The organism is Mesobacillus maritimus, assembly GCF_023715205.1.
Classification (GTDB): Bacteria; Bacillota; Bacilli; order Bacillales; family Cytobacillaceae; genus Mesobacillus_B; species Mesobacillus_B maritimus_C.
Genome location: NZ_JAMBNR010000001.1, coordinates 288358 through 490876 on the forward strand (window position 1 = coordinate 288358; position 202519 = coordinate 490876).

Genomic DNA, 202519 nt, shown 5'->3' on the forward strand with positions numbered 1-202519 from the left:
TAGTTAATAGAATTCGATCCATCTTTGTGTGTTCATGAAATGTCCGACGCCCAGGACCATTTTTGCGCCTCCCTAGACTTAGCGCTAATTTCGCGTGATCATAACTTAGCTTAAATCCTTGTAGGTTTTGATAATAATCTCCAACTCCCCATGATAACACAACATCTGGAAGCAAGTTGCGAAGACGACGCTCAATAAGATCTAAAAAAGCAGTAGGATGATTCCCTCTATCTCCAGGTATGGTCTCAAGAAACAATACGATTATTTCTTCTTGATAGGTCAGCATCACTTCCCGTTTTAACGATTGTGCTGAATAGTAAATTTCCTCCTCAATATAGCGGATCATATTCTCAAACCAGCTTTCATACGAATCGGTCAATCTCTTCGATTTTTCGAACAGGTTCTGTAAATTTTCAGGAAGGCCAACAATACATAAATAGGGTAATTTTATGTTATATCCCAATAATCTCGCACGCGAATGCGCTTGCTCCGATGAATGAATATTACCGTGTGCAAGTTCTTGAACAAAGTCACTACGTAATCTTATTTTTGTTGTTTCAATCGCATTCTTTCGTGATAACCATAAAGCAATCGTTGTAGTAGCATGTTCTAAAACAGTTCCAACAAAAGAGGAAACATAAGTTTCGATTTCCATTTCTGGAGGTAATAACACATATAAAAATCCTTGTACGTCACTGGCCACTTGTATAATTGGGAGCTGCAATACATTGTAACCATCGAAGCGAACTGACTGAACTTTATGAAACAACGGATCATGTGGTAATAAAGCTGAATCATCTACCACCGGAATAAGCCCCTTCATTACGTATTGGTTCCAATTTTTTGTTATTTGATGACTTTGTTGGTGTAGCTCTTGAATCATCCCCGTATGGTCCGTTAATATCAATGGAAATCCGATTTGTTTTTCAATATAGTTTAAAATACTATTTAAATCCTTTTCTTGGAGAATTAATTTTAAAAGATGCTGTTGAACTTTCTCTGATTTTTCACGATTCCACTGTTGACGATTATTCAAGTCCCTCATAACCTCGGCAATAATATTGGCAAATCGAATTTCCCAAGGTAATTCAATAATAATGAATTGCTCCTTTTCGGCAAGTTTTATTACTTCTTTTGGAATATCATATACATGGCGTCCCAAAGCAATCATAAGGGCAGAAGCTCCTGATTTTATGATATCCTTCACAAAACTCTTGAAAGTTTGAACCTCTTTTCCACAACCAATACCAGTACTTAAAACAAGTTCATTTTTGCGAACAAAATTTTCTACAGGCATTTCAATTACAGAAATCCATTGTACATAACGTTCCTCCATTTGACATTGGCCAGAGCGAACAACGGCACCTTGCATAACTTCCATATTCCATATTTCAGCAATGGTCAATTTCATAAACAAAACCCCCTTGACCTAAGTAATTTTGTGTTTAACGTTTCGCTACAGAGTTAACAAAATGGTCTTGGGGTCTTTTCAAGTATTTATTTTTAATAGTTGTTGAATAACGGATAAATCGACATTATTCCCTCTGATGATGGCGACTACACTTCCCTTACGGTAAGGGATTCTATTATTAAGGACTGGTGCGATACTGGTCGCTGCCGCTCCTTCTATGAGCATTCGATGTTCTTTTAACATATAGACCATACTATCTGCAATCTCATTTTCAGAAATAGTGAAAATGTTATCAATATTAGACTTTACCAACCTAAATGTATATTGATTATTAAGACCGATACCACCTAGTAAACTGTCGGCTAACGTTTGTCCTTCTGGTAATTTCACTGGATGACCTTGCTTTAAGCTTTCATACATAACAGCTGAGTGGTTTATAGTTGTTCCGATTACATTAACATCTGTATCAATTGATTTTAATGTTAATCCAATCCCCGATAATAGCCCGCCTCCTGATAATGGAATAAGGACATCTATTAGATCCGGTATTTCCTCTATTAGACCAAGTCCGATTGTTCCATGACCTGCAATGATATGTGGGCCATCAAATGGCGGGATTGCTGTCAGTCCTAATTGTTTTTCAAGTTGGAGACACCGTTCACTCGCTTCGTCTTGACTCTCACCATGCATCTCTATTTGAGCTCCAAGTTTTCTTAAAAATTCAAGTTTAACCTTTGGAACATTGTTAGATACACAAACAACAACATTAATCCCTAACTTTTTAGCAACATAAGTAACGGCCAGCCCATGGTTGCCGGTTGAAAAGGTAGAAATCCCTTTCTTTTTCTGACTATTACTTAAACTTAATATCTTATTTGCTGCTCCTCTTACTTTAAATGCTCCTATGTCATGAACGTTCTCTAATTTTAAATAGACATTACGTCCAATATTTTCAGATAATCCTATAGAGTGTACTAAAGGTGTTTTGTTTACCATTGAGGAAATTCGTTGTCTCGCTTCATAAACATCTCGGATTGTTACATTTTCCCTAATGTTTGAAGCATCCATGAGTAAGTTCCTCCTTAAAAAGGCTTCAGATAATTCATATATACTGTCAAACAGCATATAGTATGAATTTTATGTTTGGTATCAAAAAACTAACGAGGGGCTAGAATCTTCCTAAAAAACGATGGTTTCTACAAAATCATCTTGATATACTAATAGTTATTGTGTTTAGAAGTGAGGGAAAGAAATGCCTACAGAAAAACTTAGCTCAAGAGCCATTGTTATCGGTGGAGGTGTCGCTGGAAAACTTTCAGCTAGAGTTCTCGCCGATTATTTCGAGGAAGTAATGATAATAGAAAAGGACCATAAACAAGACCAACCCCAAAATCGGTCTGGCGTTCCCCAGGGTTTACATGGTCATGCTTTATTAAAAAGCGGTGAGGAAATATTAGAAGAATTTTTCCCAGGTATCATCGATGAACTTCAAGATTCTGGGGCAGTATCGGCCAATTTTTCACGTGACCTTGCTTGGTTCCATCATGGTAGTTGGAAAATAAGATCGCATTCACAACTAATGACCATTCAGCAAAGTCGACCTTTTTTGGAGTATCACATTCAGAAACGACTTCAGCATATTTCTACTGTTCATTCTATTTATGGTGCAAAACCCCTTCGACTTGTTCTTGACGCAAAAAAGACAAGTATCGCGGGAATTGAGTATCAGACGGAAGAAGGCAAAGTGGAGGAAATTGACGCCAATCTAGTAATTGATGCCTCAGGTGCAGCAACATTTACTACTCAATGGCTTAAAAAAAACGGCATCGCTACACCACCAATTGATGAGATACAAGTAAACCTCTGTTATGCAAGCAGGGCTTACGAACACTTATCTCCCGAAGACAGGGATTGGAAAGGTCTGCTTGTTTATCCGAATCCTCCACATCAGATAAGAGGCGGAGGTATGTACCAAATTGAAGCAAACAAGTGGATGGTCACCTTATTTGGATATGGACTCGATAGTCCTCCCAAGACGGATAAAGAGTTTTTAGAACATGCGGCAATCCTAGACCATCCTTCGTTTTTTGGAGCAATTATTGATGGCAAACCTGCTTCCGAAGTAAACATTTATCGTTTCCCAAAAATGAGGAGATTCCGTTATGAAAAGATGGAAAATCTCCCCAATGGACTAATTGTTATTGGGGATGCGCTTTGTCGAATTGATCCAGTATTTGCCCAAGGGATGAGCCTGTCAGCTTTAGAGGCTAAGCAGCTAGAGAAAGTATTGAAACAAGCAACAAAACATCAAAGTCTAGAGGCTATTAGCAAAAAAGCACATCAGGAATTCCAACGTGTTTTAAGCATTCCCTGGTTAATCGCTTCGATTGAGGATTTTAGGTTTCCTCATACTACTGGAAATAGATTTTTCGGATTATCATTTTTACAAGGCTATATAAAAAGAGTCATGTTAGCATGCTCAGATAATCAAATCGTTTACGAAAAGTTCATGAACGTTTTGCATCTTAAGGCACATCCTGCAACTCTTTTTGCACCGAAGATGATAAAATCCATTCTATTTAAGACCGTGACACCTCGTCACAACCTTGATAAAGAAAAAGTGATTCGGTCATAATAACTTCGAGGTGATTTTATGAATGTAAACCGACTAAAGGAAATTGTCGCTTCGAAGGATGAAATTTTGCTCCACTATCACGGCATACCGATCTGGATTGATAGCATTGACGAAAGTTCAGGTTTGGCAAAAGGTTCTGAGCGTGGAGCCCATGATACAAGCAGGCTTATCCCTTTTGATGAAATTGAAGAATAAAAAAGGCTAGATTCACTCTCAATTATACTGAGGTGAACTAGCCTTTTCTCACTTATTAAACAAGAAGACTCCAATTAGCATCAATAGCAATGCAAATAGTTTGGTAGGTTCAAAAGCAAATCTTTCCCCACCAAAAAGTCCAAAGTGATCAATGATAGAGCCAATTAGAAGTTGGCCAACAATGACGGTCATCAAAGTTGCTACCACACCAATCTTTGGCGTTACTAGGACCATAACAAACACATAGAAAGCACCTAATAAACCACCAATTAAGTTCATTTTTGGGACTTCTGAAATTGCCAGTATGTTCCCTTTCCCAAAGAATAGAACGGTAAAAAATAAGGCAGCCGTCCCTATAAAAAATGAAATAAACGAGGCTTCCATTGTTCCGACCTTTTTCCCTAAACCACCATTGACAACCGCTTGGATCCCAATTGCGATCCCACCAACTAAAGCCAACAATGAATAAACTATATTCACAGAATCCATCCCCTAACTAGCCACAACCATTTTCTGGATGGTGCCTGGCACCTACCTATTTTTTGGTTACATCTTTATTTGTACGATTTTTCACTTCATCCATTTTCTGATAGAAGGTTTCTTCTGCATCTAAATCAAAGTAGTTATAGAACTTCATAAGGTAAGCCATACAATCTGCCAATTCTTTTCCGATTTCCTCCTTGACCTTAGCTTTTGCTTGGCTAAAGGCCTCACCTTCCTCAACGCCATCTTGAATAGAGCGATAAGTAAGATTAAACATTCTTCGCATCTCTTCTGCTACCTCAGCAATTTCAGTTGAGAGCAACATATAATTGTTCAAAAGCGATGCCCTACTTTTTTCAAAGCTTTCTTCATTAATTATCCAACCCATTTCCTGTTGGAATTGTTTTGAGAAAGACTGTATCTCTTTCATGTTCATCCCCATCCATTTCCTTAATTTACTATACTATGTTTAGAACAAATTTCTCAGCATTAGTCTGCATTGTGTCTTATAATGAACGGATTAATCAAAAAAGGGAGTTCATAACCCGTTTGAAAATATCATTTAAGTTAAATATTACCACAAACAAACGAACTATTCAGTATAGAAAACCCGCCAACGCAGCTTTAAACTCACTTCATATTAAAAGTCTCTTTTCTTAAACTTTGTTGCTTTTGAAGAAAAGTGAGACTGAATGAACAGTAATACACAAATAAAAATCTTCACTCAGAGAAAAGAGCTTGCAAACATCATTTCAGTTTATGAAATGATATTTATTCCGTTTAAAACCAGCTTTAGGTTTTTTTTACATCAATCTTTATGAAAAAAGCCAAAAAAGAATAAATGTTCATCCTTTAGCTCAATCTAACTTTGAAAAAATTAATGTTAGGAGCGAAATTATGAATAATGCACAACAGGCACAAATGCCGACTCCCCCTCAAGTAATCACAACAAAAGATATGCTCTATCTTAAAGATGCGCTGTCTTGGGAACTATTGGCTTTGAAAAAGTTTCATCATCTCGCTGAGCAAGTGCAAGATCCTGAAATGAAGCAAGCCCTTGAAAATGCTGGGCAAATGCATCAAAACCATTACCAACGGTTACTATCGCACCTCCAAGTGAATAATAACGCCGCCATGGCAAATTTACCAAATCAAAATCAACAGCATTAAACAAAAGAGGTGAAAAAATAATATGCAAAATCAACAACAGCAAAATAATAATATGATTAAAAACCCTCAAGGTCTCAACCTACCACAGGTTAAAGGCCCCGAAATGAATGACCGTGATTTTATTAATGACGGCTTAAGTACCTGCAAATATTTAACGGATAGCTTAAATATTGCAGTACGTGAAGCAAGTCATGAACAGCTGTATCAAGATATGCTTCAAATGCTTCAGGAGACGCATGAAAGTTGTCGGACTCTCTTTAATTTGATGTTTAAGAATGGTGTTTACAAACTCGAAGCGGAAGAACAACAAAAAATTGACCAAGCTTATCAACAATTTAGTAACTACTCTACTCAGTTTCCATATCAATAAACCTAAGAAAAAGGCTAAGTTGTATTACTTAGCCTTTTTCAATACATTGAACTGTTTAAAGCTCATTCAGTTTACATAAATTTTAATACCGACTATTTTAACTATGTTAATTGGAAATGTTTCCAATTAAAACTAGGCTTGCAAATCTAACAAAAGTTCTTATAATACAGTTGATAAATAAAAATGATCGATTGAATATAAACGTTTATTAATTAATAAAGGTGGTACGCAAAATGGGGCATCAACAAACTTTTTTTCAAAAGGTAAAATCACTAATTCAACCAAAATCTGATCAGATTATAAACTGTGATATGAGTCATTTTGACAAGATTCATTATCCTGTCCCTACTGAAGTTGTTACAAATGGAATCATTAATAGAACTAACTTAACCAAGTTAAAACTAGATGAAAACTGGTTATTTCATCAGTTGAATCAAAATGGCGTTAGTTCTGTTTCGGAAGTGACTTATGCAGAAGTCCAACAAGACGGTTCCTTATATATTTACCAACCAAAAAATAGCGCACATTAGGACTCGGAATTAACCCTATTTTGATCTCGTACTCAAATAAACCCTTTTATTAGTTTTTTCTCCTACCACTCTGTTCTAAAGGAAAAGAAGCTCGCCTAAGCAAGCCTCTTTTCTTTTTTTTTGCTCTTTTCTCAAACTTTGTTGCTTTTAGATATATAGAGATAAGATTAGCTGCTGTGTTTTCACTGGACAGCAACTTTAAATCAGGAGAAAAGAGCCAGTCAGCTTAGTAAGAACACACAAAATGGGTGTGGCCAAAATGTAACGATAGAAGGTCTATCGTGCCCGGATGGGTCGAGGGATCGCCACAACGGTGACAAAGAAGGTTACAATAATCAAGATGGCAAGCAAGGATAACGCCATTCCAAATGGGAACCCTTCTAACACTGATTTTTGTTATATTTCTAAAGATTGAGACGCTTGCCACAAAGGCGTTTTAATATGCAAAAGAGGAAATTCTCTTCGTTCTTTCTTTACTTTTGGAAGATTAAACGGGCGCAGCAGCAAGACGAGCGGCAACTCCTTGGTATGTTGTAGTTATAAATAAGCGAGTTATCGCGTTGGATAAGAGGGCTTTTCGTTTGTATTCCTACCAACGAAATCCTGTTATCAATTGGTTTTGCACCATTTTTTTTCACATGCGAAAGCAAAGCCCCTGCGAAATTAATCAAAAATGGGAGCTAAAATTTAAATATGAAAAATGCTTCAAGTGTTTTTTACGTATCATTAGCTATTATGACTGGCCTTGTTTTAACACCAAACAGAGATTCCTCAGGAGCTAAAGAAGAAATCGATAGTAAGCCTGAAATCTCAGTGAAAATTGCGGAACTTCCAAAGGTTGAGAATCAAATGAAGCCAATCAGTGACGGAATAAGCAGGCTTGTTCTTCGTTAAAATCGGCTTTAGGATTTACCAACATTATTTACGAGTATAGGCTTTTATTTAATAACGTAAGTAGCCAACGCCTTTTGAACATCATAAATATTTTTGTCTTTTTTAAACTGCTTACTTATTGGTTGTGCCATACTTGAAATCCAAATTTTCAATTCAGCATCAAGTTCAAAAGACCCTGCTGTTTCAACACTGAAATGTGTAATGCTTTTATAAGGGACCGAGTGATATTCAATTTTCTTCCCTGTTACTCCTTGTTTATCGATGAGGATTAGTCTTCTGTCGGTAAACACAATTAAATCTCGAATTAGTTTATATGCTCTCTCAACTCGCTCATTCTCGGTTATAATCGAAGATAGCTCTCGCTCAACCTCTTTAACATCCACTTCAGAAACATTTCCCATTAAACCATCTAATAAGCCCATTTTTTCCCTCCTTAAAATTGTTTTCACTATTTTAAATTCCTTATGAAAACGTTATTTCCTTTTTTAATACTTAGTATTTATAATGATCAAGATATGTTACATTAATAAGGTATATTTACTAATTCAAAGGAGCTATCAAAATGACAAACGAAAATTCTAATAATCAATTGCCACCAAAAACCTGTACGATCGATCGACTTATTACAATGCCTACAGATATCCAAAAAGTACTTACAGGTAAGAAAACCGCAACGCGACGAAACGGACGTTATGCTGATGTGGGAGAAATCATGGAACTTGAAGGGAAGAATTTCATCATTACAAATGTCTATTCACAATCTCTGGGCGAATTAACAGATGACGATGCACGTCGAGAAGGCTTTAATACTGTGGAAGAATACAAGGAAAGTATTTTATCTTATCATCCTGGCATGCCTTGGTTACCAAATATGCGTGTGTGGGTTCATGAATTCAGTCCTGCTAATGAGTAAATAATATGCCTTACCGTTTGCTCATATACATCCATGTATTAAGTGCAATTGGTTCAATTGGACCTTTCTTTATCTTATTCCCAATTGTCAAGAAACTTCCACAGGCAACTGGTGAAGCACTTATAGCTTACATACATACTTTTCGCTCAGTTGTTCTGTTTACAAAGCATTCGGGTCATGTACTTGTTGGTTCAGGGGTACTTTTAGTTCTGTTAGGTCCATGGAATTGGAACACCTCTTGGATTTTAATGACTCTTGTAATTATGTTTTTGTCTATTTTCTTTTTAGCTAGGGCGTTTTCACCCACATTAAAAAGGTTTGAAGAAGCCGCCGTCAATAAACATGACCTGGCAAAAAAACTAAATCGAACGCTATGGAATTACCTAATTTTGTTATTGGTTATGCTATGGTTTATGGTAGTAAAACCTACGCTTTGGTAACAAGGAAATAAAGATACCATCCCAACAAATATGGGATGGTATTCTTTATTATTGGCTCTTTTATTAACTTTGTTACTTGCAATGCGAAATAGCTTAACCATACAAAAAAGCTTCATTTATGAGAAGAGCGCTGTCAAGTTAATTCAAATTACGAAATAGCTAATAATATGGAGTACCGTCGTTATGATTTTAACAGCAATCTTAAACAGCCTTATTATAAGTCAGAGATTTTCGGACATGAAATTTAGTTTTTGAAAATGGAGTTTCTACTATTCCGTGTTTTTTAAAAAATCTATCTATTGGATTAGCCCATGTTCTTATACTCTAATAGTTTTAATAGGAATACGCTAAAAAGGATATCCTGTAAGTGTACTTTCCTAATATCTATTCGAGGTGATTAAATGGATTTAAATCGTGTTAAACAAATCCTGTCTTCTAGTGCTGAAATTCCAGTCCACTATCACGGTGTTCCTGTGTGGATTGAGAAAGTAGATGAGTCGTCACAAATGGCTACTGTTACGGGTAAAGATACACGTGACGAGCCTATGCCTGTGCCAATCACTGATTTAATTGAGGAATAACGTAAACCCATTGTACAAAAGGAAGTCGACGAGCTAATTTCTCGGTGCCTTCCTCTCTCTTTTCATTATCTTTCTTTAAAGGAAACTTAGCTATGATTCCATTCCAAAGATCGTTTATTAAAATGAGAAAAGAGCTTACAAACTAAGTAGTAACACAGAGAAAAGCTTAATTTGCTTTAAAAAACGCTATAGGATTTTAACAACAAACTTTACGAAAACAGCCTTTTTTAATGAAATAATGAAGTCATGCTGCAAAATTAATGCCTCTCTTCTTTTAAGTCCTTAACCTGGTTAGCCCCGCTCATCAAATAAACGGTATATTTCTTTTTTTAATAAATGAAGCAAATCAAATTCAGATTGAAAGCTGATGCTCTCGACTACGTTTCGATAATACCATTCCTGTTCAGATTTTCCGCGTTTAAACCGTGACCAGACTTCCTCTCCTTCGATAGATAAATCATGGAGGATGGATCGAACATTATGTAACTTATCTGCACAGGCAACAATTCTGATGTCTTCAGGAGCAGTTTTTAAAAACTGAATTGTATGATCTTTTCGAGTCTCCCAACTTAGTGTTTTATCAGGCTCGGAACAACCTTCTACTATTGTTGCGACTCTCCCTCCAAACCATTGATTGATTTCTTTTATTGTGACCGATGTATCTTCAACAGTATCATGGAGTATCCCAGCTGCAACTATCTCATCGTCGTATCCTGCTTTCAGCAGAATCATTCCAACAGCAATAGGATGTGTTATGTAAGGTGTTTTTGTGTTTTTCCGATATTGTCCATCATGAGCGACGGAAGCTACTTGGATTGCTGTCTCAATTAATTCCATATGCTCAACCTTTCCTCTAAATTTCTTTATTATATTATCTTCAACAGAACTATAGAGTCATAAAACTCATCTAGAGCAGTTATCATACCTGTTACCCATTTAGGGAATGCTAAGGAAACAATCTGAAGAAAGGAAGTTTTTGATTATGAAAAGAATGTTGTCACTAGCTATTATGTTCATCCTTTTCAGTTTCCTGTCCGCATGTAGTGCAGATGAAAAGAAAATTGTCATCATGGAAGACTTAAATAATCCATCTCGTGAAGAAATAAGAGCGAAAACTCAACATCAACCAAATTCTGATAAAAAAATATCAAAAGAAATCGGGATAGGTGCTACCCGAGAGCAGTTTGAACAAGCTTATGGGGAAAACTACGGTGACCAGGAAATTGCTAGATATCAAAATGAATTTATGATTGTTACTTATGAGAGTCATCGAGCGGTAAATGTCCAATATCAATTCGCATATAAACCAGGAGATAATCCTACGATGGATGAATTAGAGGCCTTTATAACCGACCGAATCCCTTCTGATGCGGTTGAGTTAAAACGAGTGAATAAAGATACCACTCAAGAGGTGATACACTACCATAGCAACGCATTAAAAAAGCACATCGCAAAACACAGCTTTCGCGAAGGTGAACCAGGTAATTTTGTTGTTATTTTAAATAAAAATGATCAGGGTGATTTAAGTGTAACAATAGCTGTTGGTGGTCACAATTAATTCAGAAAACCCTGGAGTAGTACGACTATCCAGGGTTTTCCCATCTCAATTAACCGTATAGTACGGGAGACAAATATCTACTTGAGTCCCTTTATTTAACTCACTATGAATTTCAATGCTTCCTTTATGTTCTTTGACAATGTTAAAAATAATCATTAACCCTAACCCTGTACCCTTTTCCTTCGTACTATAAAATGGTTCTCCGATTTGTTTTAATCGTTCAGGTGCTATCCCACATCCTTGATCTGTAATAAGGATTTGAATATGTCCTTCACGCTTCCTAACATGAATCGTAATTCGTCCCCCATCTGGCATTGATTCCATTGCATTTTTTATCACATTTAAAAATACTTGTTTCACTTGATTGGGATCGCAGTAGATATCTGGCAAAAATTCATCTATCTGTGAAACGATCTCTATATTACTCATATTTGCTTGCGTTTCAACGAGAGGAAGAAAGGCTTTTAATAGGGAACGAATGGAAGTTCGGGAGTATTTTTTAGCTTGAGGTTTAGCCAAAATGAGAAATTCATTCGTAATCAAATCAATTCTGTCAATTTCACGGAGCATGATATCATAGTAATTTTTATCTCCGTTTTTTTCTTTAAGGAATTGCATAAAGCCTTTTATAGAAGTAAGTGGATTGCGAATCTCGTGTGCAATACCAGCGGCCAGTTGGCCAATAGCACTAAGACGATCGGATTTACGTAAATATTCTTCCGCTCGTTTTAATTCAGAAATATCTTTAGCAATTCCATATACCCCAACAATTCGGTTGTTTACGATGATAGGTAGATTCGTAATATGATAAATTCCACGGCGCCCGTTACGATGGATAAGTCCCGTTTCATAGGACTGAGTTTCTCCTTGAACTGACTTTTGAAACGCTTTCAGAGTATTACATAGTGATTGATTATCCACAAAATCCGAATAATTTTTTCCTACTATCTGTTCAGGGAAATACCCTAATCTTTCCACAGAGGGGTTAATATTCGTTATAACACCATTCAAATCCAGACTATAAACTAAGTCAGGATTAAGTGTGAAAAGGGATTGATATCGTTGTTTGTTCTCTTCTAGTTCTTGTTCAATCTCTTTCTGTTCAGTTATATCCCTAATAATAGCTGAAACCCCAGTAACAATACCTTTCTTATCTTTTAACGGAGCATGTGTAATACTGACAGGAATTATGCTCCCATCGTTTCTTTTACGAACCGTCTCATACCCCTTTACTTCAGATTCAGAATAAACTAAACCAACAAGCTGTTTAAATTCTTCTTCATATCCATCTGGAACATTTTGAACCTTATTCCCAATAAGTTCGTCTCCTGAATTTCCAAACATATCTACATATGCTTGATTGACAAAAGTTAACGTTCCATCCTTATCCATCGTTGCGATTGCATCCACAGTATGATGGACAAATGACTCTAGTAGTTCTTGCGTTTTTCTTAGATCATCATGCGTTTTCTTTAATTCTGTTATATCACTACATGATCCAATAACCTCAATCACTTCACCGGCTTCATACACCGGTTGTAAGGTGGCTACATAAGCAATTCCGTTTAAATTTACCTCGTAACTACACTGTTCCCCATCCCACGCCTTCTGATAATAGTTGAGCTTTCGAGTTGCTACCTGTTCAGGTAGAAAATGAAAAAGGGATTTGCCGATGATTTCTTTTAATGGTACACCCAATTTCTTCACTAACTGACCTGCACCGAATGTATGGATAAACTGCTCATTTTCTTTTCGATACTTAAAGATCATCCCCTGGTGATTTTTGAGAATATGATTGATTTCTTGATGTCTAGAGCGAAGTTCAAGTTCCAATTTTTTCTCATAGGTAACATCTCTTGCAATCCCATAAACTCCAACTATATTTTCCTTAACCAAGATAGGGAGAAATGTAAAATGCAAATCAAGGTCTTGACCTTTTTTATGTGTGATTCTCGCCTCACAATCTTGGACAATCCCTGTTTTAGCTTTATTAAAATGAGTGGCCACATTTTTTTTATGTTTTTGGTCAATACAGCAATCATACTTTTTCCCAATTAGCTCTTCCTGAGGATAGCCAAAGATCGTTTCGCTTTTATTATTAAACCCTAAAAAGTCTCCCTCCAAAGAGAGGATATAAATAGATTCTGGGTAGTGGTCAAACAATGATTTAAATCGCTGTTCACTTTCTTTTAGTTGTTTTTCCAAATGAATTCGTCTATCTCGCTCAATTGCAAAACCAGCCAATTTAGCTGTACCCTTCAATATTTCAAGATCAAATGGAGTCGGTCTACAAACTTCTTTGTGATAAATGGCAAAACTACCAATTGGTTTTCCCTCAACTGTGATAGGGACTGACCAACAGGATCGAATTCCGACTTCAAGAGCTTCCTTCAAGTTATCAGTCCAAAATGGGTCTTGCTCGATATCTGGTGTAAATACTGGTTCATTTAAATAAACAGCTCTTCCACACGACCCAGCCTTGGGCCCAACCTTTATCGGACTAAAGGCTTCAAAGAAATCGTTTGGCATATTTGGTGCAGATTCGACAATTAGCTCTTTGTCATTGTTTAATAGCAAAATTGAACAATAAACCTGTCGTTGTAGCTGTTCTTCTAATGAGCTTGATAAGGCTCTCAATATTTCAGCTATTGAATCTCCTCTAGTAATTGTATCAATTAAGTAGGATTGTAATTCAAGTATCATATTCATTTCATCTAATGAAAACCTGCGTGAAGGTGTTCTTCCCGCCTTTTCATAAAAGATAACCATAAAATCTCCCCTAAAAATCCCTATCTTTGTAAATTATTTGATAATAAAATTATAACATTCTAAAAAGTGATTCATAGAAAATTACTTAAACTTTGTTCAAAAAAATTATTATTATTAATGTGAAAATGCCCCAGACTGTTATTTAACTAACAAAATCTGAGGCATTTGAGTACTTAAGCCAAGTTACAATGCTTAGTGCAACCTTCTAATAATAACTTTTGCTTCCCATTCTCCAAATTAATAACGGTTAAGCTTGTTCCATGGATATAAGGTGGTGCCCAAACCTCATCAATTGGTGCATTCCGACAAAGTAAATACAAAGTTTTTAATACGACACCATGGGTTACTATTAGGATATTACCTGAGGAATGATTTCTTTCAAGCTCTAAAAAAAAGTCTTTTACTCTTTCTTTAACATCTACAAAGCTTTCACCTGATGCGTTTGTAAACAGCGCAGGAGCGTTCCAATAGGCATGAAATTGTTCTGGATATTGCGTTTTAATTTCTTCCTCGGTTTTTCCTTGCCAAGGACCTAAGTTAATTTCATACAAACGCTCATCTGTTTCGATTGGAATCGAACGACCTTTATTTACGAGTTTAGCGGTTTGCAATGTTCGTTGACTTGGGGAAGAAATAACCCTTTGAAACTTTGTTTCTCTTAAGCGCTCGCCTAACTGCTTTGCGTCTCTTATACCTTTTTCAGTCAGTTCTGAATCTAGGCGGCCCTGCGTTCGTTTTTCGGCATTCCATTTCGTTTCACCATGACGAACCACATATACTTTAACCATTTGCTTCTCCCTTCACACCAATAGGATGAAAAAAATGACCACTCATCCCACGAATGATTTCTTGTTCTCCTTGTGGATACACGACGATAAAGCAAGTAGATGGACCTGAGCTTTTCCGAAGGTCTAGGTTTGTCTTTAGCTCTGTTTCTTTAAAAGAAGAATGAAAAAAAAGCTGATTTAGCTCAAAAAGCACTCCTTTAGATCCAACTGGAATTGTGATTCCCGCTTCTAACTTGCAGATTTGATGAAACAAATGTAATGGAGCCACCTCGTCTGCTTGCTTAAATACCTCTTCGCCAACCAATGGAGAGCCAATCACAGCTATTTCTAAATCTGATGAGTAAGTCTCAAATCTACTTAACGACCTGATTTTTTTCTTTTTCCCAATGACAGTTACTCCTATTGCAGACTGAAATAGAGTGAAATTACTTTCGGTGCTTCCAGTAATTTTTAAATCTTCAAGTCTGAGTTCCTTTTTGCCTTTTTCAATTCCACTAACAAGTTCTTTCCATGCCTTTTCTCCTGCAAAATTCTGCAATGTAACCGCAAATGGTTGTGCGCCAGCTGATATACATTCCATCACGGCAACTCGGAAGGAATAATAACCAACCACTTCATAAGGAGCTTTAACTGCGTCTTCCTCTTTCATTCCAATGGCACCGCTATTGTCACAAGCTAGGACAATCTCCTCGTCTTGATTGAACGGAAGAATTAATACATCTCTCATATGCTTTCCTTTCGATTTACAAAGCCAGAACTTAGAATCCCTGCTAATCTAGGAGCTAGCCCCCAAGCAATTCCCATATTTAAGGTTGACCCAATTAATAACGAAGGGATCATTGCGAAATAAAAAGCGTTTCCTAATATGAACAAAAAAGGTAGAGGCGCGAAAAAGCTGTTGCCTACAACAAACAGAATAGCAGCGAACCATACTTTTTCTTTTTGATAAAAAAACGAAAAAATAACAACAAGTAAAGCCATCTCAACGGCAATCATTCCATGCAGTAAACCTAGTGGCATGCCTGCTAATAAAGCGGATAGCAGATGGCCAAGCACAGCGACAATTGCCCCAGCTGTCCCACCTAGTATCCCCGCTGCAATCAAGGCTGGAAACACATCAAAAGCAACACTTCCGATGATGGCTGGAACTTTTATTGCTGCACCGATAACGCTTAGCGCAATTAATAATGCAAGTAAAGTTATCTTTTTACTCACCTTTTGTCTCCTCTTTCCTCTTCCCACCACGAAAAACATTTGCGCTTCTGATGTATTCTACATCCTTTTGATTTAATCGGAAATTTATCACTCTCGCAAGTGCAAAGAAATAATCAGACAATCGATTTAGAAATTGCAATGCTGTCTCTGGAATATTTTCGTCTACTTTCAATAAAGAGACAACTAGCCTTTCAGCTCTTCTAGTTACTGTTCGTGCGATATGAATTGAAGCAGCTGGCGGAGTGCCTCCAGGTAAAATAAATCGCTCAAGCTCAGGAGCCTCCTCTATCATGTCGTCAATTCGTTTTTCGAGATAACTGACAGCATCTTTCGTTAGCTTTAGCGGAGGGTTATTAGAAACGTTTGCTAAATCGCCACCGCAATCAAAAAGTTCATGTTGGATTTTTTCTAGGTCCGTCAAGATATCTTGAAAGATGCTTCCATCAAGTTGTGTGACAGCCTGCCCAACAAAACAATTTACCTCATCTATTGTACCGTAAGCCTCAACTCGAATATCATCCTTATCTACTCTGCCTCCAATTAAACTTGTTTTTCCTTTATCACCTGTTCGCGTATATAATTTCATTTCTCCTCACCCTCCATTATTAAATATAGAATCACTATATAAATGAAAAATTATTTATTTGATTTGACGAGCAATCCCGTACCACACAATCTCAACTCGCTCTGCGACAGATACAATATCTTGATAGGCCCATCCGGTCACATCTCGCCATTTGCGATCTAAGGCTTGAAGTGGAACAATCCCCTTTGAAAAATCGGTTCCAATTATGACTACGTTTCGTTGTGGATCGTTTTGTTCCCATTCATTCCAGCTATCAATAAAACTCCGCCACATATCTCGAATGTCAGAAACATCATACTTTTGAACCCACACTTTAAACACCGATTCAATTCCATCAAAAACCATGAAAGGCTGTTGGTAGATTGCTTCTTTTTCCGTCCATAGGTTAGGAAGCTCTCCACCATAAACGGAAATCCACTGATGTGGTGTTTCATTTAATTTATAATATTCTTTTACCCATTGAGATTTGCCATTAAAGGCACCTCCTGTAACAAAATGCATCTCTCTCCCCTCTTCCATCCATCTTTCTGCCATATCAATTCAAAACCATTGCCGTGAGGTACTTTCCAATCCCAAAACGCTTTTTCTTCCGGTGCAAATTGTGATAACAAATATTTGATTACACCGCCATGTGTAATAATTGTAGCTCGATTTTGTTGGTGAACGTGGAGGGATCCTCTTACCTTTTGCCAGCCACAATCTACACGTTTAGCAAATTCTTTATAAGATTCCCCTTCCGGCGGTGTTACCGAACAAAAATCTTGCAACCATTGTTCATATTGTGGGTCCCCAGATAAATCTTCAAACGTTTTCCCTTGCCACACACCAAAATGAAGTTCGCGAAACTCAGTAACTTTTTCAGGGTAACCACTAGGAAATAAACTCTTTGCTGTCGTTAAACACCTTCCTAAATCACTTGAAAAGACGAGACGGTCTGTTAAGTGAAACCTAGTTAATTTTTCTTCCTCTTCAGGCAAAAGTGGAGAATCGTTCCACCCTAAATACGCTTGTCGTTTATTTTCTTCTGTTAACCCATGACGAAATAATGTAATAACCATAACATCATCCATAACAACCATTCTGTCCCTTCTACACCGGCTCCAAGGACATCCCCTGTGATACCCCCAAACCATCTGTTTGTTTTGTTTAAAATGAATAATAGCATCAACAGTGAAGCAACCAATAATATGACGGCACCTATAATCAAACTAGGTACAATCCAGACCAATCCTCCGATAATGAGGATAGAAAACAGGGGATAAATCCAAAGTGTCCTACTTGTAGCTGCCTGTTTAAACAGAACCCCAAGGCCCTCGTTCTTTGCTGATTGTCCTTTTAAAAGCAACACTCCCATAATCATTTTACCAAAAAATGGGATAAGTAGAATTAATAGGTAGGTTGATAAATCATTCTTAAGCGTAATTTCATATATAAAGAAAAACTTTGTACTTAAGAGGACAATAACAGATAGAACCGAAAACGCCCCAGACCTAGGGTCAGCCATAATTTCTAACCGTTTTTCCTGATCACGATAGGAAAAATAAGCATCGCTTGCATCCATCCAGCCGTCAAGATGAATGCCTCCTGTTACAACAATTCCTGCTACCCAGACAACAAGTGCCGCTGTTAAGGATGAAAAAGGTGTCCATTCAACGAGGAAATACAACAGACTAGAGTAGATTCCTCCTTGTATTAAGCCTAATATAGGGAATGTTTTAATCGCTTTTTCTAAATGGAGATTATCCATTGGTAGTGTTAGCGGAATAGGAACACTTGTGAAAAATTGGAAATTTATCAATAACCCTTTCAACCATTTCATTTTCAGCATTCTCCAATAATCGTTTATTTCTTTTGTCTATATATTCCCGCATGAGTAAATTGCCTGACGAATTCAGTGATCCCCTTTCATTAATATCGGAATTCCTACTTCAACAAGATAAGCCCTATTCGCCATCCTCACCAGTTTTTGATGTAGTTTCCCTAGCATTTTTTTATAAATCATTGTTAGCTCATTATCCGAGTAAGGTTCATAAAAAACTTCATTACTAACGATAATCAGAGTTTGACAGGAACTCACGATCATTTCAATTCCCTCTATAATGTCTTCCATTAATTGTGCTTGAAAACTAGGATTTCTCCATTTCTCCCCCTCCCGAAAAAATTCATTGTTTAATAACGTTGTTAAACAATCCAATAAGACCACATCAGTTATATCAAATACATCCTCTAGCCTCTTTAACCCAATAGGCTGTTCCCACGTCTTCCAATTGACTTTACTTTCGTTTCGGTTTCGTTGATGGTGAGCAATTCTAGCTTTCATTTCCTCATCTGATGCTTGTCCAGCTGCAATATAATGTAAGATACAATCTGACTGACTAGAGTTGTGGGCGTCATATTGCCTTGCGATTTTAATAGCAAGTTCTTCGGCAAAGCTACTTTTTCCACTGCGGACACCTCCACTTACAAATATAAGTGACAGTCGCTCTTCCACTGTTGAATCGCCTCCATTAGTTGATTATTTTCAGACGGTGATTTAACAGCAAAACGTAACCATTTTCCCTCCAGCCCTGGAAAATTCATCGTATGTCTCGGGATGATCCCTCTTTTAATGAGAAATTGAAACATAGGAAATTGATTATCCAAAGTGGGATCTTTTACTAAATAGAAATTTGTTTCTGATGGTGAAACTTTGAATTGTAGATGATGAAAAAACGCAAACAAACGCTTTTTTTCAGACATAATCAGATGCAATGTTTCTTTTCGGTAATTCTCACTATCAAGACACCATTCCCCTACTTTCAATGCTATGGCATTAACACTCCACTCAGGCTGAAATCTAGCTAAGCATTTGATTATCTTTGAATCACCTAGTACATACCCTAGTCTTAAACCAGGTATGGCAAACATCTTCGTCATTGAACGTATAATCAATAAGTTTGGAAACTCTAATATGTATTTTGTAATAGATTCATAGTAATAAACAAAATCATAAAATGCCTCATCTATTATCAGTAAACAGTTCTGTTTCTTACATGCCAAAAGTAATTCTTTAACAACAGCATCCGGATAATACAACCCAGTTGGATTATTAGGATTACAGAAGAAAACGGCATCTGTATTTTTAAGTTTTTTTTCAAGCACTTCGATGTTCAAGTCCCAGCTACCTGCTATTACTTGGTGGTAATCAATGTTACAATTATTCGCTTTACATGCCTGTTCATATTCTGAAAATGCAGGTTGTACAATTAACACTCGCTTATCGGCTAAGAATCTACCAACGAGGGAGATGATTTCTGCACCACCATTCCCAAGTAGGATCTCCTGCGTATCCAAACCGGTTTCATTTGAAAGTTTTTGCTTCAGGTTCAAACCTGCGGGGTCCGGGTAAACGCTAATTTCCTCAAATAAACTTTGCCAATTCTTTTTTATAACTGGTAGCGGTCCAAGAGGATTAATATTTGCACTAAAGTCAATTGTTTTATCTGGGAACGGCTCCTCTAAAGCATTAAAAAGATATTTTGGATTAGCTCCATGTTTTGGCCAGTTCAATGAATAGCCCTCCCAACCATAACATTAGTAAAAAAACTGGAATTGTTTTCGTCAAAATTCTATTCGTCTTTATGATATGTTCTTTTCCTAATGGAAGTATAGGTTCGCCCATTCTTGCACGGTTTGACACGATACCTTTATAATAATTTGTCCCACCAAGCTGGACTCCAAGAATAGCTGCAACAGCTGCTTCTCCCCAACCGCTGTTTGGACTTGGATGCTTTCTTGCATCTCGCAAGACGATTTTCCATGCTTCCGAAAATGTCAGCAACACTGGACGATTTGTTAGCACCATACAGAAGCTGGTAAGGCGACTAGGAATCCAATTTACGACATCGTCTAATCTGGCTGATGCCCATCCAAACTCATGATATCTTTCATTTTTATAACCAACCATAGAATCGCAAGTATTAATTGCCCTATACAACAACGCGAATGGCGCTCCACCTATCAAAGCCCAAAATAAAGGAGCGGTAATGCCATCACTTGTATTTTCAGCAACGGTTTCAACGGTGGCCCTGGTAATTTCAGCTTCATCAAGATGGTTTGTGTCACGACCAACGATATACGAAAGCTTAATGCGGGCTTCTTGGAGATTGTATCTATCTAATGGTCTATAAACAGATAATGCTGCTTCCTTTAAGCTCTTTTGTGCAATAGTCGTTGCAATCATAAAACTTTCAATTGCTATACCTAATAAGATATGTGTTTGATATGACCACCAGACAAGAATAAAGGAAATCCCGCCAACCACCAATAAGATAGAAACTAACATCATATATCCCTTTAGTTTCTTGTTTGAGCCAACGTTCCATTTTTTTTCTGTTCTGGCTATTAGTGCTCCGATCCATTTTACTGGGTGGGGCCAGGTAGGTGGGTCCCCAATGATGGAATCAATCACGATCGCAATTGAAAGCGCAATAAGATGGAAGAAAATCATGATATCAACCTTTTTCTACTTTTCATAATTGCTTCAATCGTACATTCGTAAACACCGTTGCCAATTAATTTTCCAAGTGGGGTAATTGTACCTGCAAACTCATGCTCATGGCCTTCTTGTGTGGCTGCAATTAAAATGCTATCCGTTGAAGTTCCTGTTGCGATTGTTCCCGTTCTTTTATCTTTTATTTCAAGTTCCTGCATAGCCTTTACCTTTGCTTCTGTAGCGGTCATAATACATTGTATAAAAGCTTCCTCGGTTAAGTGACCGTTAACAAATACCCACGTATTAATCGTTCCTGGACTTAATTCAAATGAATGGTGGGCGCTTTGTGAAACATCAATTGCATTTCCAATACCTGCGGTTACAACAATAAAGATGGAAAAACCCTCTTCTTTAAATTTTCGATAACAAAAATCCTCCATCATAACCGCAGTCATCATCCCTACAGTTTCACTAGGTTCAAAACCATTCTTCCTTAAAAAATCCTCCATTTCTTGCCGATGATCATCGCAGTTATAGTTTTTATCCACATGACGATTTACAAATGCTTGATGCCACCCTGTCCCTGCCCCTACTACCCCTGATGACATTGTCCGAAGAGGGCTAGGTGTTTTTATTGCAATAAACTCGTTAGTTACAGCTAAAAGTGATTCATCAATTGTACAATTGCTATTCTGCTCATTCACATCTGGTAATAATACCAATTGTGGAGCAGGTACTCTTGGATGTGGATGTTTCTGAATATTCGTTTTATACACTGTTTGTATCCGTTTTTCACGAAGAACCTCATTTGGAGTGTCATTTGAGTGGATACTTCCATTTTCCATAAGTAGAAGTCGATCACAATATAAACCAGCAAGGTTTAAGTCATGAAAAATGGATATAACAGTTAGGCCACGTTCATTGGTCCAGCGCTTCAATGAGTCTAATAACTCTTTTTGAAATGAGAGATCTAAGTGATTCGTCGGTTCATCCAAGAGCAAGATTTCAGGTTCTTGAGCAAGAGCTTGTGCTAGAAAGACACGTTGTCTTTCTCCACCTGAGAGTTGTTGAATATCCTGATCCTGAAAAAGTGCAACTCCTGTCTGCTCCATTACTTGTTGAACAATTTGCTCATCCTGTTTCGACCATGTTTGGAACCACCCTTGTTGATGCGCATATCTACCAAGCGAAACGGTTTCTTTAACAGTATAAGAAAAAGCTTGACTAGAGTGCTGGGGCAGCACTGCAATGATTTTTGCAAGTTCCTTCGCGGAGTATTGTTTTAATGGTTTATCGTTCAAAAGAATGTTTCCACTTGAAAAAGGAAGAACCCCGCTTAACATATTTAATAATGTTGTTTTACCACTTCCATTAGGCCCCAATATCCCAAATAATTCTCCTTTTCTGACTTCAAAAGAGATATCCTTAAGAATGGGCTCACTTGAATACCCACCTGCTACCCTTTCAACACTAAGCATGATTTACCCCCTTCCTTTATTACGTCTTTTCATTAGGATGATTGCAAAGGTAGGTGCTCCAATTATCGCAGTAATAACACCAATTGGGAGTTCAGTAGGTGAAATGATCGTTCGGGCTACTAAATCGGCCAAAATGAGAAAACCACTTCCAGTTAGAATCGACAAAGGTAATAAGTGACGATGATCTGGTCCCCAGATCAAACGCGTAAGGTGTGGAATCACTAGCCCAACAAAACCAATAGTTCCCGATACAGCAACCGCAGCTCCAGTTAAAATGGAACCAGCAATTAAAATCATCATCTTTCTTTTATGAACGTCAACGCCAATATGCTGTGCTCGTTCTTCACCAAATGACATTGCGTTTAATTCTCTACCGTTCAATAGCAAGATGATTGTTCCTACTAAAAAGAACGGTAGTATTATGTAGATATAATCCCAACCACGCATTGACACACTTCCCAGAAGCCAACCAATTATCTGTCTTAATTCATCACCGGTCAAGGCAATCATTAGGGAAATAAACGCTCCTAAAAAAGAACTAAATATAATCCCTGTTAATATAATGGTTTCAACTTTCATCCCGCGATCAATTCTTCGTGCAAATATGAGTACAATGATAATCGTTAAAAATGCAAAAAGGATACTTAATACAGGTAAAGTAAACATCCCTACAAAAGGTATTGATACTCCAAAAAACAAGGTAACGACGGCACCAACCGAAGCTCCTGAAGAAACACCAAGTGTATAGGGATCTGCTAATGGATTTCTTAATAACCCTTGAAAAGCGGCACCAGCGATAGCGAGTGACGCCCCCACCAAACCTGCTAATAGAACACGCGGTAATCTGATGTTCATAACAATATTACTATGCATCGGGTTAATCTGTTCATTAGGTGGGAAGCGGAAAACTTCAGCACCAATGATATTGAGTATATCAAAGACCGGAACAGAAACTGTCCCGATCGATATCCCCATTAATATTGCAATAAAAAGAAAAGCAGTTGCCAGTATATAAGATGTAAATTTATTTACTAAATAGTTCTGGGTAAACAGCTTTTGCAAGTTCCTCGACTCCTTGAGCAATCCTTGGGCCAGTGCGAGTCACCATATCGGAATCTACATCAACCACTTGTTTGTTTTTTACTGCAGTCATATCTTGCCATCCATCACGATTCATCACATTAGCAACCGCATCACCTGTATAGTATCCATGAGTAGTGATAATAACATCCGGATTTCTTTCAATGACCGCTTCTGGATCTAACTTTGCCCAACCTTCTTCAGTTACAATATTTTTCGCGTTAATCACTTGTAGCATTTCATCCATAAAAGTATTCGCACCTGTTGCAACAATATCTGGAGCTGGTGACACCTCAACAAAAACTGTTTTACGATCTCCTTCACTAATTTCACTAGCTTTTGCTTCGATATCATTAATTAAAGATTTCATTTCAGAAACAATCGATTCCGCTTGTGTTAATTCCCCTGTTGCAGAGCCAATCATCAATATGGAATCATATACTTCGTCAATATTCTTCGCATCATTCACGATAAGGACAACAATTCCAGAATCTCTCAATTGTTGAAGTCCAGCCCCAGCACTTTGGGCAGTAGATTCATGAGCTAAAACAAGATCAGGTTGTAAAGAAATGATTTTTTCAATGTTTATTTCCAACCCACCAATCTTTTCTTTTTCTAGTACTTCTTCTGGAAAATTATCGTAATCAGAAACTCCAACAACTTTGTCACCCATTTCCAGGCTATATACAATTTCTGTATTACTTGGGATTAAAGAAACGATTTTCTCCGGTTTTGTCTCTATTGTTACTTCATTATCAAGAGCGTCCGTTATCGTTACTGGGTATGTAACTTCCGTTTTCTTTTCATTTTGATTTTCCGAACTTGATGGACCTTCATTTGTTTGATTTTCACTACTTCCCCCACAAGCTGCAAGAATTCCTAATAATAGAAAATAAACAAATAATAAAGGATAAAGCTTTTTCATTGTGTCATTCCTCCAATGGTTATTCAGGATGTTTCACATCACCCTAGTTTTTTAACAAAGCCCTTCTGTTGTTAAAATCTTAAAAACAATTTTGACTTCGGCAATAGCTATTATATAGCTTGAAAATAATTTGCAAGCTCTTTGCTTTTATTGATTGCTATTTTACAGCTAAGGTCGACAATTCAATTTGTTTTATTAGCAACAAATATTAAGAAGAAGCCTAACAAAAAAAACATCTCCACAACAAAAGTAGAGATGTTTGTTTAGATAACTAATAAATTATGTAGCAATCCTGCCAAACACCTCCTATCCTCGTAGGTTGTGGTGCAAAGAAACAGGCAGGTCTCCTGGCTCATGAATATTTGCTTGATTGCGCCTTCCCATACATAAAATATACAGTGGCATAAATGCAATTGGCTATCCATTAACAGTGGCGGGACCGCGTTGGATTTTCACCAACTTCCCTATTAAGTCTTCAAAAGTTAGAGAAACATACCTTTGAAAAGACACCTATTTCTATTTATTAAATTTTCCGCTAAAAAGAATTATACACCTATAAAGTAGGATTGAATAGAGTATTTTCAATTAATACAAATAAATGTCGTATCTTTAGACTCCATCAATAATCCTACTTTTCAATTGAAACTAATATAAATTAACCAAAGGATGACCAATTTTGCAATCTTTGACGGACTTCTTGCTGATTATGGCTGGCTATAGTAGGTCGCAAAAAAGAAAGTAACACATTCTCTTTTATATGCTATTTTCACATGCAATTTGTATATAATCTAATTTCGATCTATTAATTGTTTTAACAACAATAATATAGCCTTCTACAATTAGAAGGCCCTAGGCTGTAGACAAACTCGAAAATATTGAGCTTGCCTACAATTTCTTTATATTTTTTTGTGAATTTGGGGACTGTAATTTCCGTTCAATGACCGTCCGCTTTCTACAGGGTGGAAACTAAGTCTTTCCTTCGCAAATTGCTTCTCCCCGGTCTCACCTGCCCCAATAATCCCGCAGAAGTCTTAGCGTCTCTCGATTCAACAGTTTTCAAAAATTCAATGTACTTGTTTTATCCTTCAGCCATTTTCTGTATATAAGCTAGGTCAAAGCGATTAGTAGGTATTTCTAAAATAAAATTAGTAATTCTTTTTATGTTCTTTTGTTTCCCAACTTTCGATTCCCTTTAACCCAGGTATACTGTCTGCAAAAAAAACTGGATCCTTTTGTTGTTTCCGTTGACTTTGGTAATCCTTAAGAGCTGAAAAAGCGATTTTGCCTAGTAAGCTAATGGCAATAATATTAATCAAAGCCATGATTCCCATAAACAAATCAGCTAGATTCCAGACGACAGCTAAGTCAACTATTGCGCCGAAAATGACCATTGCAATGACTGCTATACGGTAAACAAATAACGCCGACTTACTATCTTTAATGAATTCAATATTAGTCTCCCCATAATAATAATTTCCAATGATTGATGAGAAGGCAAATAAGAAAATCGCAATACTGATAAAGGCAGAGGCCCATCCACCTACATGTGTTGCTAGAGCAGACTGTGTAAGTTCAATTCCAGTCAAGCCGCTACTGAGGTAATCACCTGATAGCAAGATGATGAAAGCGGTAGCCGAACAGATTAGAATTGTATCAACAAATACTCCTAGGGTTTGAATTAACCCTTGTTTGACTGGGTGAGATACTGCTGCAGTTGCAGCAGCATTCGGAGCACTCCCCATCCCAGCTTCATTCGAGAATAAACCTCGCTTAATACCCATCATGATAGCAGCACCAATTCCTCCACCAACTGCTTCTTCAATTCCAAACGCTTCTTTAACAATTAGTGAGAACAGTGTAGGAATTTCATTTAAATTCGTTACCACAACAAATAATGCCAAAATTAAATATAGAACAGCCATGACCGGAACAATCGTTTGGGAAACGCGAGCAACTCGCTTAACCCCCCCAAATATGATCAATGCTGTAAAAATAGCGAGAATAATACCAATTACAGTTCGGTCCATACCAAAAGACTCTTTAAACGCAATGGCAATTGTATTAGATTGTACAGAGTTAAAAACGAGTCCGAAAGAAAAAGTAATGATCACTGCAAAAAGAATTCCCATCCAACGCTTGTTTAATCCTTTTTCCATATAATAAGCGGGTCCGCCCCTAAAGCCATCTTTATCTTTTACCTTGTAAATTTGCGCAAGTGTACTTTCAACAAAGCTTGAACCTGCACCAATAAATGCAATTAACCACATCCAAAATACAGCACCTGGTCCACCAGCTGCAATAGCAGTTGCTACACCAGCAATGTTCCCTGTTCCAACTCGTGATGCTGCTGATATTGTAAATGCTTGAAAAGATGAAAGCCCTTGTTTGCCATCAGTCGACATCAAGGCCTTATCACCTAAAATTCTAAACATTTCGCCAAATAATCGTACTTGAACAAAATTACTCTTAAATGAAAAATATAGACCAGCAAGAATTAAAACTGCGATCAGGACGTAGCCCCAAATTAAATCATTTAAGATCGTTATATTTTCGTTAAATACTTCTAACATCCTTTTAACTCCTTTATGTATCCCTTGGTGATGATGCGTTTGTAAATAGAACTATTTTTTGCTAATCCACATCTATTTATTTTAATATCCACTTCAAATAGAGATTTTACACATAAAAAGTACCCGATTCACAAACGAATCTAGGTACTTTTTTACTTTAAACTTCTTTCTCTACTTCGAGATCATTTTCAACTTTCCATAATTCTTGTAACTTCCCACTCTCATTTTCATCGAAAAGGAAGGAACCATTCGAATAACGATCGTTAAATCGTAAAGATTCAGGTTTAACTGAGAAGATTTGCTGTTTTTCAGTTAATAGGAATACTTCATCCTTATTCTGAGCTACTTCAAACCCAATAATTCGATGTGGGTTGGTTTTTAACTCACGTAAGACAACAACTCCACGTTTCGCACGACTGGTTGGTTCAAAATCAGTTAACTTCATTTTTTTAATTGCTCCACGTTGTGTGGCAATAATGATCACTTGATCACGATCGGCCTCAATCACTTTTCCACCAATAACGTAATCACCATCTTTTAGGTTGATTCCTTTCACGCCAGAAGCTCGAATTCCAATTGGGCTGACTTCCTCCTCAGTGAATAATAAAGCATATCCAAGATGAGTGACTATGAACATTTGATTCTTCCCCGTTGTTAGCTGAACATCAATTGTTTCGTCATCGCCTTTTAAATTCATAGCCATTAACGTTTTAGAATAACGTTGAGCTTTATATTGTTTTAACTCTGTTTTCTTAACCATACCATTCTTGGTTACAAATTGTAGATATAAATCTTGTTCGAAGTCTTGTATTGGAATCGCTTTGATGATATGTTCATCTCGCTCAAGGGGAACAATGTTCGCAATATGTTGTCCTAGGTCTTTCCAACGAATATCAGGAAGCTCATGAACTGGGAGATATAAGTAATTTCCTTTATTCGTAAACAACAGTACCACTTCTTTTGTGTTCATTTCCATTTGAGCTAAAAGTCTATCTGTTTCTTTCATAGCGAAATCTTTGCCGTTTGAGGCCGCATAAGAACGCAGACTAGTTCGTTTAATATAACCGTCCTTTGTGACAGTTACAATAACATCCTCACTTGCAATTAAGACTTCTAGATTGATTTTTATTTCTTCTATTTCTTCCTCGATTTTAGTTCGACGGCCGTCAGCAAAGCGCTTCTTAATTTCTTTTAGTTCTTTTTTGATCACAGACATTAACTTTCTGTCACTCTCTAAAATGGAAACGAGTTCAGTGATTTTTTTGTTCAGCTCTTCTTGCTCTGCTTGAAGGGCCGTCACATCCGTGTTTGTTAGTCGATACAATTGTAAAGAAACAATGGCTTCTGCCTGCGCTTCGCTAAACGCAAATTTTTCTATTAAATTATTTTTTGCATTTCGCTTATCTTTCGACGCACGAATGGTCGCGATAACCTCATCAAGGATCGATAAGGCTTTTATTAACCCATCGACTATGTGTTGACGATCGCGTGCTTTTTTTAGTTCAAATTGTGATCGTCTCGTGACAACTTCACGTTGGTGAGCAATATAGGCATCCAATAATTCAGCAAGACCCATTTGTTTTGGACGCTTATTATGAATGGCAACCATATTAAAGTTATAAGTAATTTGTAGGTCCGTGTTTTTAAACAGAAAATTTAAGACTCCTTGTGCATCTGCATCTTTCTTTAGTTCGATGACAATTCGAAGACCAGTTCGGTCTGTTTCATCTCGTACTTCTGAAATTCCTTCAACTTTACGATCAAGGCGCAATTCGTCCATTCGTTTGACCAAATTCGCTTTATTCACTTCATAAGGAATTTCGGTGACGGCAATTTGTTGCCGTCCCCCGCGTAAAGGCTCAATTTCTGTTTTTCCACGCACAATTACTTTGCCTTTTCCAGTTCGATAAGCTTTAGCAATTCCTTCTACACCTTGAATGATGCCTCCAGTAGGGAAGTCTGGACCCTTAATAACGGTCATTAACTCTTCAATGGAACACTCGGGATGGTCCATTCTCATAAAAACCCCATCAATAATTTCATCAAGAGAATGCGGTGGTATATCGGTTGCATAACCAGCCGAAATTCCTGTTGACCCATTAACAAGGAGATTTGGGAACATTGAAGGTAACACCGTTGGCTCTTTCGAGGTATCATCAAAGTTTGGGATAAATTCGACAGTTTCTTTTTCAATATCACGCAATAATTCAGTTGAAATGGCTGATAAGCGTGCTTCAGTATACCGCATCGCCGCTGGTGGGTCGCCATCAATGCTACCGTTGTTTCCATGCATTTCAATTAGGACGTTTCTTACCTTCCAATCTTGACTCATCCGCACCATTGCTTCGTAAACAGATGAATCACCATGTGGATGGTAGTTACCAATTACATTTCCAACTGTTTTTGCTGATTTTCTAAATCCCTTTTCATGCGTATTTCCCTCCACATGCATCGCATATAAAATTCTCCGCTGTACAGGCTTCAACCCATCACGAGCATCTGGAAGAGCCCGCTCTTGAATAATATATTTACTATAACGACCGAAGCGGTCACCAATGACTTCCTCGAGAGGTAGGTCGCGAAATTTCTCTACAGAACTCATTCTTCAGTAACCTCCTCTGCAACAGTGATGTTTTCATTTTCGAGTATCGTATCGCCCTCATCTAAAGTAAAAGCTACGTTGGATTCAATCCATTTTCGTCTTGGTTCAACTTTATCACCCATTAACGTTGTTATCCTACGCTCAGCACGGGCAGCATCATCGATTTTGACTCGGATAAGAGTACGGGTTTCAGGATTCATTGTGGTTTCCCATAGCTGGTCGGCATTCATCTCACCAAGACCTTTATATCGCTGGATTATATAGCCTTTACCAACTTTATTAAGCGCGTCTTGTAGGTCATCATCACTCCAGGCATATTCAATTATTTCTTTTTTGCCACTTCCCTTACTCACCTTATAAAGTGGAGGTAGGGCAATGAATACTTTACCAGCTTCGACTAGCGGTCGCATGTACCGGTAGAAGAAAGTTAATAACAATACTTGAATATGCGCTCCATCTGTATCAGCATCCGTCATGATAATGATTTTATCATAATTGACGTCCTCGATATTAAAATCTGCGCCTACTCCTGCACCAATTGTATATATAATCGTGTTAATTTCTTCGTTCTTAAAAATATCCTGTAATTTAGCTTTCTCAGTATTGATAACTTTTCCTCGGAGCGGTAGTACAGCCTGAAACTTTCGGTCACGACCCTGTTTAGCAGAACCACCAGCAGAGTCACCCTCAACAAGATAAAGTTCGTTTTTCGCAGGATTTTTACTTTGCGCTGGTGTTAATTTACCTGATAAAACAGCTTCTGACTTTTTGCGTTTCTTCCCACTGCGAGCATCTTCTCTTGCTTTACGAGCTGCTTCACGCGCTTGGAATGCTTTAATTGATTTTTTAATCAACAGTGAACTCGTTTCTGGATTTTCTTCTAGGAAGTAAGACAAATGTTCTGATATAACTGAATCCACGGCCGAACGCGCTTCACTTGTCCCAAGCTTCCCTTTAGTTTGTCCTTCAAATTGAAGCAATTCTTCAGGAATCCGGACAGAAACAATCGCAGATAAACCCTCACGAATATCTGTACCTTCTAAATTCTTCTCTTTTTCTTTAAGAAGTCCCACTTTACGGGCGTATTCATTGAACGCACGTGTTAAAGCTGTCTTTGCACCAACTTCGTGAGTACCACCATCTTTTGTTCGAACATTATTAACAAAGCTTAAAATATTTTCTGAATACCCATCATTAAATTGGAAGGCAAAGTCTACTTCAATCCCTGCATTTTCTCCTTCAAAACTAACGACAGAGTGAAGTGAATCTTTTTCTTCATTCAAATATTGAACAAATGCTTGAATCCCGGTTTCATAATGAAAAATGTCACGGAGATCGTTGCGTTCGTCAATAATTTCTATTTTTAACCCTTTTAGCAGGAACGCGGATTCCCTTAGGCGTTCACATAATGTGTCATAGTTATAGGTGGTTTGAGAAAAAATAGTTGTATCAGGCTTAAAATGGATGGTCGTACCAGATTGATTTGTTTTACCAATTTTCTCAAGAGTTGTGACCGGCTTACCGCCATTTTCAAACCTTTGCTCATATACAAAGCCATCACGCTTGATTGTTACGACCAACTTTTCAGAGAGTGCATTGACAACGGATGCACCAACTCCGTGAAGTCCACCACTTGTTTTATAACCACCTTGTCCGAACTTCCCTCCAGCATGAAGGACAGTTAAGATAACTTCAGGCGTAGGCTTACCAAGCTTATGCATTCCAGTAGGCATACCTCTACCTTTATCTTGAACAGTTATGGAGTTATCTTTGTGTATTTTTACAATAATATGATCGCCGTATCCTGCAAGAACTTCGTCAACAGAGTTGTCGACAATCTCATAAACAAGATGATGCAAACCTCTGGTATCCGTGCTCCCAATATACATCCCAGGGCGTTTGCGAACAGCTTCAAGGCCTTCTAGAACCTGTATGGCATCATCGTTGTAATCAAATGCTTGTTGGTTTTTAGCCACTAAAATACCCCTTTCGTAACTTACAAAACAACATTGGCGTTTTTTTATCTAGTGCCAATGAAGACAATCTCTTTATTGAAATAATCTTTCTCTAAAAAGTAGAAAAAGAACTCACAAACGTTCGTTCTTGGTATATCTTATCATACTTTCTAAAGTCTCATATGCTTTATTTTAGCGTTTTCTCATGATTTGGCAAATTGATTTCATTTTTCCAGTGTATTTCAATCTTAAAATATTGTCCATTTTGCAAACAAAAATGGACAATATTTATAATGGCTTCAATCCAGATTTATAGGTTAATACCAATGATTCCCCGACATTTTTTTTGTTAATAAGCCACACCCTAATATTAATAACGAATAAGAAAAACCCATTAGGAGGTGGTTTCGTGAATCGATCTCGAATGATTTTATTTACGATTCTTGGCGTGGTAATTCTTCTGATTGCATCCAATAGTCTTTTTCGATTACAAGGAAACCATTCGATACAACAACAAACTAAGCAGCAACCAACCCTGCTAAATGAACAAGAAGAAACCCAACCTGATAACCAACGATTGATGGAAATCAACAATGTCGGTCGTGGGAGTCAGATCAAACAAAAATTGGATAATCGTAAAGAAGTTACACACTTTCACCATAATGAAACGGATACTAGTCACTACCTCGACCATGAAGTGGCTGTTAACTTTAAAAGCTTACCAACTAGAGATCAGTTAAAACAAATGAGCGACGATATTGATGGACGAGTGGTTAAACAAGACGGACTTTTATTCTTGTTTCGTTCACGAAGTCAGGAAGCATCCACAGTACTCGAGTATTTTCGTGCAAAAGACAACGTCGATTTTGCAGAACCACATTATTTGTTAATGTCTAACGAATTAAATGAAGCTAGTTCGTTTAGTCAACCAAATGATCAATTTTATCAAGAAGAATATCAATGGAATTTACCAGCCATTGGGACTGAAAAAGGGTGGAGTATTTCTCGTGGAAATGAGGATATAACAATTGCAGTAATCGATACAGGAGTGGACTTAGACCATCCTGATTTAAAAAACCGATTAGTAAACGGTTATAATGTGCTCGGGGATAATCATCAACCAGATGATGATAACGGACATGGCACCCATGTTGCAGGAATTATTGCATCTGAAACGAATAATCGTGAAGGTATTGCCGGAATGACTTGGTACAATAAAATCATGCCTGTAAAAGCAATGAGTGCGGAAGGTTATGGAACAACCTTCGATATCGCAAAAGGGATTATATGGGCTGTTGAAAATGGAGCAAATGTTATTAATTTAAGTCTTGGTAACTACAAAGAATCCAATGTCTTACAACGAGCCATTCGATATGCCTACAATCACGATGTCGTCTTAATTGCAGCCGCTGGAAATGACAGTTCCCAGCAACCCTCATACCCTGCCGCCTATCCAGAAGTACTTAGTGTTTCAGCAGTAAATTATGATGGTAAACTTGCCGATTTTTCTAACTACGGAAGTTATATTAATATTTCTGCACCCGGAGTGTATATTCCAAGTACGTATTACAAAAATCAGTATGCCTCTCTTTCCGGTACATCAATGGCAGCACCACATGTAACAGGCTTAGCTGGCTTAATCAAATCGGCAAACCCCGAGCTTTCAAATAAGGAAATCATGGAAATTATTCAAAGTTCTGCCCGTGATCTAGGAAAAAAAGGCAAAGACATCCAATTCGGCAACGGCTTAATAGATGTCAATTCAGCTTTAAAAGCTGCAGCCGATAAGACAGTACAAGAAACCGAGCGGAAAGGCTTTTTTCGCTAGGATGAAAAAGGTCATCGTAATGCGAGCATTTAAAGCATTCAGCGAAAGCAAAGCTCCTTAGAAAAATTTAGTTCTTTGGTGTAGTGGACCACTTACTTCAATAAAAAAAGGAAGGCAAAATCATGCCTTCCTATTATTTTGAAACAACATACTTCGCTTCCGATACCCCTTCTAAAAACATTGGAGTGCTCTTTGTAAATAAGTGTAGTTCATGCATGGCTCTTGTACAGGCAGTATAAAATAATTTACGTTCTCCTTCGTTTCTGTATGCGGACGCATCGTAAATAGCAACAGCATCAAACTCAATTCCTTTAGCCAAATAAGCAGGAATTACACTTACCCCTTTTTCATAGGAGATTGTTCCTTTTTCAATGAGCCTTGCGTCTGTTTGTTGTCCAATTTCATCATAAACCCTACGGCTTTCTTGTTCAGTTCGGCAAATGATTGCAATTGTTTTATGTCCGTTTGCTCTCCACTTTTCAAGCGACTCCAGAATGGCTTTCTGCAGAGCCGCATCATCCTTTCTCATGATGACCATCGGCTTCTCACCATTACGATTAAAAGGCTCAATCATTTTTCCATCTGGTAATAAATCACTTGTGAATTCCACTATAGGTTTTGTCGAACGGTATGTTCTTGATAAAGTAATGACTTCTTTTTCGTTAATCCCAAGTGCATCTTCCGCTAAAACAGTCTCAGAACCAGTCGGTCCAGCATAAACAGCTTGATTTAAATCTCCAAGGAGAGTGATCTTGCTATAAGGAAATAACTGGCGAATATAAGCAAACTGAAACGGCGTATAATCCTGAGCTTCATCGATAAAAACATGACGGATACTTGTATTTGACTTCCGCCCCTCAATTAAGTCCTGTAAATACAAATATGGAGTTGCATCATCATAATATATGACATTGTCTCTAAGTGCATTAAGCGTAAAGCCGCTAATTTTACTCCAGTTTGAAGGTAAGTCCGTCGAAGCTAGTTCGGATTGAAATAACTGTTCATAAAGAGCTTTCAAATCGACAAATTGTAATTTTTTTACCATCTTAAAAGCTGGTTTCATTCGTTTCGATACAAGCATACGTGATAGGACTTTTTGCTCTCTTTCAAAGTCATCGAACGTATCTTCGTTAAATTGCTTTTTCTCTTGAAGTTGTTTATAGGCATCAAGAAATTCTTCTTTGTCTAAAAATTGGATTTCTTCTTCTACCCACTCTTCTTTCCGTTCTTGTCTCGCCTTCCTTTTTAATTCTCTCAACAGCCACTCTTTCACCATTTGAATACGGTTGGGGATCGAAACAGTTGGATCCAATGAATAAAAATATTCATAAAGCTGACTTTTTGAAAATAGCACTTTTTTACGAAATAGAATATCCTTAAAAATCATTCCTTCTATCTTTAACCCCGTTACGTAAGAATCAATGATTTTCTTAAAATGTAAGCTTGATTTCAAGCGAATGCTTTCTAGTCGTGTTTTATAGGAATCCTCATCTTGGTAAGAAAGTAAATATTCCATTTGGCTAAAGATGTCCTCTAGTTTGAAATTTTTGCTTAAACGCGATAGCAAAAATTCTTGAAAAGTTGCCTGTTGCATGTTTTCTTCCCCTAGTTCAGGTAAAACGGTAGCGACATAGCTGTTAAACATGGGGTTGGGAGAAAACAACATAATGTTTTCTGATTTTATGATGTTCCGATAGCGATAAAGCAGATAAGCAATCCGTTGCATCGCTGCTGAAGTTTTTCCACTCCCAGCTACTCCTTTAACAATTAAGAGGCTACTATCATCGTTACGGATAATTTGATTTTGTTCGCGTTGAATTGTTGCCACAATGCTTTTCATTTGGTTATCGGCATTATTCCCAAGCACTTCTCTGAGCATTTCATCCCCGATGGTCACGCCTGTATCAAACATCGCTTTAATTTTTGCTTCTTTTATGACAAATTGACGCTTTAACTCCATGATACCTGTTACTTTTTCAAGGCTAGTTTCGTATTCAGCTGGCCCTGGGGCATAATCGTAATAGAGACTTGAAATCGGAGCCCGCCAGTCATAAATAAGAAATTCCTCATCTCCTTTATCCATGAAAGATGCGATCCCAATATAGATTGAATCTGTCTTTTCTTCGTGGTCTTCTTTAAAATCAATTCTCCCGAAATACGGAGAATGCTTTAACCTTGACAAAGTTTGCAATTGCTTATCAATTTGGGTTTGGCTTCGTTCCCGTTCCGAAAGTAATTCTACTTGCTGCTTGATACTCGTATAGGTTTCTCCTATATCATCTGGTTCATCAAAATTTACTGTTACATCATCCCAAAACGTTTTGCGGATATGGAGCGCCTCGGATTCAATTTTCCCGCCTCGTTTCTCTAATTTTACCGATTTCTCTTTAATTTGAGAAACAATCCACTCGACACGATTTTGTTCGTCTTTCATTTCCTGTTGTTCACGCTCACTCATCCTATCACTCCTTGAAAACGATCAATGACTGTATTATGTATCGTATGCCCTTAAGCGTAATTTCATTAAAAACATTCGATTTGAAAACGCGGAACCCCCATGGTTCCGCGCTATATATTATTTTGTCATGGCATGTTCAACTTTAATGCAGCGATCCATGATTACCGTATAACCTTTCTCTTTTAAATAATCGTAAGCCTCATGATTAGCAACTCCTAATTGTGCCCAAAAAATATTAGAATCAATTTCAGCAAATTCTCTTGCAATTTCTGGTAGGAATTCAGAACGTCTAAAGACATTAACGATATCAACATGTCCATCAATTTCATTTAAAGACGAAACAGCTTTAACACCTAATATCTCATCGGCATTAGGATTCACTGGAATAATTTCGTAGCCATTATCTTGCATTGCTTTTGATACCATATAAGAGGTTCGTTCGGGATTGTTACTTAACCCTACAACAGCGATTCTTTTGGCTTTCTTTAAGATTACACCAATTTCTTCTCGACTTGGATTTTCAATAGCCATTCTGTTCCACCACTCCCTATATTTTGATAGCTTCACTTCCATTTTAACCTATGTTTGTCTAATAATGTACCTTGACAAAAGCTTTTAACAAAATGAAATTAGAAATTTGTTGAAAGGAAAAATACAGAATTAGCCTAGAACGTGGTACAATAATAATATTCTTTTTAAAGGGGAAATTTGGATGGTAGTAAATGCTCTTATTCTTATTCTCGCTTATCTACTTGGATCGATTCCGTCCGGGCTGATTGTGGGCAAGCTTTTCTATAAAATGGATATCCGTGAACATGGCAGCGGCAACCTTGGGGGAACCAATACATTTCGTACACTAGGGAAGAGAGCAGGAATTGTCGTAACATTATCTGATATCTTAAAAGGGACACTTGCAGCAAGTCTACCACTTATTTTCGATTCAAGTTTGCATATGTTGTTTGTAGGAATTTTTGCAGTTGTTGGTCATATGTATCCGATTTTTGCTGGCTTTAGAGGTGGAAAAGCAGTAGCAACTTCCGGGGGGATTCTTCTTGCATATGCTCCAGCATTGTTTTTGTTCATGTTGATTTTCTTCATCATTAGCTTGCTAACAACAAAGTATGTTTCGTTATCCTCCATTTTAACAGGTATCGCAACATTTCTTTATTCTTTGTTTACAAAGGACATCCCGCTAATCGTTGTCGTCTTTTTCCTTATGGTTTTTGTCATCTATCGACATCGAGCAAATATTAAGAGAATCCAACTTAAGACTGAGCCAAAAGTAAATCTGCTGACGAAAAAATAAACAGAAAAAGGAGAGGGCTTAATAAGCTCTCTCCTTTCTTATTCATTGCTATACTTTTAAAAGTTGGAACCGTGATGAACCTAGAGGATCTTGAACATAGTCTAACTTGGTATGATCAAAATAAACATACTCCTCTTCATGAATCAGGATTTCAAGTTCATCAAAACTAAATGTACGATCAGCAGTTAGCGGTTGCTCTTCCAGAGACAACTTTAATTTAGGTCCCCCTCAACCAATTCCCATTGAAAGACGTACAAATAATTTCTCATTCTCTTGTTGTTCCTTCAAAACAGCTACTTTAAGAATTTTATAGGCATTTTCCGTAAGAGTAAACATTTTTTCCTCCTTCCCTGATTGAATCCAAGTGGATAACACGTTAAAATATGGACAATATGTGAATGTATTCGATAAATTACTACAAATCTCTTCATCCATTTTATATTATCCATGAAGATTCGAAAATAATTCTGCTCGAAAAGGGCTAAGGGAGAAGCTTAGTATGAAAAAGAAACAAAAATGGTATTTTTTTCTTATCACCATCGGGCTCCTATTATGTGCTACTTGTATAGGATTTTTTTTACGTGAACAAACCCTAGCAAATGCTGAAGATCATTTAGTTCTTTCCAATGCCAACCATGTACATAGAGAAATGGTATCAGATGGAAAAACCTACAAACAAACCGTTACACTTGGAGCAATCGGTGACATTCTGATCCATGATCGGGTTTATATGGACGCCCAAGTTAAAGATGGGTATGATTTTACACCAATGCTAGCGAACGTTAAGGAAATTCTCGTCCGTCCAGACCTATTACTGGCTAATCAAGAAACCATTCTCGGTGGGATTGAAATCGGTTTATCTGGTTACCCAACGTTTAATAGTCCACGTGAAGTGGGTGATGCTTTAATTGATGCAGGAGTTGACATCGTTTCAACTGCGAATAATCATACGCTTGATAAAGGAGAAAAAGGGGTTCAAAGTTCTATGAATTATTTAAATCAAGTAGGTCTCCCCTATGTAGGATCCTTTAAAAATGTAGAGGATAAGAATCGGTTACGCATTTTAAACCATAATGGCGTTAATATCGCCTACCTATCCTATACTTACGGTACAAATGGAATTCCAATTCCAGAAGGGAAGGAATTCCTCGTAAACTTGATTGATAAAGAAGCTATGAAGGAAGAGATTCATCGTGCAAAAGCAAAATCCGATGTTGTGGTCATGAGTATTCATTGGGGAAATGAATATCAAAGATTCCCAGATGATATTCAAGAAGAACTCGCTCGATTTATCGTGAATGAAGGTGTTGATGTCGTATTCGGTCACCATCCACATGTGTTACAACCAATGGAATGGATACAAGCGGATGACGGACGAAAATCGCTTGTCATTTACTCGTTGGGAAATTTTTTATCAGGGCAAATGTGGGATTATAAAGATATCGGTGGAATGGCAACAATTGAGATTCATAAAACAGTATCGCCAAATGGTTCAGCAATTGAATTAATAAATCCAACATTTATACCAACTTATGTCTCAAGCAGCGGGCAACGAAATTATCGTGTTGTTCCATTAGAAGAAGCCGACAAATTTGGACTTGAGGATGCTAACTCAATTTATGATGAAATTATGTCACATATGATGGCATCTTTGAAGGAACCCTAGTAAACTCCCGTCATTTTATGGGAGTTTTTCTCTTATTTTTCGCCATAATAAAGGAAGACAAAGCATATTTTTCGACAGTCCTTTTTCATAACACTTATAATAGTGATATTGTTGCATGGAATTGCATGGAAGGAGTTTGGGAATGAATATTACAATCAGCGATGAAGCTATAACTTGGTTTCAGCAAGAATTGGATTTGAAAAAAGATGGATTTGTGCGTTTTTTTGCAAAGTACGGTGGTGCAAGTCCGGTTCAGCAAGGATTTTCTCTGGGAATGTCTAAGGAGGAACCAGAAGGTGACATCGGCGCTAAGACATTAATCAACGGAATTACCTATTATGTTTTAGATAAAGATCTCTGGTATTTCGATGGCCATAATTTGTCAGTCGGTTATAATGCCAATGTGGATGAGCCTGAATACAAATATACGAAATAAGCAGACGCATTTTGCGTCTGCTTTTTTTGATTACCATATTAAATGGTCTAACCCTTCTTTCCGTAAAATTTCATCTCGTAACTCGCCGAATAAATCATAATGAGGCATTGTAGGTTTGCGGTTATCAATCCATTCAGCTTTCAAGCCATATTTCTTGCCCCAGTTAATCAATTTTTGTGTATCGCTACAGCCGACTTTTGTGACTGTTTTGGAGTTAGGAAAACGATCATCGAGCCAGTAATGTGTGATAAACGCGATTTCTCCTTGAGCAACTTTTTCTTTCCATGCTATTAATTCTGCTCTATTTATACCAAACGCCACAATATTAAGACCCTTTCGTGGTTTCAGGCTGTGCTTTCGCCTTCAAATAAGCTTCATGCCAATCGGGATAGGAGCGCTTAATCGAAATTGGACGGAAGGAATCCTTTTTAACACAAACGTGACGTGATTCTCCTGTTAATGAAAGTTCACCATCTCCATTGTAAACCTCATAGCTGTATGTAACCCTTAGACCATCATAGTCTGAAACCCAAGTTTTTATTGTCGCTTTTTCACCATATCGAACAGGTGTTTTGTATGAAGCTTGGATATCGATTACCGGTGAGATAATCCCTTCTTTTTCCAATGCTGCGTAATTAAATCCAAGATCTTCAATGAGCTGTGTTCGACCCAGCTCCATCCAAATTAAATAGTTTGAGTGATAAACAACACCCATTTGATCTGTTTCTGCGTAGCGAACTTCAATTTCTTTTGTTGAAATATGCATTACGATTCCCCTTTTGTTAATTTAGTAAAGGCTTGTTTAAAATCTGTTCTATCCAGGTTAAAGGCATCTTCTGTTAGTTCTAAGGAGCCTTGGTCATCTACTAATCTAAATGCTTGGGCTTGAATAGCCTCGTTAATTAAATTGGCAGCAAGTCGTCCATTTCCACCGATTCGTTCCTTTTCAAGGTTATCAGTAATAAAAGCTTTAGCCTCATTCGTAAGCTTATACTGATAATTTGCTGCGTAGTTTTCCATAATCGCTAGCAATTCTTTCTCAGTGTAATCAGGAAAATGGAAGAACTTTTTAAAACGAGAACGTAGACCAGGGTTAATTTCTAACAAATCATTCATTTCTTGTGGATACCCTGCAAGAATGACAACCAGGTTTTCGTTATGACGTGTCATTTCATCTACGAGGGTATCAATTACTTCTTTCCCAAAGTCCCCATTTCCCTGGCTAAGCAATGAATAGGCCTCATCGATAAACAACACACCACCTAACGCTTCACGAATTTTCTTTTTCGTTTTAATGGCGGTCTGACCAACATAACCTGCTACAAAATCTGCGCGGCTTCCTATGATTAAATGGCCACGTTTTAAGATCCCACACTCCTTAAGAAGCTCGGCATATATTTTCGCTACAGTTGTTTTTCCTGTTCCCGGGTTCCCTGTGAAAACCGAATGAAGTTGGATTGGAACTGTTTGGAAACCTTGATCTCTTCTCAATTTTTGCATTTTCACAAATGAAATCAAGGATTGAACTTCTTCTTTCACATTATTAAGTCCAATCAAGCCATTTAATTGTTCCATCGCATTTTCTTGAGGCTTTTCTTCCTCAAGCGTAAAATCTTCTTTTTCTAGTAACGAGTAGTTAAAGAGATCCAATTCCAGCTCTGTTTGGGAGCCTTTTGTAAAAATGGCATCCTGGACAATATTACGCACAGTCCGAGCATTTCCAAATGTATCGTCCACGCGTTCACGTTCGATACGATTTAAGAGCTCAATTTTGGCCCCTTCTGTTAAAACATAGTCATTATCTTCTGCCGCTTTCTCCCCTATTTTTAATAATTCTTCATCATTATAATCCGGAAGGTGAATCAAATTTGAATTAGGGAACCGACTTCTAAGACCTGGGTTTGCATCAATGAATTGGCGCATCTCTTCAGGATAGCCGGCTAAAATGACCGCAAATTTATCACCATATTCTTTGCCAGTCATTAGTGAAACCAATGTATCAATGGCTGTCTGTCCATAATCATTTCCAGTTTGGCCTTCACGTTTTAAGCTATACGCTTCATCGATGAACAGTACGCCGCCCAATGCTTTTTCAACCATTTTCCGGACATTTTCCTCCGTTTGACCTACATAAGCACCAACCAACTGTGATCGATCCGCTTCAACGACTTCTGCTCTTGGAAGCACTCCAAGCTGATTATAGATTTTCGCTAATAGTCGAGCAATGGTCGTTTTACCCGTACCTGGGTTACCAGTCAAAATCATATTCAGACTCATGGCATCTTTAATTTGGAAACCTAATTCTTTTCGGTTTTTTTGATACTTAAGAAAATGATAAAAGCGATTGACGCGTTCTTTTACAGAATCAAGCCCAATAAGGTTGTTTAATTCTTTAAGAGGATCCTCTTCTGTTTCCTCCTGTTTTTCGTAGGAGGAAAAAGCTTTTTCCCATGATTCCTTTACATCTAATAGTCGTTTTAATCGAAGCTTCATTTCTTCATAATGAACTGAGGTATGAAATACACCTGTAATCGATTGCTCGTATTCTTCTGTTGCTTTCAGCAGCGCAGATGTTTCTTTTACTGCTTCTTCTAATAAATGGGATAATAATTCAAATCTCTGGTGATCTTCTCCAGAGCTTTTTAATTGCTCAAGTTGCTCAAGTGTTTGTTCAGTTTCATCAAGAAAGTCTCGGCAAACCAAAATAAACTGTTCTGCTGTTTTTCTTTTGGCTGCTCGATTATCGGTCTCCCGTAATGGGGGAAAGTTAAGGCTATTAAAGGTTCCTTCGAAGCCTTTCCACTTTGAGGAAGCAATATACTGTTTGGCTTTTAGGTTACCTGGGTTGATGGTTAATACTTTCTCCATCCAATTCAAGGCAACTATGTCATTTCCTCTTTGCTTTGATCTCGACAATGCTGCTATTGCAAGCAGTTCAGCTTTTTCTTCGGATTGACTGCCTTCTGATAAGTTTTTTATGTAGGTTAGAAGTTCACCCTCATTTTGAATATACCCACGTTCAGCAAACTCTTGTTCCCATTTCAGAAATTGCCTACTTTGTTCATTTTGTGTTCTTCTTTGTTGACTCATATCCATCACTTCTTTTTAATTAGGTTTAAGTCGTATATTATCATATTTTCACTGTAAATAGGTAAAGACCTGCCCAAAAATAGGCAGGTCTATGGTCGCTTTCTTCCTTAATGATTATTTCGGGCGTTAGCCTCATCTCTAATTTCAGAACGAAACCCGTCGATGGAATGACGGCGGCGCTCATTTTTCGCTTCGATATTTGCACGATCTTCAGCGGAGGAAAATTCCATTGCTTTTTCTGCTTCTTCCATGTTCTCGATGGTATGATGAATCATCGATTGTAATTTTTCAACGTTATCGCTACGATCATCTGGATTCGGTTTGTTATAAGCCATTCGTAACTACCCCCTTTTTGCGACCGATTTTAGTTTGTGTTCACATCGTCTAAATTATAAAGGAAAAGAGTGTTAATATTTCTTGTGTGTGGTTATATGAAACCCCATAGGAATAATACCAATTCATACTCATGAAGAATAGGTAAAAAAAAACCCGTCTGAAATTGACGGGTTTTTTACAATTATTCACCTTTTGTCTGAATAACTTGTGCATGCTCACCTGATGTATCTTGCATTTTCTTTCCTTTATTTCCACCAGCTGCTCTTGGCTGGGTTCCTAGATGGCTTGGCACAAAATATTTACTTTTACGTTTTGGATTTCCCATGACTATCCCCTCCTCTACCATTCAGTGTTTCCTGTGAAGAGAAGATTCATTAATGGAAAAAGAATGCTATTATTCTGCTTTGCTTAAACGCTTTTGCTCAAGCTTTGCTTCAAGTCTTTCCATAGCTTCACGGTCGTTTAGGATTTGGCGTTTATTTTCTAGAACAAGTTCTTCAAAAGAACGTTTTCTTGGTTTTCTCAATGTATTCACCTTCCTTTGTCACCATTGTAACAGTTATTATGCCCAGAAACGATTTCAATTATTACAACTTTTTGAAAATTTAATCCTTTTTTTATTCCCATCTATTTTTATGTCTAAACCTAATACAAAGTGCTTTGACCTAAATTCCTTTTAGCATAAAAAAACTTTCAGGAAATTTTCCTAAAAGTCTCAAGTTGCAATAAACGCTTCCATTTGTTCTAAGGTCATTGCACCAATCTGTTTTTTTATTATCGTACCATTCTCATCAAGTAAAAAAGTGGTTGGTACGGACAAAATCGAATAGCTTTCATTAACTTTTCCCGTTTGATCTAGCAGAATGGGAAAGGTTAGATTATGTTCTTTGACGAATTTGGAAACATCATTTTCTGGATCGATATTGATTGCGAGTATCTCGATATGACCATTTAAACGTTCGTACAAATCTTGCAAGGCTGGCATTTCTGCTTTACAAGGAGGACACCAAGTTGCCCAAAAGTTGAGAATTACTTTTTTACCCTGGTAATCAGCCAAATTCACTTTTTTTCCTTCAGGCGTCGTTAAAGTAAAATTAGGTGCTTTTATTGAAACATCCGTGATTGCTGTACTTTCGCTCTGAACCGAATCGGTATTTTGTTGACCCTTCCCGATTGCCTGGACAACTGCAACACTGAAAACTAAGAAAAATAGGGTAACTAACACCCCTTTTTTTATCATTATTTATACACCTCTTTAGTCATTACTGATATAGATAGCTTTCCCCAAAAAAGAGGAAAAATTAGGTGTGTATGAATGAACAAGGGCAGAATTATCCTGGATACGAATTAAAAGTTTAATTTCAATATGCCATATATTTACTATAATTTTATTTAATTTCCTAAAACTTTCTTAACAATTTCCATAAAATTTTTGGCAGGCGTTGAAATGAAATGATGTTCTAACCAAATAATGCCAAGAGATGAAAACAAATCGGCATCACGGATGATTGTTGGAAATAAGTGGAGACCTCCATAAACTTTAAGTACCGACTCAGGAACGATTGTGGCTCCCATTCCAGCTCGTACCATTTCCATAAGAACATGCATATCCGAACACTCAGCAATTATTTTAGGTTGAAGTTGCTGTTTTGAGAAAGCATTCAAAATGGTATTATAGCTCCCTAATCCTTCTGTACTTGGGATGATTAAAGGAAATTCTGTAATCTCTTTAAGTGATATGCTCTCAATGGATTTTGTATATACGAAAACAAAAGGGTCATTAAGTAAATGATGATATGCTAGACCTTGGTGTTCAAGGGGAAGACGAACAAAAGCCATTTCTATCGACCTTGATTTCACCATATCAGTTAAATAAAAGGAATCATTTTGTACGACTTTTAGGGAAACATGTGGGTATTTTTGGTGATACTTTTGTAACATATCGGAAAAGAAGGGAACTGAAAGAGTATTAAGCCCAACCGATAGTGTACCTTTTCTGCCTTCCTCTGTTTCTTGAAGTTCATTTTTCACTTCTTCTAAATTATTTACTAGCTGAAGTGCATGGCGATAAAGGACTTCCCCTTTATCCGTTAAGGCCATACTTTTGCCATTTCTCTCGACTAGTTTTACCCCTAACTCTTCCTCAAGCTGTTTTAATTGCATGCTAAGCGGTGGCTGTGACATATGAAGTCGGTTCGCGGCGGCAGTGATATTCTTTTCCTCGGCTATCGCAATAAAATATCGTAATTGTCTAAAATCCATATTTGGTGTCCTTCCTTTTGTTATATGCAAAATGTATGATTTGTATTTGAATTATATATTTTTCATATACCACTGTCTATGATACGATTACTATCGTTTGAATCCCGTAGATAGAGAGAAAGGTGATTAAATTGGAACGTTTATTTAAATTATCACAATATGGTACGACATTCGGGAAGGAATTGTCAGCCGGATTTATATCCTATATCACAGTCGTATATATCATTATTGTGAACAGTACAATTTTAGCTGTAGCTGGTATTCCATTAGAAGCAGGGATTATTGCAACCATCTTGACTAGCTTCTTTGGGTGTTTAGTGATTGGACTTTGGAGTAATACACCTATGTTACTCATACCTGGGATGGGTTTGAATGCGATGTTCACCTATACGATTGTACAATCGGGAGGGTTTACATGGCAGGAAGCACTTGCGGTTGTTTTTGTAGCGGGGATTATTTTTGTCATAATTGCGTTTACCCCATTGGCAAAAATAATCACTTCCTCAATTCCTGATTCCTTAAAAGAAGCTATTTCAGTGGGAATTGGGATTCTGTTAATTCTCATTGGTTTTGATAATGCTGGAATTATAACAAACTCAGAACATACATTATTGGCAATTGGAGATCTTAGTAGTCCTTCTGTTATTGTTACATTTATCGGCTTAATCATTACGATCTTCCTTTTCATTAAAAATGTACCTGGTAACTTATTATTAAGCATTTTCATTACGTCCGCACTTGCTCTTCTATTTGGCGGAGCTAAAGTGGAGAAATTAACTTTCTCAACTCCGTCATTTACAGAGTACTTTTCAGTATTTGGTCAAATGTCTTGGGGGCAAGTTGGAAATTTTATCTTCTGGTTAACATCAATCTCTCTGGCAATGGTGCTTGTATTTGAAAACATTGGATTGATACACGGTCATACTAAAATGTTGAAACGACCGGAAAGCAGCAAAAAGTCACTTCAAGCAACAGCTGTTTCCGTCTTATCATCAGGTGTATTTGGTACAAGTCCAACAGTTGCTTCGGTCGAAAGTGCTGCAGGAATTACTGCGGGGGGACGAACAGGATTAACAAGTGTTATTACCGGTTTCTTGTTCCTCGCTTCCATCTTGTTTATACCAGTAATAAAAATGGTTCCTTCAAGTGCAGTTTCTCCAGTACTAATATTAATTGGAATCTTAATGCTACAAAATATTGTGCATATCTCAATGGATGATTTAACAGAGAGCTTCCCGGCTCTATTGATTATCGTGTTAATACCTTTAACCTATAGCATCGCTGATGGAATGGCGATTGGGTTTATCATCTATCCATTAATGAAGTTATTGATGGGACAGGGAAAAGAAATTCATCCCGCTCTTTATATGATAGCCTTGTTATTTATCAGTAACTTTATTATTCAGTATGCCTTCTAAAAGAAATGTATTTTGGATTTTATTCTAGGCATTTTATACCGTTCACTTTTACAAAACTTCCTTTGTTTCATATTCCTTAAAAAGAGAGCAAAAGAGCCATGTTCCTGGCTCTTTTGCTCATTTTTCTATGATAATCTCTATTTAGGCTTTTCAATGACAATTGTGACTGCTTTAGAGCTTGTCCCTCTCTCGGCGCCTACATATGTTTTATATAGTTCTTGTTGTGCTACTAGCACTTGAGGAATCGTTGATACCCCATTCATCATTAATCTTCGCGCTAATTCATTCATCGGTTCTGTTTTATTATACGAATCGTGTGCGTAGTATAGGCTTTCATCTGTTTTAGGATAATGAGATTCTAATTCTTGGGAGGGTGAAATGATGTGATATTGAATCCCATCTTGCTCAGTTACTCCTCCAATGACCGCCTCCAAACTAACACATTGTGGATTAGCTTGTTGCCACCGTTGATGAAGATATAAGGCCATTTCACGTAGGTTAACTCGGTTATTAGCTAGCGTTTGCACAAGCTGAAGGCTTTCTTGATAGAATTCTTCTTCCCCAGTAAAAATGAAAAAGATATCCGGAGTTAATTCATAATAATACGTTCGTTCCGAGCGGGCTTGATGTTCATAACCTCCGTATTCCTGACGATCAATTACGATGGAAAGAAAATTTTCTCTTGCAACAATTGAAAAAAGACTCATCTATCTTCTCCCCCTTCAACAATACCTAATTTAACAATAAAAAGTTATCAAAAGGATTTCAATAGAATACTAAATAAAGTTATGAGAAATTAATGACAATTTTAAAAATACTTATATTGTCTAATGTAAAAAACCCGTTTATACAAATGCATAAACGGGCTTTTTTGAAAGATATTATCCTTTTAATTTTTCACGAAGAACCATTTGTAGGATACCACCATGACGGTAGTAGTCGATTTCAACCTCAGAATCGAAGCGAACGACTGCTTCAAATGTTTTTTGGTTTCCATTTTCGTCAGTCGCAGTAACTTTAACAAGGTCACGTGGACGTACGTTTTCATCGACCTCAACGTTGAAGCTTTCTTTACCTGTTAATCCTAGTGTTTCAGCATTTTCACCATCTTTGAATTGAAGTGGTAGAACACCCATCAATACTAAGTTTGAACGGTGGATACGCTCGAAGCTCTCTGCAATTACAGTCTTAATTCCAAGTAGATTTGTTCCTTTTGCTGCCCAGTCACGGGAAGATCCCATGCCGTAGTCTTTACCAGCAATAACCATTAGGCCAGTTCCATTTTCTTTATATCTCATACAAGCATCATAAATAGAAGTAACATCGCCTGTTGGCCAGTAAGTTGTATAACCGCCTTCGGTACCAGGAGCGATTTGGTTCTTAATACGAATGTTTGCGAATGTACCGCGCATCATAACTTCGTGGTTTCCACGACGAGAACCGTATGAGTTGAAGTCACGTACTTCAACACCTTTTGAACGTAGGTATTGACCAGCAGGTGTATCTTTACCGATTGCACCAGCAGGAGAAATATGGTCAGTTGTGACAGAATCACCAAACTTACCAACTACACGTAAACCAGTTAATGGCTCAACTGTTCCTGGTTCAGCGCTTAAACCTTCAAAGAATGGAGGGTTCGCGATATATGTTGAATCATCATCAAAGCTATATAGAGCATCGTTATTTGTTTGGATTTCGTTCCAACGCTCGTTGTCGCTGAATACATTTTCATATTCGCTGCGGAATAATTCCGGTGTAACAACTTTGTTTACAACTTCGTTTACTTCTGCAGTGGATGGCCAAATATCCTTGAAGAATACATCGTTGCCATCTTTGTCTTTTCCGATAGAATCGTTTTGAAGGTCGATATTAACCGTTCCAGCTAATGCGTAAGCTACTACAAGCGGTGGAGATGCTAGATAGTTTGCTTTTACCAGTGGATGAATACGTCCTTCAAAGTTACGGTTACCAGAAAGAACAGAAGTAACAAGTAAATCAGAGTCTGCAACAGTCTTTTCGATTTCTGGTAGAAGTGGACCAGAGTTACCGATACATGTTGTACATCCATAACCTACTAGGTTAAAGCCGATAGATTCTAAGTATGGTAGTAATCCAGAATCACGAAGATATCCTGTAACAACCTTAGAACCAGGTGCTAGAGATGTTTTAACAAACTTCGGAACTTCCATTCCTAGTTCAACTGCTTTTTTCGCTACTAGACCCGCACCAACTAGTACGTATGGGTTAGAAGTGTTTGTACAGGAAGTAATCGAAGCAATCGCAATTGCACCCGTTTTCATTGTCGCTTGTTCACCGTTTTCAAACTCAACGACAGCAGACTTCTCGATTTCAGAAGCTTCTAAGCCGAATCCTTGGTTTCCAGCTGGAGCAGTAATAGCATCATTGAAGCTCTTTTTCATTTGAGAAAGTGGAATTAAATCTTGTGGACGCTTAGGGCCAGAAAGATTTGCTTCAATCTCAGAAAGATCGATTTCAATAACATCTGTATAAACAGGCTCAAGTGTTGGATCAAAGAATAAACCGTTTTCTTTACAATATTTTTCAACCAATTCAACTTGCTCATCAGTACGTCCAGTTAAACGCATGTAATCAAGAGATTCAGAGTCAACTGGGAAGAACCCACAAGTTGCACCGTATTCAGGAGCCATATTGGCAACTGTTGCACGGTCTGCTAATGGAAGTGTAACAACTCCAGGACCGAAGAACTCTACGAATTTACCAACTACACCATGGCTACGAAGAACTTGAGTAACTTTTAATGCAAGGTCAGTTGCAGTTGAACCGTTTGGCATGTCGCCAACTAATTTAACACCTACTACCTCTGGTACTGGGAAGTATGAAGGCTGTCCTAGCATTCCAGCTTCTGCTTCGATCCCACCGACGCCCCATCCAAGAACACCGATACCGTTAATCATTGTTGTATGAGAGTCTGTTCCAACAAGTGAGTCTGGGAAGGCTTCGAATTCGCCATCTTCAGTTTGAACTGAATGGACAACGCTTGCAAGATACTCTAAGTTAACTTGGTGTACGATACCTGTTGCTGGTGGAACAGCACGATAATTGTCGAATGCTTTTTGTGCCCAACTTAGGAATTGATAACGCTCTGCATTACGTTCAAATTCTAGGTCCATGTTTGCTTGTAATGCATCAGGAGTTCCGTATTTATCAACCTGTACAGAGTGGTCAATTACTAAATCAACCGGTTTTTCAGGATTAATTTTATCTGGGTCTCCACCAAGGTCAGCCATTGCTTTTCTTAATGAAGCAAGGTCAACAACCGCTGGTACTCCAGTAAAGTCCTGTAGAATAACACGAGAAGGTTTGAAAGGTACATCTACCTCTTTAACTTCACTAGTTCCCCATTTTACTAGATTTTCAACATGTTCTTTTGTAATAACTCGGCCATCATGTTGACGAAGAACAGATTCAAGAAGTACCTTAATCGAATAAGGAAGCTTCGATACGTTTCCTAGTCCTGCTTCTTCAAGTGCTGCAAGACGATAGTAATGGTAGCGTTTCCCGCCTGATTCAAATGTACTGCGGGCTTTAAATACATCAAGGTCAGTTAATTGTTTAGTCATCTGACTACCCCCTTTGGTCGTAACAATCATACACTAAATAAATGTAATTGTCGAAAAGTTAGAACTTTATTCGACATCCTAACTTTTCTCACAATTCTAATCTTAATATAACTCTATGTATAAGTAAATATCAATATTGTTATTGTTTTTGATAAGAAAAACTTATAGTATTTTAGGTTTCTACAGTGAAAATACGATAATCAAGCATGTTTGAATTATGAAAAAAACCTTTAAAATCAAGGATTCACAATAGGTTATTATTCCAAAAAAGTATCGATTCTGGAAACAAGGGCAAAATAATCCTGAAAATTTTCAGAAAGAAGGTGACCATTTTGGCAAAACGCAAGGCGAACCACATCATCCCTGGTATGAATGCAGCTAGTGCCCAAGGGAAAGGTACTGGATACAATGAGGAGTATTCGAATGAACCACTAACAGAACTGCAAAAGCAAAACAACAAAAAGCGTAAAAAAAATCAGTAATCCAAACTATTTGAATCTAAACGTGTAAAGCTAATTGCGAAATAAAGCGGAAGGTGCTCTCCTCCCTTCCGCTTTTTGTTCAGTTTATTGTAAATTTACTTCTTCGACAATTTTTTCTAAATCGTTCATAAAACGTTCCAATTGTGGACGTTGTGTTTCTGATGCCACTTCAAGAGCATTTTCGATTTGTTGATAAGCTTCGTTCACTTCATTCTTTAAGTGTTTCAGCTGATGACCATAGTTTGCACTATCAGTCACAATATCTTGATAAAAATCTTGTACTTCCTCAAACCCTTGTTGGGCTGCTTGAAAGGCTTGCTGTTTATTTTTATGATAAGGCATAGAATTTCTACCTCCTGTTTTCTTTTGTAGTGATATAGAAATTTCGAAGTAAATTGCGCCTCGAGTATTCGTAAATTGTGCAGGAGTGAAAGAAAATATTCAGTATAAATTCAAATCCATCACAACAACCTACTAGTAGGAGGGATGTATGATGAATAAAAACGATAGCAAAGATATGCGAAAAAATGCGCCTAAAGGACATAACCCGGGTCAGCCAGAACCATTGAGTGGCTCAAAAAAAGTAAAAAATCGAAATCACTCAAGACAAAAGAATGGACATAACCACGATATGTAAAATTACAAGAAAAATGAGGCCTTTGCCGTACAGGCAGAGACCTCATTTTCTCGTTTTAGCTGTATGTGATTCCTCATAACCAAAACATTTCCTTCTTGGTTCATGAGGCAGACTTTTGAATTAATTACCTTTAGATGTGTGTTAATAATGCTTTAATAATTAGAGTTTCTTCCTCATCAGTAACTGTCCTTAAATCAATTTGGATTTCTTCTTTATGTCTTCTGACAATAACTGCAGGTTTTGAGTCTATTCTTAATTTTCTAGCCAGTTGTTCTGTTGAAAGAGTGGGATGAACTAAAGCCACTAAATAAGTGGGTAGCTCAACTTCTGGCATCGTCCCTCCTCCAACTTGACTTGTCCCTTCAATAATTCTTAAGGAATAACCACTTTTCTCATTGTTTAATTGCTGGATGAAATTCTCAGCCCGAGCTTTAATTGTTTTGGGCTGCATTAACAAATGTCGCACTGTAGGAATTTGTTGGATCCCTTGTTCACCTTTCAGGTAATCTGCTAATGTCGCTTCTAATGCTGCTAAAGTCATCTTATCTACACGTAGTACTCTTGCAAGTTGATGTTTCTTTAATTGATCGATGAGATGTTTCTTTCCAACAATTAGGCCTGCCTGTGGTCCGCCAAGTAATTTATCTCCGCTAAATGAAACAATATCGGCACCTTGTTTAATGATTTCACTAACGACCGGCTCCTCACCGATTCCATGTTGTTGAAAGTCATACAAAACCCCACTTCCAAGATCTTCATAAAAAAGAATTTCTTCGTGTTTACTAGCCAAATCTGCTAGTTCGGTTGTTTCAACAGTTTTAGTGAAGCCCATGATCTTAAAATTGCTAGTATGGACTTTCAAAATCATACTTGTCTCTTCATTGATGGCCTGTTCATAGTCACGCAAATGGGTTTTATTTGTGGTGCCAACCTCAATCAGTTTGGCTCCACTTTCTTCCATGATACTCGAGATTCGGAATGAACCTCCTATCTCTACCAATTGTCCTCTTGAAACAACAACCTCTTTCTCTTTAGCCAATGCACGCAAAATGAGAAAAACAGCCGCTGCATTATTGTTAACGACCATTGCCGCCTCAGCGCCAGTAATTTCTTTTAGCAACGATTCGGCATGACTATGTCTTGATCCCCGTTCTCCTTCTTCTAGTTTATATTCAAGATTGGAATAATTTTGAGCTGTTTCAATAACATGTTCGGTAGCTCGATCGCTCAATCTAGCTCTTCCTAAATTGGTATGTAAAATAGTTCCTGTTGCATTTATAACCCGCTTAAGTGTATAGCTTTGTTGTTGTTCGATTCTTTTTTTAAGCAACTCAAATACACTGGAAATAAATTGGTTAGATCCAGGCTCTGGTCCCGTCCATGTTCTTTCAAGTATTTCTTGCCGAATCTCGGAAATCACTTGCTTAAGGTATTCAGTTAGAATTTGTATATCGACGGTATAGTATTTAGCAATGCTGTGGAACTGCGCATCTCTTTGAAGTTCATGAACCGGTGGCATTTGCCGAAGAAGTTGCTTCACATTGTTTCCCTCCAGTTTTAACAATAGCCCCTACATTATAGCATTATTTCCCTACATGTCCGACAAATAAAAGGATTCCTTGTCCTGCTTCTTTACTTCCGTGCATATATTGTTCACAAAAGAATGTTTAGCAGGAGGATCACATGTTTAATTTAATTGAAAAAGCAGTATTAGGCATGGCGACATTGCGTCTCTTATCAGGGAGTATTGAAATTTTTGCAGCAATTTTAATGTTGAAGCTGAACGATGTCGGAAAAGCGTTAGTTGTGAATAGTTCGCTTGCATTAGTTGGTCCTATCGTTCTTATTCTCACAACAACCATCGGTCTATTAGGATTGGCCGATAAAATTTCATTTGGGAAAATGTTTTGGGTTTTATTAGGAGTGGGCTGTATTTTATATGGTGTTCGAAGCAACTAAGTTCCTTCAAATACTTCCAGTTGATTTTCTTCGTATGATTCCATTGTGTTCTTGAAAAACTACCGTAAAAGAGAACATCAGGAGGGATTAGCTATGGGGGTACTAAATGGTGAACCGAAAGAAGAGCCATTGCATGTAGGTGAAATTTATCATTTATGGACTCATTTATTGGAATCAAAAGCGCTTCTTGTTACGCTACAAGTTTTTATCAATCATACTGGAGATGAGGATTTAAAAAAATTTCTTCAAGAATTCACCGAAGACTGTATACAGCAAGAGGAAGAACAGGTGGAGCAACTTTTAAAAGAGAATGGGTTACGACTTCCACCTGCACCTCCAGACCGACCGATGGTAAACCTAGAAGACATTCCTGCAGGGGCTCGATTAAATGATCCTGAAGTAGCCGCTCTCGTAGGGAAAGAGCTAACGGTTGGAAAACTTCTAACAAGCTATGTTGCCAGCATTGCCATCCGGCAAGATATTGCAGAAATGTATAATGAGTTCCAAACCCAACGTGTTGAATTTCAAGGAAAACTACTAAAAATGAACAAAGAAAAAGGATGGCTTGTTCCGCCACCACTTAATACAAGATAATCAAACTTATAGGCGCCTGGAAATTAGATTCTAGGCACCTTTTTCTTTTTCTAATTGTGCGATAATCGCGTCTGATTTCGGGAACACTCCCGTTTCATCCTTTGAGTAAATTTTCTCGCCATTTACAGTTACTTCAAAGACACCCCCCGAGGATGGAATTAACTCCATTTTTTCAATTCGGCCTCGAAAGTGGGTAAATAAATCTTCTGCGAAACTCGCAGCTTTTGGTGCATAGTTTCACATCATACAGAATTCAATTTTCATTTGGAATTTCTCCATCTTTGTACCCCCATAACAAACTTAATTTTAACGTCATTGTATAAAAAACAATTATATATGGCAAATGATACAAGTTAAACATGTGCTTTTTAAAACTAGCTTCGGTATACTATAGATTGGAGGTGTTATGTTTTGAGTGAACAAGAAAAAATACGTCTTACAACTTTGTCCTCTAAAGCTGGCTGAGGCTGCAAAATCAGTCCTGAGGACTTGATGCAAGTTTTGCGTCTATTACCTAAACAAGAATCCGTTCCTGAATTATTAGTAGGAAATGAAACAGCTGATGATGCAGGAGTATACAAGCTGACGGAATCAATTGCTTTAATTCAAACTGTCGACTATTTCACTCCTGTAGTGGATGATCCATATATGTTTGGCCAGATTGCAGCGGCTAATTCTCTAAGTGATGTATATGCAATGGGAGGAGAACCGAAAACGGTTTTGAATATTGTCGGGTATCCTGTAAAAAAACTTGGACCTGATCTTTTAGCTGAAATCATGAGAGGTGCTGCTGACAAGGTAAAAGAAGCAGGAGCAGTAACAATCGGTGGTCATTCAGTAGATGACCAAGAACCTAAATTTGGATTATCGGTAACAGGGATTGCTCACCCTGATAAGATTTGGAAAAATGTCGGTGCCAAACCTGGAGATGTTTTGGTATTATCAAAACCACTTGGAGTCGGTATTATAACGACAGGAATTAAACGCAATAAGGTCACATCGGAACAAGAAAAAGCGGTGACGGAAACGATGGCGCTATTAAATAAATCAGCTGCTGAATCACTAAAAACATTCCATCCACACGCAGTTACTGATGTTACAGGGTTCGGACTACTAGGGCATGGTAGTGAAATGGCACGTGGCAGTGATGTGACGCTCGAATTCACCTTATCCAACGTTCCTGTATTAGCTGGGACCTATGAGCTGGCTGCGGAGGGAGTTGTTCCTGGTGGATCGAAGGCAAATCATAAGTGGCTTAGCAATGACGTCGACTATCAAGATATTTCCGATAGTGAGCAACTTGTCCTTTGTGACGCGATTACATCCGGCGGTTTATTAGTAGCTCTGCCAGAGTCAGAAGCAAATGAGTATGTAGCCAAGTTACATGAAGTAGGGTTAAATCAAGCTACAATTGTTGGGAGAGTAACTGAAAAAAGCGATAAATGGATTCACGTTGTTCGCTAACAATAAACCCCACTAATTTACATTTCAAACAAAAGAAAAGCAGGGTTCCCACGGGAAGCCTGCTTTTTCTTTATACTCGATGTTTATGAAATAACCCCATTACTTCGACAGTCTCGGTAATATTCACAAATGCGTTCGGATCAATTTTTGCGACTAAGGATTTAACTTCTCCTAGTTCATACCGGGAAATCACCGTCATAAGTATATTTCGCTTTTGATTTGTGTACCCACCCATCCCATCGAAAATTGTTACACCACGATATACATTTTCTAAAAGATGCTCTCTCATTTCTTCACCTTTTTGGGTAACGATCATTAAGGTTAACTTTTCATGATGGGTATAGATTGCATCAACGACCTTACCAGTAACAAAAATGGATATCATTGTATACAGTGCGGAATCCCAGTTAAATAAAAAGCCACTGACCAAAATAATAACCGCATTCATCATCGTTAACATCGTTCCGATTGGAAAATCTCTTTTTCTCGCTATTAACATCCCAATGACATCAAAGCCACCGGATGAACCCGAACAACGAAAGATAAGTCCAATCCCAATCCCCGTTAACGCTCCACCGAAAACGGAAGACAGTATGATATCATTCGCGATGCTCATAATCGGAATGATATAAAGTCCCAAGGATATGACAATAACAGAAAGGATGGTATGGATAATGAATTTTTTTCCTAATTTGAAATATCCGATGACCAATAACGGAAAATTCAACAGGAAGTTTGCAATCCCCGTGTTAATGGGAGTCAACATTCCGAAAATCATAGAAATCCCACTTATACCACTGCTTAGAATTTCATGTGGAATTAAGAAAAAGTTAAACGCGATTGCCACAATCACGGAACCAAAAATGACGCCTAGGATTTGCATCGATGTTGTCCCCCTATCTCTCTATCTAATAAGAGAATACAAAAGGGCATCGGTTGCTGTAAATTTAATAGTTTTTTTCTATTATTTGGATTTGTTAGTCATTTTTTAGATGGTTTAGTAAATGTTGATAGGAGGAGTACAGTACATTACATTATATTTTTTATCATTTCCTTAGTCATCCGATCGAGAGTGAATGTTGGTTTAAATCCCCACTCTTCCTTTGCGCAAGATGCATCTAATTGATTCGGCCAACTATCGGCAATCTGCTGCCTAACTGAGTCAATTTTATAGTCCAGGCGGAATTCAGGAATTTCTCTTCGAATCGATTGAGCTAACTTTTCTGGGTCTAAGCTCATTGCCGTCACATTATAAGCATTGCGGTTTTTTAACTGTGTACCATCGGCCTCCATCAGTTGAATGATGGCTGCTAGCGCATCAGGCATATACATCATATCAAGATACGTCCCTTTTTTTATATAAGAGGTATATCGACGATGTTTCACGGCCTCATGATACATTTCGACGGCATAATCAGTCGTTCCACCGCCTGGTTGAGTTTTATAAGAAATTAAACCCGGAAAACGTAAACCACGGCAATCCACTCCATAGCGCCTAAAATAATAGTCAGCAAGCAACTCTCCTGTTAGTTTGTTAATCCCGTACATGGTTGTAGGACGTTGAATTGTATTTTGAGGAGTTGCATTTTTAGGTGTAGTTGGACCGAATGCCCCAATGGAGCTAGGTGCGAAAAACTTTGTTTTGAATTCTTTTGCTGTTTCGAGGACATTTAAAAGGCCACTCATGTTCAGATTCCATGCAAAAAGAGGGTTTAATTCTGCTTTTGCTGATAGCAGAGCTGCCAAGTGAATGATTGTATCAACTCGGTGGGTAGACACAAGTTGAGACATTCTTTTTTGGTCCATTACATCTAAAATTTCAAAAGGACCTTCCGTTGCAACCTCATGGTCCGGTTTTCTGATGTCGGTGGCAATCACTTTGTCCTTCCCGTAGGTTTCTCTCAAGGAAAGCGTAAGCTCCGAACCTATTTGCCCTAGAGCACCGGTAATTAATATTCGCTTCATGAAATAGTATACCTCCAGTTATAACAGGCTATAGTATACTATTCAAATTGTTACCCGGGGGGTTATTGTTTAAGGAATAATCCGCAACTCTTTCCCTACCTTTTCATACACGCTTAATGCTTCATCCAGCATTTCTTTTGTGTGTGCTGCGGTCGGCATATTTCGAACTCGACCGGTGCCACGTGGTACGGTTGGGAAAACAATTGATTTTGCATAAACCCCCTCTTCAAACAATCTTCGACTAAAAGTTTGTGTTTTGAACTCATCGCCAATGATACATGGGGTAATTGGTGTTTCACTATTGCCGATTTGAAATCCTAGTTTTGTTAGACCCGTTTTTAAATAATCGGCATTTTCCCACAAACGTTGATTCAATTGCGTATCTTTACTTAACAGTTCGATTGCGGCTATACATGCGGCGACATCTGCTGGCGTGGAAGCAGTCGAAAATAAAAACGGCCGACTTTGAAGTTTGAGCCACTGAATTAATTCTTTTTTCCCAGCTACATATCCGCCAACAACGCCAATAGCTTTGGATAGTGTTCCGATTTGAAAATCAATTCTGTCTGATAAACCGAAATGTTTCACCGTTCCGGCACCCTCACCAAGAACACCCGAACCATGGGCATCATCCACATAAGTTATCAAATCAAATTCCTTTGCAATACTCACAATCTCAGGCAATTTGGCGAGGTCTCCATCCATCGAGAAAACTCCGTCCGTAATGACCATAATTTTTTTGAACGTCACTGAATCTCTTGCTTGCTTTGCCTTGTTACGGAGGTCATCCATATCTGAATGCCGATACCGAATAATCTTTGCTCTTGATAAACGACAACCATCGATAATCGAAGCATGATTTAGTTCATCAGATAAAATTGCATCCTCTTGATTCATGACAGCTGAAATAGCCCCCATATTGCAATTGAACCCTGATTGGTAAACAATAGCAGCTTCTGTACTTTTAAACTGAGCGAGTTTTTCTTCTAACTCTAAGTGCAGATCAAGAGTTCCATTGATGCTTCTTACAGCCCCAGCTCCTACTCCATAAGCAAGGATTGCCTCCTGGGCGGCATTTTTTAAGCGTTGATCTGTTGCTAAACCTAAATAGTTATTTGAAGAAAGGTTGATTAGTATTCTTTGATTAAGTGTAATGATTGGCCCATTCGCACCTTGAAGCGATTCGATTTCATTATAAAGTCCTTTTTCTTTTAAACTTGAGAGATTTTCTGATAAAAAAGTCATTAATTGACGACTAGACATAAGGAACCTCCTTTGGTTCTTGTTCAAAATGGTGGGTTCTCATATAAGTCTATTCCGCGATTGAATCTAGAACGACAAAAAAAAGAAGGAAACAGATTGTTTCCTTCTTTTCTCCGTAAATCATTGTGGAATCACTCTTTATTTTCGAAGCTTCCACTTAAATCGTTTCGGCAACTTTCTTCTTCGCATTGGGAATCTTGGTTCTTTTTCTTTAAAGAATCGGACAACAACATATAGTATGTATGTTGCTAGCGCTACATAAAAAAAGATTGGGACCTGTTCAAATCTGGCCTTCGCATATAAATAAACCATATAGAATAAGAACAAAGTAATCAATCCACTATACTTAGGCAACCCAACTTTTTTAAAGCTAGGGATTCGAACACGACTAACCATTAAAATCGCCAATAAGTAGTAAATGATAAAAAAGATCCATACAGGAATTATCTTTGCAAACAAAACCAAGAAAGTAACAATTCCTCCAGCAAGTGTAATCGGAATGCCTTTAAAATATCTAAGCGATTCTGACTGATCAGAAATATTAAATCTTGCTAATCTGTAGGCACCAAACAACGGGAATAAACCTGCTATGACAATCCCGAGCATTTCAAAATCACTAAAATAAGTATACGCCACTAAAAGTGCTGGTACAACGCCGAAAGATACAATGTCCGCCAGTGAATCAAGTTCCTTTCCCATCTCGTTGGAAACACCAAGGATTCTTGCTACTCTTCCATCGACAGCATCTAACATGATCGCGATAAAGATTAAAATTGGGGCGTTTCGCATATCACCATTAATAATGTAACTGATTGCTAAAAACCCACAAAATAAGTTTCCAAATGTTAGAATATTGGGTATGTGTTTTTTCATGTCGCACGCCTTTCTCATGTAAAACTCAACTAGTAATGATCTTAACTCGTTATCACTGAATAAATAAGACCCCTATTCCAAAAGAACCAATCTTATTAATTTGTTCCAATTACTCCATTATATTCTAATGTCACGTATTAAATCATATCAAAAATAAAAGAAAAAAAATAGCGCTGTTTTAACCAGCACTACTTGATATCTTTTTACCTATTTAGTAGGAGCCATCAGATAATTTTCAAGTTCCTTTTTTAAGATTTCAGCGCCATCGGAACTCAAAACAATCTTTCCTCCCGCTAAGATTAGATTGTTTGAACTAATTTTCCCAGTAATCATACATGTACGATCTGGTTGATATTTTTGGAGGATAATAGTATCTTCATCAACAAAGATTTCTAGTGGGTCATTTTCATGAATATCCATTTTTTTGCGCAACTCCATTGGAATGACAATTCGGCCTAATTGGTCTGTTTTTCGAACAATCCCTGTCGCTTTCATTAATATCCCTCCTTTTCTATACTTCAATTATAACAGATACAGGAATTATTTTACATTAACTACAAAGAATTCGGTAAATTTTTTCGTTAAAAAGAACAAGAAACAATCTTCCAGTGAAAAGAACTTTTCGAATTCGCTAGAATTTAGTATCATCGAATAATGAGTGTAAAGGATACTAAAAAAGCGAGGCTAAATAAATGAGTTTATTAACTGTAGAGAAATTAAGTCATACATTTGGGGACCGTACTCTTTTTAAAGATGTTTCCTTCCGCCTCCTTGCTGAAGACCATGCAGGTCTAGTTGGAGCTAACGGAGTTGGAAAATCTACCCTAATGAATATCATCACGAACCAATTAATTCATGATTCTGGGAAAGTGGAATGGACACCAGGAACACATTATGGCTATCTTGACCAACACACTGTATTGACACCTGGAAAAACAATACGTGAAGTATTAAATGATGCTTTTCTCCCTCTATTTAAAAAGGAAGAGGAACTTAATGAAGTAACAGCAAAAATGGCCGATGCTACGCCGGAAGAATTGGAAGCTTTACTTGAACAGATGGCAGCCATACAAGATGAATTGGATGCTGGTGGATTTTATAACTTAGATTTAAAGGTTGAGGACGCTGCACGTGGATTAGGAATTGATGCAATTGGTCTTGACCGTGATGTTGCTGCTTTAAGTGGTGGACAAAGAACAAAAGTTCTTTTAGCAAAATTATTGTTAGAACAACCAAAAGTTTTATTATTAGACGAACCGACTAACTATTTGGATGTTGAACATATTCGCTGGTTATCAAATTATTTAAAGGAATATCCGCATGCTTTCTTATTAATTTCCCATGATACCGAGTTTATGAATTCTGTTTCAAACGTCATTTTCCATTTAGAGTTCTCAAAGCTATCACGATATACAGCAACTTATGAAAAATTCCTAGAATTAGCGGAAATCAACAAAAATCAACACATTAACGCATATGAAAAACAAAAGGAATTTATAAAAAAACAAGAAGAGTTTATTGCCAAAAACAAAGCTCGTTACTCAACAACTGGACGAGCCAAGAGCCGTCAAAAGCAATTAGATCGAATGGAACGTATTGATCGTCCGGAAACAGCACTGAAACCAACTTTTGAATTTAAGGAATCACGCAGTTCAAGCAGATATGTTTTTGAAGGAAAAGATGTTGAAATTGGGTATACACACCCTCTTCTGCCAAAGCTTACAATGACAATTGAACGTGGAGAAAAAATTGCCCTCGTTGGAATGAACGGCGTCGGAAAGTCAACGCTTCTGAAAACAATACTTGGAAAAATTCCTCCTTTAAGCGGAAAAATTGAACGTGGAGATTTCCTCTATCCTTCTTATTTTGAACAAGAAGTAAAAGCCCAGAATATCACGCCGATTGAAGATGTTTGGGCAGCTTTCCCTGGATTAGATCAACATCAAGTTCGAGCAGCACTTGCTCGCTGTGGGTTGAAGAATGAACATATCTCTCGCCCGCTCAATCAACTAAGTGGTGGAGAACAAGCAAAAGTTCGTCTTTGTAAACTAATGATGGAAGAAAGCAACTGGTTGCTATTCGATGAGCCAACCAATCACTTAGATGTTACAGCCAAAGCTGAATTGAAAAAAGCGATGAAAGAATATAAAGGAACCATTATACTTGTCAGCCACGAACCTGACTTCTATGAAGATTGGGTGACGAAAGTCTGGAATGTGGAAGAATGGTCTCAAAAAGCTTAATAGAAAACCTACCAAAAGTCCTATTAAATAGGGCTTTTTTGGTCAGAAAATAAAATTCAGACTGGGTTATGAGTGACCTTCACTAAAGACTCTGTGAAAGCTCACGACTTATTACGTACTCAAAATTGTTCCCTAACGGGTCTTTAGGTAACATGTTTCATCCCACTTCTTGCCTAATCCCAAACAGGAGAAAAGGAGATGATGAAGACTTTTTACAATCTCTCCCTATTAACACCTATCTAATTATAGAAAAAATCGATATTAAACAATTCAAGCTATCGATATTTTGAATTGTTAGTATCCTAATACACAATGGTATAGTAAAATAGGACTTTCAACATAAAGGAGATTGCAAATGAAAAAACAGCTTATGATATTGATAGGATTGGTGACGGTTCTTTTATTGGCGGCATGTGGGAACAGTAATGAAAACGCCGAAACAGAATCTAACTCTGAAACAAAAGAAGTAAAATTGATTAAAATTGGGATGATTCCAGACCAAAATACGGCTGATTTAAATCGCAGTATGGATGATTTTGCTGCTGACCTTGCGAAAAAAACAGGATTTGAAGTAGAATTTGTTCCATCAGTTGATTATGGCGCTTTAGTAACTGCTTTTGACCGAGGAGAAATCCAATTGGCATGGTTTGGGGGATTAACGGGGGTTCAAGCTAGAAATCTTGTTCCTGAAGCCGAAGCTATTGCTCAACGCCCAATTGATGAACAATTTAAATCAGTGTTTATCGCAAAGTCTGATTCAGGCGTTGAATCCCTGGAAGATTTAAAAGGCAAGACTTTTACATTTGGTAGCGAAAGCTCAACTTCAGGTCATTTAATGCCACGGTATTTCATGACAGAAGCTGGGATTGATCCAAAAACAGACCTTGAAGGAAATCCAAATTATTCTGGCTCTCATGACAAAACGTATAAATTGGTTGAATCCGGTGCATTTGAAGCAGGTGCTTTAAATATTTCGGTATGGGAAGCTGCTGTAGAGGAAGGAAAAGTTGACACAGACAAAGTTAAGGTTTTCTATACAACTCCAGAGTATTACGATTACAACTGGACAGTAAATAAAATGGACGATGAAACAAAATCAAAATTAAAAGATGCCATTCTTTCGATGGAAGCTGGGGATAATGAAGTTATGGATCTCCTCTCTACAGACAAATTTATCGAAACAAATAATAAAAACTATGAAGCAATTGAAAAAGTAGCTAAGGAATTAGCGATTATTAAGTAGGTGACACAACGTGTCTAAAAAAAACATCATTGAACTTAATCAAATATCCAAAAACTATGAGCGGAAGATAGCCTTATCTTCCCTTTCTTTTGTTGTTGAAAAAGGAGAAACCATCGCTTTAATTGGTCCAAGTGGGGCTGGTAAGACAACTTTATTAAACATGTTAGCCTCTAACTTTGAGCCTAGTAGTGGCGAGATATTTATCGATGGGAGACCCCTATCGCAACTAACTGATCGTAAAAAACGAGCCAAAAAAATTGGAATCATTCGTCAGCAATTTGACCTTGTTGGACAATTAGCTGTTATTCATAATGTACTTGCAGGACGTTTAGCTGACTGGGGACTGGGAAAATCACTTTTGAATCTTTTTATTCCTCAAGAAAGGCAAGCTGCTACTCAAGCTTTAACACGTGTTGGCCTTCCAGATAAAATGTATGAAAGAACATCTAATCTTTCTGGGGGTGAACAGCAACGGGTTGCCCTTGCTCGCTTGTTGATGCAAAAGCCAGAAATTATTCTTGCCGATGAACCTGTCGCCTCCCTCGATCCATCTAGAGCAGAAGACATCTTGGAGATGTTAACAAAAATCGCAAAAGAAGAACAGCAAACAGTGATTGCAAGCCTTCACTCAGTAGAGTATGCACGTAAGTATTTTTCCAGATTAATTGCTCTGAAAAATGGGGAATTATTTTTCGATTTGCCAGCAGATCAAGTTACAAATAAACAGCTTCAAGAGCTTTACCAGCTTAAGGAGCTGAAATGAGCATGTTTTCATTTGATCTACACAAAAGAAAAATACTCACTGTGTTTCTACTGCTTCTATTTGTCTGGAGCCTTCTAGGGGTAAAATGGCAAGATGGCGTGATCCATGCAAGCGGAGTCGGGACAGCTAGTGAGATTTTTATGGCTATGTTTACTCCTGAACTATCGGCTAATATTCTGGCACTTGCTTTTGAATCGTCTTGGATTACACTTGCTTACGCTACAGCAGGCATGAGCCTAGCTTTAGTATTAGGTTTGGTTTTTGGAATTCTCGCTTCAGGTGTTCTTGCTACTAGAAAATCTTCAAGAACGTTTTTAAAAGGTAGCTTTCGGGGCTTGCTCGGATTTATGAGAGCTATTCATGAGCTTGTTTGGGCATGGTTGTTTGTTGCTTCCTTTGGATTGTCTCCGTATGCCGCAATTTTCGCCTTAGCCATTCCTTACGGTGGAATCCTTGGACGTATTTTTGCTGATATGATCAACGATGTACCAAATGAGCCGATTCAAGCACTTCAAGCAGCAGGAGCTTCAAAATTGCAATGTTTATTTTATGGTTATCTCCCTAGTGTGAAAAACAGTATGATTAGTTATACAATGTATCGCTATGAGTGTGCCATTCGTTCATCTGCTATTATGAGCTTTGTTGGACTTGGTGGTTTAGGCTATCAAATACAATTATCACTGGATGATTTGAATTATGATGAGGTCTGGACATTTATGTACTTTTTGACCATCATTGTCGTATTAATTGATGGCTGGAGCAGTCTGCTACGAAAGAGGATGGCAAAATGAAAAAAAGAAAATTCAATTTCATGTGGTTTTCATTTTACGCCTTTCTGTTGCTAATAGGTGCTTCATGGTATTTTGTTATTGGTGTCGAAAAGGCCAGCTTAACAGAATTATTTTCTAATGAAAACATGGAATACGCGAGTAAGTTCTTTAAGGGTTTATTAGGTGTTGGCGAAGAGGAAATTGCATTTTTAAACCAGGAAAGTTGGTCTGATGCCTTTACTCTCTCAATCGAAACATTGCAAATGAGTATTATGGCTATTGGTTTTTCGACAATCGTCATGTTTTTAACAGTCATTCCAGCCGCCCGAAATGTAGCAGACGGATCGATGACGCTGTCAAAAAAATGGTATCGATGGTTTGTGTTTGGTCTTATTCGCATCTCATACATTTTTAGTCGAGCAATCCCTGAGCTAGTGTGGGCAATGATTGTGATCTTTATTTTCAAACCTGGGATCCTTCCAGGAGCAATCGCTTTAGCTCTCCATAACTTTGGGATACTTGGGAAATTGTGTGCTGAAGTGATTGAAGATACCGATTCTCGCCCTATCCGCAACCTCGCTTCATCTGGGGCTAACCCTGCACAAATTCTTATGTATGGAGTCTTCCCTACGGTGTTGCCAAAGTTTCTGACATATATTTTATACCGGTGGGAAGTCATTATGCGGACGACGATCGTTGTCGGTTTTGTCGGTGCAGGAGGATTAGGGCAACAATTTAAACTAAGTATGAGCTTTTTCCATTATACTGAAATCACATTGTTGTTGATTTGTTATTTAATTTTAGTTTTTATTGCGGATTATATTTCGGAAAAGTCTAGGTACTTTGTCAAATAGGTGCTTGCTGGTTTAAACTTAGTTAACTCTTTCATTCTATTTGATTGAGAAAGCAACAACGTTTTAGAAAATAGCCTGAAATAAAAAACGAGCCATGCGGCTCGTTTTTTATTTGTCTATACGAAATGTTTCATAATGAATAATGGATTCCCTTGCTATGTGTTTTTTTGCGGACGGCTGCTCTTCAGGATACCCTAATCCTAAGATAGCTACGACGCGACGATCAGCAGGGATGTTAAGGGCTTCACGAACATATCCTTCTCTCCTGTCTGACTCTTGCTGATCTTCTGAATGATATATGGCCCCAAAAGCTCCCCCTACTCCTAATTCAACTGCCTCAAGCCAAATAAAACCACTAGCTATCGACGTATCTTGCAGCCAATATTTACTAATATCCGGGCGACCCAGAACCACAATTGCTGCAGCAGCATTAGCTAACCAAGGAACATAAGGAGTGGTTTTTGATAGTTGTTTAAGCATTTCCTGATTGGCAACAAGTAAAAGCTCTTTAGATGGTAAGTTATTGCCTGAAGGAGCTAAGTAACCAGCATCAAGAATTTTCTCCAGTTCTTCTTTCGGTATTTTTTTATTCTGAAATCGGGTAATTTCTCGCCTATGTTGAATGGCATTTAGAACATTCATTTACATCCCTCCAGAATTTGGTACTAATTTTAAATTACACCTAATCTAATTGGAATACAAGAATATAATCTATAAAAAACTGTAACAAACAAAAAAAACGAGCGTTTCTGCTCGTTTTATTATGCTGTTTTCGTAAAGATTGTTGTTAAAATCCAAAAGCCGATTTTACGTAGATAAAGACATTTTGTAAGTTGAAAATAAGTTTGCAAGCTCTTTTCTCATAAATGAAGGCAATTTTTCAGTTTGAAATAGCTCATTTAATTGTTTTTTATCTTCAAAAGCAACAATGTTTGAAAAAAGAGCATTGAGAAAAGAACCTTTTATTATGACAACCTTTTTTCTCGCAAGTACTCAAGTTCTTTATCAATCATCTGATCGAGCCGAATAATACTCTCCCTCGCTCGCTCCCTCGTAATGGTGCGATAATGATGAGCACCGCCTTCTTCTTCATCCTTTTCATCCGCCCATTTCACTATTTTTTGAAGCATTGTGCGATTAATATCATTGGATGGAAGAAAGGAATCTGTATGGAACAATATCGCAAGCGCTGTTGTTTTTGCTTGAATCGGATTTTCACCTAAGCGAATTAGTAGTTTGTGGGCTCTTTCTGCGCCTTTAATTGGATGAATGTCGTTTTGACGATACAATTCATAATCCCACTTTCCGTTACGGTACCAAGTAAAATGACCGATATCATGAAGGAATCCTGCTTTTGCTGCGATATCGACATTTTCATTATATTGTTTTGCAAGATGGAAGGCATGATAAGCGACGGCAATAGCATGAGCAAAACCGGAGCGCTTAACGTATTTTTGTGTAATATGGTGCTCGAAAATATCAATTAAGGTAACATCTCTCATATTTATTTCCTCCTCCAATCCAAACTATTTGGTCGCTCATTTTGTTGAAAGTGATCATTTAAGGTTCGAATACTAAGATAATTTTCGTGAGGATATCACAGAATAGCCTTATGAACAAGTACTTTGGTGAAAAAGTTTACAAAATTCAAACAAATACCTTGGGAACAAACTGAAAAATATTCTTTCTTATAGTTTATTTGGATGAACCAAGAAATGCCCCATCAATTGACGGACAAATTTTCATAATTGGCAGATCCCAAAGAAATAGCGCTATGCACCTTCTTCCAGTAAATTTTATTGATTTTTCAAAACATTATCCACATTTTGCAGAAATTATTCACAACCCTCGTCTATCCACAGGGTAATTTGAACTAATTGCTAGTTATCCACATTTATAAGGAAAACATTATTATTTTATCGTTTAAACACTTAAAATATTTCAGGATAATTCCTCTCTTAACTGTATCACTAATAAATAAACAACTGTTTCACTTTCGTTAGTACCAGGTGCTAATGAAAGTGAAAGAATGTCTCTCTCGGGTGGACACGGCGGTATTTTCAATTTAACTCCTCCCCTCCCCTCTCTTTCAATTCATTACAAAAGGCTATTTGCTTAAAATTGTTGTTAAAGTCCAAAAGCCGTTTGTAATTCAAAAATCGTCATCCCGTTTGCTAAAATTAAATTCACAAGCTCAAAAAAACCTACAAAAAAACTGCAATGCGCGATGCATTGCAGTTTCTAATTTTATGGATTAGTAGACCAAAGACCAGCAGATTTAACAAATACACGTGGATGTAATTTTAATTGAGAAACAATCATTTCGGCTAAGTCCTCTGGTTGCATTACACTATCAGTATTATCACCAACTAACTTGTTCTCAACAGCCAAATCAGTTGCAACCGTACTAGGAGTCATAGCAGTTACACGAATATTGTGTTTACGAACCTCCATTAATAAAGATTCCGTTAGACCTAAAACAGCGAATTTAGATGCACTATAGGCACTGGTCACTGGTGCTCCTTTTTGACCGGCAGTCGATGAAATATTAATAATATCTCCTGTCTTACGCTCAATCATTTCTGGAAGCACAGCTCTGGTAACATAATAGGTACCCATTAAATTTACTTGAATGATTTTTTCCCACTCAGCTGGTTCAAGTTCTAAAAAACCACCAAATTTAGCTGTCCCAGCATTGTTTATCAAAATATCAATAGGACCAAGTTCTCCTTTAATATGGTCGACAGCATGCTGAACAGAATCGATATCAGATACGTCTGCGGCAGCTCCAGCAACATTTACATCATATTCTTCCAGTTCTTCTGTTACTTTCTCTAAATTAGATAGAGTTAGGCCTAGTAAACCAATGTTCACACCTTCTTTTGCTAGTGCAATGGCTGTTGCACGTCCAATCCCTCTTCCAGCCCCTGTAATTAAGGCCGTTTTTCCTTTTAAAGATTGCATATTATAACTCCTCCCATAGTTCCTCTTGAGGTTTTGCCCTCAGATGAAAAATTTTATCACAAAAAATAGTTTTCCCAAAAATAAAAGGCTGTTTTCGTAAAAGATTATTGTTATTACCCTAAAGGGGATTTTTACGTAATTGTGCCTTTTCTTATGTTTAAATTAAGTTTGTAAGCTTTTTCTCATAAGTGAAAGCTATTTTATTTTATAACCTAGCTTCTTTCAGCCATAATTTTTGTTCATAAGAACAGTTTGATAATAGAGCTAAATAAAAAAACCAACAAGATTGTTGGTCTGAAAACGAATTGGCTTTTTATTTGTTTAAAATGTTTTTTCCCTTTGTTCCCAGTCTGGATATAAATCTGTTCTTCGATCACGCCATGTAGTAACAGAACCACGTTCACGAACCTCATATAATAAACTTAGATCCAAGTCCGCTGTGACAAGCATATCATTGTTCAATTCTCCTTCAACTTGAAGACCTTTAGGAGGAAACGGAATATCATTAGGCGTAATAACAGCAGCCTGCCCAAAGTTTGCTCTCATAAAATCAACAGTTGGCAAGCTTCCCACCGTACCAGTCAATACTACAAATATTTGATTTTCAATAGCTCTTGCATGGCTTGTATAGCGCACTCTGTGGAATCCGTGACGATCATCTGTACAAGACGGACAAAAAATGACATCTGCTCCCTTTGCTTTGGCCATTCGAACAATCTCAGGAAATTCAATATCATAGCAAGTCAACAAGGCAATTCGGCCTTTCGCTGTATCAAATACTTTAAATTCTGAACCCGGGGACATATTCCATTCATTAACTTCCGTTGGTGTAATATGGAGTTTCGCTTGCTCTTCAATTTGACCATTCGGATAAAAAAGGTGAGCCACATTAAAAAGCTTCCCTTCTCTCGCAACTACATGAGTACCACCAATGATATGCATTCCTGTTTTAAGCGCTAATTTTTGAAATAAATTTAAATATTGGTCAGTAAATCCAGGTAATTCATTTATTGTTAGACTCGGCTGCTGATCACTGCCAATTGATAGTAATTGAGTGGTGAAAAACTCAGGAAATAAAACAAACTCAGAATCATACTCTTGAGCTGTTTTAATATAATGTTCGCATTGAGCTGCAAATTCTTCAAATGACCGAATGGTATGAAGATGATATTGAACTGCTGAAACTCTCATTTTCATCCGTTAATCCCCCCAAAAAATGCTACTGTAACTCAACCGGTTAAAACCATGACAATCATTATATAGCATAATAGTAGCAAGCGATACCATTTGGGGTGAAAAAAAAACAAAAATAAAACTGACGAATATTGGCAAAAGCAGAGACAAATCGGCTTATGAATATAATTGTAAGATTAAAAACATTGTCGATTATTTATAGCAGATAGATAGCATAAACTATCAAATGTCTATCAAATACTATCTTATTGTTATTTTAACTGTCGAACCATGAGAATTTGTCAACTTATGCGCTTCCCCGAGAAATACCTTTTTTATGTTCTGTTAAACTTTTTACAAGACACCACTTTCAATTAAAACTTCCTGCTTTCTAGTATCAATCATTGCGTTAACACCGAGTGGAACAGCCAGATTTGGCGAACAGTGGCCTACTTTAAAGCCTTTCATTGCTGGTTTATTTGCAAGCCTCAGATAATGTAAGATAACTTCCTCTGTGCTAAAAGAAGGACCCGAGTCAGCTGTGCATTCGTGGAAATCCCCAATTAGGATCCCTGAACAATCGGTGAGTTTTCCCGCCATATATAATTGGTTTAACATTCGATCGACGGCACGTGGTTGCTCCTTAATTTCTTCGATTAATAATACTTTCCCTGTTGTATCAAGTTCAAACTTTGTACCTAAACTACTCGTCAATAACGTAAGGTTTCCACCAATTAGCGGGCCGAATGCATATCCGTCAATAACAGATTGTTCATTATTGCTTGAGATGTTGACTGGGTTAGAGTCAAACAATTGTGTGATTGATTGCTTTGTTTGTTCTTCAACAAATTCATTTCCAAAGTCAGAGGCAAGCATTGGACCGTGAAATGTAACTAAACCAGTATGTTTCCCAATTGCCAAATGCAAAAATGTGATGTCACTGTAACCCCATAAAATCTTCGGGTTGTTTTGAATTAGGGAATAGTTAATCATTGGAGCTAACCTCGCCGCTCCATATCCACCTCTCGCACAAAAAATGGCTTTGACTTCTGGGTCTTCGAACATGGTATGAAGATCTTCTAATCGGTCGATGTCTGTTCCGGCTAAGTAACCATATTTATCGTAAACATGACGCCCCAATTTCAACTTTAATCCTAGTTCATTTAGAAAAATGAGACCTTTTTCGAGTTTTTCGGGTTGAGGAATTCCTGAAGGTGCGATAATCCCTACTGTATCGCCCTTTTGGAGTCGCTTTGGTTTCATCATAATTGATTCCCCCTTCATTAGAGGTAATCTATGTGTGAAAGGCAGTTTTATGCATTGCTTATCGAGAAAGAATGTTGGTCATACACTCCACTAGTACAAGCATATGATTTAGTAAGAGAATCCAAGCTATACTGCAGGGTAAAAGCAATGGGGGTGTATGTTTTTGAAGAACTTTATTAAATTGATTTTATTTGTTGGCGTTTTAATAGTCGCGATTGAGCTAACGCTCGATGAAGTCCTGAAGTCAACTTCTGAAGAAGCAATAACAGTAACGAGCTTTAAAACAAAAGAGGAAAATGTACAATTTCCTGAATTAGAAATGTTTCTTGTTAGTCAAGACGTAATTGAAGGGGAAGTAGTGGAAACCTATCAAGAATACGAAGTTTACTATGATGGAAATGGAGAAATGATCAAAAAGGAACCCACATCAAATTATGATTATATTCGTTATAAACAATAAGAAAGAGGAGCCAACGCTTGTACACGTTGACTCCTCTTTTACACTTTGGTTATGCGATAACCCTTGCAAAAAACTCATTATATAATGATTGAACCGCTCGTTTTTCATCAGCTTCCTTGACACCAAACATCATACTTACTTCAGAAGAGCCTTGGTTAATCATTTCGATATTTACACCACTGGTTGCTAATGCTTTGGCAGCACGAGACATGGTACCGACATTACAGCGCATTCCTTCTCCAACAACCATAATCAGACTAAGATTATGCTGAATTTTCACTTCATCTGCTTCCAATTCATTTTTAATCCGCTGTAAGATTTCCTTTTCAAAAAGAAAACTCATTTGATCTTGACGGAGAATTATCGAAATATCATCAATTCCTGAAGGCAAGTGTTCGTAGGATAGCTGATACTCCTCTAATATTTGTAAGAGTTTTCGACCAAAGCCAATTTCTCGGTTCATTAAGTATTTGCTTACATATATGCTACAAAAACCTTTATCGCTGGCGATGCCAACGACAGGACCATTTGTGTTCTTTCGTTCGCTCACAATTCTAGTTCCGGGTGCATCAGGATTATTTGTATTCCGTACATGGACAGGGATGCCAGCATGAAAAGCCGGCATAAGGGCTTCATCATGAAAAACAGAAAAACCAGCATAAGATAGTTCGCGCATTTCACGATATGTCAGTTCCCTAATTTCTTTAGGGTTTTCCACAATTCCTGGATTTACTGAACAAACTGCATTTACATCAGTAAAATTTTCATAAACATCCGCCTTTACCCCGTTTGCTAAAATCGATCCCGTGATATCCGAACCACTTCTTGAAAACGTGACGATATCCCCTTTTTCGGTGTAGCCAAAGAACCCTGGAATGACCAGGATACCAGATCTTTTCCTCAGTTCATATAAAGAATCATAAGCTTCGGGTAGTACTTGGGCACTCCCCGGTTCATCACTTACTAGTAAACCAGCCTCTTTTGGGTTGACATATTCTGCCTCAAGTCCGCGAGATTTGAAATATGCGGCTACCAATTTCGCATTGTTATCTTCTCCGCTCGCTTTTACAGATTCAATAAAATGAGCTGAATCTTTCGAGCGATCGGCTAGTAATTTAAGTAAGTCATCAGAAATAATTTCAATAATTTCATTTGAGAGACCCAACTCATTCGCGATGGATGTATACCGTTGGATGACAGTATCAAAGTATTCTCCACCATCCCCTGTCTCTAGTACCTGCTCTGCACAAGCAATTAATAGGTCTGTTACTTTAATGTCATCGGGATAACGTTTTCCTGGAGCAGATACGACGACCACTTTGCGGTCTGGGTCCGCAGTAACAATATTAAATACTTTCTCAACTTGTACACCGGAGGCTAAAGATGAGCCCCCGAATTTAACGACTTTCATAGTTCATCCCCCGTATTTTAGATTTGTTTTCCATTATCCCTTTTTACCTAATAAGATGCAAGAATTTTCTCCCTTATTAGAAGAATCTACAAAACAGAAGATACACTGAAAACGAATTTTTCTATTTGAAGCGATCAGTATTTGTCAACTCGAGAAAATGAGTTAGTATTCTTGCGGTGAGTCCCCAAATGACATAACCTTCATAAGTGTAGAATTGCTCTTCTAGTTGACGCATTTGCCAATTGTAATTTTCGCCACCCACAATTAAATCAAACGGAAACCCATCTTCAGGTTCGACTTGAAAATTAATTTTATACCGATCAGGTTCGGTCTCACGAAGGTAAGATAGTGGCACGGTAAAAATTTGCCCTACTTCGTCTGGGTTCGGCTTTAACTGGGTAATATCTTCGATTAATCCAACATACGGATAGATGATGGTGCCAAATGCAGAGACCATATAATCTAAAGGGACTACATTTGAAATATTGCTTTGATCGATTCCAAGTTCCTCCGTGGTTTCCCTTATCGCACAGGCCATTCCCGTAGGATCAGTTTTCTCCATTTTCCCTCCTGGGAAACAGACTTCATTTGGCTGCCGACGTAAATGACTGGCTCGAACCTCGAATAAGATATGCGTTTCTCCGTCTTTTTTTACGAGAGGTAAAAGGACGGAAACTTGAAAAAAGTCGTCTTCACCAAGAATTTTCGGTTTCCTACCAGACAAGTTCTTTAAGATGGTTTCAGCTTCCATCAATATTCACCTCTTTCTCAACGCTACTTATTCTATTATACATCGAATCATTAAAAAGAATGTTGAAGAACGTTATCACGAGAATCGAGAACGACGTACTGTAAAATTTGTGTCTAAATTTCATAATGGGTAGAATAAGGGACAAACGATATAAGGAGTTTATACCGATGACCTACAAAATCCTTTTTCTAGATATTGATGGCACCATCCTTCAACCTAATCATTCTATCGAGGATTCCACGAAGCAAGCGGTTTTACAAGTACAAGCGCAAGGAATCGAAACTTTTCTTGCAACAGGAAGGCCCGTACACGAAATAAAAGAAATCGGGGATGAGTTAAAAATCTCATCCTTTATTGGCTATAATGGTGCGTTAGCTCTTTATAATGGAAAACAAATTTTTGCTGAACCAATGAAAGAACAAACTGTTCATCGTCTTCTTGAAGTAGCTAAAAAAAACCAGCACGAAATGGTCCTTTATACAGATAATGCGAATTACTTTACCTCCCTGGCCCACCCTTCTGTGACCGAATTTATTAAAGCATTTAGGTTGCGGAACAATAAGGTTTATCAACAAGATAAAGCCAATCAGGTTCTGGGAATGACGATTATTATGAATGGAGAAAATGACCAATACTCTTATTCCCTAGAAGACGGTATTCATTTTTCACAAGTGAATGTTGATGGAATGCGACATTGCTTTGATATCATACGAAATCAAGTTAACAAAGGAGTCGGGATTCAACTATTACTAAAGGAATTAAATATCGAAAAAGAACAAGCAATTGCTTTCGGGGATGGAATGAACGATAAAGAAATGCTGCAGGCTGTAGGAGAAGGATTTGCAATGGGCAATGCCCATGAAGATTTATTTCAGTATGCGGATCATAAAACCACCTCAGTAACAGACTCTGGTGTCTATAATGGCTTGAAATTCTTAGGGTTAATAAAAGAATAAGCAGCTGTTTTAAACCAAACAGCTGCCTTCACCTAAATGCGCTTTAAAAGAGATGAATCAAGTTCTTGGATTGATTTTTTCCCGGAAAGAGCCATAGTTAAATCAAGATCCGCGATCAAATTGCGTAGCACTTGTTTAACACCAGCCTCTCCAGCAAGTGCAAGGCCATAAATATATGGACGCCCAACTAATACGGCTTTAGCTCCTAAGGATAATGCTTTTACGATATCCGCACCACGTCGTATCCCGCTATCCAATAGAACTGGGATTTCGTCGTTGACAACATCACAAATCTCAGGAAGAGCATCGATTGTCGAAATGGCACCATCTACTTGTCTTCCACCGTGGTTGCTGACAATAATTCCATCTACTCCATGTTTTAAAGCCAACTTGGCATCTTCAGGATGAAGAATCCCTTTTAATAAGATTGGCAATGAAGTTTGCATCCGAATAAATTGGAGGTCTTCCCAGGTTAGTCTTGGATTCCCAAACACCTGCGACCAGAGTGTAATCGCGGCGACAATGTCTTCATGTGGTGGCTTTTCCAGTCTAGAGCAAAAAACGGGATCCTCAAGATAATTGCCAATACCCTGCCCCATTAAAAATGGTAGATAAGCATTTTCGATATCTTTCTCACGCCATGCCATCATCGGAGTATCTAGCGTAATGACAATTGCAGCGTAACCTGTCCTTTCAGCGCGTTGCACCATGGATGCAGCGATTTCGCGATCTGAGCTCCAATATAGTTGGAACCATTTCAGACTATCTTCTGTCGCAGCAGCAGCCACTTTCTCTAAACTGTGTGTGGATGCAGTGCTAGATATAAACGGAACTCCCATTGAAGTAGCCGCTCGTGCAGAAGCGATCTCCCCTTCTTCATGGACAATTGTTTGAACTCCAACCGGTGCACAAAGGATTGGGTAGGGAATCGTTTTTCCAAATAATTCAATACTTAGGTCTCGTTTGCTCGTATCACAAAGCATTCTCGGGACGATTTTCCAGCGATTAAATCCTTCACGGTTGGCTTTCGCCGTCTCTTCTCCTCCTGCGGAAGCTGCGACATAATAATATGGTGAAGCATCTAGTTTTTTTCTTGCCGCTTGCTCTAACTCTTCAAAAGAAACCGGAACAACAGCTTTTTCTTGTTCCCGATATACTTTAAATTGGACTTGGTTTCCAAAACTCATTCTCTTACCCCCTTAATCAATACAACGATTACAAAATATGGTATGTACAATATTTAGAATAACTAGAAAAAACACAATAAGTCAACTGAATTTTCTGATAAATAAAGTAAAAATCACTCTCTTTTTTACAGAAAGTGATTTTCCTTTGGTTTAATCTTTATTTAACAGTTCTTCTCCTGCAATACCGGGATTTGTCATTTCATATGGATTAAGGATAATATCCAACTCTTCCTCTGTTAAAACATCATATGCAAGACATAGTTCACGCACAGATTTCCCGCTAATGATGGCTTCCCTTGCGATTCGTGCTACAACTTCATAACCGAGATGAGGGTTCACAGCGGTAATAATTCCTACGCTTTGATCCACATCCTCCCGTATTTTTTCTTCATTTGCTTCAATACCTTTAATACAGTATTCAGTAAAGACACGAAAAGCATTATTCATAATCGAGATGGACTGAATTAAATTGAAAATCAAGACAGGTTCCATCACATTTAATTCAAGCTGACCAGCTTCTGAGGCGAGACAAACGGTATTATCATTGCCGATTACTTGAAAGGCTACTTGGTTAATGACTTCAGCCATCACTGGATTTACCTTGCCCGGCATTATCGATGAACCTGGCTGACGCGGCGGGAGTGAGATTTCATTAAAACCAACACGTGGGCCAGATGCCATTAAGCGCAAATCATTGGCGATTTTCGACATATTCATCATACATACCTTTAAGGCTGCTGACACTTCCGTATAGGCATCCGTATTTTGAGTCGCATCAACCAAATTCTCTGCATTTACGAGTGGAAATCCACTGATCTCAGCTAAATATTCTACTACTCGTTTAATATAGTTTGGATTTGCATTTAACCCGGTACCAACGGCTGTTGCACCCATGTTTACTTCATATAAAGCTTCTCGCGTCGAGCGAATTCGCTTTATATCACGAGCAATTACACGGCTATATGCTTGAAATTCCTGACCTAAACGTATTGGTACCGCATCTTGTAAATGCGTTCGTCCCATTTTAATATATGAATCAAATTCTTCTGCTTTCTGTTCAAAGGCTCGGTGCATAATACCCATTGTTTCTAGGAGTTGTTCCAATAAGGTAAGGACTGAGATATGCATGGCTGTTGGAAAAGCATCGTTTGTTGATTGGGCCATATTCACATGTGTATTGGGGCTTAATTTCAAATAATCGCCTTTCTTTTCACCTAGTAGCTCTAATCCCCGATTAGCAATTACTTCATTCGCATTCATGTTAATCGAGGTTCCTGCTCCACCTTGAATCGGATCGACAATGAATTGGTCATGCCATTCCCCGTCAATAACTTCCTCTGCTGCTTTTACAATCACCTCTGCCAACCCTTTATAGAGTCTTCCAACCTCCGAGTTAGCTAAGGCTGCAGCCTTTTTAACCATTGCCAAAGCACGGATTAATTCCCCGTGAATGCGATAACCTGTGATTGGGAAATTTTCAACAGCTCTGAGCGTTTGAATCCCATAATACGCATCAATTGGAACTTTTTTTTCACCGAGAAAATCTTTTTCTATTCGAACATTTTCTTCCGTCAAGTGAACACTCCTCCTACAGGTTTTTTGTAAAATTTACACCCCACGTGACACCATAACGATCTTTTACGACTCCGTGTTTCGCTCCCCAAAATGTATCAGAAAGCGGAAATTGTATATTCCCGTCTTTAGCTAGCTTTTCATAAACGGAATAAAGTTCTTCCTCACTACTCATTTCCAAAACGAGCTGAAAAGATTGACCAACAATATGGTTTTCACTAAAGATATCAGTTAAATACAGTATGCAATGATCTTTTATATGTAATTCGGCATGAATATATTTCCCTTCATGACCTTTAAACATTTCTACCCCATCTGCTAGCTGGGCATTTTTCACTTCCCCTCCAAAAACATCTTGGTAGTATGCCAGTGCCTCCCGACAATTTTCAAATGCAAGACTCGCAATAATTGATTTCATCATTATCCCCCTAAACTTGACCTTATCTTGTATTGTATCCGATTAAAGTTAGACATCATTCACAATTCTTCATGTCGTAATTTAAGACTTTTGTCAAATTCGTTGAAGAATTGTTGGTTTATGAAAACGTATGGTGAAAGCACACTTCTTTTGATAGCTTTTGTCAAGTGGCAGGAAAATAGAACCCCCTGCGATGAATATCTTCTACATACAAAATTGGTTCCAAAATCTACAACGGATAAATTTTAAAAGAAGAAAGGGTTGGCAAAATGAATCAATTTATGAAAGCATACACGATTAAAGAAGTTTCAAAAAAAATCAATGTTCCTTCCGGTACAATCCGTCAATGGGAAAAAGATTTGAACGGATTACTTGCCATACCAAGAACAAGACAAGGAGCAAGATTTTATACGGATAAAGAAATTAAACTCCTAGAAAATGTTAAACAAATGCGCAGCAAAAATCTTAGTAAAGATATGATTCGCGAACTTATGAAGAAGCATATGAATAACATGAGCAGTGAGGAGAACGTTGAGCAAGAAGACCAAACCAATCTTCCTATAGTTGCTGAGACTAATGCTCCTGCTGAACAAACTCATCAGTTTGATGTTGAAGGTTTTTTTAATGCTCTTGAAGTTTACAAACAAGATCTATTGCAAGATGTCCGCGCAGAAATTCGCAATGGGTTGCGAACACAGATTGTTGATGAAGTAAAAAAAGACATTGCTTCAAATTCCTTGCAAACAATCAAAGCATTATCATTATCGATTCAACGGTCTAAGGACCGGATGAAAGCTGATTTAAGTGAACTTTCGCAGCAGGTTACGGATGTTTCGGAGCGATCATCCGACTCATTCGCAACGTTATCCGAAGTATCATTAGGAACGGCAGAAAAGGTAACAGACCTTTCAGAGGATGTTACGAAGCTTTCAAAAGGGACGACAAAAGAAATTTCAAATTTAACTTCCAATGTCACAAAAATTACGAATGGAACGAAACGAGAAGTTGCTGCCATAAAAGAAAATCTCTCAAAATTAACAAAAGGAACAACGAAGAATATAAGCTCGCTTTCAGAATCTGTTTCGAAGCTTTCGGAAGGTACTTATGAAGAAATGCGCAACCTTGCAGCAAAACTAGATGAGTCATCGGAAGAATTTAAAATCTTAACAGATTACCTTTCTAAAAATAATGAAATGACAACCTCCGAACTTAGTACAATGAACGAACAACTTGCAATGGACAGAGAGTATTATCTGGAAACTTTAAAATTAGAACGAGAGCAGTTCCGTAATGAAATACATAAACGGGATGAGATTTTTAAAGATATGGTGGTCAGCTACCGTGAGGCGGCAGCTGCAAAAGGGCCCGAGAAAAAATGGTGGAAACTTTGGAAGTAAGTCTTACATGAGCAGTGGATTTAATTCCACTGCTTTGTTTTGCTTGTCCAATAAAATAGACTCTTCCCTTCCTCATTAAATATAGTAAAATCAAAGAGTAATCTTATCAGGAAAGAAGGGTTTAAATGATACATTCAAAAGAACAGGTTATGAATAAATTCCCCTCTTTCTTAACCGCTGTTATTGTTACCTTCTGTGGCGGACTGTTATTCTCACTGATTGATTCACCTGTTCCGTGGCTTTTAGGACCCATCGTAGGGATGCTCCTTGCTACAAGGTACATAAACACTCCCCTCTATTGGCCGCCTGTTTTAAGGAATTCAGGGCTCATTATCCTTGGCTATTCTTTTGGTTTAGAACTAACTAGAGAAGCCTTAGTGGAAATTGGCTATAAGTTACCTGTCATGTTTTTAATGACTGTTTTAATTGTAGTTTTTAGTGCAGTAATGGCTTATCTGATTTCAAAACTTACTGGAGCAGATTATCCAACTGTGTTGACCGGCAGTATCCCTGGCGGACTGTCACAAATGATTTTATTTGCCGAAGAAGCTAAAGGGATGGATGTGACAACGGTAAGCTTTTTACAAGTATCACGTTTGTTAATGGTTGTGTTCATCGTGCCTTTCATTGTCATACTTGGTCCTTTTGCACAAGGAATGGATGAATCAAGCTTGGTTGTAAAAGATAGTGTTAGCACCAGCTCTTCACTCTTTCCGAACCTTTTGATGTACATCATCATATGTTTGCTGATGGCTAAGGTTGGCCAAAAACTAAAAGCTCCTACCCCTTATCTTTTAGGTCCGATTGTAGGAACTGCTTTGTTAAATCTTACAGATTTCCAAGCTCCATACTTATCAAATACCATCTTAGATTTCTCACAATGGATGATTGGAGGTTATATTGGCTTACTGCTCAATCCAAGAGAACTTAAATCAAAAAAGAAGCTCATTCTATTAGCATGTATAAGTGGTTTTTTGCTCATTTTCGCCTCAATGGCATTTAGTTTAGTTCTCGTACGTATTTATGGAGTTTCTCTTTCAACAGCATTTCTTAGCTTGGCACCTGGTGGTATGGAGCAAATGGGGATTCTCGCCCACGAAGGGGATGCGGATGTTTCGATTGTAACAGCATTTCAAATTTTTCGCTTATTATTTATTTTCTTTGCTGTGCCTCCTCTTTTACGCTTTGTTTTTCGGAGAAAGCTCCAAAATCAAAATCCTGAACAAAATACAGGGTAAACCTGATAAAGACAGAAAGCTGTGCTCTCTGTCTTTTTTTTATTGTTTATAACTCCGGGCGATGATTTAAAAAGTTTTGGTACATAAAACCGTTCACTTGTTCTTCTGAAAAATGCTTTAGCAGCTCATTGATTAAATCTTGATATTTCCCGGCATGTTCTAGACCTTTTACATGAGTAGAGATGCCATCAAAATCGGAACCGAGCCCAAGATGTTTTTCACCACCTAGCGAACAAAAATAATCGATATGTTTGACCACATCCTGAATCGTTGCGTTAGCATCTTCTGTTACAAATTGTGGAGCAAAGACAACATGAAGCATTCCGTTTTTCTGAAACAATGCTGATGCTTGATTACCATATAAATTACGTGGGTGATTACAAAGCTGACGTGAGTTTGAATGACTTGCAATCGGATAGGCTGCTGTTTCCATTACATCCCAAAAACCTTGTTCAGATAAATGAGAAACATCGGTTAAAATTTGATGTTGATTGTTGAATTCAACAATTTCTTTCCCAAACAATGTCAACCCTCCACCTCTGGGTTCTCCTGCGCCATCAGCAGCTAAATTTGCATTGTTCCAAGTCAATCCAACAGAACGTACACCAAGTTGGTATAAAATATGTAACTTGCTTAAATCATTGCCGATGGCGTCGACACCTTCGAGAGTCAACATTGCACCGATTTGTCCGTCCTTCAACAAGTCGAAGTCTTTCCAGGACTGAATATGGCGCATTTCGGGGTTTTTGCCTAAGACTTCACGATAAAATAAATCTACTTGTCCTAGTGCAGCATCAAATTTCTGTTCTTGTTTAATATCTGGATCGATAAAAATGGCGAAGCATTGTACACCAACTCCTCCATCCTTTAACCGCTCCTTATTTGTTTCAAGTTCGGGCGCATCAGCAAACCGAAGTTCCCCTTTTGCTTCTTGAAGTTTTAATAAAGCATCACAGTGTAAATCAATAATTTGCATCTCAGCGAGCACCTCATATGGTTAAATTTTCTAGTGGTTCTATTTTATCATGAAAAGCGATAGGTTGAGGAATTTCTGTTCATTTCCTAAGATGAATATTGCTTTTCCCTCCATTTTCAGAAAAAAACACATTATATAAGGGTGTAAATATTTGATATCTTATCAAACTTGTATTAAAATAGGCAGTAGAAATGAATGAATATTCATTCTTTTCTACTAATGGTGATTGAATTCGTGTGTAAAATTTAATCCGTGAGGTATAAAACCATGTTAATTACAAAATCTTATTTTCTAAATGAAATGGAACGGTTCAAACTTGAAGAATATGTATTGAGTATGGATAAAGAAAAGACTGAAGCTGAAATTCTAAAATTAGACGACCGTGAATTAACTGAAATGGCCAATTTTTACTGTCAACAGAGTTCAACGCAAAAATAAAGCTAAAAGGTCACTACCTTGGGGGAGGTTGTGACCTTTTGCTTTATTGTTTTGCAGCACGAAAGCCTGCTTCTAACGCATCTTCTTCCGTACAAAACCATATGATGTTTTCCTTACTTACTGAATCGTAATTTTTACCAGTAGGTTTATGGTAGATTTTTGAATTGCGATTCCCTTTAATCTTTCCCTTACAATGTGCATTGTCCATTTGGTTTCCTTGCTCTAATAATTGAGAATCTTTCGTGTTGTAACCATTGTTTAATACATAATCTTCGATACTCCAAATTCCATAACCCGATTTCTTTGCTTCCTGCTCTACACTTTTAAACTGATCAACGTATTTCGTGTTTGGTGGGAAAACAGCTACTCTGGCCAATCCCTTTTCTAACAATACCTTATTAAATAGAACATCCTCATGCCATACATAGGCAAGAACTCTCCCGTATTGATCTCTTTCTTGGACATCCAATTCTAGTACCACTTTTTTTCCTAACAACTCAGAAGTAGTATATTCAGAGGCTTCTATACCAAAAGGTTGAACTTTTAGTTGAGGATGTTTCGTTTCGGGAGTGTCGATTAGCGTCATTCTTACTCTTTCCTCTTCTCCATTTTCAAGTTTAACCTTAATCGTGTCGCCATCAATAACTTTAAGCACTTCAGCACGCTGTCCCTTAAATTCAGAACCCTCAGTTCCCTCCAAAAAAGAACATCCTGCCAAGGTAATCATTAAAATGAATAAACAAAATCCTTTTTTCATGTCATATACTCCTATTACAAAACTGATTAACCTTGCTTAACATATTTTTTGCTGTTTAGTTGTTCTATTTTTAGTTCTTTATAAATGGGTAGATAACTTTTCCTACGCTTAAGTTCTCTCCAAACTAAAAGAGCGTTTCTTTTTTATACGCTCTTTAACGGCTAACCTAAGTTATGTTTTACTGCATATAGTGCAGCCTGGGTACGATCACTAAGTTCCAATTTTGATAGAATATTAGAAACATGGGTTTTCACTGTTTTTTCGGTAATAAATAAAGACTCTGCAATTTCTTTATTGCTTTTTCCTTGGCTAATTTCAATTAATACATCTTTCTCCCTTTTCGTTAGTTCTTCTAAGCGACTTTTCGGCAAAGACTCTTTTTTTGACAAATTAGCTAATAAAGAAGAAGTTGCTTTTGGATGGAGTTGATTCTCTCCGTTCATGATACTTTTAATGCAACGGACAAGCTCATCTGGTTGAATATCCTTTAATTGATAGCCAGAAGCCCCTGCTTCTAGTGCTGGTATAACATGATCTTTGTCTGAAAAACTAGTTAAAATCAGAATTTGAATGTTTGGTTCATCACTTTTAATGATTCTGGTGGCCTCAATTCCATCCATTTCCGGCATTGCTAAATCCATTAAAATGATATCTGGTTTTAAAGATTTTGCAAGCTCGACCGCCTCTTTGCCATTCCCCGCTTCTCCAATAATAGTAATATCTTTTTGTGTCTTCAAAAAGAAGACAAGACCTCTTCGCACCACATGGTGGTCATCCGCAATTAATAGACGTATTCCCATCGATTCTCCCCCTATATTGGAATGTTAACCTCTATTTTTGTACCTTTACCGGGAATGCTTTCTAACGAGAAAGACCCATTCAATGATTCTGTTCGTTCTTTCATATTCTTAAGCCCTAACGATGGGAGATTCAACGTTTCGTTATAATGAAATCCACAGCCCTGATCTTCAATAATCATCGTTACATTATGTTGGTAACTTTTTAAACGTAAGCTAGTTTTTGTGCTTTGTGCATGTTTTTTGCAATTTGCTAGTGCCTCTTGACCAATCCGCCATAAAGCTTCTTCCATTTTCCCAGGTATACAGATGATCCCCGACACTTTGGTGTCTACTTCTAGCCCTATCATGTCTCCATAACTGCTTAAGGCATTAGCGATTCCATTTTCTAACCCTTGTGGTCGTAGTTGCCAAATTAACGCTCTCATCTCACCGAGTGCGTCTTGAGCTAAATCTTGGATGTACCGAAACGTTTGTTTGACTTCCTCTGTGTCGGTCAACTCGACACCAGCGCGGGCTGTTAAATTGAGTGAAAACAAAAGCTGATTGACTGAATCATGCAGATCTCTTGCCAAGCGGTTTCGTTCTGTAACAAGTGCATGTTCTTGCTCCTGCTGAGTAAGTTGAATCCGCTTTAATGCCGTGCCAACTTGAAGTGCGACGGCCTCTAACAAGGCTAATTCTTCCGGTTCAAAGTAGGTTTTATTTGGTGACCCTACATTGAGCAATCCAAAACGTTCATTTCCAGCTCCAAGAGGGACTGTTGCATGGTGAGACAAACCGCAAGTTGCTCCTGCATTTTCTTCTATAGCTGTTTCAATTCGCTGACATTCGATGATATTCGTTGCTTTCTTTAATTTTTGATTTCGGTATCGGTTCACACACCAGCAATCACCCTCGCACATCCGTCGAAAATTCTTTTGTGCCAAAGCAGGAGGTAAGGCCTCATAGGCAACCATCTGATATTTCCCATTCCCATCAATCAAGAAAATCCAACCTGTTTTTAGTCCGGTTACATGTAAAAGTTTTTTTAACACTTCCTTAAGGACCTGATCCATTTCGGTACCTTCATTTAAGAGTTCAGCAATTTCTTTTAATATCACAAGTTTTTTTGATTTAGCATCATCTGCCATTTTAAACCCCTCCACAATTGCTTCTTGTTCCATTATAACCTGCCTAAGTGCAGTAAACCTCAAATTAAGGACTGAGTTTTCTAAGACTTTAGACCGAAATAACATTAATAAAAAAATCATTCTTAACATGTAAGATTAATCAGTACATTGCCGAATGTTGACCTTTTTTTTACAGCTTATACTGAAGGTGTGAAGGAGGCGGTAACGATGAACCTATTTGAATTAGAGTACGAGATTAACAGGAGAAAAGAAATAATTGCGGTTGATGAGGTAGACTTCCTACCAAACCATACGCGCCTACTAAAGGATCGGAAACAAAGATTATTATATAAACTTTTTAGAATTGATATCGGAATATGATTCGGTTGTAGAAAAGAAAAGGGACTATAAATCTACCAAGAAAAAGGGATTCCTTGGACAACTGGAATCCCCTTTTCTTAGGCTCTTTTCTCAAACTTTGTTCTTTTTAGAGTAAACAAAAACGATTTAGCTATGATGTCATCCAAAGTAAGTTTAGAAAAGGAGAAAAGAGCTTATAACCTAAGGAATAACGCAGAAAAGCTTAATGTGTTAAAATCGACTTTAGGATTTTAACCAATAAAATTTATGAAAACAGCCTCTTGGTATGATTATCTGTATCTTTCTTCCTTAAAAGGGTTGGCTGTCATGCTATACCCCATTTCTTCCCAGAATCCAGGTTCATCCTTTTTCATAAAACGGATACCTGATGCCCATTTTGTCCCCTTCCACAAATAAAACGTATCTGGTGGAATGAACCTTAGTGGATACCCATGCTTAGGATCTAAATCTACCCAATCGTGATGGTCATCTTTCCAGCGATAGACGAATAATGCGTCATCACCCATTAAAGCATCTAAAGGTAAATTGGCACTATATCCAAAACGGTCGCCTTCGTAATATCCAAAAACCTGAACATATTTAACATCATCGGTAAATTCAACAAGTTTAACGAGCTCCCGGAAGGCTACACCTTCGAAGGTTGTCCCAAATTTTGACCAGGTGGTAACACAATGCATGTCCACTGTTGAAATTGTTTTTGGCAACTGCTTAAACTGTTGGTAAGATAGGCTAACCTGCTCTTTCACCTCACCAAAAAGTTGAAAATCCCATGTTTCTTCATCAAAATGATACACATCACCTACATGAAGAATGGGCCATTTTTCAGTTTCAAATTGACCAGGTGGCAATTGTTTTCGCATTTTTTCAACCCCTTCCTTTAAAAACTCTTTCTCATACAATTATTACCGTTAAGACGATATGATTCGCGTACTTTTACCATCGAACTGAAGCATGTTACTAACATTTTCAAGGCTAAATCTCTTTTCTATCATAGGTTTTTTTCTTAAAAAAATGCAAGTTTCATTAAATCAATGAAAAATCTGACTGTCGCAACACAGCAAAAATTCAATCTTACTAAGGAAGTTAAAAAAGGAACCTTTTCCCCCATTAAGGTAAGTATGAAAAAAACTGGCTCCACCCCTAGAGGAAAAAGAGCCAGTTACCATAATCACATGAAACCAACCTTCAGCATGACCGTGGAGATCCCTATCTATTACTGTGGTTCTTTTAATAATCGCCGAAGGACTTTTCCAGAACTAGTTGCGGGAAGCTGATTAATAAATTCAATTGTTCTTGGATATTTATAAGCTGCCATATGTTCTTTTGCCCAGGCAATCAGTTCGACTTCAGAAACTTTCCCTTTGTAATTCGGTTTTAATACAACAAAAGCTTTCACACTTTCCCCTCTAAGCGCATCTGGAATTCCAATCGCAGCGCTTTGTTGGATTGCTGGGTGTTCATTTAACAATGCTTCCACATCTTCCGGGAAAACACTGTACCCAGAACATTTAATCATTTCTTTTAAACGACCATGGAAATAGAGGTATCCATCTTCATCAAGACTACCGATATCACCGGTATAAATCCAGCCATCACGTATTGTTTCAGCTGTGGCCTCTGGGCGGTTTAGATACCCTTTAAACACACCAGGGTTCCGAAGAACAATTTCTCCTTTTTCACAGGGTTCGACTTCTTTTCCAGATTCGGTATCGAGGATTTTGATTTCAGTCTCAAAAGTGGGAATCCCACAACTCCCCCATTTGATTTTGGAAGAAGGCATAAACGTGTCACATGTATGTGTTTCACTTAACCCATATGCGGCTTCATACATTAAGCACCCATTCGTTAACTGCTTCCACTGTTCGGCTAAATTTTGAGTTACAGGAATACCGAAACTGGTGGCCATATTTCGTCGTAAGGATGATAGATTGCGCTTTTCTACTCCTGGTGTATTTAAGATCGCCGCATTCATTGGGGCGATGCTATACCACACAGACACAGAATACGTTTCAATTGCCTCAATAGCGATGGCAGGATCAAATCTTGTCAATAAGATTGATGTACACCCACTATAAACAGGAGTATTGACCCCCATTACCATTCCAGCAATATGGCAAAGTGGTGCAACTGCTAAGGATGTATCCGTTATTTCCACCTGATTCGCTTGGACTGTTGCTGCCGTTTTAAATAACGCGGATATATATGGGAGCATCGCTGCTTTTGGCCGTCCTGTGGTTCCAGAAGTAAAGACCATCAACCCAATATCATGATATAAATCTATATCCACTTGACCTGTAAACGGCACGTATTCACGTAAAATAGAAGTGAAATCAATTGATTCAGCAAGCAACCTTTTTTCCAATTTTAATTCTTCAGGTAGTGGCAATGTAGGATTTTTAGGTAAAAAATCTGCATAATTGGTGGTAACAATGAATTCAACAGACTGTGTATGAGCAGTAGCAGAGTGGAGTTCATCATATAATTCTTGTCCAGAGACAACACCTTTCACTGTTGCCTCATTTAATAGATAACGTAATTCTGCGTCTTTATACATTGGATTCAATGGAACAACAACTGCCCCGAGGCGTTGAATTGCATAGTGCGCAATAATATATTGTGGACAGTTTTGCAAAAATAAAGCAACACAATCGCCTTTTTTCACTCCTTGATTAACTAAAAATCCAGCAAACCGATCCACATAATCATCAAGTTCTTTCCAATTCAGGTCATTTCCATAAAAAGAATATGCCACTTTTGTCGGAATCTCTTCGGCATTTGTTTTTAAGTATTCATGTAAAGGTTTTGCTCCTAAACGATACTTTAATTCTAGTGAAATATCAGAGGGCCAACTTTTAGAAGAAATTCGACTCATTAAACCAAACATCCTTTCTACTATTATGTTAGCTAGCGGTTATATTTTTACATTGATTATCCTATCAAATATGGGAGATACTACCTCACCATTATAAATGATTTAGAAAATTCAGTCTATTATTAAGATTATTTCCTTGTGCATTACCGTTTCACACTAAAGTGGGAGAATAATAATCAAGATCCTCGTGTCCCTTGTTCGACCGATTCTAGAAATCTCGTTATACTATAAGTATAAAAGCAGAAGGAGTAAAATATGAACAAAAAATCAGCTATTATCACAGGTGCCTCAAGTGGCTTTGGCTTATTATCTGCGATTAATTTGGCAAAAAGCGGCTTTCACGTTGTTGCCACGATGAGAAACTTATCAAAAGATCAGCAACTTATCGAAAAAGCAAAAGAAGATAATGTAATTGATTTAATTCAAGTTGAGGAGTTGGACGTATCTTCACCACAATCCATCGCTCGCTTCCAAACCGTGCTGTCAGAAATGAGGTCGATTGATGTTCTGGTGAACAACGCGGGTTTAGCGGTTGGAGGTTTTTGTGAGGAGTTATCACTCGAGGAATATCGAACACAATTTGAAACAAATGTTTTTGGTGTAATCGCCCTAACTCAAGCTGTCCTTCCTTACATGCGAGAACAACGATCGGGTCGAATCATCAATATGAGCAGTATTAGCGGCAGAATTGGATTTCCTGGATTATCTCCATATACAGCTTCCAAACATGCATTGGAAGGCTTTAGTGAAAGTCTCCGGCTTGAATTAAAACCATTTAGTATAGATGTTGTCTTAATTGAACCCGGTTCCTATCAAACGAATATTTGGGCAAGTATGGATCAAGTACGAATTGCTGAAGATTCACCGTACCATTTTTATATGGAGAAATTAAAAAGTGAAATTGAAACAGGTAAACAAAATCATGGAGATCCGGAAGATGTGGCAAGACTTGTTGCTCAAGTTGCTAGACAAACCATTACACCAGACTTACGCTATCCAATTGGAACAGGAGTCAAGTCAAATCTTTTGTTTAAAAGTCTCCTACCATGGAAAAAGCTTGAATCTATTATTTTAAAGAAATTGTTGAGATAAAATTTTTTCTGATTTTGGCTTTATATCAAATTCTGTTGTTTTCGAAGAAAAAATACGACTGATTTAGCTATGTACTCCTGAGTAATTGCTTATTTATGAGGGGAAAACCTGCAAACTTAATATAAACGTATGAAATGGCTACTATTGCGTTAAAATCGGCTATAGGATTTTTAACAACAATCTTTACAAAAAACTTTTAAAAAAGCTAAAAGAGCATGAATAAGAAGACGTGCTCAATCCTTTATAGATTGAGCACGTACTAGCACTATTTAAACCAACCTTTTTCTTTTGACTGACGAATCGCTTCAATCCGATTGGTTACTTGAAGCTTATCTAGAATTGTAGAAATATAATTTCGCACGGTTCCTGCTGTAATGGTTAATTCTGCAGCAATATCTTTTGTATTTTTTCCGTCTGCTACTAACCCTAAGACTTCCATTTCCCTTTCAGTTAAAGGGTTTTCCTCACTGTATAGGTCATCCATAAGTTCCGGTGCATATACTCTTAAACCACTCATAACATTTCGAATTGAGTCAGCCAGTTCCTCGCTAGGGCTGTCTTTTAAAAGATAGCCTTTTACGCCTGCTTTTAATGCCCTTTGAAAATAACCTGTGCGAGCAAATGTAGTTAAAATTATGACCTTACAATCAAAAGGGAGTAATTTTATTTCTTCTGCTGCTTCAAGTCCTGTTTTCTCTGGCATTTCAATGTCCATGATGCATACATCTGGCTGTAATTTTTTTACAAGTTCAATCGCTTCTTCCCCATTATGAGCTTTACCAACGACTTCCATATCATCCTCTAGGTTCAGTAAGGAACCTAAGGCGCCGAGCATCATCCGTTGATCTTCTGCAATGACAATCTGAATCATCTTGTCCCCTCCATTTCAGACTGCTTTATCACTTTTGGTACTTTTACTATTAATTTCGCACCATTTTCTGGTACAATTTCTAGACTGCCGTTAACAAACTCTAGGCGTTCACTCATGCCATTTAACCCGCTTCCTTTGGTAAAATGCTTTTCTGTTAGCCCACCAATTCCATCATCTTGAATGCTTAATGTAATTTCTTTTGGAGATTGTTCCAAAGTAATATGACAGTTGGATGCGTTACTATGTTTGACTACATTGGTCACAGCTTCTTTTAGACACATACTAATAAGATTCTCGATAAATGGTGAGCCAAATTTAACTGGCATCTTCGCTTCAAAGGTAAACTCAATTTCCGCTGCTTTTAAGATTTGCTCAACACGATGTACCTCATCTTTCAAACGAATGCCTCGCATTTCTGAAACCATTTTGCGTACTTCATTTAATGCAGTTCTTGCCGTTCGCTGAACGTCTTTTAATTCTGATCTCGCCTGATCTGGATCCTTATAAATCAATCTACTAGCCAAGTCACTTTTTAAGCCAATCAAGGATAATTTTTGACCTAATGTATCATGTAGATCGCGGGCAATCCGTTGACGCTCTTCTGCTTTTACCAGTTCGGCTATACGCTTGTTTGCGTCTTCTAGTTTTTCTTCAAGGCGCCCACGTACTTTTTTGTTACGAATGCTTAATGGTAAAAGAATAATACTAATCCAAACAATAATTACAAACGGCAATTGTCTCAGAAAAAGACCTTCATTCAAAATGAGCTCAAAGTTTATCGCCGCAGACATTCCCACAAGATGGATAAAATACAGTACAAAAAAGGGTACTTGTTTATGAATTTGTCCGATAAAATATGCAATAAAAAAAGCAAAATAAACATAGCTAAACGTCAATGTAGAGGCAATAGATATCGCAATTAAAAAAATCGTCCATATATAGACCGTCCATGATTTCGCAATAAACGCAAAGCGAAAAAACAAAAAGAAAGATAACGTTAAGATCGTACCGGTGACCATCTCTGCAGTTGTAGATGACTGTGAAAAAATAAAGTAAAACGGCAAGATGCCGAGAATGGTCCAAATATAAGGTGAAATCCCCGTTGTTTTTAGCAAATTCCAATATTGTTTTAGCATAGAGTATCCTCATTCCCTAATCGTTCACTATATTTTACCATATCCTATGTTCCTGGTTTATTAGAACTGCTTTAGAAAAATTATTCGTGTTTTTTAACATGGACCCAAGATGTTACAAAATAAACTCTCCTTAAATAAGGAGAGCTTTTCATTAAGCAGTTTATACCTCTGGTTTCGCATCTACCGAAACCCTAGATTTTGCAACTTGTTTTAGATGTTTATATCCGACGAATTTTTTGCTTTCTTCATCCCATAAACGAAAATTCAGTGAGCTTAAACTTGATGCAAGTGTAACTGTTGGTACATTTTTGAGTGGTTCCGTATTATTATGAACTTCCTCAAGTTTGTAGTTTGGAACCCTCGGGCTTAAATGGTGAACATGGTGATAACCGATATTCCCTGTTAACCATTGTAGAATTTTTGGAAGTTTATAGAATGAGCTTCCTTCGACCGCTGCTTTTACATACTCCCAATGATCGTCTTCTTCGAAATAAGAATCCTCAAAAGTATGTTGGATATAAAATAACCAAATGCCCAGAGACCCTGAAATCATAAAAATGGGCCCTTGTACAAGTAGGAAATTTTGCCAACCAATTGCCCAGCATAGTAATCCAATGATAAGCACAAGAAGCGCATTCGTTAAATAGGTATTTAAGCGCTCTTTCCTCTTTGCTCTTCGATGATTGAAACGGTTTTCGATTCCAAATACATAAATTGGACCTAAGATAAACATCACAAATGGATTGCGGTATAAACGGTATTGAACTTTTGTCCAGAATGGCGCATCTAAATATTCATCAACCGTCAACATCCAAAGGTCACCAGTTCCTCGCTTATCTAAGTTACTACTTGTTGCATGATGGATGGCATGGTCGTGCCCCCACTTTTCAAATGGAAACAAAGTTAAAACTCCTGTTATAGTTCCTAGTACTCGATTCGCTTTTCTACTCTTAAAGAACGAATAGTGCGTACAATCATGAAAAATAATGAAAGTTCGTACTAAAAACCCAGCAGCAATCACTGTAATTGCTAAAGTGAGTAAATAAGAGATGGATAGGCTTTTATAGGCTAGAAACCAAAGAATGAAAAATGGCCCCAATGTATTTACGATTTGGAAGATACTATTCTGTAATTCAGATCTTTCATAAGGGGCAACCTGCTTCCTTAGAGCTCGTTGTTTTTGATCTTTCATTTTTACAATTTCCCCTTCCGTTATGTTGATAATCTAATTATAAGCAAGGAAAAAATGTAGTTGTAGTCCCAGGTGTCATGTTTTCGATATGACAAATATCATGTTTGTCCATATTTTTTATTGAACCAAAAGCGCACTATTCCAGCTTAAAGGCTATTTCATTAGGGTTAGCGAAGAAAATTCATCAATTATTAAATGAAATAAATCGTTTATATGACAAATTTCTTTAATTACTGAAAACTTATCTATGTATGTAAATTCTTATCCTATCAACTCCATTCCTTGATAAGGGAAAGTAATGACAGCACTAGTCGAACGAGACTATTCTGTTTCTCGACTTCTCCATGAAAGGAGGTACTGGATGAACGAGGGTGTCGTTTTTATTTTGGATTGCTCACCAGAAAAAGATTCATTTTTAACTCTTTTAAATGACGATAATTTCCAATCACCATGTAAATTAGTGAAAAAACGTCATTGTTATTGAGTTAAAAATTATTAGCTTATTGTGAAAGAAATCTTGTAGACTGAATTTCCGCCGAAAATAAAGTTAATTCATGTCTAATCGTAAAATTTTTAAAGACCGAATAGTAAATGGTTACTATCTTTCTGTGGCTGATTTTTCACTTATCCGAAATATCAGAGTTTTACGGGGTTGTTAGAGGAATATTTTGGTTTGAAGTTAGCAAAATTTGTGAGCATGCACATTTGGCTAAAACTGAAGGATTAACGTATATAATGTTAATTCTTATCCCAAACAAGATTCCCACAAAACCTTCTTAGAGCAGTTGATTTATGACTTATATGCTTATGAAGATATAAGCATAGAAAAGGCTAAAGACCACCATTCGTGTCTTTAGCCTTTTAAATTTAGTGTGATTCATATTTCAAGAAATGATGCCTATAGATTGAAGAAACACGATCAATATGGCAACTGGAGCAACATAGCGAATCACGAAATACCAAATAGAAAAGAATATATTTAGGTTTTTGCTGCCTTGTGCCAGCTCAGTCTTTACCAATTTTGACGGCAATCTGTGACCGACAAAGATAGAGATAAAGAGTGCTCCAAGTGGTAAACCTATGTTGCTGACTAGAAAATCAGCAGCATCAAATATCGACTTTCCAAAAACTTGAACGTCTGCAAGCACACCAAAGGATAGAGCACTTGGTACCCCAACTATAAAAATAAGCAATCCACTTATCCACGTCATTCTCCCTCGTTTTGCTTTGTCATCCTTAACGAGAACAGCAACCACAATTTCTAAAATAGAAAAGGCTGATGTTAATGTGGCAAACAAAAGCAATACGAGGAAAACAAAGAGGAAAATCCCTCCAAATGCTATTTCATTAAAGACAGCTGGGACCACTACGAAAACAAGTCCTGGCCCCTGACCTGGCTCAAATCCAAGGGCGAATACCGCTGGAAAGATAACAATTCCTGCGAGGAAGCAAATCAAGATATTTAGCCCAGCAACAGAAAAAGCTGATTTTGCGATATTCTCCGTTTTTGATAAGTATGAGGCGTAAGTAACCATAACAGATATACCGACGCTTAGTGTGAAAAAGGCTTGTCCTAAGGCCAATAATACCGTTTCTGCTGTTAAGGCACTCCAATCAGGTTTTAACAAAAACTCAACACCAGCCATCGCCCCATCAAGAGTCAACGACCGAAAAGCGAGGAGAATAAAGAGTAAAAATAATGCCGGCATCATGTATTTACTTGCCCGCTCAATTCCTTTTTGAATTCCTCCTTTAACCACCATGATGGTCATAACCATAAATATAAACTGACAAACTACAACCTCAATTGGATTACCAATAATAGAGTTAAACAACTCACCATAATTTTCATTGGTTAGCGAACCAGTAACGCTTCTTAGTAGATAGGAAAGAATCCATCCGCCGACTACACTATAAAAAGATAGTAAAATGAGAGAAAAAATGACCCCAGCTACTCCAAGAATATACCAACTTGTTCCAGGAGCAAGCGTTTTATATGCTCTAACCGCATCTTTTTGAGTATTGCGGCCAATGAGAAACTCAGCGATTAAAATAGGTGCGCCAACAACCACTGTTAACACAATAAACAGAAAGAAAAAAATTGCTCCCCCATTGGTTCCAGCCATATAAGGGAATTTCCAAATAGCACCAAGTCCAATTGCTGACCCTGCTGCTGCTAAAATGAAGCCGAGTTTTGAATTCCACTGTTCATGTTTTTTCATATTGTATTGTATCTCCCTTTGCAATTTCATGCTGAACATTTTTAAATAATACTATTTCTTCAGAAAAAATGATAGTCATTTCTCCAGAAAGAATGTCTCATTGTATAAATCCAAGCTTAGACTTCTTTCTGTAAGGTTGATTAAAGTATACTCCTCTTTTATGCCCCATAAGCATTCAGTAACATCCACCGACTTTAGACAATATGATAATATATACTGGAGGTGGGCTTATGGCCGTTGTCAACCATACTGAGGCAGATATAAACTTGCTTGCAAGATTACTAAGGGCAGAAGCTGAAGGAGAAGGACCGATAGGAATGGCCCATGTTGGTGCAGTAGGCATTAACCGTATTCGAGGGAATTGCTCAGATTTTAAAGGCATCCGTACAATTCCTCAAATGGTTTACCAAGAACATGCATTTGAAGCTGTTCAAAAAGGGTATTTTTATCAAAGAGCCAGAGAAGTGGAGAAAAAGCTTGCAAGAAAGGCTGTAAAAGGGCATCGTAGTTGGCCTGCAAAATATAGCTTATGGTATTTTAGGCCGCCTGGAGATTGTCCTTCAACTTGGTATAATCAACCCCATGTCGGACGGTATAAATTACATTGCTTTTATGAACCCCAAGCAGGAGAATGCGACAATATTTATAATACGTACTAAATCGAACTACTCCCGATTAGATGGGGGTAGTTTTTTTATTAAGGCTATTTTCGTAAAGATTGTTTGTTAAAATTTTAAACCCAATTTTAACAAGGGAAAAGCTATTTTGTACTGAGAGCCTTATTAAAAAGCCTTCCCAAATGATAAAAAGCTGTTCCATTAATAAATTGGAACAGCTTTAAGGTAATTGTTAGATAGACATAACTTCTAATGGTTTACGAACCTGATTTTGAATAAAACGATGTAAAGCCCGAACAATTTCCGTTTTATCGTGATCAAGTGAAGCTACATGATACGAGTTTTTTAACGTCACTTTCTCTTTGACTTTTGTCGAGACCTTTCGATAAATAAAATCCGTATTTTCGGGTGGAACAACATGGTCAACAGCTGATTTAATACATAATATTGGCACTTTGATATTCCCTAAAATTTTCGGGGTTTGTTCCATTAATGCTTGTAACTGATGAATAGCCTTTAAAGGTGTTTGAGAATAAGTAATCTCTTCTACTTCTTTTGCTTTTATATCCGGTGCTCCCTCAGGAATATACCTTGGCTGTTGTTGATTTTTCAAATCATCGAAAGCGGGCAGGGTTAAGGCAGCATTGATGGTCGCAATTCCATTAATTTCAGGATATTTCCCCGCCAGGTTAAGTGTTAAAGTTCCTCCCATGGATTGTCCAACCACAAATACATAATCACATTGTTGTGCCAAAAGTTTATATCCTTCTTCAATTGTTGCGAACCACTCTTTATGAGTACATAATTCGAGGTCTAGATAATGAGTTCCATGCCCTGGCAATCGCGGTGCTAAGACAGTGTATCCATATTTCCCCAAGCTTTCGCCAATGAAACGGACACTTTGAGGTGTACCAACAAATCCGTGTGAGATTAATATACCCACCTCATTCCCTTTAATATAAAAGGATTCTGCACCTGGAATTACCGAGTAATTTTCCTTCATTCCTACTTCCCCCTTAATAAACCTTGATCCACTGTTAAAATTACGTTGCGTTTTAGTTGTTACTATCATAACCTTAGTATTCCTAGTTGTAAAGTATGAATTAAGTTTTTTACACAACAAACAAACGCAGTGGTTCATAAAACCACTGCGTTTGTTTGTTTTCTTGAAGGTAAGTTATGAATCTTATGAACTGAGAACAACATTTTTAGGTCTACAAGCTCTATACCATTGGCTGCAAAAAATGATAATTAAAATCAAATCAACCGCATCTCCACCATAATACATCAAAATACCTCCCTGTTCAGCCTGAGTTTGAGCGACTCCTGTTGGTGGGAAGGCGTAAATGTATTTGGAAAGGATACCATGTCCAGTTAAGGCAAGGACAAAGACAATGGCACGATAGAAGTAACTTTTCCGATGAGGCATAGGATCAATATAAATCATCGATACAGTAAATAGATAACCTACTAGAAAAACATGAATATGGATCAAAACATGTAGTGTCAAATAATGGTGCATCATCTTATATAGATTGGTTGTATAAAGGAGCCATAAACCACCTATATTTAACACCGATGCTGTAAGGGGGTTTGTAACAAACTGGACTGGTTTGCTTCTCAATATTGTTGTCAACCGGCGCGCATGGCTGGTTGATAGAGTACGTAATAACAACGTCATTGGAGCGCTTAGTACCAGTAACAATGGAGCTAACATCCCCAGCAATAGATGTCCTATCATATGAAAAACGAAATCATGATGAGCTCGAGCAGCTATTGGACCCACAACAGCCGATACGGCCAGCAACACCCCTAGTATCCATAAAATCATTCGAGAAATTGGCCACTTTTTATAATATGGATTTGAAATTGCTATACATACCAGATACACGAGAATCCCCATCCCTGATATCACTAACAGAAATAGTTCCCCATAATTAAAGTGAAGAAGCACTACACTCCCTCACTTTCCCTTAGGGGTTTAGTATTTTTAGATTTTAGAATTAAATAATAGCCGATGGCAATCATGATAATCGCCGTAAGATTCCAGACCACATCATAAGGGAGAACGTCCACATTATAACGGATTTGATGGACCATCATTAATTTATGCTGAATGGTGCCATCATAAAATTGAAAAAGCCCAGCTCCTAGCAAGACTCCTCCAAGCCAAGTTTTCCATTTCAGACTCTCTTGCCTTCGTAAATCCGCTAACAGAAACAAACCTCCTACGGTCGTAAACCAGCTTAATGCATGAAAAAAACCATCTGATACAAGTCCAATCGAAGTTGTCGATTTATCGTAAAAATGATGCCAATGTAAAAGCTGATGAAAAATCGCTTCATCCAAAAACGTTACAATGCCCACACCAAATAAAAAGCCTGACCATATATTACGTGGATTGAACTGTTTTTCTGAAACGTATTGAGGGTTTGCCATACCGAATTCACCTTCCATTCTTTTGTTGAGAATATGAAGCAAATCACTTACAGTTTATCCCAGTCCATCTTTTTCTATGTAGTTTCGCTACATAGAAAAGGAATCATCTAGTACACTAGATGATTCCTTTCAAATATTATAAGTTTTTTAAAGCATCAGAAATTGGAGTGTCCCCATTTACTACATCAAAAGAGGTGTTAAATGTATTTTTTTCATTGATGGACTCGAATATGACTCTTGCAACATCTTCTCTTGTGATGGTTGTCCGGTCAAGGCTTTCACCAACTGATATCTTTCCTTTTGCTGTTTCATTTAAAAGACCACCTGGCCTTACAATTGTATAAGTTAAATCACTTTGCATCAGTATTCGGTCCGCATAGTGTTTGGCTACATAATAAGGGCGAATTTTATTGTTCCAATTCTCGCGATTATGAGCTTGTAACGCACTTACCATGATAAACCGCTTTATCCCAAGATTCTCTGCTGCCTCAATTGTTTTTACAGCCCCATCTAAATCGATGAGTAAAGTCATATCCGGCCCTGTATGTCCACCTGAACCTGCTGAAAAGACAACAGCATCACAACCTGTTGCAGCCCCTGCAATGTCTGCCACTGAACCTTCTAAACTTGCTAATACTGTTTCAACACCCATCTCCTCGAAAGATGCTTTCTGTGCTTCTTTACGTACCATCGCACGCACTTGGTGTTCATTGCTTTCATGCAAGAGATTTACCAGATGTCTGCCGATTTGACCATTTGCACCGACGACTAATACTTTCATCTAATCAAGCCCCTTTCAAGAATCTCTTTTCATTTTATTACACATTTTAAACAGAACTCCAATTATTAGCTCTTTAAGCTCTTACTTGTGTTAACCTATCAATGTGGGAAACAGAAGTAAAAATCTAAAATATTATGAAACAAGCATAATTAAAAGACGGGCCACTCTTTCCGTAGCACCGTCTTTATTTCTATCCATTCTATTAGCTAGATTTCAAAATCAACTACAATTAAGTCTTCTAAGCCAATTTCTTGTAAATAACCCAGGATTTTTTGATGTTCAGGGTGTGGCAAATAAAAATCTAAAGCTGCTTGATCCTCGAACCTTACTGTTAAGCCGATATTATAACCTTGGCTCCGCGGTGAGAAATTTTCTCCTTGTCGAAGGTCTATGATACCAGGGATGCTGTTTTTTAATTGATATGTTTTATTGATTAATTCTGCTTTTTGCTCTTGAGTAACTTGGGGGTTGAGTTTGATTAAGACTATATGTTCAATCATTAGATAGCACACCTGCCCTCGAGTTGAGTGATTGTTTATCGAAACCGGCAATTTGCTTATAACGATTAGCAATTTCCTGTAACTCTTGATGCGTTATCACGTCATGAAGATGCTTAAACCCTTCGGGCGCTCGCTCTTCTACGATTTGCATGACTTGCTCTGGTCCATTGCCACGGTTGCTATAAACAATATTAGCAGTCGGCTTTATACGGGCTTCTTCATATTTCCGTAATGCACTTTCGACTGTTGAATCAGCTGAAACGGCCTGAGCAAGTGCATCTGCATCCAGGATGGCCTGCGAGGCACCATTCGAACCAATAGGATACATCGGGTGCGCTGCATCCCCTAATAAGGTGACCCGTCCAAAAGACCATTGTGGCAATGGATCACGGTCAACCATTGGAAATTCATAAACCGCTTCCGTTTCTTCAATTAATTTTGGTACATTCAACCAGCCAAAATCCCATGAAGCAAAAGCAGGAGCGAATTTTTCTTTGTCAATTTTTTTATTCCAATCGGCACGTGAAGGCATTTCATTTACCGTTAGTTCTGCAATCCAATTAACAAGTGAACGCCCTTTAGCAGCAGTTTCAGGACAAACCGGGTAGGCAACAAATTTCTGATCTTGATAACCTGCCATAATCATTGATTTCCCTGTTAAAAATGGAGTAGATTCGGTGATCCCCCTCCATAAAATCCGACCACTATATTTAGGTAGTCCTTCATCCGGATAGTAAAATTTTCGAACAGCTGAATGGATGCCGTCCGCCCCAATTAACATGTCGGCTTGGAACGACCCCAATGACTGACCTGTTTTCTTATCTTCAAAATCGGCGACCACGACTTTCCCGAACATTTGAAAAGACTTTAAATGATGGCCGGTATAAATTGCCTCTTCACCCAACTCTGATTTCACTGCATTCAGTAACAACATTTGCAACTTTCCACGATGAATCGAATACTGTGACCAATGGTAACCTGCATTTTTACCACGAGGCTCTTGCCAAATTTGCTGACCAAATTTATTCACATAGATAAGCTCTGCTGTTTGAATCCCAGTTTTTTCTAACTCCTCCCCTAAACCCAGTTCGGTTAGAACTCTAACCGCATGCGGGAGAAGATTAATCCCAACTCCAAGTGCTTTTATGGTTTCAACACTTTCAAAAACGCGTACTGATACACCAACGCGATGTAGTTTAAGAGCTGTAACAAGCCCACCAATTCCTCCACCAACGACGATGGCTGATTTTTCCTTCAACAAAGGTCATTCCTCCCTGTAATTGGATTATAATCGTATTTCTATTTTGTTTCTTATAGTTAGAGTATCTGTATTTGATTGAACTCTCCTATCCTACTAAACTAGTTTCCTCTTCATTCTCATTCTGATTGTAATGAGCATGGCGTTCTTGAACAAAAAAGACAGCGATTCCACCTAGTATGGCAGCCATTGCAATCACGGTAAAATTCATTTCAGATGGTAAATTCATCGTGAGCAATACACCGACAAAAGTTGGTGCAAAGATGCCTCCTACTCGACCAAAAGCCATGGTTGCCCCGACACCCGTTGAACGCATTGTTGGTGGATAATACTGCGACACAAAAGCATTACTAATATTCTGAACTCCTACAGAAGCAGCCCCAATAATCCCTATTAATAGATAAGCCAGCATTGGGTTTTTAGTTAAACCAATCGCTGTTAACGCAACCGCGCCGAGTACATATAGTGGGATCATCACTTTTTTGAAGCCCCATTTGTCGGTCAAACGACCAAAAACAATAGTTCCTACAATCGCACCGACATTCATCATCGCAACAAACACAAGACTCGAACTTAAACTATAACCTGCTTGAAGCATCAATTTAGGCAGCCATGTGTTCAACGCATAAATTAAGACAAAACAGCAAAAACATGAAATCCAAAACATAATCGTACTAAGAGCTCTTCCTTGTAAAAATAAATGTACGAGTGGAGAACCCTTTTCTTTAGTTTGTACTGTTTCGAAGGTTGTTTCGTTCGTGAATGAGATTTGTGGTTTAACTTTTTTAAGAATCTTTTTAATCTCATCGTCTTTTTTCTTCACTAGTAAAAATGAGGTGGATTCAGGAATGGCTTTTATGATAAATGGAAGGAGTAGCAAAGGAATTCCTGCAATCCAAAAAATCGGTTTCCATCCCAGTGTCGCCAACATGCTTTTACTGATTAGAGCTGCAGCAATCGCACCTAAGGAATACCCGCAGAAGACGAAGGATACCATCGCGCTTCTAATTTTTTTCGGCGCATATTCTGTTGTTAACGAGATAACATTTGGCATGACACCCCCAAGCCCTAAACCCGCGATAACACGCAGTATCGTAAAGGTGAGTGGGTCGTTTGCAAAACCTGCTAAGCTTGTAAATACACTAAACATGATCGTGCAAAGCAAGATAACCCTTTTTCTCCCTATTTTGTCAGCCCATAGGCCAAATAACACCGCACCGATTGCGGTCCCAGCTGCTGAATAACTTCCAATCATGCCTGCTTGGACAGAGCTGATGGACCATTCCTCAATTAATGATGGAACAACAGAACCATAAATCACCACATCGTATCCATCCATGACAATGATAAAAAAGCACCAAAAAATTAACGAAATATGAAATCGATTTATTCGACTGTTGTCAATCGTTTGATTAGCATGTACGACTTGCACCCTCCCCAACTCCCTACCTTAATAAAATTTTCGTTCACCGATTACAATCACACTATAATAGATAAACGCCAAAACGCGTCAACGCACGAAAGTATATTGGTAAAAAAAATACGTTCATTATGTAATCTCAATTTCAAAACAAAATTGTTATCGACCTTCTCCCTATGACAATAGTGTTATTAAGACTTTTTTTAATTATCACATAAATCGAATATATATCAAGAAAAAATTTATGTTTTGGTGAAATAAAAATAAAAACCATTTACAAAGTTTGAATTACCTTCTGAGAATAAACTAATCTTGTTTTCTCCCATTTTTTTTGTAAAACAATGAAAAAGTGGATCCTCACAAAATCCACGTAAGCTTTCCTTACAGCTATAGTGAAAATCCCTTCAATCCTTTTTAGAATGAAACTAACCATCAAGGGAGGAGATGAAAATGAATTGGATTTTACAACTATTCGTTATCATCAGCTTCCTACTACTTGGGCATGGAATTGTTGCGTTTTTGTCTGTTCCACTACCAGCTAGTGTTGTCGGGATGATCTTGCTCTTTCTATTTTTACTATCAGGCGTCATCAAGATTGAATGGATTGAAGAAATTTCTTCCTTTCAATTGAAACATCTTACCCTTTTATTCATTCCCCCGATTGCAACTCTGTTTCTTTCAGGTTTTCTAGAAATATTGAATTGGAGCATCATCCTTATATTACTTGTCAGCAGTATCAGTTGTTTACTTGGCACTGCTTATACTGTTGAATGGTACGAAAAACAAAAAAGGAGGAGACCTAAATGACAGAATTCTCGGACCTTCTCTTCTGTCTAATCCTTACTATAAGTACTTATTTGCTAAGCCTCCTATTGTACCAAAAATGGTTAAAACCTTGGTTAAACCCACTTTTTACTGCGTCCACCCTATTAGTGGTCTTATTGTTCCTGTTTCAGGTGCCAGTTGATACGTACAGAGATACAAGCTCTTTGTTCAGTCATTTGCTCCAGCTCGCTGTTGTATCGTTAGCCGTACCCTTATATAAACAATGGGGGTTGGTTAAGAAAAATTATAAAAAGATTATTACCGGAGTCCTAGCTGGCACTACTTTTGGTGTCCTTGCAGTCGTTGTTTTAGCCCATTTTTTTCATTTACAACAGCAACTGCTCGCTTCGCTAATCCCTCGTTCTGTAACCATTCCAGTTGCGTTAACAATCTCAAATGAACTTGGGGGAATAAACTCTATTACCATTCTATTTGTTGTGATTTCCGCTTTGATGTCGGTTTGGATAGGCCCAAAATTATTTATTCATTTAGGGATTCATAGCAAATCTGCTAAGGGGCTAGCAATGGGAACCTCAGCCCAAATGATTGGTGCGAACCACTCACTATTCTGGGGTGAAGAGGAAGGTGCAATGGGAAGTGTTGCAATGACGATTTCACCTCTAATGCTTTCGTTAGGCCTGCCATTGCTCACCGTTTTTATTTAAGGCGTATGAGAATGTATATAGGCGAGAATGCTTGTGACACTATTCCGCACTATTATGGAAAGAGACAACTTCTTACAAGAAGTTGCCTCTTCTTTATTCATTAATATAATTACTTAAAATGCCCAATCTCCCTTGCGGAAAATCGGTACGATGGTCCCATCTTGTTTAATGCCATCAATGTCCATTTGGTCAGAGCCAATCATAAAGTCGACATGAACAATGGATGTATTCATTCCATGTTTTTGTAATTCCTCTTCAGACATTTTCGTTCCGCCTTCAATAGTGGTAGGATAAGCGGCTCCAATCGCTAAATGGTTTGATGCATTTTCATCGAAAAGAGTGGTAAAGAACGTAACACCTGATTGTGAAATAGGGGATGGATCTGGGACTAAAGCAACCTCACCTAAACCTGTACCACCCTCGTTATCAAATACTAACTTTTTAATTGTTGCGTCTCCTTTTTCAGCTAAGACATCAACAATTTTTCCGTCTTTAAAATGAATTTCTATTCCTTCGATTAGTGTACCTGCATAACTTAATGGCTTCGTGCTACGAACCACACCGTCCATGCGTCTAGTGTCTGGTGCCGTATAGACTTCTTCAGTTGGCATATTGGCAATAAACTCGTCTCCTTTTGGACTTTTACTTTCCGCACTAAGCCATACATGTCCGTTTGGCAAGCCAAGCGTTAAATCGGTACCAGGTGCTGTGTAATGAAGAGCATCAAGTTGCATCTCATTTAGTTTGGCAGCTTTTTCATTTAATAATTTCTTATGTGCATCCCATGCAGCTACTGGGTCTTCTTCATAAACTCGACACGCTTTAAAGATTTGATCCCAAAGAGCATCAACTTGTTCTTCAGAAGTTTCCAAATCAGAGAATACTTTTGCAGCCCATCCTGCTCCAGCCGCAGAGGCAACCGTCCATTTAATATCATCATTTTGTGTTGCCACACGTTGCGCCTTAAATGCTTTTCCTGCAGCATTTTGGAACGCCGCAACCTTTGTAGGGTCGACCTCATTTAATAGTCCAGGATCACTGGATATAACAGATAGTCGACTAACACGATGGTTTAGAACATGATCTTCTGTTTCCTGAATTTCATAATCAGGGATAGTGGTTAACACTTCTTCAGGTTGGTGCAAGAAATGCTGTTTCTTAATTTCATCATCAGACCAATTAATGATGACTTTTTCTGCTCCTAAAGCATAAGCTTCTTTTGTGATTAGACGGGCAAGAGGTGCTTGATCCACTGTTATGTATACTTTAACCCAATCACCTGCTTGTACATTAATCCCTTTTGCAACTAATAATCTCGCGTATTTCTGTAGATTCTCTTGAAAGTTCGGTAGAGCCATTCTTTCGCCTCCAGTTAAAATGTGCAATCATGCATTTATTATACTAGCATAGTTGTTTAGAATTTTCTCCAAAGAAAGCTTTTATAAGTCTGACAACTTCATTCATTTATATTTCTATCGAAAAAATCACTATTCAAAGTTGCGGCATCTAGAATAGTTTCTCCAAATTCCTTCATTTTTAATGAATTTGTTTTTCAAACAGGATATGGCGGTCACTTAATTTAGTGATTCTCAGAAGCAGGACAACATTCACCACCAGGATAACAGCGGCAATAATCAAGGTTAGCTTTGCTCCTACTAAAAACAAGCCACTTACCTGACCAACGATTAAGGCAATTACAGGAAGGACGATGATGCCTGACATGTTTTGCGCTTCTTGATATGTTTTTACCCTTGAAGAGATATAGAGGTTTAATAATACTGTGAATAGGATGACCATTGGAGATAGACAAATAATTAAAGCCACCCAGTTACTTGATGGGAATATGATTTCTCCAAACAACTGGTATCCGAGCCCATTAATGATGATTCCACAGAGGATAAAGCTTGTTACCGATACTAATAAGGAAGGAATAAACGATGCTATTGTTTTGCTTAGGAACAATGTCTTAATAGAAACCGGTGAAAACAAAAGGCTTTCTAAAGTACGTCGTTCTTTTTCGCCAACAAAACTATTTGCAGCAACGACGCTTGCAGTGATAATCGGTACAAGTAAAAATAATGAGGGCAACAAGTAGTTAATGAAAAGATAGACAATTTGCTGCTCAATATTCGTGAACGTTTGCTCGTTATTTGTTTGTGACAAAAACATACTGAGCATTTTTTCGACATCATTCCCAACAGCTTTTTCGATATCAAACAATAAAGAAGAGCCAACCAATAGTGTTGGAAATAGCACTGAAAAGACAATAGGGATTACAATGATGGTGGTTAACAGTGTGTTCGTACGATAGATATCTCGTAAATCTTTTTTGATCATCGCCTTCAAGATTCTCTTATTCATTACCGCACCCTCTCTCTCACTTTAAAATAAATGGATTCCAAGTTATTATTGACAATTTCAACTGAGTGCACTTGATGCTGTTGAAGCAACTTCTTTAGAAGTGTTGAAATCTCTGTTTTAGAAGGAAGAGTCACAAGGATGCCGTCCACAATAGGTTTACAATCATAACCTAATATCTTCGTTTCCTTAAGGACTAAGTCTGTGCCAATCCGGACAATGACTTCTGTTACATACTTTTGTTCGAGTTGAGATAAGGTTCCTTGTTCAATTATGGTATGATTTTCCATGAAGGCAAAGGAATCACATATAGATTCAAGCTGATGCAAGACATGTGAACATATAAGGACCGTTGTCTTTGTTTCTTGATTGTACTTTTTCAAATAAGATAACACCATGTTAATTCCATCAGGATCCAAACCATTTGTTGGCTCATCTAGAAACAAAATTTTAGGGTTATGTAAAAGTGCTTTGCAAAGTGCTAACCTTTTCTTCATCCCTGTACTATAAGTTCCTACCGGTTTATTTTCATGTCCTGAAAGTTCGAATAACTCCAGTAATCTAGCTTTTTGATTTTGATCGGTTACTCCATATAAATCCGCAAAAAAATCAAGGTTCTCGCGACCGCTCATTTGATGGTACAAACCTGCACTTTCTGTGACAATCCCTGATGAAGCTCTAATTTCATCTCCGTCCGTAATTGGGTTGTGCCCCATAATCCTAATCGAACCAGAATCTGCTTTAAGAACACCATTTAAAATCCGGATAAAGGTCGTTTTCCCTGCACCATTTGGACCTAATAAACCTACAATTTTCCCTGCCTCAACTTTAAAGTCAACATCCGTTAATACAAGCTGTCCTTGAAACGCTTTCGAAACACCCCGAACATCAATAATCGAGTTCACTCCAACTCCCCCTTGGCTTAAGCCTCTCAATTCCCAAATAATTGGATGGTGCCTGGCACCTGGTAACTTCTGTTAATACGCGAGAATGATACTTTTAATATATATGACAAAAGTCTTGGGATAAAGGGCTTTTTTACCACATTCCAAGTCTTTTTCTCGACAAAATATGAAAACTGGCTGACATTCATTGTGTCAGCCAGTGAAGATGATATTTAACTAGATTTACGTCCTAGATATGCTTCCATAATTCTTGGGTCATTTAAAAGTTGGTCAGCTTTCCCATCTGCAACAATTTTACCGGTCTCCAAGACATATCCATAATCAGAGACTTTTAGTGCTTGGCGGGCATTTTGCTCAACCAATAAAACGGTAGTTCCTGTTTGATTGATTTCCTTGATAATTTTAAAGATATCAGCAACTACAAGTGGAGCTAACCCCATCGATGGTTCATCCAAAAGAAGAAGTTTCGGACGGCTCATAATTGCACGAGCAATCGCTAGCATTTGCTGCTGTCCCCCTGACAAAGTTCCACCTAATTGTTTTTCTCTTTCTTTTAGGATTGGAAACCGTTCAAACATTCTTTCAAGGTCTTGGTCGATCTCATTGTCTTTGCGGTGGTAGGCACCCATCTCCAAATTTTCTAAAACGGTCATACCTGCCAGAATCTGACGTCCTTCTGGAACTAACGCAATTCCTTTTTTGACCTTCTGGTCGGGCCTAAGTCCAGTTACATCTTCACCAAGGAACTTTATATTTCCTTGCTGAGGCTTTAACAAACCAGAAATTGTCTTCATTGTTGTTGTTTTTCCGGCCCCGTTTGCACCAAGAATGGTTACAATACTGCCTTCTTCCACTTCAAGAGAAATATCTTTTAAAACTTGTATTTTTCCATAGAATGCATTGATTCCATTCACTTTAAGCATATTCTTCTTCCTCCTCACTGCCGAGGTAGGCCTCGATGACTGCTGGGTTGTTTTGAATTTCTTCTGGTGTGCCTTCCGCGATTTTTTTACCAAAGTTTAGAACCGCGATCCGGTCACAAAGGTTCATCACTAGCGGCATATCATGCTCAATGAGGAGCACGGTAATCCCAAGCGTTTGTATTTTTTTGATCAATTGAAACAGTTCACTAGTTTCAGTTTCGTTCATTCCTGCAGCTGGTTCGTCCAATAAAAGAAGTTGAGGGTCACTGGCCATTGCTCTAGCTATTTCTAATCTCCGTTGTTGCCCATACGCTAGATTTTCAGCAGTAATATCTGCGAAATCATCCAAACCAACAAATTCAAGAAGCTCTTTTGCTCGCTTCCGGATAGCCGCTTCTTCTTTCCGCTGAGATTTTGTCCGAAACACACTGCTCAAAACACCAGATTTGCTACGACTATGAACACCAACCATGACATTTTCTTCCGCAGACATGAGAGGGAACAAGCGAATGTTTTGGAATGTACGGCAAATCCCTTTTTCGGTTATTTTATTAGGTTTCAATCCATTGATATTGTCTCCTTGAAAGACGATTTCCCCAGTGGTCAATGGAAACATCGAGGTGATTAAGTTAAACATCGTCGTTTTCCCTGCACCATTTGGTCCAATAAGTCCGAAAATCTCACCTTTCCGAATTGAAAAAGAGACATCAGACACTGCTGCTAAACCGCCGAAGTTTTTACATGCTTTTTTCACTTCCAGAACCATGAGTGACACCCCTTTTCGAACGTTTTTTAGATTTGATCCAATTGATGATATTGACGTCAATTAACCCTTGTGGACGAACAGCCATCAAAATAATAATCATTAACCCATAAATCATATAACGATATTCGCTAATAAAACGGAGCACTTCTGGTAAGAACGTGAGGAATATCGCACCAAACACTGGTCCCCAAATTACCTCACTACCGCCAAAGACTGTAAACACTAAAATATCAACTGCACGATGGTAGGAGAAGTCTGCAGGACTGATATAGGCAAGCACGTGTGCATAAATGCTCCCTGCAAACCCTGCAAGCAGTGCCCCTTGTGTAAAAGCTAAAACTTTATAATAAGTAATATTAATTCCCATTGATTCTGCCGCTTTTTCATCTAATTTAATAGCTGCATAAGCACGTCCAACCCGGGAATAATGTTGTCTTCTAAAGAACCAAACTAAGAAAATAGCGATGATGAGCAATAAAACAAAAATGGATAGAAAGATAAATTGATTGTTTTGTAAGCCCATACTTTGTGGATTAAATCCAAATCCCTTTAAGGTTTTTAAAATTTCGCGACCAATATGAGGAATTCCTGAAATTCCAACAGAACCATTTGTTAAGGATTCCCAATTGATAAAAACAACACGAATAACTTCACCGAATCCTAAAGTAACAATCGCTAAATATACACCTTGCAACCTTAATGTTGGGAGGCCTATTAAAATTCCAATAAGGCCTGCTATTAATGTACCTGCAATGATTCCTACTAAAATGGGCAAGTCAAAATGAATGGTTAATAAAGCGGATGTATAAGCTCCCAGTCCCATAAATCCAGCACTTGCAAGCGATAATTGTCCTGTAGAAAGCGGCACATATACGCTTAATGCAAGGATAATATTAATTAAAATAAAACAACCGATTTGCAAATAATATGGATTAAATAATTCAGCTAGCATTGGTACACCTTCTTACGTTGTGATTTTTTTACCAAATAACCCTTGTGGTCTGATTAGGAGAATAACGATGATCGCTAGGAAAGCTATTGCGTCCTTATAGCCTGAGTCCCCGTAGACAACGACGAAAGTTTCTGCCAGACCAAGGATTAATCCCCCGGCCATCGCACCTCTAACATTTCCCATTCCACCAAGGATAATGATAGCTAGTCCTTTTAATCCCATCGATAAACCCATTTGTGGATTGACGGAGTTAAAGGCCATTCCAACTAAAATTCCAGCAATTCCTCCTATTGCCGAAGCAATGATGACTGTCATTGTAATAATTCGTTTTGTATCTACACCAAGCAGGCTAGCTGTTTCAAGATTTTCAGCAGTTGCCCGTAGAGCCTTCCCTGCTTTTGTTTTTCCAAGCCAAATGGAGAGCGCAACCATTAAGATAATAGAAATAACAAAAATGACAATTTGCACTAAATAAACAGTAATGGAACCAACCTGGAAACTAACTTGGGCAAATGGCGCTTCGAATGGCTTGTTTCCTGAACCAAATAAATGGTGCGATAGGTTCTCAAGAAAAATCGAAACCCCGATGGTACTAATTAATGGTGCTAAATGGGAAACTCCCGGTTTGTTTCTTAAGGGTCTTAAGGCAAAAGTTTCAAGGAAAAAACCAAGAATGGCTGTAATTAGAATAGAAGCCCCGAAGGCTACCCATAATGGTGCATCAAACATGGCCGTAATCATAACACCGATAAAAGCACCGAACATAAAGATCTCACCATGAGCCATGTTGATGATGCCTAGTACTCCGAAAACGAGTGTAAAACCAAGAGCAACGATTGCGTATATACTTCCTAATGTTAATCCGTTAATGAGCTGTTCTATTAACAAGGCATCTCACCTACTTACCAAATTTTTATGAAGGACTCTTTACTCAAACTCTGTTGTTTTAATATGAAAACAAATTGTTTTGGCTAATTATTTATCAACAACCAATATCTTTAAATAAAGAGCAAGCAAATTTACTTCTAATTAAAAAATTAGCCTTTTTAACGTTAAAGTTTGCAACAACAATATGAGAAACACATTTTGAATAAAATAAAAGCCAACTACATAAATTCGTCCTATTTTAAGAAAAGGCAGTATAACCCATTCTAAGCAAGATCTTTTGCCAAACGGATAACACTGCCCGAAACTCATTACATTCATGATTTGTCATTCAACAAAACGTATATGTCCGAACCATGTTGTTTACTCATCTTAGTTATTCGAAAATTTTAAATCCACCGTCTTCAATCACCAAAACTGTTGGCTCCATAACAACATCTCCCTCTTCATCAAACGCAAATTCACCAAGGACTCCATTGATTGAAACCTCTGCTAAGGCATCACGGAAAGCATCGCGATCGTTAGAACCAGCATTTTTCAAAGCTTCAGCATAGATGAAAAGAGCGTCATAGGCTTGTGCAGCAAACTGATCTGGCTTTACACCATATTTTTCTTCGTATTTCCCTACAAATTCTTGTACTTTTTCATCTTCTTTATCTGTATACCAAGGAGTCGCTACGATCAATCCGTTAGCCGCATCTCCTGCAATTTCAATTACTTCCGGAGAGTTAAAACCATTACCGCCTACGAACGGCACATCAATTCCCATTTTACGAGCTTGATCCATAATAACAGCACCTTCATTATAAAGGGCAGACGCTAAAATTAAATCCGGATTCAAGCTTTTAATTTTTGTTAATTGAGCGTTATAGTCCGATTGCCCTTTTTGGAAAGTTTCAATCGTTAAAATCTCTAGCCCTTTCTCTTCAGCGGCTGCTTTCATCGTATCGAAACCAGATTTTGTGAACACGTCATCGTTTCCATAAATTAGCGCAACCTTTTTAACATCGTACTTTTCCATCGCTTTATCAAGTGCGGCTGGAATTGCTAATGCTTCTGGAAGCGAATTACGGAAAATGTAATCCCCAATTTGCGGAATCCCCTCAGCTGTTGTTGAGGTACCAAGTGTTGGAACACCATTTAAATCAGCTTCAGGGCCAACAACGTTCATTTCAGTACTAAGGGTTGGTCCGATAAGAGCTGTAACATTTTCGGAGTTCATTAATTTTTGTGCAGCAGAGAGAGCTTGGTCCTGTTTTCCTGCAGAATCTTCAATGACAAGATTGATTTCTACCTCACCTTTTGCATTGATTTCTTCAAGTGCTAACTTAAGTCCGCCGGTGATTGATTCACCGTATGCTGCACCAGAACCACTGAGAATCGAAATAACTCCGATATCCGCTTTAACCACTCCACCACCTGATGAATCTTCTCCACCTTCTCCAGTAGCTTGTTCACCGTTACCACCGCATGCAGCTAACGTCAACATACTTGCTAATGCGGAGAACTGGGCTACTCTTTTAAACATCTGTTTCATCTTTTAATCCCCCCGTTGTTCTAATTATCAAAAAATTTAAAAAGCATATACCTATTAAAATACAAAATCAAAGGATTGTCTACCATATTGATATAATATTCTGATAAAAAAGCGAAAATTTTTTTGTACCGTTAAAATATTTTTTTTAAAAAATCACCTTGAATATCTATTACCTTTTTATCTTCGTATTCCATTTTTTGGTATACCCTAAGCGAAAAGTACCATAAATCCTTCTGTATCTGTAGTTGTGTGTTTCTATCTTACTGTCGAAGGTACTATTAGTGAATAGCAAAATCATCCTCAGGTCAAAATACTTTTGGGAAAATGAATAGGAAATGAGGGAAACTAGATGAAAGAAACATTACAACGCATTAAAGAATCGTTAGTACAAGCATTTGATCAACCAGAAACTGTTAATTTGGACCAAAGTATTCAACAGCTTCAATCTTTTAAAGAACAATATGGGGATAAAGGAACAATGATTGAGGATACCATTACGGCACTTATACAAGCAAAACACGCAACAGTACAATTACAAAGTGCAGGAGATGTGTCTTCTTCTGCCGCTTTTGGACAAGCTTTTAACGCGCTAGAACATGCGATAAAATCCTTCGAGCAAGTGGATAACGATCCCGTTTGAATTTAGACAGGCCCCTGGATTATTTTCTAGGGGTTATTTTATATCAAGTTTCCTCTTGGCAGCAAAAGTTAGTAACTTATGCATATCAATTCGCCCCCGAGTGCACAATTTGTAACACCTGTCTTTTTTTACTACAGTTATCCATATTATTTTCTCCGTTTCCGCTCGTTGGACTTTTTTATCTTCATGATTTTGCTTGCAGGTTGTTTCCGTATCCACTTTATAAACTTTGAAAGCTTTTCATCTTCACGCAGTTCTTTTACTGTCGTCAAACGGGTGGCTATTTCTTGATTTGTGTAAAGAGCGTGTATTTGTTTATGGCAAGGGATACATAAGTTTGCCGTCACCCCAAACGTACCGCCCATTTCTTTTGGTAGTAAGTGATGTACGGTCGTCTCTACCTCTGTTCTCCCACATAACTCACAACAATTCATCATTACCCTCCAACACCTTCAGCATTTTTCTTCTATTATAAATTACTTTTCAGTAAAACAAAAAAGCCATAAACAAGAACTGTTTATGACGTATACACTTATTCAGGTTATTTTGAACGCTTCTATGTCTAAACTTACTCTTTAAATCATTTTTCAATTATATCATCGTTGAGGAAGATTTGATCTTTAACTCTGAACAATGTTAGCACCTTAAAATGATCTTTAGGTTTTGGATCGCATTTAGTGAATTCACTCCGCCCCTAGATGTCTAGCTCTAATGATTCATCATTTAAACCCTAATTGCGCTGAGTATTTGTTATTGCGACTTTTGGTTTTGCTAAACCAAAGACGCTTTTGCCTTCCTTTTGTTTATGTGTAAAATAGATTGCAAACCCAGTAAAGAGAAAGCCGCTGACTAAGTTCCCTACCAAGACCGGAAGTTGATTCCACAACCACCATTCACCCATCGTAATATCTGCGCCGAGTATCATACCTGCCGGAATCACAAACATATTAACTACTGCATGTTCAAACCCTTGTGCAAAAAAGATTAAAATAGGTAACCACATTGCAACAATTTTGCCAATAACTGATTTAGCTGTCATCGCCATAACAGCGCCTAGAGTTACCATCCAGTTGCACAGCATAGCTTTCACAAATACGACAAACATGCCGTCTGGTCCAAGACTTTTATAAGCCAACGTTTTTGCCTCCGCAACAGTCACTAGTTTTGTAATCATTGCATGATCTGTGACGTGTCCGAGTTGGGTAATACCAATTAGATAAAGAACAGCATATAATGTAGCGCCAATTAGGTGACCAACAATAACCCAAAACCAATTGTTTAGCATTTGTCCGACAGTTGCTTTTTTCTCCATTACGGCAACAGGTATTAGCGCGAAACTACCCGTCACCAGTTCGAGGCCTAGAAGAATAATCATTACAAACGCTGCCGGAAACAGAATTGCCCCTATGATCCCGAATCCTGTTTGTATTTCCGCTGTAAAAGCTAGAGTTGTTCCAAATCCAAGTAGCGCTCCTGCTAGTCCTCCGCGGATCAGTAAATCTTTAATCGGAAGCTTTGCTTTCGTTTCTCCTACATGAACCATGTTTTCGACAACTTGATTGGGACTCACAAAGTCCAATTTTATCACCCCATCCGGATGGTTTAATTTAAAACTACCTATCTAGTAAAACATAAACCTGATTCTCTTTTACTTCGACAGGAAAAGTTTTAACACATCCAATATCAGGTTCTTGGACCTTCCCATCTAGGACATTAATCTTCCAGTCATGCATTGGACAAAACACATATTCCCCAGTTACTATGCCTTCAGCAAGAACACCACCTTTATGTGGACAGCGATTTTCTATTGCCCGAATTTCACCTGATTCTAATTTAAAAACCGCTAGTTGAATTTTTCCGATGTTCACGGATTTTCCTAGTTTCTCAGGCCATTCATCTATCTTTCCAATTAAGACTGATCGTAAGGTATTTCCCATATAATTTCCTCCTCTTGTTTCACCTTGTCTCTGCAGGTATTTTCACCGCTTCATAAAGATCTTTTAAAAGATTAGTATCTGATATTGCTTGTTTCCAAGGATCTTGAACAACTGATAGAGCTTCTTCAATACGAGCATTTAATTCTTTAACCTTTGATTCAATCGACAATACTTCACGGATATGGTCAATCCCTAGACGCTCAACCCAAGCAGAGGTTCTTTCTAAATAGTTAGCAGATTCACGATAGTATTGTAGAAATGCACCGATCATTTCTATTAATTCTTCGCCTGATTTAAATTTAAATAGTAGTTCTGCTTTACGAAGATGCGTTCCACCATTTCCTCCAACATACATTTCCCATGCTCCTTCTACCCCGACGATTCCGACATCTTTTATCCCGCTTTCCGCACAATTTCGTGGACAAGCGGAAACGGCCATTTTTACTTTATGCGGGGTGTTTAAGCCCTCAAACTTCTTTTCTAATCTAATTCCCATCCCAATCGAATCCTGCGTGCCGAAACGACAATAGCTATCACCGACACAAGTTTTTACTGTACGCAACCCTTTTGCATAAGCTGCTCCTGATGGCATATCTAGTTCTGCCCAAATTTTCGGAAGATCCTGTTTCTTGACTCCAAGAAGATCAATCCGTTGGCCGCCTGTTACCTTTATTGTGCCAACTTGATATTTATCAGCCACATCTGCGATTTTTCTTAAATCCTCCGCAGTGGTAATCCCCCCATACATTCTAGGAACCACTGAAAACGTTCCGTCTTTTTGTATGTTGGCATGCATGCGTTCATTTACATATCGCGCTTCCTTTTCATCTTGATAATGAAGTGGGTCAATCATGCCTAAATAATAATTCAACGCTGGTTTACATTTACTACATCCATCGGTTTTCCAACCAAGAACATTCATCACTTCACGAATATGCGTTAATCCCTTTTCACGAATTTGGTTTACTACTTCATCACGAGACAATATTGTACAATTGCAAATAGCTTCTTTTTGATTCTGGTCATAGGAATCACCTAAGGTGCCTTGTAGCAGTTCTGATACTAACTGTTTGCATCCTCCACAGGATCGAGACGCATTTGTACAGCTTTTCACTTGATCGACTGTGGTTAAACCTTGTGATTGAATGGCTTCAACAATTACACCTTTGGTTACCCCATTACAACCACAGATTAGTTCATCTGGTGGAAGGTCGGCTACAGAATAAGATTCATTCGTTTTGGTTTCAATGCTCTGTAGGTATTCTTCTACACTTACACTAGATTTTATATACTTAAGGAATTTGTTTCCATCCTTTGTGTCTCCAAATAAAACCGCACCCGTCATTTTGCCATGTTCAAAAATCACTTTCTGATAAACCCCTTGTAAATCATCATGGAGCATTGATACTTTTGAATTTTCCTCTTCATTGATTTTTCCGGCCGAAAATACATCCACCCCAGAGACTTTTAATTGCGTGGAGAGTACAGACCCTTTATACCCAATTGTTTCTATCCCACAAATTCGTTTCGCAAGTATCTCTCCTTGCTGATATAGGGGGGCGACTAATCCATAGACCATTCCTCGATGCTCGGCGCATTCCCCGACAGCATAGATATTTGCTACTTCCGTCTCCATATAATCATTGACCAAAATCCCTCGATTTACAGGGATTCCTGTTTCGCGTGCAAGGTCTACATTCGGTTTAATTCCCACTGCCATCACAACTAAATCTGCTTTAATCTGACTTCCATCATTAAATTGCAAACCTTTGACTCTTTTTCTACCGATTATTTCCGTCGTCACTTTGTTTAAATGAAAGTTCATTCCTTGTTTTTCTAATTCTTGTTGCAACAATTTTCCTGCAGTTCGATCAAGTTGTCGCTCCATTATATAGTCATGAATGTGAACAACGTCGACTTCCATCCCTAAATTCAATAACCCTCTTGCCGCTTCTAATCCTAATAACCCTCCTCCTATAACAGCCGCTTTTTTGTATTGCTTAGAATACTTTACAATCGTTTCGGTATCATCAATATTCCGGAATGCGATCACACCTTCTTTATTAACACCTGGCAAAGGCAGCACAAAGGGGTTCGACCCTGTAGCGATGATCAGCTTGTCATAACCTTTTGTTTTTCCTTTATCCGTATAGAGTACTTGCTGGTTTTTGTCGATTTTTGTTACCGTTTCACCTGGGTATAAGCGGATATTATTTTCTTCATACCACTGCCAGTCATTTAGAGTAATATCTTTTAATGAATTATCCCCTTGGAGTACTTTTGATAATTGAATTCGATTGTAGTTAGGGTAAGGCTCTGTTCCAAAGACGGTTATCTCGTATTGGTCTGAGTCGTTATTTAAAATTCCCTCAATTGTTCGGATTCCCGCCATGCCATTTCCGATTAAAACGAGATTTTTCTTTTTCATATCTAATCCTCCTGCATTTGGATTCGTTAATTCTATTTATATCATCACAGTGATGGTAAATAACATAAACATGTAACAAAACCTAACATAGGAATTTTGGATAACAAAGAAAAAGCTGTTTCCCTTATTCAGGAAACAGCTCCACTCACACCATTATTTTGTTTTATAAAATTTATATACAGCCCTAATCTTTATCTTCTGGATAATATAGATGTCCATTTTCATCCCATTCATATCCAGCATCTGCTAACAAATCAACCGCTGCTTGTAAATTAAATGGTTTTTCATCCATACCTTGATACCATGCTTCATTGTTTGGCGAAATAAGTCCTATTGCTGAATCTCCCTTCCCTGCAAGCAATTCCTCCACTATTTGCTTCTTTGGAATAGCGAACGCCAAGGCTTGGCGAAATGTTTGATCGTCCAGTGGTTGCTTTTGTGTATTAAAAATGACCGAATCAAAGCCAATATCGGAGACAGATAGGACTTTTCCTCTCAGATTTCCCTCCGCTTCTTTCCATTCCAAAGCTGAAAGACGAATACCACCAATTTCTGCTTGACCATTTTTCACTGCTACGAGCAAATCCTCTTTTGTCTTATATGGGATTCGGAGAATGCCATTCACCTTAGCTGGTGAAAAATGGCCAGTATTCATATCTAACTTCATCTCTTCGTTTGATTCCCAATAATTCAACTGAAATGGACCGCTACCAACTGGGTTTTCATTTTTATATTCAAGTATACCTTGCTCTCCATCTTTATCCAAAATTGGTTTCCAATGACGTCTAGGTAAAATGTAAACCTCTGTAAGTGTTTTACTAATAAATGGAGCAAATTCTTCTTTTAAAACAAATTGAATTGTTTTTTCATCGACAATTTCTATTTTTTCAATTGGTTTAACCAATTCCTTTAGTTTTGGTGGTTGAACTTTTTGAAGAAGGTCGAAAGAAAATTTGATATCTTCAACCGTCACTTTTTCACCATCGTGGAAAGTTAAGTCGTCTCTTAATTTAACTTTATAATTTTTCTTATCATTGTTCTCCAATTGTATCGATTCTGCAGCCCAATTTTGCGGCCGACCATTCTTATCTACTCGGACTAGCGTATCATAGATTAGTCGGGTGACTTGTTGGTCGGTTGTATTCGTACTAAAAGGATTGAAAGATTTGATATCGGCTAATGCTGCCCAACGAACGTATTTTTGAACACCCGTTGGCTCAACATTCATAAAGGTCCAAAAACTATTTAACCCTTCTCCAGGCATCAAAGTAAAATTAGTGAACTTTTCATCGTTGTAAGGCATGAGCATTTCTCTATGGACAATCGGTGCGTAGGGGACTTCTTTTAAAAACATTTCTTCCGCCTTATGTATAACTTCTTTACGCTCTTTAGGGTCAGTCACGCTTCTTTGCTGAAGTGCGATCGAATCGTACTCAGATTGGCTATAACCTGAAAGATTTGTTTTTGAAGATTCAATGTTGGATGAATGAAGAGTATCATAAATAAAAAAATCTGGATCGAAGCGTGAAGCAAGCCCTTCCCACTGATAAAGAAAGGCGTCAAGATTCTTTTTTCTCTCTGAAATTTCACTCAAGGTCCCTGCCTCGAAAGGCTCTACCGTCACATCCAGGCCAAGCTTTTTCCATTCTTCTGCCATTGTAAAACCCATTTCATATTGAACTAGGTCTTGTTCACGTGGCGGTACACTGAGGGTGAATTTCTCCACTTTACGCGACGAAGGCAACTCTTTTGAAGAAGGAAGTTGAACGGTTGTCCCTTCCCCTTCTTTATTGCCTGCTGAAATGCTGCAAGCTGAGAGCAATAATCCCAGCGATGCAAATAAAAGCAAAAGTTTGGTTTTCAACATCTTTCCCCCTTATTTACCTAACTTTTATGTAAATCTAGCTGGCAAGGTTGACTATTCTGAATTTTATTGATATACATATTTTAACATATACAAGTTTTATAAGTTGACTCCACGCTTGAAAAAATTTACAAAGAGAGAAATATGTAGGACGAATGAATATGTAATTATGTGAGGTAAATCTCTTCACGAAAGTCATTTTCATACTAGAAAAGAGATTATGCCTAAGGAGGGTATTTCATGCAGGTTTTTGCTCTAGTTGGAAAAAGTGGTACAGGAAAAAGTACAAGCATTTTACAATACTGCTTTGATAAAGGCATTCCCGCATTTATTGACGATGGTTTATTAATTGTCAATGGCAGAAAAAAGGCAGGAACTTCAGCAAAGTATGAAAATAATTACATTCGTGCCATCAAACGTGCCACCTTTCATTATGACGATCACCAAACAGAAGTCATTCATGCGATTAGCAAACTTAATCTCAAGAAACTATTAATCGTAGGGACTTCGGTAAAAATGGTTGACCAAATCGCAATGAAGCTGGAGTTAGGAAAAATCGACCATTACATCGATGTCACAGAAGTGCGTTCTAGTGCAGAAATAAAGATGGCTTTATTTGTTCGAAAAACGCAAGAAAAACACGTCATTCCCATTCCCTATGTACAGATTGAGCCAAACCGGTTTAAAAAGTTGATGCAAAGAGGGAAAAAAGTTTTTTCGAAGCAACATACCTATATTGGTGAAAACACCATCATTCAGCCAAACTTTACAAAAGGTACCATCTCCATCTATGAAAATGTCATCAAAGACCTCATTATCTATACATGTAAAGATTTAAAAACCGTGGGCAAAGTAAGCAATATATATTATCATTTTGAGAATTCCCCCAAGTTAACTGTACAACTCGATCTCATTTCCCCTCTTGGAAGCAATCTCGTTCCAGTTGTAGAAGACATTCAAGGTAAAATCCTATCTGCAATGAACAAAATTGTTGAGATTGAATTAGACACCATCCATGTACAAGTTTCTAGCATTCGATTTGAAGGAAGTCAGAAAAAAGAAATGTTTCTCAAACCCAAATTTACGCCACAAATTTCTTTACTTAAGTCTTAACTATATTCCAAAACACGACCTTAATGAGGCTACTATTAAGTTAAATTTTCGTCTAATATAAAAAAACAATCGTAAAGAGAGGATGAAAGAATCTTAAATAAAGGTTCTTCCATCCTCTTTTTTATAAAAGCTATTTTCACAAACTATTTTACTTTTTTCAAAAGTAACTGGAGTGTAGATTGTACTTAGCGACAAATCTTGCTAGTATCTTCAACCTACAACATTACGCCTCGTTTGTTTGGTTTTTCAACAAGTCTTTTTTCGTAAAGTTTGTTGTTCAAGCCCTAAAGCCGATTTTAACGAGATATAAGCTTTTCTCTGCGAAACTACTTAGTTTTTAAGCTCTTTTCTTCTCTTATAAACAAATTTGAATAGAATCATCCTAAATCATTCTATATTTTTTCTAAAAAACAACAATGTTTGAGAAAAGAGCCTTCAACAAAAACACTTTATGCAAAAAGCCTTATGGAACCAATAGGATTTTCCCTGTACTTTTGCGACTATCCATCCACTGATGAGCCTTTATTGCCTCCTGAAGAGGAAATTTTTCACCAATGAATAGCTTCAGATGTTTTTGTTGTACATACTCCAATACTTGTAACACACTCGATTTTAACGTTTCTGGTCGTTCTTTTAGATGGGTACCCAAACTGTAACCTAAAACGGAGCGACAGGTTTTGTGAAGATTCCCTGTTTGGAACGAAGCTGATTCACCACCGAAGCACACAATCCGTCCAAATGGGGCTAATATGTTTAGGTTCTTTTCAAATAATTCACCGCCAATCGGATCGAGAATAACGTCTGGCCCTACATCATCCGTCAAACTACGAATTTCATTCTCTAGTGTGTCGTTCCTATAATTCAAAACCGCATCCGCACCTGCTTGGTAGCAAACGTTTGCTTTTTCCTTGCTTCCAACAGTCGCGATCACTTTCCCTGCCCCCAAAATCTTCGCCATTTGTATTGCTGTAGTCCCAATACCACCTGATGCAGAATGAACAACGACTTTTTCTCCTGTTTGTAACTTCGCCACTTTCGCTAGTAATTGGTAAGTCGTCACAGCTACAACGGGACAAGCAGCTGCGACATCAAAAGAGATTTCATCCGATATGGGGTAAGTAACGATCTCATCAGCGACACAATACTCTGCATAAGAGCCCTCGCGAGGAAAGGAAATCACTCGATCGCCGATATGAAGCTCTGAAACATCTTTTCCGACGGCTGTTACAGTTCCAGCGACATCGAGCCCAGGAATAAACGGCGGCTGTCCTTTGCCATGATAGTTTCCTTGTCTTGCTTTTACATCTGCGAAATTCACACTAGCTGCTGCTACTTTGATTAACACTTGACTCGGCCCTACAGTAGGAATATCTGTATCTACCACTTCTAACACTTCTGGTCCACCAAACTGACTTACATATACAGCTTTCATTGAACACCTCTATTTTGAAAATTCAGTTAAATCATGAGCTAAAAACGTAAATTTATACTTTAGCTTTAGCGGATGATGTTATATTTAACTCACTTAAACGACGAATCTCTTCCTCACTATATCCTAAGCTACTTAGAATTTCCTTTGTATGTTCTCCTAATTCAGGTGGAACGGATTTTATTTCTCCAGGTGTACGTGAAAACTTCACTGGCGTTCCCAGCATTTTAATGGACCCAAGCTTTGGATGTTCTTTTTCAACCACCATTTCCCGTTCAATTAGATGTTGATCATTTAAAATATCAGACATTTTATTGATTGGTCCACAAGGGATTTTTGCTTGTTCAAATAAAGCAATCCACTCATTTACCGTTTTAGTTTGGAACACTTCTTCTAAAAGAGGAATCAACTCATGGCGTTTCTCAACACGTTGTGGATTTGTTGCATATTTAGGGTCCCTTAAACTTTGTAGCCCGACCACTTCTACAAAGTTTTTCCATAAGTTATCATTACCGACCGCAATCATGAAATGACCATCAGATGCTTCAAATCCTTGATATGGGACAATATTAGGATGGGCATCACCAAGAGGTTGCGGGTCTTTACCTGATGCAAAATAATTACCTGCAAGATAAGTTTGCCATGAAACAACGGTATCCAGTAAGTTTGTATCAATCCACTGCCCTTCTCCTGAGGTGTTACGCTCGTGTAAAGCTACCAAAACCCCAAATGCAGCCCACATGCCCGTTCCGACATCAGCGATAGAAAACCCAGCCTTCACAGGTCGGCGTCCCGGTTCTCCAGTTACGGACATTAATCCGCCCATTCCTTGAGCTAATATATCGTAACCAGGCTTTTGGGAGTACGCCCCGGTTTGCCCAAATCCAGAGATTGAAGCGAGGATAATCCCTTTGTTATGTTGTTTTAATACCTCATAATCAATCCCCAACTTTTTCAAAGTTCCTGGGCGAAAGTTTTCAACTACAACATCTGCGTCTTTAATTAATTTAAAAAATACTTCCTTGCCTTTCTCCTCTTTTAAGTTTAGAACCATACTTTTTTTATTACGATTGACGCTTAAAAAATACGCACTTTCGTCCTCAATAAATGGTGGACCCCATTGTCTAGTATCGTCTCCATTTGGTGTTTCAATTTTGATGACTTCTGCCCCTAAATCAGCAAGAGTCATTGTACAATAAGGGCCACTTAGAATACGTGTTAAATCAATGACTTTTATTCCAGTTAATGGTTGCATTAGAATACTCTCCTTTGAAAGTTTGGTTTTCTTTTTTCAACAAATGACCGTACACCTTCAGGAAAATCGACTGGGTCCACACTTGAGCCCAAACCCGTTTCCCACGGAATCGATATTGTTGGATTGTTAAACGCAACAGCTCTTTTTACCGCAAGAACTGAGGCTGGGGATTGCTCCATGATTTTTTTTCCGATTTGGATCGTGAAAGAATTAATATCCTCATCTGTCTCTAGAAGATAATTAAGCAGTCCTAGGTCATAACATTCATCTGGTTTCAGCAAGCGACCGGTATAAACTAAATCTAACGTACGGCTTTCACCAATCATATCCGCGATTCGCTTCGCAAACATTTGATTTAAGGTAATCCCGAGTCGACCAACTGGAATACCCATTAGCGTGTTAGGACTACCAACTCTGATATCACAAGCAAGCGCTAATTCAAAACCGGCTCCCATCGCTGGTCCATTGATAGCTCCTATTGTTGGCAATGGGATCTTTTCAAATGTCGCAATTGCTTCTTCCATTAGTCGAAACGCTTCATTTGCTTCATCAATCGAAAGATTATTAAACTGCTTAATATCTGATCCTGCAGTGAAATGATTTTTACTTCCGCGTAAAATAACTACTTTGTTTTTTGGGTTTTCGGGAATACGCCTGCCGATGGCAGCTAGGTCCTTCCACATCCGATTGGTTAACGCATTTTTTAAATCTGGACGGTTAATTGTGACAATCGCAAAACCACCGCTTTCTTGAAGCGTGATTTTTCCGTCTTTTTCAGTCCGTTTAATCGTAACCCTCATTGTGCTCACTCCTTAATTTTGTATATTGTCGACAATATAAATATAAAAGTTTTAAAGACCGCTTTTTTTATTGAACATAGCTTATATTGTCGACAGTCGATTAATTTTGATTGACTTCATCGTAATATATTCTATTGTCTAATTCAACAAATTTTTAGAATTTATTTAATTTTCAATTTTATTATTGATTTTTTGGTTATTTATCCTTAAGATGAAAATTAGATAGATTGTCGACAGTATCCTGTATTCGACTTTATATGAGAGTTGGAGGTGATTTATTACCTATTGCTTCTTGTTTTTAAAAAAGAAAGCGTTATCAATTTATAAAGGGGGAAATCTGGTGAAAAAAAGTAAATCATTTTTAAGCATTGGATTGGTTGCCTTATTAATCTTTGGCGTGTTAGCAGCTTGCTCTAGCAAAGGTAGCAGCGGTTCCGGAGATTCAAGTGGAGATGCTGGTGGCAAACCCATCACCTTAAAGTTATCCCATCAATGGCCACAAGCTACTGCAGATGAAGGAGATTTCCGCTCAAGGCTGGCCGTAAAATTTGCTGAAGAAGTCGAAAAACGAACAGATGGTCAAGTGAAAATACAACAATATCCAGCAAACTCACTGGTAAAAGCTGCAGAACAGTATGAATCGATGCTTAAAGGAGCCTCTGATATGTCCGTTTACCCGCTTGATTATGCGGGAGGAAAAGTGCCTGAATTCGGGATTACACTGATGCCTGCCTTGGTTAAAAACCACGATCAAGCGATTGCGTGGGAAACAAGTGAGATTGGGAAAAAGGTTGAAGAAATAGCCGAGGAAAATGGCCTTAAAATTCTAGTTTGGGTGTGGAATGCAGGTGCAATTGGAACAAAAGGAGATCCCATAACAGCACCTGAGGATGTGAAAGAAGGGGCACAAATGCGTGCGGCCGGCAAAATGGTTGAAGAGATGTTAGCTAAAGCAGGAGCAGGGATAACTAGTATGCCTTCCTCCGAAATTTACTCAGGATTCCAAACGAATCTATTGGATGCGGCGGTTACCTCCAACTCTTCGTTTGCAGCGTATAAATTATACGAACAAGTTGATTCTTTTACGACTTCATTAGAAAATACGTTTTGGTTTATGTTTGAACCACTTGTGATATCAACTTCAACATGGGAAAAATTAACACCTGAACAGCAACAAATTTTTGAAGAGGTGGCAACAGAATTACAGCCGTGGGCTTATGAGGCTTCCATTGAGGATGATGAAAATGTAGCAAAAATTTTCAAAGAAAACGATGTCAATGTTGTCGATATGAGCGATGAAGATTATCAAAAATGGGTTGAACTTTCCGAGCCAATTTGGGAAAAGTTTGCTGCAGAAGTTGAAGGTGGCCAGGAGCTAATTGACCTTGCAAAGGAAGTAAATCAAATGGAGTAGACTCCCTTTCGGCTAAAAATTAAAAGCTGCGTAATTTCTACGCAGCTTTTCTTTTCAAAAAGCTTTTTTCTCAAATGTTATTGCTTTTGAAGAAAAAATACTACTGAATGTACGATATTATACAAAATTAGCTTCTAGCAAATTTTATTTGCAACTTACGAAATGACATTTTCACATTGAAATCGGCTTTAGGATTTTACCAAATCTTTACGGAAAAAGCCTTTCAAAATGCTTAAACACGTTCTTTAAAAGGAGGAACTTACAAATGGCGAATAAAAAGCCGGTATGGATTCGCGCCATTGATTGGTTAAGCGAAGTAAGTGGTTATATTAGTGGATTAATGATACTCCTTGCAACATTGGTGATTGTTCATCAAGTTATTGTTCGGTATTTTTTCGGGCATTCCACGATATGGCAAACCGAATTTTCAACCTACCTAGTAATGTTTACGACCTTTGTTGGGGCGGCTTACGGACTTAAACACAATTCACATGTTGGAATTGATGTTCTTGTTAATAAATTACCGGTTAAAGGGCAATCAATTATGAAAATTATTACATCATCTTTTAGTTTATTATTAACGATTGTCGTCGCATGGAAGGCATGGGAAATGTGGTATCATGCAACTGAAATGGGCTGGAAGTCTAGTACGGTTTGGGCTCCCCCGCTTACTTACCCATATTTTATCCTTCCGTTAGGAATGTCACTAGTCAGTTTGCAATTTATTGTGATTATTTATGATGAATACAAGAAATTAAAAAGTCATCAAAAGGTCGATTCTGATCAAGATCAAACAACTACAATGTAAATTGATATTTCCGACCTACTATAGTTGGTATGAAAGGAGCGAATCTCTTTGAGTTCATTGGCGATTGGTGCATTTATAGGTATATCCGGTTTACTCATAATGCTGACTGGAATTCCCATTGCTTTTGCCTTAGGAATCATTTCTGTTGCGTCTATTTTGCTTTTTCTAGATCCTGTTCAATTTGACATGTTAGGAGATTTTATCTTTGGTTCGATTAATGATTTTACCTTATTAGCTATCCCCTTGTTTGTTTTCATGGGAGCTTTATTTGCAAACTCAAAAGCTAGTGTAGATTTATTTGAAGCTGCCCAAAAATGGACATCGAGAATTCCAGGTGGTCTGGCCGTTAGTAGCGTAATTGCCTGTGCAATCTTTGCTGCATTATCAGGATCAAGTCCTGCGACAGCCGCAGCGATAGGAAAAACAGGAATTCCGCAAATGCAAAAGCGTGGTTATTCGAATGCTGTTGCGACAGGAGCAATTGTTGCTGGAGGAACACTCGGAATCTTAATCCCTCCTAGTGTTGTGTTAATTCTATATGGAGTCGCAGTTGAACAATCGATTGGTCAACTCTTCCTTGCTGGTGTCATTCCTGGAATTATCTTAACGCTCTTATTCTGTCTTTGGATTGTCATTGCTGTCCGCCTTGAAAGAAAAGGAATCTCCGTAAGTTCGCCTGAAGGTGCGACCTATGTGACAACTTATCCATGGAAAGAACGATTCGCTTCCTTAATCAAGGTAATTCCTTTCTTGCTTTTAATTTTAGGTATTCTATATACGTTATATGCTGGGCTAGCCACTCCAAGTGAAGCGGCAGCAGTTGGAGCAGTTCTATCCTTGATTATGATCATCGTGTTTTATCGATCATTAACATGGAAAAAACTAGTCCACATGCTTTTAGAAACAACGAAAGAAAGTACTATGATTTTGTTAATTACAGCGTTTTCAGCTTTAATTGGTACAGTTTTAAGTTTTTTATCCGTGCCACAGGATTTGGCAACGTTTATTATTGGGCTCGATATGTCGAAATGGCTAGTGTTGATTTTCATTAATATCTTCCTATTAGTATTAGGATTCTTTATTCCACCAGCAGCAATCATTTTGATGACCGCGCCTATTATCTATCCAATCATTGTCGGTCTCGGGTTTGACCCTATCTGGTTTGGTATCATTATGACGTTAAATATGGAAGCGGGCTTAATTACTCCACCAGTAGGCTTAAACTTATTTGTTGTTAAAGGAATTGCACCTGATATCCCTACTTCAGATATTATTAAAGGGTCCCTTCCGTTTGTAGGCGTTATCTTTGTGGCAATCGCTTTATTTACGGTGTTCCCTGAAATCGTGACTTGGCTCCCGAATTTATTATTTAACTAAAGCAAAAATACGTGCTGAACAATGAAACAGAGTTTTCCCGTCTCTGTTTCATTTGTTTAATTTAAGAAATCTCTCTATTTTAAGATAAGTTCCCTTCGAAATTTTGATAATCTTTGGTATTGTTAAGATAATAATTTAGTGGAAACACGGCTGGTAAGGGGGCAATGACTATGGGAAATAAACTTTTTGACAATAACTCATTATCAAGGTTAATTGCTGAGCAAATAACAGAAGAAATAATCACTGGCAAGCTACAGCCTGGAGATAAATTGATTGAAACAAATTACGCTGAGGAGTTTGGGACAAGTAGAGCACCGATTCGAGAGGCATTTTATTTACTAACGATAGATGGGCTCGTCGAGCGAATACCACGTAAAGGTTCTGTCGTGAAAGGCTATTCCGCTCAGGATAAAATTGACCTATTAGAGATTCGTATGTTTCTCGAAACATTGGCTTTGGATCGAATTACAAAAGTAGGTGCCTCAGAGAGTATTCTCCAAACAATGGAAGAACTCCAGGCAAAAATGGAAAATGAAAATGAAAATCCAATGGAGTATACGAAACTTAATCAAAAGTTTCATATGGCAATCATCGAGATGAGCAACAGTGAGATTATTAGAATGATGTATGCGCGTTTAGGGCTCCCCCTAACCTCCTTACAGAGAATTACTTTTGAAGGAAAAGCGAATCGAAAGAAATCACTACAAGAACACCGTCAAATCTTGGATTTCATCCATAGAGGAGAGTTTGAAAAAGCGAAAAGCATATTAATAGAAAACCATCAAAATCTATTAAAGCCAGCACTAGATGCATAAATAGAGCGTACTCGAAGTTTAGCTTTGAGTACGCTCTCTAACTTTTATAAGAATAGCAATCCAATGGAAATTGGAATGAACGACCAGAGCATCGCTATGACGCAAAACCCGATAATGTCTTTTACTTTTAATCCAGCAATCGCTAATAATGGGAGTGTCCAGAACGGCTGGATCATATTTGTCCAAGCATCTCCCCATGCGACAGCCATAGCTGTCTTTGCTGTATCAACTCCAAGTTCAAGTGCAGCAGGAATCATGATTGGACCTTGTACAGCCCATTGTCCACCGCCAGAAGGAACAAAGAAGTTTACAACTCCAGCGCTAATAAAGGTGAATAATGGGAACGTAAATTCATTAGATATGTCAACAAACCACATTGACATTTGTTCAGATAAACCGGAACTGACCATCATACCCATAATTCCTGCATAAAAAGGAAATTGGACGATAATTCCCCCAGCATTTTTAACCGCATCATTAACACAGTTTAAAAAACGTTTTGGTGTTTGATGAAACAATATTCCTAAAAAGAGAAAAATAAAGTTTACGATATTGATATTCAAATCTAAGCCATTTTGTACAAAGTAAGCAATGATGAAAACTAGTCCTAACACCCCGATTATTAGAGAAACAAGTCTACTATTCTCCAGCTTTTCTGCCGGTGTTAGATTAGAATGAATAGTTTCCGTTGGTTGCAAACTTTTCGCTTCATCTGCAGTAATCACTTTTTGATTTTGTGCTAAACGCAAGTCCGTTTTTTCCGTACTTTCAATGATTCTTAGTAAAAAAAAATTCAGGATTGGAAGCGTTATCAAAAGTGTAATGACGATAAACACGTTAAAACTTGAAAATAAAGTAGATGCGACAGGAATGGTCCCCATCGTTTCCTCTAAGAAATGTCCTTGTGTCGCGATGGTTAATGGAATCGAACCGGACAGTCCCCCATGCCAAAGCAACATGCCTGTGTATGCACTCGCAACAACCACGCGGTAACTAGTCGTGGGCACTTGCTTAATCAGATGTCTGGCAAATAGCGCCCCAATAACTAACCCAAACCCATAATTGATTAAACAAGCAATCGACGTGATGAACGTAACTAATAAAATTGCTTGCCCAGGGCTCTTAGCTAGACGAGCTAATCTTCCTAGTAGAGATTCAAAAAATGGGCTATTGGCCAACACATATCCTGTCACAACAATTAAAGACATCTGCATTGCAAATGCTAACAAGTCCCAAAATCCAGCACCCCAGTGCTGAACCATATCAAACGGTGTACTGTCAGTTAGGCCGATACCCAATAGGAACACAGCAATTGTTAAAATAATGGCAAATAAAAACGCATCAGGCAAATATCTTTGTACAATTCGATCAAAAAATAATGTAACGGATTTTAACAAACCATTTCCTCCTTTCATACCCTTTCGTTTAATATAGTTAAAAAGTTAAATAAGCCCCCTATTCTAATATTACGTTAGGCTTGTCTCAATATGACTAAATATTGAAAATAAACGGTTAAATAACTTTTATTTCTAATCCTAGGCAGTTTATTATCAGAATTAGAAAAAGGCTTGATTCTAGTCGTCGGTAGATCCAAACCCTGGTAAATTCTTATTGATTAAGATCTTGTCTTTAAATAATTCTTAGGAGATTAGGAAATTAGAGGTAAGATATGCCAGAAGGAAATATGGGATGGAAATCGATTTTGAACATTGAACGCTTTCTCTTAAATACAAAAAGATCCAAGGCACAACATGCCCTGCATCTTTTGTATTTAAGAGATTTTTGTTTCTTTAATTTTTTCCATCATTAGAACTGCCGATACGGTTAATCCGACGCATAGAACCAATTTAAACAATGATGGAATTGGTGAAAACAGGATGGCCACGCCTATCACCAAGGCAATTAGGCCATATAATGGTTTTTTTAAAGCAAACTGACCAAGAACACCTCCATAAATCGCTGGTAATATATACTTCAACGCCTCTTGGACAGGCTGTGGAATAATGGTTAAGAGTACCGTGCCGCCAAGTACGGTGATGACGACTACGATAATGTTCGTTAACGATGCTGTAGCAATCCCTAGAGTACCAGCAATTTCTGCCTTTTTCGTTCCTGGTTCCGCTCCTACGGCTTCTTGTGCTGAAGCAGAACATGGCATACACATATTTGCAATATTCCCTGTTAGGAAGGCAATATACGTACCTGATTTTCCTAGCACTGGATAGTAAGTGATTGGTTCTAAAAACCACATCACACCAATAAAAGCAGCATATCCAATGAGTCCACCTAAGATAGCAGACCACCCCGGATGATACCCTAATACAAATGAGAAGTATAAGGGCGGAAGGAACGATACCGCAGTAAGAATCCATAACGTTAATCTACCCCAAAAATCGGATTGATGGTGAAAAGCTTCCATCCCCATTGTTTCAGAACGAGCTTCAATTGACTTACCTTTTACGTCTACTGTTCTCGATACTGCCACGTACATCCCTCCTAATTCAAAAATTGACTCTCATTTATCAAACTTATATTAAACTTGTTAAATAGCCTACGGTCAAACCAACTACGAGCGAAATGCCGAGCGCCCACTCAGAAAGCCAGCGAATGTTGCTCTTTTTCGCGATGGTTAATAAAATCATCATAGTAAGAGCTGATATGATCGCCGTAATGGATTCACTAATCCCATTTGCCATTTGTTGACTAGCTAAATAACCAAACGCACCAAGCATCGCTGCTGTCGAAACAATCGTCATGAGTTTTGTGTTTTTACTTGCAATCTTTTTTTGGGCTTTTCCTAATGACTTTGTAAACAATGCCGTAAAGATCAACCATCCAGTTCCCCCAAGACACATTGTCCATACTACCGTTGTAAAGGCTGCTAACCCGAAGTCTGGTGAGTTTAATTCCACTCCGTAAGCATTGGCTCCAATACCAGCGGCCGTTAATTCTGTAGCAGCTGAACCAATGATCCCTATACGAGCTAACGTAATCGGTGCTCCTAGTACAGCAATCAACGAGATGATAACAATCATAATACCAAACGATGGACCAATACTACTTATAAAACCTGTTCTTATCGCCCGCTTTGTTTCATCTGAGGTCATTCCAATCTCCGGGGCTGTTTTTCTTGCGATTTTTAGAAAAATGAGCGCTTGAAAAATGACAATGAAGACAAATATACTGGCCATAATCCATACCGGGGTACTGTTTGCATAATATAAAACTTCTTCCACTTGAAAGGACCTCCTTTTGGTGAAAATCGATAAAATTTTAATAGATACCGTGGGAAAAATACGAGGAGAAATCGGTAACCAGAAGAGGAGAAATTCTGGTTACCTTAACAGATGGGAATGTCTTATACCATTGGTTTTCCCTTACTTTGTTGAAATTCCTTCGACCTTTGAATGGGTTACCCCTCCCTTTAAATAATCGAAAACAGCTGAAAGGAACAATTTCCCGATGAAAATAATCGAACGTTCATCTACATTAAATTTTGGGTGATGATGAGGAAACTCCTCGATGAGATCCGATGCTCCGCCTACCCAAAAAAATGTACCAGGTCGTTCTTTTAAATAATAAGCGAAATCTTCCATGCCCATTTGGGGAGGAATTTTTCGAACGTTCTCTGAACCGAACAAATTGATTGCCAGGCTTTCTATTCTTTTTGTCTCTGCCGGATGGTTCTTTACGGCCGGATAGCCTCTAACGTACTGACACTTACCGGTTGCACCCATCCCTTTACAAGACGACTCAACAATATCGCCAATTAACTCTTCAATCATCGTACGTACATCCTCATCGAAGGTACGAACAGTTCCCGTAATTTTCGCTTTATCGGGAATGACATTAAAACCTGACCCTGCATTAAAGGCAGCTACAGACACGACGGCTGGTTTCAATGGATCCACTTTCCTACTGACAACTTGTTGTAGGTTTACAATCAACTGACTCCCCACCGTAATCGGATCGACAGTCAAATGTGGGGTTGCGGCATGGCCACCTTTGCCAAAAATATCAATTTCAAAAGTATCTCCTGCAGCCATTGCATCCCCTTCTTTGACCCCAATCTCTCCTAGTGGAGAAATGGAGGAAACATGTGCACCGTACACAACATCCACTCCATCAAGGCAACCATCTTCAATCATTGCTTTCGCTCCCCCTGGGATCACTTCCTCAGCAAATTGATGAAGAAACACGATATTGCCAGGGATTTGCTCTTTTACTTCACTTAAAACGGTCGCCACCCCAAGGAGTGCAGCAGTATGGACATCGTGACCGCAGGCATGCATTACTCCAGGGATTTGTGATTTATACTCCACATCGTTTTCTTCCTGAATAGGCAAAGCATCAAAATCAGCACGTAAAGCAACAGTTTTTCCAGGCTTTCCTCCTTTTAATAATCCGACAACTCCTCTGCCCCCGACTTCCGTTCTAACCTCTATCCCTAAATTGGTTAAATACTCGGCAACTTTTTTAGGAGTATTAACCTCTTGATGTGAGAGTTCAGGATACATATGGAGGTCACGGCGCACTTTAACCATCTCTGGGTAAAGTTCTTGTAATCTAGCAAATAAGTTTTCTAACATGTAAAAGCTCCTTTCTAAACGATTTTTTTTAAAGTCATAAAACATCAACAATTTTAGTTACTTTCCGTTTGGTCACACTTTTTGAGTCTCAGTTGCTAGTGTATAAACCACGTTTAACAAGAAGTCCCCACCTAATTTTATGTCCTGAAAATCGGTGTATTCTTCTGGGCAATGACTCTTACCAGCCAGGCTTGGAATGAAAACCATCCCAATTTCAGCAACATCTTTTAGCATCGCTACATCATGGACCGCTCCACTGTTTAACTTTATAGCTTCGGAATTGTTAGCTTGTACACATTCTTCCATCTTCTTGATTAACCGAGATGAAAGTTTAACAGGTTCAGAACTTCCTATTTTTTCAATGATTGCTGTCAGGCGATGTTCGTTTGCTACTAGTTTCGTCATATCCTCTAGTTCCATTGAAACCAATTCGATCCCTTTTTTTTGCACATCACGGATGTCTACATAAAACTCCACCTGTTGTGGAATTATATTCGGAACATTAGGTTCAGCTTTTATTTTCCCGACAGTCGCAACAGTTGTCGGTAAAGCGCGGTGTTTTGCAGCTTTCTGAATAGAGGCAATGATTTCAGCAGCACCAACCATTGGGTCTGACCGATATTCCATCGGGGTCGTGCCTGCATGATTCGAGTCACCCTTTAAGGTAATTTTATATGTGCTCATACCAGAAATTGCCTCCACGATCCCAACTGATTTTCCATTGTGCTCGAGAACTGCTCCTTGCTCAATATGTAGTTCGATCATCGAATCAATCTCATTTTGTTTTAGAATTTGTGCAGGAAGTTGATCCACCTCCAGTCTAAATCCTTTCGCAAGTTCATAGGCGGAAACTCCCTCTGGATTTTTAATCTCTTTTAAATCCTCAACCGTCAGTTTGCCCGTGATCGCTTTGCTCCCAAGCATGGTGATTCCAAAGTTAGATCCTTCTTCTTCGGAAAAGCAAATAAGTTCAATGGGACGATTAAGCTGTATATTTTCCTCTTTAAAAACGCGGATCATTTCTAATGCAACAAGAACCCCCGTCAAGCCATCAAATCTCCCACCATGCTTGACCGTATCAATATGGGAACCAATCATAATTGAAGGTTGATTTAAGTTGGATCCATATTTTGCTCGAATATTACCTATCCCATCTACTCCGACCGCTACTCCAAGCTTTTTAAGTTCCCCTATTAAATAATCACGTGCCATCTTGTCTTCTTCGCTAAAAGAAAAGCGTGTCCAGCCCTTTTCTGGAGTTTGATTAAATTGGAGAATGCCGTCAAAATCTTGCTTTATCCTGGTAATGTTAAGTTCCATTTGTTCACCACCTGTTAAATATATTGAATTTTCTAATAATATTATTTAATAGTAACACAAAACATTCCATTTTTTAAAAAGCTATGAATTATGACCCTGATTGCTTTATATTCTAACAATCTTTTTTCTATGATGTTGTTAGAATCATATCATTTCCTTTTTCTACTTGGATATGAGTTTGTTAGATTATATGACAAAGTTTTTCAACTATAAAATAGGACTACTGTTAAAAAGGTTGTTCGAATGGAATAAGGCACTTGGTGAGTACCTTATTCCAACTTTGTTAAGACCCATGAATAGTTGAGTCATGCTTGGTTCAGATTTTTTATATTTGCCAGATTCGGTCTTTTCTTACCATATCCTGTTGCTACTTCAAACGCAGCTCCAATTCGTAACACTTCGTAATCGCCGCGATGTGGACCGACTAATTGGATTCCTAGTGGCAAACCATCTGTGGTAAAACCACTTGGGACAGAAAGTGCAGGATTACCAGCTGCGGAAATATAATAACAAGACCTCATCCAATCTAGATAAGTTTGCATAGTTACTCCATTAATACTAGGAGGATATTCAAGGTCAGCGTCAAATGCTGCGACTTGGCTAACTGGGAGAAGAAGCACATCGTAATTTTCAAAGAAACTCCTCATTGTATTAAAAAGTTGGTAGCGCAAGTTTTCTGCACGGCCAATGGTGGTTGCGTTTAGTTTTCTTCCTTTTTCCATATTCCAAATGAAACTAGGCTTCATCAACTCACGAAAGCGGTCAAATAGATTAGAATAGGTAAGTTCAAATTCGTAAGCTCGTAAGACTTGGAAAACCTCCTCAGCATCATTTAAATTTGGACAAGCTTCTTCAACTACACAGCCGAGATCATTAAAGATCTTTACTTGTTCTTCGAGGTTCCTCTTTATTTGTGGATCAACTGGGATAAGCCCTCCCAAATCTGCAGACCAGGCAACCCGTACCCCAGTTAGATCTAGGTCAAAGTCTGTTAAAAATAGGCTAGCTGATTCCTCAATTGATAAAGGTGAGCGATTACTTGGACCCGCCATCACTGATAACATAAAAGCCGCATCTTTAACATCTCTCGTAATTGGACCTTGAACCCCTAAAGGAGAGTACAATGAAGCTTTCGGATAAGGGATTCTCCCAGGAGAGGTTCTTAACCCTACCACATTATTAAAACAAGCTGGATAGCGCAAAGAGCCACCCATATCACTTCCATCAGCAAACGGAACCATTCCGCACGTGACGGCTACTGCAGCTCCCCCACTACTCCCGCCTGCTGTTTTTTCTAAGTTATATGGATTACGGGTGACACCAAAAACCTCATTAAACGTATGCGCACCTGCAGCAAATTCAGGGACATTTGACTTACCAATGACAATAGCACCTGCTGCTCTAAGCCGTTCTACAAGAAGATCATCAGAGGTGGCGGTGTTATCACGAAAGATCGGAGAACCATATGTGGTAAGAAAACCTTTTGCATTGTGTGTATCCTTGATGACAATTGGTAAACCATGGAGCGGACCAACTTCCGCTCCAGCTGCAAGTAAATCATCAGCTGCGCTTGCCGATGCTAAGGCAATGTCTTCGTTTAAAGAAACAATGGCATTGACCTTCGGATTTACATCATTTATTTGTGATAAATGAGCTTCCATTACTTCTCTGACAGAGACTTTTCGTTGTTTAATCTGTGTGGCGAGATCCCGTGCACTTTCAAAATTAAGACGTTGATCCATCGTAACACTCCTCACGCTTTATATATCACGATCGAAAAAGTGTGGGTTACTCTGGTGATGAAATTAGTTAGATTGTCGACCGTATACCGTCTATAATAATGAAAATTCTGAAAATGTACAAGGGCCTTGTTTTAGTGATTGAAACATTTGAAGGTGTGCACTTGGTTGCTTTTCTAAAAATTAAGTACAACCATTGCTATGAGAGCTAAAGAAATGTGGAGAGTTAAAAAAAAGACCGAGGGTCATTATTTCCTATATTCAATGCATGGTGCCTCTGACTAATAAAAGCGTTTTGAACGTTCGTTTGGTCCTACTGGAAATATCGGTGTTTTGTTTCTAAAACCATAATAATAATTTATAACATTAGAAAATAAACAGCCAGTAATAAACCGATGATAATAATTACAGTACTCAATGTAATTATATAGCCTTTTGTGGAGACAAATGTCTGGCTGTTAATAGAATGGATTTTTTTAAAATAAACAATCATTGACATTAATACTGTCAAAATCCCGAGCCCTACTGTCGACAACCCAATAACGGTTGCCAGTTGATCTCCTCCAATCGACAGCCTTTCCGCTAAATTCGCATGTAAATTGGTAACCAAAAACCCTACACCCATAATCGCAATCGCTGTTCGAACCCAAGCTAAAAAAGTGCGCTCATTCGCTAAATGTTGCTGAATGTATTTTGAATCCTCTGTAGGCAAGGAACGGTATTTATTGATTTTTTCTTGCCTCATCGAACCCCTCCATTCAAAAATGATGTACTATTACTATCTCCAAAAAGTAGAGGAGAACTCGTGATACTCTATGGGTATTTTCAGGAAGAGTAAAAATTCTTCTAATCGTAGTACTGTTTCGTAAAGTTTGTTAAAAATACTAAAGGCGATTTTAACGAGAAATAAGCTTTTCTCTGTGATACTCCTTTGTTTTTAAGCTCTTTTCTCCTCTTCTAAATTTTCTTAAAAAAGCAACAATGTTTGAGAAAAGGGCCAATTGTAAAGAAAATAGCTGATTCCTGTAGTTCTTACATATGTGATGAAATCAAGGAGATACTAAGAAAATTAACTATTCAAAAAAAGAGAACATTCATAAAAATCAACAAAAGGAAAATGATGCTGGTGAGTATTTAGTAACTAAACCCCTTTATACCAAAAAGCGAAGAACAAAACCTAATTTTTATTAAACGCCGAGATTTCCTACTTAACCATACTGTTCACATTAAAATAAACTAGAGATGAAATTTAATATAATCGCTTATGATAACTTTCCTGTAATCGTTCCGCAAGTGAGGCAGCGGTCGTTCCAGGCAGTTTAGCGTGTTCATAAAGAATTCTGGCCGCAGATGGCAAGTGTTCTGTACTTGTCCAAGTGTCAGCTTGCCATAACTTCGAGCGTTTAAATGCCTTGGCACAGTGGATGAAAGCCTCCTCTACTTCAACAGCAACTGCTAAAGTTGGTGTTCTCCCATTTGCTTGCATTTGTTCAAGCAGGTCGATATCTTTAATGATGTTTGCTTTCCCATTTATACGCAATGTTTCCTCTAAACCAGGGATGAAAAACAGTATGCCTATATGTGGATTACCTAAAATATTTCTGAGTGAGTCGAATCGTTTATTTCCTGGTCGTTCTGGGATAAGTAAGACCTTTTCGTTTAACACCTTCACAAATCCAGGTGCATCTCCACGAGGGGAGACATCACAATTTCCTAAATGATCGGAGGTAGAAAGAACGATAAAAGGAGACAATTCAATAAAATCCATACAATTCTGATCTATGGACGAAATCACCTTCTTGCTTGCTAATTCACTTGGATGTCCTAACAGTTCACGTAATTGTTCTTCAGTTTGAATTTGATTGTTAAATTGTTGTAAGTGACTCATTAAAATCCCCCTCTGAATAAGTTCCTTTAATTCTATCATTCTATAAATAACGTTTGATTATAATTTGAATATTCATACAAATAATACAAAAAAGAAACAATGCAAAAGGCATTATTTATTAGAAACTAATTGATTTCCTTCTGTTCTTCATCATGATAAACAGGACTTGGTGGGATTCGAACCCACAAAATGTCCAACCATTTATCCGAAATGATTGACCGCTCTGACCATTTGAGCTACAAGTCCTTAAAAGTATTATTTCCAACTTGGCCGCTTCCATGCGTACCTGAAAAAATATTTTCACATTACACAGTCGCATCATAGACTAAACTTACTATAAAAAAGCAAAGCGTTTTTAAGAGCTCCGCTTTGCCATAATTTCTTATCGTAGCTTTCCAATACGCTTTTTAATTGGTAGGCTGTAACATTCATCGCAAACTCCTTGGTTGTCTATAAATTCAGCCTCATCGGTAATCTTTTCCCCACATTTAGAGCAAATCCACAGTTGTTCGGTAACCTGCTCCATACGCTCATCTCCTTTTTATTACCTATTTCGAGATGTTTGGAAAAAATCCTGCAAATCTTTCCGGCAAAATCGTCGATTTATTGACGAAGTTTGATAAAGATTACAACTCTACGCGTAAGTTGGGTAATTCGGGGTTTGTCGCAGTTAAGGTTTCTATGTTTGCGGTTACTTTTGTTGTATAGCTGAAATCTCCATAGCAATATGGATAGCGGAAATTGCTTTGATCACCACCGCAATTATAGACAGCTGGATTTTTATCAACTTGAATGGAAGAAAACTCTTTCGCAAGCTCTATACTATGCTTTCCGCCTCTTTGGGAGATAAAATCAATGTAGCCACTTCCCATATTATAAGCCTGAATAATCGTTTGAAAGTCTACGTTTTTTTCGTTTCCATAAGTCAGTGTAGCTTGGAAATGCTTGACTCCCTGAGCAATGCTTTGATTGGGATCCTTAATTGTGTTAGGTGGCAATCCTGCAGATTCTGATGCTTGCATCGGATCCCCACCTTCCCCCCTACTTTCTTGTTCCATAATCGCTGCTAATACAACCGTGTATTGTTCAAGATTTACGTTCTTCAACTCTTCCCGCAAAACGGGCATATAATATTCAACACTATTCGATATTCGTTTTTGGACAATGGCTGGTTGTTTTTCAGAAGTCTGATTCTGAAAAAACTGTTGAATGAAGACCGTCACAAAGAGAAAACCAAATACAACGATAACCAGATTAAAGTTTCTTTGAATGTTTTTCTTTTTTGATTTCGCCACCGTTTCGTCTCTCCTAGAGATTTTAAATGCTTTTTCTATTAAAACATATAATGATTCTTCTGTGCTAGTAATCTATTTTTATAGTATAGAAGTCGTTGATTTATAAGAGATTATCGACATTTAATAGAACCTCTGAGTGATTGTCTTCAATCTCCATACTAAATAGCTACAAACTAGAGCCAAGAGAGAGAAAAAAATGGCCATACTGGAAAAAGCGATTAAATACCCATTGTATTGCATTAATTTATCAAACCACAAGGTCGAATCTAAACCTATTACCGTTGTAATACCGTTAATGATAGTCAAAAAAAGATAGATGGCAAGTACTCCTTTGGTGGCACCACGTATATCGGATTTACTTAACGAAATATGTGCGGAAACACAGACTGCCAAGATCAAGTAAATCCAAAACATTGGATTCAAGACATTATTGAAGGTAAAGATGCTTTTAGTTAGGATCCATAATGTTTCACTTATTGTTTGAAGTCCGTTTCCAAGGGAAAATTCATATAAAATATAAAAGCTTAAATCCTGATATGAGTTGGGAATGAGAAAATACATCCCAAGAATCAAGAACCCCACGCCGCTAAAAATCGGACCAATACCTATAAAAAACAATCCCACCTGATGGTAAAGGCTCCTAGGATTATAGTGATGCTCTACATAACCTAGAACGCCATTTGGATCGTTTAATTGTAATAACTTCACGTTAGTGACTCGGTGTCCCCAAATAAAACATTGCAGGAGGTGACCCAATTCATGAACTGGCGTTCCAATCCAAGCGGTGAGCAATATTCCTTTTGCTCCAAAAGCCCTCGTTAAAAACCTTTGGTTAAATCGTCCGAGCGCTCCTAAAATAAACCCATCAACCGCCAGTACCCCAACGAGTGAAACCAATTCTAGGAAACTAGTCAAAAGAATGTTGAGGATAGTGGGTAGGTTCATAATGGTACAATCCTTCCTAGTGATTTAGTGTTCAATCAACTGAATTTAAGAAACTTTGAATAACTCGAAGATATTCGCCTTTTTCTTCAATATATGGCATATGGGCGCTTTGTTCAAAGATGTGGATTTGAGAGTTTGGTGTCAAACGGCTATAATGCTCGGTTGTTTCTGGTGTTGCTTCATCAAAACGGCCACAAGTATATAGAGTTGGAAAGTTAAGTTCATTTAGACGGGGTGTACAGTCAAAACTTTTTAAATTCCCAGTTACTGTAAACTCGGATGGTCCCCACATCATATTGTAAACTTCCGGATTTCTTAAATGTTTCCCTTGTTTTAAATGTTCTGGGTATGGATTTAATCGGCAAACAAAATGTTGATTGAAGATGGCTGTAGCTTTTTGATAATTTTCACTATCAGTAGTCCCATTTTCTTCACTTGCTAATATTACGTCTTGAACGTCTTCAGGCAATTTTTTTAAGTTTCGGCGCTGATCTTGTTCCCATAGAGGAGCGCTTAAGCAGGGACTCGAGAAAATGATACTGTTCACTCCACTTGGCTTTGTTAAACTGTAAGCCGCGGCGAGCGTGGTTCCCCACGAATGTCCTAATAGATTTACCTCTTCCAAATCTAGGGCTTTGCGAATTTCTGCTAATTCATAGACAAATCGTTCTAGTTTCCATAAAGAAGGGTCTGTTGGGCGCTCAGAACGACCACATCCTAACTGGTCGTATAGAATCACAGGACGGTTTGTCGCTAGCTCCTCCAGACCTTCCAAAGAATAGCAAGAAGAACCAGGCCCACCATGTATTATGACAACAGGAGTACCATTTCCTTCCTCCTTGTTTAAATTAGTTACGCGTCTGTACCAAACCTTTCCTCCTGTAACTTGAACAAAACTCTCTTCACGCTGAAATTGCTGTATCAATGGTATCCTCTCCTCGATTGATTGTTGGTTGGTATAATATGGATGGTGCCAGGCACCATCCATAAAATTGGAAATTTTATTAGTCGACTAATTGGGTTAGGGTTTCGCCGATTGATTCGTGAATGACATAGGTATCGGGTGCATAATCATACGGGGTATCACCTTTATTGATTAGAATCATCGGTATTCCGTCCGCTTTGTATTGTGGAAATGTTGAGAACGGAGTAACTTGTAGACTCGTACCTAGAACCAGTAGACAATCAGCCTGTCTTATCACATCTGTAATCGTAGCAAAACCGTCAGGGGTAAACCACTGGCCAGCATCTCCAAACAGGACCACATCTGGTTTTATGTAATGATCTTCCTCGTCATAGGCATCACATTTGTCACAGATATAAAACTCTATGTTTGTTTTCAAGCTCCGTTCTAACTCTTCTGTTGTATAGACTTCCCCACAATTCAGACAGGTCGCAGTTCTCATCGTCCCATGAAATTCAATTACATGTTTGCTGCCTGCCTTTTGGTGGAGACCATCAATATTTTGCGTGATAATTTGGCTGACCTTTCCTTCTTTTTCCCATTTAGCCAAAATATCGTGCCCTTTATTTGGAACCGCGTCGGGATGATAGAGATTCTCAAAAGCGAATTGATAAAAGTCTCTTGGGTGCCGATAGAAAAAATCTAAAGAAAGGATCGATTCTGGTGCGCGATTATAGATCCCTGTACGCGATCGAAAATCCTTAATTCCTGATTCCGTGCTAATACCTGCCCCTGTTAGAACAACAATGTTTTTGGCATTTTGAATGATTTCTTTACTCTTTCTAATCATATTTTCTTTCATGACAATTTCTCCTTGAAGGTTATAAGATAAAGCGATTCTCGTAAAGATTGTTGTTAAAATCCGAAAGCTTGTTTTAACACGAAAAAAGCTTTATTCTGCGTTATTACTTAGTTTATAAGCTCCTTTCTCCGTTTCTAAATTACTTGGAATGAATATAGCTATATCATTTTATATTAACTCTAAAAAGCAACAAAGTTTTGGAAAAGGGCCTAAGATAAAAACATGACTACATATCATCATCTAACCAAACATCTTGCTGATTTTCCAGTCGAAGAGTTAGTCGTTTGTTAATTTTTCAATTTGATTTATGTACCTAAAGACAGATTCAAGTTCACTGTAACTATAATTTTCTTAATGAAAAAGGAAGGTAATAGAATCAAATTCTAATACCTTCCCACTAATATAAATTATAAAGTACTTCCCCCGTCAACGCTCAAAACAGTGCCAGTCACAAAATCACTTGCTTTGGTCGCTAGATAAATCGCCGCGCCTTTTAGCATGTTTTCATCACCAATTTTATTTAATGGGATGGTTTCAAGCACAGAATCTTCTTTCTGGTCCAAAGTTCCTTTCGTCATCTTTGTCCGGAACATCCCAGGAGCAATGGCGTTAACATAGATTTGATGCCTTGCCCATTTTATCGCTAAATCCTTCGTAAAATGGATAACCGCCGCTTTACTAGTGGTATATCCGATGGTATTGGTTATTTCTGGTGGTCTGACTGTCAAACCAGCAGCAGAAGCGATGTTAATGATTTTCCCGTAATTTTGCTCAATCATATGTTTCCCGACAGCCTTGCTCATTATAAATGTTCCAGTGACATTGACATTCATGACTTTATTCCATGCCTCTAAAGGCATTTCTTCTACTGGTGCTCCCCAGGTTGCGCCACTATTATTAACAAGAATATCAATTTTCCCAAAATCAGTAAGTACTTGGCCTACGACCTCGTCTACCTGTGATTCACTTGTCACATCGAGAGAGTAGCTCCGGGCAGTGATGCCATATTCTTTTGATAGTCGGTCGGCGACATCTTCACAGTTTTCTATTTTACGTGAACAAAGGGCTAAATGACAGCCCATTTCTGCGTATACTTCAGCAATTTGTTCTCCTAACCCACGTCCCCCACCTGTGATTAATGCAACTTGATTGGTGAGATCAAACAATTCTTTTACTTTCATCATAAGTTCCTTTCTAATCTAAGTTATCAGTTTGATGGATTTGTTTCGTTCATTTTGATGACAACTTTGCCCCAAGTCTTTCTACCGCCTAGTAATTGCAGCGCTTCAGGTACTTGTTCAAAATCAAAAGTTTTATAAAGCAAAGGTTTAATTTTACCTTCTTCATAAAGGTTCATGATATTTTCATGCTCTTTGACGACTTTTTCAGGATACAAACGGTTAAAATACCCCCAATGGACGCCGACAACTGAATAGTTCTTCACTAAAACATGGTTGGCTTTTATAGTTGGAATCGTTCCACCAGCAAACCCAATCACGAGAAGACGGCCATCGAAAGCGATGCATTTTTTCGATCGTTCAAACACTTCTCCACCAACAGAATCATAAATCACATCTGCCCCTTTGCCGCCTGTTTCTTTTTTCACTACTTCGACAAAGTCTTCGGTTAAATAATCAATCACCACATCGGCACCAAGCTCTTTACAGATTTGCGTTTTTTCTTTTCCACCCGCGGTAGCAATGACATAAGCGCCAGCCGCTTTTCCTAATTGAATGGCTGCTGAACCGACGCCACCCGCCCCAGCGTGAACAAGGAGTACTTCTCCTTTTTGAATATCCGCTCTGTTGAAAAGAGCGTAATAGGATGTATGATAAGTAATAAATAAGGATGCGGCTTCATCAAACGGCATGCTTTCAGGAATAGGGTAGACTCTCGATTCATCAACCGAAACATAACCTGCGAGACCGCCTTTCGGAGCTGCAGGTTGTGCCATTACTTTTTGTCCAACTTTAAATGGACCATCTTCCCGACATTTTAAAACAACACCAGATATTTCTGAACCAAATGTAAACGGCAGTGGTGGCTTTTCTTGATATGTACCTTGGCATAGTAAAATATCAAAAAAGTTCAGCGCGACCGCTTTTACTTCAATTAGCACCTCATTGTCTTTCCATTCTGGTTTTTCTACTTCTTCAATACTGAGTACATCTTGCGGATCGCCCAGTTTCTTTACTTGCCAAACCTTCATTTCATCATTCTCCTTTTCCCACTAAATTTCTACAAAAGCTACTCCCTAATTAGATAACTTCTCTAACCGCCAATTGAATCCTCCTAACTTGCGTTAAAAATATTTAATTTTCTAAATTTTTATTCATATGGAAATAAATGGATGGTGCCTGGCACCATCCATTTTTCTGGGAGTAAATTTATGAATATTATGATAAAATAGTATTTTAATAGTGTTGTGCTCGTTTTTAAAACTTTAGCTAAGCAGGTGGACCAATTGGATATCAAGCATTTGCAATATTTTTTGGAAGTTGCTAAGTATAAGAGCTTCTCACGTGCTGCTGATCAATTGTTTATTACTCAGCCAACAATTAGTAAGATGATCAAAAACCTTGAAGAAGAATTAGGGATTATTCTTTTTAAAAGGTCTCGTAAACAGCTTATTTTGACCGATGCCGGAAAGGTCATTCTAGAACAAGCTAAACAAATAGATCAAGCGTTTCATAATCTAGGAACCCAGATAGATCAGCTTTCCGGCTTACAAAGAGGTCATATTCGAATCGGCCTTCCCCCTATTTTCGATGCAAAAAGGCTCTTGAAAATTATTGGGTTATTTCATGAACAACATCCTGGCATTACGTTTCAACTTGTAGAAAATGGCTCGAAAAAAATTGAAGAAGCGGTTGAAACTAACCTACTCGATCTTGGCGTTGTGGTTTTGCCGACAAACAATGAAACGTTTGATTATTTTCCATTTATTGAAGAAGATTTAAAACTTATCATCCCCACATCCCACCGGTTTGCATATCGAGAACAAGTTGAATTAGAAGAATTAGCAGAAGAATCTTTTATTCTTTTTAATAAAGATTTTGTTCTAAATGATCGTATTCTCCTTTCCTGCAACAATGCTGGGTTTCATCCAACAGTGATTTCTGAAAGTACTCAGCAGGTATTTATTGAACAAATGGTAGCAAATAAATTAGGCATTGCGCTTCTTCCGGAAAGTGTTTGTCGACATTTACCTAAAAATATCCGCTCAATCGAAGTAATAAATCCTAAGATACGTTGGAAATTGGCCGTGATTTGGAGAAAAAATCAGTACTTGTCTTTTGCGGCTAAGGAATGGCTACGATTTACCAAGCATCATTTACATATGGAGGAGGAAGAACTAGGCTCAGTTCTATAAGCTGAACCTTGTTCTTTTTTATGTAAGCAGTTACATAGATTTCATCTATCTTTACGATGAAATTTAACCATTTTACATGATACACGATGGGGCTTACACTTTTTATTAACAGGGGATATTCTATAACAGTTTCAAAATTTAGTCTGTGTTATTTAATAAGGAGAATGATTTTACTAGTGGCAAGCCAAACATTGAAGGGGGAAAAGTCATGATTACTTTGCCAAGTATTGACCGGTTACAAGGAGCAAAAGAAACCATTGACCATTTAAAACAGAACCATCCATTTCTTTACGAAAAGCTCTTACATGTTGTCCATCTTACGAGAGCGCTTCAATTTAAGTACCATTATCTAGGCTGTATTTTACTCAATCAAGACTGTCACGCGGAGGATAAACCGAGAAATGTTTATGATTCCGTTTTAAGTTTGTATCAACATGAGGTACAAATTCTGAAAAACAACCCGAATTTCCAACTCGTTACCCACTTATTTACAGAGTTTGAACCAATTGGATATGCAAAGATTTGTCTCCTCATTCTCAACCGAACACCTACATCACTTGTTGGTCCAACAAGCATCAAATAGATTGTTCCATTTTTTGTTCCCTGGACTTTTTCCAGGTATTTTCCAGGTGACAGGCACCATCCAGTTTTTGGATGGTGCCATTTGAATGTAAGGCTCTTTTTAAGACGGATTCTCCGATACATTACGCCTTTTTAATCAATTACATCCACTATGCTTGCTTGCTGTTGGTGAATGTCTTGAAAAGCGATACCCGATGTCGGTGCCCAGTGGTCGAATAATTGGTCGCACGGTTCTTTATGAAATTCCAAAGGACTGTTCTTTGTTAACCAATTTATCAAACACTAAGATTTCGCCCACACCCCTTTACAACCCGTACCATATCACGAAAAGCTTCTTGTCCATCTAGTACAATTGTTAAAATCAAACTAGCAGCGACAACATTATAGCTGTGTGATTCGAACCTTAAACTCTGCGCATCCATTTATAAAATTTCAATGTTATTTAGGGTAATGTCTTTTAGCTTGATTCAGCATCGATTATGAATAACTTCATATCATAAGAAAAATTTACAATCTCAACAAACAAAAAAGCTGTTGAACGATTAAATTCAGTAGCTTACTCTATCCTCATCCTCTACTTAGGGACAATATCCTTATTTCTTCCCTGACAAACGTTCAATGGTTTTCGCCAATAACAACGTCCGCTCAGGTATGGAACCAATTTCAACATACTCCTTGTCACTATGAGCATTTCCACCAACCGGTCCAAGGCCATCAACAGTAGCGACTCCATTGGCCGCTGTAAAAGAGGCATCGCCGCCCCCTCCAGTACTTGTTGCTGAAACTTTGAGCCCAATTTCTTCTCCAACACCTTTAATGATATGCAGCAAGGATTTTGTTTGGTCATTCTGTTCCATTGGTGGACGACCAATTTCTCCTTCTAATTCGACGTTCGTTCCTGGAACTTCAGTTGTTGCACATATTTCTTTCATTTTCTCTTCTAAGTACTCTGCTTGCTCGATTTCTGAAATCCGGACATCGACGTGGGCAACCGCACTGTCAGAAACCGTGTTAACGGCTGTTCCACCTTCGATGATGCCTACATTGACACTCATTCCTTTGTCATGGTCCGTTAAGTCATGAAGTTGGATAATTTTATAGGCAAGCTCTTCGATCGCGCTTCGCCCCTTTTCCGGCTCAATTCCCGAGTGGGCCGCTTTTCCTTGGACCATTAAGGTGAACCGCCCCCCACCACGCCTCGCCTCCACAAGTGACCCATCTTTTCGGGCAGGTTCCATGACGAGTGCAAATTTTTTCCACTTTGATCTTTCTTCAATCAGCGATCGTGAAGACGGAGATCCGATTTCTTCGTCACTATTTAAGAGAATTTCAACATTTTCAACACTATCTGAACCGCTCCAAATCAATGTTTTAATCGCATATAAAACTTCCACTAAACTCGACTTCATATCAACAACACCAGGGCCATATGCTTTGTCGCCATTTATATGAAAAGGGCGCTCTGCCACCGTTCCTTCCGGAAAAACGGTATCCATATGGGCCAAAAGGATGATTTCAGGACTCTTTGCCTTTTTGTGGCGAATAACTAAGTGATTGCCGTAAACCTCTTCTTCCTTCACATCAATGATAAAGCCTAATTCTTCATACTTTTTTATTAAAATTGACCCAATTCGGTCAATTCCCTTTTTAACATATGACCCGCTGTCTATATTTACTAGCTGCTCGATTAAATCTAGCATCTCAGTTTTCTTTGAATTAATGTATGCTTCCACTATCGGTTCTCCTATATTCAATTATTTGCTTTCTTATAATCTTGTTATTTCATGGTGATGTTCCAATTTCTGCTAGCTTTCCACCAAGCAAGAAAAAGAACTAATAAATAATTACTATTACTTCCATAAAATTATTATCCTCTTTTGCGAACATAATCTTTCCACAAAAATAAGTCTTTAACATTCGTTAAAGACCGAGGTAAGATCCAATGTAAATGTTTCTATACCAACAGGACTCTTTGTGACGACAGTCTTTTTTGTTCTTCTTTATACTATATAAAAATAATCCCCATGTCTATTGCTATCAGGACAAACTAATCTAGCGACCTTTTATAGATTATAAAATCTGTAGAAATAGGTTTGCTCCCTAGTTCACGAAGTTTTAGATTCATTTGTCCTCGATGATAATGGCCATGCAGAGCTACGTGGGTTAGGATTTCCCTCTTGGTGTTCGTATGCTGTTTACCTTCACTATTTTGGTAGCAAACAGGTACATCTAATTCTGCTTCTGACAAACTGTCAAACATCGTTTGGATTATACGGTGATTCTCTCTACTCATTTCATGGCATTCCTCCACAGTAAAGTCACCCCAGATTGCTATTGAAGATAAATCATTTTCTTGCATCCGAGCCATCCAAAGCTTCTCTGTTAAAAGGAGATGAGAAAATAAGCTTAGGAGTTGTTGTTGATCGTTAGCTCTATTCTCCGTTAACGTATCTAATAGCTTTTGATTTGCCCAAAATAAGTGATCGTACATCATTCTTATTGTGTTCATTTTACACCCCTGTTAGCTCTCTTCCGACGTTTCTTTTTTTCAAGCGTTATGATTGAACTTTATTCATTATATTTCAGAAAATTAAGATAGGATAGCAGAAATTTTTTTGACATTTGTTTCTAGACGAAAAAAGCTCCACATGTGTGGAGCTTTTGCCAGGACTACAATTTTTCTTTGCCAATCATAGCACGGTCTTTCCGATTTGCTTTCCTTGCTGGTGCTGTATCGAATAACCTTTTCTCTTCTTCTGAATGTGGGATGACTTTCGGTACAGGAATGGGGCGTCCGTATTCATCTACTGCAACCATAGTCAGGAACGATTCTGTCGTAAGCTTCTCCTCACCAGTGAGGAGATTATTCGAATGTACTTTCACATAAACCTCCATCGAGGTTCTGCCTGTTGAAGTAACGAATGCTTCAAGAACCAAGGCGTCCCCCACTGTGGCAGAGGAAACAAAATCAACAGAATCAATGGATGCCGTCACCACCGCGCTTTTGCTATGCTTCATCGCAGTAAGTGCAGCAATTTCGTCTATATAGGCAAGCACTTTCCCTCCAAATATTGTTTGTAGATGATTGGTATCAGGTGGTAGAACCAATCTCGTCTGGGTTGTTTTCGATCGTTCAACTGGATATGCGCTTTCCATAAAAACCTCCATTTAACAATAGTTCAAAAGATTATATTATCGTATCCGCTCTTGCCAAACAAGAATAGTTTCTCCAAATCCCCAGAAAAATGTTAGGTGCCAGGCACCATCCAGTTATTTACCAGTTTTTTTCATTTCACTAAACATGCCAACGTATTGTTTGACTTCTTCGCCTTCATTTTTGATTGCCGTGATTGACAGCCACTCTAAGTAAATTTCACCATTTTTCTTTTTGTTCCAGATTTCCCCTTGCCAATGTCCTTTATCTTTAATCGATTTCCACATCGTATCATAGAAGTTTTTCCCTTGTTTACCTGATTTCAAAAGACTCGGTGTTTGGCCAATGATTTCTGTTTCATCGTATCCAGTGATTGCAGAAAACGCTGGGTTTACCTTTTCAATCGTTCCTTTAGAATCAGTAATCATAATGCCTTCTATTGTGTTATCTATTACTTTCCCAGCTAATTCTAATTTTTCTTGGTAAAACATCCAAATAACCAGAATAAAACATGCTAATGCAACTTGGGATAGAGCCATAAACCCAATTGCATAGTGCCCTGTAACATTGTATAAAAATGAAAGTAATAAAGGTGGGAAAAATCCACCTAAACCACCCATCGCTGATACAATGCCGTTTACAATTCCCGCCTGCTTTGAAAAATACAATGGGACTAATTTAAATATAACCCCGTTTCCAATGCCAGCAAAAGCAGCAATTGTTAAACAACCGATGGAATAGATTGTAAGGGACACATTAAACGCCAATAACACCCCTGAGAAGGTTAATGCAATAAATACAATCATTAAAATTTTAAAAGAATTAAATCGATCGCCAAGCCATCCACCTAACGGCCGAATAAAGGTGGCTACCGCAATAAAACCAGCGGTACGAACACCCGCATCCACTTCACTCAATCCAAAGTAGTCAACTAAAAAGTTTGGTAAATAAATAGTAAATGCAACAAACGAACCAAATGTAAGAAAATAAAATAAACTTAGAAACCAAAGTTTTTGATTTCTATATACGCTTTGAATTTGTTCTTTTAATGGACTAATCATCTTTTGTTCGTGCTTATCTCCTAAAAAGAAGCTAATAACAGCAAATGCGCACATCAGAATTAGGTAAAATTTAACTGTTGTTTGCCACCCAAATTGAGAAGCCAGAACTGGAGCAGCAAATGTTGTAATGGCTGTACCGATATTCCCTACTCCGTATATACCATTCACAAAACCATGTCGCTCTTTTGGAAAATACTTTGGCAAAGAAGTTACCCCAACTGAGAAAAGGGCTCCACTAATTCCTAAAAATAAGCCACCAATGACTAAATCAACGAATGTATTCGCAATACTGATATAATAGATTGGAAGCAACAATAGAAAGAAATTAATTGAAAAGAGCCTTCTTGCTCCAAAGCGGTTCGTCCAGAAACCAATAGGAATGCGAAGAAGTGACCCTAAAACAACGGGTATGGCGGTAACTAATGCTGTTTGATTTCCTGATAATTCAATATCAGCAGAGATAAATGGCATCAAGGCGGATAAAATGACCCATACCATAAATGCTGCCGTTAAACTCGTCGTTTGCAGCGGCAACTGAATTGCTGTTTTTTTCATAAATTACCACTCCCTTATTAATCACTGTTTATACGGTAGATATACTTTTATTCAATCGTAAAAAAAGAATCTCTGTTATGGATGTGAAGTAGTTCACATCTGTATATTAGTTCATAAAACTGTCACAATTATAGAAATGCCCATAAAAAAATTTTTCTTTATTTATGTTTCTTTCAAAAGATTGTTATTAAAACCGATATTTACATGGATATTCTATAAGTACGATCCCCTGGGATTTTATGTTTACAAGACCGAACATTTTTTTCTATTTCAAAGCACCTTTTTACCTTGTCCTAATTGGCTTTATTCTTATGATGGTTATAATTTAGAAGAAACATGAGATAAATTTAGTAGAAAGGATGAATGAGATGCTAAAAAGGTTTACACTTGAAACCAACAGTCGTGATCAATTGGTTGAAGTAACCAGCCAAATTCAACAGATGATTGACGAACAAAAGGTTACAGAAGGAATTATAGTAGTCTATTGTCCACATACGACGGCAGGTATTACGATTAATGAAAATGCGGACCCGGACGTGAAAAGAGACATGATTCGCCGCTTTGACGAAATATACCCGTGGCATCATCATCTTGATCGCCATATAGAAGGTAATACAGCTGCTCATTTGAAAGCAAGTACTGTTGGGTCCTCTCAACAAATTATTATTACAGAAGGAAAGTTATTGTTAGGTATTTGGCAAGGGATCTATTTTTGTGAATTCGATGGACCGCGCACACGCACTTTTTATGCGAAGATTATCTAAATGGATGAAAACATGCTCTAAATGAGTTTTTATTGACGAACGAGGTCGAGATGAAAAAACACTTATTTTTATTTGGCGGGAGTCCCCCTTTTGGGCCAAAGTTAGGAAAGTTATTTGCCAGTTATGCTCAAGGGCCAAACGGGAAAGTAGCCATTCTTTTCCTAGAAAGAGATGGTTGGCACCACTACATGCCAAGATACACTTCTATATTAGCAAAAAACAAACTAACAAATTTTTTGTTTTTAGCCCTTCCTACTTCTGATTCCAGTATGATTGAAGAGTTACGGTCTTGTACGGGAATCATCATTGGTGGGGGCGAAACGATAAACTATCATAAAGAAATTATTGGGACCATATTAGGCCAGCTAATTAAAGAGATGTACGACCAAGGTATTCCGGTTGCTGGTTTTTCTGCAGGTGCTCTAATCAGTCCCCTCCATTGCATCATTCCTCCTATTGATAATCCTTTTAACAAACACCTATTTTTAGATGGATTAGGATTGCTACAGGAATATGTAATCAGTGTGCATTATTCTAGATGGAATGAAGAAAAAAATTTAAAGACCGCAGTAGACAGACTACCTGTTTCTGGTGGTATAGGAATTGACGATGACGAAGGTCTATACTTTGAAAATGAAACTTTAATAAATAGCGAAGGAAACAATTATGTGGTTGTAGAGAAAAGATGATTATCGAGTTGTCCAAAAATGCAATGTAATAGCAATATACTTTCTTTAAACGAGGCATGTTAAGCTAACCGTTCAACCGAGTTCTAGGTATTTTTTGATAAAGTTAATAAAAAAAGACGAACACTAAAATTAAGTATAGTTCGTCTTTTATCTAATATATTTATTTCATAGTCTTGATGAAGAAGTTTTTTTTACTAACTTTAGGAATTCACTTTTTGTTAGTTCGAGCCCAAAAAACAACTGGAATTAGCAGTAACGAGAGAAAACCTCCAGCAAGGGACAGAGTCGCGTAACTAGAATGAGCGACAACCATTCCTGAAAGGGCCCCACCTGTTGCCCCTGATAGCGCAATTAACACATCTACTGTTCCTTGGGTTTTCGCCCGATTAGCTGGTGTAGTGGCATCCACAATCAGTGCAGTCCCGCTGATTAATCCAAAGTTCCATCCGAGTCCAAGTAAAGCCAGTGCAACGGTGATTAGGATCACCGATTCCCCTGGAGCCCATGCGGCTAATACACCTGATAATAATAAAGTCACACCAGATGCAATCGCCATGGTTGTTCTCCCCAATTTATCAACCAAAACGCCTGTAATTAAAGATGGAAGAAACATTGCCCCAATGTGTGTCCCAATCACGAGCCCAACTGCGTTCATATCATGCCCATAGTGCCCCATGTGCACAGGAGTGATTGTCATTACGGCAATCATAACCAGCTGAGTTAATACCATAATCGTTGCGCCAACGATTACTCCATGTCGATTGAACGGTTGATGGTTAGTTTCTACATTTGCAGTTGTATTTTGAAGGTTTTTCTCTGCTTTTGCCAGCTCCGTTGCTACAATTAAAGGATCTGGCCGAAGGAAGATTAAAATAATAAGGCCCGCGAGTATATAAGCGGCTGCTGCGAGAATAAAAGTTCCTGCTAAAGATGGAACACCAATTGCAGTTGCAACCTTCCCCATCACTCCCACCATATTTGGTCCAGCTACTGCCCCAAAAGTCGTAAAAACCATTGCGATACTAACGGCTGTTGCCCGTTGTTTCGAATTCGCTAAATCCGTTCCTGCATAACGAGCAAGTAGATTTGTCGCGGTCCCCGCACCATAAATAAGCAATGATGCAAACAAGAGAAATACACTTTCAAGGACTGCGGCGAGGACAACACCAACTGCCCCAATGCCTCCTACTAAAAATCCTGATGCAATCCCAATTCGTCTCCCATGCTTTTGAGATAGCCGACCAACTAGAAAGGCTGCCGCTGCGGAGCCTAAGGTAAATAAAGCTGTCGGAATACCCGCAAAACGATCGGTACCAAGCATCTCTTGTGCAAGCAAAGCACCAACAGTGATCCCAGCAGCAAGACCTGCACCACCAAAAATTTGTGATAGAACGACAATGAATAATGATTTTCGATACAGTTTTTCTTTCTTTTGTGGAGAATCAATATAATCCTGTACCCATGATTGCTCTTTTTCCTTGTCCGATTGAAATGACATAAAGGGTCCTCTTTTCCTTTTGTTTGGGAGTTGGTGGATCATTCATTTCCCTTTCCAGTTTTATTGTTTTATTTTAATGAATTTACGCCCTTCTGTATACCCCTTATGCTATTTCACTCAAATCCCAAGAACTGGATGGTGCCAGGCACCATCCAGTAAATTTCCATATCATACAGTTGATAAAAAGCCCACACAGTGTGCGGGCTGATAATTTATGTTTTTATGTAGTAACTTTGGTTGTCCTCTTCACCATTACACCAATACTATTTTCTAAAGGCTGTATGACAGCTGAATATCTAAATCTTTTAGGCCCTTCTCTTCAGCTTCTTGAAAGGCTTGTTGTGCAAGTTGTCCAGTAAATTGTTTTATTCCAGCTTCCTCAAATAGTTGATTTGCAAGCCGAACATCCTTATGAACATATTTGACAGCGCCACCTGGTTCAAAATCTCGATCAAGAACGTATTCCTCCATATGTCGTCTTAAAATCCGACTATCTCCATAGCTAACTTTTAAAAGATTGAAAAGTTTTTCTGAATCTAATCCGTTTACAGCGCCAATGACCATTGCTTCAGATGCTGCAAGTGAATGTACCGCAACAAGATATTGATTAATTAATTTTGCGATGCTACCAGAACCCGTACCCCCTAAAAATTCGATCTTCGCCCCAATTACATTCAGTATTGGCTTAATTTTCACAAACGCTTCTTCTTCCCCACCAACCATAATTGTTAAAGATCCGTTTTCTACCCCTTCTGGTCCACCACTGACTGGTGCATCGAGATAATAAATCCCTTTCGTCTGCGCAAATTCAAAAATTTCCTTACTCGTCTCAGGACCTACTGACGTAAAATCAATACAAATGCTGCCTGATTTGCTGTGTTCAAGAATACCCTTTGGATCCTTGTAAATCTTCAAAACATCTTCAGGCATAGACAAACATGTACAAATAATTTCAACTTTTTCTGCTAGCTCTTTAACACAACCTGAAATAATAGCCCCTTGTGCCTCCAATGCAAGTGCCTTCTCTCTCGTACGGTTATAAACATGAACTTCGTATCCAGCCTCAAGAAACTTTTTCACCATTCTCGAACCCATAACGCCAGTCCCAATAAAACCAATTTTCATTTCATCTTCCTCCAATAGCTATCTTGTTTAACCATTCAAAGCTTGCTTTGCTTCCTTTTAACGGCAGATATTCTAAACCAATGGAACCACTATACTTCTCTTCTAAAAAGCTAAAGATGGTTGCATAATCCATTTCACCGGTACCCGGTTCATGCCGACCTGGATTGTCTGCAATTTGTACATGACCGATCAAATCTCTATTTTCAATAAAATAAGGTAATGGATCCCCATGGATTCTTTGAATATGATAAAAATCAAATTGCATCTTTAAGTTTGGTCGATCTAATAGGGTAATAATTTCTACCGCCTGTTGTAGATTATTTAAATAATAACCTGGTATGTCATATAAATTGATAGGTTCTATTAAGATTGTGATTCCGTGTTTCTCCATTTCTGTAGCAGCATAATGTAGATTCTTTAAAAATGTATCTTTAGCCAACTTTGATTCAAGATTAGTTCCAATTCCCGCCATACAGTGAATGTTCTTCACGTTTAAGGCAACAGCATACTGAATTCCAACTTTTACAGACTTTTTGAATTCATCCATTCTATTTGGGTCAACTGTTATTCCTCGGTCGCCGTTTTGCCAGTCTCCTGGTGGCAAATTGATCAGTGCTAACTGAAGACAATTCAATTCTAACTCTTGCTGGATTTCCTCAACTGAATGTTCATAGGGAAATTGACATTCTACAGTTGTAAAACCAGCATCGCGAGCTTTGGCAAAACGCTCAATAAAAGGAACTTCTGTAAATATAGTTGAAAGATTGACTGCGAATTGATGATTCATTAAAATCCTCCCTATCGAAAAAATTAAAAATTCTTAATAATGATATTATTCGACAAGGCTTACGCTTATCCTTTCTCAAAGCTCCTAAGACATAGAACTTCGTTGCTGGAACCTTGTAATTACAGAGGTATATCACATAGATATCATATGCTATCACTTAACTATCGACCGATATCGACTAGTTTCATTCAGATTCAACATAGTTTGAGCGGATTCTATGTAAGTTTTTTTTATTCAAAATGGTCATCACAGGATTTTAGTTATCAAGATGCTATCCCTCAATGAAAAAATCCTATGAATAATTTTTAATATTGTTATAATTATAACTCTACGAATTTTAAGGGGCTTCATAAAGATGAAAAAGGAGGCAAAAGGATGGATGCTGTATTTAATGTAAACAATGAGGTGTTTAATTACCGTGTAGCAGGTGTGCTAATAAAAAATAATCATGTTTTGCTACATAAACAGGTAACAGACCACCATTGGTCTCTACCCGGAGGGAGGGTACAGGTTTTAGAGGATTCTGCAACCGGGGTGAAACGGGAAATGCAGGAAGAGCTCGGCTATACTGTTGAAGTTGAGAAATTGTTATGGGTGACAGAAAATTTCTTTACCTACCAGCAACGAACCTATCATGAACTAGGATTTTATTATCAACTTTCCAATGACAATTTGGATGTTGCGGCGGCCCCTTTTTATGGTGAGGAAGGAGAACAACTAATCTACCAATGGATTCCTTTAAAGGCTTTAAATACCATTACACTCTATCCAGAATTCCTAAAATCCTCCTTAAAAGAACTTCCAACAAATACACAACACATCATTATTAAATAAAAGGAAATAAATTACCAGGTGCCAGGCACCATCCAGAATTTGGTTAACGCTTGGGACCTGGTTTATTATGGAATGACGCCGATTAAGTAACCTTCGTATAGCTCCTTTCTCTCCCCTTCATAATTCAAGCCAATATGAGCATTAATTTCTACCTTTTCTGCGGGGAATTCCCCTGTCCTTGAGACAAATCCTACAAACTCACGGTCTATATTAGTAGGTTCTGGCTGGTATTCAGCAAGAGTATTATTTACTGAATTAATTTTCGCATTCGATGCATCAATTTCTACGACCGCCTGGATTGTAACCGTTGCTTTATCACTATGAATTTCCCGACATATAAGCTCTTCTTGTTTGTCACCAATTGATTCACCGTATGTAAATAAAATATTTTTATCGTCTTTTTGCCTTATATCTATAAAAACATATTCATCCGTTGTTCTTTTTACAATCTCTGCATTTTCTTTCTTAAAAGGAATCTCAATGTACAAATCATCGATTGCAACTTGATGTGCTCCAAGACTAATAATGTCTTTATATTCTGAAACGACTCCAGATTGAACAGCTGAAGACACTGTTGCTGATTGTTTTGTTTTTACAACCTGAAACTGAAAGGTAAAAAACGAAAATAACCAAACAGCCCCTACAACAGCCAACCAAACATAACCCTTTTTCACGTGTTCTCCTGTACCTCCTTTTATAAAAATTGGATTAAGAATGCCAATATTCTTAACCTATTAAACAGGAAATTTTCGACCAAACATCGAAAATAATTATTGTAATTATAGAAGGACATATAGCCTATTAATTGAGGTGTTGATAATTGAAAGAACATCTTTTGCAAATCGATGGTTTTGAACTTACTTATTATGAAACGGGCTCACAATCAGCCCCAACAATAGTTTGTCTTCATGGACTAGCTGGCAGTGCTCTATACAGTTTTTCAGAATTACTAAATAATTTATCAGATTCTTTTCATCTTATCGCCATCGATCAACCAGGTCATGGGAAATCGACCCCTTTTTCTGAGGAAAAAGACTATCTTTTTTTAAACCTAGTAAAATGGTATGAAAAAGTTTTACCAAACATCATAACTGAACCATTTTATTTATTAGGACATTCATGGGGAGCGGATGTGGTCTTACATTATGCCAAACAATTCCCTACTCAACTTAAAGGAATCATTCTTTTAGATGGCGGTTTTACTTTTCCACAATTTCAAGAGGACATGTCATTTTCGAACGTATATAATGGTTGGAATCAGTACATGGAGGATGCAAAGTATGACGATTGGGAACAAATTGTTACCGAGTTCAAACAATATACACACAATCCAAAATTCAAGCATCAACTATCCTCCATTTTTATAAAAAAAGAGAAGTATGAACTGATAGCTTCCAAGTTTACGGTTTTGTCCATTATTAAAGCTTTCTTTACGGAAGCTTTTTCCGAAACGTACCCATTTATCAAAAATCGGTTGTTGCTAATCCATGCAACCGAACCAGAAGAGCTAGATCACGCGCGAACACTTGGTATCTCACAATTAAGGAAAAACATCGAAAATGTTTCGGTTATCTCATTTCCAAACACCGGACATATGGTTCAGTGGGATTTACCAGAAAAAGTTGCTGACACGATAATAAATTGGGTAAATAAAATGGAGGGCTAATATACGATTTTCGCCCTCACAGTATTTGATTATGTATTCGATTTATGCTTCTGAAGTAACCGAATGTTTGACCCGACTAGGAAAAGTGTGGATCCCATTGGTTCTGACAAATAAAGTCCCGCCATCTTCATATAGATTACGCTTGTAATCAAATTGTAGATCATCAGGAGTAAAATGAAATATAACCTCATGCCTTCCTTCTCCAGCTATTGCAGCCAGTATCTTGTTATAGTTTGGTTTTTTACGACTAACTATATCAAATAAGTGGATTTGATTGTTTGTTTGTTCATATAAGACGATTGCATCCTCTGTCGGATGATAGTAAAGATTATCCCGAAACGTATTTAAACAATGGTACATAAATAAGTGCAAGCTATTAATAGTTGAAAACCGTTGCGATACCGGTGCTCTTTGCTTGGCAAAATGATAAATAAATTCCGAGTCTTTATTTTTCCTGCTATCTAGTTTTTGCAGATTGTTTTTTGGTTGCCCTACAAACGAAACTTCGACAGTATATTGCACCTCCTCAACCTTCTCAAACCCAAACTTTGGATAAAAGTCTAACACCGTCTGATTTGCAAATAAATACATAAAGTCATATTGATCTTTATAGTCGCTCAAAACACGATTCATTAATTCTTTGGATAACCCTTGATGACGAAAATCTGGGTGTGTCATAACGGTCCCTATTTGAATGGCTCGGTGTTTCATGCCATCGATGATAAAGTCGAGTAGATTAACTGATACGTTTGCGATAATTTTGTTTCCGTGTTGAAAAGAATAAGGGATATATCGATTATTCCAATATCCCTGTTCATACCAATTTCTAAAATCTAGCCCAAAGGTCATGTTTGCTAGTTCAAAAAAGCTTTCCCTTAAAATGTTTTCCTCACGAATATGTTTGACTAGCTGTACTTCTCCCATTTAATTCCCCTCTTCCTCCCTCTGATTTATTGTTTTACTCTTCACCTTTACTTTTTTCCTTATCTTCTTCCTACCAATCTTTCATCACGCCTCACCAGAAGTTAACTCTCCTCCTGCCAACAATCCTGCAATCGCCTAAAAACAAACATTTCATCCAACCAAACCAAAACGCTTTGTGTATAAGGCGAGAACCACCTTGATATGGGTCAATTCAAGCAGAACCATCCTCCATGTTATTGCAATAAGGAGTGATGCTTTGAAAAGGGAATTTTCATTTTCTCATATGTTTTAAAACCCATATTAATAAACTCAAATTAAACCAAATTGCCGAACTCATCCATACGATACTATGCCTAGCCATTTTTTTGCTTATTAGTTGTCAGTAACCATCAATTTAATAATTAGATAAACATTAAAAACGGTCCCTAGCCTTTAGTTTTGTTTTATAACTACGAAAATAGAAGGTCCGACTTTATAACTAACATAAAAAAATTCCACAACGAAGTGTGGAATTCCTGTTTTTTATTTTATTTTTTCCAATTCAGCAAACACAGCATCATAATCCGCTTGTTTATCCGCTTTAAATGATGTGTTTAAGTAAGTAATGATCCCATCCTTGTTTACAACAAACACCGAACGAATAGCCGTCCCGCCTTTTTCTTTATAAACATGATAGCTCTTCATTGTTTGTTTATGCCAATCTGATAATAAAGGATAAGGCAAGGTCCCCATACTTGCTTCAAATACACGATGAGAATGGATATGGTCTGCGCTAATTGCTAAAACATCTGCATTCAATTGTTCAAATTTCTTATAATCCTCTTTCCAAGAGGCAATTTCTTTTATTCAACCTGGGGTAAAATCCATTCCGTAAAAAGCCACAACTATATTTTTCGTTCCGCGGTAATCAGTTAAGGAAATTTTGTCCTTCTTCGTTGCTTCAAGCGTAAAGTCAGGTGCCTGATCACCCACAATTAAAGTACTTCCCAATAAACTTCCCTCCTACATTAACAACCAACAATCTCAACTATTTATATAGTCTTCCCCACTTACGACCATATTAGACAAAAATGGAAATTAACTGGATGGTGCCTGGCACCATCCAGTTAATTTCCAAACAGATTTTATCATTAAGATTTAGCCTATATACTCCATCCACTGTTATCTGTTCTGAGCCTTTCAATATATTGTATCCTTAAGGCTTAACTGTAAGAAATCACGAAAGATAGAAAGTCCATATTCCTTTTCCTCTAATAAAATAATTTGAGCTCTAAACACTTGGAACGTAGATCTTTTCGTATTGGTAATCCCCGTTTACTTCATTAATCTTAAGAACGGATGCATTTTCAATCGGCTTGAATCCCGCCAATTCATCTACTGGCAAATTCATCAGAAAGGCCAATAACATTTGCATAAAGGCAGCATGGCTAACGATAATCACATTTTCATAACGTCCTTGCCGTTTGATTCGCTCGACTACTGAACTCATAAACATAGTAGCCCTTAGATAAACGTCGGCTAGCGATTCACCGTTTTGATAACGGAAATAAAATTGACCAGCGGCTTTAAATTCTTTCTTTGCTTCAGGTGTACGATTTGTAAAATCATAGAGGTTCCCTAATTCCCATTCACGGATAAGTGGATTTTGATAAAAAGGCACTCCTTCAGGCAAACGCGAATGGATCGCTTCGGCCGTTTGCATCGTTCGTAAGTAAGGAGAAGCATAAAGAAGAGTATTTTCATTAACCTGGTCTCTCATAAATTCTCCTGTTAGTTGAACTTGCTTCTGTCCTTTTTCTGTCAAGCTATGTTGAGAATCATGTGTATGAGCCATTACGGTTCGGTCCACATTATGCTCCGATTCTCCATGACGAATTACATAAATATTCAACAGTTCCTTCACTCCTTAATCATATATCAAAATTAGTATGTTATTTTTCTGAACCTTCGCTCTAATTAATACTTTAACAACTATCTTTATGTCGGTAAAGTAAATTATATTAATATTCTGAAATTACTATCCGAAATGAATTGTGGCATGATAAAAAATAAAGGCATTTACTACGGCAGTAATTTATTACCTAATGAAATCAGATAAATTATAAGCTGAGTGCTCAAGAAAGATTATATTCTTTTTGAGAGTTAAACCACCCTGTTTTTTTCGAAAGAAATGTAAATTACATTCAAATTTTTATTATGTTGAAAACACGAACGGAGGAAGTTGTTGGTGAGAATCCAGTGGAATCTTATATTCGCCTTAATCTTTGCTTTAATTATTGCGATTTTTGCGGTAGTAAATGTGAGCCCTGTACGAGTTGATTATATGTTTGGAACAAGCGAAATACCTCTTATATTAATTATATTGGGATCTGCCCTCTTAGGTGGGTTGATTGTAGGTTCGATGGGATTATTTCGTAACTTTTTGTTGCAAAGGAAATTAACGCAATTAATTAATGAAAAAGAGCGACTTGAACACCAGCTAGGGGAATTACAAACAGGGTTAACCGAAAATCTGTCAAAAGAGGAAGCAGAAAAACAACTAAACTAACATAATTTCTTCCTGTAAGAAGCAGTCATAACCTAACACGTTTATGTAAAACTTAAGTGTGTATTCACACCTATGAGAGGAGGATAAGGTTTGCCAAAATTTCCTGTCCCTTTTACTAACAACACGAACTCAGTAAGTCCTAGCTTGGTATTACCCCTTAATTCTGCTGACATTACGGATATGAAATTAAACGAGGACCGATATGAAGTGTATGTGAATAGTAAATGCTTGGGTGAAAAGAGTCTAAAAACACAAGGCGAAAATTTGTCGGACATCGACGAATTCCTAGTTTTGCAAGGAATAAACAATTTTTCTTCCTCACTCTAAGGAGATCACTATAACATAACAACAGATGGCAATGAAAATTCAATCGTTCAAGCATTATCGATTTACTTTCAAAACAGATGACGCTACAGACAAGGTCCTCCAAATGGAGGACCTTTTTAAATTGTAGATTTGACTCCGTTTCATGAATCTACCACAAACTGTCTTTCTCCCAATAACAGCTCTTTTTACCTTTCGTCTATTTGTATGAGAAGAAAAGATTCAGTTCTATAGGGTTTACATGCAGGAATAAAATAAACTATTCCCATACTGAAACTGTTCTTGAGGATAGGGTGATAAAATGAAATGTCAAATATATCGCTGTAATTGTCGAGGAATCTGGACAATCCAAAACCGTTACAGGAAAATTACAGTAGAAACACTTCTCCTTAATGGAAAATGGTCGATAGAGCTCAAACCCCATCGCCAACATAACCCTAAAGGCTTTGTTGTCCCGTCAAATCCTCTAGATATAATTGTAAATCCAAACCAAGCAACTCTGGAAAAATTTAACAAAGGGATGCAATTAATTTATGATAAAGACGCAATCACTTTTAATATTGAAAATGGCCATTATTTATTCTTTGCGAAGGATGGTGCCTGTTATCTACTAAATAAACAAGTTCAACGCTAAAATCCAGTTATCAAGGTTTTTTTCTCAAATCTCATAAATCATTTCTTTTCCGCATACTTAAAAGTAGCGAATTTATATGTATTGTTTATCAAAGTGGTTAAATTATGCCAATCTATCTCGGAAGGATTATTTAAACACCATTATGCCATTGCGTCTATAAAAGTAATTCGCATAAAAAAGGACACCATCAAAGTTTAATGGTATCCGTTTGAACATTTTTTTGTATTTGCAAGCCTATCTTACAGGATTCAGGAACAATAAAGAAATTGGCGTATGCCATACCACAAAAAACCAGGTTGTGCCTTTGACTTTTTATTCTTCATCATTTTTGACTTGATAAGCTTCATTAAATAGAACCATCTGACTTTCAATTAATGGCTCTTCCTCTTTTCTTATAACATAATGATATTGGCCGTATTCATCTTGTTCGCGTGCTTTCATATTATCAGCTAAGGTTACAGCTAATGTATGTTTTAAACGTTTTTTTATTTTCCCTTCAAAAATCGGGAATAAGATTTCAACTCGCTTTTCCATATTTCTGGTCATCATATCGGCAGATGATAAAAAGATCTTTTCTTCACCATTATGATGGAAATAATATATTCTACTATGTTCAAGGAATCTACCGACAATGCTACGGACTTTAATATTTTCACTTACTCCGCTTATTCCCGGACGGAGACAACATGTTCCCCTAACAATTAAGTCAATTTTCACTCCTGCATTAGAGGCTTCATACAGTTTCATAATTAGTGTTTTATCAGTGAACGAATTCATTTTAGCGATAATCCGACCATTTCCGTATCTTTTATGATACTGAATTTCTTCATCAATCATTATAATAAAATCATTTCGAATATCAAACGGTGCAACTGACAAATGGTGAAACTGCGGCTTTTCAGTATAACCACTTAGATAATTGAAAAAGTTCGTTGCGTCAATGCCAAATTTTCGTTTCGATGTAAGAATGCCCATGTCTGTATAAGTCTTGGCTGTTTGATCGTTATAATTGCCTGTTCCTAGATGAACAAATCGTTCAATGCGATTGTTTCGTCTACGAACGACAAGAGTGATTTTACTATGCGTTTTGAGATGGGTCATTCCATAAATGACATGGCAGCCTGCCTTTTCAAGTTCTTTCGCCCATTGGACATTATTTTCTTCATCAAACCGAGCTTTTAACTCGACTAATACAGTTACTTGTTTTCCGTTCTCGGCAGCTATTTTTAATGCTTCTATAATAGGCGAATCACCACTCACACGATAGAGCGTTTGTTTAATAGCTAGTACTTCAGGGTCGTTAGCTGCCTGTGAAACGAACTCGATTATCGGTTCAAAAGATTCATAAGGGTGATGTAAAAAAATGTCTCGTTCAGCAACTTTATTAAAGATATTATCTTGTCCAATTAAATCTTGTGGTGGCTGTGACATCAATGTTTGATACACTAAGTGGTCTCGGATTTTTGCCATTTCTTTATAAAACCGGAACAAAATCGATAAATCAAGTGGCCCATCAATTTCGTAAACATCTTTTTCATGAATTTCAAGTTCTTCGACTAAATAGTCTAAAATTCGTTGATCAAATTGGTTTTTTTGGATTTCTAACCGGACCGCTGCTCCCCATTTACGCTTTTTTAATTCTTCTTCAATTTCTTTTAAGAGATCGCGTGCTCCTTCTTCATGTATCGTCAGGTCCGCGTTGCGGGTGATACGGAATAATGAGACAGAAACCACTTTGAAACCTTTAAACAATTTATCAATAAAATAGGTTATTAAATCCTCTAACAGTATTAATTGGATTTGTTCATTTTCTGAATTAATCCGAACAAATCGTTTGAGGACCGAAGGAACTTGTACAATCGCTTTTTTTAGTTCTAACTCCCCTGTTTCCATTCTATCCTCAATAAGTATCGCTAAATTCAGGCTTTTGTTTAAAAGCATTGGGAAAGGATGATAAGCGTCAACTGCCAGTGGAGTGAGAACAGGAAAAATCTGTTCATCAAAGTACTCTTCCATTTCATTGATTTGCTTGCTCGTTAATTGCTCCATTTTCAAAAACTTGACGTTTTCATCCGCTAACTCGTGGCATTTTAATTGATTGAACGTTTCATATTGTAGGTTAACCAACCAATGTGAGCGACTTGCAATTTCGTTTAATTGCTCTTTCGGTGTCATGCCAGCCTTATTTTCTGGTTTATTAAAAGCCGCCTTCACTTGATCTTTTAATCCAGCTACCCTTACCATAAAGAATTCATCCAAGTTGGAGCTAAAAATCGCTAAAAATTTCAACCGCTCTAGTAAAGGGTTTCGAGTATCTAGGGCTTCTTCTAATACCCGTTCGTTAAACGCTAACCAGCTTAATTCGCGGTTATTGTAATATTGGGGAAGACTTAGGTCCACAGGTTTTTTTGTTGTTATAATCATCAATGCCACCCTTTATTCGACAAATTTCACAGTATTATTTTAACATTATAAAAACTTTAAATATGTAAAGTTATCGTAAAATATTTGTTAACTTTGTATTGAGTGACAATTGAGTGGGTGTAATTAAGAAAAAAAGCGAAATGCAACCGAAAAAGCACTTATTTAGTGTGAAAAAAAATAGTAATATCCGTACGTACAGCTTCATCTATTTCCCATACGTTTTAGCTCTAAACGTTAACAACACCTACTAAAACGTTATTGTAATACATTCTGAACGCAATACTTCATCAAATAATAACCTTTTGGTTTCAAAACAAATACATTTATTAAAGAAGTATTTTCAAAAACTTTCCCATTATACGTTTATCTTTACTTTTCCCTCCTTCTAACTATTGGACTATATTTTAAACTCGGTAAACATTACGTTTAATCTTTTTGTCACGACTTTTTTCTTTACGGGCAAAAAATACAATAGGGGAAGTGGGAACAAATCACGCCTATAAACCGTCTACATTAAGTAGACGGTTCTGATAAGGCTATTGTGTATCTCCGAAAAACTTTACGGTGATGCTTTTCCCCAATTGCTTCTCTAGGTGTTTTTTTTGCTTATCGACTTGATACATTTCTGGCTGCCAATCTTTAGAGCAATGAATAAAAAAGGTCAATTCTTCCCCATTGTTTTGAATAGCAATGTTTTGAATGATTTTTCTTTTAGTTGCATCAAGACAATGAGCAAACTTGATCATTGCTCCCATTAATCTAAGTTTGGCGCCTTCTTCTTTGGTGAACCAGTGGGCGAATGGACGCATATAACGCTTGAAAGCTGATTTATTTTTATATGAAGCAAGGAGAGCAGTAACAATTCGTTCGCGGTGGTCCATTCCGTTTATCGTACGATTTGCTAATATGTAAAAGGTATGTTGACTACTCGATTCTCGATCAATATAGGAACCTAAATTATAAACAAAACTGCTTCGCTTTAAACGTTCTTCATCCTTCTCGTTGATTGAAAGCAACCCTTCATGCATTAACAATTGAGCAATACAGACAGCAAGCTTCTGCCTTTCCAACGCATCCTCTCTAACAATCTGATAATCAATTGCTAATTCATTGAGACTCTCATTTAAAACATTAGGAACCGGTTTCGATTTCGAACTCTCTTCGAAATAAATACCTTCCCTAAGTCCTTTTTGACTGAGGCTAAAAGTATCGGTATTAATCATAACTAATAAGGTAGAAAACACTTCTACAGCTGGGATGATAATATCTGCTCGGTCTTTAGATAATCCCTCTAATCGCTGTATTTCTGTGAAAGTCATTTTTTGTAATGTCTGATTAAGGTGATGTATCTCTTGTGTTTTCATTTTATATTGGTGTACCCCAGCAACAGGATAATCAATAAATTCTTGATGGATTTGAACCATGTTCCGTGCACTTCCCCCAATGCCTATTAACGGAACTAGTTTTTGTTGAATCCAATTAAGAGTAGAAAATTGTTCTTGTAAGTACGATTTTAATACGATCATTTCGTCAGGCGTAGGTGTGTCCCCTTTGATAAACTGTTTTTTTAGTGAAAGGGCGCCAAACGGAAAGCTATGAAAATGAACGAGTTTACGGTCTTTAAAATACGTTATTTCAGTGCTTGCTCCACCTATATCAACTGTTACACCTTCTTCATACGGAGTTGTATGAACAACGGCTAAAAAACCGTAATTGGCCTCTTCGTATTCAGATAAGATGACCATTGAATAATCCGTTTCACTTTTTACCCTTGCAAGTATGACCTCCTTGTTGTTTGCTTGTCTAATCGTTGCCGTTGCAACGCATTTTACATTGGTTAATGAATAAGATCGTGTCACCTCCTGAAAGCTTTGAAGGATTTTAATTAGTTTCAATATTCCATCTTCTGTTAATAAACCACGCTCAGATAAATAGTTTCTTAACCGTGCCACGACTTTCACATTTTCGATTTCTTTTAAATTACCCCTCCGGTTTGTTTTATAGATAACCAACCGAATCGTATTAGAACCAATATCAATAATACCTGTCAAATCTCCATTCAATGCTTCATCACGCCCTTGATCATTAATCTTTTTGATAGAAGTATGTATATGCCTTTTTGGCAATACCAGAGCAGCTACTTTCTTACACAAATAGTTTGTTTCCTAAAACATGATATTTCATTTTATCATAGAAAGATTAAGAAAAAGGTAATCATTAGAAAAACCGAGTGAAGATCCCTTCCACTCGGTTTTCCAATTAACTGGATGGTGCCTGGCACCTGGTAATTATTTCCCATCGGCGATGTCTTTGAGAATTTGGTAGGAGCGTTTTTGCTTTTCTGGGTCGTAAATATAGGATACGACCATTAGTTCGTCCACGTTGTAATGTTCTTGGAAGCCAATTAATTGGTCTCGTACCGTTTGTTTGCTTCCCATTAATGTCACACTGGACATGTTACTAGCCATTTCCTTTTCCATTGGGTTCCAAATTGGATCCATATCTTCGACAGGTGGTTGCAGGAACATTTGGGAACCACGAACAACGTTTAAAAAGAATTGTTGCATTGTTGTGGATAATAATTCTGCTTCTTCATCCGTTTCTGCCGCAATCACATTCAAGCAAACCATCATATAAGGTTTATCTAAATACTCTGAAGGTTTAAAACGACTACGGTAAATTTTGATAGCTTGGTCCATGTATCTTGGTGCAAAATGAGATGCAAACACGTATGGAAGGCCTAATTCTGCTGCTAAGTATGCAGAGTCCGTCGAAGAACCAAGGATATAAATTGGAACATTCGTCCCTAGACCTGGATAAGCTTTCACATAGTCTTGCTTTTCTTTAGGACCAAAATATTTAATCAGTGAGTTTACATCCTCTGGGAATGTGTAGACAGAATCATTCTGAGAGCGTCTTAACGCACTTGCTGTCATCATGTCAGTTCCTGGTGCACGACCAAGACCTAAATCAAGTCTATTGGGATAAATCGTTGCCATCGTGCCAAATTGTTCTGCAACGACTAATGGAGAATGGTTCGGAAGCATGACACCGCCAGATCCAACACGAATCTTATTTGTATGTTCTAACGTATGTTTAATAAGTATAGATGTCGCAGAGCTAACTAATGTTGGCGTATTGTGATGTTCCGCAATCCAATAGCGGTGATAACCCATTTTTTCAGTTGCTTGAGCTAAATCCACCATTGCATCTATCGCATCTTTTGGACCTTGTCCTTCACGAATTGGCGCTAAATTTAACACGGAAACAGGGATTTCGATATTTGCCAATGTAAAAATTCCTTTCTGCTTGAAGTTTCATTTAATATATTAACAATTTCAACCATGGAAACAAAACTAAATGCTTAGGATGAAAACCCACACCAAAAATCACACAGAAAGTTCTGTGTGATTCATACCATTTGTTCTTTGTTATCCTCTAAAATCAACCATAGAGTGTAAGCTCTATGCCCTTACCTGAAGTTTAATAATCATTCATTTTAATTATCGTTCCCTTTAATTCCTAACTTAACCGAATAATAAAAAATTTACTATTATTGATCACTCTGCTCAAGTAACGGAATTTCAACATCAACTCCAAGCATGGTGAAAATTTTCCTCAGTGTCTCTAGACCTGATTTAGGATTGATTTTTGTCTCAAGATAGTAGGTTTGCTCCGTTAAACTAGATTCATAAATATGCATTTGTGAAAACGGTTTTTGATTTTTATGCACCGGTTGTAAGGCAATTGCATATCGATTGCCAATATCCGTGGCTCCAAGAGTAATCCCATCGTGGACAAAGGAAGCTAATGGAAGTTTTTGTGCTTCAATCCATTGTAACGCCTCCTTCCAAAGACTTGGGACACTTTCACCCCGAATGACGGTTTTTGTATTACCATGCGTAACATGCACAAACAGAGATTCCCATTTTTTATAACTTTTCCGACTTTCAACTTTTCCTTCTTCCTCATCATCCTCATTCATCACCTGATTGGTATCGGCTTTAAGTTTAATTTGTTCAAATAATTTCTCGACCGTTCCAACCCCAACATTTTCATATTTTGCTAGAATGACTAGTTCCTGCGGAAGTTGTCCAACTGTTTCAATTTGATCTTCGTTTAATTGTCTTAAAAGGCTAGGAATTCCAATGAACTCCGCTGAAGCCAACCTCACCTTTGCTAAATGTTCCGTGACCACAAGATGCTGGTCTTTGTAAAAGAAAAATAATTCCCCCGGTCGTTCTAGTGTTAGTTTTCTACGAACCTTTTCTTCTTCAATGAATGTTTTTAATTCATGAAAGAAGATTTCTGTGTTTTTATCACTATAGCGTTTAACATGCAAGTGTAAACCTTCGAGATTTTTCGGGAGTTCGCTCATAATTCGAGCCTGTTGCTCGGCACCTAAACGGATCAGAAACAATTCTGATTTCGCAAACCGTTGTGGCAAAAGAAAACTATCACGAAGAAAATAAGGGATTTCTAGTTTTAGATTTTTATACATTAGTGTGCGAATGGTTGTGAACCCAGGCATCTCTGTCTCCTGGAATGGAACTTCAATCGAAACAGCTACTTCTTTTTTCGCATCCGGTTCTAATGGTGATTGAGGAGGATTTCTTAATAGTTCCTCCAGACCTTTAAGCCTTACTTCCAATTCCGTCATGTCAAAGCTTTGTTTCTTTTGTGGTTGAGGGTCTTGATAATCTGGAACCTGAACTTCAATCGGCCCGTAAACTTCAACATACCATTTAACAATTTCATATAGAGCTTCCCATGACAGCAAAGCTTCTGAGTATCGAAATCTTCTAACATCATGTGCAGCTTTATTACCATTTATTCTGACTAGGTGAAGCGCATCACGGATTTCAGGAGTTAAATAGCCTCGATCGTTTAATAAATCCAACCTATCTTTCAAACCCATTTGTGGTTCAACTGGTAATCGTTCTTGCTCCATTACTTTTTGAAGAATGGTCTCGATAAACACACGAGTATGTGTAAGCATTGTTCTTGGACTTGAAAAAATACTTGTTTCCAATTCTTTGGCTAGCATAGAAAGCTCTCTTGATAGTGGCTCAAGAAATTGATAAAAATAAACAGTTTCCTTCATCATTTTCCTCCGATTCATTAATAGACTTATTTTACCATAAAGGAGGTTTGCTAATGGGTGCCTGTTTTTCCCTTATGCCACACTTAAATGTCAAATATCTCCCATACTACATCAAACATTTTCTTGAAAGAATAGACCCGCTTTGTTTAATAACCAGAATTTCACAAAATTCAACCTTAACCAAGGTGTGTCAATTGAGCAATTACTTAATTTTAAACCTACAAAAAAGAAGCTCCACAAACCAGAGCTCCAACATCGAAATTTCATTTCTTTTTTCTTTTTCTATTTTTAACATAAGCGATTGCCAATAAAAACACAGGTGCAAGGACTAAAAAGAAAGGATGTAAAAATCTTGTCGTTAAATCCAATCCTTCCTTTAAATGCTCGGAATAACTATTCGCAATCGTAATTGACATAAACAGAATCACTAATCCAATCGGATAGACTAGTTTTGACGGTTCCTTGAATTTAAATAATATCGTTGTACCGGATACAGCTGCATAAAAATAGATACTTGCCTTAAAAAAGATGCCAATGACCATTGATACCATAAAAAACACATCAAGACGTTCAAGAAATTCAGCAATTTGAATACTTTGAACAGTTGTCAAAAGAGGGAACTGCGAACGTGTTGCTAAATCAATCCCCAGAACACTAATATTTATGGCCATAACCAGAGATAAATTAATACCACTTAATACAATTCCGGCAATCCCGGCATATTTAATTTTTTTCGTATCTTTAATGTAAGGAAGTATGACCGAAAGGACAAAGGCTTCCCCAAATGGAACGTACAGAGTTTCCGTAACCACTACGTTAAAAACAGTGGTCCACCCTTGTTCTAAATATGGTTTTAATTGATTTAAATCGATCAAACCTGATGATATGATTAAAATAAAACCAATGACAGCCAGTAGATATAAAAGATTAAAAAATAGTTCACCCGTTCTCGCAATTACCTCAATTCCTTTTTGCAGTGCATAGATGATTACAAGAATAAACAAGGTATTGACAATAAACAATGGCGTATCCACATAAGCGAAACTTAATAGCATTTCGCCAAAATCACGAAGGACCCTTGCAGATATATAGACGAAGAATAAGATATATGCAAAAGCAAGGATTTTACCAAAGAATTTCCCAAGTAATTTCTCCATGTATTCAGTTGGAGTTAACTGTGGATAGAACTTATATAACCTATAATACACAAAAAATAAAAGAACGCCCCCTACTGTACTGATTAGGATCGCAATCCATGCATCTCGATTGGCACCAATGGCAATTGGCACCAAGACCGCGCTACCTAATTCAAATAATAATAAGAGGACAAAGAATTGATAAGCACCAATTTTAGCCTTTTCCATATTCTTGCAACATCCTTCACGGCCAATAATCTTATTGCTTTAATACACTTGGATTATTTCGTAATCCCGTCCTGCGTATATATACTTCCACGTTTACATCAACTGTTAGTTCAGGAAAATGGACATCATGCCATTCAGCCTTCAATTTCTGCCATTCCTTTGGATGGTTTTGATGGAACACTTGACCAAAGCCAAAAATATCAGACTTAACCTTTTTCCCTTCCTCTACTGCTAAAAGAATTTCTTCTTTAATTGTCTTTTCAATCGTATCTTCCATTTCAATCAAAATTTTCGGGTCAGTCAAATTGACTGCAGTCCTAATCTCGGAAAGATATCCTTCTGCTTTCACTTCAACTGTGATTTTTGGCTTTCCCTTCTTCATGGTTGCTATATTTTTACTGTTCATCCGAATAACTTGAAAGGTACCTACATCCTTTTTATCCTTCCAATCAAAACTAATGCCCGTATTCTTTATTTTATCAAGAATCAATACAGTCCCTCTTGCCGTCTTCCCATCAATCCAATCCACTAATTTTCCTTCTTTAAAAATAGCGAGGCCAGTAGCACTAAGTGTTGTTTCTGGATCACTTGTTTGAACATTTTCCATTTTACTTCCCTGTACCGGGTCCCCTTCAATCGAAAAACCACTAATCACAGGGGATTTTCCAACTGCAGTCATGTCTTTCTTTACATCCTGCAAATTGAGGGTAAAAACCTCTCCCCACTGTTCTTCGGTGAAACGTAAGTTTTTTATTATTTTATTTGCCGGTATTTTATCCACTGGAGTTAGTACTTTTAGTAAATCCGATGCCTTTACACCATGAGCAATAATTATAACAGCGGTCATACGGAATTCTTGATGTCGTTCGATGGCATCTAATATTCCCGTAATTCCTTCCTTTCTGGCAAGTTCTTCCCCAATGACTAAAACATTTGTGTGAGCATAATACCGTCTTCTCGGTAATTTTTTTGATGCACGTTGATTCATTTCGATAATGCTACTACCTGTGGCCGTGTAAATTGACACGGGCGGTCCTTGCCCTGCTCCCCCACCTTGTAAGCCTCCGGCAACATTGGATGGATTGATGATTTGGAGGGTTGAGGCATATTCCCCGTTTTCAGTAAGGTCAATCCCCATTGCTGAAATGATTGCCAAATCTGTCAGTTCTTTTTGACTCCAACAACCGGTAAGGGTTAAAAAACAACCGAAATACAGAACGAGAATAAAGGATTTTCGCTTCATTCTTGTTCCCCCTTTTGTTTTTTTGGTACCATTTTCTTACTTGAATCTGGTTTTGGATGTTGGTCTCCTCCTACACGTGTTTGACTCTGTTCCGAAGAAATGAGAGCCGGTCTTGTCTTTAAGGACCATAATGGTAGCCGGAACACAGTATCGCCCAAATCTTTTGGAATCATGGGTGCAAGCGGAGTTACATATGGTACACCAAAAGACCGTAAACTCGTTAGGTGAATGGCCAGCACAACTAAACCAAGAATAATCCCATAAAATCCAAAAGTCGCCGCAGCTATCATAAATAGGAAACGGATAATCCTCGCTGAAATCGCAACTGCAAATGACGGTGTGGCAAAATTGGCGATTGCAGTAATCGCAACAATGATCACCATGGCAGGTGATACAATACCTGCCTGTACGGCTGCTTGTCCAATAACCAAAGCACCTACAATGGAAATAGCGGAACCAACCGCTCTTGGCATCCGGACCCCTGCCTCTCTCAAGATTTCAAATGAGACTTCCATAATCAAGGCTTCAATGAAAGCAGGGAACGGAACGGTTTCACGCTGGGCAGCAATCGCGATCAGCAATTGTGTTGGAATCATTTCCTGATGAAACGTTGTCCCAGCTATATAGCTAGCCGGAGCAATAATGGAAATAAAAAAAATCAGAACACGTAAAAACCGTAATGATGTTGCTAGAAAAGCCCGACCATAATAATCCTCCACAGACTGAAAAAACTGAATAAAGACAGTCGGGGCAATCAAGACAAAAGGTGTGCCATTCACAAGAATGGCCACCCTTCCTTCTAATAAGTTTCCAGCTACCATATCAGGTCTTTCAGTATAATAAAGAGTTGGAAAAGTTGTGTAACTCTCATCCTCAATAAGTTCCTCAATATAACCGGACTCTAAAATGCTATCAATTTCAATCCGATTTAACCGTTCACGTACCTCAGCAACAATCTCTTCCTTTGCAATTCCATTAATATACATAATCGATACATCTGTTTTAGTAACACGACCGACTTTCATCACTTCTACCCAAAGATTTGGATTTTGGATCCGCCTTCGAATTAATGCAATATTGGTTCCGATTGATTCGGTAAAGCCATCTCTTGGCCCGCGAACAGTGACTTGGCTCCCAGGTTCTTCAATGGAACGTTGCTCGCCTCCTCTTGTACTTGCTCCAAGAGCCCTGGTCTCACCGTCAATTAAAACCACAGTCTCTCCAGCCATCAGCATTTGAAAGACTTCCTTCCAATTCGGGAGCACCTTAACATCTCCGAGTGCAACAACCTCTTCTCGAACGATTTCAAAAATATCTTTATTGGGTTGTTTTCGATGTAGTTCACGGTTCTTGATTATGGAGTGAATCAGAAAGTCGTTGATAATTTGAGTATTGGAAATTCCGTCTATGTATACTACTGCGGTTTCAATTCCTAGTTTTTCATCAAGGTCTGCTTTTCGAATGATGACATCAAAACTGTTGCCTGTTTCCGATTTTATGAAATCGATTTTTTCTTTCAATGAGGATGGAAGTGGAGTGGTTCCATAATCCCCAATCTTTTGTTTTGTTTGTTCTTCTTTCTTTTGTTTCATTTTTTGTTTTGTTATTTGTCTGCGTTTAAAAAATGAAGGCATATAATTCAAATACCTTTCTGTTTTTTTACAATTTCCCCGATACCTTACCGGAATATTCCTATTTAGGAGAAATCTGAATAATGAATTTGAAAAATGTGGGTATGTTAAACATCAGGTGAGAAAAATGAAAATTATTGGGGTTAGCATGTTGATTTTTCTTTCGTTAATCATGTTATCATTTGGAATTGATTTATTAATGGGGTTTGAATTGAACATGTCCATTCGAAATGCTATAAGCCCTTTTAGAGTTATGGAGCCAGTTGAATTTGCTGTACTCATCATGCTTATCTTGCTTTACTTTGCAAGAGCGGGTTATAAATTTCTTCAAAATAAGAAACAAAACAAACCCAATAAGGACACTTCTTAATTAAGGCTATTTTCGTAAAGATTGTTGTTAAAATCCTAAAGCCGATTTTAACGCGGGATAAGCCATTTTGTGCGTTCGTACTAAGGTTACTGGCTCTTTTCTCCTGATGTAAAGTTGCTATTCAGTGAAAACACAGCTTATTCTTTTCTATTTATATCTATCAGAAGCAACAAAGTTTGAGAAAAGAGCCTTAATTAAACAAAACAAGGAAGTCCTCATTTTTAAGGACTTCCTCGTAATAATTTTATTTTGTTTCTTCCGATTTTTCATATTGGTATTTAGAGCGGTCCACTGGTGTGAAACCTGACGGTGTATAAAACCTTAGCAAGTCTCCGTTTACAACTTTATCAGAAAGATCCAATCTTTGCTGCGCCATATCTTGAAACTTTTTGGCTTCTTCAAGAAGATCTTCTTCCAGCAACTCTCCTGTTTTCGAATCGTAGAACTTTCCTTCAGTAAGTGTATACTTAGGGCTAACAAAATCTCCATTTCGGAATGGAATCAGCTCATCATGTTCATCAGATAGTAAATCCGTTCCAAACTGAACATATTTACCTGAGTGAATTCCTAACAGATGAAGCAATGTTGGGAGGACGTCAATTTGCCCACTATACTCATTAATAACCTTTCCCTCTACTCCTGGAACATGGATTAAAAGCGGCGTTCGTTGTAATCCGGCGCTTTCAAATGGGGTAATTTCTTTTCCTAAAACTTCTTCCATTGCTTTGTTATGATTATTTGAAATTCCATAGTGGTCGCCATATAAGATAATAATGCTATTATCGTATAATCCAGAATCCTTTAAATCACCAAAAAATTGCTCAAGAGCTTCATCGGCATAGCGAGCAGTTTGAAAATAATTATCGACAATTTTATTTCCTGTAGTATGTGGCTCAATCGTCGCCTCTTCTTCTGCAAGTTTAAATGGATAATGGTGAGTCACAGTAATGAATTTAGTATAAAACGGCTGCTTTAAAGACGCTAAATATGGAATTGACTGTTCAAAAAACGGTTTATCCATTAGACCATACTCAGCCATGTCTTCTTCTTTCATGTCGTAATAGCTAGAATCAAAGAAATGTTCGTACCCCATTGATTTGTAAATTTCATCCCGGTTCCAAAACGTTCCATTGTTCCCATGGAAAACAGCGGATGTATATCCTTTCTGTCCTAAGATAGCAGGAGCACTTTGAAAGGTATTTAACCCCTTTGTTGTAAAAGCGGAACCTTGTGGCAATCCGTACAATGAATTGTCTATCATGAACTCAGCATCAGCCGTTTTTCCCTGAGCCGTTTGGTGGAAGAAATTTTTAAAATACAGCATATTTTCTTCTCTAGTCAACGAGTTTAAGAATGGCGTAACTTCTTCTCCATGTAACTTGTAATCAATTAAAAAAGTTTGAATTGATTCTAAATGAATGTAAATCACATTCTTGCCTTCACCCACCCCAAAATAATCTGGGTTAGGGTCAGCTTGGTTGGATTTTGTATAGTTGATCACCTCTGTAATATCGTCGCTGCTAGCCAATACCCGCTGGGCGGAAGCTTTTGTACTTTGAACGGTGTCATAGATTGAGTAGTTATACATCCCCAAATATTTGACAATGTAATTACGATCAAATCCTCTCGTTAAAAGTTCAGGTCGGTCCATTTCCGCCAATGCAAGATTAATAGAAGATATTCCAATTCCAAAGAGAAAGATCGCCGCCACTCTTCTTCGTGAAAGCACTATTTCTAATTTTGGAAAGACTTTAAAGTAAACAAGCCCTATTAACAAAATCCAGTCCATAAAAAACAACAAATCATAAGGCTTTACTAGAGTAATAATACTCCCACTAACATCGGTAAAATTTTGCGTTTGCGTTAAGGTAGGGAGGGTAATAAAGTCGTTAAAGAACCGAAAATAAAGAACATTTGCGTATAAAAGGACTGACATTAAAAAATAGAGAATGAGCAATTTTTGGTACTTTTTCTTCCCTTTGAATAAAAACGCAATGCCTAAAACCAAAAATGCGGATCCTAACGGGTTTAAGAATAATAAAAAATGTTGGAGAACATTTTCAATGCCAAGATTAAACTGTGTAGCCTGTACGATGTAGGTTTTTAGCCATAAAAGAATGACAGCAATGGAGAAAAAACCGTAAAAACTGTGCATATACCGGTGATTTTTGAACCATGGAACCTTCATGCTTACCCTTCTTTCTACAAACATATTGAATTTTCAAGATGGTTAGGTATTTTGCAATTAATTAAAGTTGATGACTAAAAAGGGCCAACATTACTCCTTTGCAATGTATGTATCTTTTCCACCAATGAAGCTTGACTTAAACAAGGTAGAAGGAATTACCAACTTCATTATTAAGGGCTGCTTTCGTAAATTTTGCTGTTAAAATCCTTAAGCCGATTTTAACGAGAAATAAGCTTTTCTCTGCGATACTACTTAGTTTATAAGCTCTTTTTCTCCTCTTATAAACGATATTTGGAATGGAATCATAGCTAAATTATTGTATATATCCTTTAAAAAGCAACAATCATTGAGAAAGGAGCCTTATAAAATAAGACGTTTAAAATCAAAAAAAGTTTCCTAGAAAAGGACTTTTCTCGAATGCTATTATATAGATTTTTGAATTAATCAACAATTCAGTTGAGAGCTCCCAATACGTATGTGTTACCTTTGCCAGGATTGCTATTATTCTTATCCCCTGGAAATTCTTGTTATCTGCGTATTTGTCCTTTCAGATCTCTAAAGGTACCTAATATAAAATAGTATGAATGTTGCCCCTATTGTAACACAAAAAACAGGTGTGAATAGTTGAACCATTCACACCTGTCTGTTCCCTTTATAGGATTGTTTATACCTCAATGATAATTGGTAAAATCATTGGTTTCTTTTTTAATTGAGCAAATAAATATTGCCCCACTGATTTTTTGATTCGTTGTTTAATGCTGCTCCAGTCCTGATTGTTCCGATCTTGTTGTTCATTCACAGTTTTTACGACGAGACGATTTATATCTTTAAGAAGTCCCTCATTATGGCGCGCGTAGACAAAGCCTCTTGTTATCGTGTCCGGCTCGGATACCAATTTTCCATCGCGTTTGCTCATCGTTAGAATCACGACTAACATGCCATCTTCGGATAACTGTTTGCGATCCCTTAAGACAATTTCTCCAACATCGCCAACACCTATCCCATCAACATACGTGTTACCAGCAGGTACGCTTCTTGTTTGTCGCGCAACTGAATCTACAATGTCAATAACGTCTCCGTTTTTTAGGATAAACGTATTTCCGGGTTCAACTCCTACGGATTCAGCTAACATTCGATGATGATGCAACATTCTTAATTCCCCGTGAATTGGGATAAAATATTTTGGCTTCATAAATGTAAGCATAAGTTTTAAATCTTCTTGATACCCATGACCAGAAACATGCATCCCAGTGGAACTACCCGAACCATAGATGACTTTTGCTCCGAGAGCATAAAGATTATCAACAATTTTGGTCACGCCCCGCTCATTGCCTGGGATGGGTCCAGCTGCAAAAATGACGTTGTCACCCGGTAAAATCTCGACACCACGAAAATTCCCGGTTGAAAGACGTGCAAGCGCTGCATTTGGCTCACCTTGACTGCCTGTACAAAGAATCACGACTTTTTCAGGAGCGAAATCATTAATTTCATCTTGATTAATAATCATGCCTTCCGGAACATCTAAATAGCCTCGTTCCATTGCGACATCGACAACATTTACCATGCTTCGACCAAGTAAAGCAAGTTTCCGATTCGTTAGCTTGGTAGCCTCAACTACCTGTTGAACTCTGTTGATATTGGAGGCAAAGGTACTGATTATGATTTTCCCATTCGCCTTTAAAAATGCTTCGACGATATGGTCCGCAACCCGCTGTTCCGTTGGAGTAAACCCTGGTCGTTCGGCATTCGTACTTTCTGATATTAATAACAGGACACCTTCTGTCCCGATTTTAGCCATTTTATGAATGTCTGCATATTCTTTATTCGCAGGTGTTAAATCAAACTTAAAATCTCCCGTATGGACTATTGTGCCTTCAGGGGTATGAAAAACAATTCCTAAACAGTCGGGAATGCTATGATTTACTTTAAAGAAATTGACCCTAATTTTGTCAAATGTCAGGCTTGAGTCTGAATGAATTTCCTTTAACTCCGTTTCCCGCAACAATTTGTGCTCTTCCAGTTTTAGTTGGATTAAACCTAGAGTGAACCGTGTGGCGTAGATTGGAACATTCAATTTCTTCAAAAAGAAGGGAATCCCGCCAATATGATCTTCATGCCCATGTGTGACAATTAACGCTTTTACTCGCTCCCGATTCTCTACTAGATAGGAGATATCCGGGATAATTAAGTCAATTCCAAGTAAGGTCTCGTCAGGAAATTTATTCCCGCAGTCAATGACAATAATATCGTCGCCATATTCAATGGCATACATATTCTTACCGATTTCATGCAACCCACCTAATGCATAAACAGATAATTGGTATTTTGTACTCACATTTAGGTCCTCCCACTATGTATACTGCTTTTATTATGCACGAAATCAAATTTCTTTATGAAAACTCTTTTTCTTGCAATGATGCCTTTTTTCACAAAGATGTTATTACTATAGAGAGCCATGCAGCGAGAACTTGATTTGTATCGAGGAGCCTTTTGAAATGAGAGTAATCTTAGCTAAGTACTAGCATTCTTCATTTGGTGTATTGACCATGATTTTGGCTACTTGAGTTAATCGGTCATAAAACGGCTTTCCAGCTGGATTTCTATCAAGTTCAATTTCCTTAAAAGCATCCCACATACACCTTAACCACGCTTCTGCCCTTTTTGGCGTGATTTGAAATGGCAAATGTCTTTTTCTCATCGCCGGTGGACCAAACTCGTCACTATATAAAGGTGGTCCTCCTAAAAATTGTGATAAGAACATCCGTTGTTTGCGCTTTATTTCCTCCATATCATCTGTAAAGAGTGATTTAAGTTCTTCATCTTCATATACACGTGGATAAAAAGCATTCACTAGTCTGTCAATAGTTTCCTGACCGCCAATCTCGGTATATAGCGATTTAAATTCGTAATCCATGATTTTCACCTACTTTAAATTTTGACTTGATTAAATAAAAAAACCAAGACCAACGCACCTTGTACTCTTATCGGAAGGACAATGGACTAATTTTAATTTTTAATTAACCAAAGCTTTTGTTTTATATTGCAATCCTAGAAAATCCTCCACAATTACATGTAACTCTACCTTTTCATCGTTTTGGATTTTATCCATTTGCACAGTATCAGTAAAATCTAGACTTTCAACAAATTCACTTTCATTGAAATCATTATGTTGTTTTAGTAAATCCCATTTTTTCCAAACATGATCACGAACATAGAGCACAGCTTGGGCACGCTTTATTTTTAAATCGTTGTAGTCCTGAATCGGTAAGGTTTCATTTTCTAATGGATTATTTACATGAATAGATATATCATACTGGTCTTCATCACCCGGGTTCAAGTAGGCTTCAATCGTGATACGGTTGGTTAACATTTCATTGAATCTCAGTGATAGTAATGGTTCACTTCGTTTACCATTCTTACCCGTTGCGATTAATTGTGTTTCATAATTCCCATCAAGTGGAAATGTGTGTTGAAGCGAATAATTTAAACCACCCGTTTCAATTACCTTTAACTCTGTCCAATTTTGAGTTTCTTCCTCCCGGTAAAGGAAACTGACCTTTTCTTCGTCAAGTAAATCACGAAGAGACCATTTTAACGCCACATCTACGGTTTGATTGGTTAAGTCCAACTTTTTGACTTCATAATCCTTCTGAGAAATCCACTTTTGTTCTTGTAAATAGTCATCAACTTTCGTCTGCACTTCTGAAGAGACCGATTGAATATTCGTGTCAACGCTTGAAATTTGATGAGAAAGAGTCTCCATTGACTCCAATTTATTTTCTAAACCACTTATTTTAAAAAGGATAACACCACTTAATACATAGGAAATACCGATTGCAATACCTAATATGTAGTTTTTCATTTAGTCACTCCATTCATTTCAAACTAAACTCTACCAATTTGTAAATGCATCATATTAAGAAAATACGCTCGAACCAATTGTTTTTTGTGGGTTTTCTTTATAAACAATTCATTTGTGTCATTCTGTTGAAACATTTGCAATAGGAGACTTTTATAAGAGTTAGTCTTAAAGACTAACTAACAGATTATTTTTCATATAGATTCGCTTAAACAATGAAGTTTCCTAGTTAAAAAGAAACGAATACCATGACAATCGATCTGAATCTTTATCCTTAAATCGATATAACACTATTTTTTTCAAACATTAATGCAAATTAACAAGTTCGTTAAACCGTCTGTAATCAGTAAAACTCGACAATATTCTCAAAAAGGCTTGTATATACTGACAATAGCTTCGAGAGGAAGGAGTTGAAATAGTCACTCTCTTATTCGGTTTCAAAAACAGTCCATAATTTAGGAGGAATGAATATGCTAAAAAAATTTGTAGTAGTTTTGTTTGCGATGATGGTAATGGCTGCTTGTGGAACGACCAACTCGGAGGAAAATATTACTCCAGAAGATGCACCAGTTGATGGCCAAGTTGAGCAAGAGCAACCTGCATCTGGAGAAATGGGTCCAGAGGTTCCTAGCTCTAGTGAAAGTGATCTAGAGGATTCATCTGTAGAAGAAGATAGCATGGAAGCTCCAACGTCAGATGAAGTAGAAACGGATGGTTCTATTGATACCGAACTCAACACGGAAGGTTCAACAGAAACTGAGTTTGATGAGGCGACTACTGAAGAAGAGGCGCAATAAAGTATTCTTATAGACACCGGTACGATTGAGTATCGGTGTCTATTGTTGTGAATAGTAAGTAAAGTGTTGGGATTTGTTTTAAAAAGTCGTTGACGCCCAGTATTTTTATTTAGTTCTCGTTCAACACTATGAAGTTTTCACCTAGTAATCTAGTACTCACACCACTCAGCTCAATCACCATTTTTCTATGCACCTATACGAATTTTCAAAAACAAAAAAAGAAATTGGTTTATCCCTTGATATTGTCTTTATTTTCTGTTATATTACAGTCAACTACATATAACTTTCTTATTTCAAAATTTTGAAGTGAGGATAGAGGTGCAAAAACCATTAGTATGCATTTAGAGGAAGATGAGGTCCAATGAAGAATGCTGAAAGGGGGATTTGCCGAAGCTTCAAGAAACTCATTGGTCTTGAAGTTGGTTCTGTTATTGAAAAAATGCAGGACTGTCATATAGGAGACTATATGGAGGGCTATCTTACGCGCAGAAGCGATAACTATTTTGTTTGTTTCTACTGCAACAGCGTACCCTCGTTGTTGCTTTTTTGCGTTTAATTTATAGGTCCTTCTCCACGAAAAATAATAATAATAGAAAAGGATGAGGAGATATGATCAACTTTGGGCAAGTATTAACAGCGATGGTGACTCCATTTGATGGGAATGGTGAAGTCGACTTTGAAGCGACAAGAAACTTAGTCAATTATTTAATTCAAAATGGAACCGACGGGCTTGTGGTTGCAGGGACAACAGGAGAATCCCCTACACTAACAAATGACGAAAAAATTACTCTATTTAAATTTGTTGTAGAAGTCGTTGATGGCAGGATTCCAGTCATTGCTGGAACCGGATCAAATAACACAAGAGCTTCAATTCAATTAACAAAAGAAGCTGAACAAGTAGGCGTTGATGGTGTAATGCTAGTAGCCCCTTACTATAATAAACCTTCTCAAGAAGGGTTATATCAACATTTCAGTACAATCGCCGCGGCAACTTCCCTGCCGGTAATGCTTTACAATATTCCGAGCAGAAGTGTGGTTCCATTGTCAGTGGAAACAGTAGTACGCCTCTCTCAAATTGAAAATATTGTCTGCATTAAGGATGCGAGTGGTGATTTAGATGCAATGGCCGAAATTATCAGCCAAACAGGAAGTGATTTCCTCGTATACAGTGGTGACGATGGTATGACATTACCTGTATTATCCATTGGTGGAGCGGGAGTTGTTTCCGTTTCTTCTCACATCATCGGCAATCAAATGCAGGAAATGATTACAAACTTTAAAAATGGAAAAATTCAATCTGCTGCCTTTACTCATCGTACACTTCTGCCAACGATTAAGGCATTGTTTATGGCTCCTAGCCCATCGCCAGTAAAAGCAGCTTTGAATATGCTTGGCGTGAATGTCGGTGGAGTTCGTCTCCCAATGGTGCCATTAAATGCAGAGCAAGAACGAACGCTACAAGAGTTTGTTACACCCGTATTGAATCAAGAAGGAATGTTTACATCATAAAAAAGATAAAACCGTAAGTTCAGGCTTCGTCTGACCTACGGTTTTTTTATTACCCGAAACTTTCTACTGTTAAACATGATACTCATCACTAGTCATCTTTCACCAAGAAGCATATAATGAGAAACATTAAGCATCACTCATTAATTGATTAGTGGTGGTTGGCAGACGCTTATAAAATGACAAAAAAGAGCAAAAAATACAATCAATACCTTATGTTAAATAGGACTAGAAAGGATTGAACATTTCATGGCAACTACTCATGTCTTTTCAAAAGAAGAAGAAATTTCAAACTCAATTACACATGGGATTGGCGCAATTCTTAGTATTGCCGCGCTCGTTATCTTAATTGTTCTTTCCTCGATGAATGGAACAGCTTGGCATATTGTTAGTTTTACTTTATTTGGAATCACAATGGTGCTGTTATACACTTCCTCCACTCTCGTTCACGCACTACCACAAGGTCGAGGGAAAGACTTTTTTGAAATAATGGATCATTCATCCATTTATTTCTTTATAGCTGGAACATATACACCGTTTTTATTCCTTGCTGTGGATGGTTGGAAGAGCTGGACTTTATTTGGAATTGTTTGGGGGCTTTCGATTGGTGGTACCATTTTTAAATCTTTTTTCGTGAAAAAATTCCTGTTTACCTCGACCATTTTATATGTAGTCATGGGGTGGTTAATTGTTTTTGCTTGGAATGATTTAACCACAAATTTATCACAAAACTCGTTAATCCTGTTGGTTATCGGGGGACTTGCTTATACAGTTGGAGCCATTTTTTATATGTGGAAGCTGTTCAAACATCACCACGCCGTCTGGCATTTATTCGTTTTAATTGGAACTGTATGTCACTTCTTCTCCGTTCTGTACTTACTACCTTAAAAGAGTCTACGAGAAACCATTTCCTAGGAAAGAGACAAAACTCAACAAAAACTCCCATACAAGTGCTCACTTGCATGGGAGTTTTTGTGTCTGTTCATCCGTCTCGCATGAAACCGTTATTCCAGGAATGAGCTTTGGGGCAAGTTAATAAAGCGGAACTTCATTCTGTGTTGTTTTTCTTCTTCCCCACTGAATGTTAGTTATCCATAGCTGGTTGATAGTTCTAAGGTAAAAAATTCTATTTCACCAATCAGGATTTTGACTTTCTCTTGATCCCCAGTTATCCTTTTTAGGTCTTCCTTAAGTCTTGAATTGGGGATCTTGCAGCCAGTTAATGCAGGATAAAAAGAAGCCCCACCTACCTGTGATGAATGTGACAATCCAGAAAAAGAACCGGGATCCCAAGCGAGACAATAAGGGAACTCCTTCGGTATCTGATCATCTACCTTACTCTTATCTAGCACACCCCAGCTAAACCTTTTCCCTCTACAGTCTACGGGTCATAATTTTAACAAAATCTTCTAAAAACACATCGTAATTAAATGTTAATGCAATTCGATCAAGAGTTTCAGGTGGTTCTTCTTCTGGTTTTGTTCGGAAATCAGCGATTGCTTTTCCCCTTGATAAATTAGAGGTGTCCACGCGGACTCGCCTAGAGAGATATCCAAATGCGTCTGGGTTCAGTAGGGCAAACAAGGCTAACGCATCATGGATAGGTGCTCCTTCCAAACCAGGCGACAATTCCTTATAAGCTTCTATATAAAAATCCATAATGGGTTTCATCAACGATGTAAAAGGGTTGGTTTTTTGATTAGCTATCCAATCAATTACCTGTTGTGATACCACCGCATCACCGGTGACATTCAGTGGAATAATGGTAATATTCCTCCCTTTTTCCAAGACGAGATCTGTTGCGATTGGGTCGCCATGAAAATTCGCTTCTGCTTCTGCCGTCACATTACCTGGATGCAGAAAACTGCCACCCATCAAATAAACTGCACTTGAACGGTTTATTTGGTCTGCACCTGCTAGAATATAAGCGGTTGCTAACGACGTGGAGCGCCCGACATCAACAATCGTTAATTCATCCTTATATTTTGCAATAATATCAAATACTGCTCCAAAATCCTGTGCTTGGTAACTAAAACCTTCAGGTGGACGTATTGGGCCTAATCCTTCAGGACCATGGATTTCAGGATAATATGTCACTAACTCTCCTGAAAAAGGTCCCTTCGCTCCACGAATGACAGGGATATCTTGTCTTCCTGCCAATTGTAAAAGATAAGCGGCATTATCAGTGGCTTGTTTTTCATTTACATTTCCATAGCTTGCTACAACTCCAACCAACTCGATTTCTGGGTGCAATAACGCATACATAATCGCTATTGCATCATCAATTCCTGGATCTCCAAATAACAACACCTTTTTCACTTTAAATCTCCTCCCTGTCATGGTGTTTCTCTAAGTTGGTTCTTTACGATTCAATAGTCAAAGGCTGATCAACTTGGTGCACTTCCTCACTATTCTTCATCTTAATGGTTAATAAAAACCCAACCCCTAAACAAACTGCACAAAGGAAAAAGGCTGTTCTAAATCCACCGAAACCCTCGATAATCGCACCTGCAATTGTCGGTCCAATAAATTGTCCTAAGGCGAAATAAAATGTAACATAGCCAAAAGCAATTGACATTTCACTAGGCTTAACATAATCCATACTGGATGCCTGGACCAAAGTAAATAACCCTGTTACGGTACAGCTCATTAATATAATATGCAACGAAAACCCAAGAAGAGTAGGAAAAAAGACGGGAATCATCATCGCAATTGTGGTAATGGTAGTGGTCGCCATCAACGAGAACCTTCTTCCTAAACGGTCAGAGATTGCTCCCCATATGAACCCACTAAAAATTGATAGAATTCCATTGATAGCCATTAACCGCCCAGCGATTGCGGTAGATATCCCTGATTCAATCATAAAACTCATGACAAAAATGACTTGAACAATATAAGTAAGCCCTACAATTCCATACAAAACCCCAACACGGATCACATTCGAATTTTTATAAATATTCTTTATCCTAGTGTTAGATGTATCAGCTTTAGTTTCTGACTTAGCAACAGGCGGATTTTGAATAAACAAAAGCGATAGAATTAGCACAATAAATCCAATCGCAGCATAGAACCCCCACGTTACACGCCAACCAACTATCGGGTATAGACCTGCTAAGTATGGGACAATTATTCCCGCAAGGAGCATACCGATACCAGCTCCACTTGTTACAAGACCAATGATTAGACCTTTTTGTAATGGGAATTGTGCAACAACTAAGGAGATAAAAGGTGTGTAAGTAAAAGCCGTACCTACTCCAAGAAAAAGCATGAAGACAATCGTAAGCCCATACCACGAGGAGAAGGACAGCCCTAAAAAGCCAAAGGTAACAAGTGAAATTCCTAATAAAACTGTTCGTCTTCCTCCCCATTTTGAAGCTAGAATACCAGCAAAAACAACAGTTCCTAAGTACCCTAATGAAGTCGTCGTTCCAAGATAACCAGCTTCTTGATAGCTAATTTCCAGGCCTTCTTTCATAAAAGGCAATATGACTCCAAATGATAAACGAGCAAATGCCAACACGACCATTGTTGTCAACATTCCAACGATGCCATAAATCCAAAAATGATTATTTTGTTTTCGTTCCATACTTTTTCACCCCATACCCCTTTGCTATGTACAAATCTGTTCATTTTCCATTAAATGTACCACTAATTGTCAATATATTCAAATAATTCAAACTAAAACTTATAATTCTCACTCACTTTTCGTGAAAATTATAAAACATGTTTTCCTTGCCAAGTCGATTTTGTTATCATAGAGTTGTAAAGATGATGATTTAAAAGGAGTCTTTAACATGGAAAAAGATCAAGCAAATGAAAAACCAGAATATGACTTAACGAAAATATATGATTACAATGAGTACCCCGATAAAGTCAGTGGCCGATGTGATAACTGCGGGAATGTGTTATTCAATAGTTCTGTTAAGAATTTTGTATTTATCCGCGAATGTCGCAAATGTGGTATGAAAAAGAGAATTTAATTCATCAAATAACCCTTACAACCCAAAAAAGGACACGATTCTAACTTTGGGAAGTTGTTTCGTGTCCTTGCGTTATTCAATCTCTATGTTTCGATAGCTCATCGCGGCTTGCAGCTTTTGGTGGCTCTTCCATCCAACCATGATTAATCATAATGTTTGCGCCATCTTCAACATATAACCCTATATCAAGTAGTAGCTTGCCGTACATTGCCCCCAAATCTCTCCTTGCACCTAGGGACATTGCATTTCCATAGGCCCTGATTTTCATCGAAAACATTTCAATTTTGTGAGCTAACATTACTTTATCCGCAAATGGCGACACCGTGGAGGTTGTCACGAAATCATCCAATAACGGCGGGGATGGCAGGTTTTCTTTTTGTAAATGATTGGAACAAACTGCAATATGCTTTTGTGTTAAGTTTTTACCTCTCAAGAAGAAATTCCGGACTTGGTCATTTTTAGCAACTTGACTGAAACCTATTAATAGTACTTTACTAATGACATTCGTATCAATTATATCGTATAAATGCGTTACTTCAAGTGCGCTTAGCGGCCTAACATTCCCAAAAAAACCGTTCAAATAATTTTGTTTTTTTAGGAAATCAACTTTATCAGGAATCGGAATCATTGGAGGTTTCTTTAAAAGACCCTTTTCAATTAATAAGTCATTTGCGTTATTAACAAGTTCAATGGTCGCTGCACAACTATCTATAAAAAACTCTCTTACGTCTTTTTCAACCATTAAGGGAATTGCTATCGAATAAAGGCTCAAGGCCGTTTTCGAAGCATAACGCAAATAATAAAGGTAATATTCATCCGTAAACAATCTTGGGGCATTAACATCGACATCTTTCTCCGTGAATCCAATCGGCGTTGCAAAGTCTTCCTCTTTAAAGAAATCTTTAATTTTTGTTAAAAATGAATTCCCTAAATCAAGACCTTGTTTAACCATTTTTTCGATTTCAGGGTCTTCTACATTATTAAGGAAATAACTTAAAATACATTTAGAAAGGGTATTCCCCGTATAGGTTGCCCATAGTTTTCCAATTTCCACAGAGGTATACTTTTCATGATAAGTCAATTTCTTATCGTCCATAACACATCCCCTATTTAGTTTATTGTTTAGTTTTTACAATAGGCGAAGTTCTATCCACATTATTAGTCTTAGTATTTCCCGTTTCATTCGGTCCATCTGTTGAAATGACTTGATCCTTTCTCTCTTTTAAAATGTCCTGAATAATTTCAATATGAGTCGCTGCCCATGCACGTTCACGAAAATGAAGAATGACACTTAAAGATAAAGTCAATAGATACACAACACAAAAGGCAATCCACAAAAGAATCCCATCTCGAAAAAGAAATTCTTGAATTTGATTAGAAAACAAAAACAACATCCAGGGGACGGAAGAGACAAAGATTGGAATCATCCCCGAGCCATTTTTCTCTTTAGTCATTCGGTAAAAAATTAACTTCAATGTTGCACTGTCTAGCTTATAATAAAGTTGTTTTATTTCTTCGACTTCTGATAACTCTTTCATGTTATTGAAGGATTGTTCCTGAGCGGATGCCTGCTTAATTCGTAGATACAATTTGTGGGCATCGCCTCGAAATGAATACATACTTACCATCCCTCCATTTATAACGGTTTTAACCTATTTTTGCTTCAGTTAAGTTATATCGAACCTAGATAAATTCGTTTTACGACTATTTCTTTAGCGTGAACAAGTTAGGTCAATTTATGTAAACGTAATGTATCTGATTTAATCAAAATAAAAAGGATACAATCGATTCCGATTGTATCCTTTGATTATGATGTCAGCATTCGTTTCCGGTTTTCTTCTTCATTTAGAAATTGGATAAAGGAATTCATCATTTTTCCAATTGATTGTGCTTTAATCAATTCAATATACATTTTCTTATGATAATCGTTTGCAACTTCACTATTTTGTATTCTGGTGATCATAAACTCAGCACTGATTTTTTGTAATTCTTTTCGCTGCATTTTTATTTCTTTATATAAAGCCATTCCAATTGCACCAATAATGGCTAAAAACAACACCAAAGGCAATGTGTCACGGTTTAGGGCTCCAAAGAAAATCAAACTCACTAGATTAAATATCGAAACTCCCAATAATGGAAACGTCCATAACGAGTATTTTGTCATTTTTTTCATCGCTGGGCTAATAATTCTCTCTAGTTTTTCCAATTCTTTTTTTACATGCAAAGGCATTTCTTTCATTGTCAAATTCATATTTTTCCCTCCGTATGATTTTTAACATCTGTCTCCCTTATTCTCTATAGTTAGAATCCAATACAAATATTACGCCGAAACAGTTATTTACTTTTTTTATGGGGATTAACAAACATTGCCTAAGGCTTCCGCCCTCCATTTTTAAAAGATGAACTTTCAACAAAAAAGACTTTTACCCTTTGGTAAAAGTCTTTTCTAAAAATAAAGACCTCTACCAATTCATATGACAAATTGATAAAGGTCTTGCTAACAACGTAAAAGGTTGCCAACAAAGCCGAGAGATATCTCTCCGTAATGACGACTTTGCTGTTAAAGCTACTCCCCTTTAAAACAGCTCATTTATACTATACGAATATAGTATAAATGAGAATGACTAGATAGTCAATGAGAATGCCTAAGTTGAACCAATTTTAGTTACGTACCTAATGTTAGAACGACAACTAGCAGAGAAAGTCAAATATACTCTTTTTTAGGTTATAATCATTCTACTTTTAGAACGATTAGTGATTTTCACTTATGTAAACACTGACCAACGTTTTCTATGTAAAAACACGAAATTACGAATTCCCCTGACTTTCCCATTTCGCCACTTCTTCGCGCACCATTGGAGCAACTTCTTTTCCTAACAATTCAATTGCCCTCATAACGTCACCATGTGGCATCGTCCCAACCGGGCAGTGAAGCATAAAACGAGTAATGCCAACATTTTTCCGAAGATGAATGATTTTATCGGCAACATACTTAGAATCCCCCACGTATAAGGCCCCTTCAAAACTACGTGCAAAATCAAAGCTTGAGCGATCATAAGGTCCCCATCCTCGTTCACGTCCAAGTTTGTTCATCGCTTGTTGGGTTGAAGGAAAAAACTTATCAGCAGCTGTCTCCATATCTTCGGCAATAAATCCATGTGAATGAGAGGCCACTGTTAATTTTTCGGGATTATGTCCAGCTTTTGTTGCGGCTCGTTTATACAAACGAACAAGCGGTTCGAATTGCAATGGCCGTCCACCGATAATGGCTAAAACTAGTGGCAATCCTAACATTCCTGCTCGTACGACCGATTCAGCATTCCCTCCACTACCGATCCATACAGGCAGTGGATTTTGCACAGGTCGAGGATACACACCACGATTGTGAATAGATGGTCGATGGCCACCTCTCCAGTTGACAATCTCATTGTCGCGGATGTTTAACAACAGTTCGAGCTTTTCTTCAAAGAGTTCATCATAATCACTTAAATCATAGCCAAACAGCGGAAACGATTCGATAAACGAACCCCGTCCAGCCATAATTTCAGCTCTTCCGTTTGAAACTGCATCTAAAGTGGCGAAGTCTTGATAAACGCGGACAGGGTCAGCGGATGACAACACAGTCACAGCACTTGTGAGCCGGATTCGTTCCGTTTGCGAAGCGGCAGCGGCTAAAATCACGGCAGGTGCAGAAGCAGCGTAATCTTCACGGTGGTGTTCCCCAACACCAAAAACATCTAATCCAACTTGGTCTGCTAATACAATTTCTTCAACCACTTCACGTATTCGCTTCGCATGGCTTACGACCTCCCCTGTTTGAGGGTCTGGTGTTGTTTCAACAAATGTACTTAATCCTATCTCCATATTTGTCACTCCTATTATCTTTAATAAATCGGAAAATTTACTTATTTACAAACTATTTGGTTGTTTCTAACTCTCACTATTGTACCAAAGATAGGAAATATTCTCTTACATATACTATCGCTTATCAAGGCATATAGATACATTTTTTGGTTTAAGGACTTTAAAAATGGCAACCCTAAAAAATGCATAATATCGTATCTTTCCTCCCCCTTAGCTTCCGACCTACTTTTACTGAATTTAAAATAAGCACCTTACCAATTTTGTATTTATTCGTATTACTAATGTGTCAAGCATCTCTTTAGAAAATGACTAAAAAGAAAGATAGTTTGTAACCATGCTTGCAAACAATTAAATTGAAGGTGAAACTGTGAACAAGATGAATTCAAGATTACACACCATCTTTTGGTCTTTCTTTAAAATTAGCCCTGTTACCTTTGGTGGCGGATTTGCGATGATCCCATTCATAACAAAAGAAATCGTTGAGAATCGAAAATGGTTAACCGAAGAGGAGATGGCTGATTTATTAGCTTTAGCTCAAACCCTCCCAGGATCGGTCGCAGTAAATACGGCTACTTTTATTGGCTATCGCCTTAAAGGCCTGTATGGGGCGATTGTTGCTATAATGGGTATTTCTTTGCCCACATTTTTTATCATGTTGGTGTTAGGTGGGCTATATTATTTTTTTCAATCGAATCCATTAGTTAAGGGAGCCTTTAGGGGAATGGGTACAACCATTGTTGCTCTTATGGTCTATTCTGCGATAAAAATAGCAAAAACATCTATTGTCGATAAACCAACTTTTTTCTTGTTGGTTCTCTCGATTCCAATTCTATTTTATATCCATCCGTTAGTTGTGCTTTTTATCGGTGCCTTATTAGGCATTATTAATTGGTCGATTCTGAGAAGGTTTGGTTTTTTCCAAAAACAAGCGACAAAACGAATGATGGGAAAATCGGGGTAATGTTTTGACGTGTAAAATGGAGTTGTTGATTCATGTTAACAGATTTATTTTTCACATTTTTTATCATTGGATTAGGTTCATTTGGAGGAGGGTATGCAATACTACCTGTCATTGAACATGAAAGTGTTCATCATGGCTGGATGACAACACAAGAATTCACTCACCTAGTTGGAGTAGCTGGAATGGCACCTGGGCCAATTGCAACAAACATTACTGTGCTTGTAGGGTTTTCTATTAATGGATGGTTAGGTGCCATCGTTTCAGCTGTAGGAATAACACTTCCTTCCTTCCTCCTTGTTATCCTTATATACTCTTTTTTAATGAAATTTCGTCAAAAGAAGGCAGTTAGCGCCGCTTTTTATGGAATGAAACCTGTTGTGACAGGTTTAATCATTTTTGCATCCATAAAGTTTGCTCTTGCGAACGGTGTCATTTCAATTTATTTTACCATTCAATATATCAGTCTAGTAGCCCTGTTTATCTTATCTTTATTTGCCTTATTTAAATTGAACTGGCATCCGGCCCTTATTATTGTGGCTTCAGGAATGATTGGTGCGGTTATTTATTCGTAATCTAACACACTTTTCTAGCTCAATTCTAACTTATGACTGGTGATAGCAAGATGGGGCTTATTGTTTAGAAATCCATATTAGTTAAAGAAAGTATCTTCGTTAAAGTTGAATTTACATTTGGTTATTCTTTTTATAAAAGCAGTCCATTATTAAAAATGAACTGCTTTTTTTAGCATTGAAAAGGATACGTTTAGAGGAGGCCCACCATCTGGAGACCATGTAAAATACCATCATCTTCTACAGATTCTGTAACATGTTTTGCGACAGCTTTTACTTCTTCTTTCCCATTCCCCATTGCCACACTGTTTTTAACCGTAGTAAGCATTTCGATGTCGTTTAATCCATCGCCGAAAGCATAAACACGGTCTTCAGAGAATCCTAGTTTCTGAACAATTTTCTCAATTCCTTTTGCTTTTGAACCACCGTTAGGTAAAATATCAACGGATACAGGATGCCATCTTACAAAATCAAAGTCTGTAAATTGTCGTTCGTACTGCTGTTCTTCCCCTTCTGGACAAAATAGCAAGGTTTGATAGAGGTCTCGACCTTTATAATAATGAGGGTCGTGTGTAGGAAACTGCTCAATCTTAAGGGTACTGATGCTCTCCGTAATAAAACCATGCTCAGGCACATTTGCTTTCATGTCCTCGTGATCCATAAACACAACCGGATGCTCATTTTCCAGTGCAGCTTCGGTTAACTTTTCAAGCGAAGAAACATTTAACGGATTTGTATAGACTACTTCTCCATTTAACACAACATATTGACCGTTATAACTAACAAACGTATTAATTCCAAGTTCTTTTCGTAAACCTTCATACATGAAAGGAGCACGCCCTGTTGCTATTGCTACTTCATGCCCATGTTTCTTCAGTTCAAAAATTGCTTTCTTTGTTGTAGAGGGAAGTTTTTTATCATGGTCTAATAAAGTTCCGTCAATATCAAAAAAGATCACACTTCGTTCCGTCATAATCATTCCAACTTTCTGTTATGTAATCAAACTCCTAAATTACCTCTATTGTTAACATATTTTCCCCCATACGTAAAAAGATATGATTTTTTACTTTGTCACACTAGTTAATCTAATCCCATAAAAAAAGTCAATCGAAGTCTTTTCCGATTGACTTTTTCCATTAATGATTTGCTTTTTTAACCCACTCCGCAACTGTTACAGTGCGCTTCGCTTGGTGTTTAACCGCAGCTTGTACGTCTTCAATCATATTACCGTCTTGGTCGACCGTAACACTTGTGCCGTATGGATTCCCCCCTGCACCAAATAGAACAGGATCTGTATATCCAGGTGTCGCAATAATCGCTCCCCAGTGCATCATACTTGTATATAGGGATAATAATGTAGCCTCCTGCCCACCATGTGGGTTCTGAGCGGATGTCATAGCACTGACCACTTTATTGACGGTTTTTCCAGTTGCCCAAAGCCCCCCTTGGATATCAAGGAATTGCTTCATTTGAGATGGCATATTCCCAAACCGAGTTGGAACGCTAAAGATAATCGCATCCGCCCATTCGAGATCATCGCTAGTTGCAACTGGAACATCTTTTGTTTTTTCGACTGTTGCCTTCCACGCTTCATTTCGATCAATGATTGACTGAGGAGCTAATTCTTCGACTTTAAACATTTTAACGTTGGCTCCCGCGTCTTTCGCACCTGCCTCCGCCCATTGAGCTAGTTGGTAATTAGTTCCACCCATGCTGTAAAAAATCACGGCTAAGTTAACATCAGACATTTCTCATTCTCCTTATTTATGAATTCATCCTCACTGGATGTGCACACACATCTCTTATTATTCCTTACAATTGAAGACGACATTCATAAAAAAGAGTTTATTTCTCGTCAAATTGTTAACTAATTGCAAAAGCAATTTTCGAGACGAACCTTTCTGAAACCGTATATGTTTTGATCGTCTCATCTGCATCAAAATGGGTAAACACAATATCTTTGATAAACCTAATGATTACACTTCCCCTTTCCATTCATTTTCTAAAAGACTCATTTCCCAACTACTCCAATAAACATCCTCAAATTTAGCAACTTCTCTTAGTAAGCCCTCTTTTTGAAACCCCACTTTTTCGTAACATGCAATTGCAGCGGTATTAAAATCATAAACACCTAATGATACCCGGTGAAGATTCAGCTCCTTGAAGGCTATCTTCAATATTTCTTGAATCATCTGCTGGCCAACGCCTTTCCCCCGAAGATGACCTTTCCCTACCAACACTTTCCCGATTCTTGCACATCGATTTATACGGTCAACTCTTCCTAGAGAGATATGACCAATTCTTTCGTTTGTTTCTTCATTAATGACCTTATACACATAATGATTGGCACTCTTATGGTTTGCACCTTTTATGTAGTGTTCTAATTGATCAATGGTTATAGGAAATTCAAAGGTCGGTCCCGCCCATTGAAGCAAAAGTTCTGGATGATCTACCCAATCAATCAACAATTCAAAATCGTTACGGTTAAAATATTCTAGCCTAATCATCATCGTCATCTCCTTCCCGTTAATTATAAATGAAGTTTTAGGCATTGTTACGAATAAAAAGGAAGACTAATCGAAAAATATTAGGGAAAAGGATGTGATGGATTGAATACAAATGTTGTTATTGAGGAACTAAATACGTTATTGCGTGGAACATATATGGGCATTCGTTCTCTTGAACACCATATCGAAAAGTTGGAAGATAAAGAGCTGATAAACTCTTTCCAAATGATGCAACAAGAAGTGAAACAAAATGCTACTAAACTAGCGGAACGTATTCAAAATCTTGGTGGAGTGCCCGCAGATGATGAAGGAGTTTCTGGATCTATGCATAGTTTTATGCATAAAGTCATGCTTTCAGATGACGAAGCGAAAATTCTCAAAGATGCAATTAAAGGGATGGAAAACTACGGTGTCGAATACTCAGAAGAACTGGTCAAAGGTGATTTGGACCCAGAAAGCAAACAGCTAGCAAAAGAAGTCGTTGATACAAGCCGACGACATGCTATTACCTTAAAAGAACTCCTCCATTAGAAACAGATATAAAAATGACTTGAATTGGTGTGCTGAAGCCGAATAGAAAAGCTGGTCCCACTATATACCTTGATAATTACAAAAGGTTTGATTAAAAAACGCTATTGAGGAAAAATTACAATAGCGTTTTTTAGCGCATTTTGATAAGAATCGAATCTACCTCTTTCAGGTTCTTATAACTCCTCCATATCCCTTTACACTTGTTTAAAATAGATAAAGCTATTCCTACATACACCGATTGAAAAAAGAGTTTACTTATTTTCCATAGTTCGGGCAAAACCTTTAAAAACCTCCAAATTTTGGTACCATTAAGAGAGAACTTTTTACAAAGGACGTGATTTATTGAAGGTTTCAGTTGTTCTAATCCTAATTATTATATTAATGCACACTCTGACCCTAATTAACGTGACTATTTTTAAAGGTGATTGGAACGGAATTGTTCTGGCTTTATCCTCGATTTTATTTTTAACTGCAATTGCAATTTATGGAATAAGTGGCCAAAGGGGCAAACAATCTTGACAATAGGATTGTTTATCCTGTCTGAACTATCTACAAACGGTTGGTTCCAACCTTGGATAAAAAAATTAAAATCTAGGAGCATTTTATGAAAAAAACTTTAATAATCTTTTTGTTTACAACAATTCCATTTGGATTTACGATGTCCATTGCTTTTGAGGAATTAACTATAGGAATCATTACTGGATTATTTTTTGGATTATCAATGACATTCGCTTTTTCATTTTACTCTACTAGCGGAAACATGACTACCAGTGTTAAACAAAACACTGGAATGGATTTGGAAGCGTTATCTTTTTAGTTACACACACTAGGATTTATGTCCTGGTGTTTTTTTCTTAAGATGTCTTCTCCTTAATCACTTTGTGATTAGGAAGATATGCGCCTGCAAACCGGGGATAGAAAGGAATAGCGATAACCGACAGTTTGTTTCGATGCCCGTTCAGATCTAAAAAATCGGTACAGTACATGGTAACCAAAGCTCTGTCTCGACACCTTCTGGTAAGGTTAACTAATAGAGTTGCATGTGAACTGGCATACTAATTGAATTGAAAGGTACTCATTACGTTTACCAACTACATGCGTCTAGGAGGGAGAAAACTTGGACTATACTTGGCTTTCTCTATTGCCTTTTCTGATTGTTATTTCAATGTCCATCTGGTTAAAAAATATTTTACCTGGTCTCGTCGTAGGCTTACTAACTGGCTCGTTTATTGTCAAACCTGATTTGATTGAGGGAGCATACCATTCCGTTAATTATATGGTCACTACTTTATCGGATTCTTCTAACATTAAAATTATTGGCTTCCTCTATTTATTTGGTGGTTTGGTTGGAATGATGAACATCTCTGGAGGAATCAAAGGATTTTCTGAATGGGTCGGCACCAAAATTCATAATGAGCGAGGATTGCTTGGCCTTATTTGGTTTACGCTTCCGTTTACCTTCATGATGCCAATGTTTCGGATTATGATGATTGGGCCTGTTGTAAAAAACCTTGTCAATAAAATGAAGCTCTCGAAAGCAAAAGTAGGATTAACGCTCGATATTTCAACAGAATCAATTATTGTCCTATTACCTGTTGCAACGGCGTTTGTTGGGTTTATGGTTTCTTTAGTTGAGGGAGGAATCCAAGAATTAGGTTTGGAATTAACAGCTTATAATGTTTTCTTAATGAGCATTTTGTTTAACTTTTTTGCAATTGTGATGCTGCTAATCGGAATCATTCAAACATTATGGAACCCCAGAAAAAAAAATGGAGATAAGAAAAATGCCAAACAATTTGAAGAACAAGAACATGAATATCACCGCGTTGGCATAAAAAAAGAGTTGTCAATGGTTAAAGCACAACCATGGAATTTGATTGTACCGGTATTTTTATTGCTCGGATTATCATTATTTCTCTTATACCTCGATGGAACAGCTAAAGGCGCAGATACCGTTTTCGAAGCCTTCTCAGTTGCAGATGCTACGTTTGTAATGCTGCTTTCTGTGTTTATCACATTAGTTCTATCGTTTGTTTTTTATGTCGCAAGGCGGCAAAAACTAGGCGAGTTGTTATATCATTTTTATGATGGTGGTAACCAAATGATGGAGGCTATTAGTTTGCTCGTACTTATTTGGGCTCTTACATTATCTGCTGAAGACCTCGGTTTTTCAGCGTTCATTAGTTCCACATTAGGAACTTTCCTCCCCGCCTCTTTAACACCAGCCGCCATTTTTGTACTTGGTTCAACTGTTGGCTATTTTATTGGTTCTTCTTGGGGTACTTGGGGATTGTTTATGCCGCTTGGAATGACTTTGGCCGTTGCTACAGGCGGTTCAATTCCTTTAACAGTTGGCGCAGTGTTTGCAAGTGGTGCATTCGGTGCACTTACCTCCCCATTGGGTGATACAACGATAACAACTGCCTCGATTTTGGATTTGCCAATAGTCGAATATGCTCGATATAAATTAAAGATTTCTGTGATCGGTGCAGTTATTGCCACAGCGTTATATGTAGGCGCAGGACTAATAATAGGCTAACGGAATAGTTGTCGCAATATAGGCCAAGCATATCAGATTTGAGTCATTCACGTTTCGTTTCAATTACGAAAAACACCCAAGCTTCCGCTTGGGTGTTTGATTTATACGGCTTTCTTTGTCATCGCCTTTTTAAAGAGCTCAGGATACTCTCTTAAAAGAATATTAAGCAAATCAACCATTGTTAAGTTTTCCGCAGGATAGGAGTTTATTTTTTGCAAAGTGGAATATCCCTCAACTCGATAGATTGTTACTGTTTTTTCTACAGAGAAATTCTCTCTGACGATTCCATCGGCATTTAACACAAATTCCTGATGCTCGATTTCTTGATAAGTTACATGATAATTTTCAATTAGCTCGCAGCGAAGCAATTCTTTCAATACAATGGTTTCTGATCTTTTCAATCCAATCATTCTCCTTCATATCCTAAATTTCATGTCCAAAAGGCAAGTGAAAGATGAAAGCTCTGCTTCGTATCATGTAATATAAATTATGACATTCCTGTACCTGAAAAAATATTTTTACAGAACAGGTAACATTGCTTTTCTAGCTACCCCTGTTTCAATGGCTGCTTTCGCAACAGCTTCGCGTACAGCTGGAACCACTCGACTGTCTAGTGCACCTGGAATGACGTAATCAGCTGTTAGTTCTTCTTCCTCAATTAAGCTTGCGATCGCTTCTACAGCAGCTGTTTTCATTTCATCATTAATATCAGTAGCAGAAACATCAAGCGCTCCACGGAAAATTCCAGGAAAAGCAAGGACATTGTTTACTTGGTTCGGTAAATCAGAACGACCTGTTCCAATAACCTTCGCACCAGCAGCTTTCGCATCTTCTGGCATGATTTCTGGAATTGGGTTTGCCATTGCAAAAATAATGGCATCTTGGTTCATCGTTTCAACCATTTCTTTCGTTAGCGCTCCTGCCACAGATACACCGATGAAAACATCAGCGCCTATAATCACATCGGATAATGACCCTTCGTGTTTTTCTTTATTTGTTTTTTGGGCAACAGATTCTTTGATCGGATTCATCCCAACTGGTCTTCCTTCATATATTGCACCTTTCGTATCGCACATAATGATGTTTTGAACACCCATATTTAATAGAAGTTTGATGATTGCGATACCAGCAGCCCCTGCCCCATTTATAACTACTTTAATTTCATCGATCTTTTTATTAACTAGTTTCAAAGCATTTATTAAACCTGCAGCAGTGACAATAGCAGTCCCATGTTGATCATCATGAAATACAGGAATTTTCATTTCCTTCTTCAACCGCTCTTCAATATAAAAACAGTTTGGAGCGGCAATATCTTCCAAGTTGATTCCACCAAATGTTGGCTGCAATAGTTTAACCGTTTTAATGATTTCTTCAGGATCTTTTGTATCTAGGCAAATCGGTACAGCGTCTACTCCAGCAAAGGCTTTGAATAGAGCCGCTTTCCCTTCCATAACTGGCATGGAGGCTTCTGGTCCAATATCCCCCAATCCCAAAACGGAAGTACCATCAGAGACAATCGCAATTAGATTGCCTTTAATCGTGTAATCATAAACCTTCTCTGGATGTTTATGAATTTGCGAACAAGGTTCAGCTACACCTGGAGAATAAGCTAAGCTTAAGTCTTTCATGCTGGTTAATGGCATCTTAACTTCAACAGATAGTTTTCCTTTATACTTTTCGTGCAGCAATAACGATTCTTTTTGCAAATCACTCATTCTTAAACATCCCCTTTTATAAAATAATGACCGCTGTTAAATATTTTTAGAAATATTCAGTTATTTAACTCCGCGATACCTCAAGTAAATTGTGTTTATTATACACTGAATTCCAAATATAAATAAAATACATATAATCTATAACGCTTATGCCCTTTCGCTATATGGATGAACGATTGTTCGATAAAATTCGCAGTATTGCACAGGAATATAGACTTGAGCAACCTTTTATTATAAAATGAAAGAATATTGTGAATAAAATACATATTGGTTATAGTGATTATGCCTTATGTCTATGGAAGGAGGATATTAGGTTGGATATTCGGCATTTAGAGTATTTTTCAGAAGTCGCTGAACATTTAAGTTTTACAAAAGCTTCACAAAGCTTACATGTAACTCAGCCATCAATCAGTAAAGCGATTAAAAATTTGGAAGATGAATTAGGGGTTCCATTATTTTATCGCTCCTCAAAACAATTAGAATTAACCGATGCAGGCAAAGCCGTCTTAATCAATGCTAAGAAGGTATTAGAAGCTTTTAACAACCTTACTCTAGAATTAACCGATATGATGGAGTTGAAAACAGGTGAAATTCGTATTGGCATTCCTCCAATTGTCGGAGCTGCATTTTTTTCGAAGTTAATTGGACAATTTAAAGAAACATACCCTGAAGTGAAAATAACCTTAACTGAGGTTGGGACGAAAAAAATTAAACAAGGTGTAGAAAACGGGTCTTTAGATATTGGACTAATTTGTACATTTCCAACTCAGAATAGTCCGTTCGAGATTATCAAAGCTTTAAAAGATCCTTTAATGTTAATTGTTCATCATGATCATCCTTTAGCGAAAAAAGAGAAAGTTCATTTTTCTGACCTGGAATATGAGCCATTCATCCTTTACCGTAAAGACTTTTCGCTCTACGACAAAATCATTGAGGAATGTGGAAAACATCAGTTTCAGCCGAATATAGTATGTGAAAGTTCCCAGAAAGATTTTATCCTTGGAATGGTTGAGGGAAAATTGGGGGTTGCCCTTTTGCCTAGTAAAATCTGTGAAGATATTAATAGTAATGAGATTACGATTCTCCCATTCTATCAATCTGAAGTGAATCTCGAGTTGGGAATGATTTGGAAAAAGAATAAATACTTATCCTATGCAGTTAGGGAGTTTATTTCTGTTTCGCAAGAATTTGTCAAATCAAAGAATGAGTCTTAATTACGCTGATCAAGGTAGTTGAGGCACTTTTTTAAATGGCTCTCTTCTCAAACCATATTGTTTTTTAACAAAAAATAATCTCACTTATGACAAAAAGAGCATGCAAACTTAATTTTAAACATATGAAATGGCTACAATTGCGTTAAAATCGGCTTTACAATAACCGTCTACTAAATCTAAATGATTTCTACACAGGTGGGTGAATACTCTCGTGCAGAAAATTCTGTATGTCTATTAAATTTCATTGGTTTTCTACCTTTTAAACATAAAGAATGTGGGAATGTGTCGAAAGATTGAATATTTTTATAATACCGTTGCAAAAAAACTCGTGTTATACTCTATATATGGAAGCGTTTACAATTAACCAACCTTTAAAATGGAGGGATTATATGTTATTAGAAGATCTTATTCATCGCTTTACTTCTGAGAAGAATCAAGCTCCTCTTCATGCAAATGACCTTTTAGATTATGTTCAAAAGCAGTATATTCATAGAGAGATTTCCATTGTGGAATATAAGAAACTATTTTGCGAACTTGATAAACGCCAAGCAGAAAAACCTCAATCTTATACAATGAGAATTGATCAAACCCACCTACAGTCAATTAACCTTCCTGGTTAAACGCAGAACTCGCGCTGTCTTTATTACCACATACCACAGTATTCCAGAAATAAAGCCCTTATGACAGGGCTTTTTATTCTTTATTAGAGAATACAAATCTATAACCTTCTTTGCTATGCAACGATAAGGTATTCTGTGCCTAAACCAAATGTCCTTAACCGCTGTACCTGCTATGTAAATTCTGCAAATTATTCCACGGTTCACTAAACCTATCGCATTCTTACTCAACGAAAATGTAGATATGTGTCGAAAGTTTGAAAATTTATATAAATAAAGTTCGAAAAATGATGTGTTAAACTTGACATACGGAAGCGTTTTCAAGTTTAGATATCTTTAGAGGAGTGATTCCATGTTATTCGAAGAGCTAATCCAACGTTTTAAAGAAGAAAGAAATCACGCTCACTTACACGCGAATGAATTATTAGATTTTATTCAAAATAAGTATATTCATAGAGAAATAACAATTGTCGAATATAAGCGCCTATACTCGGAGTTAGATAAACTTCAAGCTGAAAAACCAAAGTCTTATAGGATCAATGTTTTTAGTTAAGGTACGATTTTGCTAACTACTCATTTAACCCAAAAAGCCTACCTAGGCTTTTTTTTCTCACAAAGAAATGGACAAAATTACAAAGTGGACAGTTCCATTTATAGAAATTGTCCACTTTTGTTTACAACCCATTTCAACCACCAATTCAGTAAAAAATCAAAGAATTGACTAGGGAGTTCTCTCGCATGTAGCAGTTTCTAAAACTCAGGGTCAATTCTGAGCTTTCAATTTCAAAAGAATAAATTCAATATTAAATAAACCAAGCCTGCAAGAGTTGCTGAAATCGGAAGCGTAATGACCCAGGTAATAAGCATTCGCTGTGCTGTTCCCCATTTGACCCCTTTTAGGCGGTGGGAAGCTCCTACTCCCATGATAGAAGAGGAAATTACGTGAGTTGTACTTACTGGTAAATGAATATAGGTTGCTCCAAAAATAATTAAAGCACCAGTTAAGTCGGCAGCAACTCCATTGACTGGGCGAATCTTCATGATGTTTCCGCCAACGGTTTTAATAATTTTCCATCCACCAACTGATGTACCTAGTCCCATGGCAGTCGCACAAGCCAATTGTACCCAAAACGGAACATCGTCTGTTGTTAAATGACCACTCGCAATTAACGCCATCGTAATGATTCCCATTGCTTTTTGAGCATCATTTGTTCCGTGGGAATAAGCCTGGACAGCTGCCGTAACAATTTGAAAACGACGGAAATTTTTATTTGTCTTCGCTAAGTTGTTGTTTTTAAATATGATTTTAAAAAGACTGTAAACCAAATACCCAACGGCAAATGCAAGAATCGGAGAAATAATCAGTGCTTGGATAATTTTAAGAAAACCTGAATAATTTAATGAACTAAATCCTGCGGCTGCAATTGCCGCCCCTGCAATCGATCCAATGATGGCATGGGAGGAACTACTAGGAATACCGTAATACCAAGTAATCAAGTTCCAGGCAATCGCTGAAATCAACGCCGCTAAAATAACGACAGATCCATTTTCTAGGGTGAATGGGTCAACAATATCCTTTGTGATTGCCTTTGCCACTCCAGTAAATGTCATTGCCCCTATAAAGTTCATTACCGCAGCAAGTAAAATCGCATGTCTTGGTTTTAGCGCCTTTGTTGAAACAGAAGTTGCAATTGCATTAGCTGTGTCATGAAACCCGTTAATAAAGTCAAATGCCAAGGCGAAAATGACAATTAAGATTGTTAAAATAAAAAGGGCATCCATTTGTCAAAACTCCTTATGCATTTTTCATGATGATGGTTTCTAAAGTGTTGGCGACATTTTGGCAATAATCTGCAATGTCCTCAAGGGTCTCATATATTTCTTTGTATTGAATGATACGAATTGGATCTTTCTCAACAGAGAAAAGATGTTTGATGGCTTGACGTTGAACGCCATCACATTTTGATTCATACTCTTTGATTCGAATGGCATGGTCCCGAATTTGCGGAAGTTTTTTTGTTGATAGCAGCTCTACGGATTCTTGAATTTCAAATGAACATTGTTTAATCGCATCCACAAATTGCAGCATATATTCATCCGCATTTAAAATCGAATACATTTCAAATAGATCCGCGCAATGCTCAAGTCCGTCTAATACATCATCCATACTCATGCTCAGAGCTAGGATATCTTCTCGTTCAATGGGAGTGATAAAGGCATTGTTTAGTTCCTTAATCACTTCATGAACATAACCGTCTCCCTTCGTTTCAAATCCCTTCATCTTCTCAGAAAAAATTTTAAGATCGCTGACATGTTTTAATTTATAATCAGAAAAATATTCAGCCGCCTCTTTTAGATTGGAAGAAATGTCATTCAATAAGTTTGAAAACTTATCCTTTTTCTTAAAACTCATTATGTAACCCCCAAAATATAAATACGAAACGAAATTTATTTTACTCCTCTTTTAGAAAATTAGGAAGTATTTTTTCGACAAAATTTTCAACTTTGTTTCGTTAAGTTTAAGTATCTTATTTAAATGCCTAAATTATGATAAAGATTTAAAATTGAAGTACGCGATGAAAATTGCGGGCATATGCTGGGTTAAAATACAGGTGAAAAGAATGAAGGGATATGCATTATTTTCCAGATTCTTACTTGTACCATTTTTCATCAAGATGGGGTTAGAACAGAAGAGCACCAGCTACTTGAAACCATCCTTAACAGCATCAAAAAGGATGCCACAACACTGGGACTTTATCGACAAATATCCCAATTGGCCCCAAACCAAGACCATCGACATTCGAATCCAACAACTTGTTAAAGTGAAAAAAGCACATCTATCCCACTTTCCCAATCTGTATACTCAACTACCATGAAAATAAACTTCCGTAACTTGGAAAAAAGGCAATACTAAAGAAAACGCAGCTCATTCGTTTTTTTTAAGAGAGGAGCGCCTGATTCGTTGGTTTTATTGAGGTAGATCTACTGGATT

At 37.7% G+C, this 202519-nt stretch carries 199 protein-coding genes, 1 tRNA gene, 2 pseudogenes and 2 riboswitches (1 of these 204 cut by a window edge); of the genes and pseudogenes, 62 read left to right on the forward strand and 140 right to left on the reverse strand.

From position 1 onward, the window contains the following. Positions 1-1411, reverse strand: partial view of a PucR family transcriptional regulator gene (locus M3182_RS01405; protein ID WP_251429260.1) — the 5' portion only. Its footprint begins 302 nt before the window's first position; the window shows 1411 of its 1713 coding nt (coding positions 1-1411); its start codon is at positions 1409-1411; the stop codon falls past the left edge of the window. A 78-nt stretch (positions 1412-1489) separates the two neighbouring features. After that, positions 1490-2479, reverse strand: coding sequence for a pyridoxal-phosphate dependent enzyme (locus tag M3182_RS01410; protein WP_251429257.1), 990 nt, complete (start codon positions 2477-2479; stop codon positions 1490-1492). A 184-nt stretch (positions 2480-2663) separates the two neighbouring features. On the opposite strand from M3182_RS01410, the gene M3182_RS01415 reads away from it, so the two are divergent. Together M3182_RS01415 and M3182_RS01420 are read left to right on the forward strand one after the other, a co-directional pair. Next, positions 2664-4046, forward strand: coding sequence for an FAD-dependent oxidoreductase (locus M3182_RS01415; RefSeq protein WP_251555887.1), 1383 nt, complete (start codon positions 2664-2666; stop codon positions 4044-4046). 18 nt (positions 4047-4064) lie between these two features. Beyond that, a complete protein-coding gene (locus M3182_RS01420; protein ID WP_251555888.1) occupies positions 4065-4241 on the forward strand; it encodes a small, acid-soluble spore protein, H family in 177 nt (58 codons plus the stop codon). 48 nt (positions 4242-4289) lie between these two features. On the opposite strand, the gene M3182_RS01425 is transcribed toward M3182_RS01420, so the two are convergent. Beyond that, positions 4290-4721, reverse strand: a complete 432-nt coding sequence (locus tag M3182_RS01425; RefSeq protein WP_251555889.1) for a DMT family transporter — start codon at positions 4719-4721, stop codon at positions 4290-4292. Between the two features lie 55 nt (positions 4722-4776). Beyond that, on the reverse strand, positions 4777-5154 hold the full coding sequence (locus tag M3182_RS01430; RefSeq protein WP_251429245.1) for a MazG nucleotide pyrophosphohydrolase domain-containing protein: 378 nt from the start codon (positions 5152-5154) through the stop codon (positions 4777-4779). A gap of 467 nt (positions 5155-5621) precedes the next feature. Between M3182_RS01430 and M3182_RS01435 the strand changes: the two genes are divergently transcribed. The 4 genes from M3182_RS01435 (at position 5622) to M3182_RS01450 (ending at position 7688) form a co-directional block, all read left to right on the forward strand. Continuing rightward, positions 5622-5894 (forward strand): ferritin family protein, encoded by a 273-nt coding sequence (locus M3182_RS01435; RefSeq protein WP_251429243.1) that lies wholly within the window; start codon positions 5622-5624, stop codon positions 5892-5894. A 22-nt stretch (positions 5895-5916) separates the two neighbouring features. Further along, positions 5917-6264 carry a spore coat protein gene (locus M3182_RS01440; RefSeq protein WP_251429241.1) on the forward strand — a complete coding sequence of 116 codons (348 nt, stop codon included), beginning with the start codon at positions 5917-5919 and terminating at the stop codon, positions 6262-6264. A 233-nt stretch (positions 6265-6497) separates the two neighbouring features. Further along, complete coding sequence (locus M3182_RS01445; protein WP_251555890.1) at positions 6498-6794, forward strand: YetF domain-containing protein; 297 nt, start codon at positions 6498-6500, stop codon at positions 6792-6794. Between the two features lie 693 nt (positions 6795-7487). Beyond that, complete coding sequence (locus tag M3182_RS01450) at positions 7488-7688, forward strand: hypothetical protein (protein ID WP_251555891.1); 201 nt, start codon at positions 7488-7490, stop codon at positions 7686-7688. A gap of 44 nt (positions 7689-7732) precedes the next feature. Here M3182_RS01450 and M3182_RS01455 read toward each other — a convergent pair whose 3' ends face one another. Next, positions 7733-8110: a PH domain-containing protein gene (locus M3182_RS01455; protein WP_251555892.1), complete on the reverse strand. Its 378-nt coding sequence runs from the start codon at positions 8108-8110 to the stop codon at positions 7733-7735. A 140-nt stretch (positions 8111-8250) separates the two neighbouring features. Between M3182_RS01455 and M3182_RS01460 the strand changes: the two genes are divergently transcribed. The 3 genes from M3182_RS01460 to M3182_RS01470 all read left to right on the forward strand — a co-directional run bounded on the left by M3182_RS01460 (position 8251) and on the right by M3182_RS01470 (position 9622). After that, complete coding sequence (locus M3182_RS01460) at positions 8251-8601, forward strand: ASCH domain-containing protein (RefSeq protein WP_251433892.1); 351 nt, start codon at positions 8251-8253, stop codon at positions 8599-8601. A gap of 5 nt (positions 8602-8606) precedes the next feature. Next, positions 8607-9041: a hypothetical protein gene (locus M3182_RS01465; protein WP_251433889.1), complete on the forward strand. Its 435-nt coding sequence runs from the start codon at positions 8607-8609 to the stop codon at positions 9039-9041. Between the two features lie 401 nt (positions 9042-9442). Next, positions 9443-9622, forward strand: coding sequence for an H-type small acid-soluble spore protein (locus tag M3182_RS01470; protein WP_251433886.1), 180 nt, complete (start codon positions 9443-9445; stop codon positions 9620-9622). 291 nt (positions 9623-9913) lie between these two features. On the opposite strand, the gene M3182_RS01475 is transcribed toward M3182_RS01470, so the two are convergent. Beyond that, entirely contained in the window at positions 9914-10459 is a 546-nt protein-coding gene (locus M3182_RS01475) for an HD domain-containing protein (protein WP_251433883.1), read from the reverse strand. A gap of 145 nt (positions 10460-10604) precedes the next feature. Here M3182_RS01475 and M3182_RS01480 point away from each other — a divergent pair, with 145 nt between their 5' ends. Then, positions 10605-11180 carry a hypothetical protein gene (locus M3182_RS01480; protein WP_251433880.1) on the forward strand — a complete coding sequence of 192 codons (576 nt, stop codon included), beginning with the start codon at positions 10605-10607 and terminating at the stop codon, positions 11178-11180. Positions 11181-11225: 45 nt separating this feature from the next. On the opposite strand, the gene M3182_RS01485 is transcribed toward M3182_RS01480, so the two are convergent. From M3182_RS01485 to parE, 17 genes are all read right to left on the reverse strand, one after another. Beyond that, entirely contained in the window at positions 11226-13949 is a 2724-nt protein-coding gene (locus M3182_RS01485) for a PAS domain S-box protein (protein ID WP_251555893.1), read from the reverse strand. A gap of 173 nt (positions 13950-14122) precedes the next feature. After that, entirely contained in the window at positions 14123-14737 is a 615-nt protein-coding gene (locus M3182_RS01490; RefSeq protein WP_251555895.1) for a histidine phosphatase family protein, read from the reverse strand. After that, positions 14730-15464 (reverse strand): ATP-binding protein, encoded by a 735-nt coding sequence (locus M3182_RS01495; protein WP_251555896.1) that lies wholly within the window; start codon positions 15462-15464, stop codon positions 14730-14732. The genes M3182_RS01490 and M3182_RS01495 overlap by 8 nt, the downstream gene beginning before the upstream one ends. Continuing rightward, entirely contained in the window at positions 15461-15952 is a 492-nt protein-coding gene (locus M3182_RS01500; protein WP_251555898.1) for an ECF transporter S component, read from the reverse strand. Before M3182_RS01500 ends, M3182_RS01495 begins: the two co-directional genes overlap by 4 nt. After that, positions 15945-16538: a cob(I)yrinic acid a,c-diamide adenosyltransferase gene (locus tag M3182_RS01505; protein WP_251433865.1), complete on the reverse strand. Its 594-nt coding sequence runs from the start codon at positions 16536-16538 to the stop codon at positions 15945-15947. Before M3182_RS01505 ends, M3182_RS01500 begins: the two co-directional genes overlap by 8 nt. A gap of 54 nt (positions 16539-16592) precedes the next feature. Beyond that, positions 16593-17039, reverse strand: a complete 447-nt coding sequence (locus M3182_RS01510; protein WP_251555899.1) for a bifunctional adenosylcobinamide kinase/adenosylcobinamide-phosphate guanylyltransferase — start codon at positions 17037-17039, stop codon at positions 16593-16595. Beyond that, on the reverse strand, positions 16991-17617 hold the full coding sequence (locus tag M3182_RS01515) for a histidine phosphatase family protein (protein ID WP_251433860.1): 627 nt from the start codon (positions 17615-17617) through the stop codon (positions 16991-16993). The genes M3182_RS01510 and M3182_RS01515 overlap by 49 nt, the downstream gene beginning before the upstream one ends. Then, the gene (gene cobS / locus M3182_RS01520) at positions 17566-18357 is read right to left on the reverse strand and encodes an adenosylcobinamide-GDP ribazoletransferase (RefSeq protein ID WP_251433857.1); all 792 of its coding nucleotides are present in this window, start codon (positions 18355-18357) and stop codon (positions 17566-17568) included. The genes M3182_RS01515 and cobS overlap by 52 nt, the downstream gene beginning before the upstream one ends. Positions 18358-18429: 72 nt before the next feature. Further along, positions 18430-19029 carry a bifunctional adenosylcobinamide kinase/adenosylcobinamide-phosphate guanylyltransferase gene (locus M3182_RS01525; protein WP_251433854.1) on the reverse strand — a complete coding sequence of 200 codons (600 nt, stop codon included), beginning with the start codon at positions 19027-19029 and terminating at the stop codon, positions 18430-18432. Continuing rightward, complete coding sequence (gene cobD / locus M3182_RS01530) at positions 18999-20087, reverse strand: threonine-phosphate decarboxylase CobD (protein ID WP_251555900.1); 1089 nt, start codon at positions 20085-20087, stop codon at positions 18999-19001. Before cobD ends, M3182_RS01525 begins: the two co-directional genes overlap by 31 nt. Beyond that, complete coding sequence (cbiB, locus tag M3182_RS01535) at positions 20062-21027, reverse strand: adenosylcobinamide-phosphate synthase CbiB (protein WP_251433849.1); 966 nt, start codon at positions 21025-21027, stop codon at positions 20062-20064. The genes cobD and cbiB overlap by 26 nt, the downstream gene beginning before the upstream one ends. Beyond that, a complete protein-coding gene (locus tag M3182_RS01540; protein WP_251555901.1) occupies positions 21024-22490 on the reverse strand; it encodes a heme ABC transporter ATP-binding protein in 1467 nt (488 codons plus the stop codon). The genes cbiB and M3182_RS01540 overlap by 4 nt, the downstream gene beginning before the upstream one ends. 3 nt (positions 22491-22493) lie before the next feature. Further along, positions 22494-23552 (reverse strand): FecCD family ABC transporter permease, encoded by a 1059-nt coding sequence (locus tag M3182_RS01545; RefSeq protein ID WP_251433844.1) that lies wholly within the window; start codon positions 23550-23552, stop codon positions 22494-22496. Next, positions 23515-24495 (reverse strand): ABC transporter substrate-binding protein, encoded by a 981-nt coding sequence (locus M3182_RS01550; protein ID WP_251433841.1) that lies wholly within the window; start codon positions 24493-24495, stop codon positions 23515-23517. The genes M3182_RS01545 and M3182_RS01550 overlap by 38 nt, the downstream gene beginning before the upstream one ends. Before the next feature lie 320 nt (positions 24496-24815). Further along, positions 24816-25024: riboswitch (cobalamin riboswitch) on the reverse strand. A 616-nt stretch (positions 25025-25640) separates the two neighbouring features. Next, a complete protein-coding gene (locus M3182_RS01555; RefSeq protein ID WP_251433838.1) occupies positions 25641-27065 on the reverse strand; it encodes an alanine/glycine:cation symporter family protein in 1425 nt (474 codons plus the stop codon). 157 nt (positions 27066-27222) lie between these two features. Further along, the gene (parC, locus tag M3182_RS01560; RefSeq protein WP_251555903.1) at positions 27223-29667 is read right to left on the reverse strand and encodes a DNA topoisomerase IV subunit A; all 2445 of its coding nucleotides are present in this window, start codon (positions 29665-29667) and stop codon (positions 27223-27225) included. Next, the gene (parE, locus tag M3182_RS01565; RefSeq protein WP_251433835.1) at positions 29664-31643 is read right to left on the reverse strand and encodes a DNA topoisomerase IV subunit B; all 1980 of its coding nucleotides are present in this window, start codon (positions 31641-31643) and stop codon (positions 29664-29666) included. Before parE ends, parC begins: the two co-directional genes overlap by 4 nt. 388 nt (positions 31644-32031) lie before the next feature. Here parE and M3182_RS01570 point away from each other — a divergent pair, with 388 nt between their 5' ends. Further along, complete coding sequence (locus M3182_RS01570; RefSeq protein ID WP_251433832.1) at positions 32032-33450, forward strand: S8 family peptidase; 1419 nt, start codon at positions 32032-32034, stop codon at positions 33448-33450. 133 nt (positions 33451-33583) lie between these two features. Here the strand turns inward: M3182_RS01570 and helD are convergent, their stop codons facing one another. After that, the gene (helD, locus tag M3182_RS01575; RefSeq protein ID WP_251433830.1) at positions 33584-35908 is read right to left on the reverse strand and encodes an RNA polymerase recycling motor HelD; all 2325 of its coding nucleotides are present in this window, start codon (positions 35906-35908) and stop codon (positions 33584-33586) included. A 117-nt stretch (positions 35909-36025) separates the two neighbouring features. Beyond that, positions 36026-36439 carry a CoA-binding protein gene (locus M3182_RS01580; RefSeq protein ID WP_251433828.1) on the reverse strand — a complete coding sequence of 138 codons (414 nt, stop codon included), beginning with the start codon at positions 36437-36439 and terminating at the stop codon, positions 36026-36028. A gap of 181 nt (positions 36440-36620) precedes the next feature. Between M3182_RS01580 and plsY the strand changes: the two genes are divergently transcribed. Continuing rightward, a complete protein-coding gene (gene plsY, locus M3182_RS01585; RefSeq protein ID WP_251433826.1) occupies positions 36621-37214 on the forward strand; it encodes a glycerol-3-phosphate 1-O-acyltransferase PlsY in 594 nt (197 codons plus the stop codon). 48 nt (positions 37215-37262) lie between these two features. Here plsY and M3182_RS01590 read toward each other — a convergent pair whose 3' ends face one another. Next, entirely contained in the window at positions 37263-37424 is a 162-nt protein-coding gene (locus tag M3182_RS01590) for a hypothetical protein (protein WP_251433824.1), read from the reverse strand. 289 nt (positions 37425-37713) lie between these two features. Between M3182_RS01590 and M3182_RS01595 the strand changes: the two genes are divergently transcribed. Both M3182_RS01595 and M3182_RS01600 read left to right on the forward strand, forming a co-directional pair. Continuing rightward, positions 37714-38880 carry a CapA family protein gene (locus M3182_RS01595; protein ID WP_251555904.1) on the forward strand — a complete coding sequence of 389 codons (1167 nt, stop codon included), beginning with the start codon at positions 37714-37716 and terminating at the stop codon, positions 38878-38880. A 142-nt stretch (positions 38881-39022) separates the two neighbouring features. Then, a complete protein-coding gene (locus M3182_RS01600) occupies positions 39023-39316 on the forward strand; it encodes a HesB/YadR/YfhF family protein (RefSeq protein WP_251555906.1) in 294 nt (97 codons plus the stop codon). A 30-nt stretch (positions 39317-39346) separates the two neighbouring features. Here the strand turns inward: M3182_RS01600 and M3182_RS01605 are convergent, their stop codons facing one another. The 8 genes from M3182_RS01605 to M3182_RS01640 all read right to left on the reverse strand — a co-directional run bounded on the left by M3182_RS01605 (position 39347) and on the right by M3182_RS01640 (position 45004). Continuing rightward, entirely contained in the window at positions 39347-39637 is a 291-nt protein-coding gene (locus M3182_RS01605) for a hypothetical protein (RefSeq protein WP_251433816.1), read from the reverse strand. A gap of 4 nt (positions 39638-39641) precedes the next feature. Then, complete coding sequence (locus tag M3182_RS01610; RefSeq protein WP_251433813.1) at positions 39642-40082, reverse strand: acyl-CoA thioesterase; 441 nt, start codon at positions 40080-40082, stop codon at positions 39642-39644. Then, positions 40082-42406: an AAA family ATPase gene (locus M3182_RS01615; protein ID WP_251433810.1), complete on the reverse strand. Its 2325-nt coding sequence runs from the start codon at positions 42404-42406 to the stop codon at positions 40082-40084. The genes M3182_RS01610 and M3182_RS01615 overlap by 1 nt, the downstream gene beginning before the upstream one ends. A gap of 107 nt (positions 42407-42513) precedes the next feature. After that, complete coding sequence (tlp, locus tag M3182_RS01620; RefSeq protein ID WP_251433807.1) at positions 42514-42741, reverse strand: small acid-soluble spore protein Tlp; 228 nt, start codon at positions 42739-42741, stop codon at positions 42514-42516. Between the two features lie 182 nt (positions 42742-42923). Next, entirely contained in the window at positions 42924-43067 is a 144-nt protein-coding gene (locus M3182_RS01625; RefSeq protein ID WP_251433805.1) for an acid-soluble spore protein N, read from the reverse strand. Between the two features lie 69 nt (positions 43068-43136). Further along, complete coding sequence (locus M3182_RS01630; protein WP_251433802.1) at positions 43137-43268, reverse strand: FbpB family small basic protein; 132 nt, start codon at positions 43266-43268, stop codon at positions 43137-43139. A gap of 189 nt (positions 43269-43457) precedes the next feature. Continuing rightward, positions 43458-43982 (reverse strand): peroxiredoxin family protein, encoded by a 525-nt coding sequence (locus tag M3182_RS01635; protein ID WP_251433799.1) that lies wholly within the window; start codon positions 43980-43982, stop codon positions 43458-43460. Positions 43983-44134: 152 nt separating this feature from the next. After that, entirely contained in the window at positions 44135-45004 is an 870-nt protein-coding gene (locus M3182_RS01640; protein ID WP_251433796.1) for a LysR family transcriptional regulator, read from the reverse strand. A gap of 131 nt (positions 45005-45135) precedes the next feature. Here M3182_RS01640 and M3182_RS01645 point away from each other — a divergent pair, with 131 nt between their 5' ends. Next, entirely contained in the window at positions 45136-46422 is a 1287-nt protein-coding gene (locus tag M3182_RS01645; RefSeq protein ID WP_251433793.1) for an NCS2 family permease, read from the forward strand. A 137-nt stretch (positions 46423-46559) separates the two neighbouring features. On the opposite strand, the gene M3182_RS01650 is transcribed toward M3182_RS01645, so the two are convergent. Together M3182_RS01650 and acnA are read right to left on the reverse strand one after the other, a co-directional pair. Continuing rightward, the gene (locus M3182_RS01650) at positions 46560-47129 is read right to left on the reverse strand and encodes a hypothetical protein (RefSeq protein ID WP_251433790.1); all 570 of its coding nucleotides are present in this window, start codon (positions 47127-47129) and stop codon (positions 46560-46562) included. Between the two features lie 174 nt (positions 47130-47303). After that, positions 47304-50024 (reverse strand): aconitate hydratase AcnA, encoded by a 2721-nt coding sequence (gene acnA / locus M3182_RS01655; RefSeq protein ID WP_251433787.1) that lies wholly within the window; start codon positions 50022-50024, stop codon positions 47304-47306. 332 nt (positions 50025-50356) lie between these two features. Here acnA and sspO point away from each other — a divergent pair, with 332 nt between their 5' ends. Then, entirely contained in the window at positions 50357-50506 is a 150-nt protein-coding gene (gene sspO / locus M3182_RS01660; RefSeq protein WP_251433785.1) for a small acid-soluble spore protein SspO, read from the forward strand. Between the two features lie 84 nt (positions 50507-50590). Here sspO and M3182_RS01665 read toward each other — a convergent pair whose 3' ends face one another. Beyond that, entirely contained in the window at positions 50591-50848 is a 258-nt protein-coding gene (locus M3182_RS01665) for a hypothetical protein (protein ID WP_251433782.1), read from the reverse strand. 148 nt (positions 50849-50996) lie between these two features. On the opposite strand from M3182_RS01665, the gene M3182_RS01670 reads away from it, so the two are divergent. Further along, on the forward strand, positions 50997-51143 hold the full coding sequence (locus tag M3182_RS01670) for a small acid-soluble spore protein P (RefSeq protein WP_251433779.1): 147 nt from the start codon (positions 50997-50999) through the stop codon (positions 51141-51143). A 130-nt stretch (positions 51144-51273) separates the two neighbouring features. Here the strand turns inward: M3182_RS01670 and selA are convergent, their stop codons facing one another. Next, complete coding sequence (gene selA, locus M3182_RS01675) at positions 51274-52683, reverse strand: L-seryl-tRNA(Sec) selenium transferase (RefSeq protein ID WP_251433776.1); 1410 nt, start codon at positions 52681-52683, stop codon at positions 51274-51276. A 143-nt stretch (positions 52684-52826) separates the two neighbouring features. On the opposite strand from selA, the gene M3182_RS01680 reads away from it, so the two are divergent. Beyond that, entirely contained in the window at positions 52827-53102 is a 276-nt protein-coding gene (locus tag M3182_RS01680; protein WP_251433773.1) for a YqhV family protein, read from the forward strand. A gap of 93 nt (positions 53103-53195) precedes the next feature. Further along, entirely contained in the window at positions 53196-53696 is a 501-nt protein-coding gene (locus tag M3182_RS01685; RefSeq protein WP_251433770.1) for a DUF3231 family protein, read from the forward strand. A gap of 30 nt (positions 53697-53726) precedes the next feature. Here M3182_RS01685 and M3182_RS01690 read toward each other — a convergent pair. Further along, positions 53727-53921: pseudogene (locus M3182_RS01690) on the reverse strand (Rdx family protein); the annotation flags it as partial. Between the two features lie 186 nt (positions 53922-54107). On the opposite strand from M3182_RS01690, the gene selD reads away from it, so the two are divergent. Continuing rightward, complete coding sequence (gene selD / locus M3182_RS01695; protein ID WP_251433768.1) at positions 54108-55160, forward strand: selenide, water dikinase SelD; 1053 nt, start codon at positions 54108-54110, stop codon at positions 55158-55160. A 70-nt stretch (positions 55161-55230) separates the two neighbouring features. On the opposite strand, the gene M3182_RS01700 is transcribed toward selD, so the two are convergent. The 5 genes from M3182_RS01700 to M3182_RS01720 form a co-directional block, all read right to left on the reverse strand. Further along, positions 55231-56043, reverse strand: coding sequence for a YitT family protein (locus tag M3182_RS01700; protein WP_251433765.1), 813 nt, complete (start codon positions 56041-56043; stop codon positions 55231-55233). 146 nt (positions 56044-56189) lie between these two features. Beyond that, on the reverse strand, positions 56190-57125 hold the full coding sequence (locus M3182_RS01705) for an L-threonine 3-dehydrogenase (RefSeq protein ID WP_251433762.1): 936 nt from the start codon (positions 57123-57125) through the stop codon (positions 56190-56192). A gap of 69 nt (positions 57126-57194) precedes the next feature. Further along, positions 57195-58388, reverse strand: coding sequence for a glycine C-acetyltransferase (locus tag M3182_RS01710; RefSeq protein WP_251555907.1), 1194 nt, complete (start codon positions 58386-58388; stop codon positions 57195-57197). Positions 58389-58526: 138 nt separating this feature from the next. After that, complete coding sequence (gene pssA, locus M3182_RS01715; protein ID WP_251433755.1) at positions 58527-59261, reverse strand: CDP-diacylglycerol--serine O-phosphatidyltransferase; 735 nt, start codon at positions 59259-59261, stop codon at positions 58527-58529. 207 nt (positions 59262-59468) lie between these two features. Further along, positions 59469-59756, reverse strand: coding sequence for an AbrB/MazE/SpoVT family DNA-binding domain-containing protein (locus tag M3182_RS01720; protein WP_251433751.1), 288 nt, complete (start codon positions 59754-59756; stop codon positions 59469-59471). A 197-nt stretch (positions 59757-59953) separates the two neighbouring features. Between M3182_RS01720 and M3182_RS01725 the strand changes: the two genes are divergently transcribed. The 5 genes from M3182_RS01725 to M3182_RS01745 all read left to right on the forward strand — a co-directional run bounded on the left by M3182_RS01725 (position 59954) and on the right by M3182_RS01745 (position 65134). Then, positions 59954-61504 carry an ABC-F family ATP-binding cassette domain-containing protein gene (locus M3182_RS01725; protein WP_251555908.1) on the forward strand — a complete coding sequence of 517 codons (1551 nt, stop codon included), beginning with the start codon at positions 59954-59956 and terminating at the stop codon, positions 61502-61504. A gap of 355 nt (positions 61505-61859) precedes the next feature. After that, on the forward strand, positions 61860-62747 hold the full coding sequence (locus M3182_RS01730) for a putative selenate ABC transporter substrate-binding protein (protein ID WP_251433744.1): 888 nt from the start codon (positions 61860-61862) through the stop codon (positions 62745-62747). Between the two features lie 10 nt (positions 62748-62757). After that, entirely contained in the window at positions 62758-63510 is a 753-nt protein-coding gene (locus M3182_RS01735) for a phosphonate ABC transporter ATP-binding protein (protein WP_251433741.1), read from the forward strand. Beyond that, positions 63507-64301, forward strand: coding sequence for a PhnE/PtxC family ABC transporter permease (locus M3182_RS01740; RefSeq protein WP_251555910.1), 795 nt, complete (start codon positions 63507-63509; stop codon positions 64299-64301). The genes M3182_RS01735 and M3182_RS01740 overlap by 4 nt, the downstream gene beginning before the upstream one ends. After that, positions 64298-65134, forward strand: coding sequence for a PhnE/PtxC family ABC transporter permease (locus tag M3182_RS01745; RefSeq protein ID WP_251433736.1), 837 nt, complete (start codon positions 64298-64300; stop codon positions 65132-65134). Before M3182_RS01740 ends, M3182_RS01745 begins: the two co-directional genes overlap by 4 nt. 108 nt (positions 65135-65242) lie before the next feature. On the opposite strand, the gene M3182_RS01750 is transcribed toward M3182_RS01745, so the two are convergent. From M3182_RS01750 to M3182_RS01770, 6 genes are all read right to left on the reverse strand, one after another. After that, positions 65243-65776 (reverse strand): nitroreductase family protein, encoded by a 534-nt coding sequence (locus tag M3182_RS01750; RefSeq protein WP_251433731.1) that lies wholly within the window; start codon positions 65774-65776, stop codon positions 65243-65245. A 323-nt stretch (positions 65777-66099) separates the two neighbouring features. Next, the gene (locus M3182_RS01755) at positions 66100-66636 is read right to left on the reverse strand and encodes an HD domain-containing protein (protein WP_251433729.1); all 537 of its coding nucleotides are present in this window, start codon (positions 66634-66636) and stop codon (positions 66100-66102) included. Positions 66637-67075: 439 nt separating this feature from the next. Further along, the gene (locus tag M3182_RS26090; RefSeq protein WP_285866640.1) at positions 67076-67198 is read right to left on the reverse strand and encodes a hypothetical protein; all 123 of its coding nucleotides are present in this window, start codon (positions 67196-67198) and stop codon (positions 67076-67078) included. A gap of 183 nt (positions 67199-67381) precedes the next feature. Continuing rightward, a complete protein-coding gene (locus tag M3182_RS01760) occupies positions 67382-68098 on the reverse strand; it encodes a 3-ketoacyl-ACP reductase (RefSeq protein ID WP_251433725.1) in 717 nt (238 codons plus the stop codon). A gap of 321 nt (positions 68099-68419) precedes the next feature. Then, positions 68420-69295, reverse strand: coding sequence for a carbon-nitrogen hydrolase family protein (locus M3182_RS01765; protein ID WP_251433724.1), 876 nt, complete (start codon positions 69293-69295; stop codon positions 68420-68422). A gap of 330 nt (positions 69296-69625) precedes the next feature. Further along, a complete protein-coding gene (locus M3182_RS01770) occupies positions 69626-70537 on the reverse strand; it encodes a S66 peptidase family protein (protein ID WP_285866642.1) in 912 nt (303 codons plus the stop codon). A 163-nt stretch (positions 70538-70700) separates the two neighbouring features. Between M3182_RS01770 and M3182_RS01775 the strand changes: the two genes are divergently transcribed. Further along, positions 70701-70997, forward strand: coding sequence for a hypothetical protein (locus tag M3182_RS01775; protein WP_251433721.1), 297 nt, complete (start codon positions 70701-70703; stop codon positions 70995-70997). Between the two features lie 49 nt (positions 70998-71046). Here M3182_RS01775 and M3182_RS01780 read toward each other — a convergent pair whose 3' ends face one another. Next, on the reverse strand, positions 71047-72408 hold the full coding sequence (locus M3182_RS01780) for an aspartate kinase (protein ID WP_251555912.1): 1362 nt from the start codon (positions 72406-72408) through the stop codon (positions 71047-71049). 121 nt (positions 72409-72529) lie between these two features. Then, on the reverse strand, positions 72530-73159 hold the full coding sequence (locus tag M3182_RS01785) for an NUDIX hydrolase (protein ID WP_251433915.1): 630 nt from the start codon (positions 73157-73159) through the stop codon (positions 72530-72532). A 167-nt stretch (positions 73160-73326) separates the two neighbouring features. Here M3182_RS01785 and M3182_RS01790 point away from each other — a divergent pair, with 167 nt between their 5' ends. Further along, a complete protein-coding gene (locus M3182_RS01790) occupies positions 73327-74115 on the forward strand; it encodes an HAD family hydrolase (protein WP_251555913.1) in 789 nt (262 codons plus the stop codon). A 32-nt stretch (positions 74116-74147) separates the two neighbouring features. Here M3182_RS01790 and M3182_RS01795 read toward each other — a convergent pair whose 3' ends face one another. From M3182_RS01795 to M3182_RS01805, 3 genes are all read right to left on the reverse strand, one after another. Further along, positions 74148-75302, reverse strand: a complete 1155-nt coding sequence (locus M3182_RS01795; protein WP_251555916.1) for a lactate 2-monooxygenase — start codon at positions 75300-75302, stop codon at positions 74148-74150. A gap of 150 nt (positions 75303-75452) precedes the next feature. Then, positions 75453-76877, reverse strand: coding sequence for an aspartate ammonia-lyase (aspA, locus tag M3182_RS01800; protein WP_285866646.1), 1425 nt, complete (start codon positions 76875-76877; stop codon positions 75453-75455). A 13-nt stretch (positions 76878-76890) separates the two neighbouring features. Beyond that, positions 76891-77295: a VOC family protein gene (locus M3182_RS01805; protein WP_251555918.1), complete on the reverse strand. Its 405-nt coding sequence runs from the start codon at positions 77293-77295 to the stop codon at positions 76891-76893. A gap of 266 nt (positions 77296-77561) precedes the next feature. Here M3182_RS01805 and M3182_RS01810 point away from each other — a divergent pair, with 266 nt between their 5' ends. Further along, positions 77562-78689, forward strand: coding sequence for a MerR family transcriptional regulator (locus M3182_RS01810; RefSeq protein WP_251433710.1), 1128 nt, complete (start codon positions 77562-77564; stop codon positions 78687-78689). Positions 78690-78814: 125 nt separating this feature from the next. Further along, positions 78815-79927, forward strand: a complete 1113-nt coding sequence (locus M3182_RS01815) for an AbrB family transcriptional regulator (RefSeq protein WP_251433708.1) — start codon at positions 78815-78817, stop codon at positions 79925-79927. Positions 79928-79973: 46 nt separating this feature from the next. Here the strand turns inward: M3182_RS01815 and M3182_RS01820 are convergent, their stop codons facing one another. Beyond that, the gene (locus M3182_RS01820) at positions 79974-80915 is read right to left on the reverse strand and encodes a dipeptidase (protein WP_490715545.1); all 942 of its coding nucleotides are present in this window, start codon (positions 80913-80915) and stop codon (positions 79974-79976) included. 255 nt (positions 80916-81170) lie between these two features. On the opposite strand from M3182_RS01820, the gene M3182_RS01825 reads away from it, so the two are divergent. Further along, positions 81171-81341, forward strand: a complete 171-nt coding sequence (locus tag M3182_RS01825) for a hypothetical protein (protein WP_251433705.1) — start codon at positions 81171-81173, stop codon at positions 81339-81341. Positions 81342-81384: 43 nt separating this feature from the next. On the opposite strand, the gene M3182_RS01830 is transcribed toward M3182_RS01825, so the two are convergent. The 3 genes from M3182_RS01830 to M3182_RS01840 form a co-directional block, all read right to left on the reverse strand. After that, positions 81385-82098: a thermonuclease family protein gene (locus M3182_RS01830; RefSeq protein ID WP_251433703.1), complete on the reverse strand. Its 714-nt coding sequence runs from the start codon at positions 82096-82098 to the stop codon at positions 81385-81387. 161 nt (positions 82099-82259) lie between these two features. Next, positions 82260-82898, reverse strand: coding sequence for a response regulator (locus M3182_RS01835; protein ID WP_251555919.1), 639 nt, complete (start codon positions 82896-82898; stop codon positions 82260-82262). Positions 82899-82909: 11 nt separating this feature from the next. Then, positions 82910-84028, reverse strand: a complete 1119-nt coding sequence (locus M3182_RS01840) for a GAF domain-containing sensor histidine kinase (protein WP_251433697.1) — start codon at positions 84026-84028, stop codon at positions 82910-82912. A 207-nt stretch (positions 84029-84235) separates the two neighbouring features. On the opposite strand from M3182_RS01840, the gene M3182_RS01845 reads away from it, so the two are divergent. Then, complete coding sequence (locus M3182_RS01845) at positions 84236-84388, forward strand: hypothetical protein (protein WP_251433694.1); 153 nt, start codon at positions 84236-84238, stop codon at positions 84386-84388. 269 nt (positions 84389-84657) lie between these two features. Here the strand turns inward: M3182_RS01845 and M3182_RS01850 are convergent, their stop codons facing one another. Continuing rightward, positions 84658-85248, reverse strand: a complete 591-nt coding sequence (locus tag M3182_RS01850; RefSeq protein ID WP_251555920.1) for a molybdopterin-dependent oxidoreductase — start codon at positions 85246-85248, stop codon at positions 84658-84660. A gap of 353 nt (positions 85249-85601) precedes the next feature. Next, complete coding sequence (locus tag M3182_RS01855; protein ID WP_251555923.1) at positions 85602-87260, reverse strand: AMP-binding protein; 1659 nt, start codon at positions 87258-87260, stop codon at positions 85602-85604. 255 nt (positions 87261-87515) lie between these two features. Between M3182_RS01855 and M3182_RS01860 the strand changes: the two genes are divergently transcribed. Continuing rightward, positions 87516-88352, forward strand: a complete 837-nt coding sequence (locus M3182_RS01860) for an oxidoreductase (protein ID WP_251433686.1) — start codon at positions 87516-87518, stop codon at positions 88350-88352. A gap of 265 nt (positions 88353-88617) precedes the next feature. On the opposite strand, the gene M3182_RS01865 is transcribed toward M3182_RS01860, so the two are convergent. The 4 genes from M3182_RS01865 to M3182_RS01880 all read right to left on the reverse strand — a co-directional run bounded on the left by M3182_RS01865 (position 88618) and on the right by M3182_RS01880 (position 93773). Next, entirely contained in the window at positions 88618-89223 is a 606-nt protein-coding gene (locus tag M3182_RS01865; RefSeq protein WP_251433683.1) for a response regulator transcription factor, read from the reverse strand. Beyond that, complete coding sequence (locus tag M3182_RS01870) at positions 89220-90359, reverse strand: sensor histidine kinase (protein ID WP_251433680.1); 1140 nt, start codon at positions 90357-90359, stop codon at positions 89220-89222. Before M3182_RS01870 ends, M3182_RS01865 begins: the two co-directional genes overlap by 4 nt. Before the next feature lie 160 nt (positions 90360-90519). Continuing rightward, complete coding sequence (desA, locus tag M3182_RS01875; protein ID WP_251433677.1) at positions 90520-91551, reverse strand: Delta(5) desaturase DesA; 1032 nt, start codon at positions 91549-91551, stop codon at positions 90520-90522. 884 nt (positions 91552-92435) lie between these two features. After that, complete coding sequence (locus M3182_RS01880; RefSeq protein ID WP_251433674.1) at positions 92436-93773, reverse strand: sodium-dependent transporter; 1338 nt, start codon at positions 93771-93773, stop codon at positions 92436-92438. A 230-nt stretch (positions 93774-94003) separates the two neighbouring features. Between M3182_RS01880 and M3182_RS01885 the strand changes: the two genes are divergently transcribed. Further along, a complete protein-coding gene (locus tag M3182_RS01885; RefSeq protein ID WP_251433671.1) occupies positions 94004-94432 on the forward strand; it encodes a cell wall hydrolase in 429 nt (142 codons plus the stop codon). Between the two features lie 190 nt (positions 94433-94622). Here the strand turns inward: M3182_RS01885 and M3182_RS01890 are convergent, their stop codons facing one another. The 7 genes from M3182_RS01890 to M3182_RS01920 all read right to left on the reverse strand — a co-directional run bounded on the left by M3182_RS01890 (position 94623) and on the right by M3182_RS01920 (position 100800). Further along, positions 94623-95393 (reverse strand): alpha/beta hydrolase, encoded by a 771-nt coding sequence (locus tag M3182_RS01890; RefSeq protein WP_251555928.1) that lies wholly within the window; start codon positions 95391-95393, stop codon positions 94623-94625. 183 nt (positions 95394-95576) lie between these two features. Further along, positions 95577-96293 (reverse strand): cytochrome c oxidase assembly protein, encoded by a 717-nt coding sequence (locus tag M3182_RS01895; protein WP_285866772.1) that lies wholly within the window; start codon positions 96291-96293, stop codon positions 95577-95579. 50 nt (positions 96294-96343) lie between these two features. Then, positions 96344-96829: a DUF2243 domain-containing protein gene (locus tag M3182_RS01900; protein WP_251555931.1), complete on the reverse strand. Its 486-nt coding sequence runs from the start codon at positions 96827-96829 to the stop codon at positions 96344-96346. A 136-nt stretch (positions 96830-96965) separates the two neighbouring features. Beyond that, a complete protein-coding gene (locus M3182_RS01905; RefSeq protein ID WP_251555932.1) occupies positions 96966-97610 on the reverse strand; it encodes an SDR family oxidoreductase in 645 nt (214 codons plus the stop codon). Between the two features lie 206 nt (positions 97611-97816). Then, the gene (locus tag M3182_RS01910) at positions 97817-98110 is read right to left on the reverse strand and encodes a Dabb family protein (RefSeq protein WP_251433654.1); all 294 of its coding nucleotides are present in this window, start codon (positions 98108-98110) and stop codon (positions 97817-97819) included. Further along, the gene (locus M3182_RS01915) at positions 98103-99371 is read right to left on the reverse strand and encodes a flavin-dependent oxidoreductase (protein ID WP_251555934.1); all 1269 of its coding nucleotides are present in this window, start codon (positions 99369-99371) and stop codon (positions 98103-98105) included. The genes M3182_RS01910 and M3182_RS01915 overlap by 8 nt, the downstream gene beginning before the upstream one ends. Positions 99372-99456: 85 nt before the next feature. Next, positions 99457-100800 (reverse strand): MFS transporter, encoded by a 1344-nt coding sequence (locus M3182_RS01920; RefSeq protein WP_251433648.1) that lies wholly within the window; start codon positions 100798-100800, stop codon positions 99457-99459. A 438-nt stretch (positions 100801-101238) separates the two neighbouring features. Here M3182_RS01920 and M3182_RS01925 point away from each other — a divergent pair, with 438 nt between their 5' ends. Together M3182_RS01925 and M3182_RS01930 are read left to right on the forward strand one after the other, a co-directional pair. Beyond that, positions 101239-101595: a CidA/LrgA family protein gene (locus M3182_RS01925; protein ID WP_251555935.1), complete on the forward strand. Its 357-nt coding sequence runs from the start codon at positions 101239-101241 to the stop codon at positions 101593-101595. Beyond that, positions 101592-102278, forward strand: a complete 687-nt coding sequence (locus M3182_RS01930; protein ID WP_251433642.1) for an LrgB family protein — start codon at positions 101592-101594, stop codon at positions 102276-102278. Before M3182_RS01925 ends, M3182_RS01930 begins: the two co-directional genes overlap by 4 nt. 113 nt (positions 102279-102391) lie before the next feature. On the opposite strand, the gene M3182_RS01935 is transcribed toward M3182_RS01930, so the two are convergent. The 8 genes from M3182_RS01935 to M3182_RS01970 form a co-directional block, all read right to left on the reverse strand. After that, positions 102392-103636 (reverse strand): aminopeptidase, encoded by a 1245-nt coding sequence (locus M3182_RS01935; RefSeq protein ID WP_251433639.1) that lies wholly within the window; start codon positions 103634-103636, stop codon positions 102392-102394. A 178-nt stretch (positions 103637-103814) separates the two neighbouring features. Beyond that, positions 103815-104639 (reverse strand): ABC transporter permease, encoded by an 825-nt coding sequence (locus M3182_RS01940; RefSeq protein ID WP_251433636.1) that lies wholly within the window; start codon positions 104637-104639, stop codon positions 103815-103817. After that, the gene (locus M3182_RS01945; RefSeq protein WP_251433632.1) at positions 104639-105541 is read right to left on the reverse strand and encodes an ABC transporter ATP-binding protein; all 903 of its coding nucleotides are present in this window, start codon (positions 105539-105541) and stop codon (positions 104639-104641) included. Before M3182_RS01945 ends, M3182_RS01940 begins: the two co-directional genes overlap by 1 nt. Positions 105542-105753: 212 nt before the next feature. Beyond that, positions 105754-106464, reverse strand: a complete 711-nt coding sequence (locus M3182_RS01950; RefSeq protein WP_251433629.1) for an ABC transporter ATP-binding protein — start codon at positions 106462-106464, stop codon at positions 105754-105756. Next, positions 106457-107230 (reverse strand): ABC transporter ATP-binding protein, encoded by a 774-nt coding sequence (locus tag M3182_RS01955; protein WP_251433625.1) that lies wholly within the window; start codon positions 107228-107230, stop codon positions 106457-106459. Before M3182_RS01955 ends, M3182_RS01950 begins: the two co-directional genes overlap by 8 nt. Next, positions 107202-108182, reverse strand: a complete 981-nt coding sequence (locus M3182_RS01960) for a branched-chain amino acid ABC transporter permease (RefSeq protein ID WP_251555936.1) — start codon at positions 108180-108182, stop codon at positions 107202-107204. Before M3182_RS01960 ends, M3182_RS01955 begins: the two co-directional genes overlap by 29 nt. Before the next feature lie 12 nt (positions 108183-108194). Continuing rightward, positions 108195-109070: a branched-chain amino acid ABC transporter permease gene (locus M3182_RS01965; RefSeq protein WP_251433620.1), complete on the reverse strand. Its 876-nt coding sequence runs from the start codon at positions 109068-109070 to the stop codon at positions 108195-108197. 373 nt (positions 109071-109443) lie between these two features. Next, the gene (locus tag M3182_RS01970; protein WP_251433618.1) at positions 109444-110604 is read right to left on the reverse strand and encodes an ABC transporter substrate-binding protein; all 1161 of its coding nucleotides are present in this window, start codon (positions 110602-110604) and stop codon (positions 109444-109446) included. A gap of 349 nt (positions 110605-110953) precedes the next feature. Here M3182_RS01970 and M3182_RS01975 point away from each other — a divergent pair, with 349 nt between their 5' ends. Further along, positions 110954-111244 (forward strand): hypothetical protein, encoded by a 291-nt coding sequence (locus M3182_RS01975; protein WP_251433616.1) that lies wholly within the window; start codon positions 110954-110956, stop codon positions 111242-111244. Positions 111245-111390: 146 nt separating this feature from the next. Here M3182_RS01975 and hlpB read toward each other — a convergent pair whose 3' ends face one another. The 5 genes from hlpB to M3182_RS02000 form a co-directional block, all read right to left on the reverse strand. Then, the gene (hlpB, locus tag M3182_RS01980; protein ID WP_251433908.1) at positions 111391-111678 is read right to left on the reverse strand and encodes an HNH nuclease-like protein HlpB; all 288 of its coding nucleotides are present in this window, start codon (positions 111676-111678) and stop codon (positions 111391-111393) included. Between the two features lie 296 nt (positions 111679-111974). Then, positions 111975-112814 carry a formate/nitrite transporter family protein gene (locus M3182_RS01985; protein ID WP_251556019.1) on the reverse strand — a complete coding sequence of 280 codons (840 nt, stop codon included), beginning with the start codon at positions 112812-112814 and terminating at the stop codon, positions 111975-111977. A gap of 43 nt (positions 112815-112857) precedes the next feature. Beyond that, positions 112858-113181, reverse strand: a complete 324-nt coding sequence (gene nirD / locus M3182_RS01990) for a nitrite reductase small subunit NirD (RefSeq protein WP_251555938.1) — start codon at positions 113179-113181, stop codon at positions 112858-112860. Between the two features lie 19 nt (positions 113182-113200). Continuing rightward, complete coding sequence (gene nirB / locus M3182_RS01995; protein ID WP_251555939.1) at positions 113201-115609, reverse strand: nitrite reductase large subunit NirB; 2409 nt, start codon at positions 115607-115609, stop codon at positions 113201-113203. A gap of 184 nt (positions 115610-115793) precedes the next feature. After that, entirely contained in the window at positions 115794-117476 is a 1683-nt protein-coding gene (locus M3182_RS02000; protein WP_251555940.1) for an ABC transporter substrate-binding protein, read from the reverse strand. 237 nt (positions 117477-117713) lie between these two features. Between M3182_RS02000 and M3182_RS02005 the strand changes: the two genes are divergently transcribed. Continuing rightward, entirely contained in the window at positions 117714-118586 is an 873-nt protein-coding gene (locus M3182_RS02005; RefSeq protein ID WP_251433608.1) for a hypothetical protein, read from the forward strand. A gap of 463 nt (positions 118587-119049) precedes the next feature. Here M3182_RS02005 and M3182_RS02010 read toward each other — a convergent pair whose 3' ends face one another. From M3182_RS02010 to M3182_RS02020, 3 genes are read right to left on the reverse strand one after another with little or no spacing between them, the layout of a single operon-like run. After that, positions 119050-120018 (reverse strand): quinone oxidoreductase family protein, encoded by a 969-nt coding sequence (locus tag M3182_RS02010; protein WP_251555942.1) that lies wholly within the window; start codon positions 120016-120018, stop codon positions 119050-119052. A 52-nt stretch (positions 120019-120070) separates the two neighbouring features. Then, positions 120071-121270 carry a CaiB/BaiF CoA transferase family protein gene (locus tag M3182_RS02015; RefSeq protein ID WP_251555943.1) on the reverse strand — a complete coding sequence of 400 codons (1200 nt, stop codon included), beginning with the start codon at positions 121268-121270 and terminating at the stop codon, positions 120071-120073. Beyond that, positions 121270-122070, reverse strand: coding sequence for an enoyl-CoA hydratase/isomerase family protein (locus M3182_RS02020; RefSeq protein WP_251555944.1), 801 nt, complete (start codon positions 122068-122070; stop codon positions 121270-121272). Before M3182_RS02020 ends, M3182_RS02015 begins: the two co-directional genes overlap by 1 nt. 340 nt (positions 122071-122410) lie before the next feature. Between M3182_RS02020 and dctP the strand changes: the two genes are divergently transcribed. From dctP to M3182_RS02040, 4 genes are all read left to right on the forward strand, one after another. Continuing rightward, on the forward strand, positions 122411-123484 hold the full coding sequence (gene dctP, locus M3182_RS02025; protein ID WP_251433597.1) for a TRAP transporter substrate-binding protein DctP: 1074 nt from the start codon (positions 122411-122413) through the stop codon (positions 123482-123484). Between the two features lie 265 nt (positions 123485-123749). Continuing rightward, positions 123750-124292, forward strand: coding sequence for a TRAP transporter small permease subunit (locus tag M3182_RS02030; RefSeq protein ID WP_251433595.1), 543 nt, complete (start codon positions 123750-123752; stop codon positions 124290-124292). Between the two features lie 48 nt (positions 124293-124340). Further along, entirely contained in the window at positions 124341-125669 is a 1329-nt protein-coding gene (locus M3182_RS02035; protein WP_251555946.1) for a TRAP transporter large permease, read from the forward strand. 170 nt (positions 125670-125839) lie between these two features. Further along, positions 125840-126484, forward strand: a complete 645-nt coding sequence (locus M3182_RS02040) for a GntR family transcriptional regulator (RefSeq protein WP_251555948.1) — start codon at positions 125840-125842, stop codon at positions 126482-126484. 44 nt (positions 126485-126528) lie between these two features. Here the strand turns inward: M3182_RS02040 and M3182_RS02045 are convergent, their stop codons facing one another. The 16 genes from M3182_RS02045 to M3182_RS02120 form a co-directional block, all read right to left on the reverse strand. After that, positions 126529-127881, reverse strand: a complete 1353-nt coding sequence (locus M3182_RS02045; RefSeq protein WP_251555950.1) for a short-chain fatty acid transporter — start codon at positions 127879-127881, stop codon at positions 126529-126531. Between the two features lie 374 nt (positions 127882-128255). Continuing rightward, positions 128256-128969, reverse strand: coding sequence for a small-conductance mechanosensitive channel (locus M3182_RS02050; RefSeq protein ID WP_251555951.1), 714 nt, complete (start codon positions 128967-128969; stop codon positions 128256-128258). 43 nt (positions 128970-129012) lie between these two features. Beyond that, on the reverse strand, positions 129013-129720 hold the full coding sequence (locus tag M3182_RS02055) for a DUF5058 family protein (protein ID WP_251555956.1): 708 nt from the start codon (positions 129718-129720) through the stop codon (positions 129013-129015). 141 nt (positions 129721-129861) lie between these two features. After that, the gene (locus tag M3182_RS02060; protein WP_251555957.1) at positions 129862-131073 is read right to left on the reverse strand and encodes a M20 metallopeptidase family protein; all 1212 of its coding nucleotides are present in this window, start codon (positions 131071-131073) and stop codon (positions 129862-129864) included. A 72-nt stretch (positions 131074-131145) separates the two neighbouring features. Further along, entirely contained in the window at positions 131146-132393 is a 1248-nt protein-coding gene (locus M3182_RS02065; protein WP_251555959.1) for a M20 family metallo-hydrolase, read from the reverse strand. Positions 132394-132698: 305 nt separating this feature from the next. Further along, positions 132699-134135 carry an amidase gene (locus M3182_RS02070; protein WP_251555960.1) on the reverse strand — a complete coding sequence of 479 codons (1437 nt, stop codon included), beginning with the start codon at positions 134133-134135 and terminating at the stop codon, positions 132699-132701. Positions 134136-134490: 355 nt separating this feature from the next. Next, on the reverse strand, positions 134491-134877 hold the full coding sequence (locus M3182_RS02075) for a YidH family protein (RefSeq protein ID WP_251433577.1): 387 nt from the start codon (positions 134875-134877) through the stop codon (positions 134491-134493). Between the two features lie 504 nt (positions 134878-135381). After that, positions 135382-136020 carry a pyridoxamine 5'-phosphate oxidase family protein gene (locus tag M3182_RS02080; RefSeq protein ID WP_251555961.1) on the reverse strand — a complete coding sequence of 213 codons (639 nt, stop codon included), beginning with the start codon at positions 136018-136020 and terminating at the stop codon, positions 135382-135384. 161 nt (positions 136021-136181) lie between these two features. Then, a tRNA-OTHER gene (locus tag M3182_RS02085) sits at positions 136182-136266 on the reverse strand. Between the two features lie 136 nt (positions 136267-136402). After that, entirely contained in the window at positions 136403-136546 is a 144-nt protein-coding gene (locus tag M3182_RS02090) for a hypothetical protein (protein WP_251433575.1), read from the reverse strand. A 100-nt stretch (positions 136547-136646) separates the two neighbouring features. Continuing rightward, on the reverse strand, positions 136647-137315 hold the full coding sequence (locus M3182_RS02095; RefSeq protein WP_251555963.1) for a lysozyme family protein: 669 nt from the start codon (positions 137313-137315) through the stop codon (positions 136647-136649). A 120-nt stretch (positions 137316-137435) separates the two neighbouring features. Continuing rightward, positions 137436-138260, reverse strand: coding sequence for a hypothetical protein (locus tag M3182_RS02100; protein WP_251555965.1), 825 nt, complete (start codon positions 138258-138260; stop codon positions 137436-137438). A 31-nt stretch (positions 138261-138291) separates the two neighbouring features. After that, on the reverse strand, positions 138292-139185 hold the full coding sequence (locus tag M3182_RS02105) for a proline iminopeptidase-family hydrolase (protein ID WP_251433566.1): 894 nt from the start codon (positions 139183-139185) through the stop codon (positions 138292-138294). A gap of 79 nt (positions 139186-139264) precedes the next feature. Continuing rightward, the gene (locus tag M3182_RS02110) at positions 139265-140026 is read right to left on the reverse strand and encodes an NAD-dependent protein deacylase (RefSeq protein WP_251433563.1); all 762 of its coding nucleotides are present in this window, start codon (positions 140024-140026) and stop codon (positions 139265-139267) included. A gap of 407 nt (positions 140027-140433) precedes the next feature. Next, a complete protein-coding gene (locus M3182_RS02115) occupies positions 140434-141207 on the reverse strand; it encodes an SDR family oxidoreductase (RefSeq protein ID WP_251433902.1) in 774 nt (257 codons plus the stop codon). A 26-nt stretch (positions 141208-141233) separates the two neighbouring features. Beyond that, positions 141234-142235 carry an NADPH:quinone oxidoreductase family protein gene (locus tag M3182_RS02120; protein WP_251555966.1) on the reverse strand — a complete coding sequence of 334 codons (1002 nt, stop codon included), beginning with the start codon at positions 142233-142235 and terminating at the stop codon, positions 141234-141236. A 255-nt stretch (positions 142236-142490) separates the two neighbouring features. On the opposite strand from M3182_RS02120, the gene cidR reads away from it, so the two are divergent. Together cidR and M3182_RS02130 are read left to right on the forward strand one after the other, a co-directional pair. Further along, the gene (gene cidR / locus M3182_RS02125) at positions 142491-143399 is read left to right on the forward strand and encodes a cidABC operon transcriptional activator CidR (protein WP_251433557.1); all 909 of its coding nucleotides are present in this window, start codon (positions 142491-142493) and stop codon (positions 143397-143399) included. A 208-nt stretch (positions 143400-143607) separates the two neighbouring features. After that, entirely contained in the window at positions 143608-143982 is a 375-nt protein-coding gene (locus M3182_RS02130; RefSeq protein ID WP_251433554.1) for a hypothetical protein, read from the forward strand. Between the two features lie 274 nt (positions 143983-144256). Here M3182_RS02130 and M3182_RS26430 read toward each other — a convergent pair whose 3' ends face one another. From M3182_RS26430 to M3182_RS02150, 5 genes are all read right to left on the reverse strand, one after another. Next, positions 144257-144403, reverse strand: coding sequence for a methyltransferase domain-containing protein (locus M3182_RS26430; RefSeq protein ID WP_432806643.1), 147 nt, complete (start codon positions 144401-144403; stop codon positions 144257-144259). A 171-nt stretch (positions 144404-144574) separates the two neighbouring features. Then, on the reverse strand, positions 144575-145714 hold the full coding sequence (locus M3182_RS02135) for a M20 family metallopeptidase (protein ID WP_251436171.1): 1140 nt from the start codon (positions 145712-145714) through the stop codon (positions 144575-144577). A 314-nt stretch (positions 145715-146028) separates the two neighbouring features. Beyond that, a complete protein-coding gene (locus M3182_RS02140) occupies positions 146029-146490 on the reverse strand; it encodes a DinB family protein (protein WP_251555968.1) in 462 nt (153 codons plus the stop codon). 161 nt (positions 146491-146651) lie between these two features. Continuing rightward, a complete protein-coding gene (locus M3182_RS02145; RefSeq protein WP_251436176.1) occupies positions 146652-147137 on the reverse strand; it encodes an acyl-CoA thioesterase in 486 nt (161 codons plus the stop codon). A gap of 114 nt (positions 147138-147251) precedes the next feature. Beyond that, positions 147252-148751 (reverse strand): nitrate/nitrite transporter, encoded by a 1500-nt coding sequence (locus M3182_RS02150; protein WP_251436179.1) that lies wholly within the window; start codon positions 148749-148751, stop codon positions 147252-147254. 368 nt (positions 148752-149119) lie between these two features. Here M3182_RS02150 and M3182_RS02155 point away from each other — a divergent pair, with 368 nt between their 5' ends. Next, positions 149120-149515: a secondary thiamine-phosphate synthase enzyme YjbQ gene (locus tag M3182_RS02155; protein ID WP_251436182.1), complete on the forward strand. Its 396-nt coding sequence runs from the start codon at positions 149120-149122 to the stop codon at positions 149513-149515. Between the two features lie 50 nt (positions 149516-149565). Further along, positions 149566-150204, forward strand: a complete 639-nt coding sequence (locus M3182_RS02160) for a Type 1 glutamine amidotransferase-like domain-containing protein (protein WP_251555971.1) — start codon at positions 149566-149568, stop codon at positions 150202-150204. Positions 150205-150412: 208 nt separating this feature from the next. Here M3182_RS02160 and M3182_RS02165 read toward each other — a convergent pair whose 3' ends face one another. The 3 genes and pseudogenes from M3182_RS02165 to M3182_RS02175 all read right to left on the reverse strand — a co-directional run bounded on the left by M3182_RS02165 (position 150413) and on the right by M3182_RS02175 (position 153614). Then, entirely contained in the window at positions 150413-151702 is a 1290-nt protein-coding gene (locus M3182_RS02165; protein WP_251436187.1) for an MFS transporter, read from the reverse strand. Between the two features lie 220 nt (positions 151703-151922). Beyond that, positions 151923-152827 (reverse strand): annotated as a pseudogene (locus M3182_RS02170) (NAD(P)-dependent oxidoreductase). 1 nt (position 152828) lies between these two features. Continuing rightward, the gene (locus M3182_RS02175) at positions 152829-153614 is read right to left on the reverse strand and encodes a hydroxypyruvate isomerase family protein (RefSeq protein ID WP_251555972.1); all 786 of its coding nucleotides are present in this window, start codon (positions 153612-153614) and stop codon (positions 152829-152831) included. Between the two features lie 375 nt (positions 153615-153989). On the opposite strand from M3182_RS02175, the gene M3182_RS02180 reads away from it, so the two are divergent. Beyond that, positions 153990-154448 (forward strand): NUDIX hydrolase, encoded by a 459-nt coding sequence (locus M3182_RS02180; protein WP_251555974.1) that lies wholly within the window; start codon positions 153990-153992, stop codon positions 154446-154448. A 65-nt stretch (positions 154449-154513) separates the two neighbouring features. Here M3182_RS02180 and M3182_RS02185 read toward each other — a convergent pair whose 3' ends face one another. Then, positions 154514-155122 (reverse strand): hypothetical protein, encoded by a 609-nt coding sequence (locus tag M3182_RS02185; protein WP_251555976.1) that lies wholly within the window; start codon positions 155120-155122, stop codon positions 154514-154516. A 146-nt stretch (positions 155123-155268) separates the two neighbouring features. Between M3182_RS02185 and M3182_RS02190 the strand changes: the two genes are divergently transcribed. After that, a complete protein-coding gene (locus tag M3182_RS02190; RefSeq protein ID WP_251555981.1) occupies positions 155269-156114 on the forward strand; it encodes an alpha/beta fold hydrolase in 846 nt (281 codons plus the stop codon). A gap of 42 nt (positions 156115-156156) precedes the next feature. Here the strand turns inward: M3182_RS02190 and M3182_RS02195 are convergent, their stop codons facing one another. From M3182_RS02195 to M3182_RS02205, 3 genes are all read right to left on the reverse strand, one after another. Then, positions 156157-157038: a GNAT family N-acetyltransferase gene (locus M3182_RS02195; RefSeq protein WP_251555983.1), complete on the reverse strand. Its 882-nt coding sequence runs from the start codon at positions 157036-157038 to the stop codon at positions 156157-156159. 522 nt (positions 157039-157560) lie between these two features. Next, positions 157561-158010 (reverse strand): redoxin domain-containing protein, encoded by a 450-nt coding sequence (locus M3182_RS02200; RefSeq protein WP_251556022.1) that lies wholly within the window; start codon positions 158008-158010, stop codon positions 157561-157563. Between the two features lie 298 nt (positions 158011-158308). Beyond that, entirely contained in the window at positions 158309-158929 is a 621-nt protein-coding gene (locus M3182_RS02205; protein WP_251555984.1) for a histidine phosphatase family protein, read from the reverse strand. 336 nt (positions 158930-159265) lie between these two features. Here M3182_RS02205 and M3182_RS02210 point away from each other — a divergent pair, with 336 nt between their 5' ends. Together M3182_RS02210 and M3182_RS02215 are read left to right on the forward strand one after the other, a co-directional pair. Continuing rightward, positions 159266-159586 carry a LapA family protein gene (locus M3182_RS02210; RefSeq protein WP_251555986.1) on the forward strand — a complete coding sequence of 107 codons (321 nt, stop codon included), beginning with the start codon at positions 159266-159268 and terminating at the stop codon, positions 159584-159586. A gap of 625 nt (positions 159587-160211) precedes the next feature. Continuing rightward, on the forward strand, positions 160212-160544 hold the full coding sequence (locus M3182_RS02215) for a hypothetical protein (RefSeq protein ID WP_251555987.1): 333 nt from the start codon (positions 160212-160214) through the stop codon (positions 160542-160544). 312 nt (positions 160545-160856) lie between these two features. Here the strand turns inward: M3182_RS02215 and M3182_RS02220 are convergent, their stop codons facing one another. From M3182_RS02220 to M3182_RS02250, 7 genes are all read right to left on the reverse strand, one after another. Next, positions 160857-162968 (reverse strand): RNA degradosome polyphosphate kinase, encoded by a 2112-nt coding sequence (locus M3182_RS02220; protein ID WP_251555988.1) that lies wholly within the window; start codon positions 162966-162968, stop codon positions 160857-160859. Between the two features lie 536 nt (positions 162969-163504). Then, positions 163505-165121, reverse strand: coding sequence for a Ppx/GppA phosphatase family protein (locus M3182_RS02225; protein ID WP_349775412.1), 1617 nt, complete (start codon positions 165119-165121; stop codon positions 163505-163507). A 135-nt stretch (positions 165122-165256) separates the two neighbouring features. After that, positions 165257-166258 carry an LLM class flavin-dependent oxidoreductase gene (locus M3182_RS02230; RefSeq protein WP_251555989.1) on the reverse strand — a complete coding sequence of 334 codons (1002 nt, stop codon included), beginning with the start codon at positions 166256-166258 and terminating at the stop codon, positions 165257-165259. Positions 166259-166521: 263 nt separating this feature from the next. After that, positions 166522-168072: a DUF4145 domain-containing protein gene (locus M3182_RS02235; protein ID WP_251555991.1), complete on the reverse strand. Its 1551-nt coding sequence runs from the start codon at positions 168070-168072 to the stop codon at positions 166522-166524. 263 nt (positions 168073-168335) lie between these two features. Continuing rightward, a complete protein-coding gene (locus tag M3182_RS02240) occupies positions 168336-169436 on the reverse strand; it encodes a GerAB/ArcD/ProY family transporter (RefSeq protein WP_251555992.1) in 1101 nt (366 codons plus the stop codon). Positions 169437-169467: 31 nt separating this feature from the next. After that, positions 169468-170679, reverse strand: coding sequence for a Ger(x)C family spore germination protein (locus tag M3182_RS02245; protein WP_251433283.1), 1212 nt, complete (start codon positions 170677-170679; stop codon positions 169468-169470). Beyond that, positions 170676-172313, reverse strand: a complete 1638-nt coding sequence (locus M3182_RS02250) for a spore germination protein (protein ID WP_251433285.1) — start codon at positions 172311-172313, stop codon at positions 170676-170678. Before M3182_RS02250 ends, M3182_RS02245 begins: the two co-directional genes overlap by 4 nt. Positions 172314-172437: 124 nt before the next feature. Between M3182_RS02250 and M3182_RS02255 the strand changes: the two genes are divergently transcribed. After that, positions 172438-172680, forward strand: a complete 243-nt coding sequence (locus M3182_RS02255) for a YczF family membrane protein (protein WP_251555994.1) — start codon at positions 172438-172440, stop codon at positions 172678-172680. 244 nt (positions 172681-172924) lie between these two features. Here M3182_RS02255 and ltaS read toward each other — a convergent pair whose 3' ends face one another. From ltaS to M3182_RS02275, 4 genes are all read right to left on the reverse strand, one after another. After that, positions 172925-174868: a lipoteichoic acid synthase gene (gene ltaS / locus M3182_RS02260; RefSeq protein WP_251555995.1), complete on the reverse strand. Its 1944-nt coding sequence runs from the start codon at positions 174866-174868 to the stop codon at positions 172925-172927. Positions 174869-175532: 664 nt separating this feature from the next. Beyond that, a complete protein-coding gene (locus M3182_RS02265) occupies positions 175533-177203 on the reverse strand; it encodes a ribonuclease J (protein ID WP_251433291.1) in 1671 nt (556 codons plus the stop codon). A 183-nt stretch (positions 177204-177386) separates the two neighbouring features. Continuing rightward, positions 177387-177782 (reverse strand): globin domain-containing protein, encoded by a 396-nt coding sequence (locus M3182_RS02270; protein ID WP_251433294.1) that lies wholly within the window; start codon positions 177780-177782, stop codon positions 177387-177389. 99 nt (positions 177783-177881) lie between these two features. Continuing rightward, on the reverse strand, positions 177882-178730 hold the full coding sequence (locus M3182_RS02275; protein WP_251433295.1) for a hypothetical protein: 849 nt from the start codon (positions 178728-178730) through the stop codon (positions 177882-177884). A gap of 467 nt (positions 178731-179197) precedes the next feature. Here M3182_RS02275 and M3182_RS02280 point away from each other — a divergent pair, with 467 nt between their 5' ends. The 3 genes from M3182_RS02280 (at position 179198) to trhA (ending at position 181918) form a co-directional block, all read left to right on the forward strand. After that, on the forward strand, positions 179198-179524 hold the full coding sequence (locus tag M3182_RS02280; RefSeq protein ID WP_251555998.1) for a hypothetical protein: 327 nt from the start codon (positions 179198-179200) through the stop codon (positions 179522-179524). Between the two features lie 305 nt (positions 179525-179829). Beyond that, a riboswitch (Lysine riboswitch) is annotated at positions 179830-180009 on the forward strand. A gap of 127 nt (positions 180010-180136) precedes the next feature. Further along, positions 180137-181033 (forward strand): 4-hydroxy-tetrahydrodipicolinate synthase, encoded by an 897-nt coding sequence (dapA, locus tag M3182_RS02285; RefSeq protein ID WP_251433527.1) that lies wholly within the window; start codon positions 180137-180139, stop codon positions 181031-181033. 246 nt (positions 181034-181279) lie between these two features. Beyond that, positions 181280-181918: a PAQR family membrane homeostasis protein TrhA gene (gene trhA, locus M3182_RS02290; RefSeq protein ID WP_251433301.1), complete on the forward strand. Its 639-nt coding sequence runs from the start codon at positions 181280-181282 to the stop codon at positions 181916-181918. 486 nt (positions 181919-182404) lie between these two features. On the opposite strand, the gene M3182_RS02295 is transcribed toward trhA, so the two are convergent. Then, entirely contained in the window at positions 182405-183349 is a 945-nt protein-coding gene (locus M3182_RS02295) for a nucleoside hydrolase (protein ID WP_251433304.1), read from the reverse strand. A gap of 43 nt (positions 183350-183392) precedes the next feature. After that, on the reverse strand, positions 183393-184616 hold the full coding sequence (locus tag M3182_RS02300; protein WP_251433306.1) for an MFS transporter: 1224 nt from the start codon (positions 184614-184616) through the stop codon (positions 183393-183395). Positions 184617-184824: 208 nt separating this feature from the next. Here M3182_RS02300 and M3182_RS02305 point away from each other — a divergent pair, with 208 nt between their 5' ends. Continuing rightward, positions 184825-185010 carry a DUF8096 family protein gene (locus M3182_RS02305; protein ID WP_251433309.1) on the forward strand — a complete coding sequence of 62 codons (186 nt, stop codon included), beginning with the start codon at positions 184825-184827 and terminating at the stop codon, positions 185008-185010. 76 nt (positions 185011-185086) lie between these two features. Here the strand turns inward: M3182_RS02305 and M3182_RS02310 are convergent, their stop codons facing one another. The 4 genes from M3182_RS02310 to M3182_RS02325 all read right to left on the reverse strand — a co-directional run bounded on the left by M3182_RS02310 (position 185087) and on the right by M3182_RS02325 (position 188874). Next, positions 185087-186106, reverse strand: a complete 1020-nt coding sequence (locus tag M3182_RS02310; RefSeq protein ID WP_251555999.1) for a DUF3231 family protein — start codon at positions 186104-186106, stop codon at positions 185087-185089. A gap of 19 nt (positions 186107-186125) precedes the next feature. After that, a complete protein-coding gene (locus M3182_RS02315) occupies positions 186126-186629 on the reverse strand; it encodes a hypothetical protein (RefSeq protein WP_251433317.1) in 504 nt (167 codons plus the stop codon). A 188-nt stretch (positions 186630-186817) separates the two neighbouring features. Further along, positions 186818-187261, reverse strand: coding sequence for a DUF5392 family protein (locus M3182_RS02320; RefSeq protein ID WP_251433320.1), 444 nt, complete (start codon positions 187259-187261; stop codon positions 186818-186820). A 557-nt stretch (positions 187262-187818) separates the two neighbouring features. Continuing rightward, on the reverse strand, positions 187819-188874 hold the full coding sequence (locus tag M3182_RS02325) for an LLM class flavin-dependent oxidoreductase (RefSeq protein ID WP_251433323.1): 1056 nt from the start codon (positions 188872-188874) through the stop codon (positions 187819-187821). A gap of 376 nt (positions 188875-189250) precedes the next feature. Between M3182_RS02325 and M3182_RS02330 the strand changes: the two genes are divergently transcribed. Both M3182_RS02330 and M3182_RS02335 read left to right on the forward strand, forming a co-directional pair. Continuing rightward, positions 189251-189835, forward strand: a complete 585-nt coding sequence (locus tag M3182_RS02330; protein WP_251556027.1) for a chromate transporter — start codon at positions 189251-189253, stop codon at positions 189833-189835. A 32-nt stretch (positions 189836-189867) separates the two neighbouring features. Continuing rightward, complete coding sequence (locus M3182_RS02335) at positions 189868-190407, forward strand: chromate transporter (RefSeq protein WP_251433326.1); 540 nt, start codon at positions 189868-189870, stop codon at positions 190405-190407. A 190-nt stretch (positions 190408-190597) separates the two neighbouring features. Here the strand turns inward: M3182_RS02335 and M3182_RS02340 are convergent, their stop codons facing one another. The 3 genes from M3182_RS02340 to M3182_RS02350 form a co-directional block, all read right to left on the reverse strand. Next, a complete protein-coding gene (locus M3182_RS02340) occupies positions 190598-191377 on the reverse strand; it encodes a Cof-type HAD-IIB family hydrolase (RefSeq protein ID WP_251556001.1) in 780 nt (259 codons plus the stop codon). A gap of 163 nt (positions 191378-191540) precedes the next feature. After that, positions 191541-192152, reverse strand: coding sequence for an NAD(P)H:quinone oxidoreductase (gene wrbA / locus M3182_RS02345; protein WP_251433332.1), 612 nt, complete (start codon positions 192150-192152; stop codon positions 191541-191543). Between the two features lie 228 nt (positions 192153-192380). Next, complete coding sequence (locus M3182_RS02350; RefSeq protein ID WP_251433536.1) at positions 192381-192911, reverse strand: GNAT family N-acetyltransferase; 531 nt, start codon at positions 192909-192911, stop codon at positions 192381-192383. Positions 192912-193013: 102 nt separating this feature from the next. Between M3182_RS02350 and M3182_RS02355 the strand changes: the two genes are divergently transcribed. From M3182_RS02355 to M3182_RS02365, 3 genes are all read left to right on the forward strand, one after another. After that, positions 193014-193442: a DUF2383 domain-containing protein gene (locus tag M3182_RS02355; RefSeq protein WP_251433335.1), complete on the forward strand. Its 429-nt coding sequence runs from the start codon at positions 193014-193016 to the stop codon at positions 193440-193442. A 604-nt stretch (positions 193443-194046) separates the two neighbouring features. Further along, the gene (locus M3182_RS02360; RefSeq protein WP_251556003.1) at positions 194047-194259 is read left to right on the forward strand and encodes a hypothetical protein; all 213 of its coding nucleotides are present in this window, start codon (positions 194047-194049) and stop codon (positions 194257-194259) included. Positions 194260-194559: 300 nt separating this feature from the next. Further along, complete coding sequence (locus tag M3182_RS02365) at positions 194560-195981, forward strand: Na+/H+ antiporter NhaC family protein (protein ID WP_251433341.1); 1422 nt, start codon at positions 194560-194562, stop codon at positions 195979-195981. Positions 195982-196082: 101 nt separating this feature from the next. Here M3182_RS02365 and M3182_RS02370 read toward each other — a convergent pair whose 3' ends face one another. Together M3182_RS02370 and ystJ are read right to left on the reverse strand one after the other, a co-directional pair. After that, the gene (locus M3182_RS02370) at positions 196083-196382 is read right to left on the reverse strand and encodes a hypothetical protein (protein WP_251433344.1); all 300 of its coding nucleotides are present in this window, start codon (positions 196380-196382) and stop codon (positions 196083-196085) included. 117 nt (positions 196383-196499) lie between these two features. Continuing rightward, a complete protein-coding gene (ystJ, locus tag M3182_RS02375) occupies positions 196500-197696 on the reverse strand; it encodes an NADP-dependent malic enzyme (RefSeq protein ID WP_251433347.1) in 1197 nt (398 codons plus the stop codon). A gap of 314 nt (positions 197697-198010) precedes the next feature. On the opposite strand from ystJ, the gene M3182_RS02380 reads away from it, so the two are divergent. From M3182_RS02380 to yppF (M3182_RS26450), 3 genes are all read left to right on the forward strand, one after another. Beyond that, positions 198011-198910: a LysR family transcriptional regulator gene (locus M3182_RS02380; RefSeq protein ID WP_251433350.1), complete on the forward strand. Its 900-nt coding sequence runs from the start codon at positions 198011-198013 to the stop codon at positions 198908-198910. Between the two features lie 389 nt (positions 198911-199299). Beyond that, complete coding sequence (yppF, locus tag M3182_RS02385) at positions 199300-199530, forward strand: YppF family protein (RefSeq protein ID WP_251433353.1); 231 nt, start codon at positions 199300-199302, stop codon at positions 199528-199530. A 349-nt stretch (positions 199531-199879) separates the two neighbouring features. Then, positions 199880-200080 carry a YppF family protein gene (gene yppF / locus M3182_RS26450; RefSeq protein WP_432806619.1) on the forward strand — a complete coding sequence of 67 codons (201 nt, stop codon included), beginning with the start codon at positions 199880-199882 and terminating at the stop codon, positions 200078-200080. A 230-nt stretch (positions 200081-200310) separates the two neighbouring features. On the opposite strand, the gene M3182_RS02390 is transcribed toward yppF (M3182_RS26450), so the two are convergent. Both M3182_RS02390 and M3182_RS02395 read right to left on the reverse strand, forming a co-directional pair. After that, positions 200311-201309 (reverse strand): inorganic phosphate transporter, encoded by a 999-nt coding sequence (locus M3182_RS02390; RefSeq protein WP_251433357.1) that lies wholly within the window; start codon positions 201307-201309, stop codon positions 200311-200313. Between the two features lie 13 nt (positions 201310-201322). Then, positions 201323-201940: a DUF47 domain-containing protein gene (locus tag M3182_RS02395; RefSeq protein WP_251433359.1), complete on the reverse strand. Its 618-nt coding sequence runs from the start codon at positions 201938-201940 to the stop codon at positions 201323-201325. Positions 201941-202519: the final 579 nt, after the last annotated feature.

What these genes read in the sequence shown, in the direction of transcription:
- M3182_RS01410 (WP_251429257.1), bottom strand. Translation starts at nt 2,479, where the DNA reads ATGGATGCTTCAAACATTAGGGAAAATGTAACAATCCGAGATGTTTAT.
- M3182_RS01415 (WP_251555887.1), top strand. Translation starts at nt 2,664, where the DNA reads ATGCCTACAGAAAAACTTAGCTCAAGAGCCATTGTTATCGGTGGAGGT.
- M3182_RS01420 (WP_251555888.1), top strand. Translation starts at nt 4,065, where the DNA reads ATGAATGTAAACCGACTAAAGGAAATTGTCGCTTCGAAGGATGAAATT.
- M3182_RS01430 (WP_251429245.1), bottom strand. Translation starts at nt 5,154, where the DNA reads ATGAAAGAGATACAGTCTTTCTCAAAACAATTCCAACAGGAAATGGGT.
- M3182_RS01435 (WP_251429243.1), top strand. Translation starts at nt 5,622, where the DNA reads ATGAATAATGCACAACAGGCACAAATGCCGACTCCCCCTCAAGTAATC.
- M3182_RS01440 (WP_251429241.1), top strand. Translation starts at nt 5,917, where the DNA reads ATGCAAAATCAACAACAGCAAAATAATAATATGATTAAAAACCCTCAA.
- M3182_RS01445 (WP_251555890.1), top strand. Translation starts at nt 6,498, where the DNA reads ATGGGGCATCAACAAACTTTTTTTCAAAAGGTAAAATCACTAATTCAA.
- M3182_RS01450 (WP_251555891.1), top strand. Translation starts at nt 7,488, where the DNA reads ATGAAAAATGCTTCAAGTGTTTTTTACGTATCATTAGCTATTATGACT.
- M3182_RS01455 (WP_251555892.1), bottom strand. Translation starts at nt 8,110, where the DNA reads ATGGGCTTATTAGATGGTTTAATGGGAAATGTTTCTGAAGTGGATGTT.
- M3182_RS01460 (WP_251433892.1), top strand. Translation starts at nt 8,251, where the DNA reads ATGACAAACGAAAATTCTAATAATCAATTGCCACCAAAAACCTGTACG.
- M3182_RS01465 (WP_251433889.1), top strand. Translation starts at nt 8,607, where the DNA reads ATGCCTTACCGTTTGCTCATATACATCCATGTATTAAGTGCAATTGGT.
- M3182_RS01470 (WP_251433886.1), top strand. Translation starts at nt 9,443, where the DNA reads ATGGATTTAAATCGTGTTAAACAAATCCTGTCTTCTAGTGCTGAAATT.
- M3182_RS01475 (WP_251433883.1), bottom strand. Translation starts at nt 10,459, where the DNA reads ATGGAATTAATTGAGACAGCAATCCAAGTAGCTTCCGTCGCTCATGAT.
- M3182_RS01480 (WP_251433880.1), top strand. Translation starts at nt 10,605, where the DNA reads ATGAAAAGAATGTTGTCACTAGCTATTATGTTCATCCTTTTCAGTTTC.
- M3182_RS01485 (WP_251555893.1), bottom strand. Translation starts at nt 13,949, where the DNA reads ATGGTTATCTTTTATGAAAAGGCGGGAAGAACACCTTCACGCAGGTTT.
- M3182_RS01490 (WP_251555895.1), bottom strand. Translation starts at nt 14,737, where the DNA reads ATGGTTAAAGTATATGTGGTTCGTCATGGTGAAACGAAATGGAATGCC.
- M3182_RS01495 (WP_251555896.1), bottom strand. Translation starts at nt 15,464, where the DNA reads ATGAGAGATGTATTAATTCTTCCGTTCAATCAAGACGAGGAGATTGTC.
- M3182_RS01505 (WP_251433865.1), bottom strand. Translation starts at nt 16,538, where the DNA reads ATGAAATTATATACGCGAACAGGTGATAAAGGAAAAACAAGTTTAATT.
- M3182_RS01510 (WP_251555899.1), bottom strand. Translation starts at nt 17,039, where the DNA reads ATGCATTTTGTTACAGGAGGTGCCTTTAATGGCAAATCTCAATGGGTA.
- M3182_RS01515 (WP_251433860.1), bottom strand. Translation starts at nt 17,617, where the DNA reads ATGGTTGTTATGGATGATGTTATGGTTATTACATTATTTCGTCATGGG.
- cobS (WP_251433857.1), bottom strand. Translation starts at nt 18,357, where the DNA reads ATGAAATGGTTGAAAGGGTTATTGATAAATTTCCAATTTTTCACAAGT.
- cbiB (WP_251433849.1), bottom strand. Translation starts at nt 21,027, where the DNA reads ATGATTTTCTTCCATCTTATTGCGCTTTCAATTGCGATCGTGATTGAT.
- M3182_RS01540 (WP_251555901.1), bottom strand. Translation starts at nt 22,490, where the DNA reads ATGCTTAGTGTTGAAAGGGTAGCAGGTGGGTATTCAAGTGAGCCCATT.
- M3182_RS01550 (WP_251433841.1), bottom strand. Translation starts at nt 24,495, where the DNA reads ATGAAAAAGCTTTATCCTTTATTATTTGTTTATTTTCTATTATTAGGA.
- M3182_RS01555 (WP_251433838.1), bottom strand. Translation starts at nt 27,065, where the DNA reads ATGTTAGAAGTATTTAACGAAAATATAACGATCTTAAATGATTTAATT.
- parC (WP_251555903.1), bottom strand. Translation starts at nt 29,667, where the DNA reads ATGAGTTCTGTAGAGAAATTTCGCGACCTACCTCTCGAGGAAGTCATT.
- helD (WP_251433830.1), bottom strand. Translation starts at nt 35,908, where the DNA reads ATGAGTGAGCGTGAACAACAGGAAATGAAAGACGAACAAAATCGTGTC.
- M3182_RS01580 (WP_251433828.1), bottom strand. Translation starts at nt 36,439, where the DNA reads ATGGCTATTGAAAATCCAAGTCGAGAAGAAATTGGTGTAATCTTAAAG.
- plsY (WP_251433826.1), top strand. Translation starts at nt 36,621, where the DNA reads ATGGTAGTAAATGCTCTTATTCTTATTCTCGCTTATCTACTTGGATCG.
- M3182_RS01595 (WP_251555904.1), top strand. Translation starts at nt 37,714, where the DNA reads ATGAAAAAGAAACAAAAATGGTATTTTTTTCTTATCACCATCGGGCTC.
- M3182_RS01600 (WP_251555906.1), top strand. Translation starts at nt 39,023, where the DNA reads ATGAATATTACAATCAGCGATGAAGCTATAACTTGGTTTCAGCAAGAA.
- M3182_RS01610 (WP_251433813.1), bottom strand. Translation starts at nt 40,082, where the DNA reads ATGCATATTTCAACAAAAGAAATTGAAGTTCGCTACGCAGAAACAGAT.
- M3182_RS01615 (WP_251433810.1), bottom strand. Translation starts at nt 42,406, where the DNA reads ATGAGTCAACAAAGAAGAACACAAAATGAACAAAGTAGGCAATTTCTG.
- tlp (WP_251433807.1), bottom strand. Translation starts at nt 42,741, where the DNA reads ATGGCTTATAACAAACCGAATCCAGATGATCGTAGCGATAACGTTGAA.
- M3182_RS01625 (WP_251433805.1), bottom strand. Translation starts at nt 43,067, where the DNA reads ATGGGAAATCCAAAACGTAAAAGTAAATATTTTGTGCCAAGCCATCTA.
- M3182_RS01635 (WP_251433799.1), bottom strand. Translation starts at nt 43,982, where the DNA reads ATGATAAAAAAAGGGGTGTTAGTTACCCTATTTTTCTTAGTTTTCAGT.
- M3182_RS01640 (WP_251433796.1), bottom strand. Translation starts at nt 45,004, where the DNA reads ATGGATTTTAGACAATTACGATATTTTATTGCGATAGCCGAGGAAAAG.
- M3182_RS01650 (WP_251433790.1), bottom strand. Translation starts at nt 47,129, where the DNA reads ATGAGTCTTTTTTCAATTGTTGCAAGAGAAAATTTTCTTTCCATCGTA.
- acnA (WP_251433787.1), bottom strand. Translation starts at nt 50,024, where the DNA reads ATGACTAAACAATTAACTGACCTTGATGTATTTAAAGCCCGCAGTACA.
- M3182_RS01665 (WP_251433782.1), bottom strand. Translation starts at nt 50,848, where the DNA reads ATGCCTTATCATAAAAATAAACAGCAAGCCTTTCAAGCAGCCCAACAA.
- M3182_RS01670 (WP_251433779.1), top strand. Translation starts at nt 50,997, where the DNA reads ATGATGAATAAAAACGATAGCAAAGATATGCGAAAAAATGCGCCTAAA.
- M3182_RS01680 (WP_251433773.1), top strand. Translation starts at nt 52,827, where the DNA reads ATGTTTAATTTAATTGAAAAAGCAGTATTAGGCATGGCGACATTGCGT.
- M3182_RS01685 (WP_251433770.1), top strand. Translation starts at nt 53,196, where the DNA reads ATGGGGGTACTAAATGGTGAACCGAAAGAAGAGCCATTGCATGTAGGT.
- M3182_RS01700 (WP_251433765.1), bottom strand. Translation starts at nt 56,043, where the DNA reads ATGCAAATCCTAGGCGTCATTTTTGGTTCCGTGATTGTGGCAATCGCG.
- M3182_RS01705 (WP_251433762.1), bottom strand. Translation starts at nt 57,125, where the DNA reads ATGAAGCGAATATTAATTACCGGTGCTCTAGGGCAAATAGGTTCGGAG.
- M3182_RS01710 (WP_251555907.1), bottom strand. Translation starts at nt 58,388, where the DNA reads ATGTCTAGTCGTCAATTAATGACTTTTTTATCAGAAAATCTCTCAAGT.
- pssA (WP_251433755.1), bottom strand. Translation starts at nt 59,261, where the DNA reads ATGAAAAAACACATACCCAATATTCTAACATTTGGAAACTTATTTTGT.
- M3182_RS01720 (WP_251433751.1), bottom strand. Translation starts at nt 59,756, where the DNA reads ATGAAAGCGACAGGGATTGTTCGAAAAACAGACCAATTAGGCCGAATT.
- M3182_RS01725 (WP_251555908.1), top strand. Translation starts at nt 59,954, where the DNA reads ATGAGTTTATTAACTGTAGAGAAATTAAGTCATACATTTGGGGACCGT.
- M3182_RS01730 (WP_251433744.1), top strand. Translation starts at nt 61,860, where the DNA reads ATGAAAAAACAGCTTATGATATTGATAGGATTGGTGACGGTTCTTTTA.
- M3182_RS01740 (WP_251555910.1), top strand. Translation starts at nt 63,507, where the DNA reads ATGAGCATGTTTTCATTTGATCTACACAAAAGAAAAATACTCACTGTG.
- M3182_RS01745 (WP_251433736.1), top strand. Translation starts at nt 64,298, where the DNA reads ATGAAAAAAAGAAAATTCAATTTCATGTGGTTTTCATTTTACGCCTTT.
- M3182_RS01750 (WP_251433731.1), bottom strand. Translation starts at nt 65,776, where the DNA reads ATGAATGTTCTAAATGCCATTCAACATAGGCGAGAAATTACCCGATTT.
- M3182_RS01755 (WP_251433729.1), bottom strand. Translation starts at nt 66,636, where the DNA reads ATGAGAGATGTTACCTTAATTGATATTTTCGAGCACCATATTACACAA.
- M3182_RS01760 (WP_251433725.1), bottom strand. Translation starts at nt 68,098, where the DNA reads ATGCAATCTTTAAAAGGAAAAACGGCCTTAATTACAGGGGCTGGAAGA.
- M3182_RS01765 (WP_251433724.1), bottom strand. Translation starts at nt 69,295, where the DNA reads ATGAAAATGAGAGTTTCAGCAGTTCAATATCATCTTCATACCATTCGG.
- M3182_RS01770 (WP_285866642.1), bottom strand. Translation starts at nt 70,537, where the DNA reads ATGATGAAACCAAAGCGACTCCAAAAGGGCGATACAGTAGGGATTATC.
- M3182_RS01780 (WP_251555912.1), bottom strand. Translation starts at nt 72,408, where the DNA reads ATGAAAGTCGTTAAATTCGGGGGCTCATCTTTAGCCTCCGGTGTACAA.
- M3182_RS01785 (WP_251433915.1), bottom strand. Translation starts at nt 73,159, where the DNA reads ATGGAAGCTGAAACCATCTTAAAGAACTTGTCTGGTAGGAAACCGAAA.
- M3182_RS01790 (WP_251555913.1), top strand. Translation starts at nt 73,327, where the DNA reads ATGACCTACAAAATCCTTTTTCTAGATATTGATGGCACCATCCTTCAA.
- M3182_RS01795 (WP_251555916.1), bottom strand. Translation starts at nt 75,302, where the DNA reads ATGAGTTTTGGAAACCAAGTCCAATTTAAAGTATATCGGGAACAAGAA.
- M3182_RS01805 (WP_251555918.1), bottom strand. Translation starts at nt 77,295, where the DNA reads ATGATGAAATCAATTATTGCGAGTCTTGCATTTGAAAATTGTCGGGAG.
- M3182_RS01810 (WP_251433710.1), top strand. Translation starts at nt 77,562, where the DNA reads ATGAATCAATTTATGAAAGCATACACGATTAAAGAAGTTTCAAAAAAA.
- M3182_RS01815 (WP_251433708.1), top strand. Translation starts at nt 78,815, where the DNA reads ATGATACATTCAAAAGAACAGGTTATGAATAAATTCCCCTCTTTCTTA.
- M3182_RS01825 (WP_251433705.1), top strand. Translation starts at nt 81,171, where the DNA reads ATGTTAATTACAAAATCTTATTTTCTAAATGAAATGGAACGGTTCAAA.
- M3182_RS01830 (WP_251433703.1), bottom strand. Translation starts at nt 82,098, where the DNA reads ATGAAAAAAGGATTTTGTTTATTCATTTTAATGATTACCTTGGCAGGA.
- M3182_RS01835 (WP_251555919.1), bottom strand. Translation starts at nt 82,898, where the DNA reads ATGGGAATACGTCTATTAATTGCGGATGACCACCATGTGGTGCGAAGA.
- M3182_RS01840 (WP_251433697.1), bottom strand. Translation starts at nt 84,028, where the DNA reads ATGGCAGATGATGCTAAATCAAAAAAACTTGTGATATTAAAAGAAATT.
- M3182_RS01845 (WP_251433694.1), top strand. Translation starts at nt 84,236, where the DNA reads ATGAACCTATTTGAATTAGAGTACGAGATTAACAGGAGAAAAGAAATA.
- M3182_RS01850 (WP_251555920.1), bottom strand. Translation starts at nt 85,248, where the DNA reads ATGCGAAAACAATTGCCACCTGGTCAATTTGAAACTGAAAAATGGCCC.
- M3182_RS01855 (WP_251555923.1), bottom strand. Translation starts at nt 87,260, where the DNA reads ATGAGTCGAATTTCTTCTAAAAGTTGGCCCTCTGATATTTCACTAGAA.
- M3182_RS01860 (WP_251433686.1), top strand. Translation starts at nt 87,516, where the DNA reads ATGAACAAAAAATCAGCTATTATCACAGGTGCCTCAAGTGGCTTTGGC.
- M3182_RS01865 (WP_251433683.1), bottom strand. Translation starts at nt 89,223, where the DNA reads ATGATTCAGATTGTCATTGCAGAAGATCAACGGATGATGCTCGGCGCC.
- M3182_RS01870 (WP_251433680.1), bottom strand. Translation starts at nt 90,359, where the DNA reads ATGCTAAAACAATATTGGAATTTGCTAAAAACAACGGGGATTTCACCT.
- desA (WP_251433677.1), bottom strand. Translation starts at nt 91,551, where the DNA reads ATGAAAGATCAAAAACAACGAGCTCTAAGGAAGCAGGTTGCCCCTTAT.
- M3182_RS01880 (WP_251433674.1), bottom strand. Translation starts at nt 93,773, where the DNA reads ATGAAAAAACATGAACAGTGGAATTCAAAACTCGGCTTCATTTTAGCA.
- M3182_RS01885 (WP_251433671.1), top strand. Translation starts at nt 94,004, where the DNA reads ATGGCCGTTGTCAACCATACTGAGGCAGATATAAACTTGCTTGCAAGA.
- M3182_RS01890 (WP_251555928.1), bottom strand. Translation starts at nt 95,393, where the DNA reads ATGAAGGAAAATTACTCGGTAATTCCAGGTGCAGAATCCTTTTATATT.
- M3182_RS01895 (WP_285866772.1), bottom strand. Translation starts at nt 96,293, where the DNA reads ATGGGGATTCTCGTGTATCTGGTATGTATAGCAATTTCAAATCCATAT.
- M3182_RS01900 (WP_251555931.1), bottom strand. Translation starts at nt 96,829, where the DNA reads ATGGCAAACCCTCAATACGTTTCAGAAAAACAGTTCAATCCACGTAAT.
- M3182_RS01905 (WP_251555932.1), bottom strand. Translation starts at nt 97,610, where the DNA reads ATGAAAGTATTAGTCGTCGGTGCAAATGGTCAAATCGGCAGACATCTG.
- M3182_RS01910 (WP_251433654.1), bottom strand. Translation starts at nt 98,110, where the DNA reads ATGATTGAACATATAGTCTTAATCAAACTCAACCCCCAAGTTACTCAA.
- M3182_RS01925 (WP_251555935.1), top strand. Translation starts at nt 101,239, where the DNA reads ATGAATTGGATTTTACAACTATTCGTTATCATCAGCTTCCTACTACTT.
- M3182_RS01930 (WP_251433642.1), top strand. Translation starts at nt 101,592, where the DNA reads ATGACAGAATTCTCGGACCTTCTCTTCTGTCTAATCCTTACTATAAGT.
- M3182_RS01935 (WP_251433639.1), bottom strand. Translation starts at nt 103,636, where the DNA reads ATGGCTCTACCGAACTTTCAAGAGAATCTACAGAAATACGCGAGATTA.
- M3182_RS01940 (WP_251433636.1), bottom strand. Translation starts at nt 104,639, where the DNA reads ATGAATAAGAGAATCTTGAAGGCGATGATCAAAAAAGATTTACGAGAT.
- M3182_RS01950 (WP_251433629.1), bottom strand. Translation starts at nt 106,464, where the DNA reads ATGCTTAAAGTGAATGGAATCAATGCATTCTATGGAAAAATACAAGTT.
- M3182_RS01955 (WP_251433625.1), bottom strand. Translation starts at nt 107,230, where the DNA reads ATGGTTCTGGAAGTGAAAAAAGCATGTAAAAACTTCGGCGGTTTAGCA.
- M3182_RS01960 (WP_251555936.1), bottom strand. Translation starts at nt 108,182, where the DNA reads ATGCTAGCTGAATTATTTAATCCATATTATTTGCAAATCGGTTGTTTT.
- M3182_RS01970 (WP_251433618.1), bottom strand. Translation starts at nt 110,604, where the DNA reads ATGAAACAGATGTTTAAAAGAGTAGCCCAGTTCTCCGCATTAGCAAGT.
- M3182_RS01975 (WP_251433616.1), top strand. Translation starts at nt 110,954, where the DNA reads ATGAAAGAAACATTACAACGCATTAAAGAATCGTTAGTACAAGCATTT.
- hlpB (WP_251433908.1), bottom strand. Translation starts at nt 111,678, where the DNA reads ATGAATTGTTGTGAGTTATGTGGGAGAACAGAGGTAGAGACGACCGTA.
- nirD (WP_251555938.1), bottom strand. Translation starts at nt 113,181, where the DNA reads ATGGGAAATACCTTACGATCAGTCTTAATTGGAAAGATAGATGAATGG.
- nirB (WP_251555939.1), bottom strand. Translation starts at nt 115,609, where the DNA reads ATGAAAAAGAAAAATCTCGTTTTAATCGGAAATGGCATGGCGGGAATC.
- M3182_RS02000 (WP_251555940.1), bottom strand. Translation starts at nt 117,476, where the DNA reads ATGTTGAAAACCAAACTTTTGCTTTTATTTGCATCGCTGGGATTATTG.
- M3182_RS02005 (WP_251433608.1), top strand. Translation starts at nt 117,714, where the DNA reads ATGCAGGTTTTTGCTCTAGTTGGAAAAAGTGGTACAGGAAAAAGTACA.
- M3182_RS02010 (WP_251555942.1), bottom strand. Translation starts at nt 120,018, where the DNA reads ATGAAAGCTGTATATGTAAGTCAGTTTGGTGGACCAGAAGTGTTAGAA.
- M3182_RS02015 (WP_251555943.1), bottom strand. Translation starts at nt 121,270, where the DNA reads ATGCAACCATTAACTGGAATAAAAGTCATTGATTTAACACGTATTCTA.
- M3182_RS02020 (WP_251555944.1), bottom strand. Translation starts at nt 122,070, where the DNA reads ATGAGGGTTACGATTAAACGGACTGAAAAAGACGGAAAAATCACGCTT.
- M3182_RS02030 (WP_251433595.1), top strand. Translation starts at nt 123,750, where the DNA reads ATGGCGAATAAAAAGCCGGTATGGATTCGCGCCATTGATTGGTTAAGC.
- M3182_RS02040 (WP_251555948.1), top strand. Translation starts at nt 125,840, where the DNA reads ATGGGAAATAAACTTTTTGACAATAACTCATTATCAAGGTTAATTGCT.
- M3182_RS02060 (WP_251555957.1), bottom strand. Translation starts at nt 131,073, where the DNA reads ATGTTAGAAAACTTATTTGCTAGATTACAAGAACTTTACCCAGAGATG.
- M3182_RS02065 (WP_251555959.1), bottom strand. Translation starts at nt 132,393, where the DNA reads ATGGAACTTAACATTACCAGGATAAAGCAAGATTTTGACGGCATTCTC.
- M3182_RS02070 (WP_251555960.1), bottom strand. Translation starts at nt 134,135, where the DNA reads ATGGATCAACGTCTTAATTTTGAAAGTGCACGGGATCTCGCCACACAG.
- M3182_RS02075 (WP_251433577.1), bottom strand. Translation starts at nt 134,877, where the DNA reads ATGAGGCAAGAAAAAATCAATAAATACCGTTCCTTGCCTACAGAGGAT.
- M3182_RS02080 (WP_251555961.1), bottom strand. Translation starts at nt 136,020, where the DNA reads ATGAGTCACTTACAACAATTTAACAATCAAATTCAAACTGAAGAACAA.
- M3182_RS02090 (WP_251433575.1), bottom strand. Translation starts at nt 136,546, where the DNA reads ATGGAGCAGGTTACCGAACAACTGTGGATTTGCTCTAAATGTGGGGAA.
- M3182_RS02100 (WP_251555965.1), bottom strand. Translation starts at nt 138,260, where the DNA reads ATGAACCTACCCACTATCCTCAACATTCTTTTGACTAGTTTCCTAGAA.
- M3182_RS02110 (WP_251433563.1), bottom strand. Translation starts at nt 140,026, where the DNA reads ATGAAAGAAAATATGATTAGAAAGAGTAAAGAAATCATTCAAAATGCC.
- M3182_RS02115 (WP_251433902.1), bottom strand. Translation starts at nt 141,207, where the DNA reads ATGAAAGTAAAAGAATTGTTTGATCTCACCAATCAAGTTGCATTAATC.
- M3182_RS02120 (WP_251555966.1), bottom strand. Translation starts at nt 142,235, where the DNA reads ATGAAGGTTTGGCAAGTAAAGAAACTGGGCGATCCGCAAGATGTACTC.
- M3182_RS02130 (WP_251433554.1), top strand. Translation starts at nt 143,608, where the DNA reads ATGATTACTTTGCCAAGTATTGACCGGTTACAAGGAGCAAAAGAAACC.
- M3182_RS26430 (WP_432806643.1), bottom strand. Translation starts at nt 144,403, where the DNA reads ATGGATGCGCAGAGTTTAAGGTTCGAATCACACAGCTATAATGTTGTC.
- M3182_RS02140 (WP_251555968.1), bottom strand. Translation starts at nt 146,490, where the DNA reads ATGAACACAATAAGAATGATGTACGATCACTTATTTTGGGCAAATCAA.
- M3182_RS02145 (WP_251436176.1), bottom strand. Translation starts at nt 147,137, where the DNA reads ATGGAAAGCGCATATCCAGTTGAACGATCGAAAACAACCCAGACGAGA.
- M3182_RS02150 (WP_251436179.1), bottom strand. Translation starts at nt 148,751, where the DNA reads ATGAAAAAAACAGCAATTCAGTTGCCGCTGCAAACGACGAGTTTAACG.
- M3182_RS02155 (WP_251436182.1), top strand. Translation starts at nt 149,120, where the DNA reads ATGCTAAAAAGGTTTACACTTGAAACCAACAGTCGTGATCAATTGGTT.
- M3182_RS02160 (WP_251555971.1), top strand. Translation starts at nt 149,566, where the DNA reads ATGAAAAAACACTTATTTTTATTTGGCGGGAGTCCCCCTTTTGGGCCA.
- M3182_RS02165 (WP_251436187.1), bottom strand. Translation starts at nt 151,702, where the DNA reads ATGTCATTTCAATCGGACAAGGAAAAAGAGCAATCATGGGTACAGGAT.
- M3182_RS02175 (WP_251555972.1), bottom strand. Translation starts at nt 153,614, where the DNA reads ATGAATCATCAATTCGCAGTCAATCTTTCAACTATATTTACAGAAGTT.
- M3182_RS02180 (WP_251555974.1), top strand. Translation starts at nt 153,990, where the DNA reads ATGGATGCTGTATTTAATGTAAACAATGAGGTGTTTAATTACCGTGTA.
- M3182_RS02195 (WP_251555983.1), bottom strand. Translation starts at nt 157,038, where the DNA reads ATGGGAGAAGTACAGCTAGTCAAACATATTCGTGAGGAAAACATTTTA.
- M3182_RS02215 (WP_251555987.1), top strand. Translation starts at nt 160,212, where the DNA reads ATGAAATGTCAAATATATCGCTGTAATTGTCGAGGAATCTGGACAATC.
- M3182_RS02220 (WP_251555988.1), bottom strand. Translation starts at nt 162,968, where the DNA reads ATGATTATAACAACAAAAAAACCTGTGGACCTAAGTCTTCCCCAATAT.
- M3182_RS02235 (WP_251555991.1), bottom strand. Translation starts at nt 168,072, where the DNA reads ATGAAGGAAACTGTTTATTTTTATCAATTTCTTGAGCCACTATCAAGA.
- M3182_RS02240 (WP_251555992.1), bottom strand. Translation starts at nt 169,436, where the DNA reads ATGGAAAAGGCTAAAATTGGTGCTTATCAATTCTTTGTCCTCTTATTA.
- M3182_RS02245 (WP_251433283.1), bottom strand. Translation starts at nt 170,679, where the DNA reads ATGAAGCGAAAATCCTTTATTCTCGTTCTGTATTTCGGTTGTTTTTTA.
- M3182_RS02250 (WP_251433285.1), bottom strand. Translation starts at nt 172,313, where the DNA reads ATGCCTTCATTTTTTAAACGCAGACAAATAACAAAACAAAAAATGAAA.
- M3182_RS02255 (WP_251555994.1), top strand. Translation starts at nt 172,438, where the DNA reads ATGAAAATTATTGGGGTTAGCATGTTGATTTTTCTTTCGTTAATCATG.
- ltaS (WP_251555995.1), bottom strand. Translation starts at nt 174,868, where the DNA reads ATGAAGGTTCCATGGTTCAAAAATCACCGGTATATGCACAGTTTTTAC.
- M3182_RS02270 (WP_251433294.1), bottom strand. Translation starts at nt 177,782, where the DNA reads ATGGATTACGAATTTAAATCGCTATATACCGAGATTGGCGGTCAGGAA.
- M3182_RS02275 (WP_251433295.1), bottom strand. Translation starts at nt 178,730, where the DNA reads ATGAAAAACTACATATTAGGTATTGCAATCGGTATTTCCTATGTATTA.
- M3182_RS02280 (WP_251555998.1), top strand. Translation starts at nt 179,198, where the DNA reads ATGCTAAAAAAATTTGTAGTAGTTTTGTTTGCGATGATGGTAATGGCT.
- trhA (WP_251433301.1), top strand. Translation starts at nt 181,280, where the DNA reads ATGGCAACTACTCATGTCTTTTCAAAAGAAGAAGAAATTTCAAACTCA.
- M3182_RS02300 (WP_251433306.1), bottom strand. Translation starts at nt 184,616, where the DNA reads ATGGAACGAAAACAAAATAATCATTTTTGGATTTATGGCATCGTTGGA.
- M3182_RS02305 (WP_251433309.1), top strand. Translation starts at nt 184,825, where the DNA reads ATGGAAAAAGATCAAGCAAATGAAAAACCAGAATATGACTTAACGAAA.
- M3182_RS02310 (WP_251555999.1), bottom strand. Translation starts at nt 186,106, where the DNA reads ATGGACGATAAGAAATTGACTTATCATGAAAAGTATACCTCTGTGGAA.
- M3182_RS02315 (WP_251433317.1), bottom strand. Translation starts at nt 186,629, where the DNA reads ATGTATTCATTTCGAGGCGATGCCCACAAATTGTATCTACGAATTAAG.
- M3182_RS02320 (WP_251433320.1), bottom strand. Translation starts at nt 187,261, where the DNA reads ATGAATTTGACAATGAAAGAAATGCCTTTGCATGTAAAAAAAGAATTG.
- M3182_RS02325 (WP_251433323.1), bottom strand. Translation starts at nt 188,874, where the DNA reads ATGGAGATAGGATTAAGTACATTTGTTGAAACAACACCAGACCCTCAA.
- M3182_RS02330 (WP_251556027.1), top strand. Translation starts at nt 189,251, where the DNA reads ATGAATTCAAGATTACACACCATCTTTTGGTCTTTCTTTAAAATTAGC.
- M3182_RS02335 (WP_251433326.1), top strand. Translation starts at nt 189,868, where the DNA reads ATGTTAACAGATTTATTTTTCACATTTTTTATCATTGGATTAGGTTCA.
- M3182_RS02340 (WP_251556001.1), bottom strand. Translation starts at nt 191,377, where the DNA reads ATGACGGAACGAAGTGTGATCTTTTTTGATATTGACGGAACTTTATTA.
- wrbA (WP_251433332.1), bottom strand. Translation starts at nt 192,152, where the DNA reads ATGTCTGATGTTAACTTAGCCGTGATTTTTTACAGCATGGGTGGAACT.
- M3182_RS02350 (WP_251433536.1), bottom strand. Translation starts at nt 192,911, where the DNA reads ATGATTAGGCTAGAATATTTTAACCGTAACGATTTTGAATTGTTGATT.
- M3182_RS02360 (WP_251556003.1), top strand. Translation starts at nt 194,047, where the DNA reads ATGAAAAAAACTTTAATAATCTTTTTGTTTACAACAATTCCATTTGGA.
- ystJ (WP_251433347.1), bottom strand. Translation starts at nt 197,696, where the DNA reads ATGAGTGATTTGCAAAAAGAATCGTTATTGCTGCACGAAAAGTATAAA.
- yppF (WP_251433353.1), top strand. Translation starts at nt 199,300, where the DNA reads ATGTTATTAGAAGATCTTATTCATCGCTTTACTTCTGAGAAGAATCAA.
- yppF (WP_432806619.1), top strand. Translation starts at nt 199,880, where the DNA reads ATGTTATTCGAAGAGCTAATCCAACGTTTTAAAGAAGAAAGAAATCAC.
- M3182_RS02390 (WP_251433357.1), bottom strand. Translation starts at nt 201,309, where the DNA reads ATGGATGCCCTTTTTATTTTAACAATCTTAATTGTCATTTTCGCCTTG.
- M3182_RS02395 (WP_251433359.1), bottom strand. Translation starts at nt 201,940, where the DNA reads ATGAGTTTTAAGAAAAAGGATAAGTTTTCAAACTTATTGAATGACATT.